We start from the raw sequence: 218,129 nt of genomic DNA, 5'->3' as shown, positions 1-218,129 counted from the left end.
CGGCTTGTAATTGGTCAGGTTGAGGATGCCGACGTCGACCGCGGCGATCACGATCTTGGCGTCCTCGCCTGGATTGAGCCCGTCGAGCTTGACCGGAATCTTCAACGTCGAATTCGGCCGGACCAGCGCCGGCGGCGACAGCTTCACCTGCAAGGTGCGGGCCTGCTTGTCGATGCCGAACCATTTCAGCCCGATCGCACGGCCCGGCATGCGCTGGGCGGCGGCATCGAGCGGACGGCGCAGCGTCGCCACCACATAGGCACCGGTGCCCCAGTCCTTGCCGACCGGGAGCTTCACCTGGGCGGTGCCTTCCTTGACGTCGATGGTCTGCGTCGTCAGCAGGCGGTCGCCGAGCACGTTGACGGTGAGCTTGCCGGCGCTGCGGACATTGACCGACACCGTCATGGTGTCGCCGGAGGAATATTGCGGCTTGTCGATCGAGGTCTCCAGGAGGTCCGGCGTGTCGGCGCTGCCGTCGGAATACCAGCCGACGTCGAACTGGACCGAGGTCACCGGGCCGTCAGCGTCGCTCGACTTGACGTCGAGCCGGTAGCGGCCGGTTTGGGGGCTGAGCGAAATCCGCGCCGGCTTGTCGGCCGCAACGGTCACGTCACCGTCGGCAACGCGCGAGGTCGACTTGACCGGCTCGTACTCCCAGTAATTGTTCTGGCGATACCATTGGTAGCGCGACTCTATCTTCAGCAGCTCGTAGCGCAGGCCGTCGCGGCGCAGCCTCTCACCCTCGGGCGAGACGAACACCACGTCGAACTCGGCCTTGTCGCCCTCGGCGACGTTCTTGTCGCCGAACAGCGGCTTGACGCCGATCTGCGCCGCGCCGGGCGCGACCGGCAGCACGATCTTGCGCTCGACGGCGCGGCCGCCGGTCTCGACCATGCGGACGAAGATCTGCGCCTCCTGCGGACGGGTCGAAGCCGGCTGCTTGTCCAGCGTCACCGGGAAGGTCGCAACGCCATTGGCGTCGGCCTCAGGCAGGTTCTCGAGCGGCGTGCGCTCGTTCGAATTGGTCTCCTCGTCGGCGACGCCGAACTGGTAGCCGGCAAAGCCCGGGCGCTCGGCCGCGGGCGCGACCAGCATGTCGCCTTCGAGTGCAAGCCCCGAGGCCGGCGCGCCATAGAGGAAATGGCCGTTCGCCTTAAGCTCCACTGGAGCGTTAGCCTTGATCAGCTTGTCCTTGGCGGACAAGTCGAATTCGATCCGGTCGGGGACGTAATCCTCGACCATGAAGGTGGTCTCGCCGACCGAGGAGCCCTTCGGGTCGGTGAAGGCGCGCACCCGCCAGGTCCCGGTCGGCACGGCCGAGTTGAGCGGCACGGCCAGCATCCGGCCGCCGGCGCCCTGGTCGGGCAGCACGGCGCGGCGGTATTCGACACCGTCGGGGCGTTCGATCACCAGCGTCATCGGCCCGCCGGTGACGGCATTGCCCTGCCCGTCGCGCAACAGCGCGGTGAGATAGACGGTCTCGGTGGAGCGGTAGACGCCGCGCTCGGCATAGACGAAGGCATCGGCGCCGGCGGGCGCCGCGCGGCCGGAGACGCCACGGTCGGACAGGTCGAAGGCCGACGACTTCAGGCTGAGGAAGGCATAATCGGCCTTCTCGCCGGTTACCGTCAGCATCGCCGGCGACAGGCCGCCCTCGCCGCGCGCAAGGCCGGCCTCGAACAGCACGTGGCCGCTGTCGTCGGTCTTGCGGGTGGCCAGGATCTCGTTGTTGCGGGCGACCAGCCGCACCTCGGCCTTGCCGACCGGATCGGTCGAGGCCAGCGAGTTGACGAAGACGTGGATGCCGTCGTTGCCGGAATAGGCCGACACGCCGAGATCGGAGACGATGAACCATTGCGTGGCGAGCTGATAATCGTCGTCCGGGCCCTTGGCCGCGGCCGTCATCACGTAGACGCCGGGCTGAAGCTCGCCGAGCGCCTGATCGACCGGGAATGCCGTGGTGACGTCCTGGTTCAGCGTCGTCGCGGTCGCGAGCTCGCCGGACCAGACCTTGACGCCGCGCTCGTCGCCGAGATCGGTGAGCTGATACCTGGACAGCGTCTTCTGAAAGTCGCTGTCGATCACCGTGTTGATCAGGTTGCGGTCGCCGATCCGGAACACGTTGATGTTGACCGCGGGCGTGTTGACGCTGACCACGGGAATGCCGCGCTGCCCGGTCCGGGGCAGCACATAGGCCCGGCTGGTGAAGCGCACGAACGGCTTGCGGTCGCGCACATAGATGTTGAACTCGGCCGATTTCGGCAGGCCTTCCTTCACCGTGGACGGCAGGCCGGCGCGCAAATTGATGTTGTAGCGCTCGCCGTGCTTCAGCCCGTCGACGCAGAGCTGCTTGCTCTCGGCTGACAGCGCCGGCTTGTCCTGCCCCGCCAGCGCCAGGAACGGCGCGAAATCGGTGCGTTTTGCCAGCTCCTCGGAGAACTGGAAGCAGGCGCGCGGGCTCGCCGAGTCCGAATCGACGGTATAGTCGAGCAGCCGGAAGCCGTGCTCGTCGCGCATCTTCTCATATTGGCCGCGGACATCGGCGACCTCGCGCATGTCGAGCGACAACCGCAGCGCGTCCAGCGCCGGCCGCCACAGCTTGCGTTCGGCCAGCGACTTGCCGAGCACGGCGAGCGCATCGGCCTCCTCGCCCGGATTGGCGGCCCGTTGGTAGGCGATGTAGGCCGCGGTCGAGGCGCGCTCCAGCAGGAAGGTCTGCTCGCTCGAGCTCTTCGGCGAGATCTGGAAGATGACCTTGGCGAGCCGCAGCCAGTTGCCGGTGTCTTCCGGCGTGATGGCCGCGATCTGGCCGAGCACCGACAGACCGGTGCGATAATCGTTGCGCCGGAAAGCGGCGTCGGCGTCCGTCTTCAGCGTCGCGCTGGTCTTGGCGACCGGCCCCGCCTCGCTCTTGATCTGGGCCTCCAGCTTGATCGCGGAATCGGCGAGCTCGTCGCGCTTGAACGCCTTGTCCGCGGCTTGCGCCGCGCAAAGGCCGAGCGCAAGCGCGGCGCAGAGTGTAACGGCGCGAACAAGACCGATCATGATGGACTCCCGGAAATCGCGGACAGCCGCCCGCAGGCAGCATGAGGTGCGCGGAAAGGTGACGGACTCAAGGCGATGGAACCAAAGGTGCAAATCGTCGCATTCGCCATAATTGGGCAAGCCCAGAGGGGACCGATCGAGATACCGCCGCGCACGCCGTCCTGTGGCGCAGCAATACCTGACCCGTCGTCCGGCGGCCACATCCCGGAAGCTCTTCAGCGCTCCCGGCGATGTGATCCATCGTCCGTTGCGCTGCCGCTCAACCCGGCACCCTGACATGCCACCGTCTCGCTTTGTCGCGGCAATGAGGAAAACGGTTCGGTTCAGGCTTGGCGAAAGACGATATTTTTCATATTGGCATGCTAGATGAACAGCCGGCCCCCAAACCGGGGCGGCTCCAGACGGTCCCGTAGCTCAACTGGATAGAGTAGCGGATTTCTACTCCGCGGGTTGCAGGTTCGAGTCCTGCCGGGATCGCCAGTCCACTGCCAAGTCAACCCGCTCTTCACGAACGCGTGGGTAACCATCCCCCGGGTCTTTGCACCGGGCCGATCACTCTTATCTATGCGCCGGGCGAGACGCCGCCCGACAGGTTTTCTTGATGCAGCAATCCGAATTGACGAGAATGGCGATCGCATCTGCGGTGGCGATTGTCGCGGTGTCGTACTTGGCCATCGACGCAGGCCTCGTGAACACCAATGTGGTGACAAAGCCCATCAAGGTGGCTCAGGCGTCTATCTTTGGCGCCGGGATGGGCCATCATCACCTGGCCTTCGCCGTTCAGGAGTGGTCGCGTCGCGGCCACGAGAAGCGGCAACTCGAGCATTGCCTGGCGATCGACTGATCGAGGCGCCCGCCTGGACTTGTCGGCCGAACATTCATCCTTCGCCGACGCCCGCCGGCTGATGGGCCCGCCACCACCGCGCGATGGCCACGGTGAGATCGCTCCACAACTCCGTCGGCAAGTCCGAGACTGCGACGCGAACGCTGTACCGGCCCGTGGTCGCGTCGTGAAACCACTCGGTCGCCGCGAAATCGAAACCGAAGCTGCCGGCATGGCGGATCGGGAAGCCTTCTGCGCGAAGGTCGTGGCTCATGTCCGCGGCGGCCTGCCGGGCGCTCGCCTCGTCGAGTGACCGCCTGCCCCGAAGGGTGACGTAGAGACCGTGGGCGAAATGAAGCTCGGCCGAGAGCTCCGGGAGCTTCGCAGCAAAATGGCGAGCCATGCTGCGGCCGTTGCGCAGGATCGCCGCGACCCGCCGCTGCGTGAGGTTGCAATAGGCCGCGCTGCCGACAAAGGGCGGGAAGTGCGCCGGCAACGCCGCGCCGCCGAGAAGTCGCACCGCGTTGCGCGTTTCGCACGCCAGACGCGTCCAGGGATGCTCCGTCCGTGGCTCGTGCTGATTGTCGTTCACGAAGACCGCCGAGCCGAGGCGGCCATATTCCGCCCCGAGCGAATCGAGTTTGTTGTGGCTGCGCACCAGCACCAGCGGAACTCGGTATCGCCGAGCCCACCTCCGGACGCGCCGGATACGGCCCGACCTGCCCGCAAAGCACGTCGTATCGCAGATCAGGAGATCGAGACCGGAGCCGTCACAGCGTAGCACCGCCTCGAACGCACCGGCGACGGAGCAGGAATCCAACAGAAGGATCCGCGGCGAATTCGCCCGAGCAAGCGCATTGCCCAGCGGCAAACTTAACGCCACGAGCCGCAAATGCGGGACGAAGCCCCGGATCAGCTCCAGCGTTTCGCCGTACGAGCCTGGAAGCACCAGGACATCAGCCTTCTCGACGATCTGCGCCGAGGCCAGCAGCACGGCGGAGATCGCGGCCATGCCGGACGCAGTGTAGATCGCCGTGCTCGCGCAGCCGCGGTCGAGCTCATAGAAGGAAGGACCGCGCACCGTCAGATCGGCCCGCTGGTAATCATAACTGAATTCGAAAGGCCCGCTGATGGGATCGGCCGTATGCGACCAGGCCGTCTCCGTCGCGTTCCACTCGTGCAGCTCGTGCTCCGCCCTCAGCGCCGCCGTGAGCTGGAATTTGGACCTGATGACCTCGTCGATCGATCGCGGACGGGCCAAATCGAGCCGATGTCTCAGGCAGTCGTTCAAGAGCCCGAGTTCCTCGTGCTTGCGTTCCAGATAGGCCTGAATGGTCTCCATGCGCGTCTTGGCAAATCCGATCGGATTTCAACGTGCGGAAACCGCCTTGGGTCCAACGCGCGCCGTGCAACGAACGTCGATGTTCGCAGTTGAGACCTCAGCAAGGAGGACCACATGGCTGACATCAGAGAGCACATGAAGATCATCGGCAAGGACGGCGCACATGTCGGCACCGTCGACCGCGTCGAGGGCAACCGGATCAAGCTGACGCGAAAGGACAGCCCGGAAGGTCACAAGGACCATCACCACTACATCGACACGAAATATGTCGGTGCCGTCGAGGGCGATGTCGTCAAGCTTTCGGTGAATGCCGACGCAGTCCCGAAGACGGAAGCCGCCTGAAACTTAAAGCCCCTTCTGAAACTTAAAGCCCCTTCGGGGGCTTTTTGTTTGTTCACGATCCGACTCCGCTTCGTTCCCGAAGCACGAATCGTAACCGGAGAAACCAGCGCGGCGCATTTCTTAATGCCGCGTTTCACCCAACCAGCTTGTTCACGCATTCAGCGTCACCCGCACCCGGCCGCAAGCGGTACGCGTCGATCGCCGCATTCGACAGCAGCAATCTGCGTCGCTCTCCGCGCAGCATCATGCGATCTATTCTGTTCAGGATGAAGCGGGCTGACTCCCGGTGGTCACCTGTGAGCAGGCCGGATCGATCGAGATATTTCCAGGCGATCTCGAAAGACTGTGCACGTAACTCGGGGTCGGTCATAGCCAGCCAACGTCCGCAAGGAACGGATGTTCCTCCTTGAACGCGGGCACCGCACGCCTCCCCGCGCACGACCACGGTCCAATAAATCTGAAGGCCCCGCGGAACGAGATCGTGACCGGCGCGTTGACGCCATGAAATCAAGTGGTGCCGATCCGCCAGCCCCGATCGGCTTTGAAGGGCCCCGTGCTTGTCCCCCGAGCACGGGGCTTTCTCATGCAGATGGAGGACTGACCGACCTCGCCCTGCCCCACCAATTTCTCCGGAAATGTCTTCAGTCCGCCTGCTCGTCGCGGCGGTCGCGCGCAAGTTCGTGCCAGGCCAAAGCAAGCTGGATCAGGCGTTGCCGGTCGTCGCCTTCCGATGCCGCGGCCCGCTTCATCGCGGCCTCGGCCTCACGCTGTGGGTCGTACTTGGTACACATGCGGCCGACCCTAACTCGCCATCTGGACCAGCGCATGGCAATTTCGTCCGTATGATTGCGGGGTGACGCCGGTCCCCGCGGCCCCAGTGCATGCGCTGATTGCGAAGCCTCGAGGTCGGGATTCATTCAGACGATCTGTGAACGGCATCACAGTCCTGGTCCGGCAATCTCAGTTAAGAATGTCTCGACGCTTCAAGAAGCGTGAAGGCAGCGATGGTGTTTTCCGTCATGACACAAGACGCAGCGGCCTCAGCCAACGACCCGACGCGACGCAAAAGGGGCGACCTGATCGGCGTCGCCTATCTCGGGACCATCGGCATCGTGATGCTGGCCTGGATCGCCGGCCTGGTCTGGGGCGCGATGGCGTTCTTCAACTGGCTCGTGGCTTGATGCAAGGCGACCGGTCCCTTGCTAGAACAGGCAGTGCAGCACCTGCCCAAGCTTGATTCCGCCACAAACGATCATCGCCCAAAGCGCCAAGCTGATCTGGATTGCATCCAGCATGTCCCACATCCCCGCGAATCATCCCGAAAATTTTCTTTGAGATTTGCGTGAGGCGGCAACGAGCGCCAGCGCCAATTTGAAGTAATAGCCGGAGCGCACGAAAAAGGCGGGCCGGGCCCGTCTCCTCAAGCATGAACCGGAAAAGTGCGCAGCGGTTTTCCGAAAAGATCATGCTTAAACGACAACCTAAAAACGACAACCTAAAGCGCGATGACGATTCATCCTGATCGCATCGCGCTTTAGGCTTCAATCCGCTTTGGAGAACTCAATAGCAGGCACGGGGATCGGCCTGAACATATTGGCCGCTGGGATAACGGTAGTAGCAATTGCCCTGTGCCCAGTAATAGCCAGGTTGGGAAGCGGCGGCGGCGCCCGTAATGGCGCCGGTTGCGCCGCCGAGAACCGCGCCTGCAGCAGCCCCCGTTGCGTTGCCCGAGATCAGTCCGCCCAGCAAGCCGCCGACGATGGCGCCGCCAAGCGCGCTCGCGCCGGGATCAGCCGGTGGCGGAGGCGGCGGTGGCGGGGCGTAGGCGACCGGAGGCGGCGGCGGCGCATAGGCTACCGGCACGTCGTCGTAATATTCATCAGAGATGTAGGCAGGCGGGCCGGCCATTCGTTGCGGATAATAATACCAGACACCGCCAACGTCCCACCACCAGCCGGAGCGGCCATTGTGAACCTCATGGCGCCAGCGCCCGCCCTCCCAGGCGCGGTGGCCGCGATAAGCATGTCCGCCCCAGTCACGCGCCGGAGCCGGCCCGCGATCGACATGGCGTCCCGGCGGCGGGCCGCCGGCCGCGCGCGGTCCGGGATTCGCATGGGGCTGACCACCGGGCCGCGGTGCCGGCCGTGCCGCCTGCTGCGGCGGCGGGCTCCTGTGCATGTCAGAATTGCTCGGAGCCGGCGCCGCGGCGGCGGGGCGGGCCGGAGGCTGGCCGACGTCCCTCGATGGCCTGGCGTCCTGGGCCTGCGCCGGCAGCGCGAGCAACGACATGGCCGAAACCAAGGGAAAGATGATCTTCATGCGGCTGGACGCACTCATGCGTGCTTGACCCCTGCTCTCTCGATTGCTCTCGCAATTGCCGTGGTGCCTGGCGCGATAGATGATTCGGACCGCGCCGGGCTTGATGCCGGCTGGCATAGCTGACCTGCTTTGATCGGCGAAGTCCCGTTACAAATCATTAAGATGACGGCAATTTTTCGGCCCCAGCGAGCTGCGAAGAGCCACGCTGGAGGCTTCTAGCGGGCCGGCTCGATCACGTTGCAATTGCTTCGCCCGGACATCAGGCAGTCCTGCATCTTGCTGGCCGCAGTGAGGTCCCGGGCGAGCCACCAGCCGATAGCGAGGATCGCGATCGCAATGATCAAACCGGCGATCGCGCCGCGGCGGTTGTCGCCGGATGGAGGCTTCGGTCTGGATTTCGGCTTCTCGCCCGGTTCGGGCTTGGAGGTGGACATGGCTACCTGGTCGCGTGGGCAGGCCGGCTTATCACCTCTGCGACGTCCCGTCACATCCTCTGCTGGGCCGCTCGCTCCAGCATCAGAGGCTCAGCCTCGGGTCGCGCTGGCCGCCTCCTTGCGCAAGGTTTCGACCGCCGGGATCGCCCGCGGTGCGCAAGTCGTGAGCACGAGCGCGGTCCGAGTGCACTCCCAGTCGGTACCCAGAACGGCACTCTCGATGGGCTGCGGACGCGCGAGCAGCAGCACGGCACCGGCCACGGCTGCCACCGCGAACGCAATTGAGAGCGTCTTCAGGGTTAATCTCAAGATCGGCATGCCCGTGCTCCGTATCGCGGCGGACGCTAGGCGTCGCCCTCGTGATCCCATATGAGGGACATCACAATTCGGCAGCTTTTTCGGGCTACGAGAGATCGTCGGGGGGTGGCGATTTTCGTTGTCCTGACCGGCTGCGATTATGGGTGGCTTCGCGACGCGCAGCGATGTACACGCTACTGTGTCGCGCGGCGCCCGCTATGCCCAGCCGACGTACCAACAGGCAGTGATGTAGGATCGAAAGCGAGGAAGACAAGGCTCGTCGATGAGTGGATTCAGGGAACCCGGCTTCACAGACCGGCAAAAGGCGGCGCAGGAAGCCCGCAAAAACCTTTTGAACAAATTCAAATCCCAACCCGGGCCTGATGATCCCGCGGTGGCGGCGAAGCGTGCCGAGCGTGAAGCACTCGCGGCCAAGCGCGCCGAGGCGAAGGCTGCGCGCGAGGCCGAAAAGGCCGAGAAGAAGCGTCTGGAGGAAGAGGCCAAGGCCGCCGAAGCTGCGCGGATCGCGCGCGAGGCCCAGGAAGCTGCCGAAAGGGCCGCGGCCCTGGAAGCCGAGCAGAAGGCCAAGCGCGACGCGCGTTACGCAGCCCGCAAGGCCAAGCGCAAGTAACCAAGCGCAAGTAATCTGACGCGTGACCTTCGCAGGTCAAGTTCAATTCAAATTGAAGCAAGACATGATTTGGGGCGGTCCAGCTGACCGCCCCAAACGTTCGAGCGCGCGTTTGCTTGTGCCAAACGCCTCGATCGCGAACGGGCGACGATCAGTTCTTCTTCATCATCCCGTCGTCTTTCTTCATGCCGTCCTTCGACATGTGATCCTTCTTCATGCCGTCGTCCTTGGACATGGTGTCCTTCTTCATCATGCCGTCCTTGGACATCGTGTCCTTCTTCATCATGCCGTCATCCTTGCCCATCTTGTCCTGGGCAAAAGCGGCCGGCGACAGCGCAAGGCCGAGCGAGAGAGCGGCAGCCGAGACGCCGAGCGCGATGCGGGTGCGAATGGTCATGGATCATCTTCCCTTCGAGGTGGTGTTTGTCAGCGACATGCGCCGCTATTCAATCTCGACGGATGGACAGTCGGCCTTGTTACGCCGCCGCCGATAAATTTCAGCGAGCCCGCCTGCGATCCAGGGAGTCCGAGCCTGCCGCAGCGATCGGATGTGTGCAGCGCAGCACAGGCGGCACTTGCCGCGGCATTCCATCTCGAACTATCAGATGAGAGAATATCGGGTGAAAGACCGGCTAGGATGGGCCTACGCCCCGGTCACACACGACCCGCCCAATCACGCCAGCCAAGAATCATTCAAAGAAACGTTCAAGGGGATCACACCATGCTCACGCGCCGCCATCTGATTGCGACCGCCGTCGCCGCTCCCGCCATCCTCCGTTTCGGCACCGGCACCGCGCAGGCCGCGACCACGCTGAAGATCTCGCACCAGTTCCCGGGCGGCACCATCGACAAGGGCGATTTCCGCGACCGGCTCTGCCGCATGTTCGCCGCTGAAGTGGCCAAGCGCAGCAATGGCGACATCGCTGCGGAGATCTACCCGAATTCCTCGCTGATCAAGACCAACGCGCAGTTCTCGGCGATGCGCAAGGGCGCGCTCGATATCAGCCTCTATCCGATGCCCTACGCCGGAGGCGAGGTGCCGGAGACCAATATCGGCCTGATGCCGGGCCTCGTGACTACCTACGACCAGGGCCTGCGCTGGAAGAAGGAGCCGGTCGGCAAGGCGCTGACCGACTTCCTCGCCGACAAGGGCATCATCCTGCTCACCTGGGTGTGGCAGGCCGGCGGCGTCGCCAGCCGCTCCAAGCCGATCGTCGCGCCGGAAGACGCCAAGGGCCTGAAGGTGCGCGGCGGCTCTCGCGAAATGGACATGGTGCTCCAGACCGCTGGCGCCTCGGTGCTGTCGGTGCCTTCGAACGAAATCTACGCGGCGATGCAGACCGGCGCCTGCGACGCCGGCATCACCTCCTCGACCAGCCTGATCTCGTTCCGTCTGGAAGAGGTCGCCAAGTCCCTGACCTCGGGTGCTGGCACCTCCTACTGGTTCATGCTCGAGCCGCTGATGATGTCGAAGGCCATCTTCGACAAGCTGCCGAAGAACCACCAGGACATCCTGCTCACTGTCGGCACCGAGCTCGAAGCCTTCGGCCGCAAGGGCGCGCAGGACGACGACATCGAAGTCGCCAAGGTCTACGAGAAGGCGGGCGCCAAGGTCTCGGCGCTCGATGCCGCGACCGTCGGCAAGTGGCGCGACATCGCCCGCGACACCGCCTGGAAGGACTACAGCGCCAAGACGGCGACCGCGGCCAACCTGCTCAAGCTCGCCACCGACGTCGCGGCATGAGTCACGGTCCGCTTCCGGATCGCGACGACAAGACGATCGCTGCCGCAGGGACCGGCCTTGCGCCAGCGATCGATCGCGGTCTCGCCGTCCTCAACAGCATCATCGTGGTGTTCGCGTCGATCGCGCTGGTCGCGGCCTGCACCATCCTGAGCTACAGCGTGCTCAGCCGCGCTCTGTTCAAGGCCGCCAATTACTGGCAGGACGAGGCCGCCGTGTTCCTGCTGGTCGGCGCGACCTTCATGACGGCGGCCTACGTGCAGCAGAACCGCGGCCATATCGGCATCGAGGCCTTCGTCGGGCTGCTCTCGCCGCTGGCGAACCGGATCCGGCTCTGGCTGGTCGACGCCGCCACGTTCCTGTTCTGCGCCTTCTTCACCTGGAAATCCTGGACACTCGCCCATGAGGCCTATGTCGACGGCCAGGTCTCGAACTCGATGTGGTCGCCGCCGCTCGCCATTCCCTATTCGCTGATGGCGCTCGGGATGAGCCTGCTCTGCATCCAGATCCTCGTGCAGCTTGCGCTGCCATTCGTCGGAGCCAGGCGGCCATGAGCGTTTTCGGTATCGGCGTCGCTTACGGCATTGTGACGCTGCTGGTGATGTTCTCGGGGATGCCGATCGCGTTCGCGCTCGGCGCGGTCGCCGTCGTGTTCATGGGCATCTACATGCCCTCGGCCTCGCTCGATACGGTGACGCAGAACGTTTACGAGGAAATGGCCTCGATCACGCTGCTGTCGATCCCGCTCTTCATCCTGAAGGGCGCGGCGATCGGAAAATCGCGCGCCGGCCAGGACCTCTATTCGGCGCTGCACGCCTGGCTGCACCGGGTCCCCGGCGGCCTTGGCGTCGCCAACGTGTTCGCCTGCGCGCTGTTCGCGGCGATGGCGGGCTCGAGCCCAGCGACCTGCTCGGCGATCGGCTCGGCCGGCATCCCCGAGATGCGCAAGCGCGGCTATTCCGGCGGCTTTGCCGCAGGGATCATCGCCGCCGGCGGCACGCTCGGCATCCTGTTGCCGCCCTCGATCACCATGATCCTGTTCGCGGTCGCGGCCGAGAAGTCGCTGGGGCGGCTGTTCCTGGCCGGCATCGGGCCTGGCCTCCTGCTGGTCACGCTGTTCGGCGCCTACGCCGTGATCCGCTTCCGCCAGGAATATGCCGCGGCCGAAGCAGCCTACAAGAACGGCGGACCAGAGGCTCCGATCCTGCAGCGTGACGAGTACACGCTCGCCGAGCGCTTCAGCGTGCTGCCGCGCGTGATCCCCTTCGTGCTGCTGCTCACCGGCGTCATGATCGCGCTCTATGGCGGCTACGCCACGCCGTCGGAAACCGCGGGGCTCGGCGGCCTGCTGGCACTGGCGCTGATCGCGGCGATCTACAGCGTGTGGCGGCCGAGCGATCTCGCACCGATCATGAAATCGACGATCCGGGAATCGACAATGCTGATGATGATCATCGGCATGTCGCTGCTCTATTCCTACGTGATGAGCTATCTGCACATCTCGCAATCGGTCGCCGAATCCATCGTCGCGATGCACCTGCCGCGCTGGGAGCTGCTGTTCGCGATCCTCGTCATGGTGGTCGTGCTCGGCTTCTTCCTGCCGCCGGTCTCGATCATCCTGATGACCGCGCCGATCATCCTGCCGCCGCTCCGCGCCGCCAACTTCGACATCATCTGGTTCGGCGTGGTCATGACCATCGTGATGGAGATGGGGCTGATCCATCCGCCGGTCGGCCTCAACATCTTCGTCATCCGCAACGTCGCGCCGGACATCCCGCTCCGCGAGGTGATCTGGGGCACCCTGCCCTTCGTGCTCTTGATGATGCTCGCAGTGCTGCTGCTGTGCCTCGTGCCGGGGATCTCGACCTGGCTGCCGGACCTCGTGATGGGACCGGACGGGAGCAGGTAGGCAAGCTATCGTAGGGTGGGCAAAGCGAAGCGTGCCCACCATCTGTCGCAGACGTTCACCGTTTGGTGGGCACGGCGCAAATGCGCCTTTGCCCACCCTACGATTTCTCCTTCCGTCGCGACTTCGGCGCGTTCGCCACCACCTGCAACAGATCCTTGCGCACGGCCTCGATGTGCCGCTCCAGGAAGTGGCAGGCCTCCTCCACCTTCTGCGCGCGGCAGAGCGCGATCAGATGGGCGTGCTCCTTTTCCGCTGTCCCCATCGCCTTGGTGTTGGAGAGCTGGAGGCGAGTATAGCGGTCGCTGGTCTGGAGCAGTGACAGCACGATCGCGCGCGTGCGGGGCTGCGGCGCGTGCACGTAGAGCGCCATGTGGAAGTCGGCGTTGAGCTGGCCCCATTCGCTGACATTCTTCGCCTTGATCGCCTTCTCGAAGCTCTTGTGGATGTCGTCGAGCCCCTCGAAATCCTGCGCGCTGAAGCGCGGCGCCGACTGCGCCAGCAATCGCGGCTCCAGGATGCGGCGCAGGTCGAAGACGTCGTTGATCTCGTCCAGCGACAGCTCGGAGACGATGGCGCCCTTCTGCGGCACGATCCGCACCAGGCCTTCCGCCTCGAGCTGGAACAGTGCCTCACGCACCGGAATGCGGCTGACGCCGTAAGCATCCCCGAGCGCATCCTGGCGCAGTTGCGATCCGGCCGGATAGGTGCCGTCGAGGATCGCCTGCCGGAGCTGATCGACGATCGCGGCCGACAGGGTGCGATGCTTCAGAGGCTGTTTCATCTGACCTTCTGTTGTCCCTTTTTCGACTCGTTCGGCCGCCGCGGTCCCTGTCTTGCATGTCGGGGGGCCCGGCAAAAGCCAGGCGCTCCACAAAGGAGGTGCCCAGCAAAAGCGCGCCCTGCCGCAGAAATGACCGCAAACTTCGTTTGACTCCCAAAATGTATAAATTATACATTTGGCAATCGCACGACAATTCTTCGGGATTTGGGGCCTCTTTCATGATCGAGCAGACCGTGCCGGCCACGCGCGCGCTCAGCCTCCGGCGTACGATCGTCCGGCTGTCGGGCGGCCTGCTCGCGGTCGAGCGCCTCGCGCTGATGGGCCTGATGTACCTGCTCACCGGACTGATCCTGGTGAACGTGGTCACCCGTTACTCGCATTTCCCGATCTACTGGATCGATGAATCTGCGGTCTATTGCGTGGTCTGGCTGACCTTCATCGGGGCGTCCGCGATGACGCGGCTGCGGCTCGACTTCGCGGTCGCGATGCTGACGGAGCGTCTGTCACCGCGGCACCAGAAGATCGCCAAGGTGATCTCGACCGGCCTCGTGGTCGTGTTCGGTGTCGCCCTGATCGTCACCTGCGTGCTCTGGATGGACCCGGTCGGCCTTGCCCGCGCCGGCTTCGACGGGCGCAAGCTCGCCGCCGAGACCTTCAACTTCCTCTACACCGAGCGCACCCAGACGCTGAACTGGCCAACCTGGGTGCTCTATCTGACGCTGCCGATCTTCGCGGTGTCGATGACCATTCACGGTCTCGCCAATTTATTGGAAGACCTCGAGCTGGTCCCGCGCACGCCGCTGACGGGCTTCCAGCTCTCCGAGCTGGACGGGGTCAACTGATGATCACGTCAGCGGCCTTCATGGCGTTCATGCTGGTTGGCGTCCCGATCGGCCTGTGCCTGTGCCTTGCCGGCCTCGTTTACATCGCGGCATCCGGCAATCCCGTGCTGTTCCAATCCTATCCGCTGCAGCTGTTCGGCGGCGTCGACAGCTACGGCCTGATCGCCATCCCGCTCTTCATTTTGATCGGCGAGATCATGAACGGCGGCGGCATCACGCGGCGCATCGTCGACATGGCGATGGCCTTCGTCGGCTCGCTCAAGGGTGGGCTCGCCTACGTCAACATCCTCGCCAACATGTTCATCTCCTCCATCCTGGGTTCCGCCACCGCGCAGGTGGCGATCATGGCCCAGATCATGGTCCCCGAGATGGAGAAGAAGGGCTACGACAAGACCTTCGCAGCGGGGCTGACCGCCTATGGCGGCATGCTCGGCCCGATCATCCCGCCGTCGGTGATGTTCGTGGTCTACAGCGTGCTCGCGCAGGTCTCGGTCAGCGACATGCTGATCGCCGGCATCGTGCCGGGCGTCATTCTCACCGTGATGTTCTGCCTCGTCATCGCGCTGATGGGGTACGTCTACAACTATCCCCGCGCGGACTACCAGACGCCGCGCCAGCGCGTCATGACGATCCTGCGGACCTCGCCGACGCTGCTGATCCCGATCGTCATCGTCGGCACCATTCTCGGCGGCCTCGCCAACGCGACAGAATCCGCGGCCGTCGGCGCGGTTGCCGCGGCACTGGTTGGAAAGTTCTGGACCAGGGAGTTCCAGTTCTCCCAGCTGCCGCAGATGATGCTGCGCAGCGCCATCTATTCGGCGATCGTGCTGTTCCTGGTGGCGGCCGCCGCCGTGTTCTCCTGGGTCCTGATCTTCGGCAAGGTGCCGCAGGAGACCGCCGCCTGGATCCAGACTGTGGCCAAAGACCCGGTCAGCTTCATGCTGATCTGCAACGTGATCCTGCTGGTGATCGGCACGGTGATCGACGGCATTCCCGGCCTGATCATGACCGTGCCGATCCTGCTGCCCGTGGCAACCGAAATCTATCACATCGACCCCCGGCAGTTCGGCGTCGTGGTGGTGATCAACCTGGTGCTCGGCCTGCTGTCGCCGCCGGTCGGGCTCTGCTTCTTCGTCGCGGCCGCCGTCACCGGCGCCAAGCCCGGCAAGATGTTCATGGTGACGCTGCCCTTCTTCGTCATCTCCTGCGTCCTCCTGGTGCTGCTCTCGCTCTATCCCTCGCTCTCGCTGATCCTCGTCAAATAGGCCATCCAATAGGAGCCCGACCATGTCGCTTTCACGCCGCCGCTTTCTCGCCGCCAGTGCCGCCGCCTCGGTGTTTGCCCCATCGCTGGCGCTCGCCCAGGCCAAGGAATTCCGCCTCGGCCTGATCACGCCCAACGGCCATTCCTGGAACAAGGCCGCGCTCAAATTCGGCGAGGATCTCAAGTCCGCGACCAACGGCCGCCTGACATTGACCGTGTTCCACTCCGGCCAGCTCGGCAACGAGACCGCGATGATGCAGCAATTGCAGTCCGGCGCGCTCGACATGGGGTTCATCCAGGCCGCCGAGCTCGGCTCGCGCGTGCCGCACATCGCCGCGATCAACGCGCCCTACATTGTTCGCTCGACGCCTTCGGTCGCAAAGTTCGTGCGGCATCCGGCGGCGGTGAAGCTGTTCGACGTGCTGCCGCAGGAAACAGGAACGATCGGGCTCGGCTGGGGCATCACCGGCATGCGTGCCGTGTTCTCGTCCAAGGACCTGCACGCGCTCGCCGACATCAAGGGCATGAAGCTGCGCATCAACCCGACGCCGGTCTATCGCGATTTCTATTCTTCGCTGGGCGCCGCCCCGACGCCGATCCCGACGCCGCAGGTGTTCGATGCCATGGCCAACGGCCAGGTCGACGGCCTCGAGGCCGATCTCGAATTCTCGTGGAATCAGCGCTTCGACAAGGTGTCCAAGGTCATCCTGCAGATGAACGCCGTCTTCATGCCGATGGCGGCGGTCGTCTCCGGGCGGGTCTGGCAGTCGCTTCCCGCGGCCGATCGCGAGCTGATCACCAAGACGATCAAGACGACGCTGGACGCGCAGATCGACGAGCTCGCCGGCAACGAGCCCGCGCTGATCCAGAACTTCAAGAACGCGCCGATCCCGATCCGCCAGGTCGACGCCAAGGACACCGAGGCCGTCATCGCCGAGTTCGACAAGATCTGGTTGCCGAAAGCCCCCGTCCTCGCCGAGCTGCGCAAGGTCGGCGCGACGCTCTGATCCCCACCCATCGTCCTCACGTTAATGCCCGGCGGATCGAACGATCCGCCGGCACAATTCCAATCGGAGCCAAGCAATGAGCCCACGCATCTCCTGGGAAGGCGTCTTCCCGGCCGTCACCACGCAGTTCAACGACGATCTCTCGCTCAATATCGACGCGACCGCCAAGGTCATGGACGGGCTGATCCGCGACGGCGTCTCCGGCCTGATCGTCTGCGGTTCGGTCGGCGAGAACACCTCGCTCGAGCGCAAGGAAAAGATCGCGATCATGGAAGCGGCGAAGTCGGTCGCGAATGGCCGGGTGCCGGTGCTGTGCGGCATCGCCGAATTCACCACGGCCTTTGCGGTCGAGACCGCGAAAGAAGCCGCACGCATCGGCATCGACGGCGTGATGGTGATGCCGGCGCTGGTCTATTCCTCCAAGCCGCATGAGACCGCCGCGCATTTCCGCGCCGTCGCCAGCGCCACCGACCTGCCGGTCATGCTCTACAACAATCCGCCGATCTACAAGAACGACGTCACCCCGGACATCCTGGCCTCGCTCGCCGATGTCGAGACCGTGGTCTGCTTCAAGGACTCCTCCGGCGACACGCGGCGCTTCATCGACACCCGCAATATGGTCGGTGACCGCTTCGTGCTGTTCGCGGGCCTCGACGACGTCATCGTCGAGAGCGTCGCCATGGGCGCCGTGGGCTGGGTCTCGGGCATGTCGAACGCCTTCCCGCGCGAAGGCGAGACGCTGTTCCGGCTCGCCAAGGCCGGCCGCTTCGCCGAGGCGATGCCGCTCTACGAATGGTTCATGCCGCTCTTGCATCTCGACGCCCGGCCGGACCTCGTCCAGTGCATCAAGTTGTGCGAGCACATCATGGGCCGCGGCACCGCGTTGACGCGCCCGCCGCGCCTCGCGCTGCTGCCGCATGAGAAGGCCGAGGTCGAGGCCATGATGGCCAAGGCGCTCAAGAACCGGCCGCGCCTGCCGGATGTCGGGCTCAAGGCGGCCTGAGCGCAGATCTCGTAGGGTGGGCAAAGCGAAAGCGTGCCCACCATCTGGCTCGATCATGGAGAGATGGTGGGCACGGCGCTACGCGCCTTTGCCCACCCTACAAGAGCGACGATAGCTCTCTCAGCCGTCATTGCGAGGAGCACTTGCGACGAAGCAATCCAGAGTATTTCCGCGGAGGGATCCTGGATTGCTTCGCTGCGCTCGCAATGACGGAGAACTACGAAGCTGCCCGCTTCCTCTTCGCGTTCAGCGCGGACGCTACGCGGCTCACGGGCGGCTTGTCCAGCACGCCGCTCATCGCGTTGGTGGCTGCGAGCAGCTTGTCCATATCGACGCCGGTCCTGATCCCCATGCCCTCGAGCATGTAGACGACGTCCTCGGTCGCGACGTTTCCGGTCGCGCCCGGCGCATAGGGGCAGCCGCCGAGACCGCCGGCGGCGGCGTCGATGACGTGCACGCCCTCCTCCAACCCGGCATAGAGATTGGCGAGCGCCTGGCCGTAGGTGTCGTGGAAATGCATCGCGAGCCTTGCAGCGGGAATATTGGCGGCCACCGCGCGTAGCATCTCCTTGGCCCGGGTTGGCGTGCCGACCCCGATGGTGTCGCCGAGCGAGATCTCGTAGCAGCCGAGCTCGAACAGCGTCCTGGCGAGATCGGCGACCGCCTTCGGCTTGATCTCGCCGTCGAAGGGGCAGCCGAGCACGCAGGAAATATAGCCGCGCACCTTCACGCCATCGGCCTTGGCGCGCGCCAGCACCGGCTTGAAGCGCTCGATGGACTCCGCGACCGTGCAATTGATGTTGGCGCGCGAAAAGCCCTCCGAGGCTGCCGCAAACACCGAGACGACCTTGGCGCCGGCGGCACGCGCGGCGTCATAGCCCTTCTCGTTCGGGACCAGCACGTGGAATTCAGCGCCGGTCAGGTGGGCAACGCCGCGCAGCACGGCGTCCGAGCTTGCCATCTGCGGGATCGCCTTGGGCGAGACGAAGGCGCCGACTTCGACCGTATCGAGGCCGGCCGCGACCAGCGCCTCGATGAAAGCAATGCGGGCCTCGACGCTGACGGGCGTCTTCTCGTTCTGGAGCCCGTCGCGCGGCCCCATTTCGATGATGCGGACGGGATCGCTCATGTCACTCTCCGGAAGGCTCGACCACGGCGAGCTCGACGCCCTCCTGGACGATGTCGCCGACCTTGCACCTGATCGCCTTCAGCACGCCGGCAAAGGGGGCGCGCAGCGTCTGCTCCATCTTCATGACCTCGAGGGTGAGGATCGGCGCGCCCTTCTCGAGCTTCGCCCCCTCCTCGGCGAGCACGGCGACGACCGTGCCCGGCAGCGGCGCCGCGATCTTGTCCTCGCCGGCCTGCTCCTCGCTCTCGCCGCCGAACGGATCGACCCAGTGGAGGTCGAACCGGCCGTTACGCGTGCGCAAGTAAAGCTCATGGCCGTCGATCACGGCCGCGACGGACGATTTGACGCCGTCGAGCGTCAAGTCGAAGCCGCCTTCCTTCGCCGTGGTCGTGAACGCCAGCTCGCACTCGCCGATCATGAGCGTCGAGGGGCCACTCCCGTAATTCAGCGTGATCCTCTGCTCCGGCCCGTGCCCGACACGGAAGGCAAAGCAGCGCTGGCGGCGGCCGACCGGCTGCCAGCCGAAGGTCTGCCAGGGCGAACTCGCCTGCGCACCTGCGGCCTGTCGCTCGTCATTGAGGATCGCAGCCACCGCGGCGCAAAGCTCGAGCTCGCCGGGTGCCGGCGCAGCCTGTGTCAGAACCGCCAGCTCGCGCTCGATGAAGCCGGTGTCGATCGCATTGGTCCGTACCTTCGGATGCGTCATCAGCGCCGACAGGAACGGGATGTTCGTCACGATGCCGCGGACGTCGGACTCTTCCAGTCCCCGATTGAGCCGCTCGACCGCGACATCCCGCGTCGGCGCCCATGCGATCATTTTGGCGAGCATGGCGTCGTAATACGGCGAGACCGCATCACCTTCGCGATAGCCGGCGTCGATTCGCAAGCCTCCGGCTTCCGCTGGCAACCGCCAGGTCGAGATCCTGCCGACCGACGGCATGAAATTCCTGGTTGGGTTCTCCGCATAGACGCGCGCCTCGACGGCGTGGCCGTTGAGCCTGATCTCGTCCTGCTTGAGCGGCAGCGCCTCGCCGAAGGCGACGCGGAGCTGCCACTCGACGAGATCGATCCCGGTGATCAGCTCGGTCACGGGATGCTCGACCTGCAGGCGCGTGTTCATCTCGATAAAGAACACGTCCTTGCCGTCGGACACGAATTCGATGGTGCCGGCGCCGACATAGTTCACCGCGCCGGCCGCTTTTCGCGCGGCGGCGCAGACGGTCTCGCGCTGGGCGGCATTGAGGGTCGGCGACGGCGCCTCCTCGATTACCTTCTGGTGCCGGCGCTGCAGCGTGCATTCGCGCTCGAACAACGACAACAGATTGCCGTGACTGTCGCCGATCACCTGCACTTCGATATGCCGGGGATTGTCGACATATTTTTCGATCAGCATGAGATCGTCACCGAACGCGGCCTTGGCCTCGCGCTTGGCGCTGACGATCGCAGGCGCAAGCTCGCCAGCCGAACGCACGATCCGCATGCCGCGGCCACCGCCGCCGGCGGACGCCTTCACCAGAATGGGGAAGCCGATCTTGTCCGCGGCCTTCGCAAGCGTCGCCTCGTCCTGGGCTTCGCCGTGATAGCCGGGCACCAGCGGCACGCCGGCCTTTTCCATCAGCGCTTTCGAGCCTGATTTCGAGCCCATCGCATTCATCATCTCGGCGGTCGGGCCGACGAAGACCAGCCCTGCGTCGAAGCAGGCCTGCGCGAACTCGGCATTCTCGGACAGGAAGCCGTAGCCGGGGTGCACGGCCTCGGCGCCGGTCTTGCGCGCGGCTTCGATCAGCCGCTCGACATTGAGATAGCTGTCGCGGGCGCGCGCGGGCCCGAGCAGCACGGCTTCATCCGCGAGCGCGACATGCATCGCCTCGCGGTCGGCCTCGGAATAGACCGCGACGGTGCGCAGGCCCATAGCACGTGCAGTGCGGATGACGCGGCAGGCGATCTCGCCGCGGTTCGCAATCAGGAGCGTGCGAAAACGCCGGTAGAGCTTTGAGCGGTCCATCGCATCACATCCTGAACAGGCCGAATTTCGTCGGCTCGATCGGCGCATTCGACGCCGCCGAGAGGCCGAGCCCGAGCACGAGGCGGGTGTCGGCCGGGTCGATCACGCCATCGTCCCACAGGCGCGCGGTCGCGTAATAGGGGTGCCCCTGGCTCTCATATTGCGCGCGGATGGGCTCGCGGAATTTGTCTTCTTCTTCCTTCGACCAGCTGTCGCCCTTGGCCTCGATGTTGTCGCGGCGGACCTGGCTCAGCACCATCGAGGCCTGCTCCCCGCCCATCACCGAGATGCGCGCGTTCGGCCACATCCAGAGGAAACGCGGCGAGTAGGCGCGGCCGCACATGCCGTAATTGCCGGCGCCGTACGAACCGCCGATCACCACGGTGAATTTCGGCACCGAGGCGGTCGCCACCGCCGTCACCAGCTTGGCGCCGTCGCGCGCGATGCCGCCGGCCTCGTATTTCTTGCCCACCATGAAGCCGGTGATGTTCTGCAAAAACACCAGCGGAATCCCGCGCTGGCAGCACAGCTCGATGAAATGCGCCCCCTTCAGCGAGCTCTCGCTGAAGAGAATCCCGTTGTTGGCGATGATGCCGACCGGATAGCCCCAGATATGGGCGAAGCCGCACACCAGCGTCGTGCCGTAGAGCTTCTTGAATTCGTCGAACTCGGAACCATCAACCACACGCGCGATGATGTCGCGCACGTCGAACGGCTTGCGGCCGTCGACGGGCACCACGCCGTAAATCTCCTCCGCGGGGAACAGCGGATCGCGCGGCTTGTGCATGTTGAGGTTCGGCCGCACCGGCGGTTTCAGCGTGCCGACGATGCGGCGCGCGATCCCGATCGCATGGGCATCGTTCTGAGCATAGTGGTCGGTGACGCCCGACTGGCGCGAATGCACGTCGGCGCCGCCGAGCTCCTCGGCGCTGACCACCTCGCCGGTCGCAGCCTTCACCAGCGGCGGGCCGCCGAGGAAGATGGTGCCTTGATTGCGCACGATGATGCTCTCGTCCGACATCGCTGGAACATAGGCGCCGCCGGCGGTGCAGGACCCCATCACGATCGCAATCTGCGGGATTCCCTGCGAGGACATTTGCGCCTGGTTGTAGAAGATGCGCCCGAAATGCCGCTCGTCCGGGAAGATCTCGTCCTGGAGCGGCAGGAACGCGCCGCCGGAATCGACCATGTAGACGCAGGGAAGATTGTTCTGCCGCGCGATGTCCTGCGCGCGCAGATGCTTCTTCACGGTCATCGGGTAATAGGTGCCGCCCTTGATGGTGGCATCGTTGGCGACGATCACGCATTCGCGGCCCGAGATGCGCCCCACCCCCGTGACGACGCTCGCCGAATGCACATCCCCGCCGTAGAGACCGTAGGCCGCGAGCGGCGACAGCTCCAGGAACGAGGTGCCGGGATCGACCAGCAGGTCGACGCGCTCGCGCGCCAGCATCTTGCCGCGCGCGGTGTGGCGGTTGCGCGAGACCTCGCCGCCGCCCCCGGCGACCTGGCTGAGCTTTTCACGCAAGTCGGCAACGAGGGCGCGCATGGACTCGGCATTGCGTGCAAAATCTGACGAAGACGGATCGATGCTGGAATGAAGCGGCATTTTGATTCCAATTGGGTGAAGGTTTTAGGCCGTCTCGGCCATCAGCTCGCGGCCGATCAGCATGCGGCGGACTTCGGACGTCCCCGCGCCGATCTCGTAGAGTTTCGCGTCACGCCAGAGACGCCCCACGGGGAACTCGCTGGTGTAGCCGACGCCGCCGAGCGCCTGGATCGCCTCGCCGGCCATCCACGTCGCTTTCTCCGCCGAATAGAGGATCGCGGCAGCCGCGTCCTTGCGCAAGCTGCGCGCGTGATCGCCTCGGTCGCAAGCGCGCCCCACGGCATAGACATAGGCGCGCGTGGCTTGCCAGGTCGCATACATGTCGGCGAGCTTGCCCTGCATCAGCTGGAAATCGCCGATCGGCTGACCGAACTGCTTGCGCTCGTGCATGTAGGGCACGACAGCGTCCATGCAGGCTGCCATGATGCCGAGCGGGCCGCCCGACAGCACCGCGCGCTCATAGTCGAGGCCGGACATCAGCACCTTGACGCCCTCGCCGACCTTGCCCATCACGTTCTCCTCCGGCACCTCGCATTCGTCGAAGAACAAGGGATAGGTGTTGGAGCCGCGCATGCCGAGCTTGTCGAGATGCTGGCCGTGGCTGAAGCCTTTGAAGCCCTTCTCGATCAGGAAAGCCGTCATGCCGCGCGGGCCGGCCTCGGGATCTGTCTTGGCGTAGACCACCAAAACGTCGGCATCACCACCATTGGTGATCCACATTTTCGAGCCGTTGAGCACGTAGCGGTCGCCGCGCTTGTCGGCGCGCAGCTTCATCGAGACCACGTCGGAGCCGGCGCCCGGCTCGGACATCGCGAGCGCGCCGACATATTCGCCGGAGATCAGCTTCGGCAGATAGCGCTGGCGCTGCGCGTCGTTGCCGTTGCGGCGGATCTGGTTGACGCAGAGGTTGGAATGGGCGCCATAGGACAGCCCGACGGCGGCCGAGCCGCGCGAAATCTCTTCCATCGCCACGATGTGGGCGAGATAGCCCATGTTGGAGCCGCCATATTGCTCCGGCGCGGTCATGCCGAGCAGGCCGAGGTCGCCGAGGCGCTTCCAGAGGTCCGCCGGAAACAGATTGGCCTTCTCGATCTCGGCGGCGCGGGGGGTGATCTCCGCCTCCACGAAGGCGCGCAGCGTGTCGCGCAGCAGGCTGATGTCTTCGCCCAGGTCGAAATCGATGCTCGGGATGTTCAAGGCGATTCCTCCGTGTTTTGGGCACCGAACCTAGCGGGGTCAGGGCCCTCTTGCGGTCGAAAAGGTTGCATTTTCCGCCAAACTTGGCGAGGATTTTCCTCATGCCCTTTCAAGCCGCAACTGCGGTTCCGCGCCGCGCCGTCACTCCGGCCGCCTTCGTCCGTGGCGTGGTTGCCGCTTATGCCAGATACGGCCGCGATCCGGCGGAGGCGCTAAGCCGGAGTCAGGTCGCGCCAGACCTTGTCAATTCTCCGGACGGGCGGATCACGGCCGCCCAGTTCGAGGCCCTGGCGGGCCATGCCATGCGCGAGCTCGACGACGAGGCGCTCGGCTGGTTCTCGCGGCGGCTGCCCTTCGGCACCTACGGCATGCTGTGCCGCGCCTCGATCACGGCGCCGACGCTGGAGGTCGCGCTCAAGCGCTGGTGCCGGCATCACCGCCTGCTCACCGAGGACGTGCTGCTCGATCTCGAGGTCGGCGAGGAGACCGCGGAGGTCTCGATCCGGGAGCTGCGCGATCTCGGCGCTTTGCGCGAATTCTGCCTGGTCACGCTGCTCCGCTACGTGCTCGGCTTCTCCTGCTGGGCCGTCGATTCCAGGATCGCGCTCCGCGCGGCCGAATTCCCGCACACCGAGCCCGGCCATGTCTCGGTCTATCCGACCATCTTTTGCCGGAACATCCGCTTCGATGCCGATCGCGCCCGCATCGTCTTCGACAAGCATTATCTCTCGCTGCCGCTCACGCGCAGCGCCGCCGATCTCGACAACATGCTCAAGGGCGCGCTCAGGCTGACCGTGCTCCCCTATCGGCGCGACCGGTTGTTGGTCGAGCGTGTCCGCCGCGTGCTGCGCAATGCGCGCGGACGCAGTCTCGGCGCCGAGGATGTCGCAAGCGAGCTTGCGCTGTCCACCCGCACCATGCATCGCCGCCTGCGCGAGGAGGCCACCTCCCTGCGCGACCTCAAGGAAGAGGCGAAATTCGAACTGGCAAAGCAGGAGCTGATGCGGGGCCGCACGCCGATCAAGCGGATCGCGGAGATCGCCGGCTTCCGCAACGAGAAGAGCTTTTCCCGCGCCTTCCGCACCTGGACCGGTGCGAGCCCCCGCGAGTTTCGAGGACGGTATCGCTAAGAGGACGCTGCCGCGACGTCCTGCAGCGGCAGCGGCACGTCCTTGGCAACACCCAGCACCGGGAAGCTGCGGACGTTCTTCACGTCGGGCATGGCCGCGAAATGCAGCAGCTGCTGGCGCATGCTCTCGACGCTCGGTGCCACGCATTTCAGGAGATAGTCGGTGTCGCCGGAAATCCGCCAGCACTGCTGGATGCGCGGGATCGCGGCGATAGAGCTCTCGAACGCCTCCAGCACCGGCTGCGCCTGGCTGCCGAGCTGGATCGAGACGAACGAGACCACCTCATAGCCGATCCGCCGCTCGTCGAGGACGGCCCGCACCGCCCTGATCACTCCGCGGCTGAACAGCGATTTCAACCGTCGCAGGCAGTTCGGCGCGGACACCCCGACGCGCAGCGCCAGCTCGTTGTTGCGAACCCGCCCGTCCTGTTGCAGCTCGGAGAGTATCCTCAGATCGACGCTGTCGAGCTGGTCACGCCCGGCCATACCCCACCTCGCACGCTCCCGTCATGCCGGCCAGCGAAGCACGCGGCGGAATCGATGCCAAGGGCCGGAAAAGGAATCCTGGCCAATTATGTTGCGCGGCCGATGTCACAGCTGAAACAGGACTGGGATTCAAGTTGGTCGAGCGCTCGGCCTGACTTGTGTCATGGCGACTCCGGAGATTGCGAGCAGTCCGCCGACGATCAACCTTGGGGTCATGCGGTCGCCAAGGAACAACACGCTCGAAATCAAGGCGAACACCGGAAGCAGCAGACCGAAGGGGGCGACACGGTTCATGGAGCAACGGGCGATCAGCCAGAACCAAAGGCCGAACCCGACAATTCCTCCGATGAAAATCGTGTAGGCGAGTGCCAGCCAACCGCGTCTATCCGCCGTGACAAGGCTTGCCATTTGACCATGTTCAATGAGCAGCGACATCAACATGACCTGCGGCACCGTGAGCAGTGACGACCACCCCATCAACATCAACGGATCAAAAGGGCCGTAGCGCTTCGTCAAGACGTTTGACACCGCGAATGCGAAGGCCGCCCCAATCACAAGCAGGAGCGGAAGGATGTTTGCCGATGGGCCGGGCTCCGCGGCCAACACGACCACGCCGAAACATGCAAGGACCACTCCGGCGGACGTGGTGACGGACGGCCTCTCCGCGAGCAGCGGCCAGGCCAGCAGGACCGTGAAGGGCGTGGCGAGTTGATATGCGACGGCCGACATGCTTCCCGAGCCGAGCCCAAGGCCAACATAGAACAGCCCGAAGTTCAGGCCGCCAAGGAAGATCGAAATGGCTGCGACCGGGACGACCTGCGCACGTGTGGGCCTCTTGACGAATGGGACAAGCAACAGCGCGATGGCCAGGAAGCGCAGTGCGAGGAAGAATAGCGGCGGAAACTCCGTGACGCCCGCCTTGATCGCCACGAACTGGTAACCCCAGAGCAAGGGAACGGCCACCGCGCAGATGATCTGGATGGCAGACATGGCACTTCTCCTTTAAAGACCGATCAGTCCAGATATTGGCATGCCAGTAACGGAGCCACGCCATGGATCATTCATTTGATGAAGCGATCGAGAAGAGCCTCGACGGTGGCTTGCGACGTGATCCGTGCCGGCGCCGTCTTGCCGACCACGCGCAGCCCCTCGACGAAACAGACGAGGATTCGGGCCGCACTTGAAGGCTCGACACCATCAGTCAACTTGCCCGCCGCCTTCGCACGGGAAAGTGCATCCGCCACCCTGGCCTCCATGGCTTTGAAAAAGCCCGCGACGCGACGACCAACTTCAGCATCCTGGCCGGCCAGTTCCATGGCCGTGGCCACGAGCAGGCATCCGCGCCGGCCATTGGCACCGCTCGTGCGGTCAACATAGCCGGCAAGGTAGGCCCGCAGGCCATCGACCGGCTCGTTGTGGGGATCGAACTCGATATCCATTCGTGTCAGGGCATCGGCGATGTAGCGATCAAGCGCACGCAGGAAGAGCGAGTGCTTGTCACCGAAAGCGGCGTAGAGGCTGCCACGCGACAGCTTCGTCGCACGAAGAAGATCCGGAAGCGCCGTCGCGTGATAGCCGCGCGACCAGAACACGCCCATCGCGCGTTCCACAGCGGCTTCCACGTCGAAACTTCGTGGCCGGCCACGGGGCAATTGCGCTGGGGTTCGGGACCTCATTGCTCATATATAGACCAATCGGTCTTTAAATCGCAAGAGATCCCTCGGGTCGGCACCAGGTATCGGCTGTCGGGGTGCTATTCTCTCGAGAATGAGACCGGCCGCATGCTCGGCCGTCAGCCCGCGACCAGGCTACTTACCGGAGCTGACGATCTCCCCGCGTCATCGCGAGCAGGGATTTCGGCCCTACGGGCCTTTCATGCGTCAGCGAGGGGCGCCTGCGCAGCCCCCTCAGTGCGTCCAGGGCTCGCCGCGGCGGAACGAGAAATTGTCGGCGTAGGCAACCGGGCGCCGTACCGATTCCTTCGGCTCGATGACCTGGTAGGCGATGCCCTTGCGCTCGCAATAGGCGATCGCCTCCTCCTTGCTGTGGAAGCGCAGCGTGATCTGCTGCTTCATGTCGCCCGACGAGGTCCAGCCCATCAGCGGCTCGACCGCGCGCGGCTGCTCCGGCTCGTAGTCGAGCTGCCATTCCTTGGTCTTGGACCGGCCGGATTGCATCGCGTTCTTGGCGGGCTTGAAAATGCGTGCGGTCATGGGTGGTCCGGCCTCGTTTCGTCTTTCGTTCGATTTCGATGCGTCAGGGTGGCAGTTGGTGCAAACCTCAGGGATAGTATAGAGACACCGGTTGGGAACTGCTTGCTGATTCCGGCCCCCGTGGCCTCTGCGACGGTATAGTCATTATGCTGCACCGTGACAATTGCGTACCCGCCTTCCGCGCCGGGATCCCGCCCGGCGGCAATATCTCCCCGCCCTCAGCCTGTCCGCCCCCTTCGAGAGCTCCCCTCGCATGGCCTTCCTGAACATCAACGCCACGCTCCCCGACAAGGGCCGTGACCTCCGGCTCGACCTGTTTCGCGGCGTCGCGAACTGGGCGATCTTCCTCGACCACATTCCCGACAACGTCGTGAACTGGATCACGACGCGTAATTACGGCTTTTCCGACGCCGCCGATTTGTTCGTCTTCATCTCCGGCTACACCGCCTCCTTCGTCTACGCGCGGATGATGCTGGACCGCGGCTTCATCGTCGGCGCCACGCGGCTGACCAAGCGGGTCTGGCAACTCTACGTCGCCCACATCATCCTGTTCGTGATCTATATCGCCTCGATCAGCTATCTGGCGCTGCGCTTTGGCGATTCCGAGATGATCAACGAGTTCAACGTCGCCGGTCTCGTCGACAACGCCACCGAGACCCTGCGCCAGGGCCTGTTCCTCCGCTTCAAGCCGCTCAATCTCGACGTGCTGCCGCTCTACATCGTGCTGATGGGCCTGTTTCCGCCGGTGCTGTGGTTCATGCTGCGCAAGCCCGATGTGACGATGGTGCTGTCGATCGTGCTGTGGCTGACGGCGCGCCACTTCGGCTGGAATCTGAACGCCTATCCGGCCGGCCAGTGGTACTTCAACCCGTATTGCTGGCAGGTGCTGTTCGTGTTCGGCGCCTGGTGTGCGATGGGCGGCGCGCGGCGCTCGATGACGCTGATCAACGCGCCGATCACGCTGTATCTCTGTCTCGGCTATCTCCTGTTCGCCCTGATCATGACCATGGCGGGCCGCTTCCCCGCATTCGGCGGCATGTTCCCGGAATGGCTGTTCTCGGCCTTCAACCCGAACGACAAGACCAACCTCGCGCCCTACCGCTTCATCCACTTCGTCGTGATCGTGATCCTGGTGATCCGCTTCGTGCCGAAGGAATGGCCGGGGCTCGAATGGAAGGTGTTCGATCCCCTGATCGTCTGCGGCCAGCAATCGCTGGCCGTGTTCTGCGTCGGCGTGTTCCTGTCCTTCGTCGGCCATTTCGAGCTGTCGATGAGCTCGGGCTCGCTGCTGGCGCAGATCTTCGTCAGCGTCGCCGGCATCGCGATCATGACGACGGTGGCCTATTACATCTCGTGGTCGAAGAAACAGGACAAGCCGCTGAAGCCGCCGCCGCCCAAGCCTGCGGCCAGCGCGGCGTAGGCGGCCTGAGCCAGGAACGCCTTGCCGTTCGGGGCGCGCCGTTTGCGGAGCGCGCGGTCGCCCTGGCGGCTTGGGCCGATCGATTGACCTGGGTCAACGGGGGGCTGCGCCGGCCGGCATAATGTCGTCACGACACGCGCCGCCGCTCCGATGTCGGCGGCCTCCCCTCGGACAAGGCCAAAAGCACATGCCCTCTCATTTTCACGCCGTGGTATGGATCGACCATTCGCAGGCCAGGATCTTCCACCTCGGCCTGAGCGGCTCCGACGAGATCACGCTGCATCCGCACCTGGCGACGCGTCAGCTTCATCACAAGGCCAACGCCGTCGGCAGCGGCCATGCCGCCCCTGACAAGGCGTTCTACACTGACGTGAGCAAAGCCCTCGCCGATGCCGGTGAGATCCTCATCATCGGTCCGGCCAGCGCGAAGACGGAGCTTGCAAGCTACATTCGCACCAACGCTCCCGATATCGCCAAGCGGATTGCCGCGGTGGAAGCGGCCGATCATCCCTCGGACGCCGAAATCATCGCCTATGCGAAACGTCACTTCAAACTGCCGCTGCCGCGCGTGCAGGCACGGGGATAGGCTGAGAGGCGAGCGGCAATCGGGCCGAACGGCCTCAGCACGAACCTTGGGCGGGATGACCGATCATTCCAGGCTCACCGCGCTTCAGGCCGCTTCCTCGCCGTCGAACTCGGTGAATTTCTTGTAGATCCAATCGCGGCCGTCATGGCGGCGCCAGACCTTGCCGTACACGAGCTGCCCATTGATCGAGCGGCGAGGCACGATCACGGTCCAGAGGTGCCAGATCTCGCTCCAGCTCGACTGCGGACCGGCGGTCTTGAGGTTGCGATCGAAGGACATAGGGCAGAACTCATTGGGGCAGAACTCGTTGGCGCAGAACTCACCTGATGCGCGCGCTGCGACGGGCCGTGATCTGCGTCGCACGGATGGAAGGCGCTCATCGCGAGCCGGGATCGATCTGATATCAGCCAGACGAACGGGCGCAACAACCGCTCGCCTTTAACCTCACCAATCAACCTTACTTCTTGGGATGAAGCTGCGCGATCGGTTGAATGCCGCAGCCGGCTCTTCTAGAATGCACGTGATTTGAGAGCGAGCGCGGGGCTTACGCGCAGGTGAATTTTTGAGCTGACGTCGAACTTTGAAACAGGTTGGACGTTTGAAGATCATTGACGGGCGGGGGCGACCACGATGAATTTGCAATATGCATGCTTGCGCGTCGTGCTGCGCTCGGCGCAGGCCGCGGAGATGCCTGCCCCGGAGCCGCCGAAAGCCGCCAACGACAACCAGATCATCTGGCCGTTCGTGCCGTTTCCCGCCGGCTGGTACGCCTCGGGCTGACCGGCCGGATCCGACAAGAATTCGGTCTGAAAAGCGCAACGCCGCGCAAGCGGAATATCATCGCTTGGCGGCGTCCGTTTAGACGTTGGGCGCTGAAATCCCCAACACGGATATGTCTATGGCGACGCCGGGAAGGTTCGATGCCGCTTTGGTCATTCCGACCGGCCTTCACTCAGCCGCCGGCGCCTGATGCCGCCTGGCCATTGGCTTGAAGCCCGCCTTGCGCGGTGTAGGTCTGTCCTGCTTGACCGCCCTGGCTGCCTTGTGCGCTCGCCGAGGTCTGCACCTCGGTGGTGCCGTCGGAATAGGTGATCGTCGTGGTCGTGAGGCCGTTGACGGTGATCGAGACCTCGCTGACGATGGTCTTGGCCGAGCCGCCGCCGCCCGATCCCGCGCTGCCGCCCGCTGATTGCGAGGACGACGATTCCGACGTCGCTGACGTCGAGGATGCCGCCGACGTCGGGGATGTCGTGGCAGCCTGCGTTGTGGCGGTCGATGGGGACGCCATCACCGCCGCACTGGCCGATGCAATCGCACTGATCGACATGAAGACCTCGCCTGAACGGAATATTGGGCGCCGCCGATTGCGCGCCCTCTCCTGCAACGCGGCGGGCGGGCAAAGCAGGCTCTGAATCTGCGCCCCCAGGGCAGGATCGCCCGAGCCGACAGAAAGAGCCGCACGGCCGGCACATGTTGCGCGGACGGATCCGGCGCCTGGAGCATGCTTGGTCGCAGCGGGACGCAGGCGGGGTCAAAATCGCGAGTAAAATGAAAGGGATTCAATCCCGGGACTGGTCGGGGCAGCTGGATTCGAACCAACGACCTGCAGTACCCAAAACTGCCGCGCTACCAGGCTGCGCTATACCCCGAATGTCCGGCGAGCCCGTCGATACACGCTTCCAAAGGCGCCAGCAAGCTCACAAACTGGTGCCAGCAAGGCTGCCAATGCCCCTCGCCTGCCTGCCCTATTTGCTGCCGAACAGCGGGTGACCGACGCGGTCGCCGACCCGGATGCCGTATTTCTGCACCGTTCCCGCCACCACCTCCAGCACGGCCCGGGCGGGCCCCTTCGAGGAAATGATCTTGGTCGACAGCGGCTCGGTATTCTCGGCGATGCGCAGGATGCGGCCGTCGGCGCGGATGAAGATCATGTCGAGCGAGACATAGGTGTTCTTCATCCACATCGAGATTTCCTGCTCGGGATTGAAGTCGAACAGCATGCCTTTGCCGTCTGCCAGCTCCTTGCGGTACATCAGGCCGGTCTCCTTCTCTTCCGCGGTCGTTGCCATTTCGACGGAGAACACCTGCACGCCGTTCCTGGTGACGATCTCGAGCGGCTGGAAGCTGGCGGCGCCGACGGGCGCGCTGGTGACAGCGCAGCCGGCGGCGACGAGGATGGCGGCAAGCCAGCCCTTCAGAGCGGACCAGACAGCCTTTCGATCAAAATTCATGGGAGACACTCAAGGCGTGGGACTAGAGCCAGTCCTTAAGCGGCGGTCGCCGGAAAAGCCAGAGGCGCGATGGCCTGCCATCGCACCGCTGCTCACGATTGCGGGACTTGGAAGCTCGAGTGCGAGCCTGATCGCTCTAGTGCGACTGCAATCCCGGCGATCCGGTCTCGGGATGGATCTCGGCCGCCATCATGCCCTTGGAGCCGGGCCCGAAGCGGACCAGGACATACTGGCCGGGCCTGAGCTCGGTCATGCCGAAGCGGCGCAGTGTCTCCATGTGGACGAAGATGTCGGGCGTGCCCTCGCCGCAGGTCAGGAAGCCGAAGCCGCGCAGCCGGTTGAACCATTTGACCTGTGCCCGTTCCAGCCCGCTGGTCGGGGTGACCGTGACATGCGTGCGCGGCGGCAGCATCTGCGCCGGATGGATCGCGGTCGACTCGTCCATCGAGACCACGCGGAACGCCTGGTAACCCTTGGCGCGCTGGATGCACTCGACGACGATGCGGGCGCCCTCATAGGCGGTCTGGAAGCCGTCGCGCCTCAGCACGGTGACGTGCAGGAGCACGTCAGGCCAGCCATTGTCGGGAACGATGAAGCCGTAGCCTTTGGAGGCGTCGAACCATTTGATGACGCCGTGGACTTCGACGAGGTTGGCGCTGGCCTCACCCAACCCGCTGAAGGGATTGAGCCCGCTGTCGCGGCCGGCACCGCCGTGTTCGCCCGGCGTGATCCTCGCGGACGATACTCCCTGCCCGGGAACCCCGAGCTTCTTGGACTCAAATCCGTCCGACGACCCCATAACCCCGGACCCCACACTGCCATTGCAACCCGCCACATTGGCGGCGCTCGAATCACGCGTCTTAAGAGAATGTTCTCAATTCGACGCGACGCGAATCTTTCGACTCAAAAGATAACACTCCCGGTTGCGAGGCATAGACAAAAAAGAGATTCGCCGGAACCTATGAACAGCTTGCACGGCCGCGAATCAAATTGATGCCTCAATTACCGACAAAGGGCCCGAGCGTTTCGCCGATGTCGTGACGGATGACGAGGTCGGCGATGTCGTCCTGCTCGGTCGGCTCGCGATTGATGATCACCAGACGAGCACCGGCGTTCTTCGCCATCATCGGAAAGCCCGCCGCCGGCCAGACCACGAGCGAGGAACCGATCGCGATGAAGAGGTCGCAGGCTTGCGACAGCGCGGTCGCGCGCTGCATTTCGTCGTCGGGCATCATCTGGCCAAAGGAGATTGTGGCGGTCTTCACCGGCTCATCGCAGCCGGTGCAGTTGGGTGCGGCGCCCGCCGCGTCGAAGCGACGCTTCACCCAGTCGAGCGGATAGGCCTGTCCGCATCCGATGCATCGCGCATAAGTTGTATTGCCGTGAAGTTCAATTACGTGCTCGCCGGCGAAGCCGGAGGCCTGGTGCAAATTGTCGATGTTCTGGGTGATGACGGCGGGAACCTTGCCGGCACGATAGAGCGAGGCCAGCGCGCGATGGCCACGGCCGGGCTTGGCCGCCGCAAACACCTCTTCCATCGCGAAACGGCGACGCCAGGATTCGTCCCGAGCAGACTGGCTTGCGACGAACTCGCCGAAGTCGATCGGACGATAGCGCGTCCAAATTCCGCCCGGCGAGCGGAAGTCGGGAATGCCGCATTCGGTCGAGATGCCGGCGCCGGTGAACGGCACGATCACCTTTGCCTCGGCGATCATGTCGCCAAGCCGTTCAACGCCGCTCCGAAGATCCGATGCAATCATTCGCGGCCTCCCGATTCGCTTTGCCCTGTCAGCTACATGCGTAAGCGGCAAGATTGTTGACGCTCTTATCAAGCGCCAACGCGATGCGCTCGGCAATTTCTTCCGACCTTCGCATATCACAATCCTGCAATGCCTCTTCCCCATTGACGCCCCATTCGGGAGCATCAATGGATGTGTGAATGCGACTCAAGATGATGCGGCGGCAGTGCTTGAGTTCAGTAAACCCGAGGGGATGGCCATGACCGAAGACGAAGAACGCAAAGCCCGTGAGCGCGACGAGATCGCCGCCCGTGTCGCCGCCTTCCGTGCCACGCAGGAAAAATTCAAGCGCGAGCGTGAGGAATATTTCGTGTCGACGCTGGAGAATGCCCGCAAGGTCGAACGGCCCTCGCTTTGGCCGTAACACGGCTCTAATCGATGCGCATGAAAAAAGCCCGGAGCATCGCTCCGGGCTTTTCGCTTGTCAGGGGTTACCCTTGTCAGCTGTTACCAATGGCGCCAGTGGTGATGGTGCCGGTAGTACGGTCCACCGCCATAATAGGCGTAGGGGCCAGGCCCGTAATAATAGGCGGGACCGTCATAATAGCCGTAGCGGGGGCCGTAATAGCCGTACGGGTGGGATGCTGCGACTGCGCCCGCGGTGATCGCGCCGGCGGCGAGGCCGAATGCGAGGCCCGGGCCGATGCCGCGCCCGCGTGCCTCGGCAGGCGCAGGGGCTGCAACCGCGGTCACGCCGACGGCTGCGACGGTGGCCAGAACTGCCAATGTCTTCTTCATGCTCTCCTCCTTCGCGGCTTGCCGGGACAACGACGGGCGCCTGCCATGGTTGCGCGCAGGTGCGGAACCGAGACTGCAAAAATGCCGATGGCGCTGGAACGAAATCGCCTGGCGCGCATTACCTCCTCAAGTGCGGGAGCCTCCGCCATCCGGGTTGAGGCAACAGCACGAAGACCCCGTCGGCGTCTCCGCGATGCCGGCGGGGTTTTTCAGTTTCACGGGAACAGATGGCAGCACACGCCAATGGCTGCCAGCGGGGCGGACGATCGAGGAGGAAGATTTGCCACTATCCGCTTTGCTGGCCCGTATCCGTAAATTGGTTCCCAGATCCGACGATCGGCATTACGACGAGATCGTGCGCAGCTTCGGTGTCGGCGCGCTGCACCCGCCGCCGACGCCGATGAGCGACCGCGAGCTGGCGCGGGCCATCGCCGAGTTCCTGAAAGAGCAGCCGTCGAGCGAAACCGTTGCGACCCTCGGCCGTCGCCTCGATCCTTCCTCTCCGGTCTGAGCTGCTTTTTCGGCGGGAGCAAGGAACCAGGATTACGCGCGGACGTTGTATCCTTCTTCACGCAGAGCGGAAGAGGCCGACATGCCCGCCTCGCTCGAAATCTTGCTCAATCTGTCCGGCTATGCCGGCTTCCTGGCGCTCGCCTCGCGCGGCACCGGATGTCCGCAAGCGCCGGCCGACAATCGCAGCGACGAGCGCTAATTGGGTACGCCACCCTTGATCTCGTGCGCCACTCTCATTGACGTGCGCCGCTTCAATTGGCATGCGCCGGCTGGCCCGCCGTGCGCACCAGCCGGTCGGCCTTGACCGCAACGCGCGTGTCCTCGACCTGCGGCCGCAGCGAAAAGCTAACGACCACGAATGCGAGACAGAACAGCATGCCGACGATGGCGACGCGCCGGTAGGTGTGGCGGTCGCCCTGGTAAAAGGAAGGCTGTGAAAAAGGTGTCATGACAAAATTGCTTCTTGGCAAAGTCGTTTCTTGCTTGTCCTTGCCAGACACCTACCCCAAGCGGCGACAAGCGCAACGCGATTGGGCTTTTAACCTAACCGAATAGGGTTATCGGCTTTCGCGCAATCGATCGTTAGGAATTTCGCGATCACGAGTTGCTTTCCAGAATGCGAAGCGGAGTTACGACAGCGCTGCGTTCCGGCCGGCTTTGTTCCAGCTTCGACTCCTTTTCGTTCTCAAGGAACGAATCGGAGTCGGAAAAATCAGTGCGAAGCGTTTCCTAACGATCGATGAAAGCGCGCGACGCAACGTCTTCCGCCGCGAGACTCGTCGGCACGATCTCCGGCGGCAAGAATTTCGAGACGACCGCAAACACGATGACAATCTCGCGGCATGGCTCACATCGAAAGCTGTTGGCGGAAATCGCCGTCATCGGCTGGGCGCATCGCGGGCATGTCATGCAGGCCGAACGCTGACGGCACAGGTTCGTTCCTGCGCCTTCGTGCTCCCTGCTCGTTCTGCCCGCTGGCGCGGATCAGGCCGCTCGCTTCGCTTTGCTCTTCTCCGAGAAGCTTTCCAGGATCTGAATGCGGAGCTCTTCTGCGGCCGGCCCCTCGAGCCTCCTGAGCTCGTTCCAGAGCCTGATCACTTCGCGCTGCTTTTCGACGGTCATGGGTCACCTCCTTGCGCTCGATCTAAGGGAGGCCATTAGAACAAAGAGGGAACAGAAAGTCCAGCGCGATTTCCCCTGCCATGTGGCTTTGAACCTTTTTGGCGCAGCGCGGACCCATGGGAGCTGGGGATTTCAGCGCCCAGTCATATGGCAGCGCCGCGGTGAACGAACATATTCCGTCACCGCGGCGCTGTTGCTTTTTGGATTTTCAACTTTAAGTTTGAGCTACGGCTGACGGCCAGGCGCTGAAATCCCAACGTCGTCAGCCGGAAGAGCCCCGTGCGAAAGCGCGGGGTTTTTCTTTTGTCGTCGCGCCCGGACGGGCCGACCTGCGCTCTCTGGCTTGTCCTGATCGTCGTGTGATGTTCGGCATTGCGGTCGCCGAGCACCACCTTTTCGTCAGCCCTTGATCTCTGCGTCGTGTTCGGAAAGAGCGCGCCGCAACGATGTCGCCTGCGCCTTAGACGGCGTCCTTGGCCACCTTCAGCGGCGAGGCCTTGACCGACTTGCTCGCGGGCTTGGCCGCAAACTGCATCGGCTCCTTGGTGAAGGGATTGACGCCCATGCGGGCTTCGGTCGCCGGCTTGTTGACGACCGACATCTTCACGAAGCCGGGAATGACGAACTCGCCGGACTCGTTGAGCTCCTTGTAGCCGACGGTGGCCATGTATTCGATCACAGACTTCACGTCGTTCTTCGAGAGCTGCGTGCCCTCGGCAATTGCATCAATCAATTGGGTCTTCGTCATCTTCGCCATGTCTGAATTCCTCTTGTGCGCGCGAGCAGCTTTTGCTGTGGACGCGGCCTGAAGCGCGGGGGGCGCGCTAGCTGATTTCATGCCTGAGGTCATGAAGTGACGGGGCTTAGACCCCATCGAGGCTGAAAACGCAAGCAGGGCTTCTGCGGGGTTCCCGACTTCCTGTGCAAGCTGCCGCAGAACCTGCCACTTTCCATTTGAACCATTTTGCCCCTGGCGCGTCTTATCATTGAAGTCCCTAAGCTTCACCCCACCAGAGAGCCCCGCTTTCCCCAGGCGGGGTTTTCGCTTTGCCTGCCTGGCAGAACGTCCCCGGCTGCTATAATGGCCTGAGAGTTTCTCGCGGGGTGCTCATGAAGATCGCTATCGTCATCGCAGGTTTGATCGTCGTTGCCGTCGCAGCCCTCGTCGCGATCCAGCCGAGCTTCCTGAAGCCTGCATCCCTCGCCGTCGTGAAGAAGTCCGACATCTTCGGCTTCTCGCCCGGGATGACATTCGAGGAGACCAGCAAGCTCGTCAGTCAACGCCATTATCTCTGCCGTCAGGGCCGCAACTCGTACACCCTCGAATGCGATATCAACGGCGCCAAGGTCACGGTTGACGGCGACGCGACCGACGCCAGGCATCCGATCTGGCGCGTCAATGCGACATTGAACAATCCGGGGCCTCAGGATGCTGCTGTCAAATCGATCTCCGACCAGTTCAACGCGCAGGCCATCAAGGACCGGCAGGGATGGACCTGGATCGTCGGCCGCGGGCTCAAGCTGAGCTATGACGGCCTCGCCTTGAACCTCGTGGACGAGGCCGCGGAGGCCCGGTTGCGCAAGGAGGAAGCAAAGCGCTGAAGCATGATCCGGAAAAGTGCGCGGGCGGTTTTCCCAAAAGATCATGCTTGAACGGCAACCTGAAGCGCGATGGCGATTCATCCTCGGCGCCGCGCGCCTTGGAGCCTGACGTCACCCCGTCGTGAAACTTGTGGCTCGGCTCGCATTGTTGACACTTCAGTAACCCAACGAGGCCAAGCTCCATTCAGTCTCGTTGCGTTGGAGTATCCCCACAGTGCTTGATTTTGACGAGCTGCGTGAACTCGCGGCCGATGTGCGTGTTTTTGTCGAGCTTGCCGAGGACAAGGCCGAAGCGCTCAAAGCCGTCATCGCGGCCTATGACGTAGTCCTGGCGATCTTCCCCGCCGACGAGGGCATGGGCCTCCATGTCATCAAGGGCAGCGAGATCCTGGACAGGATCGCAAGATCAGGGAGCCATGCGGTCTACAGCCACACGGCGGTCGCGGTCCCCGACCTGCAACATGCGCAAGCGCTCAAGCTGCTGACGGCCCCGGTCGAACAACGGATCGCGGCCTAAAGCATGATCCGGAAAAGTGCGCAGCGCTTTTCCGAAAAGATCATGCTTAAACAACAACCTAAAGCGATGACGATTCGTCCCAATCGCATCGCGCTTTAGTTGCAGGCGCCGAGAATGTCTGCCTCGGCTGTCGTCCCCTGGGCGCCGCCGAGGGTCCTATCAGCGGAGCCGGTTCAGGACCAGGAGCGGGATCCACGATCCCAGCACCATGAAGGTCGCCATCGCCGCGACCACGACGTACTTCAGGGGATGTTGCGACGAGGCGAACGAGCCTTCGAGGCGAAGGTAAGGGAGCACGGCCTCCATAGCCATTCCGATCAGGGCCACCGCCGTCAGGCCGCCCACGATCGATGCGAAGAGATTGACGATCCATCCCATCACGCCGCGCTTGTTCGATAACGCCTCGTAGATCGCGACCGCCAGCATCACGACGACAAAGACCAGCATGAAGCTCATCGAGCCGCCGACGCTCGACGTCGGGCCGAAGACCTCCAGCAGCAGCATGGCCGCCACCGCAAGCAGCGTGATCGTCTTCACGAAGCTCCCCTCATCCGTGCCCCAGCAGCAACACCGCAGAGCTGATCACGATACAACCGAGGCCGAAGACGGCCGTCGCGATCTCGACGACATTTTCCAGGCCGAAGAACCTGACGACGGCGCTCCATGCGGCGGACAGAAGAATCTCCACGATCGCGCTGAGCAGGGCTTGAAGCATAAGAATTGGTCGCGCCGGCGGAACTGGGGTTCGGCGACGGTGAGTTAAATTTAGCCGCTGTCACGCCCCTCACAATCTCCTCACCGAAGATCCCCGCCCTTCCGGCTGTCACCAATCGAGACCGGCTTGTTGAGGAAATACTCGCGGTTGCCGGTCGCGGCTTCCGCGTACTGGTCGATCGCCACGATGATGGCCTGGACGTGGGCATAGCACCACCCTTCCCGCGTCGCCCGTCGGCGAACGTCCTCGAGCGCGGTCAGGAATGGCGACAGCTCTCTCTCGTCGTCGAACCACCGCCTGCTCACCATGTCCTCCCGCCGAGCACCCTGCCCTTGGCCGCGCGCGGCTGCGCCGCCTTCAGCGCGTCGCGCTCCGTGCAAAGACTCTCCACCTTCGCTTCCATTCGCGACAGCAGCGCTTCGGCCGAGGCCGTGCCGACACCGGCCCGTTGCAGCTGGAGGATCTCCTTCCTCTGCCTGCCCATCTGGATGCGCATCCGTTCGATCTCCCGCCTGACATGGTCCAGGTCCGGCATTGTTCCGCCTCGCGAATTTTGGAGCTGGTTCATGAGAACAAAAACGGAACGAAGAGTCGAGTCCGACGTTGTACGGAGACGGAAAGGGAGATGTGCGATGGCCGACAACACCCGGAAGGATCCGAAGGACTGGGTTTCCGGAGACGACCCGATGACCGGAGCCCAGGAATCCTACCTCAAGACCCTCGCCGAGCAGGCGCACGAAAGTCCGCCCGAGCCGGAGCTGACCAAGGCTGAAGCCTCGGAGCTGATCGACAAGATGCGGCAAAAGGCCGGGCTGGACGAATAGGCCCCGGAATTGCGGGAACGCCGTGCCGTGTGTATGCAAACGAAATTGGGAATCGAAAATGCCTTATTTCGTTTGCGCCCGCGACGGAGCGGGCCAGATCATCTTGAAGCGGGACACCAGGGAAGCGGCCGAGAAGAAGGCCGCCGAGCTCCGCGACCTGGGCTATTTCGAAGTCGAGATCATTGCGAAGGGTGTCGAGAAGGCGGCGTGAGGGGCGGACGCGCTAGCAGGTCATGATGACCAAGGAAGCCATCGGCCCTTTTCTTCGTGAACGCATGGATGACTGTTCCGCTTAGGCGGGTGACGGTTCACAGAGAGAAACTACGAGATCGCGTAATACGGTGACAGCTCGTAGGATGGGTAGAGCGAAGCGAAACCCATCGATGGCCTGGTTGCGTGACGAAACATGATGAGTCTCGCAAGTGCTCTACTCATCCTGCGAGCTCATGCACGTTCTTCGGCGGCGACCCTCGGGCCTCACTCCCCCGACTTTCAATAAGCGATCAGGCAATCAACGCACAACGGTGTCTTGAATGAAAACCGCACTTGTCTTCGGCGCAACCGGCTTCATTGGCTCGCATTTGCTGCGCGACCTGTTGGACAGTCCCGACTATTCGCGGGTTGTCGCGGTGGCGCGCAAGCCGCTGGCCGTGAGCCATCCGAAGCTCACGGTGCTGATCGGCGATCTCGCTTCCCTGCCCGCACTCAAGCCGCAATTGGTTGCGGACGAGATCTTCATCGCGCTGGGGACGACACGAAAGCACACGCCTGACGAGGCCGAGTACTACAAGATCGATCATGACTATCCGGTGTTGGCGGCCGAGATCGCCAGGGCGAACGGCGCGCGGTCAGTGTTTCTGGTCACGGCCGTTGGCGCCAACGCCGGCTCCAGCGTGTTCTATCTCAGGACCAAGGGCGAGGTGGAGCGGGACATTCTCTCGCTCGATTTCGAGTACACGCACATTTTCCGTCCGTCGATGATCCTCGGCGAGCGCGATGAGGACCGCCCGCGTGAACGCCTCATCATCGCGATATGGGGGGCGCTCAATCCGCTACTCGTTGGCCCGGCCGACCGCTATCGCGGGCTCGCCGGGAACGACATCGCGCACGCCATCGCCAAAGCCGCGCGGCATCAAACGGAGAAGGTGCGAATCTATCATTGGAAAGAGATGGCGGCACTGCTTCGAACGTGATGCAGTCCGAGCCGAACCGGCGCCCTTCACGCACATTTGCCGCGGTCCCCTGCCCCTCTTGCCCGTTTCCTGCTATTTCCTACTCTCGTCGTCCCGACCCAAGACAAAACCCTCCATCCGTTCCAGGGAGCAACAACCATGCGATACCTCCACACCATGCTGCGCGTGCGCAATCTCGATGCCGCGCTGAAGTTTTACCAGGATGCGCTGGGCTTGAAGGAGGTGCGGCGGATCGAGAACGACAAGGGGCGGTTCACGCTCGTCTTCCTGTGCTCGGCGGACGATCTCGAGGCGCTGAAGAAGCAGCCGCCGACGCGCGGCGCGCCGCTGGTCGAGCTCACCTACAATTGGGACGAGGAGACCTATGGCGAAGATCGCTTCTTCGGCCATCTCGCCTATGAGGTCGACGACATCTACGCAACCTGCGAGAAGCTGCAGAAGGCCGGGGTCACCATCAACCGGCCGCCGCGCGACGGCAACATGGCCTTCGTCCGCTCGCCGGACCTGCACTCGATCGAGCTGTTGCAGAAGGGCGACCCGAAGCCGCCGCAGGAGCCGTGGGCGTCGATGCCCAACACCGGCCACTGGTAGGCTCGCGGGACAGGAACAAGCGCTTAGCCCCGGCGTTCACCCTCCAGTGATGCGATTGGAGGAGGATGCGATGGCGAGAGGGCTGTTGCTGTGGATGATCGGCGTGCCGATCCCGGTGATCATTTTGTTGTGGCTGTTCTTCGGCCGCTGAGGGACAGGCTCAATTTTTGCAATGAAAGCTCCGCCGCGTGCGGAGCTTTTTGCATGAGAGGCGCGCCGCAATCGCATCGCGCGCTTTGGGAAATTCGGCTATCACCCGCAACAAGCAAGGATGCCGTGGGAGAGGCCTGATGCCTGACAGCAAGCTGACGATCTGGGGCCGCGCCAATTCGGTCAACGTGCAGAAGGTGCTGTGGTGTCTGACCGAGCTCGATCTGCCCTATGAGCGCATCGATGCCGGCATGAGTCACGGCAGGACGCGCGAGGCCGAATATCTGGCGATGAATCCCAATGCGCGGATCCCGACGCTGGTCGAGGGCGACTTCGTGTTGTGGGAATCCAATTCGATCATGCGCTATCTCTGCCTCGCGCATGCACGCGGCACTCCGATCTATCCGGAGGCGCCGAAGCAGCGCGCCTCGGTCGACCGCTGGCTGGACTGGACGCTGTCGACGGTGCAGCCGGTCGACCGCCCGGTGTTCTGGGGCATCGTGCGCACGGCGCCCGCCGAGCGCGACATGATCCAGGTGCAGCGCGATGCCGACGCCGCCGCCGAGGTCTGGGCGATCGCCGACCGCCTGCTCTCCTCGCGCCGGTTCATGGAGGGCGAAGCATTCACGCTCGCCGACATCGCGCTCGGTTGTTATGCGCGGCGCTGGCTCGGCGTCGAGGGCATCAGCCGGCCGGCGCAGCCGCACCTGACGCGCTGGCTCGCCGAGCTCGGCAAGCGGCCCGGATTTGCACAACATGTCGCACCGCCGATGTCGTGAGCCGCTGGCGCGCCTAAGTTGCGGTGAGAGCGAGATGAATCCGCGTTTCGGCGCAAACCTTCGCCGTCACCTCGGCGCTTGACGGCTACTGTGCATGGGGTTGTTTTCGCGTTTTTGTCTTGGGCCTGGTTTGTCTGGGCCTAGCGCCAGCCGCGCTCGACCAGCAACACGCAGACGATCAGCACCAGGGTCACCGCCGCGGTCGCCAGCCGCGCCGTCCAGCTCATGCCGCGGCCGACCCACCACAGCAGCGCGCAGTACATCACGACGGGAACGATGAGGTCGAGGCGCAGCAGATCCGGTGACATCGATCGGCCTTTAGCGCCTGACGGTGGTGTCGACGCTGATCGCGCCATCGATCTTCACGCAGGTTCCGGTGCCTTCGACCATGACGAAGTGCGGGCCATAGGAGGCGCAGGAGCTTCCTCGGGCCTTGCCGGCCGCGCCCTTCAGCGGCGCGGCGGTCGCGCCTGCCTGCGGCCGCTCGGCAGGCGGCAGACGCAGGGCCTCCGCCGCCGCGGCGGACGTGACGATCAACGAGATCAGAACGAGGAGCTTCGTGCGCATGGCGGCGTTCTAGCCCGGACCGGCGCAGCATGCCATCGGGGCGGCCATATTCTGCGATCAGATGAACTTGATGCCGGCCGATTTGCCGCGGCGCCAGACCACCTGGCAGCTCCGCCCGGTGCGCGAATCGCGTGCGAAGGCGAGCCGGATCACGCCCGGGAGCTGGCTCGTGTCCTCGTCCAGCGTGATCTTGGCACCGGAATCCGAGATGTCCTGGACCAGGCAATGCCGCGCGGCGAAGCCGCCGTCGAGCGTGATCCAGGCGTGCTTCGACAGCAGCTTGCGGGCTGCTCGCTTTTTCGGCGGTGGCATTGGCGAGAGATCTCCCTCCCCAGCGCTACTCAGGGACCCCTAACAAACCGTTGCAATCGCCTCCTGTTCGTCCCCGGATCGGCGCTGTCCACCGGGGCCAAAAGACCGGCCCGACCGGCTTGCCCGGAGGCGGAAAGGCCACTATACGTTCGCCCGCTGCAAGCCGCCGGGCCCTGTTCGGCCGGCCAGCGGCCGTGCCGGGAACAACGGCAGGGCCCTGCGTTTGCTCCCTTCGTCTATCGGTTAGGACGCCACCCTTTCACGGTGGAGAGAGCGGTTCGATTCCGCTAGGGAGCGCCAACAAAATCAATCACTTAGCTCGCTCGCCCCTGTCCGTGTCCAACGTATGGACAATACACACCAAGGCACAGGCGGGCGAACATGACAGCTGTCGAAGTTGTTGGTTGGGCATTGTTCTTGGTCGTCCTGGGCGTAACGCTCAGCTTCGGAAGAGCCCCTCCCAGATAGACGCTTCTCCTCAGCACCATAGGCAGTAGTTCGCGCTCGTTCCGCACCACCAGGAATCGACAATTTGACTCTCGCGAGCGGCGCGTTTCGATGGCGGTATGCCTCGCCCGAAACGCCACACCCCTACGCACGCAGACGGTCGACCGCTCAAGATCACCTTCGGCCAAATGCGGAGCATGGGCGTTAGCGGCGTGCTGGTTTACTGCCACTGCGGTCGTCACATTGCTCTCGACGCCGATCGCTGGCCGGATGAGGTGCGGCTGTCTGATATCGAGCCGCAGTTCGTCTGTCAGGGGTGCGGCAGCCGCGGCGCTGACGTGCGGCCCAACTTCGAACGCGGCAATCCACGGGTTGCGATCATAGGTGTGAAAGAGGTCGGCAACTGAACCTGTCTCAAGCCCGCGACGGCTATCACCTTGCGCCGCAACTTGACTGCAAGCGAGCGAAACTTGTCAGCAACTAGTCGGTTGCGCGCTCGCGTGCCTGGATCTGACGCGAGCAGCAGTTCTGCGTCATTGCCTTGCTGTTCCAGCAGTTCAATTTGCTCTTGAAGGTTGGTCATAAGACTTTCCCCTGTTGATGGGGGAATAGTGTTCCACGCCCTACCGTGACGTGCTGATCAATACAGACCACATCTCGGAGGAAACTAACGGGCACGAGAACCGACCCACCGCCAAACGCGCGTTCGGACGATGGGCCGTCCCGGGTGGATGTCGCAACACCTGGAGTGTCGCGCCACAGACCGAAATCTCAATTCTCTCGGCTGGAGAGTCGTTCCTATCGCCACCGAGGCGGCCTTAGCTCAGGTGTTCCGCTTATAAATACACACAGAAAGAACAAAGAGGGTGCGCTATTTCACACTATCTGTTCTGGGTCGGAGAACTACGGGCTTCCTCTTGTCCGACAAAAGGCCCGCCAGCGTGAACCGGCGGGCCCAGGGAAGTCAGTGCCGCGGATAGGTTGGATCGAGCAGCCTAGCGGTGTCCCAAGTTGCCGAGACGGAGATTACCTGGCAGCCCTCCATCGCACGACGCAAGTAGTCCTGCTTGCCGTCTTCGTAGATTGCCGCAACGGCGCACTTCAGGACGAGCTCGCGCTGATCTCTTGCTTCTATGTTAGCGACCGCAATCCTCGCCAAATTGAAGGCTTCGCGCGCCGCATCGTATTCGCGATAACGTTCGTCAATTCCCAGCCTTTCGCAGACACGCTCCTCCCAGCGCTCCCACTTTCGATAGGCCCGGCCGGCCGGCGCTGGATGCTTTTTCATCCATTCCTTTCGGCGCGCGGCAACTGCATCAAGGGCCTCACTGGCTCGCTTCATTTCATCATGAGTATCGTAGAGGCGCAGGACGGCGGCGCGCAATTCTGGGCTCGAGTCCTCGGGGCCGATCGGGGCGGCTTTTGCTTCCATGGGGATTGCGCTAGACCCCGCAAGCGCTGCACTTCCGACAATCATATTCATAACTGACCTCCTGCTGATCTGCGCCCCGCCCGAGGGAATCCCTCCGGCCGGCGTTGGTTCGCACTCGTTTTTGACTCCCTGATCCGCGCCTGCGGAATTTGTCAGAATCAATGGAGGTGACGAGAATTGACCGGCGCCTGTGGCGCGGATGCGTAGGTTGGTCATGCGTTGGCTTCCTTCGGCTTATCAAGGCCGTCGCCGGTGACAGACCGGCAGCCGGGAGTTGATAACCTGCGAAGCGACAGGCGGCGGCGCTTTTAAGGGTTTCCCCTCTGGACATGGCGCGGCCCTCCCGGCCATAATGGCCAGGTTGGGGCGCACGCCAATGCGCCACCTAATTCAAACCGCCGCCCGACGCTGCCAGGCGTCAGGGCAATTCCTGCCAGGGAATGCGGTCTATAGCTTCGTCCGGGTTATCAAGCCCACCGGACAGCCTGCACCCGATTTGGTTAAAAATCCACCCCTTTCGGGGGCGCTTCGGCGCGTCCACAGGTTGCCGCACGGCTCGCACTCGCGAATCTCAGCGATTTACTCGTAAGATCGTGCGATGGACGCGCACGTTTATTTTGGTTTTGGTCTATCGATCACATCGTTCTTCGGCCGGTATGCCATGCCCGAAATCCAACGACCTATTGCCTGGTCGGGCGTCGCGGCCGGCATTTTTCTGATGACCGTCCCGCTTTGGGGAGCTGAAATGAAACCACCCGCATCTTCGTTGCTCTTTGCGGTTCTCGGCTTTGTATGCTTCGGAATTGCTGCTCATTTGTTTCTGAACCGGGCCAACACATCAGCAGAAATAATTCAGACCGCCACAGCGGTTTCGGCCGCACCCTCGGTCCCAGCAGCAACCCCGCCTCAGCCAACCCGATTGCAGTCCACTGAGGTTCGGCAGCTCTTAGATGGATTGGCCGAATGCAAGAAATTGCTCGACGAGATAATCGCACCCACTTTCTCTAGACTAGAAACGGACATTGCCAATGGGCAAGGCATGATCCCGAACGTTGGAATTGACGGATACGCACGAAGGCTGACCGACTCTCGCGAATCTATTCAGTCCAAGGTCTGGCCAGGCATCGATCAAATCCTTGCTTCTCACTCGAGCTACAGGCGCGAATTGAGCTTCGCTCTTGCGCTGGAGGAAGAAGGCGCAAGAGGCGAGGTGGTACGCGCGCTCGATGTAGCCATAGAAGCCGTCAAGCGTCTCTCCGATCCCTCAAAATTGGAAACGAACAAGCTCATAGAGCCCCAGCTCAGAGACGTGCGAAAGCAAATTGATCCATCCGTCTATCGTTGGATAAACGCCGCACGTGCCAGGATCGATCAAATGATGTTCAATTTGCGAACCAGCAGCGTCACCGGCTTTGAGAACGAGATTCTGAGCCGATGAGCAATCACTGCTTAAACCAGGGAGCTTTCCAAAATGGACTTTCAAAAAGAAATCCATTCGCTTTCGGCAGAAACTTTAGCGCTTAATATCGTATTAGTTCACGTCCTGCGTGAATTAGCCAAAGACCCAGCAATCAAGAGTGCGATTGCGAAAGCTTTTCGCAATTCCTCTGATGTCGCCGAGCACACGGCAATCACCATGGGGAAGAGCGCTTCCGCCGATCATACGGTGAAGGCTCTCCGCATCATCGAGGAGATGAGAACAACGGTCATCGGCGACGAGCGGCCGAGCCCGGGGGTCATCTAGCAGACTTGGCATCGGTATACCTCGCCGGCTTCGACCGGCCGCGGGAAACGTCGATCGACCGCCTGCCGAGGTCCGGCGTCATGCCGAACCGAAAAGTGACCGCGGGATCTGCCACCCCGTACAGATGATACATGTTGGCCTCGTCGACCTTGCGCGACTCCGCCGGGTAGAGCTCAAGGGCTTCGCACTCAGGGCCGAGCAGCTGATTTTTGATGTTTTGAAAGAGCCGCCATTCCCGACTGATCGGCTGGGCATCATGCCGCTCAATGCGGAGCTTGAACCAGCCATCACCGAGCCGGTACTTCAAGACCAAGAAGGTCGAATTTTTCCAGTGCTCCGCCGCACTCTCCACTGAGAGCAAATCAAGCGCGCCTTCACGGGAGCAACCATGCGCCTGCATTAAAAGCGCAATGTCGGCCTCAGAAGGAGGCGGCGACTCGATGCGCTCCAACGGCTCCCAGGCTGCTGTCATTATGCGCCCCTCAACACCCGGCTCAACTCCCTGATCCTCTCCACCCGCTGCTCCCGGCTCAGCGCCGGGCAGCCGTCCGGATTCCACAGATGCTCGAGCTGAAGCCGCGCCATGTGGTCATCCACGATGGTCTGGCCGCCGAGCCGGTAGTAACCCACGCCGGCAGCCCTCAAGTCCGCCAGCTCGCTCATGCCAGCTTCACGCCCCAGAGATTGCCGTACGCTTGCATCGCAGAGCCTGTGTTGGTGACGAGCCCGACCACGTACAACGTCGTTGTCGAGCCCAGGTCGTAGTACCGCAATCCGGTCGGACGGACCGAGAATTGCCCCGTTGCCCACGTCAGATGGTCCGCGAAGGCAGAGCCGCCAGCAGGCGAGCCCTCCAGCGTGTTATCAGTCTGACTGATGCACTGATGCAGCTCAGTGTAAGCCGTCGATCCCTGAGCAGCCCAGACGATGTTTCCCTGTACCAGCCACTTGCCGGCCGTGAACGAGCCGCTAACGACCGTCTTTGCCGCACCGCTTGTGAACGTCACAGCCGAGCCGGCGCCAAGCTGATATTCAACGTAAGAGGGCGATGAGCCAGGAGGCGTCGCCCAAGTCCCATCACCGCGCCAGAAGGTCGAGGAGGAAGCACTGGTGCCGCTATTGAGGTGAGATACACCAAGATCGCCGCTGACTTCACTGGCGAGATCAACAGCCGTTCCGGCCGACCATGTATCGACGCCAGTCCGGCGCACGATCCCAGTGCCGCTCAAGCCCTCGACCGCGGCCAGATCATTCGCAAGGGCGAAGGTTGGATCGTCGGCAGTCCCGGCAGGGTTCGAAATCGTCAGGCCAGCAGCAGGCGCCGCCAGACTGCGCTTGGTGAATGCATCCGCCCCGGTCTGCACCACGAGACCGGCCGACGAGCTCAAAGCGGCGAGCGCGGTCAGCGTGGCATCAAGCGGCTGGTCGGAAATTAGCGAAAACGCGATCGAGGATGTTCCAAACACGATCGGATCGGAGGAGCTGACCTGGTATTCCTTGCCGGCGCTCGCCGAGCCCTCATTGACATAGACCACGCAGCCGCGGACCACATCGTTTGCGCCGTCAGAGTCGACTGCACGCGTCCAGTTGCCCGATGATGCGTTGTAGATGCCGTTCGTCGTCGCGTCGCCCTGGTCCTTCACCAGCACTCGATCGCCGGCCGCAAGGCTCACGCCGTCGATCGTTTGCAGCCCCGAGAGCGCGATATCGGCCGTCGTGGCAGCTCGACAGGGCGCCTTGATGGCGAGGCCGGCATGCGGCGTACTCGACGCTGCCGATGCCGGTCCTTCGCCCACCGTCAGCCCACGGCGGTCAATGATAGCCATCAGGAAGCCACCCGCTTCAGACCACGCAAGCGCTCTCGGTTCTCCTCCGGCGACAGCAGCTTCGCAGCCAGTTGGTCACGCTCAGCCTGCAAGCGGTACGCCTCAGCCCGCAAGCGGTCGCGTTCTGCCCTCAGGTGGTCCGCCGCAGCGGTCATTCGCTCGAGCTCAGTCATCAGGCACGCCTCGGATACAGCGCGGCCAGCTCGCGCTCCGCCAACTGAGCGTTCACGAGGGTAGAAGTCATGCGATGACCGTCACGCAGCCGCACGACGTGGTAGCCGGTGCCGTTCCATTCGACAGCGTAGTTGTCATCCCGGAAGAGCGGTTTTTCGCGTTGCGGTGTCTGGAAGATCCTCACGCCAGCCAGGACGATCGCCGCCTCCGTCGCCTGGGAGACCAGCGCGTCAGCCGCCCAGCTCTGATCCCATGCGACAAGGAACAGCGAGTCCCATTGCGTCAGCGCCTTGGTGCCGGATTTCTGGACCTTTCTCCACGGTGCGGTTTCCTTCAGGTCGTCGGCTTTGAAGTCCTTCGGCAAGCGCACCGTGACCGACTTGCGTGCGAAGCCCCTGTTGTCAATCGTAACGTTCGCGGGGTCGATCTCGGGACACAGGTGACGTGCCTGAGCGGGTTTTTCGGCAGCGGCTAATGCGTTCATGCAACTTCCTTTTGATCATCGAGTTTGTCGAGCAGCGTTGCAAGCATGCGCTCGCTCAGCCGCGTTTCCAGGTCATGGGGCGACTGCTTCGCAGTAACTGCGAATGCTATGTCACCGGGTTTGCCCCAGGAGATTTGTCCAAAACGAGATGTGTTATCGATCTGGGCGAGAGCGAAACCCAGCCAGCCGGACATGCGCCGGATCAATTCCGGAGCGACAAGAGGCGCTGGAAGATTGACGCCCAATTCGGCATAGAGAGAGCAAGTTTTCTTGCCGTGCTTCAGAACGTCCTTGATTGCAGCAACAAGCGCATCCTGCGCCTCTTGCGCCTTCTTGGTCGCGTCCAGCCTTGCGGCTTCGGAAGCCTTCAGCGCCTCAACGAGCTGTCGCGCCTCCGCTGTAGCAGCCTCATGGGCCATCTGCCGATCGCGTCGCGCTTGCTCACCAATCGCCTCGTCAAGAACGACGATATCGACCTCGGCTTGCCGGATATCGTCTTCAAGCTTCGCCGAGACCTTGCCCTGGTCGAGCATCGCTGCACCTCGCTGACGGCGCATGCCATCGAGCTGGCGCAGCTTCTGCGTCTTCTGATCTTCCAGATGCATCACTTGCCCCGGTCGATCGCTTCCAGACGCTGCTTCAGACTCTTCACGGCACGCAGTGCCGAGGCGATGCGTTCGTGGCCGGTCGCCGGGACCGCGGGGTTTCCGTAAAACGCCTTGGGATCGGCCGCAGCCTCTGCTTCCAGGCCGGCGACGTAGTCGTTGGCCGCACTAAACGCTTCCATTGGTTTCTCCTGTGTCGCCAGAGACCGCTGGCGCGGGTGGGATGGTGGTCTGTTCTGCCGGCCGGCTCGCGAGCTGCGCTTGGATCAACGCCATCTGCTCGCGCTCGAGAGCCGGGTTACGGGTGAGCGCATCCGGATCGTCGCGGACCATCTGCCGGATTTCCTTCAGCCGCAGGTCAGTGTTTTGCGTCGGCGAGGCCTGCACAGCCCCCGCTGGCTTGCCGCTCAGCTTGGCTTCGAGCAATGCGAGCTCGATGCGCTGCATTTCATGGTCTGCGGAGTAGTCGTCCGGCCACTGCCGGCGATAGTTGCGGATATCCTCCAGCAAACCATCGCGGGAGTCCAGCTGCTGAGGCTCAGGCTGCCACTTGCCGGAGTTGATCAACTCCCGCTCCTGCAGGCCCATATCCGCAGCGAGGCCAGCAACGTGGCTTTCCAGGCCCAGGCGCGAGGCTTGCTGCTGGAACGCACCCAGCAACTCGCTCTCGTCACCTGAGCCCTGGTAGGCCACACCCCATTGCACGAGCGCGTCTATCTTGTCCGCAGGCACGCCGGCACGGTCAAACACCTTGACGTAGTGCGCAGCCACCGAGTGCCATTCCTTCGGAACGGTCTTGAGGATCTGATGTAGGTTCATTTCTGCGGCTCCGGCTTGGGTTGGTGCAGTGGGCCGCCGGGCTGCTGCTTCAGCTTCTCGTGGTCGACGTTGGCTTGCTGCTGCGAGAGCGTGTAGGCGAGGCTGTAGGTTGCATCGTCGACGGCGGCGGGGTTCTCCATGGCGCCTTGCAGGATGGCCTCGAGCTGGCCGTGTAGCGGCAGCCGAGCAGTGTTCGGACCACCGATGCCCAACGCATGCTCCGCCTTGCCGATCATGAACGCCATCTTGCGTGCGATCTCGAAGTCGCTAAGCTCAGGCATCGGCTGCCTCCGGCTTCACTCCCGCGCGCCACAGCTTGTAGGCCTCAGGCGTCACGATAGGACGCTCAGCAAGCGCCCCGACGATCTGGGCGGGCGTTGCTGCCCGCGGGAGGCCAACGCTCTCAGCGGCGTCTCCCAGGAGGCTTGCAGCGGTCTTCAGCTCGGTCTTCTGGGCCTCTGCGATCAGCTTGTCGCGGGCTGCCAGGTCTTCGGTCTTGTCGACCCAAAGGCCAGCGAGCTTGGCTATCGCCGTCACTGCTGCGACCATGCCCGTTGCCGACTCCTTGCGGCGCGCTAGCTGGCACGCTTCGTTGAGCAGGCCGTACAGGCGATCGAGCGTGATGTTGCGAGCCTCGGCCGCCTCAGCCGAGAGGCGGGCAATTTCTTCCTTCACGCAAGGCATGGCGAGCAGCTGCGCTGCCTGTGACTTGGCCGAGCGCTCGCTGTAGCCCGCGCGGACGGCTGCCGCCGTGCCGTTCTGATCAAGGACGTACTCGCGGGCGAACGCCCGGCGCTTTGGGCTGAGGCCGATGCTGTCGCTCACTGGGCGGCCATCTCCGCTTGCACAGCGCGCCAGATGGCGCGCCGGCAGTAGGAGCTCGTGCTAAGCAGCTCTTTGCCAGCGCAGCGCTCGATGGCTTCCGCGAGGGCGGGAGGCGCCCGGAAGCTGATGGGCTTGCCGAGTTGGTCCGAGCGCTCGTTGTCGTCTTCAAATGTCATCGCATCGCACCAGTTGTATGCGTTATGGTTCGTTTGTTGGACATTGTAGACGGGACGACGCTCAATGCACTGTTTTTATTTGTCTTTCTACGTGTTTATCTGTTCACTTTCCACCTTGTGCGGGTGGATGACGAGGAAGAAGCGCCGACCGACCCAGGCTGCGCACCATGTCCATCGGACGATCGGTTGAGCCAGCAGGCGCTTCAGCTCGCGAGGCGCGGTCGGGCAGAAAATGCGGGTTCTCCCGGCCGTGGCGTTTGTGGACTTCTCAGGCGCTGTTTTCGGCACATCAGCGCTCGACGTTTAGCTTTGTGCAGAGGCTTTCGCTGTGACACCCGTGACGTGACGTGACATCTTGTGACTTTGTCCCGCGTGACATTGTGACGTGACGGGACACACCTCTTTAGAGGTGTCCCGCATGTCACACGCCTGATGAGAGCTAAGCAGCAATCCAAACGACCTCTTCGCCGTTGTGAAGCTCGCCGCTGATCAGATCTTCTGATCGCGCCTTCTCGAGATTGCGCCTCCATGCCTGCCGCTCCGCGGCTTCTCGATCGCCCTCCCCAGTGCTGACATAGCGCTTACGGTGGACATCGCGGGCTGCCTGGACGGTCGTTGCACGCACCGGCGGTCCATCGCCGCCAATTCGGTGCTCGCGGCCGGCGTCAACCATGGCCTCGGTGATTGAGTCTCGCACCAGACGCAGTCCCTTCGGCCACTTCTCTTTGGGCCGCTCCAGCGCCTCCCGCTGCCCGTCTATCGAGGCACAAGGGGTGATCGAACCGACAACGGGAGCCTTTACCGGCTTGTCACTGGAGGTGCGATCAACCTCGACGAAGCTGAGCGTATAATCAAAAATCGGACGCTGGCAGGCGCCCCCCTTATCCTTCTCCTTGATCAGTCTGTAGCCCGACTTCGTTTGGACCGTCCGGAGGATGAAATCCGAGTTGCCGCGCCAGCGGTAACTCCCGGAAATGCCCTTCGTCTCGTCCTTGCCGGGGTGGGCAACGAAGATGACCGAGCAGCCGAACTCATCGTTGAGAGCGCGGCCCAGGCCGAAGCAGTGCCCGGCCACATCGTCGTCATTTAGGCTTTTGCCACCCACTGCGGCCGGCAGTGTATCGATGGTGATCAGCAGGGGCGGCTTGCCATCGTTGCGAACCGTGTCCCTTCGGACTCGAGCGACAAACAGCTGGCGATCCCGCTCCGACGTAATATCTAGATCGGCTTTGATAATGCCCCAGTCCAGATGGGAGAGCTCGACTTGGCCCTCCTTCGCAATCGCACGCATGCGCCTTCGATAGTCGGCTTGCGACTCGTAGACTGCGACCAACACGCGTCCCGCTTTGGCTGGATAAATCGGCCCATCTACCAGGTGCGCGCGGCCGAGGCCCGTCCCGCTGGAAATCGCGAGATTCAGCGCATTGGCGATTGCCGTCTTGCCGGTGCCGGTTGGCCCGTACAAGAATCCTATCTCGCCGCAGCCTATAATCGAACCGCTCTCAAGGTCTTCAATGAGAGGGTTTACATCGTCATCGCTGAACTCCACCCAAGTAGCGACGTCTTCGATACCCGCTGCGTCAGTCTCCCCAGCGCCTTCTTGGGCGTCGTTTAGCCCCTCTTTGATCATCTCATCGACCTCGGCCGGTCCAAAGTGATCGATCAGACCGAGATTATAGGCGTGGGCAAACAGAGCATCCTGAATGTCGAGATCTGCCGACAACAAGCCGCGGCGCTGCATTTCAATGAAGCGCCCCGCCCACAGTTGCAGGATCTTGATGGTGGTGTCGGGATCGTGCCCCTTGAGGTTGCGATACAAAAAACTGAATTCGAAGCGCGCCTCCGCCGGGGTGAGTTCGGCAACGCTTTTCTCATGTTTGACTTTCAGCTTCATCGCTCACCTCCGTAAACGAACGGGGCAAGCGCCTCGGCCATATCAGGCGCGAGCGCGAAGCGCTGAGAGAGATGGTTCGCTTGAACGAAGCGCAGACGTTTGCTATTTTCCGGAGTGATCGAACCGTCGAGCAGATCAGTTGCCGGAACGCCCCGTGCCGCCAGCGCGGGGCTTTCCTTTTGGAGCTGCATCAGGCGGCGACCTCCGCCAGGGTATCGGCTTCACGTGCCTTCACCCACTCGCGTTCGGCCTCTTCGCTAATCCGCACGGCGCCAAGCAGCTGCATCTTGCGCGGCCCCTTCCCGGCCCGCTCAAGCTTGTAATAGAGACTGCGGGAGAACCGCTGCCGCTGACAGAACTCTTCGATTGTATAGGACAACATAGACACACCCTTGTGTTGTTATGGGTGTGCAGAGATTTGAGTGATTTCCGCGCGCCAGGCACGCGAGGATCAGTGATAAAAAATGGCCGCCTATTTCCGCACTAACCGCGGTTTCTTCGCATCGTAGTACCGGCGGCGAAGGGTCTCGAAAGTGACAGACCTATATCGGGCGGTCTTTTGGATCTTTTCAATAGCCCGATCAGTCGCCCGGGTCGGGCCCGCCGCAATCTCCTGATCGACGGCGTTCACGAAGTCTCTCAAAGCAGCGGTAGTCCATTTGGCCGGCCGTCCGCTGTCCGCGAACAGCGCCTCTGCCATGTATTGCGCCAAAAGCTTCCAGTGATGAGGATTGGCTGGATCGAGCCCAAACTCCTGAAAAGCTCGTATCAGCATCTTGTCATTGCGGTAGAGCGTCAGGGCAGCATCGGCCTCCTCTCCTCGACGGGCGGGATCGTAAGGAAGCAGAGCGGCGCCACCCAGGATAGTCTGGCCGGCGGGGCTAGAAGCCAAAACTGCGGCATCCGCGGCACGCTTAGCCTCTCGCCCCTTGGCGTCGGCAAGCCGCTTCCCGCGGTCTTTACGGGGCACCTTCATCCGGTGATGCTCGCAACGTTGCCGGGCTCAATGGCACCAAACCGCGGGGCACCTGCCCTGATGGCGTCTGCAACGTAAGACGGAGCCAGATGGCCATAGTGCTTCTCGACCATGCGGGTGTCGGAGTGGCCGAGGTTCTTGGCAACAACCAACATAGGCACGCCGTTCATGACGGCATGGCTCGCCCAGGTGTGGCGCAACCCGTGGAAATTAATCGGCGGGTCGATCTTGGCGCGTTCGTTGGCCTCATCCATCGGGTCGGCTTGGTGAGAGCGCAACCATTCGCCGCCGCCATCCTTCGCGAACATGGGCTCACTGCCCCGCCGGCCGAGCGTGATCGACTTAAAGAACGCTACCCCGTCCTCGCTCAGAATGATGTGCCGGCCCTTGTTGGACTTCGAGCGCTGGATCTGCACTGTCCCGCTATCCTTATTGAAGTCCGCGACCGTCAGCGCGCAGAGCTCGCCATAGCGAGCGCCGGTCTCAAGAGCGCCGCGGACCAGACGGCGGAAGTCGGGCTCACAGGCGTTCAGGAGCCGTTTGGCTTCGTCGACGGAGAGATAGCGCACCCTCGCCGCTTCGACGCCCTCGAACGGCTCCACGCGGCGCCAGGCGCTGTCCGACGCGACCTTGCCATCGCGCCACATCCGGTTGAGTGAGGCCTTGAGCACGGTCAGAACGCGGTTGGCCGTCGACTTGCGCCGCCGAACCTGCTCCGGGTCGGTGACGTCGATTTCGCGATATTGCTGCTCTTTGCCTGGCTTGGTCCGGATACGCGGTTGAGCCTTCACAAGGCCAGCATGCCACTTCCGGATTTGATCGGTCGTCAGAGCCTCGATCTCGACTGCGCCCAAGGTCGGCAGGATAAGCGCGTCGGCGGCATACTGCGCTTCGCGGCCGGACTTTCGGTTGTTTTCCAAAAATTCGACATAGGACTTGATGGCGTCGGCGACGGTAAGCGGGCCTGTCTTGCCGGCCGCCGTGTGCGCCCGCTTGACCATCCTCGATCGCGCTAACGCCTGCGCCTGCGGAAAGCTCAGGATCTCCACGCCGTCAGCGTCCGAGAAGTCATCCGCGGAGGCCAGCGTTTCCACCTCGTATTTCTGTTCGCCGACGTAGTGACGGGCCACCCACTTGCCGGTACCGCTCAGCGGCTTGCGATACCCGAGATGCAAGCCGGGCTCGAGCACCCGGTAGTAGGGTTTACCCCTGGCCTTCAGGCGGCTCCGCGCGGTGCGGGTCTCGAGGCTGGCGTCGCGGACTGTTCTGGCCATGGGCAAATCCTCCGTGTCCAATCAATGTCCAATAAACGGAGGAAAACGTCAATAGACAAATACGCACTAATGCGCGTATTATCCTAGAAATATGGGGTATTTTGGAAACACGCGGGGGCCTAGAAACACATGCTTAAGACCCTTTCACGGTGGAGAGAGCGGTTCGATTCCGCTAGGGAGCGCCAGTGCGCAGGCGATGAACGCGCCGCATCGGCTGCCACGGCGACCGAACGGCAATTTCCGCTGCTTCCGCATGAACCTCCGCACCGCTCGCCACCGACCAATGTCGGTTGGAACCGGTCCTGGCCCATGGCGCAGCGCTACCCCGAGATTGAAGGTTTGCCCGGCGCGTCCGCACTGACGCCGGACCTTCCGCCATGGCTGGGCCATCCCCGCCCGCATCCGTCGGACCTGCGTGCCAAGATGCTGGAGCACATGGCCCGCGCCGGATCGCGTCCGAAGGCCGATCTCGCGCCGGCCGCGCCGGTGCCGTCAGGCCGGATCGCCCTGGATCTCCTCGGCGATGTCGTCGGCCACGTCATCCTGTTCGGTGTCGTCGCCCTGCTCTTCCAGTCGCGCGTTCCTCTCTATTTGGGGGCGTTCATCCTCCTGACCGACGGCGGTCGCATCGAAAGCGCGCTGGCAGGGATCGGCATCCGCCTCGAGCCCGAAACGATCGGCGCAGACATCGTCAAGCGCTCCGCATTCTGGTTCGGATGGTTCGCGTTGCTGGCCGCCTTGAAAGGCTCCGTCCCCGCCTGGTTCGCGCCGTGGCTGCCGCCGGCGGACTCCTCGTCTTTCCTCGCCGGCATCGCCCTCTTGCTCGCCGTCGTCGAAGCATTCACGGCGCTCACATTGCGGCGCGCGTTGTCGCAACTGGGATTGGAGATCAGCCCGAACGGCCTGACATGGACGACGATCCAGTTCGCCGTGGCCGTCGGCGCATTGGCCTTGCTGGTGCTGTTCGGATCTTCCTAGGCAGCGCGGTTGCTCCACCGCGCCCTCAATGACGAGGTTGTGAGAAAGCCTGCAGCAAAGCGGGTCCTTATGCCGCGCTTTTTTCCTGCGCCGTCGAGGCGCGCATTTACCGGAAATTTACCCCCGCTTTTGAGCGCAGGTATCATTTACTTAGAATCTGAGCGCTACCGTGGAATTACGGGAACGATCCCAAACACGATTGGCGCGCATGTCCGTCACAGAGTTCCTCAGGCAACGAGCAGTGGACGTCGCCGTGAACGGCAGCTACTCGCTGCCGCGCTGGTACGATTGCGAGGGCAAGCTGCGCACCTTCGCTTGCCGCACCAAGCGCGTCTCGCCCTTCCGCATGATCGTGGACGTGCCTGTCGTCGGCAAGGTCGGCGAGCGCCTCACGTCGTACTTCCAGGATTTCGGCGAATTCCAGTGCACCATCAGCGCGACGCTGAAGGCCGGCTTCCTGATGGAGCTGGACATGACGCGGGCACGGCGCGCCTGGATGTCGGAAAAGCTGACCTGGCTGGAGAAAAAGCAAAAGGACGACAGCATCCAGGAGCTGCGGCGTGATGCGCGCTTCGTTCCCCAGGTCTCGCACACCTTCCTGACGCTCGCCGACGGCAGCGCCCACCCCTGCTTCATCATCGACGTCTCCACGGCCGGCGTCGCCATATCCTGCGAGTACGACCCGCCGGTGGGAACCGCGTTGGCCGTCGGCGCCTGCGTCGGGCGGGTCATCCGCAAGTTCGACAACGGCTTCGCGGTCAAATTCGCCGAGAAGCAGGCGCGAGACGACGTGGTCCGCCTCGTTGCGCGCTCGCCGCTGCAGCAATCGGCTTGAGCCGTCCAGCCCCCGCATCGCCGCCCTATCGTCGCCCCATTGCGGGATCAGCTTTTGACGGTCCGTGCCTCACGCCGGACGTCATTTGCGGACTCGCGATCGGGGGACCGGATGGCAGTCAACAACATCACAGTTGAGAAGATTACCTGGGACAGGGTCGGCCGGGTCACCGCGCCCGGACGCTACATGTACACGTTCGGCTGGCTGACCATCACGGCCGGCGATCTGGAGATCTGGAAGCACTACCCACAAGCCGCGTTCACGCTGCTGGCGCAGCCGGGTGATCCGGACACATCCCCGGGCGGCGAGTTCCATCTCGGCGCTTTCGACGTCGCCCCCGAAGCGCCGCCGCCGTTCACCACCCACTGACGGCGGCAAGCGCCGGCCGAGAGCTCGAACAGGGGCGGACGCGCCGGATCGCTTTCGCCGCCCTGCAGGAACTCAAACCGCAATTAGCGGGCCTGCCGGCTGTCCACCTCCGACCTTGCCTTCGGCGCTCCACCGCGACAGATGGAGCAAGCTGGCCAGCGACTCAAAGAAACCTGCGCATATTATTGATCTGGCTTACTAACGTGCTCCGGTCTCGGAATACGCGGCCGTTGCCATGGCTGACGAACTGGTACTGTGATCCAATTGATTACGCTTGTATTCTCCAGCCGGCAGGCGACCGCAGATGAACGGGAGCTGTCGCGCGCGTTAAGTGAGCCGACAGCGAGCGCATGACACATGGTCGCATCGCTGAATGTAGATTAGCGGACCAAGGGAACCTATTTTCGGCGCCGATGTACCTGATCGAAGCGTTGCCCACCGTCATCGGAACTGCTGCCATCGCCCCGGCGCTGCTGATGCTGTGGCTCGTCATCGCCGCCGAAGAGCGACCCGGCCCGCCCGCTCAGGTCTGGACCGCGTTCCTGTTAGGTGCGGCCAGCATCTCGTTGCTGGGCCTCGCCCGAGCCCCCTTCGCCAAGATGGTCGCAGCGCCCGACGACCCCTGGGCGGCGCTGGCCATGCATTCGATCTTCGGCGTCGCGCTGCCCGAGGAGGCGGTCAAGGTGATCGCCATCGTTCTGATCTCCTCGACCAAGCGGCGGACCTTTGCCAATCCGATGGACACCGTGGTCTATGGCGCCGCGGTCGGCCTCGGCTTCGCTGCTTACGAGAACCTGGCTTATCTGGTTCAGCACGCCGAGATGTGGCGCTCGCTGGCCGCCTTGCGCAGCGTGCTGACCGTGCCGTTCCACGGCGCGCTCGGCATCATCGCGGGCGCCTACCTGACGATCGCGCGCGCCGGCACGGCGCTGGGCGCGAACCGCCACCATCGCGACTGGGCGCGCCTCTCCAGCCGCCTCCTGATGCTCGCCGGCCCGCTCGCGCTGCATTCGGCATTCGACTTTCCGCTGCTGACCTTGCAACGGATGCCCGATCTCGATCCGACGCTGCGGATGTGGCTGGGCGCGGCCAGCCTGCTGGTCGGCTTCGGCTCGATCGCCTTCGCGATCCGCCTGGTCCGGCGCGTCGCCCGCCACCACGCCCCCCGGACCGATGTCGCGCGGGAGCGGCTCAGCCAACTCCGCCGGATGTGGGCGCTGTTGCTCGCCGGCGGCGGCGTCGGCTTTCTCGGCCTCGCCTTCGTGCTGACCTCGATCCATCACTGGCTGATCAATCCCGAGCGCAACCTGACGCTGGCCCTGATCCCGATCGGCTTCGTCTCGATCCTGCTCGGCCTCGCGCTTCTGATTGTCACAACCGCGATCTACATTCTCGGCCGCAACCGCATCCGTACCAGCGCGGAAGGTTTTTCCTCGGCGCCCGGCGGCGGTTGATCCACCGCATGGCGAGCGGGCCGCGCGCATACTAGATTGAATACTGACCTTTCGATCTGGAGCCTGCCGATGACATCGCCCGAGGAATTTTCGCGGCTGCAATCCGCCATGAACCAGACGGTCAAGGCGCATTGGAAGGCCTTCCTGTTCGAAGGCATCCTGCTCGCCATTCTCGGCGTCGCCGCGCTGATCCTGCCGCCGCTCGCGAGCCTTGCGATCGCGATCTTCCTCGGCTGGATGTTCCTGATCAGCGGCATCGGCGGGCTGATCGTGACCTATTGGGCGCGCAACACGCCCGGCTTCTGGTGGTCGCTGATCTCGGCTGCGCTCGCCGTGCTCACCGGCATCCTGCTGCTGGCCCGGCCGATCCAGGCCGTGCTGACGTTGACCATCGTGCTGGGCGCCTACTTCCTTGCCGAAGGCGTTGCCACCATCATGTACGCGCTGGAGCACCGCCGCGAGTTGAGCAGCCGCTGGTCGTGGCTGCTGATCTCGGGCCTCGTCGACATCGCGATCTCGTTCATGGTGATCACGGGGCTGCCGAGCTCTGCGGAATGGGCCATCGGCATCCTCGTCGGTATCAACCTGCTGTTCGGCGGCGCCAGCCTGATCGGCATGGCGCTGGCGACGCGCAACAGCAACACCTGACGCGCCCCGTCGCCTGCTGCGCCGATTGGGGGGTGACAACCCTCGAACGGCGCGCTATATGGCCTGCCATGATCACCGTCGCCACCAGCTATTTTTGGTATTTTAGCTACGACAGCTCGCTGGCGGCAGGAGGATCGCGCTCAATCTGAAATATTGCAGCAAACGTCCGAACAAGCCGCCAGACCTGGCGGCTTTTTTATTGGCCGGCAGGTTCGAAACAAACAGGAGCCCGCCGTGCTGAGCACGACCGACGATCTTCGCATCCGCGAACTGAAAGAACTGAGCACCCCGGACGAGGTGATGCGGGAGGTCCCGCGCACGCTCACCGCTACCCGTGTGGTCATGGCCGCGCGCAATGCGATCCATGCCATCCTGAGCAGCCAGGACGACCGTCTTCTGGTCGTCGTCGGCCCCTGCTCGGTGCATGATCCCAGGGCCGCGCTCGATTACGCCGAGCGCCTCGCCAAGATGCGCGAAGACCTCGCCGATCAGCTCGAGATCGTGATGCGGGTCTATTTCGAGAAGCCGCGCACCACGGTCGGCTGGAAGGGCCTGATCAACGATCCCGACCTCGACGGCAGCTTCGACATCAACAAGGGCCTGCGGCTGGCTCGCAACGTGCTGTCGGCGGTGAACAATCTCGGCCTGCCCGCCGGCACAGAGTTTTTGGACATGACGACGCCGCAATACATCGCCGACCTCGTGTCATGGGCCGCGATCGGCGCGCGCACGACCGAGAGCCAGATCCATCGCGAGCTGGCGTCCGGGCTGTCGTGCCCGGTCGGCTTCAAGAACGGCACCGACGGCAATGTGCGGATCGCGGCAGATGCGGTGAAATCAGCATCGCATCCGCATCATTTCATGGCCGTCACCAAACTCGGCCGCTCGGCGATCGCCTCGACTGCCGGCAACGAGGATTGCCACATCATCCTGCGCGGCGGCAGCAATCCGAACTACGATGCGACAAGCGTTGCGGCGGCCTGCAACGAGCTGACCAAATCCGGCGTCGCGCCGCTGGTGATGGTCGATGCAAGCCACGCCAATTCGAGCAAGAAGCCGGAGAACCAGCCGCAGGTCGCGGCGGACATCGCCGGTCAGATCGCCGGCGGCGAGAACCGCATCATGGGCGTCATGATCGAGAGCAATCTCGTCGCCGGCCGCCAGGACGTGGTGCCGGGCAAGCCGCTCGTCTACGGCCAGAGCATCACCGACGGTTGCATCGACTGGCCGACCACAGCCACCGTGCTCGAGCAGCTCGCCGACGCGGTCGAGGTCCGCCGCAACAGCCGTCGCGCCGGTTTGCACGAGCGGTCGGCATAGCCCGTCACAAAATCGCGGTCGCTCTCCTCACTTCTCCCCGACGGGGAGAGGTGAGCCCCTCAGCAGCCGCGGCAGATGCTCTTGATCTTCTTGTCGAGTGCCTGGTTTTCCTTGCTGAGCGGATCGTTCGGATCGCTCACAGTCTTCTCGTTCGGCACGTCCGAGAGGCGCGGCTGGCGATGGCCCACGGGAGCCTGTGGCACAGATCCCGAGCTGGCGCCACCCGACGTCGATCCCTTGGGGCCGGTCTGCGCAATCGCCGCGCCGCCGAGCAAGGCCACAAGCGATGCTGCGAGCATGATCTTCTTCATATCCGATCCTCCATTCAAGCCGCCGCTTCCCACCGCTCAGGTCTCAGGCGGATAGAGATGAACGTCGCCGCAATAGTCGACGATACGATAGCTCTTTTTCGATTCCGCTTCACGTGCATCGGCTGCGGTATTTTGCTCCGCCAAGACATAATTAGGCCCCACGGGCGATTTGCCGGCGCCGCCGGGAATGTCGATGACATAGTCCGGCTGACACAGCCCTGACACCCGTCCGCGCAATTGCCGCATCAAGTCCTGCCCCTCGGCCAGCGTCGTGCGCAGATGCGCCGTGCCCGGCGCGAGATCGCCGTGATGCAGATAATAGGGCTTGATCCTGCATTCGACGAAAGCTCGCATCAAATCCGATAGAGCGGCGATGTTGTCATTGACCCCGCGCAAAAGCACGGACTGGCTCACCAGCGGAATGCCGGCCTCGACGAGCCGCGCGCAGGCGGCGCGCGCCGGCCCCGTCAATTCGCGCGCATGGTTGGCATGCACGGCCACCCAGGTGGTCGCGCCCTCGACCTTGAGCGCCGCAACCAACTCGTCGCTGATGCGGGCGGGCTCGGCCACGGGCACGCGGGTGTGAAGGCGGACGATCTTGACGTGATCGATGGCGGCGAGGTCGGCCATGACCTCTCCCATCCGCCGCGGCGACAGCATCAGGGGATCGCCGCCGGTCAGGATCACCTCCCAGATCTCGTGATGCGATCGGATGTAATCGATCGCCGCGCGGTAGGCACTGTCCGACAGCGCGCTCTCCTTGCCGGGCCCCACCATCTCGCGGCGGAAGCAGAAGCGGCAATAGACCGCGCAGACGTGAACGAGCTTGAACAAGACGCGATCGGGATAGCGATGCACGATGCCTGATACTGGCGAGTGCGGATGATCGCCGATCGGATCGGCGTTCTCGCCCGCCTGCATCTCCAGCTCCGCGGCGGTCGGAACGAACTGACGGGCGATGGGATCGTCGGGATCGGACGTGTCGATCAGTTCGACCAGCGCCGGCGTGATCGCGACCGCATAGCGCGCAGCCACGCGCTCGAGCGCGGGCAGCGCTGCGGCCGGAGCAAGATGCTCGGCCACAAGTTCCGCCGGCTCACGCAAGGTACGGGCAAGATTGGTCTTCGTCATGTCTCACTAGACGTTTCATTTGCTGGCGGTGTCCACACCACCTGGTCAATTCGCGATGCGCCGCTCGCCAGCATCACCAGCCGGTCGAAGCCGAGCGCGACGCCGCTCGCCTCCGGCATTGCGGCAACTGCGGCCAGAAAGTCCTCATCCAGCGGATAGGCTTCGCCGTAGCGGCGCTGCTTCTCCGTCATCGATTCCGTGAAGCGTTTGCGCTGCTCCTCGGCGTCGGTCAGTTCCCCAAATCCGTTGGCTAGCTCGACGCCGCACGCATAGACTTCAAAGCGCTCGGCCACCCTGGGATCGTCCGCCTTGACGCGCGCCAGCGCCGCCTCTGGAGATGGGTATTCGAACAAGATGGTCAAACGCCCCTGCCCCAGATGCGGCTCGACATGCTCGACCAGGACCTTGCTGAAGATGTCGGACCAGGTGTCGTCGTCGGCTATCCGAACCCTTCCGTCGGCCGCCGCCGCGAGCGCGGCACGGTTACCCTCGCCGCCCGAGATTGTCGACAGCAGGTCGATGCCAGCGAACCGCTCGAAGGCGCCCGCGACCGTCACAAGCTCCGGCTCGGCAAAGGGATCGGCGGTCCGGCCGCGGAAGCAGAAGGTCCTGATCCCGGTCGCCTGTGCGGCCCGGGCGATGACCACCACGGTGTCGGCCATGATGGCGTCATAGGAGGCGCCTGCCCGATACCATTCCAGCATGGTGAATTCAGGCAGATGCAGGTCGCCGCGCTCGCGGTCACGGAACACCCGGGCGAGCTCGAAGATTTGCGTCTCGCCCGCCGCCAGCAGCTTCTTGCAGGCGAATTCGGGCGACGTCCGCAAGTAACGGCTGGCGCGGCTGCCGTCCGGCCGCATCAGCTCGGTCCGGGGGGCGTGCAGATGGGTCTCATTGCCCGGGGAGACCTGGAGAATGGAGGTTTCGACCTCGACAAAGCCCTGCTCGGCGAAAAAGCCCCGTATTGCTCCGGTAATGGCCTCCCTTGCCCTGAGGAAGGGCCGCCGGTCGAGGTGGCGGTCGGGCGACCAGAACGGTGAGATCGGCTTGTCCCCAGCCATTAACCGACCGCCCCTGGCGTGAGCAAAACGCTGGCTTCTAACGGCAAAATCAGTATGTTGCGGCCCGAAACGGGCGCCGAGGTCCGATTTGAGGCCCCAAGTCCCCCATCGATTTGACCACGTCCTGGCCGGTGCCGGGCCAAGCAAGCAGGAAATATCACTTTGAGAGTCATCGCCAGTTCTATTCGCAAGGGCAACGTGATCGAGCAAGACGGCAAGCTTTATGTCGTCGTCAGCGCCGAGAACATCCATCCCGGCAAGGGCACCCCGGTCAGCCAGATCGAAATGCGCCGAATCTCGGACGGGGTAAAGATCTCCGAGCGCTACAAGACCACCGACCAGGTCGAAAAGGCCACCATCGAAGAGCGCAACTACACCTACCTGTATGAAGACGGCGACGGTTTCCACTTCATGAACCCGGAGACCTACGATCAGGTCCAGGTTCCCAAGGACGTCGTCGGCGATGCCGCCGCTTATCTCCAGGAGAGCATGACGGTCAAGCTGTCCATGCACGACACCAACCCGGTCTCGATCGCGCTGCCGCAGCGCGTCACGCTGGAAGTGGTCGAGACCGAGCCGGTGACCAAGGGCCAGACCGCATCGTCGTCCTACAAGCCCGCGGTGCTCTCCAATGGCGTGCGCACCACCGTGCCGCCGCACATCTCGGTCGGCACCCGCATCGTGGTGATGACCGAAGACGGCTCCTATTCCGAGCGCGCCAAGGACTGACGGGAACCAGAGCGGTCGCAACAGGTGGCGCCGGGGGGCGAGACAGTGGTTGGGAAGGGTTTCCGCTTCGTCTCGCAACTTCTGGCGTCGCTTTCGCTCTTCACGGCCTCTGCTCTCGCTGCGGATGAATTCCGCAGCCCCTCGCTCACGGCTCTGCGCGTCGACTGGCGCGCAGCGCTCGACCAGTTCCGCACCGAAATCAATAGCCGCCCACGCGTCGCGGAGGATTTCGCCTTCGCGCCTCGCCGCTCCGTGCCGCGCTACGATCCGCGCGCGACGCCCGCACTGGTGCAGCTCAACGCGGTCTCCTCGCGCTTCTTCACCGGCATCACCCGCAGCCCGGTGCCCGTGCTGCTGCCGTTCGACGCCGCCGCTTACCTCGATGGGCAACGCAGCGGCGCGCCGGCGACGCTCGCACTTTCACGCTACCAGGCGGACTTCAATCCCGTCGACATGTTCGATGCCGGCCCCGCCGGCTACAGCGCGACCTTCTCGCTGGAGCCCGGCGCCGGCGACGGCATGCCGGCCCGCGTGTTCGCACGGCCGGTCGAAGTGCAGATCACGGGCTCGGCGCTCGTCTACGACATCGCCGATCCCGCGGGGGGCAAGGGCGAGCCGGTCAAGCCGCTCGCGACGCTCTATCCGGACCTGCGACGATTCATCCGCGAAGGCTATATCCGCTACGCCTTCACCCGCTTCGGCGTCGCCTATGTGGTCTCGATCCAGTGCCTCGACAGCGTCGCCAAGCCGAGGCGGCTCGCCTGCAAGGAAGCCTATCCGGTCGCTGAGCGCTTCCTGAAGGCTCTGCGTGTCGCCGGCGGCCAACGCACGCGGCCATTGACGGACATTGCCTCGAACGTGCTCGATCGTCCGGCGCAGCGTTCGCCGGACTTCACCTACCGGCCAAGCGGCGACATCATCCCGAACACCGGTTACCGCAAGCAGGGCGGCCATCCCGACGTGATGGTCTATGCCCAGATCCGCTTTCCTCTCGAAAAGGCACCCGCCTTCGTGCGCTCGCAATCCTACGGCAAGCGCGACAGGAGCGATGGTCCGACCGCCTATCCCTGGCGCGACAATTTCTGCGAGTCCCGCAGTTTCGAGGTGTGGCAATGTGCCGGCGGCTACGGCCACCAGGGCGAGGACATCCGGGCCGCGGACTGCCCGCCGCCCGGTGAAGGCCGCGAGCCCTGCGATCCCAAGCGGCGCGCCGTCGTCGCCGTGCGCGACGCGATCGTGATCCGCGGAGCCAAGGACCAGGCCGCGACGCTTCAGGTCAACAGCCGCACCGAGCACATCCGTTTCCGCTACATGCACATGAACCCGCATGCGATGAACGCCGACGGCGTGCTCAGCGGCCGCATCGTTACCGAAGGCGAGAAGATCGGTGTGATCTCGAACTATCTCGACCATCCCGCGGGAACGTCGCTGCACCTGCATTTCGACGCGCAGGTGTTCACACGGGACGGCTGGATCTGGGTCAGCCCCTACGTCACCTTGGTCTCCGCCTATGAACGCCTGATCCGCGCCCGCGGCCGCGAGATCGGCCCGGAGATTGCGGTCACGGCGCAGCCGGTCGCACACGCTTTGCCGGACGACGTGCTCAAGCCGGATCTGCGCGAAGGATCGAGCGGCGAGGACAACTGACGGCTTGCCCGCTCCGTGGCCGGGCAGTGCAGGAGCTGTTGTCGCGCACACCGCCGGCTCCAACGAACAAAGGACAGGGTTGATGAGTGTCGGACTGATCGGTCTTCTCGATGACATCGCAGCGATCGCGAAGGTGGCGGCGGCCTCGCTCGACGATATCGCGGGCCAGGCGGCCAAAGCGGGCGCGAAGGCCGCCGGCGTGGTCATCGACGACGCCGCCGTCACGCCGAATTACGTCATCGGTTTCGCCTCGAAACGCGAACTGCCGATCGTCGGCAAGATCGCGGTCGGATCGCTGCGCAACAAACTGCTGATCCTGCTGCCGGTAGCTCTGCTGCTTGGCTATTTCCTTCCTGCCGCCGTCACGCCGCTGCTCATGCTGGGCGGCGTCTTTCTCTGCTACGAGGGTGCCGAGAAGGTGCTCGAAGCCGTGATGCCGCATCACGCGCACCATCACGAAGCCCAGCTCGAGCCGATCGCGCCGGATGCAAGCTCGGTCGAGGACGAGAAGGTCGCGAGCGCCATCAAGACGGATTTCATCCTGTCGGCGGAGATCATGGCGATCACGCTGGCGGCGCTCCCCGTGGGCAGCATCTGGACACAGGCGCTGGTGCTGGCGCTGGTCGGTTTCGCCATCACGGTCGGGGTCTACGGCGTGGTCGCCCTGATCGTGAAGGCGGACGATGCCGGCCTGGCCCTTGCGCGTTACGACAGCGCCTCCTTCATTGGTGGCGCGATCCGCTTGCTCGGGCGCGCGCTCGTCCGCGGCATGCCCGCCTTCCTGGCGGTGCTGAGCACCATCGGCACCGCCGCCATGATCTGGGTCGGCGGCGGCATCATCCTGCACGGCATCGAAAAATACGGCCCGCCCGCGGTCGGCCAAACGGTCCATGCCGCGACCGAGGCTGCCGCGCATCTCCTCCCATCAGTTGCCGGTATCGTCGAATGGTCGGTCGAAGCCGCCATCTCGGGCGTGCTTGGGCTGATCATCGGTGCACTTGCGATTCCGGCCGTCGAATACGGACTCGCACCGGTCTGGAAACGGTTGAGGCGATCGCGGGATCGAGCCTCTTAGCCGCATCCGGACGATGCGCGCGAGCTAATCCAGGAATGTCGTGAGCTGCGCGCCCTCATCCGCCACGAACACCGCGATCAACTCCGCCGGCTCGGTCATGCTGGCATTGGCGGAGACCAGGTGCGTCGAGCCCGGCGGCTCGAAGAACGACTGGCCGACGCCGAACGTCTCGACCGGGCCGCCGCCGAGCTGGGAGCGGATCTCGCCCTTGGTGACGGTGGCCGTCACCGAGCCTGCGTGACGATGTGGCCGCGAAAATCCGCCGGGACCGTAGGAGACGCGCACGATGGTGACGCGCTTGCCCGGGACGTTGGGCAGCGCGTAGGAGCCGATCGGCTCGACCTTGTCGAGCGACGAGCCATCCGCAGCACTGGCGCAGAGCGGGGCCAGTGCGCCGGACACAGTGTCCATCGTCACAGGAAGCGCTTTGCCGATCGCCAGCGCGCAGGCGAGCCCCGCGACGACGGCGAACACCGTCGAACCTGACGGCGCCGGGCGTTGCGCGACGGAAAAGTTCATTGCTGTCATCGTGACCTCCCCGCGCGCCGATCAGGATGCCGCAACATTCGCGGCCGCCGGCCGCGACGCCGGCGTCCAACGAAATGCGGCACCAAAACGGTTCCAGACGTTGATCGAGGCGACGGCCGAAGTCAGGTACATCAGCTCGCTCTCGGAGAATTCCCGGGCGGCTTCGGCGTAGACTTCCTCGCTGACGCCGTCCGGCAGCAAGGTCAACGCCTCGGCCCAGGCGAGCGCGGCACGCTCGCGCGGCGAGAAGATCGGCGCCTCGCGCCAGACCGCGACCAGATGAAGCTTGTCGACGGGAACGCCGATCCGCTCCGACAGCAGGACGTGGTGCTGTACGCAGAAGGCGCAGCCGTTGATCTGCGAGGCGCGCAGCTTGACGAGCTCGATCAGCTGCTTGTCCAGGCCGGCCTTGCCCGCGAGCTGCCCCAGCGCCAACACCGCATCAAAGACGTCGGGCGCGATCGTCTTGAAATCCTCGTATTCGCTGCGGGCATGGGACATTGCGGCTCACCTCGTCTTATTGTAAGTGTCCTTATATCTTATAAGAGCTCTGATATGTCGCGCAAGACGGCTGTCGCCGCAAGATCGAAAACTGCCCGCAAGGAACCTGCCGACGACGGCACGGTGCGCGTCCCCGCTCCCGGCGAAGGCAAGCGCGGCGAGCAAGGCTATCTCGGCTATCTGCTGCGCCAGGCTCATGCCGCGGTCCGGCTGACGATGGAGCGGGCCCTCGCCGATCTCGGCGTTACCTCGCCGCAATTCGCCGTGCTGACGATGCTGAAGGCCTATCCGGGTCTGTCAGGCGCCGACGTTGCCCGCCTCACCTTCCTAACGCCTCAGACCGTCGGGGTCATCATCCGCAATCTCGAACGTGACGGCGCGATCGCGATGACGCCCCATCCCGTTCACGGCCGCATCCAGCAATGGACGCTGACGCCGCGCGGCGCCACGCTTCTGAGAGCCTGCCGGGAGCGCGTGATCGAATTGGAGAAGCGCCTTGCTCGCGGCCTGGATATGAAGACGGAGACTGCAATCCGGCGCTGGCTCACCGGCATCGCGACCGAGCTACAAGAGGATTAGTCTGGACGGCTCCGTCCCGCCTTCTGCGACCCGCAGGACCCTACCCGCCCTTCAGCGCATCCTTGACCTCGCCGTCGGGCCAGGCCTCGCCTGCGGCGATCACCCGCACGCGGGTTCTATCGGCAGCATTGACCAACACATGCGAACTCACCTGGTCGCGGCTCGGCTCCAGGTGCAGCTCGGTTTCGGGCTTCCAGCTCAGCGTGGTCGCGAGATCGCCGGGAAAGATCTGCCATTGCGATCCGTCATCGAGTTCGACGACATGGCTCTCCGCATGCGTGCGTATCTTCATTCGAGCCCGACTTCCTGATGAACGGAAGTGGCCCCGGCACTCAGGCCGGGGCCTATTCCGTCAGTTGTTGTCGTGATGAATCACGGTCTTTTCGCGATTGCCGAATTCATCTTCCTTCTTGATCACCGTGGTGCGATCAGAGGGCTCGCGCTCCCTGATCACGGTGGTGCGGTCGCGATCGCGCTCCCGCTCGCGATATTCATGGGATTGACCGACCGTCACGCCGGCGCCGACCGGACCGACGTGAACGCCGACTTCGTCAGCGCACACGGGAGTCGCGATGGCGGTAATCATTGCGGCGGCAAACAGATATGTCCTCATATTCTTCTCCTCATATCGTGCGGAGGGAATGCGGGACTGCGACAGTTTGTTCCGGCGGAACAGGACCATGGGGCGACACCAAATCATGCAACGGCTGTTCCAGGAACCGACTCACACGGGCCATGTTTCCGGCTAGAATGTGCAGATGAAACACGCTGATTCCTCGCCCCATCAAACCCGCCGCGCACTTCTGAAATCCACGCTGGGCGCGGCCGCCGTGCTCGCGTTACCCGCGAGCGTTCACGCCGCGCCTCCGGGCTTCGAGGAATGGCGCGAGAGCTTTCGTGCACGTGCGCTGGCGAAGGGCATTTCCGCCGCGACCTGGCAACGCGTAATGGGACGGGTCGAACCCGACATGAGCGTGTTCAAGCAGATGCGCAGCCAGCCTGAATTCCACGAACAGATCTGGCAATACATCAATCGCCGCGTCTCCGACTGGCGCATCATCAACGGCAAGATCGCGCTGAAGAACAATGAGGCGCTGCTTGGGCGCATCGAGCGCGATTTCGGAGTCGAGCGCGGCACGCTGCTGGCGCTGTGGGGCGTCGAGTCCGCCTATGGCGATCCTCTGGTGCAGCAGAACCACATGACGCCGGTATTTCCCTCGCTCGCCGCGCTTGCCTGGAACGAGCCGCGCCGCAAGGCCTATTGGGAGACCGAGCTGATCAACGCGCTGCGCATCGTCGATAAGGGCTGGAGTACGCCCGAGGAGATGAAGGGCTCCTGGGCCGGCGCGATGGGGCATTCGCAATGGATGCCGGAAGTCTGGCTCAATGTCGGCATCGACTATGATCGCGACGGCAAGGTGTCGCCGTTCGGCAAGCCCGATGACGCGCTGGGATCGACCGCAAAATATCTCGTCAATCGCGGCAAATGGCATCGCGGCGAGCATTGGGGCTACGAGGTGCGTGCGGCCGGCAATATGAGCGGCAGCCGCAGCTACGCGGCCTGGCAGGCGGCCGGCGTCACCCGCGCCGACGGTGCGCCCTTCCCGCAGCCGAACGCATCCGCGCAGATGTGGACGCCGGTCGCGGGCGGGCCGACGTTCCTGCTGGGACCGAATTTCTACGCGGTGAAGAGCTACAACCCTTCGATGAACTATGCGCTGGCGATCTGCCATCTCGGCGACCGCTGCCTCGGCGCGCCGCCGTTCATTCAACCCTTCCCCGGCTCCGAGCGCGCCCTGACGCTCGCCGAAGTGCAGGAGATGCAGACGCGCCTGACCAAAGCCGGCTTCGACACCGGCGGCACCGACGGCCGCGTCGGCAACGACACCATGAAGGCGGTCAAGGACTTTCAGCAGCGCGCAGGCATCACGCCGGCCGACGGCTATGGCGGGCTGAAGGTGCTGGCGAAGCTGCGGCAGGGGTCGTAGGCCAAGACCCTCTCCTGCCGTCATTCCGGGGCGCGCCACTTGGCGCGAGCCCGGAATCCATTTCACTACGTTGTTTGCTGCACGATGGATTCCGGGCTCGCGCTTCGCGCGCCCCGGAATGACACAAGTGGTCAGTGCCGGTACTGCGGCTCCTCCGCATCCAGCTGACGCCGGATCGCGGCGAGATGCAGCCGTGCGGATTCGCTATCGCCCTCGCGCATCTGCCGGTAGGTCTCGGCCGCAACCGCGGGATCGACCGGCAGCACCTTGCGTCCCGTCGACATCGCAAGCACCTGCACCTCGGCAGCGCGTTCGAGGTAATAGAGGTCGTCCCAGGCCTCCGCGATGGTCGGGGCCAGCACCATCACGCCATGATGCTTCATGAAGACGATATCGGCATCGCCCACTGCCGAGGCGATCCGCGCGCCTTCGCGGTTGTCGAGCGCGAGGCCGTTATAGTCGCGGTCCACGGCCGTCCGGCCATAGAATTTCAGCGCGGTCTGGCCGGCCCAGATCAGGGGCTCGCCCTCGGTCATCGAAAGCGCCGTGGCGTAGGGCATGTGGGTATGGAACGCGACCTTGGCGCGCGGCAGCAGCCTGTGCATCTCGGCGTGGATGTAGAACGCGGTCGCCTCGGGCACGCCCTCGCCGTCAAGCACGTTGCCGTGGAAATCGCAGATCAGGAGCTTGGACGCGGTCAATTCCCGAAAGGCGTAGCCATAGGCATTGACGAGGAACAGATCGTCGTGACCAGGCACGACGGCCGAGAAATGATTGCAGATGCCTTCCTCAAAACCGTTGCGCGCCGCCATGCGGAAGCAGGCGGCCAGATCCTCGCGCGCGGTGCGGATCGCATCGGTCGCAAGGTCCGGCCGGTTCGAGCGGAATGGCGCGGGCGCGGGTGAGGAAGCATGAAGGCTGTGCGCCATGGCGAAGGGCACCTCTGTCGGTCGGGAGCTATTCGTGTTGTACAGCGGCCGCGCCTGCGCGTCAGCCCCTGCGCATGCCACCCTGCCCTGCGCGGCTCAGGCCCGCCGCGGCACGCCCCCGGCGTTCATGCCGCCGTCGATCGCGAGCTCGCTGCCGGTGACGTAACGCGAGGCATCGGAGGCCAGATACAGCACGCCGGAGGCGATCTCCGCGGCATGGCCGGCGCGGCCGAGCGGGGTTGCGACCTTGGCCCGTTCCTCCGGATCGATCGGCGCGTTCTGGCCGGCGCCGGTCGCCCCGGTCGGGATCTTGCCCCAGATCGGCGTATCGATGATGCCGGGATGAACCGAGTTGACGCGGATGCCGTCGCCGGCCGCCGCGCATTCCATGGCGATCGACTTGGCGAACAGCCGCACGCCCCCCTTGGTCGCTGAATAGGCAGACAGACCGGGCGCGCCGCGCAGGCCCGCCAGTGAAGACATCATGACGATCGAGCCGCCGCCATGCTTGCGCATCAGGGGAAGGCAATGCTTGACCGAGAGAAAGACGCCGTCGAGATTGATCGCGATCTGCTTGCGCCAGTCGGCGAGCGTCATGTCGACGATCGAGGGCACGGCAATGCCGATGCCGGCATTGGAGACCATGATATCGAGCCGGCCGTAGCGCTTGGCGATCTCAGCGACGACCTCGATCCAGCGCTCCTCGCTGGTGACGTCCTGCGCCAGGAAGATCGCCTTGCCGTCAGCCTTTGTCACGCGCTTGGCGAGCTCGGGCCCGCGCAACTCATCGATGTCCGTGATGACGACGGTGGCGCCCTCGCGCGCGAACAGCTCGACGATGGCCTCACCGATACCGGAGGCCCCGCCTGTCACCAGCGCGACCTTGCCCTCAACCTGCCCTGCCATGTTCACTCCCTTTTCTTGTTGTTTGAGACGTTATCTTTCACGCATGATCTTTTCGGAAAACCGCTTCACACTTTTCCGGATCATGCGTCATCTAATCACGGACGGCCCCTGGTCCGGTAGCGCGACGTCGACGACGCGGAATTGCACCCGCTCGGCGCCCTGATAGCGGTCGACCGAGAGCGAGCCGGCGACATGCAATTGCTGGCCGCGATTGGCGAGCAGCGCGTTGCCGAGCTTCTGGCCGACCGAGCGGAATGCGATGCCGTTGACGATGGCGCCGTCGCCCGACTTGAGGCGCAGCCTCAGGTGAGCTTGGCCGACCTCGTCGGCAAAGATGAGCTGGTGCGCCGGCAGCGCCAGCACGGGCTCCGGATTGCCGCTGCCGAAAGGCCCGGCGCGGTTGAGCGTCGCCGCGAGCTCCGTCGTCACCGCGCGCGCGGAGACCGCGCCGTCGATATAGAGCTCGTTGACGTGGCGGGCCTCGGCGACATCCTGCGCCAATGCGTTCTCGAGATAGGCGCGGAATTCGGCGAGCTTCTCTTTCCGCAGCGTCACGCCCGCGGCCATCGCGTGCCCGCCGCCCTTGAGCAGAATGCCGTCGGCCACCGCCTGCCGCACCGCCTTGCCGAGATCGACGCCGGCGATCGAGCGGCCCGAGCCGGTACCGATGCCGCCGGGCTCCAGGGCGATGGCGAAGGCGGGCCGCGAGAACTTCTCCTTGAGGCGGGAGGCGACGAGGCCGACGACGCCGGGATGCCAGCCTTCGGAGGCCGTGATGATGACGCCGAGCTTGTCCTCCAGCCCGATCGAGGCCAGCGCCTCGGCCTCGGCCTGCGCCTCCGCGGCCTGCTCGATGACGCGGCGCTCGCTGTTGAGGCGGTCGAGCTCGGCCGCGATCCGCGCCGCCTCGACGCTGTCGCCCTCCAGCAGCAGCCGCACGCCGAGATCGGCGCGGCCGATGCGGCCCCCGGCATTGATGCGCGGGCCCAGCATGAAGCCGAGATGCCAGGCCTCCGGCGGCCCGTTGAGCCGCGCCACGTCCATCAGCGCGGTATGGCCGACATGATCGCGCCGGCGCATCGCGATCAGGCCCTTGGCGACGAAGGCGCGGTTGAGGCCGATCAGCGGCGCCACGTCCGCAACCGTGCCGAGCGCGACGTGATGCAGCATGCCGAGCAGATCCGGCTCGGGCATCTCCGCGCTCCAGAAGCCACGCTGGCGCAGCTCGCGATTGACCGCCACCAGCGTCACCAGCACGAGGCCGACGGCGGCGAGATGGCCAAGGCCCGAGAGATCGTCGAGCCGGTTCGGATTGACCAGCGCGTCAACCTCCGGCAGCTCCGTGCCGGCCTGGTGATGGTCGATCACAACCACGGACAAGCCGAGGCGCTTGGCTTCGGCGAGCGGCTCGATGCTGGTGGTGCCGCAATCGACGGTGACGAGCAGCGTGGCGCCCTTCGCGGCGAGCGCACGCACCGCTTCGGTATTAGGGCCGTAGCCCTCGAAAATGCGGTCGGGAATGTGGATCAGCGGATCGAGCCCGCAATGGCGCAGGTGCCAGGTGAGCAGCGCCGCCGAGGTCGCGCCGTCGACGTCGTAGTCGCCGAAGATCGCGACCTTCTCGCCTTTCGCTGCGGCATCCGCGATCCGCTTGGCGGCGGCCTCCATCTCCGTCACCGTGAACGGGTCCGGCAAGAGCTTGCGGATGGTCGGATCGAGGAAGTCCTGGACTGCATCGATATCGACCCCGCGGCCGGCCAGCACCCGGGCCAGCAGCTCCGGGAGCTGGTGCTGCTGCACGATCGCAAGCGCCTTGGCCGCGCCGCGGGCATCCAGCCGGTCGCGCCAGAGCTTGTCGGTCAGCGAGCGCGCGACGCCGAGGAACGCCTGGGGCGCTTCGACAGGCAAGGCGGTGGCAGGCGGCGTCATGTATCGCAGTTGGTTTGAGGAAGCCGCAGCCGACGAGGTCGCGCCGGTCCGGCTTGCGGAACGATTGACCCGGAATCTCCGGGCATTTGCAATCTCCGCGGCGCACAAAGCGGTGGATTGCCGATTTGCTGCGCCGAGTGACTATCATTTGGGCAATCCGCCGAACAGCAAATTAAGCAGGCGTTAGGCGGAATCTTCGAAAAAGAATCGTATTCGATCTGTAATTTGTAGTTCCGGGTTCGTTGCAGATCAGACCTCATTGCCAAGGGATGCCCCCGATGTCTGCTGCGCTGGGTCTGAAGGCCAAGCCGATCGCCACCGAACCCGCTGAGGACGATTCCGATATTTCCGCGCTGATCAACCGCCTCACCGCGGAGGTTAACCAGATCGCGGTCGACAAGACCAAGTCGATCCAGCAGATCACAAACCAGATGAAGATGCTGGCGCTGAACGCGCTGATCGAGAGCTCGCGCGCCGGCGCGCAAGGCGCGGGCTTTGCCGTGGTGGCGCAGGAGGTGCGCGGCGTCGGCCAGCAGGTCGAGACCATCGCACGCGAGCTCGAGACACAGCTGACGAAGCGCACCGGCGACCTCGTCTCCTCGATCGAGCGGATGAGCCAGCGATCGCGCGGCGAGCGCATGATGGACCTGTCGCTGAACGCCATCGAGCTGATCGACCGCAATCTCTACGAACGCACCTGCGACGTGCGCTGGTGGGCGACCGATTCCGCCGTGGTCGATTGCGCGGCCTCCCCGAGCGCCGCGGCCGTCTCGCATGCCTCGCAGCGCCTGGGCGTGATCCTCGGGGCCTACACCGTCTATCTCGACCTGTGGCTCTGCGACCTCGACGGCAACGTCATCGCCAATGGCCGGGCCGACCGCTTCCGCGTCGTCGGCCAGAACGTCGCCCACACCAAATGGTTTCGCGAGGCGCACAGCTTGCGCTCCGGTGACGATTACGTCGCCGGCGACGTCGAGAACCAGCCGCTGCTCGGCAACGCGCAGGTGGCGACCTATTGCGCCAGTGTCCGCGCCGGCGGTCAGGCGAACGGCGCCCCGATCGGCGTGCTCGCCATCCATTTCGACTGGGAGCCGCAGGCTCGTGCCATCGTCCAGGGCGTGCGCGTCGGCGACAGCGACAAGGCGCGCGTGCTGCTGGTCGATTCGAATATGCGCGTGATCGCGGCGTCCGACGGCCAGGGCATCCTCAGCGAGCGCATCTCGATCTCGCTGAACGGCCAGCGCTCCGGCTTCTATCACGACCGCAACGGTTCGCTGATCGCCTTCCATGCGACGCCGGGCTACGAGACCTATCGCGGGCTCGGCTGGTACGGCGTGATCGTCTGCGGGGCCTGAGCTCGCAGGCCGATTCAAAAACGCGAAAACAACCCCATGCACAGTAGCCTGGGGGTTGTTTTCATTACTGTTTTGCCATCGCCATACGACCTCACCAAAGCGCGTTGACACGTCGGGCAAAACAGTCGCGGCGATGTCCAACATTCCCCGGCAGGCGCATGATCGGCGGGCTCGTCGTTCATCCAGGACGCTTGCCGGCCGCTGCCATCTCCGCCGCGAGCAGCACCGCGGCGCGGCTGGCGCCGATGGAAGCAATGCCCTGCCCTGCGATGTCGTAGGCGGTCCCGTGCGCGGGCGTGCAGATCGGGAATGGAAAGCCGCCGAGCAAGGTCACGCCGCGATCGAAGCCCATCAGCTTCATCGCGATCTGGCCCTGGTCGTGATACATCGTCAGCACCGCATCGAAGGCGCCGGCCTTGGCGCGCAGAAACACCGTATCGGCCGGGAACGGTCCCTCCGCGGCAATGCCCTCGCGCCGGCCGGCCGCGACCACGGGCGCGATCACGTCGATCTCCTCACGGCCGAAATTGCCGCCGTCGCCGGCATGCGGATTGAGACCGGCGACCGCAATGCGCGGCCGCGCGAAGCCAGCCTTGCGCATGCAGGCATCGGTCAGCTCGAGCGCGCGATGGATGCGCTCGCTGGTCAGCTTTGCGGCCACGTCCTTCAGCGGAATGTGTGAGGTCACCCGCGCGTTCCAGAGCTGATCAAGCACGTTGAATTCGCTGGCAGGCGTCTTGAGGCCGACCACCTCGGCGGAGAACGCGATTTCGTCGTCGTACTCGGCGCGCGCAAGCCGCATTGCCTGCTTGTTGAACGGCGTGAAGCAGACCGCATCGACGCGGCCATCGCGGCCAAGCTCGAGCGCGTGCCTGTAATTGGTCAGCGCGAATTTTCCGCCGACAAGGGTCGCGGTCTTCGGCTCGACCTCCCTGGGATCGAGATGGCCGAGGTCGACGAACAGCGCCTCGCCCGCTGCCGCGCGAAGGTCGGCGCCCTGCTTCACCGTCGTCAGCGCCGGCTTGACGCCGGCAACGCGCGCGCCCTCGTCGAAGATGCGGCGGTCACCGATCACGACGAGCCGGCTTCGGGCGCGGATGTCATCGTGCCCCACCAGCTTGGCCGTCAGCTCGGGGCTGATGCCGGCGGGATCTCCCATGGCCAGCGCAATCAGCGGCTTTGCGGTCATATGATCACCTTCTCCTGGCTTGTCGCATCGGCCGTGGGGGATGAGGGTTTGCGCCAAAGGCGCGCGAGCTGCAGCACGAGCGGCAGCAGCAGGAGCGCGATGCCGGCCACGATCAGGCATGTCACCAGCTTGTTGGCAAAGAAGATGCCGAGGGATCCCTTGGACATCAGCATTGACTGCCGGAACGCGTCCTCGGCCTTGTCGCCGATGACGATGGCGAGCACGAGGGGCGCCAGCGGATAGAACAATTTCTTGAAGAGATAGCCGACGACGCCGAAGCCGAGCATCATGACCACGTCGAGATAGGAGTTCGAGACGGAATAGGCGCCGACGACGCAGATGATCACGATCAGCGGCGCGATCACCGCGAAGGGAATCCGCATCAAGGCGGCGAATACCGGAACCGTAAGCAGCACCAGCACGACCGCGACGATGTTGCCGACATACATCGAGGCGATCAGGCCCCAGACAAAGTCCTTCTGATCGACGAACAGCATCGGCCCGGGATTGAGGCCCCAGATCATCAGCCCGCCCATCATGACCGCCGCGGTCGCCGAGCCTGGGATGCCGAGCGAGAGCATCGGCAGCAGCGCGCTGGTGCCGGCGGCATGATCGGCGGTCTCCGGCGAGATGATGCCTTCGACCTCGCCCGTGCCGAAATATCGGCCGCGGCGCGAGAACCGGCGTGCGATGCCATAGCTCATGAACGAGGCCGCGGTCGGGCCGCCCGGAGTAATTCCCATCCAGCAGCCGATCGCAGCGCTGCGCAGCAGCGCCACGCCATGCCGCGGCAGACGGCCGACCGCACGAAACACCTCGCGCCAGTCGATCTTCGAGGACACCGCGCGGGCATGAAACTCCTCCTCGACCGCGACCAGCAGCTCGCCGATGCCGAACAGGCCCATCACCGCGACGACGAAGCTGACGCCCTTGACGAGCTCGTCGATGCCCATGTTGAGGCGCACGCTGCCGGAGACGGTGTCGATGCCGATCGCGGCGATGGCAAAGCCGATCGCGAGCGCCACGACCGTCTTGATCGGCGCTGCGCCGCCCATGCCGACGAAGCTGGCAAAGGCCAGGAAATAGACCGCAAAATATTCCGCCGGGCCGAAGGCGAGCGCGACCTGCGCCACCCAGGACGCCAGGAACGTGATCAGGACGACACCGATCAGGGCGCCGAACGCCGCCGAGCCGAAGGCGGTCGCGAGCGCCGTGGTCGGCCGGCCGTCCCGCGCCATGGGATAGCCGTCGAAGGTGGTCGCGACCGACGACGGCTCGCCCGGAATATTGAACAGGATCGAGGTCACGGAGCCGCCGAACAGCGCGCCCCAATACATGCTGGAGAGCAGGATGATCGCCGACACCGGCTGCATGCCGAAGGTCAGCGGCAACAGCAGCGACACGCCATTCGGCGCGCCGAGCCCTGGCAACACGCCGACCAGAATGCCGAGCAACACGCCGACGACCATCAGGGCCAGATGCGGCACGGTGATCGCGATGGTGAAGCCGTGCAGGAGCTCTGCGAGATTGTCCATCGGCTTCTCCGTCAGAACCCGAGTGCGGCGGCGAGCGCACCGTGCGGCAGGCTGACCTGGAACATGCGCTCGAACACGACATAGAGCGCCAGCGAGGTTGCCCCCGCCATGGCGAGCGCACGGGGCACGGATTGGTGCCGCGGGATTGCCAGCACCGCGAAGACATAGAGCGCCGAGGCGACGTACATCCCAGCCAGCGGAATCGCGCCAACGAAGATCGCGGCCGGCACGAACAGGCCGGCAAGCCGGCGCAACTCGAGCTGTGTGATCGCGACCGGGACATTGGCCAGGGACGCTACCGGCAGCACGCCCCGCACCAGATTGTAGAGGCTCCCGAGCACGATGATGATGCCGGTCAGGAACGGAAACGTGCCGGCCTCGACGCCCGCGCTCGACCAGCCGATGCCGTTGTCGAGGCTGGAGATGACGACGGTAACGCCGAAACCTCCGGTGAGGACGGCAGTGGCGAGTTCAAGCGCGCGACGTGAGATCATGACGTAGAACCTTCGAAGGCCAAACGGTCCCATGTGACAGCGGGAAGCCTGCCGAACGATCACGGCCTGCATGGTTCGAGACGCCCGCGTTGGCGGGCTCCTCACCATGAGGGTCAGACATTGCGCCGCAAAGCCCGACCTCATCCTGAGGGCCCGCCGCAGGCGGGCGTCTCGAAGGATGGCCGCAGGCGACCTGCCCGCCCCGCCTCACTTGACGAGCCAGCCCTGCTCGCCGGCGACCTGCTTGACGTGCTCGAGGTCCACCTTGATGAACTTGTCGAACTCGGCGCCGGTCAGGAAAGTGTCGACCTGGGACGTCTTCTCGATGTAGTCCTTCCACTCGGGCGTTGCCTGCACCTTCTTCATGAGGTCGACATAGAACGCGGCCTGCTCCGGCGTGACCTTGCCGGGCAGCCACACCGTGCGCGGCTGCTCATATTGCTTGATGTCGAGGCCCTGCTCGACGCAGGTCGGAACGTCGCTCCAGCCTTCGGTCGCGGTGACCTTCGGCCCCTGCGGCAACCGCTTCGGGCTGAACACGCAAAGCGGACGCTGCGTGCCGCCGCGCCATTGCCCGAGGCTCTCGCTGGGATTGTTGACGTGGGAGTCGAGATGTCCGCCGGCAAGCTGCACGGCGGTCTCGGCGCCGCTCTTGAAGGGGATGTAGGTCAGCTTGACCTTGCCAACCTTCTCGATCATGCGCGTCAAGACTTCGTCGGTGTCCTTGGACTGCGCGCCGCCCATTTTGAACTCGCCCGATGCCGCCGCCTTCAGATAATCGCCCGCATTCTTGTAGGGCGAATCCTGCTTGACCCAGAGCAGGAACTCGTCCTGCGCCATCGCCGCGATCGGGGTGAGATCGGTGTAGTTGAAGGCGACCTTGGAGACGAGCGGCTGCTGCCAGGCGTTCGAGGTGCCGAAGATCACCTTGTAGGGATCGCCGGCCGACGCCTTGCCGTAGACGTAGCCTTCGGCGCCGCTGCCGCCGCCCTTGTTGACGACGACGATCGGCTGCTCCGTCAACTTGTGCTTGGTGATGATGTTCTGCACCGCGCGGGCGAGATTGTCGGTGCCGCCGCCCGGCCCGGCAGTCGCCACGAACTCGATCGGCTTTTGCGGTTGCCAGGCACTGAGCGCCGGCATCGTGCCGGCGAGCACGGTCGCGGCCGCGGAGAGCAGAAATGTTGACGTCCGACCCATGATTTCCTCCAGCTGATTTTTGTCTTCGTATTCTTATCTTTGGTCTTGTCGTATCGACGTCCGGTCAGGCGACGCGCTCCTCGCGTCTTGCCGAGCCCAGGACGATTGCGCCTTCCTTTGCGAGCGCTTCGATCTGCATCTGGTCGAACCCGTGCTCGGCCAGCACCTCGCGCGTATGCTCGCCATAGACGGGAGCCCCCGATCGCACCTTGCCCGGGGTCTCCGAGAACTTGACCGGAAGCCCGATCGTCTTCACAGGTCCGAGCGTGGAATGCTCGACCTCGACGACCATTTCGCGCGCCAGAGTCTGGGGATCGCTGAGCGCCTCGAGCATGTCGTGCACGGGTCCGCACGGCACGCCCTTCTCGTCCAGCGCCGCGAGCCAGTGCGCCCGCGATTGGGTGCGGAAGCGCTCGCTCAAGACCGCTTCCAGTTCTCTGAGATTCGCCATGCGGTCGGCGCCGTTGACGAAGCGGGGGTCGGCGGCCAGCTCGCTCGCGCCGAGCGCTTCCAACATCAACAGCCAGTGCTTCTTGTTGGCACCGCCGACCACGAGCCAGCCATCCGAGGCTTCGAACGCCTGATACGGCGCGTTGAGCGGATGGGCCGAGCCCATCGCGCGCGGCGCGGTGCCTGCGGCGAGCGCGATGGTCGACTGCCAATAGGTCTGCACCAGCGCGGCCTCGTAGAGCGAGGTCTCGACCCACTGCCCCTCGCCGGTCTTGAGACGGTGCGCGTAGGCCGCGAGGATGCCCATGCTCGCGAGCAGGCCGGCGGTGATGTCGGACAATGGCGGGCCGCATTTCACCGGCGGACCGTCGGGTCGTTCGCCGGTAAAGCTCATGATGCCGCTCATGGCCTGCGCGACGAGATCGAAACCGCGGCGATGCTTGTAGGGACCGGTGCGGCCAAAGCCCGACAGCGAGCAATAGATCAGCGAGGGATAGTGCTTGTGCAGCTCCTCGTAACCGAAGCCGAGGCGCTCCATCGCGCCGGGCGCAAAGTTCTCCACCAGCACGTCGGCGTCCGCGATCAGCCGCCGCAGCACCTGCTTGCCGCCCTCGGTCTTGAGGTCCAGCACGATGCCGCGCTTGTTGCGGTTCATCATCAGGAAGGAGGCCGCCTCATCGCCGATCTTCGGCGGCACCGAATGACGGGTGTCGTCGCCGTTCGGCGATTTTTCGATCTTGATGACGTCGGCGCCCATGTCGGCGAGCATCAGCGTGCAGGTCGGCCCGGCCATGACATGGGTGAGATCGACGACCTTGAGGCCGGCGAGCGGTCCCGAACGGCGCGAGGTGGATTGCGAGCTTTGCATCGGGGCGTCCTATTGGCCACGCCATTGCGGCGCGCGCTTGTTGAGGAAAGCATCGAGCCCTTCGCGAAAATCCTGGCTCGTGTAGCACATCAGGATGAGGTCCTCGCCTTCGTCACGCGTCAGCCGCCGCTGCAGGCGCGCGACCGCCTGCTTGGTCGCATTCAGCGTCAGCGGCGCGTGGCCGGCGACGAGCCGGGCGACCTCGCCGGCGCGGCGGTCGAGAGTTGGGAGATCCTCGACGATTTCGCCGAGCAATCCGACACTCGCGGCCTCCGTGGCGTCGACGAGACGCGCGGTGAAGATGATGTCCTTGACGCGCGCAGCGCCGATGAGCGCCGTGAGACGGCTGACATTGGACATCGACAGGCAATTGCCGAGCGTGCGGGCGATCGGAAATCCGATCTTGGTGCTCTTCGTGCCGATGCGCAGGTCGCAGGCTGCGGCAATGCCGGCCCCGCCGCCCGTGCAGAACCCGTTGATCGCGGCGATGGTCGGCACGCGGCACTGCTCCAGCGTGGTCAGCACGCGATCGATCCGGTTCTCGTAGTCGATCGCGTCCTGCGGTGTCCTGAATTCGCGGAACTGGTTGATGTCGGTACCCGAGGCGAAGGCCTTGTCGCCGGCTCCGCGCAGCACCAGCACCTTGATGGTCTGGTCGCGGTTGGCCTGCTCGCAGATCGCGGCGAGCCGTTCGTACATCGCGAAGGTGAAGGCGTTGCGAGCCTGCGGGCGGTTGAAGGTGATCCGCCCGATGCCGTCGTTGCATTCAAAAACGAGGTCGTCCGTCGCCGCCGCCAAGTCCATTTCCTCATGTCCTCTTGTTTTTTGCATTTTTGAATGCAAAATTCGCGATTAGCAAGCTGGAACTGCGATTTTTCGACCAAACACTCCGGTTTTGCATTCAAATTGGAGCGCCGATCCCATGCTTCACGAGGATGTCGTCAGCCGTATCCGCGCGATCCTGCTCGACGGCGAAATTCCGCCGGGCGCCCGGATTCCCGAGCGCGAGCTGTGCGAGCGGCTCGGGATCTCGCGCACACCGCTGCGCGAGGCGCTCAAGGTGCTCGCCGCCGAGGGACTCGTGCAGCTCTTGCCGCATCGCGGCTCGCGCTCAGCAAAACTGACCGACAAGGACATGCGCGACCTGTTCGAGGTCTGCCAGGGCCTGGAGGCCCTCGCCGGCGAACTCGCCTGCGAGCGCATCACGGACGCCGAGATTGACGCGATCGCCGCCGCGCATGCAGCCATGGTGGAGCATTATCGCGACGGCGACCTGATCCAGTACTACCGCGGCAACCGCGCCATTCACGAAGCCATCGTCACCGCAGCCGGAAACCCCGTGCTCGCGGGGCTCTACACATCGGTGACAGCACGCATCCGCCGCGCGCGTTACGTCACGCCGATGACGCCGCAGCGCTGGGCCCTCGCGGTGAAGGAGCACGAGGCGATCCTGAACGCGCTGCAGAGGCGCGACGGGGCCGGCCTCTCGCATATTCTGCGCGCGCACTTGCGCCACAAGCGCGAAGAGGTGCTGCAGGCGGGCTTTGCCGAGACGGAAGGCAACGATCTCACGCTGAAAATTGCGTGACGTGCAATTCCGCGGACGGACGCATCCGCGAACCAATTCTACTTGCTAGCTTGTCGTAAGCGGCGCAGCATGGCTTCTGCCGACCTCCGGCCGCGTGGCCGCTGAGGTCGGTCGCAACGCGCGAACAATCGCGCAAAGCGAGAGACAAAAGCGGAGGAAACGCATGACAATCGATGTCTCACGTCGATCCCTACTCGCACTTGGAGCCAGCCTTGGAGCCGGCCTTGGAGCCGGCCTCGGTGCCAGCGCGATGCTCGGCAGCAGCGCGTTGGCGCGAGCTCCCAAGCTCGGCACCCAGACGCCGTACTGGCACCGCTTCGTTCTCGGCGATGCCGAGGTGACCGTCGTGTCCGACGGACCGCTGCCGCTCGGCGATCCTTCCGGGACCTTCACCGGCGTTCCCAAGGAAGAGGTCAAGAAGATGCTGGCGGACAATTTCCTGTCGCCGGACAATGTCGTGCTCGAACAGAACTCGCCGATCGTGAACACCGGCGACAAGCTCATCCTGTTCGACACCGGCATGGGTTCATCGAAAATGTTCGGCGCCAGCACGGGCCGGCAGCAGAAGAGCATGATGGAAGCCGGCATCAAGCCGGAGGACATCGATGCGGTGGTCTGCTCGCATGCCCATATCGATCACATCGGCGGCATCGTGGATGCCAACGACAAGCCGCTGTTCCCGAACGCGCAGATCTATATCTCCCAGAGCGATTTCGACTTCTGGACCGACGAAGGCAAGCTCGGCAGTCCGGCCAAGGACTTCGTCGTTCACGCCCGCAAGAACCTGCTGCCGGTTCGCGAGCGGATCAAGTTCTTCAAGGACGGCGAGGAATTCCTGCCCGGCGTGCAGGCGATCGCGGCGCCCGGCCACACCGTCGGCCACACCATCTTCATGGTCAGCTCGGCCGGCAAATCCTTTGCCTTCCTCGGCGACCTCTCGCACCATTCCGTGCTGCTGCTGGAACGGCCGCGCATGGAGTTCTCCTACGACACCGACCCCAAGCAGGCCGCGGAATCGCGGGTGAAGTTGCTCACGATGCTCGCGGCGAACAAGACGCCGGTGATGTCCTATCACTTCGCCTGGCCGGGCTACGGTCATGTCGCCAAGGCCGGCGAGGGATTCCACTATTATCCCGAACCGATGAAGATGACGCTGTAAGCCGGCAAAATCACATCCGGGCGGCGCGAGCCGCCCGCATGATGGGCCGCCCGCGCATATTCATCCGAGGACGCCGGCTAACACCCCAGCCTGTCGGCGATTCCGCCAAAGTCCCTGGCGACGATGTCCCAATCGCCGGTCGCCTCGAAATCGACCTTCTGCAACGGACCGTATTCCGTCGGCCGTGCCACGAACGCGGTCTTCAATCCGTTCTTCTGCGCGGCCGCGAGATCGCCGTTGTGGGCGGCGACCATCATGACCTCGTCCGGCCTGAGGCAAAGCAACTTTGCTGCGCCGAGATAGGCCTCGGGGTCGGGCTTGTAATGCTCGAACAGCTCGGCCGACATGATGAGGTCCCACGGCAGGCCGGCGAACTTCGCCATGTTGGTGAGCAGCGCGACGTTACCGTTGGAGAGCGGCGCGATCACGAATTTTGATTTCAGCCGCGTCAGGCCGGCGACGCTGTCCGGCCAGGGATGGAGGCGGTGCCAGCCCCTAGTGAGGTAGTCGAGATCGGCCTCGGTGAGGCCCTTGATCGCGAACTGCGCGACCAGCTTCTCCAGCGAGCGGCGGTGCAGATCATCGAGCATGACGTAGCCGCGCTCGGGATGCTGGCGCACGTCGTCCATCGAGGCCATGTACATGCCGCGCCAGCCGTCGACCAAGGCAGTCCAGTCGGCGCTGATGCCGCGCTGCTTGCTCCACCACATAAAGTCGGTGATCAGGCTGGTGCGCCAGTCCACAACCGTGCCGAACACGTCGAACACGAGGGCTCTGACGGCGGAGAGATCGGACATGGGCGCTTCCCCTGTTGTTCTTGTTGTCATTCCGGGGCGATGCGCAGCATCGAGCCCGGAATCCATTTCGCGTCGGAGTCTGCCGCCCGATGGATTCCGGGCTCTCGCTTCGCGAGCCCCGGAATGACGGCAGTTGGCGTGCCTGGCTCAGTCCAAATGGAACTTGGCCAGCTCGCGATGCTCGGCCTTGATGTAGCGCACGGTGCCGGTGACGGAGCGCATCACCACCGTCTCGGTCTCGATCACGCCGTCCTTGCGGAACTTGACGCCCGAGAGCAGCGAGCCCGTGGTGACGCCGGTGGCGGCGAACAGGCAGTCGCCGCGCGCCATGTCCTCGATGCCGTAGATCATCTTGGGATCGTTGACGCCCATCTTGGCGGCACGCTCGCGCTTCTCGTCGGAATCGAGGATCAGGCGGCACTGCATCTGGCCGCCGATGCAACGCAGCGCCACGGCGGCGAGCACGCCTTCCGGCGCGCCGCCCGTGCCGAGATACATGTCGACGCCGGTATTGTCAGGATCGGCGCAGTGGATCACGCCGGCGACGTCGCCGTCGGTAATCAGACGCACGGCGGCGCCGGTGGAGCGCACGCTCTCGATGATGCTGGCGTGGCGCGGACGGTCGAGCACGAGAACGGTAATCCCCTCCGGCTTGACGCCCTTGGCCTTGGCGAGGCGGCGGACGTTGTCGGCCGGGCTCGCATCGAGCTCGACGACGCCCTTGTCGTAGCCGGGACCGATCGCGAGCTTCTGCATGTAGACGTCGGGAGCGTGCAGCAGCGTACCGCCGTCGGCCATCGCCATGGTGGCGATCGAGCCCGGCATGTTCTTGGCGCACAGCGTGGTGCCCTCGAGCGGATCGACCGCGATGTCGACCTCGGGACCGGCCTTGAGGCCGACCTGCTCCCCGATATAGAGCATCGGCGCCTCGTCGCGCTCGCCCTCGCCGATCACGACGGTGCCCTGGATCGGCAGCTTGTTGAGCTCGCGCCGCATGGCGTCGACCGCGGCCTGGTCGGCCGCCTTCTCGTTGCCGTGGCCGCGCAGGCGCGCCGACGACACTGCCGCCCGCTCCGTCACCCGCACGATCTCCAGCGTCAGGATGCGCTCGAGCAAGGCTTGCGGCGGGACTGAAATATGGGTCGACATCGGCTAACTCCTTCAAACCGGTTCTGGACAGAAGTTCTCTGCCCACATCAATTCGCAACGCCCACGATTCGTTCGAACGAACCGCCTCAGTTCTTCTCGATCCGGATCACCTGCGGCCGTCCGCTGATCACCTTGTCCTTCTGCACGGCAGCGAGGGCGCGGCGCACGGCATCCTCGTGCGTCGCATAGGTGATCAGGATGACGGGCACGGGGACCGCCTTGCCGTCCGCCGGCGCAGCGCCGCCATTGGGATGTCGCTGCACGATCGACTCGATCGAAATCTTCTGCTCGGCAAGCCGCGTCGCGATCGCAGCCGCGGTGCCGGGGAAATCGCGCGCCAGAAGACGAATGTAATAGCCGCCCTCGTGGCGCTCCATCGGCGCCTTCTTGGTGTCGCGCAATTGCGCAATGGGCCGGCCGAACGGATTGGCGCGGATCCCGCGCGCGACGTCGGCGATGTCGGCGACCACTGCGGATGCCGTCGCGGCGCCGCCGGCGCCCGGGCCGACCAGCGTGATCGGCGGAATGCCCTCGCCGTCGATCGTGACCGCATTGGTGACACCCATCACCTGCGCGATCGAGGAGGATTTCGGCACCATGGTCGGATGCACGCGCTGCTCGATGCCCTTGGCGGTGCGCACCGCAACGCCGAGCAGCTTGACGCGGTAGCCGAGATCGGACGCCGCGCGCAGATCTTCCGGCGCGATGGATGAGATGCCTTCGACATACACCGCGCTTTGAGCAACTTTCGTGCCGAAAGCGAGGCTGGCGAGAATCGCGAGTTTTTGCGCGGTATCGTGACCATCCACGTCGAATGACGGGTTGGCCTCGGCATAACCGAGCCGCTGCGCGTCCTTGAGGCATTCGGCGAAGGACAGCCCCTCCTGCTCCATCCGGGTCAGGATGTAATTGCAGGTGCCGTTGAGGATGCCGTAGACGCGGTTGATGCCGGTTCCGGAAAGCCCCTCGCGCAACGTCTTGATGACGGGGATCGCGGCGCCGACGGCTGCCTCGAAATTCAGCGCACCGCCGTGCTTTTCGGCTGATTTGGCCAGTTTGAGGCCGTGCTTGGCCAGCAGCGCCTTGTTGGCGGTGACGACCGACTTGCCGGCGTTGAGTGCGGCCTCCACCGCCGACAGCGCGGGATCGCCGGCGCCGCCCATCAGCTCGACGAAGCAATCGATGCCGGGATGGGTGGCCAGCGCCATCGGATCCCTGGCCCATTCGACGCCACGCAGATCGACGCCGCGCTTCTTCGCCTTCGAGCGCGCGGTGACGGCGACGACGCGGATGCCGCGGCCGCTGCGGCCCGCGAGCACGCGCGCCTGCGTTTCGATCAAACGGACCACTTCGGCGCCCACGGTGCCGAGCCCCGCTATGCCCACTTTCAGGGGTGCAACCATGATGTCTTAGAAAACCTGCCGAAGAGAACTCAACGCCGATTGGCGAGCGGAACGACGTTGTGCAACGTTTCGATGCCGCTTTCAAGGAAGCGTCGCACGCCGCGCGCGGCCTGCCTGATCCGTTGCTCGTTTTCCACCATGGCGATGCGGACATATCCTTCACCATGCTCGCCGAAGCCGACGCCGGGCGAGACAGCGACGCCGGATTTCTCCACCATCAGGGTAGCGAACTGCATGCTGCCGACGCTGCGGAAAGCCTCCGGCAGCGGCACCCAGGCGAACATCGAGGCCTCCGGCGGCGGGATCTCCCAGCCGGCACGGCCGAACGATTCCACCAGCGCATCGCGGCGCTTGCGATAGGTGTCGCGCATCTCCTTGATGCAATCATCCGGGCCGTTCAGCGCCGCGGTCGCCGCGACCTGGACCGGTGTGAACGCACCGTAATCGAGATAGGATTTGACGCGGGCGAGCGCGGCGATCACGCGCTCATTGCCGACCGCAAAGCCCATGCGCCAGCCGGCCATCGAATAGGTCTTCGACATCGAGGTGAACTCGACGGCGACGTCCATCGCGCCCGGCACCTGGAGCACCGAGGGCGGCGGGTTGCTCTCGTCGAAGTAGACCTCGGCATAGGCGAGATCGGACAGGATCAGGATCTCGTGCTTCTTCGCGAATGCGACGAGGTCCTTGTAGAAATCGAGGCTCGCGACATAGGCGGTCGGGTTCGACGGATAGCAGACCACGAGCGCGAGCGGCTTCGGGATCGAATGGACGATCGCCCGTTCGGCCGCCTCGAAGAATTGCGGCGTCGGCTCGGAGGGCACCGAGCGGATCACGCCGCCCGCCATCAAGAAGCCGAAGGCGTGAATCGGATAGCTCGGGTTCGGACAGAGGATGACGTCACCGGGCGCGGTGATCGCCTGCGCCACGTTGGCAAAGCCCTCCTTCGAGCCGAGCGTCGCCACGATCTGGGTGTCAGGGTTGAGCTTCACGCCGAAGCGGCGGGCGTAGTAGCCGGCCTGGGCGCGGCGCAGTCCGGGGATGCCGCGGGAGGCCGAGTAGCGGTCGGTGCGCGGCTTGCCCAGCGTCTCCTTCAGCTTCTCCAGCACATGCGCCGGGGCCGGCAGATCCGGGTTGCCCATGCCGAGGTCGATGATGTCGGCGCCGGCATTCCGCGCGGCAGCCTTGGCCCGGTTGACCTGCTCGAACACGTAAGGCGGAAGGCGGCGGATGCGGTAAAATTCTTCCATGGCTCTCTGGGCTCCGGGCAACCGGTCAGGACAGAATCGACAGGACAGGACGGCGATCGGAAAGGGGTTCGGCCTCGTCGCGAAAATTACTCAAAATCAAATACTTAGAGCAATCATCGACGACGAGGACTGAAGTCCTTCGTCCTGACCGTCGGCTGAACCGGGGTCTTTTAGCACGGCAAGGCGGTGGCGCCACCGATTCCCTTGCAGCGCCTCACTTCGCATCCTTGCCGGCAACGGCCTGGCGATCGCGCGCGGCGGCGAGCTCGGCCTCGATCTTGGCGCGCTGTTCCGGCGGGATGATTGCTTGATCGCGATCGGGAGGCAGGTCGTGCACCGGCAGATAGCTCCCGGGCTCCCTCGGATGCGCCTGCGCGTCCGTCGGCGCCATATCCGCGAACTGACTCGAACAGCCGCCCAGCGCAAATGCCACGCTCAGCAGCGCGCCACCGATCAGCAGCGACCTCTGTAGGACCCTCAACGCCAACACTTGGGAAATCCCCTACTCGTCCCAATGCAAGCTGCCGCACACTAACCCGACAACCTGCCCAAGCTCAAACCATTGCTGCCCACAAATGGAACGAGCGAGAAAACATCAAAGGCCCACGACCGGAGGGTTGCACCGCGATTGTGACAAAACCAAGAAACTTTGTCGCAGTGCAGCACATCTTGGAGCGTGTTTAACGTCAAACATGCGAGCTTCGCGGTGACGAATACGGAATGACCCGTTACTGTTCTGCCCATGAGTATGGCCACCACCGATACGCCCAAACCCGAGACCAAGTTCGATCCGGAAGCCTTCGCGATGAATGTCGCGCGGGCGATGGAGAGCGGCGGCAAGGCGCTTGCGGCCTACCTCAAGCCGCGCGAGAGCGGCGAGGTGCAGGATCGCCCGCCGGCCGAGCTGGCCGAGGTCGTCAAGACCTTCACCTCGGTTGCGGAATATTGGTTGTCGGATTCGTCCCGCTCGTCCGATCTGCAGACCAAGCTCGCCAAGGATTATCTCGACCTCTGGGGCTCGGCGGTGCGCCGCATGGCCGGCCAGGACGCTCCCCCGGCAATCGCGCCCTCGCCGCGCGACAAGCGCTTTGCCGATCCGGAATGGAAATCGAACCAGTTCTTCGATTTCGTCATGCAGCTCTATCTGCTCACGACCAAATGGGCACAAGAGCTGGTGCGCGATGCCGAAGGGCTCGATCCGCCGACCCGCCGCAAGGCGGAGTTCTACGTCCAGCAGGTCATCAACGCATTGTCGCCGTCCAACTTCGTGCTGACCAATCCGGAGGTGCTGCGCGAGACGGTGGCGAGCAGCGGCGAGAACCTCGCGCGCGGCTTGAAGATGCTGGCCGAGGATATCGCGGCCGGCAAGGGCATGCTGAAGATCCGCCAGTCCGATCCGGACAACCTCGTCGTCGGCGTCAACATGGCAACGACGCCGGGCAAGGTGATCTATCAGAATGAGATGATGCAGCTGATCCAATATTCGCCGACCACGGAGACGGTGCTGCGCACCCCGCTCCTGATCGTGCCGCCATGGATCAACAAGTTCTACATCCTCGATCTCAAGCCGGACAAATCCTACATCAAGTGGTGCGTCGACCAGGGCATCACCGTGTTCGTGATCTCATGGGTCAATCCCGACAAGCGGCTCGGCAACAAGAGCTGGGAAGACTACATGAAGGAAGGCCCGCTCCGGGCGATGGACGTGATCGAGAAGGTCACCGGCGAGATGAAGGTGCACACCGCCGGCTATTGCGTCGGCGGCACCATGCTCGCGACCACGCTGGCCTGGCTCGCCGAGAAGCGCCGCCAGCGCGTCTCGTCGGCGACGTTCTTCGCGGCGCAGGTCGACTTCACCCATGCCGGCGACCTCCTGGTGTTCGTCGACGAGGACCAGATCGCCTCGCTCGAGCAGGACATGAAGGCGGCCGGCGTGCTCGAAGGCTCGAAGATGGCGATGGCCTTCAACATGCTGCGCTCCAACGACCTGATCTGGTCCTATGTCGTCAGCAACTATCTGAAAGGCCAGCAGCCCAGCGCGTTCGACCTGTTGCACTGGAATTCCGACGCGACCCGCATGACCGCGTCGAACCATTCCTACTATCTGCGCAATTGTTATCTGGAGAACCGGCTCTCCACCGGCACGATGGTGCTCGACAACACGCTGCTCGATCTCTCCAAGGTCAAGGTGCCCGTCTACAATCTCGCCACCCGCGAGGATCATATCGCGCCGGCGGAATCGGTGCTGTACGGCTCGCAATTCTTCGGCGGTCCGGTGAAATATGTGCTGTCGGGCTCCGGCCATATCGCAGGCGTGGTCAACCCGCCGGCCTCGAACAAGTATCAGTACTGGACCAACGACAACATCAAGGACGTCAACGTCGCCGAGTGGATGAAGGGCGCCGTCGAGCACAAGGGCTCGTGGTGGCCCGACTGGCGGCAATGGCTGGGCGAGCTCGATCCCGAGCAGGTTCCCGCGCGCATACCGGGGAGCGAAGCATTCCCGCCGATCGAGGACGCGCCCGGCAGCTATGTCAGGGTGCGCGCATAGCGGAATCGCCTGCGCTTTCGTATAGACTGGCGCTCACCATAGCGACGACAGAGGGACCGGACCATGACGCGCGAATTGTTCTGGCTGACACTGACGGTGATTCTGACCGGGATCCTCTGGATTCCCTACATAGTCAATCGGTGTCAGGTCCGCGGCCTCAGCGGTGCGATGGCCAACCCGTCGCGCAACGACAAGCCGCAGGCGGACTGGGCGAACCGGCTGATGTTCGCGCATGACAACGCGGTCGAGAACCTCGTGATCTTCGCGCCGCTGGTGCTGATCCTGAACGCGATCGACTATTCCACGAAATGGACCGTGCTCGCCTGCGCCGTCTATTTCTGGTCGCGCGTCGCACATCTGATCGTCTATGCGATCGGCATCCCGGTGTTCCGCACGCTCGCCTTCACCGTCGGCTTCCTCGCCCAGGCCGTGCTGGCGCTGGCGATCTTCAGGGTGTTTTGATGTCGTGTCCCGGACGCGCGAAGCGCGAGCCGGGACCTAGATGGCTGCAATCAAGACAGCAACAATGGGCCCCGGCTCTGCAGCGCATCACTGAAGAAGTGCTGCGCTGCGTCCGGGGCACGAGACAGCCTTACTCCTCCGGCAGGCCCAGCATCAGCCGCATGTTCTGCACGGCTGCACCGGATGCGCCCTTGCCGAGATTGTCGAGCCGGGCGACCAAGACCGCCTGATGATATTTGTCGCTGGCGAAGACATAGAGTTCGAGCATGTTGGTCTCGTTGAGCGCCTCCGGCTCGAGCCGGCCGCCCTTGCTCGCCTCGTTCTGCAGCGGCATCACCTTGACGTATTTCGAGCCGGCGTAACGCTTGGTGAGCGCGGCTTGCAGGTCAGCTCCGCCAGGCTTGCCGGGCAGCGTGTCGAGCTGGAGCGGCACCGAGACCAGCATCCCCTGGCGGTAGTTGCCGACCGAGGGAATGAAGATCGGCCGCCGCGTCAGGTTGGAATAGAGCTGCATCTCGGGCAGATGCTTGTGCTCGAAGCCGAGGCCGTAGAGCTCGAAGGCCGGCGCGCTGCCGTCCTCGAAGCTTGCGATCATCGACTTGCCGCCGCCTGAATAGCCGCTCACCGCGTTGACGGTGACCGGATAATCCTGCGGCAGCAGACCGGCATCGACGATCGGCCGCAGCAGCGCGATCGCGCCGGTCGGATAGCAGCCGGGATTGGAGACCTTCCTGGCGGCCTTGATCTTGCCGGCCTGGTCCGGCGCCAGTTCCGGAAAGCCGTAGGCCCAGTCGGGCGCGACCCGGTAGGCGGTGGAGGCGTCCAGCACCTTCGGCGCATGAGCTCCCATGCTGTCGACGAGAGCAACGGTCTCCTTGGCGGCATCATCAGGCAGGCAGAGGATGACGAGGTCCACCTCCTCCATCAGCGCCTTCTTGGCCGCAGGATCCTTGCGCTTGTCGTCGGGAAGCGCCTTCACCACGACGTCGTTCTGAAGCTTCAGCCGCTCGTTGATGCCGAGGCCGGTCGTGCCGGAGCCGCCGTCGACGAAGACGGTGACGGGCTTGTTGGCCGCACTGGCGGTCGGAGCTTTGGTAGTGTCAGCGAGACTCATGGCGCGCTCCCTTCGAGCATGTTCGTGTCGTCTGCAAAAACCTGCGGCCTTGCCTGCCGCATCAAATCCGAGATCTGCCTGGCGTCGGCATCGCCGGCACTGAGCGCATTGGCGATCGCCGCATAATCGGCGTCCGATTTGTGCTGGTTGAGCTTGAAGCTGCCTTCGACCTCTTCAACATTCATCACCAGACCCACGATCGCCTTCTTCATCGTCTCCAGGCGGCCCGCCGTCATCTTGCCCGACGTCCACGGCTTCTTCGGCAGCAGCCAGCTCTCGAACTTGTCGCTGAGCGTGTCGATCTGCACCGACAATTCGTCATCCGTCAGGAGGCGCACCGGCCCGCTCAGATGCACCGACTGGTAGAGCCAGGTCGGCACCTGATCCGGCGAGACGTACCAATCCGGCGATACATAGGCATCGGGGCCGTTGACCGCGAGCAGCCAGGACGCATCACTGCCCGCCAGCTTTAGCAGCGGATTGTGACGAGCGACATGAAAGGCGGCCTGCGGCGTGCCGTCGGCGGCGTAAGTCAGATAGAAGGGCAACGGTGAGGCGATCGGCTTGCTGCCGTCGAAGGCACACATGGTGCCGAAGCCGCGCGCTTCGGCGAATTTCAGGCTTGCGGCGCGGTCCTGCTTGAAAAAGGGTGGCGTGTACATCGTGGTCTCCTGCTGGGCCTCCTCGAGGGAGCCGCCGGATCAGATCGCGCTGACAGGAGAGAGAATGCCGCGGATCGGATCCAGCGGCAAAGACGATGATCTCAAACGCGATCGACCGCCCAAACCGCTAAAGAGCGGCGGCGGCGACGGGCGAACAGGATGGTCGCGGCGTTGATCATGGCGCGCGGCTATAAGGCCAGATCGGGTTCCGGTCAAGGTGCCGGCGTCAGATGACGCGCCAGATCCATTCCATGAGCTTGGCGAGCACGTCGCCGAACAGCAGGAGCACGGCGGACCAGATCAGGGCCGAGACGAAATTGGCGGCCTGGAAGCTCCAATAGGGCATCTCGAAGATGCCGGCGGCGAGCGGCACGGAGGCGCGCAAGGGGCCGAAGAAGCGGCCGATGAAGATGCTGGGGATGCCCCAGCTGCGCACGAAGGCCTCGCCTCTGGGCAGAAGGCCCGGATAGCGCGAGAGCGGCCACATCTCGGCGACCTTTTCCTTGTAGCGATAGCCGAACCAGTAAGAGACCCAATCGCCCAGCGCCGCGCCGAGGCCGCCGGCGATCCAGACCGGGTAGAAGCTGATGCCGCTCGCCCCGATCAGCGCACCGATCGCGACCAGCGCGCCCCAGGCCGGGACCACCAGCGAGATGAAGGCAAGCGATTCCCCGAAGGCGAGCAGAAACACGATCGGTGCCGCCCAGGCCTGGTGAACGCGCACGAAATCGGCCAGGGCGTGCGCAAATTGCTCCATCAAAAATAGCCTTCCCGCCCCGTCTCAAGGTGCTGCTCGATGAAAAGGACTGGTAAGCCAAGGACTTGTGTGACATCAAGTCACAAAACCCGACATGACGCTTGGCGAACCGTCAAATTGCCGGGAACTTGTGGGCCCTGCGGCGTAAAATCGCCGGGATTGGCTCCCAACCCACACCGCCAACCCCGTCGCGGTAACCTTTCCAAGGCAGAAGTGGCATAGTCGGCCCAACCGATTCGCCGCCCATGCGGCCCCTCAAAACGCATCAAGATATATGTCCAAGCAGTTGAAGCCTAAAGCAAAAGACGACTTTTTCGGCGGCGACGAGCCGAAACCTCGTGCCGCCAAGGCGGCGCCGCGCGGAAGCGGCGGGGAAGCCGATTACACGGCAGCCGACATCGAGGTGCTCGAAGGGCTGGAACCAGTGCGTCGCCGGCCTGGCATGTATATCGGCGGCACCGATGAGAAGGCGTTGCATCATCTGTTCGCCGAGGTCATCGACAATTCGATGGACGAGGCGCTGGCGGGGCATGCGACCTTCATCGGAGTCGAGCTGAGTGCGGATGGGTTCCTGACCGTCACCGACAATGGCCGCGGCATCCCGATCGATCCGCATCCGAAGTTCCCGAAGAAGTCGGCGCTCGAAGTGATCATGTGCACGCTGCATTCGGGCGGCAAGTTCGACAGCAAGGTCTACGAGACCTCCGGCGGTCTGCACGGCGTCGGCATCTCCGTGGTGAACGCCCTCTCCTCGCGGCTCGAGGTCGAGGTCGCGCGCGGCCAGAAGCTGCACCGCATGATTTTCGAACGCGGTCACCCAAAGGGCAAGCTCGAGGATCTCGGGAAGGTCAACAACCGCCGCGGCACGCGCGTGCGCTTCAAGCCCGACACCGACATCTTCGGGCCTAAGGCGGCCTTCAAGCCGCAGCGCCTGTTCAAGATGACGCGTTCGAAGGCCTATCTGTTCGGCGGCGTCGAGATCCGCTGGAACTGCGCACCCGAGCTCCTCAAGGGCGTCGAGGACGTGCCGGCGGAAGCCACGTTCCACTTCCCCGGCGGCCTCAAGGACTATCTCGCGGCGGCGATCCACGCCGACACGCTGGTGCATCCCGACATCTTCTCCGGCAAGTCGGGCCGCAACGGCGCGCATGGCGCCTGCGAATGGGCGGTGGCCTGGACCGCGGATGCGGACGGCTTCCTCTCCTCGTACACCAACACCGTCCCCACGCCCGACGGCGGCACGCACGAATCCGGCCTGCGCAGCGCGCTGCTCCGAGGCCTGAAGGATCACGCCGAGCGCGTCGGCCAGGGCAAGCGCGCTTCGTCCATCACCTCGGAAGACGTCATGGTGGGCGCGGCCGTGATGCTGTCCGTGTTTGTGCGCGAGCCCGAATTCCAGGGCCAGACCAAGGACCGTCTCGCCACCGCCGAAGCACAGCGCATCGTCGAACAGGCCATGAAGGATCCGTTCGACCATTGGCTGTCGGGCAATCCGAACATGGCCAACCGGCTGCTCGACTTCGTGATCGACCGCGCCGAGGAGCGGCTGCGCCGCCGGCAGGAGAAGGAAACGGCGCGCAAGACCGCCGGCAAGAAGCTGCGCCTGCCCGGCAAGCTCGCCGACTGCACCGACGCCGGCACCGATGGCTCCGAGCTCTTCATCGTCGAAGGCGACTCGGCAGGCGGCAGCGCCAAGCAGGCGCGCGACCGCAAGACGCAGGCCGTGCTGCCGCTGCGCGGCAAGATCCTCAACGTCGCTTCCGCCGGCAAGGACAAGCTGACGGCGAACGCACAGCTCTCCGATCTCGTGCAGGCGATCGGCTGCGGCCAGCTCCTGCAATATCGCGAAGAGGATCTGCGCTACCAGCGCATCATCATCATGACCGACGCCGACGTCGACGGCGCGCACATCGCGTCGCTTTTGATCACCTTCTTCTACCGGCAGATGCCGAAGCTGATCGACGAAGGACATCTCTTCCTCGCGGTGCCGCCGCTTTACAAGCTGACCCACGGCACGAAGTCGGTCTACGCACGCGACGACAAGCACAAGGACGAGCTGATCAAGACCGCGTTCAACGCCAACGCCAAGGTCGAGGTGAACCGCTTCAAAGGCCTCGGCGAAATGATGCCGGCCCAGCTCAAGGAGACCACCATGGATCCGGCCAAGCGGACCCTGCTCAAGGTGGTCCTGCTGCCAGACGACCGCGACACCACCGCAGATTCGGTGGAGCGCCTGATGGGCACCAAGGCCGAGGCGCGCTTCGCCTTCATCTCGGACAAGGCTGAGTTTGCCAGCGAAGAGCTGCTGGACGTCTGAGCGCCAGCACCGTCGCACGCCGCTCAAGAGCCCCGGCCAGAAGCCGGGGCTCTCTTGTTCTGGGGGCCATTCCTTGCCGGATATACCTGCCTACCGTCCGCCTCGCATCCGGCGATTCCCGGCACCGCCGCGGCGATTCGGCCACCGACTCGCGGTGCTCGGGCCGTGGCAGGACGGCCACGATTTCGGAGAAGGCCGAATTTCCTAACGAAACCCTACCCGAATTGGCGACGTGAAAATCTGAACAAGTCTTTGAATTTACGTAATTATTTCTGATATAGGCATTCAGGCCGCAAATGCGCGCTTCCCGGCGTTTTCCGGCGACTGTGCCTGCCCGGCAACAGCATTTCGGGAGGAAACGTCTATAGTTCAGGTCATCAGATGACACGAACTTCAGTGCGCTCGCGCCTGCTACGACAGACCAAGGTTGGGGATTTTGACATGAAGAAGATTTTGCTCGCTCTGACCGCGGTTGCCGCAATGACCGGTTCGGCCTCGGCCGCCGACCTGGGTGCCCGTCCCTACGTGAAGGCCCCGATGCCGGCGCCCGTCGCCAACTGGACCGGCTTCTACGTGTTCGGCGGCGGCGGCGGTGGGCTCTCCAATGCCGACCAGCAGATTGTCGACACCGTCTCGGGTACCCCGCTGACGATCACTCAGCGTCAAGGTGGCTCAGGTTGGTTTGGTACGGTCGGCGCTGGTTACGATTGGCAGTTCAGCGGCACCTGGGTTGCCGGCGTGTTTGGCGACGCTCAGTTCGGCAGCATCCGCTCCACCATCCAGGATCCGATCTTCGACATCACTGGTAACCAGAAGCTGGAAACCTCTTGGGCCGCGGGCGTGCGCCTCGGCTGGCTGGTCGCTCCGAACGTTCTCTCCTACGTCAACGGCGGTTACTCCGGCGCCCACTTCGGCCGCACCAACTTCACGACGCTGGGCGGTACTCCGGTCGGTGTTCACCTCAATAGCTATGATCGCCATGGGTGGTTCATCGGCGGCGGCGTCGAGAACAGCCTGAACATCTTCGGCATCACCTCGCCCGGCTGGTTCATGAAGACCGAATACCGTTCGGCCTTCTACAACGCCAAGACCCAAACCGAGCTCCTCGATGCCGGTAACGTGCCGCTCGTCAACAGCGTCCGCGCCAACCATTGGAACCAGACGATCTCGACCTCGCTGGTCTACCGCTTCAACTGGACCGGTCCGGTCGTCGCGAAGTACTGATCTGATCTCACGATCAAACGTCAAAGCCCCGGCATCGCCGGGGCTTTTTCGTTTCGGGAATACGCTTCGTCCCTCCTGCGCCGGTGCCGGCATTGTATCCACACCGAACCTACGGTTACTGTGCGCCCAAGCTTTCGGCGCCGGGGATCCTTCATCGTCGCGCGCGACAGAAGCGGACCGATGGGAGGAATGCATGCGCAGATTTCTGCTCGTCGCAGGCCTGTTTGCAACTGCCCTCGGCCTGCTCTGGATCGGACAGGGCACGGGCACCGTTCCGTGGCCGCGGTCGAGCTTCATGGTCAACCAGCTGCAATGGGCCGGCTATGGCGCCGCCATGGCCGGCTTCGGGCTGGTGCTGATCTGGCAGAGCAACCGATAGAAGAAACCAGGGAATAAGAGCATGACATCCAGCCGGTTCGATCTCCGCGGCAAGGTCGCGATCGTCACGGGAGGCAATGGCGGCATCGGGCTCGGCATGGCGCGCGGCCTTGCAGATGCCGGCGCCGACATCGCCGTCGTTGGGCGCAACGAGACCAAGTCCGCCGCCGCGGTGGCCGATCTCAGGCAGCGCGGCGTGAAGGCGATCGCCGTGACCACTGACGTGACCGACAAGGCGGCCGTCGCGGCCATGATCGACCGCGTCACCAAGGAGCTCGGCCGCATCGACGTTCTCATCAACAATGCGGGCATCAGCATCCGCAAGCCGCCGCACGAGCTCGAGCTCGACGAGTGGAACAAGGTGATCGACACCAACCTCACCAGCGCCTTCCTGTGCTCGAAGCTCGCCTATCCGGCCTTGAAGGCGTCCGGCAACGGCAAGGTGATCAACATCGGCTCGATGATGTCGATCTTCGGTGCGAGCTTCGCCGCCGCCTATGCGGCGAGCAAGGGCGGCATCGTGCAGTACACGCGCGCCTGCGCCAATGCCTGGGCGCCCGACAACATCCAGGTCAATGCAATCCTGCCGGGCTGGATCGATACCGACCTCACCCGCGGCGCGCGGCAGCAGGTGTCGGGATTGCACGAGCGGGTGCTGGCGCGCACGCCTGCGGGACGCTGGGGCGACATCGACGACTTTGCCGGCATCGCCGTGTTCCTGGCATCGCCCGCGTCGAACTTCGTCACGGGCACCGCGATCCCCGTCGATGGCGGCTTCTCAGTGATGGCCTGAGGCGCAGGCGACGCGACGCATGAAAAAAGCCCCGGCATCCCTGCCGGGGCTTTTGCGTCCAAAGCCTGGCGCGATCAGTACTTCGCCATCACGGGTCCGCCGAACTTGTAACTGACGCCGAGCGTGACGGTATGGTACTGGCTGGCGACGCTGTAGGGAACATTGCCGTTGGGCGTGACCAGCGGCGCGCCGCCGCGGTGATAGCGCTCGAAATCGTAATAGCGATATTCGACCTTGCCGAGCCAGTTCGGCGCGAATGCGTATTCCACGCCCGCACCCGCCGTCCAGCCGTTGGTGTTCGATGAGAAGGCATCAACTCCAACGCCAAGATTCGTGTTCACGTGGCGCTGCTCGCCATAGGCCCAGCCGCCCGTTGCGAAGAGCAGCCATTTGTCGAACGCGATGCCCGCCCGGCCGCGAATGGTGCCGACCCAGCGCAGCGTGGTCTCGTCCCTGGTTCCGCCGACGAAATTGTCGTCGCCCTTAATGTCGGCCCAGGCGAGATCGCCTTCGACGCCGAGCACGAAATTCCTGATCTGCCAGTTGTAGCCGGCGAGGCCGCCGGCGATGGCGCCGCTCGAGCTGTAGCTGTTCGCAAAACCGATGTCGTTGATGCGATCGTGGTCGCCCCAGCCATATCCGCCGAACCCGCCGATGTAGAAGCCGGTCCAGTTGTACAGGGCCACCGGCGGCGCGATCGGCGCGGCCTTGACTGCCATGTCGGCTGCCGTCGCGACGCCGGGCGCGCCGACCAAAAGAGACATCATTCCTGCGAAAGCCAAAGCCCTTTTCATCGATATTGCTCCAGAAAAAGTTGCAACGAAGCGAAATGGTCTATTAGCGAAGTTATACGTCGCGCCGGTTGCGCCGCGAGGCGAATTCGCCCTGCGCTCCGGTCCCCGTGCGCTATTTAGGAGAAAGTGGCATTCGGATCACGCAAGGGTCTGTGATATTGACGTTTCTCATGCGCAAAAAAGAAGCCCCGGACCAAGCCGGGGCTTTTTGAATTTTGCGGTGCTTTTTTTGATCGTTGGTCGCGTTGCGTCGACGTGCTCAGTAACGGGCGATAGTCGGGGCGTCGAACTTGTAGCTCGCGCGCACGACGGCCCATTGGATATCGCGCGGTTTGGCGTCGAAGGTGTAGTTCCCCGCCGTGCCGCCGAGCTGATAGGTCTGGCTGCCGAAGGCAGCGTAATTGTATTCGAGGCCGACGATCCAGTTGCGGGTGACGCCGTATTCCCAGCCGGCGCCGACCGTCCAGCCGTTGGCCCAGTGGGTCTGTCCGCCCGAGCCCGTCGCCACACCCGCGGTATCGGTAACCGAGAGACGGTTGTTCACGCCGGCATAGCCGCCCTTGATATAGAAGAGGTTGTTCTGCACCGCGAAGCCGGCGCGGCCGACGACGGTCGCGAGCACGTTGGCGCGCCAGGAGAACACGTCGTCCCCGGCCCCGAACACGGTGTTCGTGATCGTGCCCTTGTTGTCGAGCCCGGAGATCGTGCCTTCCATGCCGAACACGTAGTTGTTGGCCTGCCAGTTGTAGCCGATCTGGGCGCCGCCCATGATGCCCGATTTGCGCTGACGGAAGCCCTCGCCGGGGACAAGATCGCCGAACGGCGCGCCGGTGCCGTTGTTGATGAACTGCTCATTGGTCCATGCGCCGCCGATGTGGCCGCCGACATAGAAGCCGGTCCAGGTGAACAGCGGCTCGACATAGGCGGGCGCCTTCGTGTAGCGCGCACCGAGATCGGCGGCGGAGGCAGCGCCGGTCGAAACCAGAGCGGTCGTGCAGGCGAAGGCGGCAATCAATTTATTACGCATGGTACACCCCGTGTCCTTTGATGGGCGCACGGTCACAGACGGGTGTTACTAAAATTCGAATCAACACAGTTAACGCGGCGCGCCGGCCGCTCAGGTCCGCAAATCCGCCCGCGCTGTTGCAGACCCGCAACGCCCGCCGTGCGATTTAACGCGATGTTATCCCTACCGAAGTGCTGCGCTACGGCGCCGGCGCGGCCTTCGAACGCACGTGCTCAGGCCGCACGCCGAGCGCCAGCAGGCGCGCCGGAATGCCCTGGAGCCATGGCAGCGCGGTGATGAGGCGCACGATCAGCGGCACCTTCAGCGGCCGGTCGCCGCTCCTCAGGGCGCCGCTGATGATGTTGTTCTGCACGAGCACCTGCATGCGCTGCGTCATCTTCACCGGGAACTCGCGGCGACGCCTGACGGCATCGAGCTCGTTCTCGGAGGGGCAGCCGCGCTGCAGCTTGTCCGCCAGCAGATTGGCGGTCGCGACCGCATCCTGCACGGCGAGATTGACGCCGACGCCGCCGACCGGCGACATCGCATGCGCGGCATCGCCGATGCAAAGCAGGCCCGGCCGCGTCCAGCGCGGCAAGCGGTTGATCGCGACGGTCAGCAGCTTGACGTCGTCAAAGCTCTTCACGTCGGCAATCCCGGATCTGAGGACCGGGGCCATCCGCACGACGTCGTCCAGCAGCGCTTGCAGCCCCCTCGCCTTCACCGCCTGATGCTGTCCCTTGGCGATGACATAGGCGCATTGCCAATAATCGCCGCGATCGAAGGTGATCATCATCTTGCCGGGCTCGACGCGCGCGAACACGTTTTCGGTCTCCTCGGCGTTGCGACCGGCGCGGAACCACAGCACGTCCATCGGCGCGCCGATCTCCTCGACCGCGAGCCCCGAGCGCTCGCGCACCGTCGAATGCCTGCCGTCGCATGCGACGGTGAGATCGGCTTCGATGTCGATGGGGCCATCAGGCGTCTGCGCGCGCACGCCGGCGATGGTCTCGCCGCGGCGGATCAGATCGACCGCCTCGGTGCTCATCATCACCTCGAGCGAGGCAAAGCGCCGGCCGGCCTCGCGCAGGAAGTTCAGGAAGTCCCATTGCGGCATGAAGGCGATGAAGGGGTATTTGGTGCGGAGTCGCGAAAGATCGGCGATGCGCACCGGCGTGCCGCCGAACAGGCCGTCCATCTTCTGCAGGCGCTGATGCGGCAGCTTCAGGAAGCCCTCGATCAGGCCGAGTTCGTCCATCACCTGAAGCGTCGAGGGATGCACGGTGTCGCCGCGAAAATCGCGGAAGAAATCCGCGTGCTTCTCCAGCACCACGACCTCGATGCCGGCCCGCCCCAGGAGATAGCCGAGCATCATGCCGGCAGGTCCGCCGCCGACGACGCAGCAGCGGACCTTTTTCGTCCGGCTTGATGGTTGTTCGGATGTCATTGCAGCCACGATCCGCGATGCGAGTACGATCGAGATATGGCGGATAATGTAGCGCCGATTCCCGGCGAACCGCGCCTGAATTTGGAGCCGGGTTGTCGAACGCCGGCCCACAGCTTGGATCGCGCCGGCCCCTCCGACCCCCGGGAATAAGCCGCTCACCCAGTTGTTAAAACGGGGATATACGCCCCAAAAGGGTACCAGAGGGAACGTTCAACGTGGCATGGTTGCTTGCAGGCGTGGCAGCCTGGCTCGCCATCAACATCGCGCTGGTCTATCTGCGCACGCGCCGAAGCCGCGATGCGGAAGAGAGCGAGCCGCGGGTCTAGCTTTGCCGGCGCGGCCGTTCGCGTCAGCGCCGCCGGTCGCCGCTTGCGAGGCAACATAGGCCCGTACCACGCGGGCCTATCTGCACAGCACCTGCCTATTTCTGATCTTCATTGCTGGTGCCGGTGCCCGGACTGCCGATCGGCAAGCCGTTCGGCGCATGACCGACACCTGCGTTCCGTTCAGCTTGCGCGGCCGATGGCGAGGTGCCGTTCGCAGTCGGGGACCGAACGTTCGGATTGATCTGGCCGGTATTGGTGTTGACGTTGGCCCCGGTCGTGGTGCCGTGAATCCCCATCCCCGAAGGAGCCGACGGCCCCGAATTGGCGCTGCTGGAGGATGTGCCCATTCCGGCGCCCGAGCTGGCCGCCGATCCCGCGCCGCCGGTCCCCGTTCCGGCCGCAGCACCGGCACTGGCACCGCCACCCGCTCCACCGCCGCCGCCTGCTCCGCCACCGCCCTGAGCGAGTACGGTCGTCGAAAGCGCAGCGCATGCGAAGGCTACGAGGATGGACTTGCGGATCATGGATCATCTCCCTGGTTTGGGCAGACAATCCAGGACACCAGGAGTTGTTCCTCTTCCGATCCGTATCCGCCGACCATCGCCCTCAATTATTGCTGCGGTTCGCGCTGCGAAAGCTCTTGATCTCGGACACGCTGCCGTCGCGGTAGGTCAGCTCCACCGAGACGGACTGCGTGCTTGGCGCGAGCTTCATGTAGAGCGGCATGCCGGCGCTGATGGCGCTGGGATCGCGCATGTCGCAGGGCGGCATCTTCAGCACCTGGTTGGGCACGGCGGTGTCGATGCCGATGCGCACCTCGCGGATGGCGCAGCGGTAGGACACGAGGTGCGTGTAGTAGACCAGCAGCCCGTTGAACTCGCGGAACGACAGCCAGCTCGTCGAAGTCATGTCGAGGATCTTGCGCTGGTCGCGGATCAGCGCGGCCTCGGGATCGAACCGGATCGGGAACGGCCCCTGCATGTCGCCGGACTGGTCGACATAGCGGACCTCGATAGTGCCGGCCTGCGCGTCCGACGGCAATTCGATCGACGGGTTCGGCATCCGCTTGCGCGTGCGCGGATCGAGCGTGTCGATGAAGCCGGTCTCGCGGAAATCACCCTTGCCGGCGATGCGCCAGGAAATGCCGAGCGTCGGGTCGGCGAACGAGAACGTAACGCTCCAGCCGCCATTGTGCCGCGAGAAGCTCGCGATCGGCGCGTTGGTGGTCACCTCCTTCGGCAGCTGCGGCACCGACACCGGCGGCAGTGCGGCGAGCTTCTGCGGCGGCGGATCGGCCGGGCGCGCGGCGGCGTCCTTCGCCGTGCCGCTCAGGAAAACGTCGTCGACCATCTGATCGAAATAGACCGGCACCTGCCTGTGCTTGACGGTATCGGCCATCTCGCTGACGGCGCGGCGGGTGCGCTGCGCCACCTGCACGAGGTTCTCGCCGGGCTGGAGCAGCTCCCTGGCGAAGGTGCGCGTGAACACCGAATTGGGATTGGTGTCGTCATTGGACAGACGATCGAGCGCGGTCTGGCGGGGACCAGCCGAGAACACCGAGAACACGCCTTCGGGCAGTTGCATCATCGGCGCAAGCCCGCCGGCACCGGCAACCGCGCGGGTGCCCTTGCGCTCGAACGGGTTGTTGCGGCAGGCGTCGAACACCAGGATCGAGGTGCGCGCTTTCTTGTTCTGCAGTCGCTCGACGATGCGGTCGGCCAGGATCGAGGCGTCGCGCACCAGCTCTTCCTGCCCTTCCGTCGCCGCAGGCACGTCGGTCGGCAGTAGATAGTTCTGGCCGGCGATCTCGAAACCGTGGCCGGCGTAGAAGAAGAACGCGGTATCGCCGGGCTCGATCGCCTTGTCGAAGGCGAGCAGCGTCTCGGAGAATTGCTGCCGGCTCTGGTTCTCCGCGACCATCACCGAGAAGCCGAGCTGCTTCAGCGTGTCACCCATGGTCCGGGCGTCGTTGACCGCCTTGAGCAGCTTCGGGACGTTCCTGTAGTCGTTGTTGCCGACGACCAGCGCAACGCGCTTCTCGGCATAAGCGGGAAGCGCAAAGCCGCTCAGGCCCGCCGCAAGGCCAAGGGCCGCCAGAATTCTGAAAAGCCGACGCGTCATCGCAAATTTCCCGTTGCAGAACGGCGGAGAGGCCGCTTCCTTCGAACGGCGGTTCATTGGACCCCCCGCCCGCTGTGTGATAGTCGGCCCAGGCGTAACGACGGTTCAAGGGACCTGGGCTCCGAATCCATGATCCGGCTATGGCAGATTCCCGCGGAATCTGCTCATTCTGGCGCATTGCGCTACAAGCGGGGGTTGCCGTGTATTGGTGTACCGACGAGGTCGCGCCGAATGATCGCTTCGACTATTGGCGCGAGGTGCGTTCCAAGGGCTTGTTCGGCGTCACCGCCGAGCTCGCGCGCGAACGCCGCGCGGACTTCTTCGGCGAATTTTCGTTGCGCCAGCTGGGCGGCGCCGGCCTCGTCGAGCTCAAGGCCTCGCCCTACGCGGTCGAACGCAGCAGCTCCGACATCGCCGACGCGCCGGGTGACGCCATCTGCGTCTACCAGCAGCTCGGCAGCGGCGGCTGGTTCGGCGGGCTGCGCGGAAGCGACTTTGCAATTGCCAACGGCAGCTTCGCGACCAGCCATACCGACCTGCCCTACCGCACCGCGCCGCTGGGCGACGGGGGCTTCCACCTCCGGATCCTGAAGATCCCCGTGAGCATCATCCCGGGGCAGGACAAGCGCATGCGCGAGCTTGCGCCCCGCACGTTCGGCGATCCCACCCTGGCGCCCCTGCTCGAAGCCTGCTTTGCCGAACTCGGCGAAGCCTCCAGGGATCAAGGCGCCGACGATGCGACCTCCCTGGTCCAGGCTTTGGCCCATCTGGCGCTGATCGAGCGCGGCATCGTCAGGCCCGGCAGCCGGCGCGGACAGGCCGCGCTGCGGACCGCCCGCCTCGCCCAGGCTCGCCGCCTGATCGCGCGCCATCTGCAGAACCCGCATCTGGCGCCGACGGTGGTCGCCGACGAGCTCGGAATATCCGTGCGCCACCTGCACATGCTGTTCGAGACCGCGGAAAAGACCTTCTCGCAGACCGTGACGGATGAACGCCTGAAACAGAGCCGCCGCCTGATGCGCGAGGCGCCCGAGCGGCTGATCGCCGATATCGCGGCCTCCTGCGGCTTCGAGAGCCTGGCGACCTATTACCGGGTCTTCAACGCCGCCTATGGCATGGCCCCCGGCGACTTCCGGGCCCAGGGCTCGGATCGGCGTTAGCCGCCGAGCCTGGAACCTCGCTCGATTCATGCGCGGCCGGAAAACCCTAGGAGCGCCCGAGATTTGGGCAAAAACCTCAGGTTTTTTAGGATCTTCCCGCGCCTGCTCCATTGACTTTGGCCGATTCCCGCCTATGTTCCGGGGCGACGCGGCTCAGATCGAAGAGCGATTCCTGAGCCTTGCGCTTTGTTCGCGTGAGTCAGCACCCCCAGCTTCTTTGAGAGCGCGCCGTTTCGGGGTGGAACGCGACAGCCTTATTACCCTCGATTCCGAACGGCGGTTTCGACCAGAGGCTCAATGTCCTTCTCAAATCTCGGACTATCCGAAAAAGTCCTCGCCGCAGTGGCGGCCACCGGTTACACCACCCCGACCCCCATCCAGGAACAGGCGATCCCCCACGTCCTCGCACGCAAGGACGTGCTCGGCATCGCCCAGACCGGCACCGGCAAGACCGCGGCCTTCGTGCTGCCGATGCTCACCATCCTCGAAAAAGGGCGCGCCCGGGCACGTATGCCCCGCACACTGATCCTCGAGCCGACCCGCGAGCTCGCGGCCCAGGTCAAGGAGAACTTCGACCGCTACGGCGCCGGGCAGAAACTGAACGTCGCCCTGCTGATCGGCGGCGTCTCCTTCGGCGACCAGGATGCCAAGCTGACGCGCGGCGTCGACGTGCTGATCGCAACCCCCGGCCGCCTGCTCGACCACACCGAGCGCGGCGGCCTCCTGCTCACCGGCGTCGAGCTGCTCGTCATCGACGAAGCGGATCGCATGCTGGACATGGGGTTCATCCCGGACATCGAGCGCGTCTGCAAGCTCGTCCCGTTCACACGGCAGACTCTTTTCTTCACCGCGACCATGCCGCCGGAGATCCGGCGCATCACTGAAACCTTCCTGCACAATCCGCAGAAGGTCGAGGTCTCCAAGCCCGCCACCGCCGCCGTCACCGTCACGCAGGTCCAGGTGCCTGCCGGCCGCGAGGCGCACGAGAAGCGCGAGCTGCTGCGCCGCCTGCTGCGCGAGGCCAAGGATCTCAAGAACGCGATCATCTTCTGCAATCGCAAGCGCGAGGTCGCGGTCGTTCACAAATCGCTGCAGAAGCACGGCTTCAGCGTCGGCGCGTTGCACGGCGATATGGATCAGTCGGCCCGCACGGCCGCACTCGAGCAATTCCGCAAGGGCGAGCTGCCGCTGCTCGTCGCCTCCGACGTCGCGGCCCGCGGCCTCGACATTCCCGAGGTCAGCCACGTCTTCAATTTCGACGTCCCGCATCATGCCGACGATTACGTCCACCGCATCGGCCGCACCGGCCGTGCCGGCCGCACCGGCACCGCGATCTCGATCGTGACGCCGCTCGACCAGAAGTCGATGGTGGCCATCGAAAAGCTGATCGGCCAGAGCATTCCGCGCGCCGAAGGCGACTACGAAATCCAGGCTGAATCCTCCGACGGGACCGAGCGTCCGCGCGAGGCGCGTGGCCGCGAACGTTCCCGCGGCGGACGCGGCAAGCCGCAGCGCGGCCGCGACCGTGAGCGCAGCCACGAGCCGCGCGAGGCGCGTGGCGAGGCAAGGCACTCTTCGGAGACAAGGCACTCTTCAGAGGCCAGGCACGCTTCGGACGCAAGGCAGCCCTCTGAAGCGCGGCATCGGTCCGACGACAAGCGCAAGGCGGAGCCGCGCCACGACGCGCGCCAGCCCGTGCAGGCCAATAATTCGCATGTGCCGTCGATCGGCCGCCCCGAGCCGCGCCGCCATCGCGAGGCCGACGCCGAGCCGGGCGACCACTCACATCTTCCGGCATTCCTGCTGCGCCCGGTCCGCTCTCCCGCCGGCGCCTGAAGCGCGGGGCGCGCTCCAGATTTCGGTTGCTGAAACAGGAAACACACGTTTTTAGACGTTTCGTGAACGTATATTTACGGGGCGTTCACGATCGTCCGTTAGCCTACGAACATAATTTAAGCATTGCTGCGGTCGCCGGCGCTCCGACCGCTGTGGGGTATGTTCCGTGGTCAAGGTGCTCGACGAACACGAACGCACGATGGCGTTCGCCGAAGTGGCGCTCGGTCAGATCCGATCGCTTCGGCAGACGGCGATTCCCCGCAATTACGAGATCTGGTATGTCTACGCCACCGGCTACAACGCGCCGCTCAACAAGATCGTCAACGAAACGCTGGCGCGCAGCGGCAAGCTGACCGAGGCCGACCTCGAGCAGATCTACGAGACCTATCTCTCCCACATCAAGACCACCGACCGCATCGACAAGGTCGGCGCGCGCGTCATCGGCGAGATCGACGACGTGATGAGGGTCTTGAGCGACGCACTCGGCATGACCGGCTCCTACGATGCCACGCTGTCTGGCGCGGCCGCGAAGCTGTCGTCGGCCAAGAGCCGCGACCAGATCAAGACGATCGTCGAAACGCTGCTGCGCTCGACCAGCGAGATGCGCGAGACCAACAAGGCGCTGGAAGACCGCCTGACGCTGTCGAAGAACGAGATCAGCAATCTCCAGCAGAGCCTGGAGGCGATCCGCGCCGAGAGCCTGACCGATCCACTCACCGGCCTTGGAAACCGCAAGTATTTCGACCGCATGATCGACATGGCCGTGCAGAGCGCGCTCGCCTCGGGCGAGCCGCTGTCGCTGCTGCTGTTCGACATCGATCACTTCAAGTCGTTCAATGATTCCTACGGACATCTCACCGGCGACCAGGTGCTGCGGCTCGTCGGCCTGTCGCTGAAGCAGACCATCAAGGGCCAGGACATCACCGCGCGCTATGGCGGCGAGGAATTCGCGGTCGTGCTGCCCAACACGGCGCTGCGGCAAGCCCTCACGGTGGCCGACCACATCCGCCGCGCGGTGATGGCGAAGGAATTGAAGAAGAAGTCCACCGGCGAGATCCTCGGCCGCGTCACCATCTCCGTCGGAGTCTCCATGCTCAAGCCGGGCGACGACACCGACGCCCTGATCGAGCGCGCCGATGCCTGCCTCTACGCCGCCAAGCGCAACGGCCGCAACCGGGTGATCTGCGAAGCCGATCCGGAATACGCGGTCGAGTCGCACAGCCGCGTGGCGTAGGTTTCCATCAACTGCCGTAGGGTGGGCAAAGCGGAGCGTGCCCACGGACTTTCGGTGGGCACGGCGCTATGCGCCTTTGCCCACCCTACGGCACTGCCGCTTGACATTATTCCGCGGTGAACAACATCTGCCAATTGGCCGCCTGAGCCCGAGCCCGCAAAGGTTTTGTCGTCTTGCCCACCCCCCACGATTTCCATACACCGCAACCGTCCTACACCAGAGCCGAGCTGCTGAGATCGAGCGAAGGCGGCTATTTCGGCCCGGGCAACGCGCAATTGCCGGCACCGCCGATGCTGATGATGGATCGCATCACGGAAATCAGCCTGGACGGTGGCGCATTCGGCAAGGGCCATATCGTCGGCGAGCTGGACATCACACCAAGCCACTGGTTCTTCGATTGCCACTATCGCGGCGACGCGATGATGCCGCCGACGCTCGGCCTCGACGCCATGTGGCAGATGATCGGCTATTGGCTCGGCTGGTCGGGCTCACCGGGCAAAGGCCGCGCCATCGGCGTCGGCGAAGTGGAGTGCACCGGCACCGTCACGCCGGACACGAAGAGCGTTCGCTACGAGGTCGCGATGCGCATGGTCCGGCGCGGCAAGCTGGTGCTCGGAATCGCCGACGGGCGCGTCCTGGCCGACGGCGTAAGCGTGTTCACGGCAAAGGACATGCGGGTCGGCCTGACCAAGACCGCGGATTAGTTTCAGATCTCGTGGGGTGGGCAGGCGTAACGCGCCGTGCCCACCATCTCGTCGTGACTATTTCGAACGGTGGGCACGCTTCCGCCTTCGCTCTGCGAGAACCGGCGGACGAGGCGCTTTGCCCGCCCTACGCACCGTTGTCTTGGCTGGCGTCCTGGCCGTCTTCTTGGCCACCGACTTCTTCGGCGCGACCTTGCTCGCCGCTCTCTTCTTCGGCCGGGTCTTCACCTTGGCGCGCTGGGCGGCGGCGAGTGCCGCCCTCGCCCATTGCGCGAACTCCTCGGAATCGTCGAACAGACGTGCCGGCAGCTCCCAATAGGAGTTGACCACCACGGTCTTGACGCGGGTCGAGTACTGGAACGGTTTTGAGCCGTCGGCCTCGAAATCAGGAATGGTCGTCTCGTCGGCGCGGAAGAACAGGCCGGCGCGCAAGGACAGGGCGAAATTGACGCCGTCGGCGGAGATACCGTAGCCGGAGAACATCCTGCGGATGGTGACGGGGCCGAAATCGGCGAACAGGTCGATCAGGAATTCGCGGTCCATGCGCATGCTCCCTCGTGCCGCGGACGCAGCGCAGCGTCTAACGCTGCGCTGCTGAGCCGGGGCCCAGTCCTCGACGCCGGAAATATAGCGTGGGTCCCGGCTCTGCGCAGCAGCGCAGCGCGCTGCAGCGCGTCCGGGACACGAGAAAGGCGTGTGGGAGACGAAACTACCCGTCGATCTTGGCCGGCCGCAGCTCGACCGACTCGCCGCAGCCGCAGGCGGAGATCTGGTTGGGGTTGTTGAAGACGAACTGGGCCTGCATCTTGTCGGCCCTGTAGTCCATCTCGGTGCCGAGCAGGAACAGCACGGCCTTGGGATCGACCAGGATCTTGACGCCCTTGTCCTCGACGACCTCATCGGTCGGCCGGATCTCGTGGGCATATTCGACCGTGTAGGACTGGCCGGCGCAGCCGCCGTTCTTCACGCCGACGCGCAAGCCGACGATCTCGGAATCCGCACGCTGGGTCAGCTCGGTGATGCGCTGGGCGGCCGCATCCGTCAGCCGCATCACCTGCGGGCGCGGTCGCCGCGGCTTCGGAGTGGACACTGGGGTCACCTGGGTCATCTTGTTTATCTGGTCCGTTGCGGAACGAATTCAATGCCGGGGTTATGTCACCACATGTTGAGGACGAGGCGGGCCTCGTCGCTCATGCGCTCGGGCGACCACGGCGGCTCCCAAACGACCTTGACGTCGACCACGCCGACGCCGGGAACGCTGGCGACCGCGTTCTCGACCATGGTCGGCAACTCGCCGGCGGCCGGACAGTTCGGCGTCGTCAGCGTCATCTGCACGTCGACCGAGCGGTCGTCCTTGATCTCGACCTTGTAGATCAGGCCGAGCTCGTAGATGTCGGCGGGAATTTCCGGATCGAACACGGTCTTGAGCCCGGCGATGATCTCGCGGGTCAACCGCTCGGTCTCCTCCGGCGGCAGCGCCGAATGGGTCTCCATCGGATTGGCTTTGATTTCGGCCGTGTCACTCATGCGAACAAATCCCGCGCCTTCAACAGCGCCTGTGCCAGATGATCGACTTCTTCCCGCGTATTATACATGCCGAACGAGGCCCGGCAGGTGGCCGTCACGTTGAACCGCTCTAAAAGCGGCATCACGCAATGGGTGCCGGCGCGCACCGCGATGCCCTGGCGGTCGATCACGGTCGCGACATCGTGGGCGTGCGCGCCCTTGAGCTCGAAGGAGATCACCGGGCCCTTGCCTCGGGCCGTGCCGATCAGCCGCAGCGAGTTGATCTCGCGCAGGCGATCCTGGGCGTAGGTGGTGAGATCGGCCTCGTGCGCGGCGATGCGTTCCTTGCCGATCGAGTTGACGTAGTCGATGGCCGCGCCAAGGCCGACGGCCTCGACGATCGCCGGCGTGCCCGCCTCGAACTTGTGCGGGGGATCGCCATAGGTGACGACATCGCGCGAAACCTCACGGATCATCTCGCCGCCGCCGTTGAAGGGGCGCATCGCGACGAGGTGGTCATACTTGGCCCAGAGCACGCCGATGCCGGTCGGCCCGTACACCTTGTGGCCGGTGAAGACGTAGAAGTCGCAGCCGATGTCCTGGACGTCGACCGGCAGATGCACCGCGCCCTGGCTGCCGTCGACCAGCACGGGAATGCCGCGCGCGTGCGCGATTCTGACGACCTCCTTGACCGGCACGATGGTTCCGAGCGCGTTCGACATCTGGGTGATCGCGACCAGCTTGGTCTTCGGCGTCAGCAGCTTCTCGAACTCGTCGATGAGAAAATTGCCCTCGTCGTCGACCGGCGCCCATTTGATCACGGCACCCTGGCGCTCCCTGAGAAAATGCCAGGGCACGATGTTGGAATGGTGCTCCATGATCGAGATGACGATCTCATCGCCCTCTTTGACGTTCGGCCCGCCCCAGGACGACGCGACCAGGTTGATCGCCTCCGTCGCGTTGCGAGTGAAGATCACTTCTTCGGTGCGCGGCGCGTTGATGAACTGCGCGACCTTGGTACGGCCGCCCTCATAGGCTTCGGTCGCGGCATTGGCGAGGTAATGCAGGCCGCGATGCACGTTGGCGTATTCGCTCGTATAGGCCTGCGTCATGCGATCGAGCACCGACTGCGGCTTCTGCGCCGAGGCGGCATTGTCGAGATAGACCAGCTGCTTGCCGTAGACCTGCAAAGCGAGCGCCGGGAAATCCTGGCGCACGCGCGCGACGTCATAGGCGCCGTTCTTGACTGCCGGATGCGTGCTCATGACCGCCGCTCCAGCCAGCGCTCGGCCATGCCGATCACATGCTCGCGCAAACCATCGTCGGCGATCTGCTCGATCGCCTCGCCCACGAACGCCTGGATCAGCAGCGCCTGGGCCTGCTTCTCCGGCAGGCCGCGGGCCTTCAGATAGAACAGCAGGCTGTCGTCGAGCGCGCCGGCGGTGGCGCCATGGCCGCAGGAGACGTCGTCGGCAAAAATCTCAAGCTCGGGCTTGTTGTCCGCCTCGGCCTCGTCCGAGAGCAGCAGCGCACGGGTCATCATCTTGCCGTCGGTCTTCTGCGCGTCGGGACGGACGATGATGCGGCCCTGGAACACCGAGTGGCCGCGGTCGTCGACCACCGCGCGGAAGATCTCGCGGCTGACGCAGTTCGGCACGGCGTGGTCGACCACCAGCGTGGTGTCGCCATGTTCGGTCTTCTGCAACAGGTTGACGCCGTTGGCCGAGAGCTCGCTGCCCTCGCCCGCCAGTGTGATGAAGCCCTGCAGACGGCTCACCGCAGCGCCGGTGGTCATGTTGAAGAAATTGTACTTCACGTTGGCGCCGATAGTGACGAAATGCGAGGTGACGTTCACCGCGTCAGGCGCATCGTCCATCAGACGGATGTGGGCGACGTCGGCATCATCCCCGACCGAGACGAGGACGGCGTCGTTGACCTGGTAGGCCTTGGCGTCCGCCGCAACGAAAGTCTCGACGATGGTGGCGCGAGCGCCCTTCCCGACCGCGACCTGCGAACGGGTGAACGCCGACACTGACCCGGCGGTCGCGATGTGAATGATCTGGATCGGCGCGGACAGCTTGGCGCCATCGGCGATCGACAAGACGACACCGTCGGTCGCCATCGCCGCGTTGAGCGCAATCACGGCATCAAGGGACGCGGTTTGCAGCAGACCAGCGTCCTTGTCCAGCGCCTCACGCAGGGTCTTGAAGCCTGCCTCGGCGACAAGCGCCTTCACGTCGGACAGATCGGCCGCGAACACGCCATCGACCAGCACCAGCTTGCGGGCGCCATCGATCGCATGCACCTTCACCGCGTCCGCGGCGCGCTGCAACGCGGCCACATCGGGGCTGGCCGCAAGCGGCAGCACTTCGCCGACGAGCGCACGCAGGTCGGTGTACTTCCATTCCTCGATCCGGCGGTGCGGCAGGCCGAGACGCTCGTAAGTCTCGAACGCCTCGCGGCGCACGGCGGTGACCGCGGGCGAACCCGGCAGCCGGCCCTCGGCGCTGGTGAAGAGATCGCTCACCGCGCGGCCCTTTCCGGTCTTTGCCACAGCAACGTTCATTGCAAACAATCCTTACGCGGCGTCCTCGAACTGGGCGTAGCCGGACGCTTCCAGCTCCAGCGCCAGCTCCTTGCCGCCGCTCTTCACGACACGGCCCTTCGACATCACGTGCACGACATCAGGCACGATGTAGTTGAGCAGCCGCTGATAGTGGGTGATCACGACCATCGCGCGCTTCGGCGAGCGCAGCGCATTGACGCCGTCGGCCGCAATGCGCAGCGCGTCGATGTCGAGGCCCGAATCCATCTCGTCGAGAATGCACAGGCTCGGCTCGAACAGCGCCATCTGCAGCACCTCGTTGCGCTTCTTCTCGCCGCCGGAGAAGCCGACATTGACGCCGCGCTTGAGCATGTCCTGCGGGATGTTCAGCGACTTCGAGACCTCGCGGACCTTCTTGAGGAAGTCCGGCGTCGAGTACTCATCCTCGCCGCGCGCCTTGCGCTGGGCGTTCAGCGCCGTGCGCAGAAAGTTCATGGTGGCAACGCCGGGAATTTCGACCGGGTACTGGAACGCCAGGAACACGCCCTTGGCGGCGCGCTCGTTCGGCTCCATCTCCAGGAGGTCCTCGCCCCTAAACAGGATCTGGCCGTCGGTGACCTCGTAGCCGGGCTTGCCGGCGATGACGTGCGAGAGCGTCGACTTGCCGGAGCCGTTCGGCCCCATGATCGCATGCACCTCGCCTTCATTCACGGTCAGCGTCAGCCCGTGGAGGATCTCACGCTCCTCGACACGAACCTTGAGGTCTTTCACTTCAAGCAGAGCCATAATTTTATTTTCTTTCCATCTATCTCCTCATCCTGAGGAGCGCCGAAAGGCGCGTCTCGAAGGATTGAGGCCACCAATCTTTCCGGTATCCATCCTTCGAGACGGCCGCTTGCGCGGCCTCCTCAGGACGAGGTCCGAGCTAGCCGACCGACCCTTCAAGCGAGATCGAGATCAGCTTCTGGGCTTCCACCGCGAACTCCATCGGCAGCTGCTGCAGCACGTCCTTGACGAAGCCGTTGACGACGAGGCCGACCGCCTCTTCCTGGCTGAGCCCGCGCTGGACGCAGTAGAACAGCACGTCCTCGGAGATCTTCGAGGTCGTGGCCTCGTGCTCGAACGTCGCCGACGAGTTCTTGGCCTCGATGTACGGCACGGTGTGCGCGCCGCATTTGTCGCCGATCAAGAGCGAATCGCAGGCGGTGAAGTTGCGGGCACCGGTTGCTCTCCGATGCGCTGTGACGAGGCCGCGATAAGTGTTCTGCGACCTGCCGGCGGCGATGCCCTTGGAGATGATCCGGCTCGACGTGTTCTTGCCGAGGTGAATCATCTTGGTGCCGGAATCGACCTGCTGGAAGCCGTTCGAGATCGCGATCGAGTAGAACTCGCCGCGGGAATTGTCGCCGCGCAGGATGCAGCTCGGATATTTCCAGGTGATCGCCGAACCCGTCTCGACCTGGGTCCAGGAGATCTTGGAATTGTTGCCGCGGCAATCGCCACGCTTGGTGACGAAATTGTAGATGCCGCCCTTGCCTTCCGAGTTGCCGGGATACCAGTTCTGCACCGTCGAATATTTGATCTCGGCATCGTCATGCGCGACGAGCTCGACCACGGCGGCGTGCAGCTGGTTCTCGTCGCGCTGCGGCGCGGTGCAGCCCTCGAGGTAGGAGACGTAAGAGCCCTTGTCGGCGATGATCAGCGTGCGCTCGAACTGGCCGGTGTTGCGCTCGTTGATGCGGAAATAGGTCGACAGCTCCATCGGGCAGCGCACGCCTGGCGGCACGTAGACGAACGAGCCGTCGGAGAACACCGCCGAGTTCAGCGTCGCATAGAAATTATCCGAGGTCGGCACCACCGATCCCAGATATTTCTGCACCAGCTCGGGGTGCTCGCGGATCGCTTCCGAGATCGGCATGAAGATCACGCCGGCCTTCTTCAGCTCCGCCTTGAACGTGGTCGCCACCGAGACCGAATCGAACACTGCGTCGACCGCGATCTTGCGGCGGGCGGGATCTTCCTCGCCCACCTTCGGCTCGACGCCTTCGAGCATGGCGACTTCCCGCAAGGGGATGCCGAGCTTCTCGTAGGTCTTCAGGATCTCCGGATCGATCTCGTCGAGCGAGGTGACCGTCTTCTTCGGCTTCGGCGCCGAATAGTAATAGAGGTCCTGGAAGTCGATCTTGGGATAGTCGACGCGGGCCCAGGTCGGCTCCTGCATGGTCAGCCAGCGCCGATAGGCTTCGAGCCGCCACTGGAGCATCCAGGCGGGCTCGTTCTTCTTCTCGGAGATGAACTTGACGGTCTCTTCCGACAGCCCCTTGGGGGCCTTGTCGGACTCGATCAGGGTCTCAAACCCATAACGATACTGGTCGACGTCGATGCGCTTCACGCGCTCGACCGTCTCTTGTACGGCTGGCATTCCATCCTCCGCTCGCGGTTTCAAGGACCGCGGTGGATCAAACTCGGTCGAGTATTACGATATTTCTCTGCGGAAAGCACGGGCTTAGAACCGTTCAAGCCGTGTTTCATCGCTTAGCTCTTAAGTAGGGTATTACCGAGCTTTCGCCAAGCCTCCAACGCCCTGTTAATGTGATCTGGTTCCGTGGACCAGCCCAGACTGAGACGCACCGCTCCCTGCGCCACCGCGGGGTCGAAGCCCATGGCCGAAAGAACGTGGGACGGCTGGACCTTGCCCGAGGAGCAGGCCGAGCCGGAGGAGACGGCGATTCCTTCGAGGTCGAAGCCGATCACCGCGGTCTCGGCCTTGAGACCCGGTGCCGTGAACAGGACGGTATTTGGCAACCGCTCGACGCCATCTGAGAAGACGGTTGCGCCCGCGATCCCAAGGATGCCATTTTCCAAACGAATTCTAAGGGTTGTCATGCGCTCCGCATCCTCCGGCAGAGCCTGAAGCGCGACTTTCACCGCCGCGCCAAAGCCGGCGATGCCGGCGACATTCTCGGTTCCTGCGCGACGGTTGAGCTCCTGCCCGCCGCCCCGCAGCACCGGCTCCAGTCCGGCGATCCCCTCAGCCACGACCAGCGCGCCGACGCCCTTGGGGCCGCCGATCTTGTGCGCGGAAAATGTCGCAAGGTCGGCGCCTACTGTCTTGATGTCGAACGGGATCTTCCCTAGCGCCTGGATCGCATCGACGTGCAGGAGGCCACCGGCCTCGTGAACGATCCGTGCGGCCTCGGCGACCGGCTGGAGCGCGCCCGTCTCGTTGTTGGCGGCCATGATCGAGACCAGCGCCGGCGGCCCGTCCGCGAGCCGTGCCTTCAGGTGTTCGAGATCGACCACGCCGGACCGCGTGACGCGGATCAGACCGATCCTGTCAGCCGGGAACCGGCCTCCCGCCAGCACCGAGGCGTGCTCGACCGCCGAGACCAGCAGCCGCTCGACAGGTCCGCCGGACGGTCCCCGCAACCCCGGCGACAGGGCCAGCGCATTGGCCTCGGTTCCCGCCGAGGTGAAGACGACGTTCCGGGGCAAGGCGCCAACCGCCAAGGCAAGTTCGGCGCGGGCCTCCTCGACCAATCGCCGCGCCTCCCGCCCTTCGGCATGGACCGACGACGGGTTGCCGACCAGGTCAAAGGCCGCAACCATCGCGGCCCGGGCCTCGGGCCGCAGCGGCGTGGTCGCGTTCCAGTCGAGATAGACACGGGTCGGCATCTTGCCCTCTTAGCACCTTTTGCCATCCGTCCAATCGGAGGCCGCGTGCGTCAGGCCGGCTGGTGCTGCTCCGTCGCGGCAACCGTCCGCGACAGCGCCCGCAATCCGAACAGCGGCCGCAGCCAAGCGATGCGCCGGACCATTTCATAGGTCGCAGCGCATGTGAGTGCGGTCCCGATGACGACAATGGAGGCCTCGGCCCCAACCGGAAGGCCGCTGTCGCGCAATGCATGCGCGATCACGATGATCGCGGTCTGATGCACGATGTAGTACGGGAAGATCGCGTCGGTCAGATAGCGCCGCACGGGGCTGTCGGCGGTGAGGTGGTGTCGCGCAAAGCCCAGCACGGCGGCGATCGCGAGCCATTGGTAGCAACCATAGGCCGAGGCGGCGGCCCACTTCAGCGCGGGCGACGGCGCAAACAGTCCGGCGCGAACCAGGATGAAGGCCGAGAAGCAGGCCGCTGCAGCCGCCAGAGCCGCCCAGCGCCGCCGCTCGAGCTCGCGCCAGATCCCATCTTGCTTGGCGAGCAGGAAGCCGATCAGGAAGGCGGTGGCGTGGTCGGCGTGGTTGTACCAGTCGCCGAACAGCGCATGCGTCGACGGGAAGGCCGGGAACAGCACCAGGCGCCAGGCCACGTACAACACGCAAGGCGCAATCAGGAGCCATGGCCCGGCGAGCACGCCGGCCAGCTTGCGGCCAAGCCAGTCAGCGCCGGCCGGCCACAGCGCGAGCACGCCGATCAAGGCCAGCGTGTAGACCCACAGATAGACCACGAACCAGAGATGGTTCCAGGTCGGCAGCACGATGCAGGGGTTCGGACAGAACTGCGCGCCGAAGGCGAAGTAATGCCTGGTATAGAAATCGAGAAAGCCCGCGGGATAGCCGAGGCTCTCGACGATCTGGAGATAGGATTGCGGCGGCACGATCGCGAGCATGCCGAAGATGAGCGGGATCAAGAGCCGGGCCGACCGGGCACCGGCAAGCGAGGCCAAGGTCGATTTGTCGAGCATGAAGCGGGTGGCAACCCCGGACACCAGGAACAGCAGCGATAGCCGCCAGGGGTTGAGGAACAGCATCACCGGTTCCAGCCAGGTCAGCCGGTGCACGCTCTTGATGTGAAATCCCCAGGACACGTAGAGCATGCCGACGTGGTAGAAGATCAGCAGTCCGAACGCTAGAATCCGCACCCAGTCCAGATCGATGCGCCTGTCCGAGCTTTGGAATTGCTGTGGTGTTGTCATGGTTTTCTGCTCCTTGACGGGACGACGAACGCGGTTTGCGGGCCATGGCTGACACCGAAAATGCTCCGCCGACGCCGCGCGTCGAGCCGGTTTGGGATCAGAATCGGACGCGACGGGATGAGCCGCCGGCGGCTGGGACGAATAGCGGGCCTTTTGGGATCAGTGGGGCCGACCGGACGACGTTCGCTGCGATCGCGGCGGTCGCGCTCGCGATCGGAATCGTCAATGCATTCTCAGGCGCTCAGGACGCGGCCTGGCGCGGCGACAGCTACGACATCGGCCGGCGGCTGTTCTGGGAGATGTCGAGCATCTCCGTCATCCTGCTGCTGCTGCCAATCCTGGTGCTGGCGGTCCGCCGCATGCGCCGAACGCCCGGCCTCGCCGCCCGTGCAGCAATCGGGGCGATCACCCTGCTCGGCTTCTCGGCCCTCCACATCACCGGCATGGTCTGGGTGCGCAAGCTTGCGCTCTGGCTCGCCGGTGGCGCCTACGATTTCCGCTTTTCGCTCGCGACGGTCCTGTATGAATTCCGCAAGGACGCGGTGACCGTCGTCCTGATCGCCGGCACGATCTGGCTGCTCGAAAGCCGGCGCGAGCTGAAGACAGCCGCAGCCGTCGCGCCACCCGCCCCGCCACAGCCCTCCCCCGACGTGATCTGGTTGCGCGACGGGACCAGCCGCATTCGCGTGGTGCCGCGCGATATTCTCTGGGTCGCGTCGGCCGGCAACTACATCGAATACAGCCTCGCCGACGGCACCCAGCACCTGATCCGGGGCACGCTGGCAGCTGCGGAAAGCGAGCTGGCGCGCTTTTCCATCGTTCGCGTTCATCGGACCAAGCTTGCCAATCTCGACCGAGTGCGCGGCGTGGACCTCAAGGCGTCCGGGGATTTCGAGCTCGTCTTCGACAACGGCCAGACGCTCGGGGGCAGCCGGCGCTACCGGCCGGCGGTCGCCTCGCTCGGAAGCCGAACCGCCCCGGACGGAATCGCCCCCGCCGATCGACCAGCGATCCATAAACAGTCGTGATTCCAATTGGTTGAGCGCTGCCCTCCGGAGAAGCGGACGGCTCCTGACGTGGTCCGGTTGGTTTCAGGCTGATGCCAGTCATGACCGCAGGCCGGACATGACGCTGCCATGACCGGCTAAGCTCTTGAGCCCATTGAGAGATGTCGAAGAAGCTTGCTTTTTGACCCTTGCCTCGTGTTAGAAGCGCGCGTCAGTTCACCTGCGCGCCACTCGCGCATCATCCGAGGGCGCGCCTCTCCACCTTTCATCCGTGCTCTCGGCGGCGGCAACGCCGGGAGAGCCACAATCGGACGATTGCGCAGGGATCACCTCCAAGGGACTCAATCAGAGACATCCATGCCTGAAGTCATTTTCACCGGCCCTGCCGGCCGCCTCGAGGGTCGCTATCACCCGGCCAAGCAGAAGAACGCGCCGATCGCGATGATCCTGCATCCGCATCCGCAGTTTCACGGCACGATGAACCATCAGATCGTGTACCAGTGTTACTACGCCTTTGCGCATCGCGGCTTCTCGGTGCTGCGCTTCAACTTCCGTGGCGTCGGCCGCAGCCAGGGCTCGTTCGACCACGGCACCGGCGAGTTGTCGGATGCCGCCGCAGCGCTCGACTGGGCGCAGACCATTAATCCCGAAGCGCGCGCCTGCTGGGTCGCCGGCTTCTCCTTCGGCGCCTGGATCGGCATGCAGCTGTTGATGCGCCGCCCCGAGGTCGAGGGCTTCATCTCGATCGCGCCGCCGGCCAATCTCTACGACTTCTCGTTCCTCGCCCCCTGCCCGTCGTCGGGCCTGATCGTGCACGGCGAGAAGGACGCGGTGGTGCCGCCCAAGGACGTCAACACGCTGGTCGAGAAGCTGAAGACGCAGAAGGGCATCGTGATCGACCAGCAGATCATCCCCGGCGCCAACCACTTCTTCGACGCCAAGCTCGAGCCGCTGATGGAGACCATCACGGCCTATCTCGACATGCGTCTGGCCAACGTGCGCTGACGGGTGCAGCTCAAGCAAGCTTGAGCGCGGCGATCCCCATCAACACGAGCGCGATGCCCGCAAGCTTCATCGCGCTCAAGCTCTCGCCGAACAGTACGACGCCCATGATGAACGTGCCGGCAGCCCCGATGCCGGTCCACACCGAGTAGGCGACGCCGACCTCGAGCACTTTCAAGGCGCGCCCGAGCAGGAAGACGAACGCTGCGAGCAGCACAAGCGAAACGATGCTCCAGCCCACGCGCGTGTAGCCTTCTGCATACTTCATCGAGATCGCCCAGCCGACATCGAGCGCACCGGCGACCACCAGCATCAGCCATGCGACAGATGAGGACATTTGCGTTGCGCTCAGGCCGCGAGCTTGAGCAGATGCGCGTCGTGGCGAGCGAGGAAGGCGCGCAGCAATTGCGGATAGTCTTCACCAACAGCAGTGCGGACGCTCGGACGCTTCGCCAGTTCGGCGCGCCATGCCCGGACTTTCGGGACATCGCGGAAGATGCCGTGCTCGGTCAGTTCGTCGAACAGATCGAAATAGCGGAAGACCGGCGCGAACACGGCGTCGACAAGGCTGAATTGCTCGCCAGAGAAGAAGGGGCCTGCGCCAAGCGCGGCTTCGACACGCGCGAACTTCGACACCAGCGCCTGACGCTTGCTGTCGAAGGTCGCCGGATCGGTCGTCGTCTCCAGGCCCCAGAGATCGCCGAGGATCGCCGAACCGAATTCCATCCAGGCACGATGCTCGGCCCGCTTGAGAGCATCCGCCGGATGCAGCCGCGCACCGCCTTGCGTCTCCTCGATGTACTCGCAGATCACGTTGCTCTCGAACAGCGCGACCTCGCCCTGCTCCGTCGTCACCACCAGCACCGGCACCTTGCCGAGCGGCGAGAGTTTTAGAAACCAGTCCGGCTTGTTGGCGAGATCGATGTCGATCCGTTCGAACGGCACGCCCTTCTCCTTCAGCGCGATCACGGCGCGCTGCACGTAGGGGCAAAGCTTGTGGCTGATGAGTTTGAGGGAAGCGGTCATGGCAATGGTCCCGGCGGTTAGATGCAACTGCATCGATATAGATGCATTTGCATTTAACCGTCAAGGTCAGTGCATCTGCATCAACCGCTCGTGATTGGGGCCACCTCAAGGTCTTGCGATCACCCCGCCGGTCATCGGCATCGGCACGCCCGTGGTGGCCGGATACGACAGCGGCAGGCCCTTCAGGCCGCGGGCGGCGAGGAAGCCGAAGGCCTGGGCCTCGATGGCGTCGGACGCCCAGCCGAGTGTCTCGGCGGCCTCGACCGTGGCTGACCCCACCCGCTCCCGCAGCATCCGCAGCATGGTGAGATTGCGGGCACCACCGCCGCAGACGATCCAGCTCCGTGGCCGCCGTGGCAACAACGGGATGACGCGGGCGATCGCCGCCGCGGTGAAGGCGGTCAGGGTCGCGGCGCCGTCGGCCGGCGCGACGTCGCCGAGCTTGAGCGAAGCAAAGTCGTTGCGGTCGAGCGATTTCGGTGGAGGCAACGCGAAGAACGGGAGCTCCAGCGCCCGCGCGATCCAGGGCTCGTCGACCTTGCCGAGAGCTGCGAATTTTCCTTCCGCGTCGAACGCCTGATTCATGGTGCGGTACATGAAATCGTCCAGGAGCGCATTGCCGGGGCCGGTATCGCAGGCGATCAGTGTGTCGCCGTCGATATAGGTGATGTTGGAGACGCCGCCGATATTGACCACGACGATCGGTCCCTCGCGGTCCAGCGAGTTGGCGAGCGCGCGGTGGTAGACCGGTACGAAGGGCGCGCCCTGCCCGCCGGCCTCGACATCGGCGGCACGGAAATCATACATCACGGGAATATGGATCGCTCTTGCCAATGCAGGGCCATCACCGATCTGCACGGTCAGCCGCTTTTCAGGCCGGTGCAGCACGGTCTGGCCGTGAAAGCCGACGATGTCGATGTCCTCCGGCCTCATACGGTTCTGCGTCAGGAAGCTGGCCACCGCCTCGGCATGGGCCTGCGTCACCGCCCGCTCGGCCTCGGCCAGAATGCCTGGGCGCGCATCGCGCTGGGTCAAATGCACGGCTTCGCCCAGGGCCTGACGCAGCAGATTGCGCTCCGCAGGATGATAGGCCCGGTAGCCGGACGGCCCGAACGCCTTGACCTGTTTTCCATCGGTTTCGATCAGCGCGACATCCACCCCGTCCAGCGAGGTGCCGCTCATCAGACCGAGTGCCGTCAACATCATGGATCAGCGTCCTCAAGACCCGTTCCGGCATGCCGATCTTGTGCCAGAGGGACACATCTTATAATGCCACAGCGCCAAGTGGCGGGCGGCCATCGGGTTCCAACGCAAGACCCTTAAATTGCCCCCAAAACAGTAAACCAAGAATTGTTGGGCATGCCGACAGATGACTGTATTTAAATCGGATTTCCTCAATATCCTGCAGGAACGTGGGTTCATCCACCAGTGCTCCGATTTCGAGGGGCTGGACGCGCTCGCCGCCAAGGGCGAAGCGACCGCCTATGTCGGCTACGATTGCACCGCCCGCTCGCTGCACATCGGCAATTATCTGACCATGATGATGCTGCACTGGCTGCAGCAGTCCGGCAACAAGCCGATCACGCTGATGGGCGGCGGCACCACCATGGTCGGCGATCCCTCGGGCAAGGACGAGACGCGCGCGATGCGTACCGTCGCCGAGATCGAGGACAACAAGGCCTCGATCCGCGGCGTGTTCGCCAAGGTGCTCAACTATGGCGAGGGCAAGAGCGACGCCATCATGCTCGACAATGCGGAGTGGCTGACCAAGCTGAACTGGATCGAGATGCTGCGCGACGTCGGCCGGCACTTCTCGGTCAACCGCATGCTCACCATGGACTCCGTGCGGCTGCGCCTCGAGCGCGAGCAGGAGATGAGCTTCATCGAGTTCAACTACATGGTCTGCCAGGCCTACGACTTCGTCGAGCTCGCCAAGCGTACCGGCTGCAAATTGCAGATGGGCGGCTCGGACCAGTGGGGCAACATCATCATGGGCGTCGATCTCGGCCGCCGCATGGGCACGCACCAGCTGTTCGCGCTGACGACGCCGCTGCTGACCACCGCGTCGGGCGCCAAGATGGGCAAGACCGCGCAAGGCGCGGTGTGGCTCAACGCCGACCAGTTCAGCCCTTACGATTTCTGGCAGTACTGGCGCAACACCGAGGATGCCGACGTCGGCAAATTCCTGAAGCTGTTCACGACGCTGCCGATCGCCGAGATCAAGAAGCTCGAAGCGCTCGGCGGCTCGGAGATCAACGAGGCCAAGAAGGTGCTCGCCACCGAAGCGACCGCGCTGCTGCACGGCCGCGACGCGGCAAACGAAGCTGCCGAAACCGCGCGACGCACCTTCGAGGAAGGCGCGCTCGCCGAGAGCCTGCCGACCGTGGAAATTCCGCGCGGCGAACTCGACGCCGGCCTCGGCGTGCTCGCCGCCTTCGTCAAGGCGGGCCTCGTTGCCTCCAATGGCGAGGCGCGGCGGCAGATCAAAGGCGGCGGCCTGCGTGTGAACGACGCGCCCGTCACTGACGAGAAGATGGCGCTCTCTGCGGCCAATCTGACGCCGGAAGGCGTGATCAAGCTGTCCTTCGGCAAGAAGAAGCACATCCTGATCAAGCCTGCATAGGCGTATGAGCTTTTCGCTGCTTGTCAGGGTGCGCGGATGCGCGCTCCCTGACGGCAATGGACCAGAACACGCCCAGGGAAACGCGCAAGGAACAAGCCGGAAGCGCCAAGCGCGAGGCGGTGCGCACCGCCCTCGTGGTGCTCTGCCTTTGTTTTACGCTGGCGGTTCTGGGCCGCGGGCTCAGCGAGAGCTTCACCGTTTTCTTGAAGCCGATCTCCGAGAACTTCGGCTGGGACCGCGCGCAGGCCGTCTCGATCTATTCCCTGACCTGGCTGATCAGCGGACTGACCGCACCGCTGGTCGGGCGCCTGTTCGATCATACTGGCCCGCGCATGGTCTATGCGCTCGGGCTGTTCCTGCTCGGCTCAGCCTTCCTGATCGCAAGCCGGGCCCAGGCGCTGTGGCAGTTCCAGCTCTCGATCGGCCTCTGTGTCGGCATCGGCGTTGCCTTCATCGGCAACGTGCCGAACTCGATCCTGCTCGGCCGCTGGTTCGGACCACGGCTGCCGACCGCCATGGCGGTGGTCTATTCGGCGATGGGCGGCGGCGTGCTGGCGCTGCTGCCGGCCTCGCAGCTTCTGATCGATCATCTCGGCTGGCGCGAGACCTACCAGGTCTATGGCCTTGCCGCGCTCGCGCTGCTGGTGCCGCTGCTGCTCCTGCCCTGGCGGATGTTTGCGGCCGGCTCGCCGCATGTCGCCAAGAGAAGCGATCCTGACTTCATCGACAACGGCTGGACGCTGGCGAGCGCGATGCGCCACCATGCCTTCTGGGCGCTGTTCTCGACCTTCTTCTTCACCGCGGTCGGCATGTATGCGATCGCCGCGCAGATCGTCGCTTATCTGATCGACGCCGGCTTCCCGCCGCTCCAGGCGGCGACCGCCTGGGGGTTTTCGGGAGTCGCGCTGGTGTTCGGCATGCTCGGCGTGTCCGCACTTGACGGGCTGATCGGGCGGCGGCCGTCGGTGCTGATCAGCTACGCCATCTCGATCCTCGGCATCGTGCTGCTCTGGCTGCTTCAGTATTATCCTGATGTCATCCTGCTCACGGGCTTCGTGGTCTGCTTCGGCAGCATGATGGGCTCGCGCGGGCCGCTGATCACGGCGACCGCGATGAAGATCTTCCGCGGCAAGCGGGTCGGCACGATCTTTGGCACCATCTCGATCGGCAGCGGCCTCGGCTCCGCCTTCGGCTCATGGAGCGGCGGCCTCATCCACGATGTCACGCACGGCTACAATCTGCTGCTCGTTTTCGCACTTGCGAGCGTGATTCTCGGAATGATTCCATTCCTGATCGTTCCCGCCTTGCGGGAGTAAGTCTCCCCGACGTAACTTGCATCCCTCGATGTCACCGGGGAATTACGCATGACATGCGGGCACCATCCGCAAGAGCTCGGGCACGAACGGACGAACTGCGGTGTCTTGTCCGACATGACGAAAATGTCAGCGCGAAATTGCTCTGGGGTGACTTGCGAGGCGGCGCTGAATACGATCCTAGTCGCGCATTGGATGGAGGGCACAAACCAATGGACTTTCCCTATCTCACTCGCTTTCAACCGGTTCTCCTGAGCCTGTTTCGCTTCATGACCGGCCTGTTGCTGTTTCAGTACGGCGTCGCCAAGATCTTCAAGTTTCCGGTGCTTCCCTACTTCGCCAACATCCCGCCGCTGATCTGGACGGCTGGCGCGCTCGAACTCGTGCTTGGCGCGCTCCTGATGATCGGCCTGTTCACCCGTCTTTCCGCTTTCATCCTCTCGGGCGAGATGGCCTTTGCCTACTTCATGGGCCACATGTTCAAGGGTGAGACGCCGGTGTTCCTGCCGCTGCTCAATGGCGGCACCGCGGCGATCCTGTTCTGCTTCGCCTGCCTCTATCTGTCGGCAGCCGGCGGCGGCTCGGTCAGCGCCGACGCGGCGATGGGCAAGAAATAGCACAAACTTCGTGCGGCGCTGACGCGCCCCGATTTGACAACAAACAGGACGGCACCGGCAACCGACGGTGCCGTCTCAGCGCGCCCCCAGCACGTTCCAGATCAGAACGAGGGCCGCGACGAGCAGCACAGACATGATGATGCGATGAACGAATCGAGTCATTGCAGGTCCAGTCAGGCTCTTTAGCTCCCAAAGTCCAAGATCGATTCTTTCCCCCAGACGGGCTTGAGCCCGTCGGCAAGGCGATTTGCCTGCACGATTGCGCATGAGGCTGCGGACGCCGCGCGCGGCAGGCCGCCGCATGCTACGTTCATGATTGGTAAGAACTTCATGCTACCCAGGCGAGCAATAACCATTCCGTAGGGGCTGTCATGAAGCTGCTGAGCCATCTGAAGATCCGCACCAAGCTTGCCAGCATGGTCTGCCTTGCAGCCCTCACAGTCACGGCCATCATCGGCGTATCCTCCGTGCTCAGCAAGAGCCGCATGATGGAAGACCGCGTCCAGCAGATGCGGACCGCTGTCGAGTTGCTCTACAATTACGCACAATCGCTTCAGGACGAGGTTGCCGCCGGCAAGCTGACATTGGCCGATGCCAAAGCCCACTTCCACCAGCGCGGACGCCGCATGAACTTCAACGGCAACCAGGGCTACCCCGTCGTCTACAATTCCGACACGTCGCTTCTGTTGAACGGCGCCAACCAGCAGCTCGAGGGTAAGATCACCGGGGCCAAGGATTCCAACGGCGTCCTGATCGCCGACGCCATTGTCAAGGCGGGTGAGCAGACCGCGCAGGGTGGGGTCACCTCTTATCTCTACCCCCGTCCCGGCCAGACCGAGCCGGTCCGCAAGACCGTGTACGCGCGCAAATTCGCGCCCTGGAACGCGACCATCAGCTACGGCCTCTATGTCGACGACATCGACGCCGACGTGCGCGCGCTGACGCTCGAGCTTGCCGCGATCGGCACCGGCCTGATGCTGCTGATGGCGGCACTGTCCTGGCTGATCGCCCGCGACGTGCTCGGCGCGCTGGAGCGCCAGAAGAACCGCATGCAGGAGATTTCCGAAGGCGCCATCGACAAGCCGGTCGAGGAAACCGACCGCGGCGACGAGATCGGCCGCATGGCCGAGACCCTCGAGGTGCTCAGGCAGACAGCTTTGACGGCCCGCGCGCTGGAGGCCGAACAGGCCGCCACCAAGACGCGCACCGAGCAGGAGAAGCGCGAGGCCCTGATCGCGCTTGCCGACCGCTTCGATGCCTCCGTCGGCCAGCTCGTCGGCCTGATGGCTTCCGGCTCCGGCGAGCTCGAGCATACCGCCAAGTCGATGTCCTCGACCGCCGAAGGCACCAACCGCCGCGCCGCGTTGGTCGGCACGGCCGCCACCGAAGCCAGTCAGCGTGTCCAGACCGTCGCGGCCACCGCCGAGGAGCTCTCCTCCTCCATCACCGAGATCAGCCGCCAGGTCACCCAATCCGCAGAGGTCACCGGACGCGCGGTCGACAGCGCCCGCCGCACCGACACGATCGTGCGTGCCCTTTCGGACGGCGCCCAGCAGATCGAGCACGTCGCCGAGCTGATTTCCAACATCGCCGCCCAGACCAATCTGCTCGCGCTCAACGCCACCATCGAGGCGGCGCGCGCTGGCGAAGCCGGCCGCGGCTTTGCCGTCGTCGCCTCCGAGGTGAAGTCGCTGGCGAGCCAGACCGCCGAAGCCACCCGCGAGATCGGCGACAAGATCGCCCAGATCCAGGGCGCGACCAAGGAGGCCGTGGACGCCATCGGCGGCATCACCGCCACCATCGAGGAGGTCAGCCGCATCGCCACCTCGATCGGGGCCGCGATCGAGGAGCAAGGCGCCGCCACCGCCGAGATCGCCCGCAGCGTCTCGCAGACCGCGGAGGCGACCAAGGAGGTCACCACCAATATCGGCGGCGTCTCCACCGCCGCGAACGAGACCGGCAATGCCGCCGGCATGGTGCTCGCCGCGGCCAGCAACCTCTCCAAGCAGGCCGAACAGCTCTCCGGCGAAGTCGGGACGTTCCTGGCAGGCGTGCGCGCGGCGTGAGCCGCGCGACATCCGTGGTCCAAACACGACGATGCATCGACGAATCGATGCATCGATTGAGCCGACGCTCGACCACATAAACACGACCACGATCCATATTTTTCCGGACACGTCGCCGCAGTCGTCGACCTCACATCTGCATATGCGTGTCCACGGCTGCGCCGATTGCGGAGCGCCTGAACGCGACGTCTCCTGCGTTCAGGAATGGTAAGAACTTCCTGATACGACTGCGCGAGAACAAGCATTCTACAACCGTTCCCGAGGCCGTCATGTCGCTGCTCAGTCACCTGAAGATCCGCACCAAGCTCGCCAGCATGGTCTGTCTCGCGGCGCTGACCGTCACCGCTCTCATCGTCGGGTCGAGCTATCTCAGCAAGACCCGCATGCTCGAAGATCGCGCACGCCAGATGCAGACGGCGGTCGATCTGCTGCACGGATTCGCGCAATCGCTTCAGGACGAGGTGACCGCCGGCAAGATGACGCTCGCCGATGCGCAAACCCAATTCAAGCTGCGCGGCCGGCAGATGAAGTTCAACGGTGGCCAGGGCTATCCCGTCGTCTACACCGCCGATTCAACCGTTATGATGAACGGCGGCGCGCCTCAGCTCGAGGGCAAGAATAACGGGATCAAGGATGCCAATGGCATCGTGATCGGCGATGCCACGGTCAGCACGGCCAAGCAGGCGCCTGAAGGCGCGATCCTGTCCTATCTCTTCCCGCGTCCGGGCGAGACCGTTCCGGTTCGCAAACTGGTGTTCGCGCGCCACTTTGCACCATGGAACGTCGCGATTGCCTACGGCCTCTATGTCGACGACATCGACGCCGACGTGCGCGCGCTGACGCTCGAGCTTGCCGCGATCGGCACCGGCCTGATGCTGCTGATGGCGGCACTGTCCTGGCTGATCGCCCGCGACGTGCTCGGCGCGCTGGAGCGCCAGAAGAACCGCATGCAGGAGATCTCCGAAGGAGCCATCGACAAGCCGGTCGAGGAGACCGATCGCGGCGACGAGATCGGCCGCATGGCCGAGACCCTCGAAATCCTGCGCCAGACAGCTTTGACCGCCCGCGCGCTGGAGGCCGAACAGGCCGCCACCAAGACGCGCACCGAGCAGGAGAAGCGCGAGGCCCTGATCGCGCTTGCCGACCGCTTCGATGCCTCCGTCGGCCAGCTGGTCGGCCTGATGGCCTCCGGCTCCGGCGAGCTCGAGCATACCGCCAAGTCGATGTCCTCGACCGCCGAAGGCACCAACCGCCGCGCCGCGTTGGTCGGCACGGCCGCCACCGAAGCCAGTCAGCGTGTCCAGACCGTCGCGGCCGCCGCCGAGGAGCTCTCCTCCTCCATCACCGAGATCAGCCGCCAGGTCACCCAGTCCGCAGAGGTCACCGGACGCGCGGTCGACAGCGCCCGCCGCACCGACACGATCGTGCGTGCCCTTTCGGACGGCGCCCAGCAGATCGAGCACGTCGCCGAGCTGATTTCCAACATCGCCGCCCAGACCAATCTGCTCGCGCTCAACGCCACCATCGAGGCCGCGCGCGCCGGCGAAGCCGGCCGCGGCTTTGCCGTCGTCGCCTCCGAGGTGAAGTCGCTCGCGAGCCAGACCGCGGAAGCCACCCGCGAGATCGGCGACAAGATCGCCCAGATCCAGGGCGCGACCAAGGAGGCCGTGGACGCCATCGGCGGCATCACCGCCACCATCGAGGAGGTCAGCCGCATCGCCACCTCGATCGGGGCCGCGATCGAGGAGCAAGGCGCCGCCACCGCCGAGATCGCCCGCAGCGTCTCGCAGACCGCGGAGGCGACCAAGGAGGTCACCACCAATATCGGCGGCGTCTCCACCGCCGCGAACGAGACCGGCAATGCCGCCGGCATGGTGCTCGCCGCGGCCAGCAACCTCTCCAAGCAGGCCGAGCAGCTCTCCGGCGAAGTCGGGACGTTCCTGGCAGGCGTGCGCGCGGCGTAGGCCGTGCAGAGATTCAATGCGATCGTCGTCATGCCCGGGCATGACGACGGAAACGATCGCGCCCGCTCCTACCGCCGCGCGAGGCTGCAACCGCTCGAGAGCTGACGTGTCGAGCCGCCCGAACCGTCGTTCGACTGCGAGGGGAATTCCTCGAACGGCGTGTTCTGCTTACCGGTGTTGAACTCGAAGATCTTGCGGAACACACCCGGCACCATGGCCGAGACCGGATTGACGCGCATCACGGGCGCGGCCGGCGTGCCGATGACCTCGTAGGTCACGCCGATCAGTCCTTCCTTATCGCCACCGCCCAGGAACAGCCCGAGGACCGGGATCTGTCCGAACATGTTGTTCAACCCGTACATCGGCACGAAGGTGCCGCTCATGCAGACCTGGTTGCCGGGATAGTCGATCGAGCCTTCGATGGTGGCGCCGATCATCGGGCCCTTGACGACGCCGTCGCGGATCGTCAGCGCGCCGTTCTGCCGGGTGAACTCGGCGCGAAGCGCACTGAAGGAGACGCCGTTGCCGGTGCCGTTGGGCGCGCCGGCGGCCACGCGTTCGAGCTGCGCCTCGCCCTTCACCGTGAAGTCACGGACGTTGATGAGGCCCTCGCGCGAGGTGTTCGGCTCGGATGTCGGCGGCTCCATCGCCACCACCATCTGGCCGCCGACCGCCTTGGTGTAGGTGTCGGTGAAGCGCAGCAGCGCGCCGGCATCGTTGGTCTGGAGATAGATCACCTCGCGGCTGCCCTGCGCCCGCCCACCGCGCAGATCGGCCGCCACCGGCGTATCGCGGCCGATCTTGCCGCTCAGGCTGAAGGCCTTCATGGCGCCGTTGCGCTTCGACATCTTGGCATCGACGCTGCGCATCGCCTCGCCGTTGAAACCCGCGACGGCACCGAGCTTCACGTCGATGTCGAAATCGACGTTCTTCATCTTGTTGTTCTTGTCGTCCTTGGAATTGCCCGAAATCGCCGATTTCAGGAAGCCGCGGCCATCGAACACGTCGCCGCGTATCGTGCCCCTGATGACGCCGTCCTGACCACGCTCAGCCTTCAATGCGGTCTTGTCGCCGTCGGACGGTGAATAGATCGGGAAGTTCGCGTTCACGAGGTCGCCGTTCGCGTCGACCTCGAGCGAACCCTTGATCGAGGCGCCGCCGCCTTCGATGACGATGTCCTCGAGACGCGTCGATTGCGCGGTCGGCACGACCTTGAAGCTGGCCTTGCCCGACTTGCCCGGCAACTTGACCCAGCCCGGCAGGATGTTGTCGAGCTTGACCGACGTCAGGTCGGCCTCGACGCCGAGCTTCGTGGTCTGGTCGGGACCGCCGGCGATCTTGCCCGACAGCTTGATCGGCAACGATCCGCTGACGGCGGGGCTGAGATCAAATCCGAGGCGCGCGCGGCTCGCATCGTCCAGCGTCGCCTGCAGCCTGACGTCCGCATCGCCTTCGGTCGGCTTGCGATAGTCGAGCGAGGCCGCCTGCCCGTTGATCTTGACGTCGCCCTTGACCTGATAGCCCTGGTTGTTGGCGACGATCTTGAGGCTGTTGGCCTCCAGCTTCTGGTTCATCACCAGCTTGTCGGCGGCAAAGCCGTTGAGGTCGGCGGTGACGGCATAGATGGTGTCAGCCTTGGTCAATTCGCCCTTGACCGGCAGGCCGAGCTGGATGTTCGCCGTGAATGTCCCCTTGCTGGTGTTGGGATCGACCATTGTCGACGAAAGATCGCTGAGGCGGTCATTGGCCAGCATTTCAGCCGCCGCGGGCACCGGACCATCGACGCGGAATCTGGTCCGCGACGGCGACGGCTTCGGCGCCATGTCGGGCACCTCGAAGACGAAATCGGAGATCGTGATCTTGCGGCCCGCAGGCGTATCGGCAATGCCCTGGCCGATCGTCACGGTCGCGGTGCGGCCGGTCACGCGCGCCTTCAGATCGGCATCGTGCACGACCGGCATGCCGTCCACGGGGCGGACCGCGACGCCGCTCGCCACGATGTTGACCGACAGCCCGCCGTCGGGGATGGGCGGGCCCTTGCGCGGAAGATTCTTCGTCGGCGAATTGATGCCGATCTCGATGCGCTGGAGCGTACCGCGCTCGATCCGGTCGATCACCCATTCGCGCAACTCGGGAACGACCAGCGTCGGCCACATCCGCTTCAGCGCGGAAGCCGACATCGGCGTTCCCGCAAAGCCCAGCGTCAGGCGCGGCTCGCCCGAATAGTCGATCGCACCGGTGCCGGCGACGCCGATCTCGCCGTTGCTGATGTCGGCCTGCGTCAGCAGGAAGCGCTTGTGGTCGGTATCGAACCGGAATCCGATCGCGATGCGGTTGAAGACGAGCGGCGGCTCGTTGTCGATGCCGCCGAGCAGGATCGACCCGCCGCTGAAGCCGAGCTGCCAGTCGTTGACCGTGCCGTTGGGCGGCTCGAGATGGGCCAGAAGCGTCAGCCGGTTCGCGCCCGACAGGACCTTGAACGGCGCGACCAGCACCCGCCGGTTGGCATCCCACTCGACATTGATCTCGGCCTGGTCGATCGCCATCGGATAGTCGGGCGTGTCGGTATCGATGATATTGCCCGCGCCGACCGCGATCTTGCCGCGGAAGAAGGTCGGCACGCCGTCGCGGCCGAGCTCGCCCTTGAGCTCGCCGGTCAGCGGCAAATCGGCGGTATAGGTGAGATCCTTGACCCGCAGCGCCAAGAGGATGTTGGAGGTCGAGACCTTGTCGGCCTTGATGTCGACCGAGCGCACACCATTCTCGGCCGGACCGATCGTGGCCCGCAGCATCCAGGGCCGCGCGCCCTCCTCGCCGAGGCTGAGCGTGACGCCGCCGCGGCTCGGCCGGCGCAGGCTGAGCGTGATGTTCTCAAACGACCATTTGCTGCCGCGCTGCTGATCGTCGACGATCAGATTGCCGTTCTTCAGGCCGATCTCGTTGAGGTTCTGGCCGTCCAGACCGGTCATGCTGAGGCTGTCGAGCCAGTCGAGGCCCTGAAGAATGCCGCTCTGCGCGGTCGCCTGGGGCGCGGCCTGGGAAGCGGCTTGAGACGGATCCTGGCCCGCGGGCGCCGTGGCGAAAGGCGGCGGTGGGACGCTGTTGCGCGGGAATGTCGGCGGCAGGCCGGCATCCTTCTTCGAGGCCACGCCGGTGGCCAGCGGCTTTGCGGTGTCGCCGGCCGACACCGTGACAGTGCCGTCGGGCGCGATCCGGATCGCGAGCTCGGCATCGACGAGATTGAGGCTCTCGGCGCGCAGGTGCCCCATCAAGAGGCCCGCCCCCGACAGCTTCACCTCGGCCTTCGGCGCGCTGGCGACGATGGCGTGATCGCGGTCGCGGACGATGATGTCACGGATACGGACGGCGATGCGGACCCGCCCGGCCCGCTCGATCTGGGTGCCCCCGATCTCAACCGTGTTGCCGTGACCGATATTGTCCTCGATCGCGGCGGCCAGCCACGGCGTTGCGATGTCGAGATTGATGGGACCGGCGCCGAGCCGCCACCACAGCGCAGCGAAGCAGCCGACGAAGATGACGGCGAGAGTCCCGACGACAAGGACGAGTCGCTTCAGCCAGCGATCGGCGGCCAGCCAGCGGCGCAGCGCGCCAAACCCGTCGCCGAAGCGATGAAAGCCCGAGTTGGAACGCGCCAACAGCCGGCGCGCGCGATGGCCCGCGGCCGCCTCCTGATCCGGATCCCAATCGGCGTCGTCCCATTCCTGCGGCTGTTGATCGCCGCGCCGATCGAAGTCCCGATTGTAATCCTGGGGCGACTTATCCCTTGCCATTGCCTCTCGATACAGGCGCCCGTCGTGAGATTGAGCACCGCCGGGACCGCAGCCGCCCCCGGGAAGCAAAGCTCCCCGCGCCGGCACTGCAGCCATACTTCGAATATTCCTGCTGTTCGTCATTTCGCCCCGGGAGCGCGTTCAACGAGCAGTGGGGTGGTGCGTGGAATTCCTTGTAACCATACTCCGGCGTCGTCAGACTTGCCCAGCCAAGGGCGCCAGTCCGGCATACCGGACGAGAGCTGCAATACCGCTTCGGTTGACCCGCCGAAAGCGTCGAAAGGAAGGCGTATGTCCAAGAAATCCCAAAAGAAATCGTCCAAGGCGCCCTCCGGCGGTCCGACGGCTAAAAAGAAGACCCTGAAAGCGCGGGCATCGACTCAAGCAAAGTCCGCAACGATGCAGCGGACACCGGCGAGCAAATCAACCGGGACTTTAGCAAAAGCAGGATCACATAAGGCCGCATCGAAACAGTTAAATTCCTCCAAATCGGCATCCGCGCCCACGACGGCGGCGAAGGCCGGCCTGGCCGAGGGCCAGAAGGCCCCCGCCTTCCGCCTGCCCCGCGACGGCGGCGACGTCGTCACACTGGCGGACTATGCCGGCCAAAAGCTGGTCCTGTTCTTCTACCCCCGCGCCGACACGCCCGGCTGCACCCGGGAGGCGATCGACTTCACCCGCCTCGCCGGCGCTTTCGCGGCCGCCGGCACCGCCGTGCTCGGGATCTCCGCCGATCCGTTAAAGGCCCAGGAGAAGTTCCGCGACAAGCACTCTCTCGGTGTCCCCCTCATCTCGGACGAGCAGCACGAGATGCTGGAAGCCTATGGCGCCTGGGGCGAAAAGTCCATGTACGGCAAGAGCTTCCTCGGAATTCTTCGCACCACGATCCTGGTCGGAGCCGACGGCAAGGTGGCCAGGATCTGGCGCAATGTCCGGGTCGACGGGCATGCCGACGCGGTGCTGGAAGCGGCAAGAAGCCTTTAACCAGTCCTTTGAATTCGCCTGTTCCCGTTTCCGGAAAATTAACCATGACCGGCCCAGATTGCTGCGACAATTAGGGCCGTACGGACTCATCCGACCGGCGCGGGAGTGCCGATGTCGAAAAGTTCTGCCCAATATTCGCAGTACCCCCAACATCATCCGCACGACCATGGCCGGGGCTTCCAACGCCGTCCCGCCGTCGCGGCCGCCGCAGCGATCCCCCTTCCCGCGACCGACGATGCCTACACCATCGTCCATGCCGGCAAGCAGGTCCGCTTCGGGCCCGTGGTGTTCTGGATCGTGGTTGGAACGGTGGTGCTGCTCGGTCTCTGGTCGGCGGCGACCGCCACCTATTTTGCCTTCCGAGACGACGTCCTGACCCGGCTGATCGCCCGCCAGGCCGAGATGCAATACGCCTATGAGGACCGCATCGCCGAGCTGCGCGCCAAGGTCGATCGCACCACCAGCCGGCAGCTGCTCGACCAGGAACAGTTCGACCAGAAGCTCGACCAGATCATGAAGCGCCAGACGGCGCTGGAGTCCCGGGCCACGGCGCTCGGCGCCATGCCCGACGTGACCGGCTCGATTCCCCGTGCGACCCCACAGCGCGGTGATTCAAGCCAGAGCACGCCAAAGCCCTCGCCGATCAGCGACACCGTGATCTTCGTGGCGCCGCCGGATCGTGAGGCGCGGCTCGAATCGCGCGCCCCGGCCGTCGTGGCTCCCCAGGCCAATCAATTTGCGAAGAACCACGGCTTCGACAACGTCCTGGTCCGGCTCACCACCTCGCTCGATCAGGTCGAACGTCGCCAGATGGCGGCGCTCAGCGCCGTCGAGGAAAGCATGGATTCACGCATGCGCCGGATGCGCGGCGTGGTCAGCGATCTCGGTCTCAATCTCGCCAGTCTCGAAGCCGCCGTGCCGCGCAGCGCAATGGGCGGACCCTTCGTTCCCATCAAACTGACCGCCAACGCCGGGCCGTTCGAGAAGCAGCTCAATCGCATCAACATCACCCGCGCCGAGATGGATCGCCTCAACCGCACGCTGGCGCTGGTGCCCTACCGCAAGCCCGTCGTCGGCGAGGTCGAGTTCACCTCCGGCTTCGGCGTCCGCAGCGATCCCTTCCTCGGCCGGCCTGCGATGCATACCGGCCTCGACTTCCGCGCCGCCAGCGGCGATCCGGTTCGCGTCACCGCCAACGGCAAGGTCGTTTCCGCCGGCTGGTCCGGCGGTTACGGCCGCATGGTGGAGGTCGATCACGGCAACGGGCTTTCGACCCGCTACGGCCACCTCTCCGAGATCAACGTCAAGGTCGGCGAGATCGTGAAGATCGGCCAGGTCGTGGGTCTGGTCGGCTCGACCGGTCGCTCCACCGGTCCGCATCTGCATTACGAAACCCGGATCGAGGGCGAAGCGGTCGACCCGCAGAAGTTCTTGCGCGCCGGCGTCCGCCTCAGCGCGGGCTAGGGCCGACGCCCGCTGACTATTGGCTGCGCGCGTGGGGCCGACTTCCCCGGCGATGACATCACTGAACCGCTCCCACGCCTGCCCGTTGAACCGCATCAGCTGCATCTGCTCGATCGGGAAATGGGAAAAAATCGTTCGGTTGAGGCGTTGACCATGATGCCCGGCAGCATCAGGTCGCCCCGGCGAGCTTGAGCACCGACGCGACCGAGGTCGCGGTGCTCGCTGGGGGCGCCTTGAAACCGCAGTGAAAATCTCCTACTCGTTCCCTGTGCTGCACGACCTACCTCAACGCCTTCGCCAGATCGCCAGAACGACCATGTTCCTGGCGATATCGGCCTTTGTGCTTCAAGGCGCCCTCATTTCGGTGTCTCAGGCGGAAGCTGCCTTGGGTGCCATGCCGGAACCGGCGGTCGCCTTGAGCGGTTCCGTGCATTTTCACGATCAACTCGCGGGTCACGTTCACTCGCACGACGGCGACAATGCAGAAGGCCATGTTCACGACGGACCGGACCACGATGATGATGGTGGTCCAAAGTTGACTTGGAGCATATTTGGCAGCTCCATCGCGTCGCCCGGATTGGCCGTTCTGGCAACCCCGTTCGCCTTGCTTGGTGGTGTCGAACTGCCGGCCGTGCGGGTCATCGATGGCGTCAGGCCCGAAGGTCTCATCCGACCACCAAGTACCCTCAGCATCGCGTAATTCGGGCGGCCTTTCGGCCGCCGTTTCGCATGCCTGAAGGGATTTTCCATGTTGACGACACAGTCCTGCCCGAAAGGGCAGCTCGCGCGGCTTGGGCTGGCGGTCCTTGCTTGCTTGGCGAGCTTGATCTTTGACTGCGCCGGCTCCTGCGCACATGAGGGCCACGATCACGGAGAGACCAACAACGCGGTCTCATCTGCATATCCGAGAGTCGCTGCGCGATCCGAGCTTTACGAGATCGTCGGGATTCTCAGGGACAACCAGCTTTCGATCTACCTAGACGATGCCGTAACCAACGAGCCTGTCGCGGATGCGACCTTGCAGGTGACGGTCGGCGATTCCACCGCCGTCGAGGCCTCGAAGGCAGGAAGCGGTCTCTACACACTCGCCTTGCCTGTTCAGCCGGCCCAATCCGTGGAAGTCATCTTCTCAGTGTCCGCTCAAAAGGGCGACGATCTCCTGGTTGATTCATTGGCTGCGCCGCAGCCGGCCAGCCCGCCTCAAGCGCACGAGCATGGCTGGCTTTCCTCCAGTCGTCTCGTGCCAGCGCTTGCCGTTGGGGCTGCCGGCCTCGCTCTGCTTCTTGGCTATTCAATACGGTCGGGCAGCAGACTTGCGGCGACAGTCTCGACAGTGGCGTCGACCATAATCGTTGTTCTCGCCGCGAAGTCGTTCGGCGAAAGCCAGACCGGTGCGAACTACCCTCGTCCAGCCGAACCACCGGCGCTGAGCGATGCGCCGAGGCGCCTGCAGGACGGCTTCGCCTTTGCCGCCAAACCGACCCAGCGCTTGCTTGATGTACGCACCGCGGTGGCCGAACCGCAGACGATCCGCCCCGCCGTCAACCTGATCGGCCGCGTCATTGCCGATCCGAACCGCAGCAGCATCGTGCAAAGCATCTACGGCGGCCGCGTCATTCCCAATGCTGGCGCGATAGCGCGCATCGGGCAAACGGTCGCGAAAGGCGACGTTCTCATCCAGATCGAGCCCCATTTGCCGATTGCCGACCGCACGACGATTCTCGAAAAGGTCGGCGAGATCGAACAGTTGATGGCGGTCACGGAGAACAAGCTCCGCCGCCTGCGGCCGTTGGCAGAGCGAGGCGCCGTCCCGCAGGGGCAGGTCAACGACCTCGAAAGCGAACTGGAGGGGCTGCAGGCGCGCCGCGAAACCGTTCGCAATTCCCGCACCGGCTTTGAGGAGCTGCGCGCATCCACCGACGGCATCATCACCGCGGCCAAGGTCGTGCCAGGGCAGGTGATTCAGCCGCAAGACGTTCTCTTCCAGATCGCCGACCCCAAGAGCCTGTGGGTTGAAGCGCTGGCCTATGAAGACATCGGGCTGAAGGTTCCTGAAGCGGCGACGGCGATCGCGCCGAACGGACAGACGATTGCGCTGTCTCATGTCGGAACGAGCCGCGCATTGCGGCAGCATGCGTCCGTCGTTCAGTTCGCCATCCAGGAGCCGCCGGCAGGCCTCAACATCGGCCAGCCCCTGAACGTGATGCTTCAGAGCGGCGCGCCCGTTTCCGGCCTGATCTTTCCACGCGACACTGTCGCGCGAAGCAGCAACGGGGAGAACATTGTCTGGCTGCACACGGCCGCCGAGCGTTTCGAGCCACGCCCGGTACGGGTTCTTCCGGTGGACGCAGCACGCGTGCTGATTGCATCGGGCCTCAGCGGAGGTGAGCGGGTTGTCGTCCGCGGCACCGACCTCATCAACCAGATCCGGTAGGAGCCGCGCATGTTCAAGCTCATCGTCACGGCGAGCCTGCGAAATCGCCTGTTCGTACTGACGACTGCTGCCGTGCTTGTTGGTTACGGCCTGTTTGTCCTACCTGGTATTGCTGTTGACGTTTTGCCCGATATCAACCGTCCGACCGTCAACATCCTGACCGAGGCCGAAGGACTGGCCCCACAGGAGGTGGAACAGCTCGTGACGTTCCCGATCGAAATGTCAATGAACGGCATGCCCGGGGTCATCCGGGTCCGCTCGGTCTCTGGCGCGGGACTCTCAATCGTCTATGTCGAGTTCGATTGGGGTGCGGACGTCTACCGGGCCCGACAGTTCGTTTCAGAACGGCTGGCGCTGATCCGCGAGCAGCTACCCTCCGCTGTCAATCCGCAGATGGGGCCGGTGACGTCCATCATGGGTGAAATCATGCTGATCGCTCTGACCAGCGATGGCAGAGCCTCCGCCATGGACGTTCGCGAGATCGCGGACTTCGTCGTCCGCCCGCAATTGATTGCCATTCCGGGAGTGGCCCAGGTCATTCCGATAGGCGGCGAAGTCCGGCAATACCGGGTAACGCCGAACATCGCGACTATGCAGTCCCTTAGCGTCACCCACGACCAGGTCGAGCAGGCCGTGGCTAGATTCGGCACCAACAGCGGTGGCGGGTTCGTGGACCAGCATGGCCGCGAATATCTCATCCGCAACGTCGGCTTCACTAAGCAAATCGAGGACCTGGGCAACACCGTCGTTGCGACACAGGACAAGCATCCAATCCTGTTGAAGCAGGTCGCAAAGGTGGATTTCGCCCCGCGCACCAAGCGCGGTGACGCCGGCTACAACGGGAAACCGGCGGTGATTGTCAGCGTGATGAAGCAGCCGGCAGCCGACACGGTCGCTTTGACCCGGAATATCGAGACGACGCTCGCGGACTTGCAACGTACCATGCGGTCAGGGATCAGCGTCACCAACGTTCAATTTCGTCAAGCTACATTCATCGAGACGTCGATCCACAACGTACAGCGGGTCTTGGTCGAGGCGGCGATCGTTGTCGCGGTGGTTCTCTTCATTTTCCTGATGAATGGACGGGCGGCGTTCATTTCGCTCACCGCCATTCCACTGTCCATCCTCGTTACCGCCCTGGTGTTCCGCGCCTTCGGTCTCACGATCAACACGATGACGCTCGGTGGGCTTGCCATCGCCATCGGCGAGCTGGTCGACGATGCAGTGGTGGATGTCGAGAACATCCTGCGGCGCCTGCGGGAGAATGCCGCCTCCACCGCGCCGCGGCCTGTTCTCGAAGTGATCGCTGAAGCGAGCCAGGAAGTCCGCTCCGGCATCGTCTATGCGACCATGATCATCGTCCTCGTGTTCGTGCCGCTTTTTGCGCTTCCAGGTATCGAAGGCCGGTTGTTCACGCCACTCGGCATTGCCTATGTGGTGTCGATACTCGCTTCGCTGCTGACCTCGGTGACGGTAACGCCCGTCTTGTCCTACTATCTGCTTTCCGGGCGAACTCATTCAGGCGAGAGCGAAAGTGCTGTCGTGCGAGGGTTGAAGCAGGCGTACCAACGTCTGCTTGGCTGGGCATTCGAGCGGCGCCGACTTGTGCTCGGCTGGGTCGCGGCAGCGGTCGTGATTGCCTTCTACACAGCGAGCCTCATGCCACGCAGTTTTCTACCGCCCTTCAATGAAGGCACGCTTGTTCTGTCGCTGCAGTACAATCCCGGTATCTCACTCGCTGAATCGCACCGGCTCGGATTGCTGGCCGAGCAATTGATTGCAAAGGTGCCGGAAGTCAAATCCGTCGGCCGCCGCACCGGTCGCGCGGAACTCGACGAGCACGCCGAGGGCGTCCATTACAGCGAGGTCGATGTCGATGTCGTTCGGTCGAAACGCGACAAGGTAGACGTCTACGCGGACATCCGCGAAGCGCTTTCCGGACTGCCGGCTTCGGTTGCCATCGGGCAGCCCATCAGTCACCGGCTCGATCATCTGCAGTCGGGGATTCGCGCCCAAATCGTGCTCAAGATCTACGGTCAGGACATCGAGACGCTGCGCCGCCTGGCCGAAACCTCGCGCCAGCGCCTTTCGACAATTCCGGGGCTGGTCGATCTCCAGGTCGAGAAGCAGGTTCTCATTCCGCAGGTGCGGGTTCAGGTCGATCATGCCCGCGCCGCCCTTCACGGTTTGACTCCGGCAGCGATCACGCAGGCGCTCGATACGCTGTCAAACGGCCGAAAGGTCTCCCAGATCGTTGACGGCAATCGTCGCTTCGACGTCGTGATGCGCCTTTCAGAGCAGGATCGTTCGACGACGGGATTGCAGAACCTACTCATACCAGCCGGAATTGAATTCGTCCCGCTGAGCGCGCTGGCTGAGGTTGTCGAGACGGATGGTCCAAATCAGATTCAGCGCGAGGGAACCCAGCGCCGGATCGTCGTTTACGGTAACGGCGACGGCCGCCGCGACATTGCCGACATCGCCGCCGACATCCAAAGAGCTGTTTCGCAGCTGGATTTCCCGCAAGGCTACACCACCAAGCTCGAGGGCGCATTCCAGGCGCAACAAGAGGCCACCTGGCGCATCGGCATCTTGTCGCTTGCATCTCTAACGATGATCTTCATCGTGCTCTACAGCCGGTATCGATCGGTTGTCCTGGCGCTCATCATCATGGGCGGCATTCCGCTGGCCCTGATCGGCAGCGTGGCTGGTCTTAAGATCGCCGGTCAGCCGCTGTCGGTGGCTTCGATGATCGGGTTCATCACGCTGGCAGGCATCTCTGCGCGTAACGGCATCCTCAAGATTTCCCACTACATCAATCTAGCCGTCCACGAAGGGGAGCGTTTCGGGACTGGCCTGATCCTTCGAGGCAGCATGGAACGCCTCAGCCCCGTCTTGATGACGGCACTTTGTGCCGGACTTGCTCTGACCCCGCTCCTGATCGGCGCGGACGAACCGGGCCGCGAGATCCTGCATCCGGTCGCCGTCACCATTTTCGGTGGTCTGCTGAGCACCACGACGCTCGATGCCCTCGTGACCCCCATCTTGTTTCTGATGCTCGGCAAGAAACCGCTGGACCGCCTGCTGGCCGAACGCGCTGCAACGCTCACCCCTGCGGAAGCCTACTGATCCCGCGCCAACCAAAGGAGACCGACAATGCGAAAGTACATCTTCCCGGCCATTTTCACCGCGATCGCGGCCATGACCCAACTTGCTGCGGCACAGACAAAGGGCAGCAACGGCGGTCCGGTCGTCAAGTCGCAAGGGCACCCGATCGAGTTTGTGCGGAAGGGTTTGGATATCCTTTTCTATGTGGGAGACGACGACGGCTCGCCGCTTTCGACAAAGGACATGCGCGGACGCGCGACAATTCAAGAAGGTGGCAAGACGGTGACAGTTCCACTTGCCCCCGCCAGCCCGAACATGATGACCGGAAAGCTTCTAGCAGAACCTTCGCCAAAGGCGATCGTCGTCTTTTCGGGAAGTCTGCACGGGCACTCACTGACTGCGAGGTATGCAGGCGAATAGCGGGTGCCCACGGTCAAACTTCGTAAGGTCTGTTTTCTGGCGCAGCGGACTTGGCGTTGAGTGCGCAAACGCGCCGCTATCCGGGCAGAGCGGACCTAACGTGATATGCAGCGCGGGTTTTGTGAGTACACGCGCTAGGTTCCTAGGGTGCCCTCTTCGGCCGCGACACCAGCTCGATCATCCTGCCTTCGTCGTCATCAGGCATCGCCGCCTTGGCCTGCGCGTAGGCCTCAACCGCGGCGCGCGCGACCAGCGGCTTGCCGGCGAGCAGGCTCTCGGCGAGCTTAACCGCATAGGCGGCATCCTTGTGCCGCAGCGCCGCGGTGAAGGTCGCGCCGGAGAAATCGCGGGCGATCATGCGCTTGGAATGACGCGTGACCTGCGGGCTTGCAGCGACGCCCGCCTGGATCGACTCCAGCACCAGGTTCATGTCGAGCCCGGCCTGCTCGGCGATGGCAAGGCCCTCGGCGAGGCCGGCAATCTGGATCGCGCCCATGAGATTGTTGATGAGCTTGTAGACGGTGCCGGAGCCGACCGCGCCGAAATGGCGAATGGTCGAGCCGATCGGTTCGAGATAGGGCCGCGCGCGTTCGAGATCGGCGGCGTCGGCGCCGACCAGCAGCGTCAGTTTCCCGGCGGCCGCTGCGTCCGGCAATCCCGTCACGGGGCAGTCGATGTAGATCAGCCCGCGCGCATTCAGTTCGCGGCCCATCTCGCGGGCATGGTCATAGGAGACCGTCGAGCATTCGATCGCGATGGTGCCGGACTTGGCGGTCTTGGCCGCGCCCTTCGGCCCAAGCCAGACCGCGCGCGAGGCCTCGTCGTCGGCGACCATGGTCACGACGGCGTCGGCATCGATCGCGGCATCCTCCGGCGAGGTCGCCCAATGCGCGCCGCGCGCGATCAGGTCTTCCGCTTTTGCCCTGCTGCGATTCCACAGCATCACCGTGAAGCCGGCATCGAGATAGCGGCCAGCCATGCCGTGCCCCATCCGCCCCAATCCGATGAAGGCGACGCGGGGCATGGCTAGTCCACGTCCTCGATCTCGCCGGTCGTGGTGCCGAACGCGCGCTGTGCCAGCGTCGCGGCCATGAACTCGTCGAGCTCGCCGTTGAGCACGCCGGATGTGTCGGAAGTCTGCACGCCGGTGCGCAGATCTTTCACCATCTGGTAGGGCTGCAGCACATAGGAGCGGATCTGGTGGCCCCAGCCGATATCGGTCTTGGCGGCCTGGTCGGCGGCGGCCTTCTCCTCGCGCTTCTTCAGCTCGATCTCGTAGAGGCGCGCGCGCAGCATGTCCCAGGCCTGTGCCCGGTTCTTGTGCTGGGAGCGGCCGGCCTGGCAGACCACGGCAACGCCGGTCGGAATATGCGTCAGGCGCACCGCGGATTCGGTCTTGTTGACGTGCTGACCGCCGGCGCCGCCCGACCGCATCGTATCGACGCGAACGTCGGATTCCTTGATGTCGATCTTGATGCTGTCGTCGATGACGGGAAACACCTGCACGCTGGAGAACGAGGTGTGCCGCCGCGCATTGGAATCGAACGGCGAGATGCGGACGAGGCGGTGCACGCCGGCTTCCGTCTTCAGCCAGCCATAGGCGTTGTGGCCGGAGACCTGGATGGTCGCCGACTTGATACCGGCCTCTTCGCCCTCGGACTCTTCGAGATATTCGACCTTGAAGCCGTGCGTTTCGGCCCAGCGCGTGTACATGCGCAGCAGCATCTGCGCCCAGTCCTGGCTCTCGGTGCCGCCTGCGCCGGCGTGGACTTCGAGATAGGAATCGAAGCGGTCGGCTTCGCCCGACAGCAGCGCCTCGAGCTCGCGCCGCGCCACTTCCTTCTTGAGGTTCTTCAGCGCAGCTTCAGCCTCGGCGACGACGCCGTCATCGCCCTCGGCCTCGCCGAGCTCGATCATGCCGATATCGTCTTCGAGCTCCTGCTCGACCTTGCCGATGCCGGAGAGCGAATCCTCAAGCGAGGTCCGCTCCTGCATCAGCTTCTGGGCCTTCTGGGGATCGTTCCAGAGGTTGGGATCTTCTGCGAGCTTGTTCAGCTCAGCGAGGCGGGCCGTCGATTTCTCGACGTCAAAGATGCCTCCTCAGCAGCCCGACCGACTGCTTGATCTCTTCTACCAACCGTTCGATTTCGGCGCGCATGTGGGTCTCTGGTCTCGCGGAATTGGTCCCGCGTGCAATTGAGATCGGGATGTAGCGGCGGCGGCTGCAAAGCGCAACCGCCGGAACCGCGATCGTGTGTGTTATCCGGCCTTAGTAAAGCCCGCCGGTGCCGGGCCGCATGAAGAAGCCGGAATCGGGCTGCTGCTGCTGCGAGGCCGGCATGCGCCCGTCGGCGTCGGCCACGCCGATGACCGAATAATTGTCCGGCGGCGCCGTGCCCGGCTTGAAGGCTTCGAGGATGGTGCCGCCGGTCTCGCCGGGACCGGCGCGCATGCCGGTCTTGGAGGCGACGCGGACGAGCTTGATGCCGGCCGGCACCTTGAACGGAACCGCAGGCTTGTCGGCGAGCGCGAGCTTGAGGAAATCGCGCGCGATGGGAGCCGCCAGATGGCCGCCGGTTGCGGCATTGCCTTTGCCGAGCGGGCGCGGCTTGTCGTAGCCCATATAGATGGCGACGGCGATGTCGGGCGAGAAGCCGACGAACCAGGCATCCTTGGCCTCGTTGGTGGTGCCGGTCTTGCCGGCGACCGGCTTGCCGACGTCCTTGACCACGGTCGCGGTTCCGGCCTGGACCACGCCCTCCATCAGTTCGGTGATCTGGTAGGCGGTCATGGAATCCAGCACCTGCTCGCGGCGGTCGATCAGCTGCGGCTCGGCCTGGTTCTTCCAGCCGCCCGGCGCGTCGCAGCCGCGGCATTCGCGCTGGTCGTGCTTGAAGATGGTGCGGCCGTAACGGTCCTGGATACGGTCGATCAGCGTCGGCTTCACGCGGCGGCCGCCATTGGCGAGCATCGAGTACGCCGTGACCATGCGCATCGCCGTCGTTTCGCCGGCGCCGAGCGCATAGGAGAGATAGTTCGGCAGTTCGTCATAGACTCCGAAGCGGCGGGCATATTCGCCGATCAGCGGCATGCCGATGTCCTGCGCAAGGCGCACCGTCACCGTGTTGAGGGATTGCCGCAGCGCGTTGCGCAGCGTCACCGGTCCCTGGAATTTGCCCGAGGAGAAGTTTTCCGGCCGCCATACGCCGGCGCCCTGCCCCTGATCGATTTCGATCGGAGCATCGAGCACGACGGTCGAGGGCGTATAGCCGTTGTCGAGCGCGGCCGAATACACGATCGGCTTGAACGACGAACCCGGCTGCCGATAAGCCTGCGTGGCGCGGTTGAACTGGCTCTGATCGAACGAGAAGCCGCCGACCATTGCGAGCACGCGGCCGGTCCAGGGATCCATCGCCACCATCGCGCCGGACACTTCGGGGATCTGGCGCAGGCGGTACTGGCCCTCGACCGGCTGGCCGTCCTTGTAGAGCGGATCGGCATAGATCACGTCGCCCGGCTGCAGCACCTGCGACACTGCCGTCGGCGTCTTGCCCTTGGTTCCGCCTTGCGCGGCTCGCGCCCATTTGACGCCGTCGACCGTGATGATGCCGGTCTCGCGCTGCTTGCTGACGGCGCCGCCAAGCTCGCGGCTCGGCTGGAAGCCGATGCGCGCCGACTGGTCGCTGGTTTCCAGCACGACCGCCATGCGCCAAGGCGAGATGTCGGAGAGCGACTTGATCTCGGCGAGCTTGACGCCCCAGTCACCCGAGACGTCGAGCTTGCTCATGGCACCGCGATAGCCCTGCTGCTCGTCATAGTTCACGAGGCCGGTGACCATCGCCTTGCGGGCCATGACCTGGATCTTCGGATTCAGCGTGGTGCGGACCGACAGGCCGCCTTCATACAGCTTCTTTTCGCCGTAGCGCTCGAAGATGTCGCGGCGAACTTCCTCGGCGAAATATTCGCCGGCGAAAGTGTGAGCGCCGTTGGAACGGCTGGTGACGGCGAGCGGCTCCTTGCGCGCCTTGTCGGCATCGGCCTGCTTGATCCAGCCGTTCTCGAGCAGACGGTCGACGACATAGTTGCGGCGCTCGATCGCGCGGTCACGGTTGCGGACCGGATGTAGGGTCGCCGGCATCTTCGGCAGCGCCGCCAGATAGGACGCTTCCGCCACGGTCAGCTCGTTCACCGACTTGTCGAAATAGACCAGCGACGCGGCCGCGATGCCGTAGGCACCGAGACCGAGATAGATCTCGTTCAGATACAGCTCGAGGATCTTGTCCTTCGAATAGGTCTTCTCGATGCGCATCGCCAGCAAGGCTTCCTTGATCTTGCGGGCGAACGAGACCTCGTTGGTCAGAAGGAAGTTCTTGGCGACCTGCTGGGTGATGGTGGAGGCGCCCTGCGGACGGCGGTTCGAGCCGTAGTTCTGGATGTAGACCAGACCCGCGCGCGCCATGCCGGTGTAGTCGATGCCGCCATGTTCGTAGAAATTCTTGTCCTCGGCCGCGAGGAACGCGTTGATCACGAGCTTGGGTACCGCCTGGATCGGCAGATAGAGGCGCCGCTCCTTGGCGTATTCGCCGACCAGCGAGCCGTCGACCGCGTGCACGCGGGTCATCACCGGCGGCTCGTAATCCTGAAGCTGAGAGTAGTCAGGCAAGTCCTTGGAGAAATGCCAGATCAAGCCTGCCACGGCCCCGACACCGACAAGGAACACCACTGTTCCCGCGGCGAACAGGAAGCCCATGAACCGCACCAGCAAGCGCATTATCTGTTTATCCGTTCAAAGTCTGGATCAGCCCAGTATCGACCCCTTGGCACCCCAAACTGGCACCAACCTCACGTCGCGAATTCGCCGGCTACACAATACCATCAAGTGCCGGACTTAAGACGCTTGCCGAACAGGATTCTCGCCGATTCCGGAACCCCCTGCGGCGTTTTTTATAAAGCGCCCGCTGTGGCCAAACTAGGGCCTTTGCGAGGGGGCGGAAAACCCCTTTCAGTTCGAAAATCCCCGGGGTCGTCAATTTGACGATCCCAGGGTCGTCAGTTTGACGATCCCGCCGTGGCCATCCGTTTGGTCAAAAACCCATCGATTGCCTGCGCCATCGAGCCCACGGCACGGGACCGCCAGCCCTCGGAGACCAGATGCTCGAGGTCGCCCTTGTTGGAGACGTACCCGATCTCGACCAGCACCGACGGCACGTCGGGCGCCTTCAGGACCCGGAAGCCGGCCGACTTCAGGGGATGCTTGTGCATCCGCACCGTTGACTTCATTTCACCCATCAAGAGGCGGGCGAAACGGTTTGAAAAAGTGCGGGTTTCCCTCTGCGTGAGGTCGATCAGGATGTCGGCGACGTCGGTCGGCTCCTCGGCGAGGTTGAAGCCGGCGATCGCATCGGCCCGGTTTTCCGCATCCGCCAGCCGCTGGGCTTCGGCGTCGGACGCCTTGTCGGACAGCGTATAGATGGTCGCGCCCTGCGCATCGCCCTCGGCCCGCGGCAGCGCATCGGCATGGATCGAGACGAACAGCGCCGCCTTGTGATTGCGGGCGATCTTGGTCCGGTCATTGAGGGGAATGAAGGTGTCGTCGTCCCGCGTCATGACCACACGGTACTTGCCGGCCTTCTCCAGTTTGTCGCGGAGCGCCAACCCGAAAGCCAGCACCAGGTTTTTCTCGCTCTCGCCGCTCGACTGCGTGCCATTGTCGATGCCGCCATGGCCGGGATCGATCACGACCACGGGGCGGCCGTCGGCCTTCTGCTGCGCCGTTTCCGGGCCTGTGGTCGCGGGACCCGTTGCAGGCTGCGCCTCGGCGATCGTGGGCCGCAGCTCGGGGCGGTTTTCGGGCGCCAGCGCCTGAACGAAGGCGGCCCGGTCGGCCTCCTCGAGCTCCAGCACGAGCCGGGCCGGCTGGCCGTTGGCCGCCTCGACCACGTAGGACTTGGCGATCTTGGCCGGTCCCGTCAGGTCGAACACGATTCGCGAGCCGCCGGGCATGACGAGCCCATAGCGGAAGGCCTTGACCAGTCCGCGCCCCGCGGCCCCCGTGCCGGCGGGCAGCTGAAAATTGACCTGGGGCACGTCGACGACGACCCGGTAGGGGTCAGCCAGCGTGACGGCGCGGAAGGTAACGGCCTGGTTGATGTCGAGAATGAAGCGGGTCTGCTTGCCGTCACCGGCCAGCCGCGCGGCCGAGGCGATTGGAAAATTCGCCGCTGCAACAGCGGGTTGTGGCTGGCTTTCCGCGGCCCGCAGGCGCGAGGAATCAGCCCATGGCAACGCTGCAGCGCACAACAGCGCGCATCCCAGCAAAACCCGTTGATTTGTGCGGCTCGCCACCGATTCCGTGCCTCCGAGCAGCCCCTTTTAACGCAATAGAACCACAGGGTTAATCGATCCCTAATGACGGAAGTGCGAAACTCTCTGACTGTGACCGCCGTGCGACGCTCCCTTGCACGGATGGCTCATTCCTCGTATGTACGGAATGCTGACGGCCGATATTTTCGGTTGTGTCGCATTCAGCCTCCCGGTGCAGCGCCGGAACTCTCAAGGTTTGGGAATTCCAGCGTTTTCCGTTTCCCTCTAAGGCCAGCGCGGTGCGCGGCAGCGGGTGGAACGGGTCAAGCGTCGGCGGCGGAACGGTCCCGGATTACCACTCACGTTGCCGGGACGGTTCTGACAGCGACGTAACCCATTACCCGGTCCCTTGATCCCAAGGGAGCGGTTCGTGATCCCCAAGGTGAGCGCGCTCGCGCCATGCCTGGCCAGCAGCAACTGATTGAAGGGCGGCCTCGCCGCCCAATGTTTCATACGGGCCGACGCTTGATGCGCCAGACTGTGCCGACGAATTCTGAAGGACCATTCGCGACGCTGCGGAGTGAAAATCCCGCGCGCCGCAATGGTCCTGAAGCTTCCGGTCCGGCAAGGCACGAGAGACGGCGTTTCGGCCTTCCCCTCACCCCCGAATCAGGTGGACCGTCGCGTCACCCGGCGGCGCGATACGCGCCCACGGTGAATCGCGCCCGCCGCCGCCAAGAGTTAAGACATGCCCAACAAGATGTTGATCGACGCCACCCACCCGGAAGAGACCCGGGTCGTCGTGGTCCGCGGCAATCGCGTCGAAGAGTTTGATTTCGAGACCGCGCAACGCAAGCAACTGCGCGGGAATATCTACCTCGCCAAGGTCACAAGGGTCGAACCCTCGCTCCAGGCCGCCTTCGTCGAATATGGCGGCAACCGCCACGGCTTCCTCGCCTTCAGCGAAATCCATCCCGACTATTACCAAATCCCGGTCGCCGACCGGCAGGCGCTGATCGAGGCCGAGGAACAGGCCCATCGCGAGGCCGAAGAGGAGAGCGAGAACCGCTCCCACGGGCGCCGCCGTTCGCGCCACCGCAATGCCCGCCGCCGCGGTCACGGCGAGCGCGTGCGCAGCGACATCGTCGAGGGCCTCGACGCCGGTGCCGATCCCGCCGCCCAGCCGATCGAGGGCGCGGCGCAGGTGGAGCATGGCGAGGGTGCCTTGCACGAAGGCGAGCATCTGCATGCCGATGCCGAGCATCACGGCGAGCACGAAAGCCACGACCACGACCATAACGGACACGATCATGGCGAGCATGATCACGACGATCGTCATGCCCATCATGACGAGCACGCCCACGATCACGACCATGGTCACGATCATCGCGATCATGATCATCAGCACGATCATCACGACCACGATCATGCCGACGAGACGCCCGCGCCTGTCGCGGCCATCGGCGCCGAGCCCGTGGTCGCGACCGGGACTGTTGCCGAGCCGCAGGAGGCCGCCCTTTCCGAAGCGCATGCCGAGGCCCTCGCCGAAGCCGTGACCGCTGCCGCTGAGCCGGCCGACGCCGTGTACGGCGAGAGCACCGAGGCGCCACATGCCGAAGCCGGGGACGCAGCCGGCGAAGACGACGAAGACGAGGATGAGGACGAGGACGGCGAGGAAGCCGAAGAGGAAGTCGTCGAATCCGTCGGCGGCGACGACGTGCTGGAGGAAGTGCCGGAGCGCACGTTCCGCCCGCGCCGCCAGTACAAGATCCAGGAAGTCATCAAGCGTCGCCAGGTGATGCTGGTGCAGGTCGTCAAGGAAGAGCGTGGCAACAAGGGCGCTGCGCTGACGACCTATCTGTCGCTCGCCGGCCGCTATGCCGTGTTGATGCCGAACACCGCGCGGGGCGGCGGCATCAGCCGCAAGATCACCAGCGCCCAGGACCGTTCCCGCCTGAAGGAAGTGGTGCAGGATCTCGACGTGCCCGAGGGCATGGGCATCATCCTGCGCACGGCCGGCGCCGCCCGGACCAAGCCCGAGATCAAGCGCGACTTCGAATATCTGATCCGGATGTGGGAGACGGTGCGCGACCTCACGCTGAAGTCGCAGGCCCCGACCCTCGTCTACGAGGAAGGCTCGCTGATCAAGCGCTCGCTGCGCGACCTCTACAACAAGGAGATCGACGAGATTCAGGTGGCCGGCGAGTCCGGCTACCGTGAAGCGCGCGACTTCATGAAGATGCTGATGCCCGCCAATGTCAGCGCGGTGAAGCAATATCGCGACGGCCAGCCGTTGTTCTCGCGCATGGGCGTCGAGAGCCAGCTCGACGCGATGTTCTCGCCGACCGTGCAGCTGCGCTCCGGCGGCTACATCGTGATCAACCAGACCGAGGCGCTGGTCTCGATCGACGTCAACTCCGGCCGATCGACGCGCGAGCACCATATCGAGGACACCGCGCTGAAGACCAACCTGGAGGCGGCCGAAGAGGTCGCCCGCCAGCTTCGCCTGCGCGACCTCGCCGGCCTGATCGTCATCGACTTCATCGACATGGACGAGAAGCGCAACAACCGTGCGGTCGAGCGCAAGCTGTCCGACTGCCTCAGGCAGGATCGCGCGCGCATCCAGGTCGGACGCATCTCGCATTTCGGCCTGCTCGAAATGTCGCGCCAGCGCATCCGCGCCAGCGTGCTCGAGAGCTCGACCGATCCGTGCCCGCATTGTGGCGGCACCGGCCATGTCCGCTCGGTGTCCTCGGTGGCGCTCCAGCTGCTGCGCGGCCTCGAAGAAATCCTGATGAAGGGCGCGACCCACAATCTCGTGGTCCGCACCCGCACCGACGTCGCGCTCTATGTGCTGAACCACAAGCGCGGTCACCTGCGCGACCTCGAGAACGGCTTCAAGGTGACGCTGTCGGTGATTGCCGATCAGTCCGTCAGCGGACCTCAGGCTTACGTGATCGACCGCGGCGAGCAGGTGCATACGCTGGAAGCCGCCAAGGCGCTGCTTGCGGCGCAGGCGGCTGCGAGCCCGCCGCCGCTGCCCGAAGAGCCTTACGACGATGAGGACGTCTTCGACATCGAGACCGAATCCGAGATCGAAACCGAGGAGACCGAAGGTCTCGCCGAGGAGCAGGCGTCCGGCGAAGCCGCGTCCGACCAGGACGGCCAGCGCCGCAAGCGCCGCCGTCGCCGCCGCGGTCGCGGTGGCCCGCGCGACGGCGAGTTGCGCGAGGATAGCCCCCCCACTCTTCCCGAGGCGGCCGTCGCGGCCGGCGAAGTCGAGGACGATGCCGAGTCCGAGCAGGACGGCGAGGAAGGCGAGGAACAAGCGGCCCGTGGTGAGCAGCAGGGCAGCGGCGAACGCCGGCGCCGGCGCGGTCGCCGCGGCGGGCGCCGCCGTCGCGGTGGCGGCGAGGAAGGTCTCGCCGGCTCGATCAGCGACGAACTCGGCACCAATCAGCCGTCGGAAGCTGCCGACGCGGTCGCCGATTTCGACGGCTTCGGCAATGAGGCTGCGCCCTCGATCGCGCAAGCCGAGCACAGCACTGAACCGCAAGCCTCGCAGCCGGAACCGCGCGCCGAGGTGCAGACCGAGGTGCCCGCCCAGCCCGAGCCCGTTGCCGCGGTTGCCGCGGAGGAAGAGCCCGTCGACGACAAGGCCGCACGGCGCCGCTCCACGGTGCGCGAAAAGGTGAGCTTCCTGTCGAGCAGCCCGAGCGAGCCGGCAACGCCGGTCGTGCAGGCGGCCGCGCCGGTCACGCCGCCCGCCCCGGCAGCCGAACCCGCGCCGCAACCGGCAAGCGAAACGCCCGCCGCGCCGCGCCGCGCCGGCTGGTGGTCCCGCCGTTTCGGCGGCGGCGAATAAGACCGAACATCCAAATGCAAAACGCCCGGCACCGGCCGGGCGTTTTTATTTCGCCGTTGTGCCGATGTGCTAAGCCGTTGTCGCAATCTGAAAGGGGACCGGCATTGTCAGAGCTTTGCGATTCCAGCGCCGTCGAACTGCGCCGCCTGTTGGCCGCCCGGGCGATCTCGCCCGTCGAGTTGCTCGACGCCTGTCTGTCCCGCATCGCCGCGATCAACCCCGCAGTCAACGCCGTCGTGACGCTGGACGAGCCGGGCGCACGCGCCGCCGCCAAGGCGGCCGAAGCCGCCATTCTGCGCGGCGAGGATCGCGGTGCTCTGCACGGGCTTCCCGTTCTCATCAAGGACACCCAGGACACCGCCGGGATGCGCTCCACCTATGGCAGCCCGCTGCTGAAGGATAACGTCCCGGCTGCCGACCAGGGCTCGGTCGCGCGCCTGCGCGCCGCGGGCGCCATCATCTTCGGCAAGACCAACACGCCGGAATGGGCGGCAGGCGGTAACACCCGCAATCCCGTATTCGGCGCGACCGGCAATCCCTTCGATCCCCTGCGCTCGGCGGCGGGCTCCTCCGGCGGCTCGGCGGTGGCGCTCGCCTGCGGCATGGCTCCGCTCGCCTCGGGCTCGGACACCGGCGGCTCCCTGCGCAATCCGGCAGGCTTCGCCGGCATCGTCGGCATGCGTCCGTCCTACGGCCTCGTGGCCAGCGAGAAGCGTGCGTTCGGCTGGTCCAATCTGTCGACCGACGGGCCGATGGCGCGCAACGTCGCCGACACTGCGCTGATGCTGTCGGTGATGGCGAGCGATGACGCCCGCGATCCGCTCGCCTATACGCTGCCCGGCGAGCCCGTGCGCGCTCGCGCCGAGCGCTGGGCCGCTCCGCACCCCGCAGAGCTCGGCAAGCTGCGCCTCGCCTTCACCGAGGATTTTGGCTTCGCCCCGACCGAAAAGGCGATCCGGCGCGTGTTCCGCGCGCGGGTGAAGAAGCTGGCGCCGCTGTTCGCGGAATCCCGCGAGGCGACGCCGGATTGCTCCGGCGCGGACGACGCCTTCGCCGTGTTGCGCGCCGGCCTGTTCCTGGCCATGCACGGCAAGAACTACAGAGAACGTCGCGAGATGCTCGGCCCCAATGTCCGCGCCAATGTCGAGGAAGGGCTCGGCTACACGCTCGAGGACCATGCGCGGGCCACGGCGACGCAGACGCGGATCTATCGCGCCTATCAGAGCTTCTTCGAAACCTGTGACGTGCTGATCAGTCCGACCATTACGCTGAGCCCGCGGCCGTGGTCGGAGCCTCATCCCGCTGAGATCGACGGCGTGCCGACCCGGTCCTACTTCCACTGGCTCGCGCTGGCCTACGCCGTCACGCTCCCTGGTCATCCCGCGATCAGCATTCCGCTCGGCCTCGATGAAGCCGGACTGCCGTTCGGCCTCCAGATCATCGGTCCACGCGGCGGCGACGCCATCGTGCTCTCGGTCGCCGCGGGCATCGAGGCCGCGTTCGCAGGCGATGCGCAATTGTGCCGGCCCGTCCCGGATCTGGCGCGGCTTGCCGCGGCGCCGCCGCTGTCCGCTGCCCCCGGCTTCCTCACTTGGGAATAACTTGGGAACGCCCCGGTCCGACAGGAGAAGTCTTCCGATGCAAAGCGCAATGGTTCTCGGCGGCGGCATGATCGGTGTCAGCGCCGCGCTGCACCTGCGGCAGCGCGGCTGGGCCGTCACGCTCGTCGACCGCAGGGAGCCGGGTCGCGAGACCAGCTACGGCAATGCCGGCATGATCCAGGCCGAAGCGGTCCGCCCCTATCCGATGCCGCGCGACCTTGCGACGCTCCTGAAGATCGCGACAGGCCGCACCAACGACGTGCGCTACAGCCTGTCGTCGCTTCACCGCCATATCGAGCCCCTGCTCCGCTATTGGTGGCATTCGGCGCCGAAACGGCATCGCGAGGCGATCGAGGCGTGGGCGCGACTGATCGCCTACGCGACTTCGGAACACGACATCCTCGTTCGCGAAGCTCATGCCGACAATCTGATCCGCCGCGCCGGCTATCGGGCGCTGTACCGCAACGCCGCCGACCTGGATCTCTCGATCAAGGCCGCGGAGGAAGACCAGCGCGACTTCGGCGTGAATTTTCGCGTGCTCTCCGGCAGCGAGCTCGCCAAAGCCGAGCCGATCCTGCGCGACGATCTTCCCGGCGCGATCCATTGGCTCGACACCTGGACCGTCTCCGATCCCGGCGCGCTGGTCACGTCCTACGCCCAGCTGTTCGAGCGCCTCGGCGGCACCATCGTGCTCGGCGATGCGCAGTCGCTGCGGCAGACCGCGAGCGGCTGGTCGGTCGTGACGGACCAGGGGCGCCTCGACGCCGCCCACGCCGTCGTGACGCTCGGGCCGTGGTCACCCGATCTCCTCACCAAATTCGGCTATCGCATTCCGTTGGTGCGCAAGCGCGGCTACCACATGCATTACAGCGGCGGTGCCTCGCTCGACCTGCCGCTCGTCGACAAGGGCGGCGGCTACGCCATGGGCCCGATGGCGAAGGGAATCCGCATCACCACCGGCGCGGAATTGACCGGCATGGACGCGCTCGCCACGCCCGTGCAGCTCGCCAGTGCGGAAAGCTCCGCACGCGAGCTGATCGACCTCGGCAAGCGCGTCGAGCCGGATCCGTGGTTCGGCACCCGCCCCTGCACGCCCGATATGCTGCCGGTGCTCGGCCAAGCTCCTCGTCATCCCGGCCTGTGGATGAATTTCGGCCACGGCCACCAGGGTTTCACCCTGGGACCTGCGACCGGACGCCTGCTCGCCGAGATCATGAGCGGCGAGACGCCGGCGATCGATCCGCTGCCCTATCGGCCGGAGCGATTCTAGACTCAAAGAAAAGGGCTGATCGAGGATATCGACCAGCCCTATTACTTCGAGCGCTACCAGCGCTGCAGTGCCGGCTCAGTCCGTCGTGATCGCCGTCTCCATGTCGGTCGGATCGATCTGCTTGGCGAGGTTGGCGTTGAGCTTGTCGCGGTCGAGCTCACCCTCCCACCAGGCGACGATCACGCAGGCGACGCCGTTGCCGCACAGATTGGTCAGCGCGCGGCACTCGCTCATGAACTTGTCGATGCCGAGCACGATCGCCATGCCCGGCACGAGGCGCGGGTCGACCACGGCGAGCGTCGCCGCCAGCGTGATGAAGCCCGCGCCGGTGATGCCGGAGGCGCCCTTCGAGGTCAGCATCGCCACCACCAGGATCGTAAGCTGCTGGCTGAAGCTGAGATCGACGCCGAGCGCCTGTGCGATGAACAGCGTCGCCAGCGTCATGTAGATGTTGGTGCCGTCGAGGTTGAACGAGTACCCCGTGGGTACCACGAGGCCGACCACCGACTTGGAGCAGCCGAGCCGCTCCAGCTTCTCCATCATGGACGGCAACGCGCTCTCCGAGGAGGACGTGCCGAGCACGATCAGCAGTTCGTCCTTGATGTAGGCCAGGAACTTGAAGATCGAGAAGCCGGCCAGGCGCGCGATGATGCCGAGCACGACGAACACGAACAAGGCCGCGGTGACGTAGAAGGTCGCGATCAGCCCGATCAGGTTGAGGATCGCCCCGGTGCCGAACTTGCCGATGGTGTAGGCCATCGCACCGAACGCGCCGATCGGCGCCGCGCGCATCACGATGGAGATGACGCCGAACACGGCATGGGCGGCGTCGTCGATAAAGCTGCGGATGGTGTGGCCGCGTTCGCGAGACTCATGAGCGCGAATCCGAACAGCACCGCGAACAGCAGCACCTGCAGGATCTCGCCTTGCGCGAAGGCACCGACCACGGTGTCCGGAATGATGTGCAGCACGAAATCGACTGACTTCTGCGCCTTGGCCTGGTCCGCAAACTTGGAAACCGCCTCCGCACTTGCCGCAGCATTGCCGAAGCCTGCGCCCGGCTTGACGAGATTGCCGACGACGAGGCCGAGCACCAGGGCGAAGGTCGAGACGACCTCGAAATAGACCAGCGCCTTGACGCCGATGCGGCCGACCTTCTTGGCATCCTGGATGTGGGCGATGCCGGAGACGACGGTGCAGAAGATGATCGGCGCGATCACCATCTTGATCAGCTTGATGAAGCCGTCGCCGAGCGCCTTGATCCATTCATTCGTAGCGACTGTAGGCCAGAGCCAGCCGACCAGGGCGCCGAGCACGATGGCGATCAGCACCTGGACGTACAGAACCTTGTACCACGGCTTTGCTGCCGGCGGCGCGATCGGCGCCCCCACCATCGTTGTGGTCGTCATCGCTTCACTCCCCTTCAAACGCAGAGGGCCAGCCAGGATCAACTTGGCCGGCCCGATCAATTAGAACCGCGAACTTTGGCGCTTTATCGCCGGCGCTCGATCAGCCTGCGCGCCGCCGGCATCAACGTCGCGCCAAGCGCGTTCTTGACCAGCGAAGCCGCAACGAACGGCACGATGCCGACCTGCCAGGCCTTCGCAACGCCGAGCCCGAGACCGAACGCCAGCCAGCCGAAGCCGGCGGCCAGAATGACGACATGGCCAACCGCCATGGCTGCAAATAGCAGCGCCACGCTGCGATCCCAGCCGCGCTCGGCGAGCCAGCCAGTCACGAAAGCGGCCGCAATGAATCCGAACAGGTAGCCCGCGGTCGGGCCAACGAGCGGTGCAATTCCACCCACCGGTCCGGCAAAGACCGGCGCGCCAAGCGCGCCCTCGGCGAGGTAGGCGATCATGGTTACGCTGCCAAGACGCCAGCCATAGGCCGCGCCGATCATCAGCACCACCAACGTCTGCAACGTCATGGGCACATAGGGCAGCGGCAGGCTGACCTTGGCCGATAGCGCCATCAATGCGGTGCCGAGCCCAACCAGCACGACGGCACGCACTGCGCCGACGGTTTCGCCCGGCCGGGTTGGCCACATCAAAGCGGCGAGAGAAAAATGTGGCGCAGCAGCAGTCGGGACGGATCGGTGGTCAGGCAAGTTGAACTCCGGAGCTGGTCGAAAACTGGCGGCTATTTAAGCCAGTGAGCGATCCGGTCAACTGCCTCGCGCATCTCCCCCGGCGAGCGTGCATAGGAAAAGCGAATGAACGATCGGCCGTGGACGGGATCGAAATCGAGGCCGGGCGTCGCCGCAACGCGTGCCTGCTCCAGCATCTGTTTGGCAAACTCGAAACTGTCGGAGGTGAAGTCGGAGACGTCGGCATAGAGATAAAATGCACCATCGGCCGGCAGGAATTTGCTGAGGCCCGCCTTCGGCAATCCCTCGATCAAAATCTGCCGGTTTTCCTGATAGCCGTGCTTGATCGCCTCCATCTCGGCCGCACCGTCGAAGGCGGCCTCCGCCGCGATCTGCGATAGTGCCGGCACCGAGATCGACAGGTTCTGCTGCAGCCGCTCGATCGGCCGCACCAGGATTGCGGGTACGACCATCCAGCCGACGCGCCAACCCGTCATGCAAAAATACTTCGAGAACGAGTTGATCACGAGTGCGTGCTCGGACAGCGCGGCGGCGGTGACGGCCGGAAACGCATAATCGAGCCCATGATAGATCTCGTCCGAGATGAAGCGGATGCCCGCGTCTTCGGCGGCCACGATCAGCCCGGCGAGCGCTTCGCGGGACATCATCGTCCCCGTCGGATTGGCGGGGCTGCCGACCAGCACCCCCTTCAGCGGCGCCTTGCGATGGGCGGCGAGCAATGCCTCGCCGGTGAGTGCGTGGCGCGTCTCGTTCGTGGTCTCGATCAGCACCGGCTCGCAACCGAGCGCGGTCAGGATATGCCGGTAGGGCGGATAACCCGGCACCGTCACGGCGACGCGGTCGCCCGGCTCGAACATCGACAGGAACGCCAGGATGAACCCGCCGGAGGAGCCCGTGGTCACCACGATCCGCTCGGGGCTGACGTCGCAGCCATAGGCGTCGCGATAATGGCGTGCGATGCGCTCGCGCAAGGAGGGGATGCCGAGCGCGGAGGTATAGTCGATCCGCCCGGCCTCGAGCGCCGTATGGGCGGCGGCAATCGCCGTCCTGGGCGCGCCGGCCGCGGGCTGGCCGACCTCCATATGGATAACGTGGCCGCCGGCGGCCTCGATTCGGGCCGCCGCGGCCATGACGTCCATCACCATGAACGGGGGAACATCGCTGCGGCGGGAGGGCTCGAGCCACTGCCCCAACCGGTTCCTTAAAGTCGCATCGTGCATCGATTTCTGCTATTTCGCTGGCGGGCCGGTGCGTCCGGTCCGGGAAACGGGGCGCTTGCGCCCCAGACTGGCCGCATTGTGCGGCTCATAAGGGGAACGGCTCACAAGGGCATATCGCGTATCCGGTCCGCCGCCAATCGCCAAAACCAATCACGAAACTGCTTTCCAGATCGTTTGATCAAGACCGTTTGATGTCGCTCCAGATCGCATTGCGCCAGAAGGCTTCCGCCCTCACCGCCCTCGTCACGGCCGCGGCGATCGCGCTGACGCCGTTCTCCGCCGCGCACGCGCAAGCCAAAGGACCGCCGGTCCTGCGCGACACCGAGACCGAGCAGCTGCTGCGCGAATATACGCGCCCGATCCTGCGCGCCGCGGGTCTGGAGAAGCAGAACATCCAGATGGTGATCCTCAACGACAGCTCGTTCAACGCGTTCGTCGCCGATGGCCGCCGCATCTTCGTCAATTACGGCGCGATCCTTCAATCGGAGACGCCGAACCAGATCATCGGCGTGCTCGCGCACGAGACCGGGCATCTGGCCGGCGGCCATCTGTCCAAGCTGCGCGAGCAACTCGCCGCCGCCCAGACCCAGATGATCATCGCGATGCTGCTCGGTGCCGGCGCGATCGCCGCGGGCAGCACCCAGCGCGGCAGCGCAGGCAATAACGGGCTCGCCAATGCCGGCGCCGCCGCGATCGCCGCTCCCCAGGAGGTGATCCGCCGGTCGCTGCTGTCCTATCAGCGCCAGCAGGAGGAGAACGCCGACCGCGCCGGCGTGCGATTCCTGACCGCGACCCAGCAATCGCCGAAGGGCATGTACGAGACCTTCAAGCGCTTCACCAGCGAGAGCCTGTTCGCCGCGCGAGGCGCCGACCCCTATCTCCAGTCGCATCCGATGCCGGCCGAGCGCGTTGCCGCGCTGCAGGAGTTCGCAAGCTCCAGCCCCTACTGGACCAAGAAGGACGATCCCGCGCTTCAGCTTCGCCACGACATGGTTCGCGCCAAGATATCCGCCTTCATGGAGCGGCCGGAGACGGTGTACCGCCGCTATCCGCTGTCGAACGACAGCATGCCGGCGCGCTATGCCCGCGCCATCAGCACCTATCTGCACGGCGATCTGCGCAACGCGCTCACCCAGATCGACGCGCTGATCCAGGTTCAGCCGAACAACCCGTATTTCTACGAGGTGCGCGGCCAGGCCCTGCTGGAAAGCGGCAAGCCGGCCGAGGCGATCCCGGCCCTGCGCAAGGCCGTCGCACTCTCGAACAATTCACCCCTCATCGAGATGTTACTTGGGCAGGCTCTGGTTGGAACCGATAATAAGGCCTACACCGACGACGCCGTTCGGATTCTCCGCGCCGCGGTGGCGCGGGAGCCCGAGGCCATCCTCGGTTACAGCCAGCTCGCGATGGCCTATGGCCGGAAGGGAGATTATGCCGAGGCGGATCTCGCATCGGCACAGGCCGCTTACTTGCGCGGCGACAACAAGACCGCCCGCGAGCTCGCCACGCGCGCGAAAACCCGCTTTGCCGTCGGCACGCCTGGATGGGTCAAGGCCGACGATATCGTGGCGGCGAAACCGCCGCGCAACTGACGAGAACGACGCCTGACACCACGACGTCACGACACCGAGCTTTGACACCCCCGGGACGTTTCCCGAAACCTGCTTTGGATAAGAGGATTTGCCTATGCCTTCGCTGCGCCTGCTTGCTCCTGCGTTGTTTGCGCTCGCCATGCTCGGCGCTGCCGCACCCGCCTCGGCCGACAGCTTCTCCGATACGCAGCGCACCGAGATCGAGAAGATCATCAAGAACTATCTCGTCAGCCATCCCGAAGTGCTCGAAGAGGCCATGGCCGAACTCAGCAAGCGCCAGGCCGCGGCTGAAACGCAGAAGCACGAGGCCAGCATCGCGCAGAATGCCGATGCGATCTTCAACTCGCCGCGACAGGTCGTACTCGGCAACAAGGACGGCGACGTCACCTTCGTCGAGTTCTTCGACTACAATTGCGGCTACTGCAAGCGCGCGATGGACGACATGCTGACCATCATGAAGAGCGATCCGAAGCTGAAGGTCGTGCTGAAGGAGTTTCCGGTGCTGAGCCAGGGCTCGGTCGAAGCGGCGCAGGTCGCGGTCGCCGTGCGCATGCAGGATCCCACCGGCAAGAAATATCTCGACTTCCACCAGAAGCTGCTCACTGGTCGCGGCGCCGCCGACAAGGCACGCGCGCTTCAAGCGGCCAAGGAAGCCGGCCTCGACACCGCGAGGATCGAAAAAGACATCGGCAGCGCCGAGGTGCGCGCCACCATCGAGGAGAACTTCAAGCTCGCCGAAGCGATGGGCATGAACGGCACGCCGAGCTACGTCATCGGCAAGCAGATCGTGATCGGCGCCGTCGGCGTCGAAAGCCTCAGGGAAAAGATCGGCATCGCCCGCTGCGGCAAGGCAACCTGCTGATCACACGTTTTGCGATACGAGGAAAACGCGACAAGGCCGGCTGATTAGCCGGCCTTTCTTCTTGCGCCGGACGTTGGCGTCTTCGTGCAAAGTCATTCATCTGGCGTTCAACAAACAAATGCCGCGGAACAGACGAAGTTCCGGAACAACTCAAATCTCCTTTCGTTGTCGGCGCGGGCAATGACGCAAAGAAACACGTGAGGAGAATTCGATGTTGAACCGCTTTATGATCTCAGTTGCCGCAGTCGCCCTCGTCGCGGGCGCCGGTCTGGCGAACGCACAAGACAAGGGCCGCGACAGCGGCGCTGGCTCGCAGCAGATGCAGCATTCGCAGCCGTCAGGCGGTGCCGCCGAGCGCGGCGGCTCGATGGGCCGCGACTCCATGAGCCATGACAAGGGTACCGTTGGCCAGGCCGGCGGCGCCACCAACATGAAGTCCGATCGGACCTCCGACGACAAGTCGGGCGCAATGAAGGACGAGCGGTCTTCTGGCGGTGCGATGAACAAGAACGCGGCAGAGGACAAGGCTGGCGCGACCAAGGGTCAGCGCACCGACGATCGCGCGCAGGGTCAGATGGACAAGTCCCAGCAGGACAAGTCCAAGAGCATGACCCAGGACACCAGCAAGGACACCAGCAAGTCCGCCAAGGACCAGAAGGACATGAAGGCTGAGGGCAGCAAGAGCGGCACCTCGACCAACAGCGCCGAGACCCAGAAGGGCACCGGCACGAGCACCAACCAGAACGCTCAGGGCCAGACCGGCACCAGCAGCACCCAGAACGCGCAGGGCGGCACCTCGTCCTCGACCACGGTCGGCCAGGCCGGCGCCGCTGCGAAGCTTTCGACCGAGCAGCGGACCCAGATCACCTCGGTGATCCGCGAGGAGCGCGTGGCCCCGGTGACCAACGTGAACTTCTCGATCTCGGTTGGCACCCGCGTGCCGCGTGAGGGCATTACCCTTCACGCCCTGCCGTCCCGGGTCGTGAGCATCTATCCGGAGTGGCGGAGCTACAGGTACATCCTGGTCAAGGAAGAGATCGTGATCATCAATCCGGACACCTACGAGATCGTGGCGGTCCTGAACGTCTAAGGCCGCGACACCGGCAAGCTCAGGGGGCGGGCAGCAATGCCCGCCCCTTTGCGGTTGCCGGCAGCCATGGTTCGGACTGGTTAACAAGCAATTTCCGTAGCTTCCGCACAGATTTTTGCAGCCAGGATGAGGTACTTGAGGGCCCTTCGGAGGTCCTTCAAGGCTTCCCCTGGGACGCTTTGTTACCTATAACCCCGCCACGCTGAAGCACCTCTTCCGGGATTGGAATGGCAGAACCCGCAACCGACACGATCCTCGTCCTGAACGGGCCGAACCTCAACATGTTGGGGACGCGCGAGCCGGAGAAGTATGGCCACGCGACGCTGGCCGACGTCGAGGCGCTGTGCCGGGAGACGGCGGCGACGTTCGGTCTCAAGGCCGATTGCCGGCAGTCCAACCGCGAGGGCGAGCTGATCGACTTCATCCACGAGGCGCATCGGCGCAAGATGAAGGGCATCATCGTCAATGCCGGCGGCTATTCCCACACGTCGATCGCGCTGCACGACGCGCTGCTCGCGGTTCAGATCCCGACGGTCGAGGTGCATGTGACCAACATCCACGCCCGCGAGAGCTTTCGTCACCACTCCTATACGGCACGCGCGGCCTTCGCCTCGCTCTGTGGTTTCGGCATCGAGGGCTACCGCCTCGCCATCCAGGGCCTTGCCGCCAAGCTTGCCATCAAGCCCAAAGCCTGAAGCTCCCTCATCAAAACAGAACATTCGGATCAAACAACATGGCGCGCCAGCCAGACGACAAAGCAGCCGCAAAGTTTTCCAGCGAGGATTCCGCGCTCGTCCGCGAGCTCGCGCTCCTGCTCGATGAGACCAGCCTCAGCGAGATCGAGATCGAACGTGCGGGCCTGCGCCTGCGCGTCGCCCGCAACATCAGCGTTGCTGCGACCATGCCCGTGCCGATGGCTGCGGCTCCCGCCGCCCTGCCGGGCGTCCCCGCCGCGACGGCCGCCGCCGGGCCCGACCTGTCGAAGCATCCAGGCGCGGTGAGCTCGCCGATGGTCGGCACCGCCTATTGGGCGCCCGAACCGGGCGCCAAGCCGTTCATCGAGGTCGGATCCAAGGTCTCGGTCGGACAGACGCTGCTGATCATCGAAGCCATGAAGACCATGAACCAGATCCCCTCGCCGCGCGCCGGCACGGTGACGCAGATCCTGGTCGAAGACGGCCAGCCGGTCGAGTACGGCGAGCCGCTCGTCATCATTGAGTGAGGGAGTGGCGAATAGCGAGTAGCGAAAAGCTGCTCCTCCTGCCTATTCGCCATTCGCTATTCCCCATTCGCCCCTGAGGCACCATGTTCGACAAGATCCTCATAGCCAATCGCGGCGAGATCGCCCTTCGCATCCTCAGAGCGTGCAAGGAGCTCGGGATCGCCACCGTCGCCGTGCACTCCACCGCCGACGCCGACGCCATGCATGTGCGCCTGTCGGACGAGAGCGTCTGCATCGGCCCGCCGGCGTCCAAGGACAGCTATCTCAACGTGCCCGCGCTGCTCGCGGCCTGTGAGATCACCGGCGCCGATGCCGTGCATCCCGGCTACGGCTTCCTGTCGGAGAATGCGCGCTTTGCGGAGATCCTCGCCGAGCACAATCTGCATTTCATCGGCCCCAAGGCCGAGCACATCCGCCTGATGGGCGACAAGATCGAGGCCAAGAAGACCGCCAAGAAGCTCGGCATTCCCGTGGTGCCCGGCTCCGACGGCGCGGTCGGCCCCGACGACGACGCCCTGGCCATCGCAAGGAAGATCGGTTTTCCCGTGCTGGTTAAGGCGGCGGCCGGCGGCGGCGGCCGCGGCATGAAGGTCGCCCACAGCGAGGCGGATCTCCAGGTGGCGCTGTCGACGGCGGCCAACGAGGCCAAATCCGCCTTTGGCGATGCCTCCGTCTACCTGGAAAAATACCTCCAGAAGCCGCGCCACATCGAGATCCAGATCCTCGGCGACGGCCGCGGCGGCGCGATCCATCTCGGCGAGCGCGACTGCTCGCTGCAACGCCGCCACCAGAAGGTCTGGGAGGAAGGCCCCTCGCCCGTGCTCGACGCGGCCGCGCGGGCCAAGATCGGCGAGACCTGCGCCAAGGCGATGCGCGAGATGAAATATCTCGGCGTCGGCACCATCGAATTCCTGTTCGAGGACGGCGAATTCTACTTCATCGAGATGAACACCCGCATCCAGGTCGAGCATCCCGTCACCGAGAGCATTACCGACATCGACCTCGTGCTGGAGCAGATCCGCATCGCGGCCGGCGGTGACCTGCCGGCCAAGCAGGAAGAGATCCAGGTCATCGGCCACGCGATCGAGTGCCGCATCAACGCCGAGAATCCCCAGACCTTCCGCCCCTCGCCCGGCCGCATCCTGCAATACCATCCGCCTGGGGGACTGGGGGTCCGCATCGATTCAGCCGTCTACCAGGGCTACACGATCCCGCCCTATTACGATTCCCTGGTCGGCAAGCTGATTGTGCACGGCAAGACCCGCGCCGAATGCCTGATGCGGCTCCGCCGGGCGCTGGACGAGATGGTGGTGGAAGGCATCGAGACCACGCTGCCGCTGTTCCGCGCCCTGGTGCGGGAAGACGATATCATCAACGGCGACTACCACATCCACTGGCTGGAACAGTATTTGGCCGGCAAGGCGGAACCAGCCCCGCGCTAATCCACGCTCGCCGTGGAACCCTTTGGCTCCGATCGCGTTCTGGTCGCGGGTCAGTTCCAAGGGGGCGTTTTGACTTCCGCGAGATGTGACAGAGCGAGGCCGTTGTGACGGCCGAGGCCCTACGACGGCGGGCATTTTGGCAGATCCTGCTGATCGCGGCGGGCCTTCTGGTGCTGACCGTGATCAGCGCCGGCTCGGTCTACCTCGTCAACAAGGCGCGGGAAGACAGCAAATGGGTGCTCCACACCATCGAGGCGGAGAGCCAGATCAACGCCCTGCTGCTTGAGATCCGCCGTGCCGAGAGCAGCGCCCGCGGCTTTCTCCTGACGCAAGGACCGGATTTCCAGTCGGATCACGAGAAGGCCGTCGCCGCGATCATTCCGGCGCTCGACAAGCTCACGCGCCAGATCGGCGACAATCCGGCGCAACGCGACAGCATCGAGAAGCTGAGCGCGGCGATCGAGACCAGGCTCGACCAGTTCTCGCGCGAGATGACCTTCGTCAAGCAGGGGCAGCTCGACCGGGCCATGGAGCTCGTCCGCGAGGCCGCCCGCGGCAACACCACGACCACGATCAACAACCAGGCCAACGCGATGATCCGCGAGGAGGAGCGGCTGTTTCGGCTGCGCACCGCCAACTCCGACCACAGCCAGACTCTCGCTGCGTCGATGACCGGCATCGGCTCCGGCCTCGTCGTGCTGCTGGCCATGATCTCGACCTGGCTGGTGCGGCGCTCCGCCCGCGCCCGTGACGAGGCCGAAGCGCGCCTGCGCGACGCCAATGTCAATCTGGAGTCCGTCGTCGACGAGCGCACGGCGGACCTGCGCGAGGCCAACGACGAGATCCAGCGCTTTGCCTATATCGTCAGCCACGATCTGCGCTCGCCGCTCGTCAACATCATGGGCTTCACCAGCGAGCTCGAAGAGCTCGGCGGCGACATCTTCCGCCGCATCGGCGGCCTCGCCCATGTCTCTGCGGACGGTGCACCGCTTGCCCCCGCAGGGCCCGGCGACATCGCGCTCGAAGGCCCGGACAAGCAGCTCCAGGAGGATTTCTCCGAAGCGCTCGGCTTCATCAAGACGTCGATCGCCAAGATGGATCGCCTGATCTCGGCGATCCTCAACCTCACCCGCGAGGGCCGGCGTGAATTCCAGCCCGCGAAGATCGACACGACCGAGCTGATCGAGGCCGTCGTGTCGACGCTGGCGCACCAGGCGGCCGAGGCGCAGGCCGAGATCCACCTCGAGCCGCTGCCGAATGTCGTGAGCGACCGGCTCGCGCTCGAGCAGATCTTCTCCAACCTGATCGACAATGCGATCAAATATCTGAAGCACGGCGTGCCCGGAGAGATCAGAATCCGCGGGCGGACCAAGCTCGGTTACGCCATCTTCGAGATCAGCGACAACGGCCGCGGCATCGATCCGAAGGATCACCATCGGATATTCGACCTGTTCCGCCGGGCGGGAACCCAGGACAAGCCCGGCCAGGGCATTGGTCTTGCGCATGTGCGTGCACTTGTGCGTCGCCTCGGCGGCACCATGTCGGTATCATCGGAACTGAACGCGGGCAGCACCTTCACTATCACGCTGCCGATCGCCTGGAACGCGAGCAACCGGAACAGAGATCGATGACCCAGCCTGTCACCATCATCATGATCGAGGACGACGAGGGCCACGCCCGCCTGATCGAGCGCAACATACGCCGCTCGGGAGTCAACAACGAGATCGTCTCGTTCGCCAACGGCACCGACGCGATGCAGCACCTGTTCGGCGCCGACCGCAGCGGCCTCGTGCAGAAGGGCAATGCGCTTCTGATCCTGCTCGACCTCAACCTGCCCGACATGACCGGGATCGACATTCTGAGGCAGATCAAGGAAAACAAATACCTGAAGGCTTCGCCCGTGGTGGTTCTGACCACCACCGACGATTCCCAGGAAATCAAGCGCTGCTACGAGCTCGGCTGCAACGTCTACATCACCAAGCCCGTCAATTACGAAAATTTCGCCAATGCCATCCGGCAGCTCGGCCTGTTCTTCTCGGTCATCCAGGTCCCGCCCGCCGCCCCATGAACCAGCGCACGCCAACCCTGCTCTACATCGACGACGACGGTGCGCTGGCGCGCCTGGTCGAACGCGGCCTGACGCGGCGCGGCTACAGGGTCGTCCATGCCGCGAGCGGCGAGGAAGGCCTCGAGCGCATCCGCCGCGCTCGTGCCGAGGGCGGTATCGACGTGGTCGCGCTCGACCAGTACATGCCGGGTCTCGACGGGCTGGAGACGCTCGAGCAGATCATGGCGATCCCGGACGCACCGCCCGTCGTGTTCGTCACGGCCTCGCAGGATTCCAATATCGCCGTCACCGCGCTGAAGGCGGGCGCGGCCGATTATCTCGTCAAGGACGTCACCGGCGATTTCATCCCCCTGCTCCACGTCGCGACCGAGGGCGCGCTGCGCCAGGCCGAATTGCAGAAAGCGCGCGAGGAAGCCGAAGCCGAGATCCACGCCTCGCGCGACCGCTACGCGGCTCTTGCCGCCGAACGCGAGCTGCTGCTGCGCGAGGTCAACCACCGCGTCGGCAACTCGCTCCAGATCATCGCCTCTCTGCTGCACCTTCAGGCCAGCTCGGCCGCGCAGGAAGAGGTCAAGGCGGCGCTGACCAATGCGATGGGCCGTGTCGCCGCGGTCGCGCAGGTGCACCGACGCCTCTACACCTCGCAGGACCTCAAGAGCGTGGTGCTGAACCAGTATCTGGATTCCCTGCTCGAGGATCTCCGCCGCTCGGCCGAAGGCAACCGGATGTCGCGCCTGACGCTGAAGGCCGAACCGATCGAGATCGATCCGGACCGGGCGGTCGCCGTCGGCATCATCGTCAACGAGCTGGTGATGAACGCCGTGAAATACGCCTATCCCGACGGCGCCGGCCCGATCCATGTCGAGCTGACCGCGACAGGCGACGATCTCCTGCTGACGATCACCGACAACGGCGTCGGCGACGCCGTCAAGGCCGATCCGCGCTCCACCGGCATGGGCCAGCGCATCGTCGCGGCCATGGCCGCCAAGCTCAACGCCTCGGTCGAGCGCGACCCCGCGCATTCCGGAACCCGGATCGTGCTGAAGTTCGCTCGCGTGCCCGCAAGTCCGGGCAAGACCGGCACCGCTGCCGTCGGCTGACCTCGCGCTGCGCCCCCCATCGCAACCGCATCGCGATCCTGCTATGATCGCGAACCATGACTTCTCGCGACTCCGCTCCGTCTGAAATCACCCCGGCCGTGCTGCTGCGCGCCTATGCCTGCGGCATCTTCCCGATGGCGGAAAGCGCCGACGATCCGACCCTGTTCTGGGTCGAGCCGGAATTTCGCGGCGTCATCCCCCTCGACGGATTTCGCGTCGCCTCGCGGCTTGCGCGCACGGTGCGCTCGGACGTGTTTCGCGTCACCGTCAACACCGCGTTCAAGGCGACGATCGCGGGCTGCGCCGCGCCGCAGATCGGGCGCGAGGACACCTGGATCAACAAGCGCATCCGCGACCTCTATGGCGGCCTGTATCAGCTCGGCCATTGCCACAGCGTCGAAGCCTGGCAGGGCGATGATCTCGTCGGCGGGCTGTACGGCGTCAGCTTGGGGCGGGCCTTCTTCGGCGAGAGCATGTTTCACACCGCGCGCGACGCCTCGAAGGTCGCGCTGGTGCATCTGGTCGCGCGGCTCATCCATGGTGGCTTCGAGCTGCTCGACACCCAATACGTCACCGAGCACCTGAAGAGTTTTGGCGCGGTCGAAATCTCGCGGCGGCGCTACACCGCGCTGCTCGACAAGGCGCTGGCCGGCGAGCCCGGCGATTTCCTCAGGCTCTCATCCGGTGAGGCGATCCCGGGCGCGCGCGCACTCGAGATCATCGCTTCAAAGCAATAATTGGCGACCTGGCCCCGGGGATTTGGCCTAACGGCCAAACCCGGGAATCCCGAACAGACCAGGCCGCTGCTCCGGCGGCGGGGGCGGCGGTGGTGCCGGTTGCTGCTGCTGGATTGGCGGCAGAGGTTGCGGCGGACGCTGCTGCACCTGCTTCGGCGCGGCCTTCTTCTGCGCCGGCGGCGGGGGCGGCGGCTTGGCCGCAGGATCCGGCGCCGCTGTCGCAACGGTCTGCTGCGGCTCTTTGCAGTCGGTGAGCCAGATGTCGTAGATCGGGTGCTCGACGCCGTGCAGGCCCGGGCTTGCCGCGTACATCCAGCCGGAGAAGATGCGCTTCACCTCGCCCTGCAAGGTGATTTCGTCGACCTCGACGAAGGCATCGGTGTTGGTGGCCTCCGTCGCCGGCCGCGTGTAGCAGGCGTCGGTCTTGACCCTGAGCGCGCCGAACTGAACGGTCTCGCCGATCTCCTCGTCGAAATTGATGATGCGGCCGGTGATCTTGTCGAGGCCGGAGAAAGTCGCCTTCTTGTTCACGATCTTCTGCGCCGGCGGCTCGGTGACGACCTCGTCGCCCGGCTGCAGACTTGCCGGGGCCTGCGGCACGGCGCCCGGAACGCCCTTCTGCTGCGGCTGACGCCCGGGCGCGCCCGGGGCGCCTTGCGGACCGGGCGGCGCGATCGCCGCGGAAGGCGGCTGGTTCGGCGGAGCGACGGTGGAGCCCGGCGGCGGCGCCAGCGGCTGGGTTTCGACCGGCCCCGGCATCACGTTGCCCTGCCGGCCCGGCGGCGGAAGCATCGGACGCGACGGCAGCACGCGGCCCTGCGGCGGCAGCTCCGGCACCTCTTCGTCGTCGTCGGGGATCGGCTGCGGCTGGCCGCGCGGAATATTGCCGGGCGGCCGCAGCGGCGGCGGATCGGAAAAGATCGTGCCGATCTGCGCCTGAGCCGGCGTCGCAATCGTCAGCGCGGTGGCGGCCAAAAGCGCCGCAAGACCTGTCAGGGTAATGGTTCGAAACATCTCGCGCGGCTTCAACAGCGAATCGGGCTTGTTCGACATTCTATAGGGGTTACCGCCGCTCGCAGGCCATCCGGTTAACACGGCGAATACGGCGGGGGAAGGGCGGCAACCCTGCCCTTCCCGGCCCCGTCTGGCCAGACCGGCTCCCCAATGGGATAGTCAAACAGCCCCTCCGAGGGGCCCGGGGCCCGGCATCGCCCCCCAAATAAGACGCCCAACCTGACTGGAAACCCCGAGGTCGCTCCTATCATGCCCGTTGTGCTCGATCCCGATGCCGCCGCCGTCTACAAGGCCGTCCAGGACGCCGGCCGCCCCGCCTGCGAGACCCTGACCGCGCCGGAGGCCCGCGCCTCTTACGCGCAGGCGCGCTTAGCCACCAACCCCGGGCCGCCCGAGCTTGCCTGCGGAGCTTCGCTCTCGATCCCGGCCCCGCACGGCGCGATTCCCGCCCGCTTCTATAGGCCCAGGGAGCCGCGGCGGCCCGGCGGCCTGTCGCCCGCGCCGGTGCTGTTCCACGGCGGCGGCCGGGTGACCGGCGCGTGGTTGAAGGGACTGGGCTGAAACGTCGTTCCGCATGGCTTCTCCGCTCCAAACCATCGCCGCCCTCCCGCTGCGCGTCCTGAGCTGGCTGGGCAGCCAGGGCACGCGCGGGGTCGCCGCCGTCGTGTTCATCGCCGCCGCGGTGCCGCCGCTCGGCGCGTTGCTCCGTCCCTATCTCACCGAAGCCATCCTTGGCCTGCTCTGCATCTCCTTCATGCGGGTCGATCTGGTTGCGCTCTACGGCCATTTGCGCCGGCCCGCCCTGGTTGCGACCGCCACGGCCTGGACCACGATCGGCGTGCCGCTGATCGTCGGGTTGATCGCGCACGCAACCGGCCTCACTGTCCGCGCGCCCGGGCTGTCGCTCGCACTGATGCTGCAGAGCATGGCCTCACCGATGATGGCCTCGCCGGCCCTCGCCGCGCTGATGGGGCTCGATGCCACCCTCGTGCTGATCACGCTGGTGACCTCGACCGCGCTGGTGCCCTTCACGGCCTCGATGTTCGCAGGCCTCTTCCTCGGCGACATGCTCAGCATCACGCCGCTGTCACTCGGCCTGAAACTGCTCGGCATCCTCGCCGCATCGCTGCTCGCCGCAACAGCCATCCGGTGGGTCTTCGGCGCGGAGGCGATCCAGCGTCACAAGACGCCGATCGACGGTCTCAACATCATCATCCTTTTCATCTTCGCGGCGGCGATCATGGGCGACGTCGCGAGCGACCTCCTCGCGCATCCGCTGTTCACCATCAGCCTCGCAGCTCTGTCCTTCGCGATCTACTTCACCCTGCTCGCCATCACCACGCTGCTATTCCGCCGCATCGGCACCGAGCGCGCGCTGGCGCTCGGGCTGATGGTGTCACAGCGCAATCTCGGCCTGATGCTGGCGGCAACGGCCGGCGCATTGCCGCCGACCACCTGGCTCTATTTCGCGATGACGCAGTTTCCGATTCATCTTGCGCCCTACATGCTGATGCCGATCGCGCGGCGGCTGACGGGGCGCGCGGATGCGTCGAAGGTTACAGCGGCAGACAACGTCGCTTAGTTTCCAGGGTTTGCATCGCACAGACGAAGTGAAGGAACATCAGTTCAGAGATCTCGTTGAAGCCGTTCATCGAATGGAGATTGGCGATGAGGTTTGTCGCAATTCTGGTTCTGGGTTCCGTTGCCATGGGCTCAGCAGCAAGAGCAGATCAACCCGGACCGGACTGGATGCCGATGGAGCAAGTGAAGGCCAAGGTCATGGAATCTGGCTATTCGCAGGTGACCAAGCTTGAAGCCGACGATGGCCAGTGGGAGGGCGAAGGCATCAAGAACGGACAGAAGATGGAATTCCATGCCGATCCCAAAACCGGCGCCATCGTGCGCGAAAAGCCGGACAAGTGACCATCGGCGGCGTCCAAATCTGAACAACGCAGACGTCGCCATTTCGCACGCGCCAGTTCAAGCGTACACGCCTATCCCGCCCTTGCCGCGCGCCGCAGTGCCTGTGGCGGCTGGCCGAAGGCGCGGATGAAGGCGCGGCGCATGCGCTCGGGATCGCGGAAGCCGGTTGCTTCCGCAACCAGCTCGATGCCCTCGCGCGAAGACTGCACGCGCTCGCGCGCGACTTCTAGCCTGAGCCGCTCGATCGCCTTCGAGGGCGTCGTGCCGGTCTCGGCGGCGAAGGCGCGGGCGAAATGCCGCGCGCTCATGCCGGCGCGATCGGCGAGATCCTCCACCGTCAGCGGCGCGTCGAGATTTTCACGCGCCCAGGACAACAGCGCGCCGAAGCGGCCGTTCGATCCTTTCAGCTCCAGCAGCGATGAGAACTGCGACTGGCCGCCGCTGCGGCGATGATAGAGCACGAGCTGGCGCGCGGCCGCTTGCGCGATCTCCTCGCCATGGTCCTCGGTCACCATCGCGAGCGCGAGATCGATGCCGGCGGAGATGCCCGCCGACGTCCAGACATTGCCGTCGCGGGTGAAGATCCGGTCCGGCTCGAACCTCACCTTCGGATAGCGCGTGACAAAGTCGCGCGTCCGCCCCCAGTGCGTGGTGGCGCGGCGTCCATCGAGCAGCCCCGCTTCAGCCAGCACGTAAGCGCCCGAGCAGACGCTGGCGATGCGCACGCCGCGCCGCGCCAGGCGCTGCACGAAAGCGCGTGTGACTTCGCAGCGCGCTGCGTCCGCAACGCCGACGCCGCCTGCGATCACCAGCGTCGTGATCGCATTCGCCGACTTGAAATCGCGCGCCATCATCTCGACGCCCGACGAGCTGAGCACCCGCCCCGCGTTCAGCGCGAGCACGCGGAGCGCCAGCGGCTTGTCGGCGCAGCGCGCCGCGACCTCGAACACCGAGATCGGGCCGGCTGCATCGAGCAATTGAAAGTTCGGGAAGATCAGGATGCCGATCATAGCCCATGTCCGAAATAGTGGGAATTATGCCATTCCGGACACAAAGGCAGCATGCCAATCTTCACCCGTCAAGCTCAAGTTTGGAGGATCCGCCATGTCGTCACCGCTCCAGATCGGTCTTCTGATATTTCCGCGCGTCACCCAGCTCGACTTCACCGGCCCCTTGCAGGTGTTCGCCATGGTGCCCGGCGCCAAGCTGCATTTGATCTGGAAGCGGATCGAGCCGGTGCCGAGCGATTCCGTGCTGACGCTGACGCCGACCACGACATTCGCCGACTGCCCGCAGCTCGACGTGATCTGCGTGCCCGGCGGCGCCGGCACCAACGACCTGCTGGGCGACGACGAGGTGCTCGACTTCCTGCGCAAGCAGGCCGCGGGCGCGAAATACGTCACCTCCGTCTGCACAGGATCGCTGGCGCTCGGCGCCGCGGGCCTGCTCAAGGGCTACCGCGCCGCGACCCATTGGAGCGCAATGGAGATGCTCGGCCAGTTCGGCGCGACGCCAACAAAGACGCGCGTCTGCATCGACCGCAATCGCATCACCGGCGGCGGCGTCACCGCCGGAATCGATTTCGCGCTGACGCTGGTGTCGATCCTGATCGATCGCACCACCGCGCAAGCGATCCAGCTCCAGATGGAGTACAACCCGGCACCGCCGTTCAATTCGGGATCGCCCGATACCGCGCCGGCCGAAGTGTTGACCCTGCTCCGGGAGCGCGGCGCGCAAAACCAGGCGCGGCGGCTTGAAGCCGTCAAGCTCGCAGCCGAGCGGCTGGCGTAGCGCGGGCCTCGCTCTCATGTCCCGGACGCGGCGCGGCACGCAGTGACGCTCCGCAGAGCCGGGACCCATATGTGGACGGCCCCCGTGGCACAAGAGCTTTGTGAGGTTTGATCGGATCGCTTGCATCCATATGTCCGGCCTGTTGATGCGGCGTGTTGAACCGCGGGCCAAGATGGTTTTCGCGACGCGAGTTCCAATCAGAAAGGCGACCTTGTTCGGTCACTGGGTCCCACGGATTTGCTCGCATCTCGGAACGATCGATCGCACCATCTCCTCTGCTCTTGCAGCTCCGGTTCGGCCGGTGGGCGAACCCGCCGGTCGGCCGAATCTCTCACCTACGCGGCGGCGGCCACTTCGGCCTCGCTTTTGGCATCGAACCGCGCGCTGTCATAATCCTCTCCCGTCGTCATCAGCTTCCAGGCGATGCGTGCAGTCTTGTTGGCCAGCGCCACGGCTGCCTGCTTCGGCGTTTTGCGCTGGAGCAGGTCGAGCAGCCAGCGCGATCCACGACGGTGCTTCCCCTCCATCCCAATGCGGATAATCTGGCTCACGGACGGCTCCTGTGAATGGGTGTGTGACAACCTCATTCTGGCACAACTGATGCCGTAGGGGGCCGTCCACCCCATCAGAACGCAACACGGCGCACCGCGAGATGGGCCCCGGCTCTGCAGCGCACTGCTGAACCGGACGATGCTGTGCATCGCCGGGGAAGCGCTGCGCTGCGTCCGGGGCACCCGCCAGGACGATAACAACAGAAGACGATAACGACAGAAAAAGGCCGCTCGGTTTCCCAAGCGGCCTTTCCTGTCTTACGGCGGCTGCACATTCACATCGAGCGATGTCGGAGCTTCCAGACCGGGGGCCTATCTCCCGATCGAGTCCATACTCGGCGGCCGCTGCATCTCGGGACAGTCGCGAACTGTTGCCCGAACCGAACGCGATGGTCTCCCATCTCCGTAAGATGGGATCATTGGACTGCATTGCTGGCTCGGCCGCAACGGCCGCGCAGGCGCCGTCCCCGCTGTTCCCGTTGTCCACAGCGGCGTGAGGCGGATGCGGCTGCATCCAGTTGAACGATAACGATGAAGATCGCGGGCCGAAAGACTAGCCAGGGGTCCAGGGCTGATAGTCGCCGGTCGCCTTCGGACGCTTGCCGCTGGCGAGGGTCGATCCCGAGGGACGATAGGCCTTCGCCGTGCCGGTGAGATTCGGCTGGTGCGGCTTCTCCCACTCGCGCGGCTGGTAATTGTCCTCGGTCGGCGGCACATCGACGGTGTGATGAATCCAGCCGTGCCATGACGGCGGGATCCGGCTCGCTTCGGCATAGCCGTTATAGACCACCCAGCGCCGCTCGAAGCCCAGGGTCGGATCGACCGCGCCGCCGCGGGTGCGATAGTAGAGATTGCCCTGCTCGTCCTGACCGACCAGCTCCCCGTACCGTTTGGTCCAGAGTTGGGTGCCAAAAGTCTGGCCATTCCACCAGGTGAAGAACTTGAGGAAGAATTGTTTCATGCGGCAAGGGCCCTGCTTCGTCGGGTCCTGATGCCATCCGGGCGGTGAAATGTCCAGTTCGCCAGGTGCTCCGGCGCCCCCGCAAATGCCGCACCCCCTGCCGCAAAGCGGACGCGATTCATTCAGGGCCGGTACAGCGGCCGGAGCGCAAGGCTTCATGCGCGCGCAAACCGGCGTGATCTCAGGAACCCCCGCGCTTTCGTAGGGTTTGCTTTCCGGGAAAGGAGTTTAACCCCATGAACAGTCTGAAATTGTTGAGTGCCGCCGCGACGGTGGCGTTGGTTCTTCCCTTGGCGAGCCCGAGCTTTGCGCAGCAGAGTCGTGCCGCCGCGGTCGGAGCGGGCGGTGGTGCCGCAATCGGTGGCGGAGGTGCCGCGGTCGGTGGCGGAGGCGGCGGCTTCGGTGGCGGCGCCCGCATGGGCGGCGGCGGCGCCGCATTCCACGGCGGTGGCGGTGGTTTCGGAGGCGGAGCCGCGATGCGCCCGGGCGGAGGCAATTTCGCAGCCGGTGGCGCGGTCCGTCCGGGTGGTGGCAGTTTCGTCGGGGGCGCGGCAGACCGTGCCGCTATCTCGCCGACCTTCAGCGGGACCCGCAGCGCTGCAACCGCGGGCAACTGGCAGGGCGGTAGCGGCAACTGGAGCGGTCGTCACTGGCACGGCGGCCACCACTGGCGCCATCGCCACGGCGGCTTCTGGCCGGGCTTCGCGGCTGGAGCCGCGATCGGCGGCCTCGGCTCCTACGCCTACTACGGCAGCGGCTACGGCTACGGCTATTACGATGATCCCTACTATTATGGCTACTATGACGAGCCGTCGGTTGCCGTGGTGCAGGATGGCGGCGGCGACCCCGCCTATTGCGCGCGGCGCTTCAAATCCTACGACCCGGCCTCGGGCACCTATCTCGGCTACGACGGCCGGCGGCATCCTTGCCCGTAAGCAGATCGCCGAGACGAGAAGCGAAAGGCGTCGCAGCGATGCGGCGCCTTTTGCGCGACTGGCGTCTTCCTCATCGCTCCGGCTCGATCACCTCGCGCGTGCACGGATAAATACAAATCGATGCAAATGGACCTTTATGCACCGAACCGTGCATATCCTGCGCGATCCAATCCCAAATTGACCCGACACACGATTCGCGGATATCACCAATCCCAGTGGGGACTTCGATCTACTGGGAAGTTTCATGCCGCGTGTTCTCGTGGTTGATGACGATCCGATGGTCGGCGCGACCATTGAGGTCCTCCTCCAGCGTCAGGGCTTCGATGTCACGCTGACCGACGGTGGTGAAAGTGGACTGGCTGCGCTGGAAACGCAGACCTTCGAGGTGATGCTGGTTGACATCTTCATGCCGCACATGCGCGGCTTCGAGTCCATCCGCATCTTTCACGAGCGCGCACCGGCTACTCCGCTGATCGCGATGTCCGGCTACGCCTTCGCGTCATCCGCCTCGCCCTCTCCCGATTTCCTCCGCATGGCGCTGGAGCTTGGCGCAACGCGCTGCCTGCGCAAACCGTTCACACCGGAAGCGTTGCTGACCGCGATCCGGGAATGCCTCGCAAGCGAGAGCGCGCAGCCGAAGGACCAGAAAGAATCCCCTTGATTCCAACGCAGCGCGTCATTCTGGGTACCGGACTTGCCATCCTCCTGATCATCACCGCGGCCTCTATCGCCCTCGACGTCAAATCGCGGTCCGAGGCGGCGTGGGTCAATCAGACGGTTCAGGTCCAGAAGAAGATCTCCGATCTGCGCGTGCTGCTGCGCCGGGCCGAGAGCGCCGCGCGCGGCTACGAGCTCTACCGCACCCCGGGCTTCAGCGCCGAGTTCCAGGCGGTGCAGGCCCAGATCGCGCCGGCGCTGGCCGACCTCAAGCGCGGCGTGCGCGACCATCCCGATCAGGTCGCGCTGCTGGAGGGCACCGAACCGCTGGCGCTGCGCCGGGTCGAGATCGCGGCCGAAGCGATGCGGCTGCGCGCGGCGAACGACCAGGCCGGCATTGCCGTGCTCAACAGCAGGGCCGAGGGTCGCGGCCTCATGGACACCGTGATGGGCAACCTCGACCGCCTGAGCGCGGAGGAGGAACGCCTGCTCGCCGCGCGCGCCCAGGATTCGCGCCGCACGGGCGTCGTGCTGCTCGGCATCGACGTCGCTGGCGCCGTACTGATCCTGCTGCTGGTCGCGCTGGTGATGCGCGAGAGCCGGCGCGCCACGGTGCAGCTCCAGAGCACGCTGAGCGAGACCACGGCCGCCAAGGACGCGCTAGCGGCGGCGGTGGCCGATCGCACGCAGCATCTGGTGACGGCGCATGACGAGCTGCGCCTGTCGGTCAACGTGCTGCAAAGCACGTTTCACAGCATGGCGGAGGCGGTGCTGGTGATCGACGCCGAGGGCACCGTGCTGCTGTCCAATCCGGCCGCGGAGCGCATGCTGCTGCATCACACCGGCATGAACCTGGGCAATCTGCGCGCGCTGTCGGACGTCCTCCACGGCGACGGCGTGACGCCGATGCAGGCCGACGAGCTGCCTTCGGTGCGCGTGCTGCGGGGTGAGAAGTTCGAAGATCTGGAGATGATCGTCCGCCCGCACAACGACATTCCTCCCCGCCATCTCATGGTCAGCGGCCGGCCGATGCTGGACGGGCAAGGCGAGATTTCCGGCGCGGTGCTGGTCTATCACGACGCCACCATGTCGCGCGAGACCGAGCGGCAGCTGTACCAGTCGCAGAAGCTGGACGCGATCGGCAAGCTGACCGGCGGCGTCGCGCACGACTTCAACAACATGCTGACCGTGATCTCCGGCAACACCGAGACGCTGGTGGAAGGCCTGAAGCAGCAGCCCGAGCTGCAGCGCGTGGCGCGGCTGATCGACGATGCCGCCGAGCGCTGCGCCGAGCTGATCCAGCACCTGCTCGCCTTTGCGCGCCGGCAGCCGCTGCAGCCGCGCAACGTCGAGATCAACGCCGCGATCGCGGACATCGCAAAGCTGCTGCGCCCCACCCTCGGCGAGCAGATCCAGATCGAGACCGTGCTGGAACAGGGGTCGATGACCGCGCATATCGATCCGTCACGGCTCACCAACGCCGTGCTCAACATGGCGATCAACGCGCGCGATGCCATGCCGAACGGCGGCAAGCTGCTGCTGGAGACCCACCGCGTCGTGCTGGACGAGGCCTATGCGCAGGCCCATGCGGACGTGACGGCCGGCCCCTACATCATGCTCGCGGTCAGCGACACCGGCACCGGCATGTCCCTGGAGACCCAGCACAAGGCGTTCGAGCCCTTCTTCACCACCAAGGAGGTCGGCAAGGGATCGGGCCTCGGCCTCTCCATGGTCTATGGCTTCGTCAAGCAGTCCGGCGGCCACATCAAGATCTACAGCGAGGAAGGCCACGGCACCACGATCAAGCTCTATCTGCCGCCGGGCGAAGGCACGGCGGAGGTCGCGGTCGCCGCCGCGCCCCCGGCCGAGGGCGGCGCCGAGACCATCTTCGTCGTCGAGGACGATCCGCTTGTGCGCAACTTCGTCACCACGCAGCTGCGGAGCCTCGGCTACAAGACCATCGCCGCGTTCGACGGCAAGACCGCACTGGACCTGATCACGGCCGGCCAGACGTTCGACCTGCTGTTCACCGACGTCGTCATCCCCGGCAGCATGAGCGGGCGAGACCTCGCCGACGAGGTGGCCAAGCTGCGGCCGGGTGTGAAGGTGCTCTACACCTCCGGCTACACCGACAACGCCATCGTCCATCACGGCAAGCTCGACGACGGCGTGATGCTGCTGACCAAGCCCTACCGGCGCAACCAGCTCGCGAAGATGATCCGGAAGGCGCTGGGGGCTACCGCGTCGCCAGCACCACCGCCGCCAGCGTGAAGATCAGCGCGGCGATCTGCCCTGCCCCGAGCGGCTCGCCGAGCGCAATTGCCGAAGCGACGACGCCGAGCACCGGCACCGCCATGGTGCCGATCGCGGCGACCGAGGCCGGCAGCCGCGCCAATGCGGCGAACCAGCTGACATAGGCGATGCAGAACTGCACCACGGTCGAGTAGATCAACAGCCACCAGCCGAGCGGCGTCACCTTGTCCAGATGCGTGGTCTCGACCAAAAGGCCGATGATCGAGATCGGCAGGCAGCCGATCCCGATCTGCCAGGCCGCGGCCGTGATCGGCGGCAGGCGGATCGGATACTTCTTGGAGAACACCGTGCCGACGGCGAAGCCGAACGCGCCGCCCAGCGCCATGATGATTCCAGGCAGCTTCTCGACGCTGGCGGCGATGCCGTTGCCGCCCATGATCGAGGCGAGCCCGACGAAGGCCAGCACCAGCCCCAGCGTGCGCAGCAGCGTCGGCCGCTCGCCCAGCACCGGCCAGGCGATGATCGAGGCCCAGACCGGCATCGTATAGGCGATCAGCGCCGCCTCGCTTGCGGGCAGCCACAGCAGCGCCAGACCCATCAATACCATCCAGCCGGTGACGTTGAGCACGGCGGCGGTGAGCAGGCGCGGCCACGTCGCCGCGTCCACCTGGAGGCTCTGCCGGCGCAGCACCGCCAGCGCCGCCAGCAGCACGGCGCCGAGCACGCCTGTCACCCCGCGCAAGGTCAGCGGCGGCAGCTCGGAGAGCAGGAATTTCGTCACCGGCCAATTGAAGCCCCAGCCGATCGAGGTGATGGCGAGAAACATCAGGCCGGCCGGGGCGATGCGCGGCCGCGCATCCCGGCGAGTCGAATCAAGCATGGGGGTATCCGGCAAAATCGAGCGTCAGCTTGGCGCGGATTCGCCGCCCAAACCACCACCTCGGGGGGCATGCCTGCCCTCACCTTCCGTAGGGCTACGTGAGTCCGGCTGACGCAATCCCTTCGCCTAAAAATATACCTGCCCTGTGAACAGCGGGATGAAGCCTGCGCAACCTCACCGGATGCAAATTTTTTCAGTTGGGAATCCCTGAGGACTCACTGATACTTGCCTCCACAACAGGCGCGGCGAAGCCCCCTGTTATCCCCCACAATCCACCATATTTAGTATTTGATTCAGGAACTCGCACTAGTTCTTGACGGGCGCAACGGAGAGTCCTAGCTTTCGGTCCGTTCGGCGCGAGTGAGTTTGCGTCCCGCCGGCACTCCCCCAAAGGGTCCCGCAAATCGGCACTCCGCCAAGCCAGCCAAAGGCAGCGGATGAGGGCTTGTCTGCCCGCTAAAGGCGGGACTCTTCGGGCGCCAGAACGGGCCGGCAACAGGCTCGGATGGCAAGGAAAGACGTTGTGACGGTGGGGCGTTGAACGCATGTCGGGCTCATCCCCTTGGGGGCGGATGCAGCAAGGCATGCCGGCGGATGATCGGTGCGCGCATCGAGCCATCGCGTCGGGAGAACAAGGGCCGGGTCCACCGGCTGAACTGCGGTGCTCCAAGGCCGAACGGCCGAGGGCGCCGCGAAACGAAATGTCGACCGGCATGCCTGAACGGAGGCGGGACCGGTCAAAACTTAAGGACGGGGCAAGACAATGCGGATTGAGCGGCGCCACACCACGGTAGGACAGTCACCTTACGCAGGGATCGATTTCCGGCTGACCACGTCGGAGATCAGAAATCCCGACGGCTCGGTCGTATTCAAGCTCGACAATGTCGAGGTGCCCACGGAATGGTCGCAGGTCGCCTCCGACGTGCTCGCCCAGAAATATTTCCGCAAAGCGGGCGTCGCCGCGCGCCTGAAGAAGGTCGAGGAGGAATCCGTCCCCTCCTTCCTGTGGCGCTCCGTGCCCGACACCGAGGCGCTCGCTGCTCTCCCTGAGAAAGAGCGCTATGTCAGCGAGCTCAGCGCAAAGCAGGTGTTCGACCGCCTCGCCGGCTGCTGGACCTATTGGGGCTGGAAGGGCAAGTATTTCTCGAGCGACGAGGACGCCCAGGCCTTCTACGACGAGCTCCGCTACATGCTCGCGATGCAGATGGTCGCGCCGAACTCGCCGCAATGGTTCAACACCGGCCTGCACTGGGCCTATGGCATCGACGGTCCCGGCCAGGGCCATTATTACGTCGACCCCTTCACCGGCAAGCTGACCAAGTCCAAGTCCGCCTACGAGCACCCGCAGCCGCACGCCTGCTTCATCCAGGGCGTCGGTGACGACCTCGTCAACGAAGGCGGCATCATGGACCTCTGGGTCCGCGAGGCCCGCCTGTTCAAGTACGGCTCCGGCACCGGCTCCAACTTCTCGCGCCTGCGCGGCGAAGGCGAAAAGCTGTCGGGCGGCGGCCGCTCCAGCGGCCTGATGAGCTTCCTCAAGATCGGCGACCGCGCCGCGGGCGCGATCAAGAGCGGCGGCACCACCCGCCGCGCCGCCAAGATGGTCGTGGTCGACGTCGATCACCCCGACATCGAGACCTATATCGATTGGAAGGTGAAGGAGGAGCAGAAGGTCGCCGCTCTCGTCACCGGATCCAAGATCAACCAGAAGCACCTCAAGGCGGTGCTGAAGGCCTGCGTCAATTGCGAAGGCTCGGGCGATGACTGCTTCGATCCCGAGAAGAACCCGGCGCTCCGCCGCGAGATCAAGCTCGCCCGCCGCAGCCTGGTGCCCGACAATTACATCAAGCGCGTCATCCAGTTCGCCAAGCAGGGCTACAAGGACATCCAGTTCGACACCTACGACACCGACTGGGACAGCGAAGCCTACCTCACGGTCTCAGGCCAGAACTCCAACAATTCGGTCTCGCTGCGGGACGACTTCCTGCGTGCGGTCGAGACCGACGGCGACTGGAATCTGACCGCCCGCACCTCCAGGAAGGTGACGAAGACGCTGAAGGCGCGCGACCTCTGGGAAAAGATCGGCTACGCCGCCTGGGCCTCGGCTGATCCGGGCCTGCACTTCAACACCACCATGAATGACTGGCACACCTGCAAGGCGTCCGGCGACATCCGCGCCTCCAATCCGTGCTCGGAATACATGTTCCTGGACGACACGGCGTGCAACCTCGCCTCCGCCAACCTGCTGACGTTCTACAACATCGAGACCAAGCGCTTCGACGTCGAGGGCTATGAGCATCTCTGCCGGCTCTGGACCATCGTGCTGGAAATCTCGGTGATGATGGCGCAATTCCCGTCGAAGGCGATCGCCGAGCTCTCCTACGAGTTCCGCACGCTCGGCCTCGGCTACGCCAATATCGGCGGCCTCCTGATGACCATGGGCCTGCCCTACGACAGCAAGGAAGGCCGCGCGCTCTGCGGCGCGCTGACCGCTGTGATGACCGGCATCACCTACAAGACCTCGGCGGAGATCGCCGCCGAGCTCGGCACCTTCCCCGGCTACAAGAAGAACGCCCAGCACATGCTGCGCGTGATCCGCAACCACCGCCGCGCCGCCCATGGCCAGTCCAACGGCTACGAGGCGCTCAGCGTCAACCCGGTGCCGCTCGACCTCGTCTCCTGCCCGCAGGCCGACCTCGTCAGCCACGCGCAGGCGGCCTGGGATGCGGCGCTCGAGCTCGGCGAGCAGCACGGCTATCGCAACGCCCAGACCACGGTGATCGCGCCGACCGGCACGATCGGCCTCGTGATGGATTGCGACACCACCGGCATCGAGCCCGACTTCGCGCTGGTGAAGTTCAAGAAGCTCGCCGGCGGCGGCTACTTCAAGATCATCAACCGCGCGGTCCCCGCAGCGCTGCGCGCGCTCGGCTATCGCGAGAGCGAGATCGCGGAGATCGAGGCCTACGCCGTCGGCCACGGCTCGCTCTCCAACGCGCCCGGCATCAACGCCTCGACCCTCAAGGCCAAGGGCTTCACCGACGAAGCCATCGCCAAGGTCGAGAAGGCGCTGCCGACCGCCTTCGACATCAAGTTCGCCTTCAACAAGTGGACCTTCGGCGAAGACTTCATCCGCGACCAGCTCGGCATCGGCGCTGAAGCCATTGCCGCGCCGGGCTTCGACCTGCTCCAGGCGGTCGGCTTCACCAAGCGCGAGATCGAGGCGGCCAACGTCCACATCTGCGGCGCCATGACAGTGGAAGGTGCCCCGCACCTCAAGGCCGAGCACTATCCGGTGTTCGACTGCGCCAATCCCTGCGGCAAGATCGGCAAGCGCTATCTGTCGGTCGAGAGCCACATCCGCATGATGGCGGCGGCCCAGCCCTTCATCTCGGGTGCGATCTCCAAGACCATCAACATGCCGAACGACGCCACGGTGGAGGACTGCAAGTCCGCCTACATGCTGTCGTGGAAGCTCGCTCTGAAGGCCAACGCGCTCTATCGCGACGGCTCGAAGCTCTCCCAGCCGCTCAACTCGCAGCTCATCAGCGACGATGAGGACGAGGACGATGCGGTGGAGACGCTCTACGAGAAGCCGATGGCGGCGCGCACCGCCCAGGTCTCGGAGAAGATCGTCGAGAAGCTGGTCGAGCGCATCATCGTGATGCGCGAGCGCGAGAAGATGCCGGACCGACGCAAGGGCTACACCCAGAAGGCAGTCGTCGGCGGCCACAAGGTGTACTTGCGCACCGGCGAGTATGACGACGGCCGTCTCGGCGAGATCTTCATCGACATGCACAAGGAAGGCGCCGCGCTCCGCTCCTTCATCAACAACTTCGCCATCGCGGTGTCGCTCGGCCTGCAATACGGCGTGCCGCTCGACGAATATGTCGACGCCTTCACCTTCACCCGCTTCGAGCCGGCGGGCCCCGTGCAGGGCAACGACAGCATCAAGTACGCGACCTCGATCCTCGACTACGTCTTCCGCGAGCTGGCGGTGAGCTACATGTCGCGCTTCGATCTCGCCCACGTCGATCCCAACGAGACCGGCTTCGACGCGCTCGGCAAGGGCGTCGAGGAAGGCAAGGAGCCGAACGAGGACGGCGGCCACCACGCCACCCGGCTGGTCTCGCGCGGCCTCACCCGCTCGCGGACCGACAACCTGGTCGTGATGCGCGGCGGCAGCGCCGCGGTCACGCAAGGAAACGACAGCGCGCCCTCCGGCGGCAGCAAGGTCACGGCGATGGCCTCGCACAGCGCAAGCGCCCGCGTCGGCGATGTCCTCGAAGGCGCCGTCGCCCTGAAGCAGGAAGTCCAGCACGACCTCTCGCCGACGGAGAAGCTGGAAGCGCTGCAATGGAGCAAGGCCGGCACCGCCGCAACCGCCGTCCCCTCCAAGGCCGAGCGTCGCGCCGAGGCGAAGGCCAAGGGCTATGAGGGCGAGATGTGCTCGGAGTGCGGCAACTTCACGCTGGTGCGGAATGGGACGTGCATGAAGTGCGATACGTGTGGCAGCACGACGGGGTGTTCGTGAGAAATAGCATAAGGTGCCCTCTACTTGCGTAGCGGACAGCGAACCCCGCCGGCGACGGCGGGGTTCTTACATTACTGAACTGCCTACTAAAGACTCGCGACGGCGTTGCACCCGGAAGTTGATTTGTATCGCACTTCACCCTATTGAAGAGCCTTGTCTACATAGGGAATCTTAAAATGGATGTCGCTATTGTATTCGATACGAAAGGGTCTGCAGTAGCAGGTATCGACAGAGCCGCTCTCATTTCCAACATCCAAGCAGAGGTTGACAAGTTTTCTGCCCAATTGGGTGCCAAAAGCGTCGAGGCTCGGCAGAAACCCGCGCCAGCCGGTGCTCAAGGGGACTCTTCCATCACTGAATGGATAATGAAGATCGCTGCGGATCCAGCGATGGTGAAGGCCTACGTTCAAGTCCTCGTATTTGCAATCAATGAATTAGTATCCGCAGCGAAGACGAAGGAAAAGGGCGCAGAGAAAAAGTCGTCGAGCAAGGCAGCCGATACAGACGAAAAGCCTGTTAAGATTAAAGTACTTGGCAAAGAAATCTTGTTGCCAGCAACGCAGGCCGCAATCAAAGCGGTCCTCGACACCATAGAGGATCAATAGTGGTCGATCGCCGCGCCCTCGTTTTCGGTAGCTGGCTGGCCAAGGGACGGGATAAGCCTTCCCGGCAAAGAGTGCTTTCCATTCTCCGCCGGTGGGAGAAACTATTCAAATCTACCGAGTACCGATTTCGGAGCCTGACCAATCCCAAAAAGAGGCCGACGGCGCTGAAAAATCCGACCAGGGCGGAACTGTTGCGGCATCTCGATGAGGATGCCCGGGGTATTACGTCTGAGACAGAAGTGCTTCTCTTTTTTCTGGGACACAGCGTTAGCGTAGGCGAAGCCGATGTTCGCCTGATTATAGGAATGGACGACACAGAAGAAGACCGATTGATATCGTTAAGCTGGCTCATAGACACGATCGAGCGCGAGACAAAAATCCGAAAACTTGTCGTTATCCTAGATACCTGTCACGCCGGCAGAGCCGTCGACGCATTCAGTGCAATGCGGGAGCGAACTTACGTCATGTTTGCTGCCGGAAGCGCATATGCCTTCGATGCCAACTTCTCGGACAACATTCTTCGAGCGCTTGAGCAGCCGGTCCAGAAGAATGACCAGCGCATCGACCGACAGAAAGGAGGAACGACTTGGCAGAAAATCTTCCAAGTCGCACGCGGTCGCACTTTGCCCTCAACAGGAGATGAGGCGATAACAGCGTCCTCCCCTATCAGTTTTGGAGACTATGTCGGCGAAGTCCTCTTGAAGGCTCCTGTCCGAGTGCCGCAAAGCTTCAACGAATTTGCTTCTCAAAGAAGTATTTATGGAAGGCTTTTTGCAATTCTGCACCTGATCAGAGAGCACAAGCCTACGTTTGCTGGGCTCAAATCTTTAATCAAGGACGGGAACATCTTTCTGCTCAGGCGGAACGACGATGGTAAGGACCGCTATATTTCGCCTGATCGACTGGCTGAATACGTAGAATTTCTTCTGAAGGCGAAATGGATCGTAAGACCCGACCAGAGGTTCGCTCTGACGACGGCCGGAGAATCCGCGTGCAGCCGGGAGGTCTTCAATCGCAACTTGCTACGCACCATCGAAACCGAGATCTTGGTGGATGGCGTCGATTTTGAGTTCTTGGAGACGCTGATTAAGGAACTCCTCGTCGACATGATTCCGCCAACTCCGATAAAGATCAAAGATCGCGCGGGCATGAAGGGAAAAGTGTTGAGATTGGATAGCGCAACGAGATTGGCGATTCAGCTACTACCGTCTACTGGGCAGTTTATGAAGGGTACGGCTGACACAATTTTTCCCTCTGAGATGGGAGGCTAGCCAACTCGCTTGGGCGGCCCCGACTGCTTAGGCGGGACGAAACCTCAGCAAGTCGGTTAGCGCGCGATCAATCATTTCTTTCGCACCAGATTATTGCGACATGCCTGTATCACGAAGTGAGACGCTGAGATCCGTTTGCACATTTTGACCTCAGCGCGGTAGGGCACTCCGGCCCAGCAAAGCCGAACGATGGACACTATGGCCAAGAAGTCTGAAAATAACTCAAAGCCGATAGAGAAAGGATTTGGCTCTGAGTTTGTCGCTTCGCTCATAAAGAGCTTGGCTACAACATTTGCAATTGGGCTCGCCGGGTTCGTCGTTCAGAATTTTTTCGTCCAACGCGCTCACGTCACTATCGCAGATCTCGGTTTTTCGGATAGCCGCTATTCAAGCTTATTGATTGTTGACAACTACTCATTCTCCTCACTTGAAAAAATTCAGATAGGATTTGAAGCATCAAACGTCGAATTCAGGTCTCAAAGCCAAACCACACAAATTAGCGTTGAAGAAGTCTCATCAACTGAACGATCGGTCACAATAGCAAAGGTACTTCCACTCAAGCGTTTCTCGGTCATCCTTATTACAAGAACGCCGCTAGATCAGAGCGGGATTCATAAAATTGACGGGCCTCTGGGTGTTACCTTCTCTCGCTCTGATCGGCTCGTTTCACCTATCTACTCAGAATTGCTCGCCTACATAACGTTTGTATACACCCCGATGGCAGCCATATTAGTCTTCTTCATGCTGCGTTTGAGACGGACCTACGCTCGACTTAGCGAGGAAAGCAAACGTTTCGCTGACGACACATTGGAGCAACTTGAAGAAATTAAGAACTCGACGAGCGCACAGATTGCAGCGATCCGAAAAGTATACGTGTTAAGATTGAACAGGCTGGCGAAAGAGAACGATTTTTGGCGCAGCTTCTTAACTATAGTGATGAATCAAACGCTCCATCAAAGCGTCAACGCCAAAAAGATTCTGAGGCTGTTTTTCGGCGGCAATGGACTTCACACAGAGACCGAACTGCAGGAGTTAGATGAGGCTGAGCTGACTCGTCTTATCAAAAGCCGGGAGATCGCCCGGCCGAAGTGATAGGCAGGACGGGTCAATGCAAACAGAAATACAGTAACGCTATCGCTGGATCAGCTATTCGGCCGGTCACCGAAATCGCAGATGGGTCCCGGCCTCGATGCTCATCAATACCGCGCGCCGAAATTGCCTTTGCAGTCGAGCCCATCCCTCCTAAACTCCCAACACCACCGGCTTGAGTTCCGACGGGCGCGGTAGAAGCGGAGTCAAGGTATGCCCAAACCGGAAAGCTTCCCGATCGAGAAGATCTTCGTTCCCACGAAGCAGAAGAAAGCTATCAAGCCCGAGATCGTCGGGGAGATCGCGGAAAGTATTCTGGACATCGGACAGCAGACCCCCATTTCCGTTCGGCGCGACGGAGACCGCCTCGTTCTGGTCGAAGGACTGCATCGGCTCGAAGCCTGCAAGGCGCTCGGCGAGACGACCATTCTCGGCGTCCTGGTCCCGGCGGAGCTTGCTCAACCCAAGCCGCTGTTGTCCGAACGACCCGAAGTCGAGGCAGAGCGCATCAAGATGGCCCGATTGAAGCAGTTGCGCCTCGAGAAGGAAGCCGCCGAGGCATCGACCGCTGCCTTGAGCGTCAGCGCAACGCAAGCGCCGCGCGCCCGTGCGACGAAAGGCCTCCGCGACAATCCGAAGGCATCACCGGGCCGGATTGCGAAATCGAAACCGAAATCGTTGTCGGACTGGATCACGCAGCAAAAGGGCAGCGGCGGCCGCTATTGATTGTCGGCGCCAGAATTTCGATGCCGGTGCGCCACGGCAATCCCGCAACGATCAGGATCGGCTACTTCTTGCCGGATGCATCAAACATGCAGCGGCAAAATCTCACCACATGGCCGCCACGCAAGCGACAGCCCACAATCGCGATTTCAGCGCAAACGCGACGGAGGCTCGCGGCTTCATCGATATTCGGGAGCCATTTGCAATGTTGAGTGCGGTGGACAACAAGCCGACGGGAAAATCCGGCCGGCGCGGCGGTAAGAAGAAGTCGGGACAACGGACCGGGGCCGGCGAGCAACGCGCAAGTGCAGCGCATCTATTGCCGGATGCCTCGGCGGAGAACAGGCAAGATTCCGAGCAAGAGCCGGGCCGAGAGATCAGTGCGGAGATACCTTCGGCTGCAGCCTTGCCGGACGAGTCGCCCGGGATGGAGATCGCTGCAAGCCCGCCCGTCGCGCCGGTCGAACCCTTCCAGGCCAGCACGCAGGCGATTGCCGACGCCTATAGCGACTACATCAGGACGTCGCTCGAGCAAGCCTGGAGCTTTCTGGGAAAGCTCGCGGCGGCGCGTTCACCCATCGACGCGTTTGAGCTTCAGATGGCGTACGCGAAGCAGGCGTGCGATTCGTTTGTCGCCGAATCCCAGAAGATCACCGAGTTGCATGAACAATTGACCAGACAAAGGGTCATGCATTTTGAGGGGTTCGTGGCCAGGATCACCCAGACGACGCTCGAAATCCGCGGGATACGTCACTAACGGCAGCTGCCTATCGCGGGGCCGGAAGCCCGTGGGATGGGCAATATCCTTGCGAAACCCATCATTCGTTGATGGTCCGCGCGCCGAGATGAAGGAGGTGGGTTACGCCACGCGAACTGCGCTTTGCGCCGTCGCGGAGCTAACCCACCTTACGCGCTTGAGGACCGCCTGGAGTTCAGTACCCTGACTTCGAGCCGGTGGTCGGCCTCGTGCTCGCGCCGGTGGTTTGTCCTGTGGTTTGTCCTGGAGCGTAGCTCGAGGCACCGGGGCCGGTGCTCTTCGAGGACTTGGCGTGCTTCTTCTTATGTCCAGGAGCATAGCTGGAAGCGCCCGGCTCGCCCTTCTTGGAACCCATTTGCTGCATCTCATGACCCGGCGTCTTGCTCGATACACCCTGAGCAAACACGGCTGGGGCTGTAGCCATGACAACGGCAGCCGAAAGCGCAATGATCATTGCTTTCATGACGTCCTCCTCACAAAAGCCCCCGCAATGCAATGAATGGACCCAACGCCCCGTTCCTCTGAACGAATTTTTCATGAGTGTGGGATCTCCCACCAGCGAGAGCCGGCAGGAATGAGCCAACGGTCGGCCCCCAGGATGTGAGGCATAGAGCGGCTTATCCACCGTAGCTCGGCGAGCGAACGCGGAAGTGATACCCATCGACTGCTGCGCCGAAAGTGAAGGGTCTTGCAAGGCCCCAACCCATCCCGCGGCGCTTGAGTAGCGGAACTTATTCGTCCGCTGTTGCTTTGAAATGTACTGCCTCGGTTACGGATGGGCAGTGACAAGTTGAGAGGCGAAAATGTTCCTGACGGGACTTGGCGCGCTGCTCATCTTTGGCGGACTCCTGTACATGCTGCGCACCACGATTTGGCGGGGGCCCCTTAGCGGTCGGGATTCCGCTCGACCGGTTCGCGGCACGCTGGAGCCGCCTCGCCGCGGCCTGGGATTTCTTGGGATCGCATCGAACTGGCCGGGAATCGTTCTGATGGCCGCCGGTGCCGTGCTGATGGCGTCGGGCGCGAGCTTTTAGCCGTAGGAACAGGGTGGGCTACGCTGCGCGAGTCGCCGCAACGCCATGAGCGGGCGTTTCGCAACAGATCATGCCGCAAGGCAACAGTGATCACGACTGTTCGATCAGGATCGGTGAACCGATGATTGCGGTAACAGTTCGTAGGATGGGCAGAGCCCGTTCGAAACCCATCATTCCGCGACGGCTATTGATGGGTTTCGCTTCGCTCTACCCATCCTACGCGCTAGCCGAGCGACCCGAAGTCGAGGCGGAGCGCATCAAGATGGCGCGATTGAAGCAGTTGCGCCTCGAGAAGGAAGCCGCAGAGGCATCGACGGCTGCATTAAAGGGCGCTGGCGCAACGGAAGCGCTGCGCACCCGTGCGACGAAAGGCGTCCGCGACAATCCGAAGGCATCGCCCGGCCGGTCTGCGAAATCGCCACCGAAAACATTGTCGGACTGGATCACGCAGCAAAAGGGCAGCGGCGGCCGCTATTGATTGCCAGCTCGTTGCCGAAGAAGCAGTTCGTAGGATGGGTAGAGCCTTTGCGAAACCCATCATTCCCCGACGGCTATCGATGGGTTTCGCTTCGCTCTACCCATCCTACGAGGGTGAGACGTTCAGTGTTGCTCTACCAGGCCAGCTGAACGTGGTAGCACGATGCTCCTGTCCAGATGCGAGGCCCCATGTTGAACTTCCAGCTGCCATGGCACGAGATCTTTGCTCCGACGCATTCGCTCATGGAAATGCTGGTGCGGGGCACCATCATGTATTTCGGCATCTTCATCTTGATGCGCCTCATCCTGAAGCGACAGACCGGCGGAATCAGCATCCCGGACGTGCTGCTCGTCGTGCTTCTGGCCGACGCCGCACAAAACGGCATGGCAGGTGAATACCGATCGATCACCGAAGGTCTGGTGCTCGTTGCCACCATTGTCTTCTGGAACCTTGCCATCGATTGGCTCGGTTATCGCGTGCCCTTCGTGGAGCGGCTTGTTCGGCCCCCGCCGCTGCTTCTGATCAAGAACGGCCAGGTCCTTCGCCGCCACCTACGAGAGGAGCTGGTTACGATGGACGAGTTGCTGAGCAAGCTCCGGGAAGAAGGCGTCGAGAGCCCTGCGGACGTGATCGAGGCCTATATCGAAGGCGACGGCAACATCAGCGTGAAAAAGAAGGAAAAGTGACACGCGATGTCGCAGCGGCCGAGAGGAAAGCCGTTCAGGAGATTCGAGCGCCTTGGCCGAGACCGGCCATCTCTCGCTCAAGAATGAATCCTGGACTTTACCTCTCCTCGCCGACCAACCCGATCGTCTCACGCCGCCCTCACCTGCTCCGGCGAGGCCGTCTCCATCCCATCGCGCGCATGTAGAGATCGAGCAGGCTTTCGCGCGCGTTCTTGTCTTCCTTGCGCAGCTTGATGAACTCGTTGAGGATCCTGACGTCAAAACCCCTCGCGCTTGGCGCGCCAGCACTCAAGTTCGCCGATCGGCATCACAACGCGTCGAGATCTGAAGCTCCATCAACGCCATGCGCTGCAGGACAACGGGGTCTCGTTCGCCCTCCTTCGCGGTGCGGAGGATCGATTCCGCGATCGCCTGAACATGCGCGGAGCCGACCGGCGCAGGCAGCGACGCAACCGCCCTATCCAGCGCAGCTTTCATGACCTCGATCGTTTCAGGCGAAAACGATGCATTCGAAAAGTCTAGCATGGCGGCACCAATCCGGAGGTCACCGCGCGCCCGCGTCTGCCGGCGCGCGATGTCGCTTATTCAGCATGGGTCACCAGCGCCGCCCCCAGCTCCCGCGCCAGCTGCTTCCCCAGCCACCGCCACCGCGGACCAGGCGGACGACCAGGAGCAGCAGCACCGCGCCGATGGTGGCGTTGACGATCGCGCTGATCATGCCGCTGCCCAGATGCACGCCGAGCTGAGGCAACAACCAGCTGCCGACAAACGCGCCGAGGATTCCGACGATGATATCGCCGACGATCCCAAAGCCGGTGCCGCGGACGATCTGGCCCGCCAGCCAGCCGGCGATGAGACCTACAAACAGGATGACCAAGAGACTTTCGCTCGACATATGCATTTTGCTACCTCAATCGTTAGGTCTGAATGACGGTGGGTCTGTGCAAGCCGGTCTGCGGCCGATCTGAATCGCATTGCCGCATCGCGCCGTCCGGACAGTTTCCGGTTGGTACGCACGGAGGATAAAGGCGTTGTGCCCGAGCCGCTCCAGCAAGGCGAATGCGGTCTTCTTGTCGCTGCAGGGATTCAGGATCGGAAGTTCGATCTCGCTGCGCGCCGGATCATCGGCTCAACAGGTGCAAGAGCCAACGGTTCCTCCGCACACAACTTATATTTGAATATGTCGATTCTTTTCAGGCCCGCACCGGAAATGAGACCGCAAACGTCACTCTTTTTCCGGTTTTTGCCTGCGTTTCGATAACGATGCATCGATCGTCATTAAACCATAAATAGAAACGGAACTTCGTACGGTCGGGGCCGTTTGCTCTCCATGGCTGACCCTCGTCGGCATCAATATTCACATTGAATTGGAAAAAATCAGATGAGACATACTTTGATGGCTTCAGTCGCCGTTGCGGCCCTGTTTGCAGCGACCGGTCTTGCGATGGCTCAAGGCGGAGCAAAGGGTGCGGAGTCCCCCGCTGCCGTTTCGCCGAAAGCTGACAGCGCGGCACCGATGAATGCGCCCGCAGCAAAGGGCGCGCCCGATGCAAAGCACCTCGGTGACGCAAAGGTCGACGGCAAGCCGAAGGCCGCTGAAGCAATGGCCCCGCCGACCACGAAGGACGTGAAGAATTCGCCTTCCGAAACCAAGTCGACCGCCGACAGCAAGACGACCGGCGAGATGAAGGCCGATGGGAAGACAAAGGCGACCGATTCCGCCACCACATCGAAGGACGTGAAGACGCCGACCGCCGAGAGCAAGCCTGCCGCGCCGGAAGGCAAGACCACCGGCAATGCCGCGACCACGGCAGTCGCCGCGCCTCCGGCCGAAAAGCGAACCCAGATCACTTCGGCCATCAAGCAGGTGAAGGTCGAGGAAGTCACCAACGTGAACTTCAACGTATCGATCGGCACCGTCGTCCCGACAAGCGTCCGTTATCATGCGTTGCCGAGCCGTATCGTCGAAATCTATCCGGAGTGGCGCGGATACGAGTTCATCCTGGTCAACGGCAGGTACGTCATCCTTCGTCCGCACACCCACGAGATCGTCTATATCATCGAGGGCTAAGCACAAACCGACGGCTCACGCACAAACAGAAAGGGCGGCCCATGGCCGCCCTTTCATCGTTCCGCCCCAGGCGATCCACCAGGCCGCTCTCGCCTGGCCGCGCCGAAACGATAGTCGCAATCCGCAGATCGCGGCTACCTCTCCTCACCGATCAACCCGATCGTCTCACGCCGCCTTCGCTTGCTCCGGCGAGGCCGTTTCCATCGCGCGCATGTAGAGATCGAGCAGGCTTTCGCGCTCGTCGCGCTCGTTCTTGTCTTCCTTGCGCAGCTTGATGATCTCCTTGAGGATCTTGACGTCGAAACCCTCGCCCTTGGCTTCCGCGAAGACTTCCTTCTTCTGTTCGCTCAACTCCTGCATTTCGCTGTCGAGGTTCTCGATCCGCTCGACGAAGGAACGGATCTTGCCGCCGGGAATGGTGATGTCGGACATGGTGCCTCCTCGCTGACTGAGGTCGCGAAAATGACCGCAAAGAAATAACCAATGTGTTAACCTCGCCGCCCCCGCATTGCCTTGTGGAAAACGCCGAGGGAGCCGTTCCATGCCCGAGCTTCGCTTCGATGACGGTGCCGCCTATGAGCAGGTGATGGGCGTCTGGAGCCGTGCGGTCGGCGAGGTCTTTCTCGATTGGCTCAAGCCCGAACAAGGGCTGCGCTGGATCGATGTCGGCTGCGGCAGCGGCGCCTTCACCGAGCTCATTGTCGCGCGCTGCGCCCCCAGTGACGTGCAGGGCATCGATCCCTCGGAGGGACAGCTCGCCTTTGCCCGCGCCCGTCCCGGTGCGCACGGCGCCGTGTTTCAAACCGGCGATGCCATGGCACTGCCCTTTCCAGCCGCAAGCTTCGATGTCGCGGTGATGGCATTGGTCCTCGTGTTCGTGCCGGACCCGTCGAAAGGCGTCGCGGAATTGGCGCGGGTCGTTCGTCCCGGCGGCCTCGTTGCGACCTACATGTGGGACATGCTGGGCGGCGGATTTCCGCTCGATCCGATCCTCGACGAGATGCGCGCGATGGGGCTGGCGCCGACCCGTCCGGCGCATATGGAGGTGTCCACTCTCACGGCGCTTCAGGGCCTCTGGAGCGCGGCGGGCCTGCGGCAGATCGAGACCCGCGAGATCATTGTGCAGCGGACGTTTGCCGATTTCGACGCGTTCTGGACCGTGGAGACGAAAGCCCCCTCTATCGCACCTGTTATCGCGGCCATGCCGCCAGCCGATGTCACCGCGCTCATGCAGCGTGTGACGGCGCGACTGCCCACTGATGCCGACGGAAGCATCACCTACAGCGCCCGCGCGCACGCCATCAGTGGACGCAAGCCGGACTGAAGATGTAGAGCGTTAGCTGCGCTTGCGCGGTGCCGTAGGGTGGGCAAAGCGACTTGCCGCCGTAGCTCGAAGAGCGAAGGCGGAAGCGTGCCCACGACCTTGATCATGTCGGAGACAATTCGTGGGCACGGCGCAAGCGCGCCTTTGCCCACCCTACGAATTGTCGTGACCTACCACCAATACGGCCAGCGCCATCCCTCGTAGCGCACATACGACGGCACCAGCGGCGGGCCGTAGGGATCGACCTTGTCGTCCTCGGGGCGATAGCGATAGCGCGGAACGATGTTGTAATCCCACGGCGTCGGCCTCAGCACGGGCGCCGTGACGATAATCCGCTCTTGCGGTGCGCGGACGACGACGGCCTTGCGCGTCTTTGCCTCGGCGCCGGAGGTTGCAAGGCTGCACAGCACCAGGGCGGTTCCGAGCGCGCAGGCGGCGGTCATTTTGGTCATGCGTGGGTCTCCTTCGCAGCGAAGAGTGCAAAAGGATGTTCGGCAAGGCAAGCAAATTTCGCGCGAGCTCTTTTGTGCGGCCATCCTTCGAGACGCCCGCTTTGGGCGGGCTGCTCAGGATGAGGGAGGGGTAGCGCGGCAGCAAGCTTCAGCAGGCGCGATTGTTGGTCAGCCTCACTCACGCGCGCGGCGGAGGGCTTGCTCCAGCGTTTTCCGCTGCTTGTCCCAGCGGGTCTCTTCGGCCTCGGCGCGCTCCTCGAGCGCGGCCCGCGCGGCTTCGATCTCCTCCGCCTTCGCCTCGTGCTCCCGCCTCGCTTTGTCCAGCGCCGCTTCCGCTGCAGCGACTGCCTTGTCGCGGCGCGCGCGCTCTTTGGCGCGGGCGGCCTCCTCCTTGCGGCGCGCGGCCTCGCTCCGCCGCTCCTCCTTCTCGAACGCCGCGGCGGCCTTGCGGGCCGCCTGCTCGTCGAGCTTGCGCGACGGCTCCTTGGCGGTCCTGTTTGCTGTCTTGTTTGCTGTCTTGGCCGGACGCTTGCCGGGTTTGCGCTTGGGCCCGGAATCGTCCTCGGCAAGATCGGTGGGCAGCTCGGCACTCTCGGTGAACGGCCCGTCGGATCCGACCGGGCGCCTCAGCACGATCCCCGGCTTCGCCAGCGTCGCCGCGACGATGTCGGGGTCGTCAGTCTCCTTCGCGGCGCCCTGATGGAACAGATTGGAGCTGGCGCCCCAGGCCTCAAGCGCCGCCTTCATCGAGGGCGCGGCGATGGCCTGGTCGTAGAAGCCGAGCGAGGTCTGGTAGGTCTTCAGCTTCCGTGTCGGTTTGCTTTTCGCTCGCTTTGGCATGTCGCCCCGATTGTCGCCCCGTAGCCCGGATGAGCGAAGCGATATCCGGGACTCATCCCGCCGAAGGCAATTCCCGGATGTCGCTTCGCTCATCCGGGCTACGAACTACGAACTCTCCAGCAACGCATCGTATCCCTTCTCGCTGAACGCCAGCAGACAGAAGCCGTGCCCGAACGGATCGGCCAGCATCGCGATCCGGCCATAGGGTGCATCGCGCGCCGGCACCTCCAGGATCGCGCCGGCGCGCAGCGCCCGTTCGACGGCCGCATCGACGTTCTCGACCACGACGTCGACATGCACCGGAGTCCAGTGCCGTTCGTAGCGGCGGCGGTCGCCGCCGGCGCCCACCGTGCCGGCCTGCTTGGTCAGGAGATAGACCGGCGCCGGCCAGCCGAGCAGCTCGACGAAGCCGGCGCCGAAGCGGCGGCCGACCGAGAGGCCAAAGGCCTCGGTGTAGAAACTGGTGGCTTGTTCGATATCGGGGACGTCAATGTTGAGGAGGAAGCTCATGTCGGACTCGCTGCGCATTTGCGCCGCGAGCCTAGCTGGACGGCGCGTCAGCGTCATCCGGGATGATGCCTCATGTTCGCGCTGCAGCGTCTGCCGGCGCGCGCGCCCCGTCCTTCGAGACGGCGCTTACGCGCCTCCTCAGGACGAGGCTAAGCGGCATGGCATCCGTTGCGACTGCCGCCACGCCTTCCGTCCTCATCCTGAGGAGCCCGCATCAAGCGGGCGTCTCGAAGGAGGGCCACACACGTCGCGTTCAGATGCGATCGCCTCGTCACCGGATGGCGGCACCATTGCATGATGCGCCTGCTTTGCCCGACGCCTCAAAAGAATTTCGGCGCAACTGAAAAATCGAGCCTTATCAAGGCCCCCTCTACTGTGCATGGGGTTGTTTTCGCGAAATCGTGCTGGCGAGGTGCTCACCTGCCCCTGAGGCTGAGGATATAGGCCGACAGCACATCCGCCTGCTCCGGCGAGATCACGAGGTTCGGCATGTTCTGGTGGCTGGTCCGCCAGAACACCTTGAGCGACAGCGCGGTGGTGCCGCTGCGGTCGGCGATGGCCTGGAAGCTCGGGGCTCCGTCGAACCATCCGGCCATGCCCGGCTCGACCGCGTGGCAGGTCTGGCACCATGCCTGCGCCAGGCGATGCCCGTCGGCGACCGCACGGGGGCCGGACCGCGGGGCGCCCGCGGCGGTGTGGACCATGCTGAACAGGAACAGCACCGACAACGCGATCAGGAGAGCGAGGCCGAGATGGATTCGAGCACTATGCGACATCGCCCAACCTCACCGTGATTGAATCATCGGAGCAGCCTAGGTTTGCACGGCAGGGCCAAGTTGATCTGCGTCAAGGACGGAGCGGATCAGGGCTGTCGATTCGCCCCTTGCTCGCGATGCCGTTGACGCCGCTCAACCCGCGCGCGCAAGTATGCCTCATCGATCATGCCGCTCGCCAGGATCAAGGCGAATGCATAAGCTCGCGCTCAGTCGACGTCAGGAGGCATCACCATGAACGGCAACCGCTATTACGGCGTTCGCGTCGAGGGCGCGAAATACGGCGTCGGCTTCGGCTCGGCGCTTGCCATCGCGATCTCCTACGCCGACAACCATTCGATCCTGTGGGCGATCATCCACGGCATCCTGGGCTGGCTCTACGTGATTTTCGTCGCGCTGTTTCGGTGACATCGCACCGGCAGGCGAAGCCCTGCCCGCGCGGCTTGCAGCTTTTCCTTGCTTTCCCGGTTCCCGCCTCTACGGTCGCGCCGCGAACGAACCGTTGAGACGAGACTTGCCATGACCGACACGATGAAATGCCCCGCCTGCAGCTCCGAGCACGCCTATCAGGACCGCGATCTCTGGGTCTGTCCGGAATGCGGCCATGAATGGAGCGGGGCGGCGGAGGCGGCCGCGGAGACCGCGCAGGATGCCGGCGTGCGCGATGCCAACGGCAATGCGCTCGCTGACGGCGACAGCGTCATCGTGATCAAGGATCTGAAGATCAAGGGCTCATCCTCGGTGGTCAAGGGCGGCACCAAGGTGCGCAACATCCGCCTCCAGGATGCCAGCGATGGTCACAACATCGCCTGCAAGATCGACGGCATCGGCGCGATGAACCTGAAATCGGAGTTCGTGCGGAAGGCGTGAGTCCAGCTAGCTCTGCCGCTGCGCCAGATAGAACCCGCACAGCACCGTCACGAGGCCTGCCGTCTGCAGCATCGTCGGTGGCTCGCCGAGCAGCAGCCAGCCGGTGAGCAGCGTCAGCGCCGGCACGCAGGCCGGAAACACCGCGGCGCGGGCAACGCCGAGACGCTGGACGGAGACGGCGTAGAGATAGAGCGCCGCGGGGCCGGCAAGCACGCCCTGCGCCAGCGCCTGGATGGCATTCTCGGTCACGCCGATCGCCGCAATGTGGGCAAGGCCGACGGTTGCAACGTAGACCGGCACCAGCAGCAGCGACAGCACGTTGATCACCAGCGCAGCCGGCACGGCCGAGACGCGCCAGCGGCGCAGCATCGCGCCGAAGCCGGCGAACATGAAACCGGCAAGCACAAAGATCAGGTCGCCCTGAATGCCGTCGGCGCCGATATGGCCGATCGATTCCGCGCCGATCACGCCGAGGCCTCCGACGATGACGAGCGCGCCGGCAAGCCGCGAGGCGGAGATCCGCTCCTTCAGCACGACCGCCGCGAGCAGCAGGCCGCCCAGCGTCGCACAAGAGGGCTGGATCACGCTGCCATGGCCGAGCGGGACGAACAGGAAGCCGCTGTAGGAGATCAGCGACATCACGGGACCGCCGAGCACCATGAGCACGAGCCCCCTGCCCCAGCCGATGCCGCAGAGATCGGAGATCCCCGCGCGCCATACCAGGGGCAGGAACGCGATCCCCGACCAGACATAGCGATGTACCAGGAGATCGACCGGCGTGAAGCCGGCCTTGAGGCCGTGCCGCGTGGCGGCAAAGCCGAGCGCCCAGAACAGCGCCGCGGCAAGCCCGCAGACCACGCCGAGCAATGCCGGCGTGGCATCCTTCCTCTGAGCGTCGGCGCCGCTCGTCCGCTGATCCATGGATCACTCGATAGGTCGGCGCGCTGAGCCGCTCAACCCACGCCGCTGCAGGGCTGTCACGCGAGGGCGATGACGGCTCCGCGTCTCACGCGCCCTCATCGAAGACCATGCGCCATCCCTTGCGCGTATCCATGTATTCCCGCACCTGCCTGATCCGGTCGCCCACCACCGTGAACACGAAGCAATAATCGTTCTCGTACGGTTTGCCGCCGGGCAGCGTGGCGCGCATCCGCTCCTCCACGATCACGACATCTCCGGAGGCATGCACGCCGCGAAACGCGATATCGATGTCCGAGAACAATCTGTGCATCTCCTGCGCGATGAAGCGCGCGATCTGGTGCGGTCCCTTCATGTGATCGGTGTGGTCGAGCGCGATGGCGGTGGCATTGCCCTTCGGGGCGATCCATTCGGCGTCGTCGGTGAACAGTGCCGCGATGCGCTCGGGATCGCGTGACGAAAAGGTCTTCCAGGCGTTCAGGACGACGTCTCTCGGGCTGGTCACGATGGGCTCTCCGGCTGTGTTGCGACGAGAACCGCCTTCTAGGCCGCGACCTGCGCCGCGGCTCGCCACAATAGGACTCGGTCATCCCGCAGCCCTTCCGCCACTGTCGTCGTGCGCTACTATACGGCCATGCTGAGCTTCGATGTCTGCAACGCCGCGCGACTGCGCCGCGATCCCCGCTATGACGGCCGCTTCTTCACGGCGGTGAAGACCACAGCCATCTATTGCCGCCTGGTTTGTCCGGCCAAGCAGCCGCTGACGCGCAACGTGGTCCATTATCCGACGGCGGCGGCAGCCGAGGCCGCCGGCTTCCGGCCGTGCCTGCGCTGCCGACCCGAGACTGCGCCCTTCTGCCCGGCCTGGAACGGCACGCGCTCGACTGTGGCGCGGGCCGTCAGGCTGATCAATGACGGCGCGCTGGACGAAGGCTCGGTGGTTGATCTCGCGATGCGGCTCGGCATCTCGTCACGTCACCTGGCGCGTCTGTTCGAGCGCCACGTCGGCGCCACACCGCAGCAGCTTGTCAAGACGCTACGCGTCCAGCGCGCCAAGCGCCTGCTCGATGCGGGCGACGGCAGCATGACCGCGATCGCGTACCAGGCCGGGTTCGGCAGCCTGCGCAGGTTCAACGCCGCCTTCGCCGAGCTCTACGGCCGCTCGCCGTCGAGCCTGCGCGCCGCGCGCGCGCGCAAGGCTTAGATGCCGTGGATCCCGCGCTTCCGCGGGATCCACCTGCCTTCACGCGTGTCAGCTCAGCGGGCCGGGCTCGTGGTGACGTCCGCGGTCTTCACATGGCGGGGGCTCAGCACCTTCGTCTGGTGCACCGAGGCGACCGTGGTCGGCGCTGCAGCCTGCTGCTCGACATGGGCCGCGCCGAGGACGCGGACCTGCAGCGGCGAGACCGGAAATCCGTTGGCCTGGTAAGTCGGCAGCTCGGCGGCGAAAGCCGCGGTGCTGCCCCTGATCGCCAAAATGGCGGCGGCGATCGACAAAGTCTTCTTGTTCATTAGTGATACTCCGGAAGGGGAAGGTCGGAGCATATTTAGGCCGGCTTTGCTGCATTGCGACATGCTCTGCTGCATTGCAACATCGCGTGCGGCGCATGGCAATATGTTTAATGTGTCCAACGCGTTGGCCGAATCACGCCGGCCGCGACAACCGCATTTGCGGACAGTGCTCAGCCACCGAGCACGTTGCCCCAGCCATCAAACAGATAGCTCTTCCAGGCCACGGTTCCATCGGCGCCAGGTCGGCTGGCCCGCTTGTAGTCGTCGACTTGGTCAGCAGTCCAGGTGACGATCGTGTCGGTGAGGCGGTCGTGCAGGATGGCGGGTTCGGTGGGATCGAAGGCGTCCATGGGACGAAGCGAGGCATGCGTCATGAGCGACCAAACGTGCGAGCAGCAACAAAGTTGCCGCGACGCGGCGATCAAGCTGCTTTGTGGAACCCGCGTTGCCCCCCAGCAACAGTCCTGCGAAAAGCCGATTTTCGCCGATCTGCGCCATTGCGCTGCCACACGGTCCCCCGAACAATCGACGTGCTGCGTGCCTTACCGTGCAAGACTGTTTGCGTCAGACTGTTTGCATCATGACTGTCCGAATGAGACGGGTTCGGGCAGAACCGTTTGGAGGCAGGGATCATGAACGATCGGCGGTCTCTTCTGGTGGCGGTCACATGCCCCGCGGCCGTGCTCGCCGGCTGGCTGGCGCTCTCCTTCGCCGCCTATGCCCCTGCCCTCATCGAGAACAGCAGTGCCAATGCGGCTGCCGTCTCGCGCGCCAAGGATCTCGGCCGGCTCGACCTCGCCGACGTGCCGCGCGCTGCGACGATCGAGGACGGCATCGCCTTGACCGCCGACGTCGCGGCTGCCGTGACCGCGGCACCGGCCCCCGCGAGCGCTGAAGCGGCGCCCGAGACGCCCGCTCCCGCAATCAAGCTCGCCTCGGCCGATCCGGCAGTGATCCTGCCGGTGGAGGCGCCGCCTGCGTTGCAGATTTTGCCCGAACCGGAGCCCGTCGTCGGCGAGACTGCCCCGGTCGCGGCGCCGGAGCCCGTCAAGCTCGCCTCAGCCGATCCCACCGAGATCGTGGCGACGGACGCGTTGTCCCCCGCGGCGATCGCCAGCGGCCCGGTCACGCCCGTGAGCAAGGTCTCGCCGCCGGCCGACACCGTCGCTGTGCTCGACGAATGCTTCGTCATGGATGCGTGTATCGACCGCTATCTCTGGGCGCTCTATCAGCGCACCGCCAAGGAAGACACGATCAAGGTTCAGGAGCAGCGCGCGGTTACGATCAAGCGCAAGGGCAAGACGGTCACGGTGATGCGCAGCTTCACGAAGTTGGTCGATCAGGACTTCACCTGGAAGGATCCGAAGGCCGCCGAGCGCGCCGGCATGTCGATGATGGATTACGTCATCGGCGGCATGGACAAGAGCTTCAAGCGGAAGCTGTTCCGCACGCTTCTCGCCGCTGAGGCCGCCGGCCTCTCGCCCGGCATCACCAGCGCGTTCCGCGACGATTATCGCCAGTCGATCGCGAGCGGCCTGAAGGCGGCCTCCAACCGGTCCTATCACGGCGGCAGCTCGCGCGGCGGCTACGGCCACGGCATGGCGGCCGACATCGTCAGCACGCAAGGCAATAACCGCGCACAGCGTTGGGTCTCGACCGAAATCCTGTGGAAGTGGGTCGATGCCAACGGCAAGGCGTATGGCATCGGCCGGCCCTATCTCGGCCGCGATCCGCCGCATGTCGGCCCCATCGATGGCCATGAGTACATCTCGCGCCGCGGCACCGGCGACGGCAAGCAAGTCGCCAGCGTGAAATCCAAGGCGACCGTGCGGGCAGCATCCCAGGCCAAGCCGCCAAAGGCCCAGGCCGCACGCGAGCAGAAGAGCCCGGCCAAGCCGCAGAAATCGGCGCAATCGGCCGGCAAGCCCGCGACCTGAAGCCTTACGGCGCGCGTCCCGACGTCGGCAGCGGCACCAGCCGCATCTCGGCCGTGCCGGCGTCCTGTGTGCGCACCAGCACCGCAAAGACGGTCTCGACCGCAAGCCGCACCGCGGCCTCCGTCGCCTGGCCCTTGGCCAGATGTGCTGCGATCAGGCCGGTGAGGAGATCGCCAGTGCCGTAAGGGCGGATCGGCAGGCGCGGCGTTGCAAAGCGCGACAATTGCCCGCCGGCGCACAGGATCGTCTCCACCTGCCCTGCCGCCGTGTCGGCGAGCGCGCAGCCGGTCGCGACGACGTCGATGCGGCCGGTCCCCGCCAGCGCCGCACACGCCGCGCGCAGGCCCTGCGCATCCGCGATCGTGAGACCTGAGAGCAGCTCGAGCTCGAACTGGTTCGGCGTCGTCAGGTTCGCCGCCGGCAGCAGCCGGTGCCGAACCACGTCCAAAATGCCGTCGGCGACATAGACGCGGCCGTCATCGCCGATCACGGGATCGCAGAGATAGACAAGCTTCGTATTCAGCGTCAGCGCCCGCTCGACGAAATCGGCAATCACGGCGGCATTGCGCGGCGAGCCGAGATAGCCGGTCACGAGCACGGCCGCCTCGTCGACCAGCCCGCGCTCCTCGACACCCTTCAGGAGATCGGCGACGAGCTCGGTCTCAAGCACCCGGCCGCGCAGGCTCGGATAGCGCGGATGGTTGGACAGCAGCGTCGTCGGCACCGCCGCAACGTTCACGCCCTCCGCCTGCATGGCGTAGGCGGCCGCGCTGTTGCCGACATGGCCGTGGACAACCTGGCTTTGAATTGAGATGACGAGCATGAAAAGGTCCGTACGGACAAACGTCAGGCGATGCAACAGGAGCCCGGATCTCAAGCTTCAGCGCCGTGTCAATTCCCCGAGATAAGCACAGAACATGTCAGCCAGCCCGTCGGCATAACGCGCGATCTCGGCCGCGCTGCGCGGCGTCTCCGAAAACCGCTTGCCGACCTCACTCAGCGTCGTCTTGATCAGCTCGCCAGCAAGCTCGCGTGTGGCAGCGGTGGCTTTCGGCAGCGCTTCCCGCATGAACGCCGCGATGATCCCCTCCCCCGCGGCCCGCGCGTCGTGCGCCTCCGGCGCGTCGCGATAGAGCGGCGCGGCATCGTTGAGCGCGATGCGGATTGCGGCCTCCTCGCACTCGGAGCGGATGAAGGCATGGACCAGCGCGCGTAGCCGCGCCGGCGGCGGCTTCGTCCGGTCCGCAAGGATGCCGCGCAGCAGCTCGCTGGTGCGCCGCCATTCGTCGCTCTGGAGACGGAACAGGATCGCGGCCTTGTTGGGAAAATATTGATAGAGCGAGCCGACGCTCACCCCGGCCCGCTCCGCCACCCGCGCCGTGGTGAAGCGCTGCGCGCCCTCCCTGGCCAGGACCTGAACAGCGGCATCGAGAATGGCCGTGACCAAGCCGGTCGAGCGGGCCTGTTGCGGCTGTTTTCGTGAGGAAACTGAACGGCTTCGACGATCGACCATGGTGTGCCCGGTGAATGCGAATAGGAAATGCGACGAATTAGTCGTATTTCACCCGGCGCGCAAGCACGCGCTCTTTCTCACCCCTGGAGACCCCGAATGACCACCCCAACCATCACATCGCTTGCGCCGCTGCTGGATCGCCTGTTCGACGAGGCCGAGGCAGCAAGCGGCGCAACGCGAGCCGCCGTCGCCGATTTGTCCGAGGCAGACCGGGCGCGGATGATGCGGAGCAAGACCGATTACCGCGCCCTCTACGGACGCCTGAAAGACGTCCCGCTCGCGGTCTCGCGCGAGACCGGAACATTGCTCTACATGCTGACGCGCAGCTCCGGCGCGCGGACGATCGTCGAGTTCGGCACGTCGTTCGGCATCTCGACGCTGCACCTTGCCGCAGGCTTGCGCGACAATGGTGGCGGCCGCCTCATCACCAGCGAGTTCGAGCCGTCCAAAGCGGCGCGGGCGCGAGAAAACCTCTCGGCCGGCGGCTTGATCGATCTCGTCGAAATCCGTGAAGGCGACGCGCTGAAGACGCTTCAAGCCGATCTGCCCGATACAATCGATCTCGTGCTGCTCGATGGCGCCAAGGCGCTCTACCCGGATATCCTCGATCTGCTGGAAAACCGCCTCGGACCGGGTGCGATCATCGTCGCCGACAATGCCGACGACAGCCCGGACTATCTGGCGCGCGTACGCAGGCCCGGAAGCGGCTATATGTCGACGCCCTTCGCCGAAGACGTCGAACTCTCCGTGCGGATCAGCTAGCGCTGGATCGACGCACCGCAGGATCCGAGCCGCCGCACCATGATCGCGCGCGGCGGCATCGTATGGCCTCAGCACAGGTCCTCGCGGCCCGTTTGCTCCAATCGGTGTCGCAGGTTCGTCACTCACACATGATATCTGCTCGCGGCAAAAAGCCGTCCATGGGGTTGGCTTGGCAGCCCTACGGTATCTCTCTCACGCCGAGAGGCTCATGACCTCCGCTCTCAATGCTTACGCGGCTCTCGCCCTCGCCATCGTGTTCGAGGTCACCGCATCGGCGCTCCTGCAGCAGTCCGCGCAGTTCACCCGTCCCTGGCCGACGCTGGCGATGGTGATGTTCTACGTCGCCTCGTTCTATGCGTTGTCGGTCGCGATCCGGGTCATTCCGTTGAGCATCGCCTACGCGATCTGGGGCGGCGTCGGCATCATCCTGACCGCCACCGTCTCCTTCGTGCTGTTCCGTCAGATACTGGACTCCGCAGCCTTCGTCGGCATCGCCCTGATCGTATCAGGGGTGGTGGTCATCAACCTGTTCTCGGAGAGTGCGGTGCGTTGATCCCGGGAAGCTGCGGCGCGCAGAGCTACTGGCTCTGCACCGGCTTGGGTTGATGCGGGGTGGATCGCGCCGGCTTCTTCGCGGGCTTGGCCGCAGCGCGCGGCGGCGGCTCGTCGACCGATACCAGATAGGCGGCGAGCATCTTGGCCGAATCCGAGCTGGTCGCGTAATGGTCCTTCAGGAACCAGGACAGCGTCAGGGTGAAGCGACCCTTGGCAAGGCCGCGCGGACTGCGATGGCAGGTTGTACAGCTGTCAGCGAAGAGCTTGGCGGGCGACTTGCCGGCGTCGAGGTTTTGCGCGGCTGCGACCGTCGCCGTCAAAACGGCCACGACTGCAAGACTCATCAGGGGCACGATCCGCGTGCGCCCCGGTCCAAACAGCGATGTCAAATGACGTTCCCTCGCCGCCTGTCGGTTACGCCGCCGACAGCTGATCGAATTCGGGCGGCGCGTAGGCCTTGCCGTCCTGGTCGGTGATCACGACCCGCCACCCTTCGCTCGCCCACACCCTTGCCTTCGCTACGATGAGCAACCGGCTCTCGCGGGCGAAACTGTACTTTTCGTTGTCGCGTTCTGCGACCATCTTGTAGGCCAATTCGCGTCCCCTTGCTCGCCCTGCACCCGTCCTCCTCGTGGCAGCGGGCTTTGGCGGCAATTCGCCGGGAGCGTGGCAATTTGGTGCCATCTGCAGGCACGGCGCCGGCGGCGCGATTGCCTGCTGCAACACGATGTCAGGCGTCGCAGGCTTCCCCGCCTGCGACGGCACCGGCGCCACCTTCATGTCGTGCTGAATCGGCCGCCGCGAGCCGGTCCGTCACATCAGCTGCAACGGAACCGAGCGTCCCAACTTCGAGCTCCGCTAAAGCATGATCCGGAAAAGTGCGCAGCGGTTTTCCGAAAAGATCATGCTTAAACAACAACCTAAAGCGCGATGACGATTCATTTCTAATCGCATCGCGCTTTAGTGCACGCGGATGATATGGGGACGGCCGAGATCAATCAGTCCCTGCACCGCCGAGAGGCGGTCGTCGAGGGCTGCGATGGTGAGCAGCAGATTGTTACGGCGCTCGTCGAGCATTCCCATCTCGGCGCCGGTGAGCTTCGCGCTCATCCGCTCCTTGTGAATCCCTTCGAGGGATTCGCGCAGTCCGGCAATCAGACCGGCCAGCTGCTTGGCCTCTTTGGTCATCGACCGCTTCGCGACATTGTGGCGGCGCGTCTCCGCCTGGCTCTGTCTCATCGTCATCCTCCCGTGCCCCGCTGCCCCGAGTGGATGCTTGCATCTTTGGGTACACATCTTACGATCGATGAAATCTGCCCGCGAAGAACTTTCTTAAATTGTACGCGCAGGGAACCCGGATGACTCCAGCAGAAAGCCCGGCGCGAGCGCCGGGCTTTCCTTAGGGCTTCCTAGTGCTTCTGGTGGCCGCCACCGGGGCCGCCGGCCGGGGCACCGCCGCCGCGAGGCGCGGCACTGACGTGCGGAGCGCCGCCACCGCCGTGCGACGTTGCAGGCGCAGCGGCACGGGGCGCCGGCATCTGCGCCCGGGCATTCATTGGCGCGCCGTGGCTCACATTCGGCCGCGCCACATGCGGCGTCGCGGATCGCGCAGCAGGTGCGGCCGAGACACGCGGCGCTTCATGCGCGCGGGCCATCGGCTGGGCCCGCACCGCAGCGGGGCTTGCGGCCCGTTCGTGCATCATGCGGGCCTGGCCATCGCGCGGATTGCGAGTCTGCACATTGGTCCGCTCATGCGCGATGCGCTCGCTCCGTCCGGCACGCGTCCGGTCGGCGGCAGCAGCCGCGTCGCGCTTCGTGATCGCAGCGTCACGTTTCGTGGTCGCGGCGTCGCGCGTGGCGATCGCGGCGTCGGGACGCGCGTTCGCGGCGTTCCGTCCGGAGATCGTGGCGCCCTTGCCCCGCACGCCTTCCCGTTCCAGAGCAACCGCCGCATCGCGCGTCGCCGCGCGACCGATGCGAGCCGCGCGCGGATCAAGCGTCATCCGGGTCGCGATGCTCCGGTGCGAGCTCCAGTAGCTGTTCCAATAGGCGTGGCGACGATACCAGGGACGTCCCGAATAATAGCTCGACCAGTACGAGGTCAGCACGAACGGGACGACGGGCACGTCGATCACATCGGCGTAGTCGGGCAGGTAGACGTAGTGGTTGCGATAGAGATATTCGAGATATTGCGACGACACCCAGCCGCGATCGTCGGAGAAGCTGACGTCGCACCAGGCATTGCCGCGCAGGCAGCCATGGATGTTGACGCGGGCGCCGCCGGGGATGCGATCGACCAGTGGAAAGCCAGCGCCCGGCCCGGCGCGCAGGCCGGTCGAGACGGTGACGATGCCCGGCGCGGCCAGTGCGGCCGTTGGCGCGAGCAGCAATGCGGCAATCAAAACGCTCTTGAATTTCATGGCGTGTTCCTCCTCGTTCGAGTCGGAACGCGCCGGCGGAACGGGCGTTCCGTGCGCGAGGGACGCATCCGTCAAAAGATTGAAACGCAGACGGCGCGCGGTTCAATATTCATTCGCCGTTCATCGGCGCAAAGCGCAAGCGGCCTGCCGGACCGTCAGTTGACCTGCAGCATGAAGGCGTCGAAGTACGATGCAAGCCCGGCAAAGTCGTCGAGCGGCAGCACGTTCGCGACATATTGGTCCGGCCTCACCACGACCATGCAACCGGCCCTCCGATCGATGCCACGCATGGCGAAAACGTCGTGGCCGCTCTTGAGGTCCGGGCAGAACATCTTCTCGTAGTCGAGCAAGCCGTAACGGCCTTTGCGCGGAAGCAGCAGCGGCGGCATTGCCTCGACGGCGAGCTCACGATGGTTCTGCTGGAACACCGCGCGCAGATCGATCACGCTGTCGACGTCTGCGTCGCTCCGCGTATAGCGCCTGATCGGCGACTCCCTGGCCTCGGTCAGGAAATTGCAGAGCGCGCGAATGGCCGAGCCTGCGGCGGCAGGATCTTCTGCGGGAGAAAACGCATAGATGCGGAAACGGCCGTCGGCCTGCCCGGCATGACCGAGATGGACCGGCTTTGCATCAGCCAGCCGGATCACCGGGGCCGAATGGAAGCGCTTGCCGATGACGAGGCCTTGCGCGAGGTGCTGATGCGACGCCGCGCCGGTGAGGAGTGACGGCCTGTAATGCGTCGCCGTGCCCGCGGTGTAGCGGCCGTGCCGGACGAAATAGTCCTGGGTCCTGGCTGCATCGGCGCCGCCGGCCTTGGCGGAGGCAAGAATGCCCGCCCATTCGCGGTCGAAATCGATCAGCTCCTTGGCGACGGCCTGGCGCTCGGCCGAATAGGAATGCAGCAGCTCTGGGGCGCACTGCTTCCGCATGACGGCCGCGAGCTTCCAACCAAGATTGAAGGCGTCCTGCATCGAGACGTTCATGCCCTGCCCCGCCTTCGGGCTGTGGGTGTGGCATGCATCGCCGGCGATGAAGATGCGCGGCAGGCGCGTTGCGATCTCCGCGTCCGGCACGTCGTCGAACTTGTCGGTGAGGCGCTGACCGATCTCGTAGACCGACCACCAGGCGATCTCCTTCACTTCCAGCGTATGCGGCTTCAGGATCCGCTGCGCCTTGGCGATCACGTCGGCGGCGGTGATGTTGCGGCTCGCGACGCGCTCGCCGACCTCGAGCTTGGCGAGCTCGACATAGATGCGGACCATGTAGCCGCCTTCGCGCGGAATGATCAGCAGGCTGCCGTCCTTCGCCGACTGGATCAGCGACTTGAAGCGGATGTCCGGAAAATCCGTCACCGCCAGCACGTCCATCACGCCCCAGGCGTGGTTGGCGGAATCGCCGTGCAGCTCGCGCCCGATCGACTTGCGCACCGTGCTGCGCGCGCCGTCGCAGCCGACGACGTAGCGCGCCTTGATCGTCTCGACCTTGCCCTCGTTCGCGGCATCGACGCGTTCGAGGCGCACGGTCACGGCATGATCGCCGGGACGCGCAGCCGGATCGACCTGGAGGTCGAGAAGACGGCGGCTGTAATAGGGTTCGAGCTTGGCCGGCGATTTGCGCATGATGTCGAGAAAGCCGTCATGGATGCGCGCCTGGTTGAGGATGACGTGCGGGAATTCGGACAGCCCGTCCTCGACGTCCTGCACCCGGCCGCTGCGGACGATGGTGTCGGGCCGCCGTTCGTCCGGCTTCCAGAACGTCGTCTCGTTGACCCAATAGGCTTCCTTCAGCACGCGCTCGCTGAAGCCGTAGGCATGAAACATCTCCATGGTGCGGCAGGCGATGCCGTCGGCCTGCCCGACCAGCAGGCGGTCGGGCTTCTGCTCGACGATGCAGGTCTTGATATCGGGGAATTGCGCGAGCTGCGCTGCGAGCGTGAGGCCGGCCGGCCCGCAGCCGACGATGAGGACATCGACCTCATCAGGCACCGCGCCCGCTGCGCCGGAAGCCTGAACGCGGTCGGCGGGATCGGCAATCTCGGGATCGCCCGGCTGAAATCCATTGAGATGGAATTGCATGAGCACCTCTCCCGGCAACGTTCTGTTTGGATATTGCTCAGTATGCTGACTATCAGTATGCTTGTCAACGAGCCGCACCGCCCCTGTCCCAGGAGAAGAATTTCGGTGAAAGACAACAACGACATGCCCGGGCATCTGGCGCGCCGGTTCCAGCAGATCGCGGTCGCGGTGTTCCTGGCCGAGGTCGAGGATGCCGGCTTCGACCTGACGCCGGTGCAATACGCCGCGCTCGCGACCATCAAGGCCAATCCCGGGCTCGACCAGGTGACGCTCGCGGGACTGATCGCCTATGACCGCACCACCATCACCGGCGTGATCGACCGCCTCGTGCAGAAGGGCCTTGCCGAGCGCCGCGCCTCCAGCCGCGACCGCCGGGCCCGCGAGCTCGTGATCACCGACGAGGGCCGGCGCACGCTGCGCAAGATCACACCGGCGGTGGAATCGGCCCAGCGCATCATGCTGCGCGGACTCAGCGCGAAAGAGAGCGAGGAACTGATGCGGCTGCTGCGCAAGGCGATTGCCGCCGGCAACGATCTGAGCCGCGCGCCGCTGCGCGAGGCGCAGGTCTGATACCGCACGTGCCGCAATTATCGCGGCGCCCGAAACCAGGAACTAACTTTCGGCTGCTAACGTCGGCCGCATTGGGCGCTTAACGCGCGATTAACTTTGCGGGACGGAGTTCGGAATGTTCAGGTTCCTCGTTGTGGCCGCAGCCATGACGCTCACGGCCAGTCATGCGGTGGCGGGCGGCCATGGCGGCGGTGACCCTCCTCCGCCGAAGGTCGAGGCGCCGGTGGCTCCGGCCAAGGTCATCCTGACCAAACAGGGTCCCAAGCTCGTCGATCTCAATGGCATGACGCTCTATACCTACGAGCGCGACACCACCGGAAAGACATCGAACTGCAACGGCAAGTGCACCGAGAGCTGGGTGCCGCTGCCGGCAACGGCCGACGCCAAGGCGGTCGGCGACTTCACCGTGATCAGCCGCAACGACGGCAGCAGGATGTGGGCGTACCGCTATCGTCCGCTCTACACCTCGCCCGCCGACAAGGCGCCCGGCGACGCCAACGGCAACGCCACGACACTGCAATGGCGGATAGCGCGGCCTGAAAACTAAAGCGCGATGCGATCAGCCCAGGCATGTGAAGGTCAGAGCGCGTAAGCTCTGTTAGCCCCGCCAACCGCCGCCCGTCTCGGCCCGCGCGCTCTGTCCGGGCGGCAGCACCACGACCATCGAATTGAGCTTCACCCGGTCGTACAGGTCGATCACGTCCTCATTGCGCATCCGGATGCAGCCGGACGAGATCGCCTGCCCGATATATTCGGGCTGGTTGGTGCCGTGGATGCGATAGAGCGTGTCCTTGTTGCCGACATAGAGATAGATGCCGCGCGCGCCCAGCGGATTGGCGGGGCCACCGGGAACCCGCGCCGGATACGGTCCGAGCCGCGCCTGGATATCTGCCGTCGGAACCCAGTCCGGCCATTCCGCCAGGCGGCCGACCCGCGCGACGCCGGAGAAAGCCATGGCTTCCTCGCCGACCGCAACGCCGTAACGGATCGCCTTGCCGTCGGGCAGCACGTAATAGAGATAGCGCGCGTCGGTATCGACAAGGATGGTGCCGGGCTGCTCCTTGCGGTGATAGTCGACGATGTGACGGAGATATTGCTCGGGCACATTCGCCTTCGCATAAGGCGTATGCGCGAGCAGCTGCCGATCGCGCGGCGTCATGCTCGCATCGGTCGACGGTGACAACGTCGTCTGCATGCAGCCGCCCAGCGGCAGCAAGGCGATAGCGAATAAAGCGATTAAAGATCTTGGCACCGCCGGCCCCTGTAGCGGATAGCAGCACCCCCAGCACCTCCAGATGTTGCCAAAATCGTGCTCAAAAAAAGGCAGCGGGGAACACGTGCACGTGTTCGGCAAATTGGGTTCCATGACCACAACCGGCGGGAGACGTCGCATCATCTCCATCCCCTCGCCTTGCTTTGGTCAAACCCGGCTGGACTCGTGCGTCATCGGCCGGGTTCATCGGATTTGGATGGGCTCCCCTCAACAGATCGGCTCGCGCCAATGCGAGCGACCACGACTTAACACCCGGGCTTCAACGTCTGGGCTTCAAAGGAGCTGCAATGCTCGCGATTCTGAACCCCAAGCAAATCGTCGATGAGATCGTGAAGGACACGGTCAAGGACAACGATCCGCACGACGCGATTCAGATTGCGCCCGACATCGTGCTGGCCTCGCGCCCCGCCGGCGTTGCACCCGCGTTGGCGCCTGACATCACGACCCGTCCGGAGCCGAAATTCGCCCTGCCGCCCAAGATCTCCCTGGAGCCCAAACGCTCTCTGGAGCCGAGATTCGCTCCTGTCTCGGAGCCGCCGGCGGCGCCGCCGCCCGCGATCGACACGGCCGTACGCGTCGCGGCGAGTGACGATCATGTCCGGCCGAAGCGATCTGCAGTGCGCAAGTGGCTGCGTGGTGCGTTCGTCACGTTTCTGTTTGCGGGAGGAAGCGCGGCTGCCACCATCGCCTGGCAGCAGCACGGCGATACAGCCAAACAGAAGCTCGCGGAATGGACGCCCGCTTTAACGTCGCTGACGTCGCTGCTGCCCTCGACATCGCCGACCGCGCCGGTCGCCCCCGCGCAGGCCGCGGCGCCTGCAGAGCAAGCCGCCCCGCCCGCAGCGCAAATGGCAACCGATCGAGCCACAGATCAATCGGCCACGCCGCCTGTGGCGCAGGTTGCAGCGGCCGCGCCTGCGGCAACAGCTTCCGATGCAGCGCAGTCGGTGCAATCGATGACGCGCGACCTCGCTGCGATGGCGCAGCAGATCGAGCAGCTCAAGGCCAACATCGCTGAACTGAAGGCCGGACAGGAGCAGATGGCGCGCGAGATGGCGAAGCCGCCCGCGCCGAAACCGGTGGCCAACGCCAAGCCGGTCGATCCGCGCACACGCGCAGCCGCGCTGCCGCCGAAACCTCCGGCGCCGCCCACGGTTCGCAGGCCGCAGCCGGTGTCGCAAACCTACATGCCGGCTTATTCGCCCCCGCCGCTCGCGCCTGCTCAGCCGCCATCGCAGGCCTCAGCCGTCCCGCCGCCGGCCGCCACGACCCAGGCGGTTGCCGATGACGACGGACCCGTCGTGCGTCCGCCGATGCCGTTGCGATAGATGCGCGCACTCCACGTGGCGACCACGCGCACGCTGTCCGAGTCGATATGATGCGTTGAGTCCGGGCAATTACGGGAAAGCGACGTTTCCGCTCAAGAGAGAAAAGGCCGTCGGGATCTATGCCGGCGGCCTTCTCTTGCAGCTGCCGGTTCCCGGAGCCCGGTTCTGCTGCAATTCCATGCCTTATGATTGCGCCGCGTATTTAATAAATTCTTAATGGCCCCGCGGGCTGCACATCATTTCTGCGCCATAAGCACAGAGATTGCGCGACCTTCTCATTCGATAGATATCGACTCAGTGGTACCATCCGGGACGTGTCGAGACTTCCATTGAAGACTTGTTTTCAAAGTTCGGGTCGTCACATCGGGGAATTCGGATGCCTTACTACTCCTTCGATCTTGTGGTTGGTGAAGAGTTCAGGAACCAGGGCGGAATCATTCTCGAGGACATCGAGGTCGCCTCCGATCGCGCCGATCAACTCGCATGCGAGCTGTCGCAGGTGAAGCCGGAGCTGCAGCAGAAGGGTTGCGCGGTGCGCGTCACCGATCGCGATCACAACGAGCTCTATCGCACGCCGCTCGATCCGGTGCCGGCCTGGCGCCGCTGATCATTCGTCGAGCGCCGGCGGCTCGAACCAGTTCGTCAGCGCCAAGCCGCCGTCGACGACAAAGGCCGCGCCGGTGACGTAACCGGACAGCTTGTTCGACAGCACCGTGAGCGCCATCGGTGCGAGGTCGTTGGCCTCGCCGAGACGCCCGAGCGGAATGTGCCGCGCCAGCGCGGGATCCGCAACGAACCCGCCGGCCGCGATCGCACCAGGCACCAGCGCATTGACGCGGATGCCGTAGTGGCCGAACGTCCTGGCCAATTCCTTCACCAGCATCGCCATCCCTGCCTTCGCCGTGGAATAATGCGGCAGGTTGCGCGGCGTGCCCGCATGCAGCGAGGTGAGAAACAGGAACGAGCCCGGCCGCTGCGCCGCAATCAGGCGCTTGGCGAGTTCGCGCGCCAGATGAAAGCCGGCATCGAGATTGACGGCGTGCATCTGCTGCCAGGTCCTGCGATCGACCGCCAGCGCATGATCGGCCTCGCGCCGCGGCGGCGATGCGCTGTGGACGAAATGCGTGATCTCGCCCAATGCCGCCTTCGCCGCTTCGAGCAGCGCCTCGCATGCGTCCAGCTCGGCGAGATCGCCGACCCAGGGCACGGCGAGTTCGGGCCGCGGGCTGGCGCCGATCGCAGCACTCACCCGCTCGGCATCGACGTCGGCGAACACGGTCCGGACGCCCTCGCCGACCAGAGCCTGCGCGATGGCGCGGCCGATGCCGTTGCCGGCGCCAGTCACGAGCGCCGCGTCACGGGTGGGATCGAACGGCGTGCTGAACAGGCTCATGTCGCTCTCCGAGGTCGGGTGCGGGCCACGATAGCGCACCGCAGGGCAAAGCGACAAATTCGCAGCGCCACCATTGCCGAGCAGCCCGCCGGACGCTAGCCTCTCCAAAAAATCGGAGGAGATACCAAGGATGCGCTACGGTTTCGTGATGGCTGGCCTGTTGTTGATCGCCGCTCCGGCCCAAGCCGAGGACCACCCGCGCTCGACCTATGTGACGATGGTCCTGCAGGCCTTCGCCGCCAAGGTCGAATGCCCGGGCACCGACGTCGTCTACCAGGACCTCGTCCAGAAGGCACAGCAAATGCACCTGCCCGAGGGCACCACCGAGAAGGTGCGCAAGGCGATCGCCTGGATGCACACCGGCGGCAAGATGGGCGAGAAGCAGGATGACGATTTGATGGCTGAGGTCGCGGTGGCGACCCAGGCGACCGATCTCAACCAGCGCCGCCTCGGCATGCCCAATTGGTGCGAGGTCCAGAAGACCGACCTCGCCGGCCTGATCCGCGCCAAGGGTGGTTAGCAAGGGCGGCTAGCAGGCCGGTTTTCGCGGCGTTAAGCACGCGGCCGCGAGATTTTCCGTCGGCCAACAATTGTCACAATTCTGGAAAGCATGCGGGGCCTCCTCGAATTCGAACAGGAACCTCTCCGGATGATCCATTTCGTTTTCGCCGGCATGCTTGCGGCCGCCACGGTGCTGACCGGCCCTGTGCTGGCGAAGAATTCAAACAGCCAGAAAGCCGAGGGCAATTCGCCCTCTTCCAGTTGCAGCGCGTATCAGCAGGCGCCTGATGGGACCTGGGAGCCGCTCCCTTGTAAGGAAGCAGGGGACCGCAGCCAGTCGCAAACCCGCCGATCCCAATCGCAGGGAACCGAACGCGACGGCCGTTGACGCGGTGTGCTGCTGCGGCGGTCAGCTCTGGTGAGGCCCGCGCATGATCTTCATGGCGTCGGCGATGTGACGCCACTCCCTGGCCTCATCGCCCTCGCCGCGGCTCTCGCAGGCCTGGGCCTGCTCGGCGGCCTTCGCGATCGCAGCAAAACCGTGCTGTTCGAGCATCTGCCGCGCAACGGTATGGACCTGGACCTCGGACATCATGGGCGCTCTCCGTCTGACGAAACCGCGGGGGCCTGGCTCGGCTCTCCGCGGTTTTCGGTAACGATTTGGCCGCAAGCCCCGTTCCGCCCGCCGCCGATCACATCGGCAGGCTGGGGCGCCTGAGTGACGCGAACGACAAAGGCGGCCCGCTATGCCCAGCGGACCGCCTTCTCACCCACCCCAAATGGCTCGTCGGCCGCGATCCCTACGCGACCGCCGCTTTCTTGCGCTCGAAATCGTTGGGCACCTCGATATCGACCTCCAGGGTCGACACCTCGTCGCCGCGTTCGAGCCGGACGATGACCTTGGTCGGATCCAGCGTGACGTGCCTGGAGACGACGGCAAGGATTTCCTCACGCAGCACGCCGAGCAGATCGGGCTGGCCACGCATTCCGCGCTCATGGGCAAGCAGGATCTGCAGCCGTTCGCGCGCGACCGGTGCAGAGGCCTTGTTGCCGCGGAGAAGCCGAAGCAGTCCCATGCTCATGCCGCCCTCCGTCGCAGCAGGCGATCCATGAAGCCCTTGCGCTCGGTCGGCACCTGCATCGGCACGGTGTCGCCGCATAGCCGGCGTGCCGCGTCGATATAGGCCCGCGCGGGTGCGCCGTCGGCATTCGACAGCGTCACCGGCGTGCCGACGTTGGAGGCACGCAGCACGTCCTGGCTCTCGGGGATGATGCCGAGCAAGGGTGTTGCGAGGATCTCGAGGATGTCGTCGATCGTCAGCATCTCGCCGCGCGCGGCGCGGGAGGGATCGTAGCGGGTGATGAGAATGTGTTTCTCGACCCGCTCGCCCTTCTCGGCCCGCACGGTCTTGGAATCGAGCATGCCGATGATGCGGTCGGAATCGCGCACCGAGGACACTTCGGGGTTGGTGACGATCACGGCCTCGTCGGCAAAGCGCATTGCCATGGAGGCGCCGCGCTCGATGCCGGCCGGGCTGTCGCAGATCACCCAGTCGAAACGGCTGCGCAGGTCTGCGATGACCTTGCCGACGCCCTCTTCCGTGAGTGCGTCCTTGTCGCGGGTCTGCGAGGCCGGCAGCAGCCAGAGGTTCTCCAGCCGCTTGTCGCGGATCAGAGCCTGCGGCAGCTTGGCCACGCCCTGGACCACATTGATGAGGTCGAACACGACGCGGCGCTCGGCGCCCATCACGAGGTCGAGGTTGCGCAGACCGACGTCGAAGTCGACGACGACGACCTTGTCGCCGCGCTGCGCCAGCGCGGCCCCCAGCGCGGCGGTGGTCGTGGTCTTGCCGACCCCGCCCTTGCCTGATGTCACGACCAGTACCTTGGCCATTTCTGAAATCTCCTTCTGGTCAGTTCAGCGCGGTAATTCGCATGGTGTTGCCCTGCAGGAAGGCCTGGGCTGGCCGACCGCGAAGCGCGGCGTCGATATCGTCGGCGGTCTGATAAAACCCATCGATCGCAAGCAGTTCGGCTTCGATCTTCTGGCAATAGATGCGCGCGCTCGTGTGACCGTTGACGCCCGCCATGGCGCGGCCGCGCAGGGCGCCATAGACGTGGATCGAACCGCCGGCGACGACCTCCGCGCCCGATCCGACCGAACCCAGGATGGTGACGTCGCCGTCCGGGAAGATCACGGTCTGGCCTGAGCGCACCGGGTTTTCGAGCAGCAGCGAGGTTGGCTTGGTCTCGGACTTCGTCTCGGGCTTCTTCGGCGCGGTCGGCTCGACCACGCAGCTGCGCCCGCCCGACAGCAGCGGCGGCATCATCGGCGTGAGCTTCGCCTCCTCCACGCCCTCGATGCCGAGCACGCGGATGTTGCGGTCCTGCAGGCTGGTCAGCAGATGACCGATGCCGGACTGGCTGAGATCGACCGAGGACAAATCGATCACCACGGGCCGGCCGGCAAAGAAGCCCGGCGAGCGCGCAATGGTGGCGTCGATCTCGTGCAGCCAGTCCTGGACCGGAACCGTCGGCGTAAACACGAAGGCCACATAGGAGCGCCCGCGCAGGCGCACCATTTGGCGTTGAGGTTTGACTGCAGCCTCCATGGCGGCCGACTCGTTCCCTGTTATTGAATGGTTAACGATGCCGCGGATATGGTTAACGGCCGGTTAATTCTCCGTGGGATGGCCCGAACTGGGTGCACGGTGATGAGCCGGCGAGCGCTGGGCAAGCGTCAGGCAGACGCCCTCACCCAACAAAGCGGTCATCGCCCGCGCAGTGTTTAGCCCGGACAGATCACTGACGGGTGTTCGGAGACATAGCTGACACATCAAAATGGGCTGGATTGGTCGATTCGGGAGACCGTCCATGCCCTGGAACGAGGTGTCGGTGATGGATCAACGACGAGAGTTCGTGTGGCTTGCCATGCAGGAGGGAGCGAACCGGCGTGAGTTGTGCCGGCGGTTCGGCATCAGCCCAGATGTGGGCT

The 218,129-nt window shown here is 64.4% G+C and carries 236 protein-coding genes, 3 tRNA genes and 6 pseudogenes (1 of these 245 running past the window's edge); 110 read left to right on the top strand and 135 right to left on the bottom strand.

Annotated elements, in window-relative coordinates; translation table 11 throughout:
- Window positions 1-3,045, bottom strand: partial view of an alpha-2-macroglobulin family protein gene (locus AC066S_RS19590; RefSeq protein WP_478270375.1) — the 5' portion only. The gene continues 2,154 nt to the left of window position 1, outside the view; 3,045 of the gene's 5,199 nt are visible here — the first part of the coding sequence; the start codon lies at window positions 3,043-3,045; its stop codon lies off the left edge, out of view.
- A 403-nt stretch (window positions 3,046-3,448) separates the two neighbouring features.
- On the opposite strand from AC066S_RS19590, the gene AC066S_RS19585 reads away from it, so the two are divergent.
- A tRNA-Arg gene (locus AC066S_RS19585) sits at window positions 3,449-3,525 on the top strand.
- A 121-nt stretch (window positions 3,526-3,646) separates the two neighbouring features.
- The gene (locus AC066S_RS19580) at window positions 3,647-3,889 is read left to right on the top strand and encodes a hypothetical protein (RefSeq protein WP_478270374.1); all 243 of its coding nucleotides are present in this window, start codon (window positions 3,647-3,649) and stop codon (window positions 3,887-3,889) included.
- A gap of 34 nt (window positions 3,890-3,923) precedes the next feature.
- Here AC066S_RS19580 and AC066S_RS19575 read toward each other — a convergent pair whose 3' ends face one another.
- Window positions 3,924-5,210, bottom strand: coding sequence for a hypothetical protein (locus AC066S_RS19575; protein ID WP_478270373.1), 1,287 nt, complete (start codon window positions 5,208-5,210; stop codon window positions 3,924-3,926).
- A gap of 114 nt (window positions 5,211-5,324) precedes the next feature.
- Between AC066S_RS19575 and AC066S_RS19570 the strand changes: the two genes are divergently transcribed.
- Complete coding sequence (locus AC066S_RS19570) at window positions 5,325-5,552, top strand: DUF2171 domain-containing protein (RefSeq protein ID WP_027574503.1); 228 nt, start codon at window positions 5,325-5,327, stop codon at window positions 5,550-5,552.
- A 133-nt stretch (window positions 5,553-5,685) separates the two neighbouring features.
- Here the strand turns inward: AC066S_RS19570 and AC066S_RS19565 are convergent, their stop codons facing one another.
- Window positions 5,686-5,922 (bottom strand): hypothetical protein, encoded by a 237-nt coding sequence (locus AC066S_RS19565; RefSeq protein ID WP_126257741.1) that lies wholly within the window; start codon window positions 5,920-5,922, stop codon window positions 5,686-5,688.
- 271 nt (window positions 5,923-6,193) lie between these two features.
- Entirely contained in the window at window positions 6,194-6,343 is a 150-nt protein-coding gene (locus AC066S_RS19560; protein WP_164718612.1) for a hypothetical protein, read from the bottom strand.
- Between the two features lie 228 nt (window positions 6,344-6,571).
- Between AC066S_RS19560 and AC066S_RS19555 the strand changes: the two genes are divergently transcribed.
- Window positions 6,572-6,733, top strand: coding sequence for a hypothetical protein (locus tag AC066S_RS19555; protein WP_164718613.1), 162 nt, complete (start codon window positions 6,572-6,574; stop codon window positions 6,731-6,733).
- 379 nt (window positions 6,734-7,112) lie between these two features.
- Here the strand turns inward: AC066S_RS19555 and AC066S_RS19550 are convergent, their stop codons facing one another.
- From AC066S_RS19550 to AC066S_RS19540, 3 genes are all read right to left on the bottom strand, one after another.
- Window positions 7,113-7,889, bottom strand: coding sequence for a hypothetical protein (locus tag AC066S_RS19550; RefSeq protein ID WP_478270372.1), 777 nt, complete (start codon window positions 7,887-7,889; stop codon window positions 7,113-7,115).
- 197 nt (window positions 7,890-8,086) lie between these two features.
- Window positions 8,087-8,305, bottom strand: coding sequence for a hypothetical protein (locus AC066S_RS19545; RefSeq protein WP_126257743.1), 219 nt, complete (start codon window positions 8,303-8,305; stop codon window positions 8,087-8,089).
- 90 nt (window positions 8,306-8,395) lie between these two features.
- Entirely contained in the window at window positions 8,396-8,623 is a 228-nt protein-coding gene (locus AC066S_RS19540; protein ID WP_126257744.1) for a hypothetical protein, read from the bottom strand.
- 262 nt (window positions 8,624-8,885) lie between these two features.
- Between AC066S_RS19540 and AC066S_RS19535 the strand changes: the two genes are divergently transcribed.
- Complete coding sequence (locus AC066S_RS19535; protein WP_126257745.1) at window positions 8,886-9,233, top strand: DUF6481 family protein; 348 nt, start codon at window positions 8,886-8,888, stop codon at window positions 9,231-9,233.
- Window positions 9,234-9,384: 151 nt separating this feature from the next.
- Here AC066S_RS19535 and AC066S_RS19530 read toward each other — a convergent pair whose 3' ends face one another.
- On the bottom strand, window positions 9,385-9,630 hold the full coding sequence (locus tag AC066S_RS19530) for a pentapeptide MXKDX repeat protein (RefSeq protein WP_028136553.1): 246 nt from the start codon (window positions 9,628-9,630) through the stop codon (window positions 9,385-9,387).
- A 324-nt stretch (window positions 9,631-9,954) separates the two neighbouring features.
- Between AC066S_RS19530 and AC066S_RS19525 the strand changes: the two genes are divergently transcribed.
- From AC066S_RS19525 to AC066S_RS19515, 3 genes are read left to right on the top strand one after another with little or no spacing between them, the layout of a single operon-like run.
- Window positions 9,955-10,977, top strand: a complete 1,023-nt coding sequence (locus AC066S_RS19525; protein WP_126257746.1) for a TRAP transporter substrate-binding protein — start codon at window positions 9,955-9,957, stop codon at window positions 10,975-10,977.
- A complete protein-coding gene (locus AC066S_RS19520) occupies window positions 10,974-11,528 on the top strand; it encodes a TRAP transporter small permease (protein ID WP_126257747.1) in 555 nt (184 codons plus the stop codon). Before AC066S_RS19525 ends, AC066S_RS19520 begins: the two co-directional genes overlap by 4 nt.
- Window positions 11,525-12,883 carry a TRAP transporter large permease gene (locus AC066S_RS19515; protein WP_126257748.1) on the top strand — a complete coding sequence of 453 codons (1,359 nt, stop codon included), beginning with the start codon at window positions 11,525-11,527 and terminating at the stop codon, window positions 12,881-12,883. The genes AC066S_RS19520 and AC066S_RS19515 overlap by 4 nt, the downstream gene beginning before the upstream one ends.
- A 97-nt stretch (window positions 12,884-12,980) precedes the next feature.
- On the opposite strand, the gene AC066S_RS19510 is transcribed toward AC066S_RS19515, so the two are convergent.
- Window positions 12,981-13,664, bottom strand: coding sequence for a GntR family transcriptional regulator (locus AC066S_RS19510; RefSeq protein ID WP_126257749.1), 684 nt, complete (start codon window positions 13,662-13,664; stop codon window positions 12,981-12,983).
- 218 nt (window positions 13,665-13,882) lie between these two features.
- Here AC066S_RS19510 and AC066S_RS19505 point away from each other — a divergent pair, with 218 nt between their 5' ends.
- From AC066S_RS19505 to AC066S_RS19490, 4 genes are all read left to right on the top strand, one after another.
- A complete protein-coding gene (locus AC066S_RS19505; RefSeq protein ID WP_478270371.1) occupies window positions 13,883-14,506 on the top strand; it encodes a TRAP transporter small permease in 624 nt (207 codons plus the stop codon).
- The gene (locus AC066S_RS19500; RefSeq protein WP_126257751.1) at window positions 14,506-15,771 is read left to right on the top strand and encodes a TRAP transporter large permease; all 1,266 of its coding nucleotides are present in this window, start codon (window positions 14,506-14,508) and stop codon (window positions 15,769-15,771) included. Before AC066S_RS19505 ends, AC066S_RS19500 begins: the two co-directional genes overlap by 1 nt.
- A 22-nt stretch (window positions 15,772-15,793) precedes the next feature.
- Entirely contained in the window at window positions 15,794-16,777 is a 984-nt protein-coding gene (locus AC066S_RS19495) for a TRAP transporter substrate-binding protein (RefSeq protein ID WP_135170696.1), read from the top strand.
- Window positions 16,778-16,853: 76 nt separating this feature from the next.
- The gene (locus AC066S_RS19490) at window positions 16,854-17,780 is read left to right on the top strand and encodes a dihydrodipicolinate synthase family protein (RefSeq protein ID WP_135165903.1); all 927 of its coding nucleotides are present in this window, start codon (window positions 16,854-16,856) and stop codon (window positions 17,778-17,780) included.
- A 217-nt stretch (window positions 17,781-17,997) separates the two neighbouring features.
- On the opposite strand, the gene AC066S_RS19485 is transcribed toward AC066S_RS19490, so the two are convergent.
- The 4 genes from AC066S_RS19485 to AC066S_RS19470 are packed head-to-tail and all read right to left on the bottom strand — an operon-like array spanning window position 17,998 to window position 23,720.
- A complete protein-coding gene (locus tag AC066S_RS19485; protein ID WP_478270370.1) occupies window positions 17,998-18,909 on the bottom strand; it encodes a hydroxymethylglutaryl-CoA lyase in 912 nt (303 codons plus the stop codon).
- Between the two features lies 1 nt (window position 18,910).
- Window positions 18,911-20,914: an acetyl/propionyl/methylcrotonyl-CoA carboxylase subunit alpha gene (locus AC066S_RS19480; RefSeq protein ID WP_478270369.1), complete on the bottom strand. Its 2,004-nt coding sequence runs from the start codon at window positions 20,912-20,914 to the stop codon at window positions 18,911-18,913.
- 4 nt (window positions 20,915-20,918) lie between these two features.
- Window positions 20,919-22,523 (bottom strand): carboxyl transferase domain-containing protein, encoded by a 1,605-nt coding sequence (locus tag AC066S_RS19475; RefSeq protein ID WP_478270368.1) that lies wholly within the window; start codon window positions 22,521-22,523, stop codon window positions 20,919-20,921.
- A gap of 24 nt (window positions 22,524-22,547) precedes the next feature.
- Complete coding sequence (locus tag AC066S_RS19470; RefSeq protein ID WP_167772245.1) at window positions 22,548-23,720, bottom strand: isovaleryl-CoA dehydrogenase; 1,173 nt, start codon at window positions 23,718-23,720, stop codon at window positions 22,548-22,550.
- A 101-nt stretch (window positions 23,721-23,821) separates the two neighbouring features.
- Here AC066S_RS19470 and AC066S_RS19465 point away from each other — a divergent pair, with 101 nt between their 5' ends.
- Complete coding sequence (locus AC066S_RS19465) at window positions 23,822-24,850, top strand: AraC family transcriptional regulator (RefSeq protein ID WP_478270367.1); 1,029 nt, start codon at window positions 23,822-23,824, stop codon at window positions 24,848-24,850.
- Here the strand turns inward: AC066S_RS19465 and AC066S_RS19460 are convergent.
- The 4 genes from AC066S_RS19460 to AC066S_RS19445 all read right to left on the bottom strand — a co-directional run bounded on the left by AC066S_RS19460 (window position 24,847) and on the right by AC066S_RS19445 (window position 27,548).
- Complete coding sequence (locus AC066S_RS19460) at window positions 24,847-25,335, bottom strand: Lrp/AsnC family transcriptional regulator (RefSeq protein WP_126257758.1); 489 nt, start codon at window positions 25,333-25,335, stop codon at window positions 24,847-24,849. The genes AC066S_RS19465 and AC066S_RS19460 overlap by 4 nt on opposite strands.
- A 129-nt stretch (window positions 25,336-25,464) precedes the next feature.
- On the bottom strand, window positions 25,465-26,325 hold the full coding sequence (locus tag AC066S_RS19455) for a DMT family transporter (protein WP_478270366.1): 861 nt from the start codon (window positions 26,323-26,325) through the stop codon (window positions 25,465-25,467).
- Window positions 26,326-26,396: 71 nt separating this feature from the next.
- The gene (locus AC066S_RS19450; protein ID WP_478270435.1) at window positions 26,397-26,933 is read right to left on the bottom strand and encodes a TetR/AcrR family transcriptional regulator; all 537 of its coding nucleotides are present in this window, start codon (window positions 26,931-26,933) and stop codon (window positions 26,397-26,399) included.
- A 309-nt stretch (window positions 26,934-27,242) separates the two neighbouring features.
- The gene (locus AC066S_RS19445; RefSeq protein ID WP_126257761.1) at window positions 27,243-27,548 is read right to left on the bottom strand and encodes an ETC complex I subunit; all 306 of its coding nucleotides are present in this window, start codon (window positions 27,546-27,548) and stop codon (window positions 27,243-27,245) included.
- A gap of 253 nt (window positions 27,549-27,801) precedes the next feature.
- Between AC066S_RS19445 and AC066S_RS19440 the strand changes: the two genes are divergently transcribed.
- Complete coding sequence (locus tag AC066S_RS19440) at window positions 27,802-28,968, top strand: OpgC domain-containing protein (RefSeq protein ID WP_126257762.1); 1,167 nt, start codon at window positions 27,802-27,804, stop codon at window positions 28,966-28,968.
- Between the two features lie 187 nt (window positions 28,969-29,155).
- Complete coding sequence (locus AC066S_RS19435) at window positions 29,156-29,554, top strand: translational machinery protein (protein ID WP_126257825.1); 399 nt, start codon at window positions 29,156-29,158, stop codon at window positions 29,552-29,554.
- Between the two features lie 84 nt (window positions 29,555-29,638).
- Here AC066S_RS19435 and AC066S_RS19430 read toward each other — a convergent pair whose 3' ends face one another.
- Entirely contained in the window at window positions 29,639-29,833 is a 195-nt protein-coding gene (locus AC066S_RS19430) for a hypothetical protein (RefSeq protein WP_126257763.1), read from the bottom strand.
- Between the two features lie 351 nt (window positions 29,834-30,184).
- On the opposite strand from AC066S_RS19430, the gene AC066S_RS19425 reads away from it, so the two are divergent.
- The gene (locus AC066S_RS19425; protein WP_164718616.1) at window positions 30,185-30,334 is read left to right on the top strand and encodes a hypothetical protein; all 150 of its coding nucleotides are present in this window, start codon (window positions 30,185-30,187) and stop codon (window positions 30,332-30,334) included.
- A gap of 172 nt (window positions 30,335-30,506) precedes the next feature.
- On the opposite strand, the gene AC066S_RS19420 is transcribed toward AC066S_RS19425, so the two are convergent.
- The 5 genes from AC066S_RS19420 to AC066S_RS19400 form a co-directional block, all read right to left on the bottom strand.
- The gene (locus AC066S_RS19420) at window positions 30,507-30,881 is read right to left on the bottom strand and encodes a hypothetical protein (RefSeq protein ID WP_478270365.1); all 375 of its coding nucleotides are present in this window, start codon (window positions 30,879-30,881) and stop codon (window positions 30,507-30,509) included.
- A 245-nt stretch (window positions 30,882-31,126) separates the two neighbouring features.
- Window positions 31,127-31,203, bottom strand: a tRNA-Pro gene (locus AC066S_RS19415).
- Between the two features lie 96 nt (window positions 31,204-31,299).
- Window positions 31,300-31,785 (bottom strand): DUF192 domain-containing protein, encoded by a 486-nt coding sequence (locus AC066S_RS19410; protein WP_478270364.1) that lies wholly within the window; start codon window positions 31,783-31,785, stop codon window positions 31,300-31,302.
- Window positions 31,786-31,921: 136 nt separating this feature from the next.
- A complete protein-coding gene (locus tag AC066S_RS19405) occupies window positions 31,922-32,584 on the bottom strand; it encodes a cold-shock protein (RefSeq protein ID WP_164719057.1) in 663 nt (220 codons plus the stop codon).
- A 199-nt stretch (window positions 32,585-32,783) separates the two neighbouring features.
- Window positions 32,784-33,545, bottom strand: coding sequence for an SIR2 family NAD-dependent protein deacylase (locus AC066S_RS19400; protein ID WP_126261448.1), 762 nt, complete (start codon window positions 33,543-33,545; stop codon window positions 32,784-32,786).
- Here AC066S_RS19400 and AC066S_RS19395 point away from each other — a divergent pair.
- Window positions 33,466-33,948, top strand: a complete 483-nt coding sequence (locus tag AC066S_RS19395) for a hypothetical protein (protein WP_478270441.1) — start codon at window positions 33,466-33,468, stop codon at window positions 33,946-33,948. The two genes, AC066S_RS19400 and AC066S_RS19395, sit on opposite strands and share 80 nt — an antisense overlap.
- Window positions 33,949-34,031: 83 nt before the next feature.
- Here AC066S_RS19395 and AC066S_RS19390 read toward each other — a convergent pair whose 3' ends face one another.
- Complete coding sequence (locus AC066S_RS19390; RefSeq protein ID WP_126261449.1) at window positions 34,032-34,322, bottom strand: hypothetical protein; 291 nt, start codon at window positions 34,320-34,322, stop codon at window positions 34,032-34,034.
- On the opposite strand from AC066S_RS19390, the gene AC066S_RS19385 reads away from it, so the two are divergent.
- Window positions 34,321-34,833, top strand: a complete 513-nt coding sequence (locus tag AC066S_RS19385; protein WP_478270363.1) for a hypothetical protein — start codon at window positions 34,321-34,323, stop codon at window positions 34,831-34,833. The genes AC066S_RS19390 and AC066S_RS19385 overlap by 2 nt on opposite strands.
- Before the next feature lie 253 nt (window positions 34,834-35,086).
- Here AC066S_RS19385 and AC066S_RS19380 read toward each other — a convergent pair whose 3' ends face one another.
- Window positions 35,087-35,284 carry a hypothetical protein gene (locus AC066S_RS19380; protein WP_135170704.1) on the bottom strand — a complete coding sequence of 66 codons (198 nt, stop codon included), beginning with the start codon at window positions 35,282-35,284 and terminating at the stop codon, window positions 35,087-35,089.
- A 290-nt stretch (window positions 35,285-35,574) separates the two neighbouring features.
- Between AC066S_RS19380 and AC066S_RS19375 the strand changes: the two genes are divergently transcribed.
- The gene (locus AC066S_RS19375; protein WP_126261451.1) at window positions 35,575-35,760 is read left to right on the top strand and encodes a hypothetical protein; all 186 of its coding nucleotides are present in this window, start codon (window positions 35,575-35,577) and stop codon (window positions 35,758-35,760) included.
- A 59-nt stretch (window positions 35,761-35,819) separates the two neighbouring features.
- Here the strand turns inward: AC066S_RS19375 and AC066S_RS19370 are convergent, their stop codons facing one another.
- The 3 genes from AC066S_RS19370 to AC066S_RS19360 form a co-directional block, all read right to left on the bottom strand.
- On the bottom strand, window positions 35,820-35,957 hold the full coding sequence (locus tag AC066S_RS19370) for a hypothetical protein (protein ID WP_167767672.1): 138 nt from the start codon (window positions 35,955-35,957) through the stop codon (window positions 35,820-35,822).
- A gap of 179 nt (window positions 35,958-36,136) precedes the next feature.
- Entirely contained in the window at window positions 36,137-36,346 is a 210-nt protein-coding gene (locus AC066S_RS19365; RefSeq protein WP_478270362.1) for a hypothetical protein, read from the bottom strand.
- Between the two features lie 71 nt (window positions 36,347-36,417).
- Window positions 36,418-36,714 carry an HU family DNA-binding protein gene (locus AC066S_RS19360; RefSeq protein WP_018323108.1) on the bottom strand — a complete coding sequence of 99 codons (297 nt, stop codon included), beginning with the start codon at window positions 36,712-36,714 and terminating at the stop codon, window positions 36,418-36,420.
- Between the two features lie 353 nt (window positions 36,715-37,067).
- Here AC066S_RS19360 and AC066S_RS19355 point away from each other — a divergent pair, with 353 nt between their 5' ends.
- Window positions 37,068-37,559 (top strand): hypothetical protein, encoded by a 492-nt coding sequence (locus AC066S_RS19355; RefSeq protein ID WP_478270361.1) that lies wholly within the window; start codon window positions 37,068-37,070, stop codon window positions 37,557-37,559.
- Window positions 37,560-37,773: 214 nt separating this feature from the next.
- Window positions 37,774-38,076 (top strand): hypothetical protein, encoded by a 303-nt coding sequence (locus AC066S_RS19350; protein WP_135165919.1) that lies wholly within the window; start codon window positions 37,774-37,776, stop codon window positions 38,074-38,076.
- 159 nt (window positions 38,077-38,235) lie between these two features.
- Here the strand turns inward: AC066S_RS19350 and AC066S_RS19345 are convergent, their stop codons facing one another.
- The 4 genes from AC066S_RS19345 to AC066S_RS19330 form a co-directional block, all read right to left on the bottom strand.
- Window positions 38,236-38,613: a hypothetical protein gene (locus AC066S_RS19345; RefSeq protein ID WP_478270360.1), complete on the bottom strand. Its 378-nt coding sequence runs from the start codon at window positions 38,611-38,613 to the stop codon at window positions 38,236-38,238.
- Window positions 38,614-38,623: 10 nt separating this feature from the next.
- Complete coding sequence (locus tag AC066S_RS19340; RefSeq protein ID WP_157214193.1) at window positions 38,624-38,791, bottom strand: hypothetical protein; 168 nt, start codon at window positions 38,789-38,791, stop codon at window positions 38,624-38,626.
- Between the two features lie 80 nt (window positions 38,792-38,871).
- Window positions 38,872-39,099: a hypothetical protein gene (locus AC066S_RS19335; protein WP_478270359.1), complete on the bottom strand. Its 228-nt coding sequence runs from the start codon at window positions 39,097-39,099 to the stop codon at window positions 38,872-38,874.
- Complete coding sequence (locus tag AC066S_RS19330; RefSeq protein WP_478270358.1) at window positions 39,093-39,326, bottom strand: hypothetical protein; 234 nt, start codon at window positions 39,324-39,326, stop codon at window positions 39,093-39,095. The genes AC066S_RS19335 and AC066S_RS19330 overlap by 7 nt, the downstream gene beginning before the upstream one ends.
- A gap of 97 nt (window positions 39,327-39,423) precedes the next feature.
- Here AC066S_RS19330 and AC066S_RS19325 point away from each other — a divergent pair, with 97 nt between their 5' ends.
- The 5 genes from AC066S_RS19325 to AC066S_RS19305 all read left to right on the top strand — a co-directional run bounded on the left by AC066S_RS19325 (window position 39,424) and on the right by AC066S_RS19305 (window position 42,328).
- Window positions 39,424-39,615 carry a DUF3072 domain-containing protein gene (locus AC066S_RS19325; protein WP_135170708.1) on the top strand — a complete coding sequence of 64 codons (192 nt, stop codon included), beginning with the start codon at window positions 39,424-39,426 and terminating at the stop codon, window positions 39,613-39,615.
- 58 nt (window positions 39,616-39,673) lie between these two features.
- Window positions 39,674-39,826 (top strand): hypothetical protein, encoded by a 153-nt coding sequence (locus tag AC066S_RS19320; protein WP_164719060.1) that lies wholly within the window; start codon window positions 39,674-39,676, stop codon window positions 39,824-39,826.
- A 322-nt stretch (window positions 39,827-40,148) separates the two neighbouring features.
- Window positions 40,149-40,808 carry an oxidoreductase gene (locus AC066S_RS19315; protein ID WP_478270357.1) on the top strand — a complete coding sequence of 220 codons (660 nt, stop codon included), beginning with the start codon at window positions 40,149-40,151 and terminating at the stop codon, window positions 40,806-40,808.
- Window positions 40,809-40,946: 138 nt separating this feature from the next.
- Entirely contained in the window at window positions 40,947-41,399 is a 453-nt protein-coding gene (locus AC066S_RS19310; RefSeq protein ID WP_478270356.1) for a VOC family protein, read from the top strand.
- Between the two features lie 290 nt (window positions 41,400-41,689).
- Complete coding sequence (locus AC066S_RS19305) at window positions 41,690-42,328, top strand: glutathione S-transferase family protein (protein WP_478270355.1); 639 nt, start codon at window positions 41,690-41,692, stop codon at window positions 42,326-42,328.
- Window positions 42,329-42,468: 140 nt separating this feature from the next.
- Here the strand turns inward: AC066S_RS19305 and AC066S_RS19300 are convergent, their stop codons facing one another.
- From AC066S_RS19300 to AC066S_RS19290, 3 genes are read right to left on the bottom strand one after another with little or no spacing between them, the layout of a single operon-like run.
- Entirely contained in the window at window positions 42,469-42,636 is a 168-nt protein-coding gene (locus AC066S_RS19300) for a hypothetical protein (RefSeq protein ID WP_478270354.1), read from the bottom strand.
- Between the two features lie 10 nt (window positions 42,637-42,646).
- Window positions 42,647-42,895 (bottom strand): hypothetical protein, encoded by a 249-nt coding sequence (locus AC066S_RS19295; protein ID WP_126261462.1) that lies wholly within the window; start codon window positions 42,893-42,895, stop codon window positions 42,647-42,649.
- Between the two features lie 57 nt (window positions 42,896-42,952).
- On the bottom strand, window positions 42,953-43,207 hold the full coding sequence (locus AC066S_RS19290) for a PilZ domain-containing protein (RefSeq protein ID WP_126261463.1): 255 nt from the start codon (window positions 43,205-43,207) through the stop codon (window positions 42,953-42,955).
- Window positions 43,208-43,432: 225 nt separating this feature from the next.
- On the opposite strand from AC066S_RS19290, the gene AC066S_RS19285 reads away from it, so the two are divergent.
- Window positions 43,433-43,507, top strand: a tRNA-Glu gene (locus AC066S_RS19285).
- A 457-nt stretch (window positions 43,508-43,964) separates the two neighbouring features.
- Here the strand turns inward: AC066S_RS19285 and AC066S_RS19280 are convergent.
- Window positions 43,965-44,237, bottom strand: a complete 273-nt coding sequence (locus AC066S_RS19280; RefSeq protein WP_478270353.1) for a hypothetical protein — start codon at window positions 44,235-44,237, stop codon at window positions 43,965-43,967.
- A 381-nt stretch (window positions 44,238-44,618) separates the two neighbouring features.
- Window positions 44,619-45,302, bottom strand: coding sequence for a hypothetical protein (locus tag AC066S_RS19275; RefSeq protein ID WP_478270352.1), 684 nt, complete (start codon window positions 45,300-45,302; stop codon window positions 44,619-44,621).
- Window positions 45,303-45,684: 382 nt separating this feature from the next.
- Here AC066S_RS19275 and AC066S_RS19270 point away from each other — a divergent pair, with 382 nt between their 5' ends.
- Window positions 45,685-46,524 carry a hypothetical protein gene (locus tag AC066S_RS19270; protein ID WP_478270351.1) on the top strand — a complete coding sequence of 280 codons (840 nt, stop codon included), beginning with the start codon at window positions 45,685-45,687 and terminating at the stop codon, window positions 46,522-46,524.
- A 33-nt stretch (window positions 46,525-46,557) separates the two neighbouring features.
- A complete protein-coding gene (locus AC066S_RS19265; RefSeq protein WP_478270350.1) occupies window positions 46,558-46,830 on the top strand; it encodes a hypothetical protein in 273 nt (90 codons plus the stop codon).
- Here the strand turns inward: AC066S_RS19265 and AC066S_RS19260 are convergent.
- The 16 genes from AC066S_RS19260 to AC066S_RS19185 form a co-directional block, all read right to left on the bottom strand.
- Window positions 46,823-47,302, bottom strand: a complete 480-nt coding sequence (locus AC066S_RS19260) for a DUF7694 domain-containing protein (RefSeq protein ID WP_478270349.1) — start codon at window positions 47,300-47,302, stop codon at window positions 46,823-46,825. The genes AC066S_RS19265 and AC066S_RS19260 overlap by 8 nt on opposite strands.
- Entirely contained in the window at window positions 47,302-47,493 is a 192-nt protein-coding gene (locus AC066S_RS19255) for a hypothetical protein (protein WP_478270348.1), read from the bottom strand. The genes AC066S_RS19260 and AC066S_RS19255 overlap by 1 nt, the downstream gene beginning before the upstream one ends.
- The gene (locus tag AC066S_RS19250; RefSeq protein WP_478270347.1) at window positions 47,490-48,656 is read right to left on the bottom strand and encodes a hypothetical protein; all 1,167 of its coding nucleotides are present in this window, start codon (window positions 48,654-48,656) and stop codon (window positions 47,490-47,492) included. The genes AC066S_RS19255 and AC066S_RS19250 overlap by 4 nt, the downstream gene beginning before the upstream one ends.
- Window positions 48,656-48,829, bottom strand: coding sequence for a hypothetical protein (locus tag AC066S_RS19245; protein ID WP_478270346.1), 174 nt, complete (start codon window positions 48,827-48,829; stop codon window positions 48,656-48,658). Before AC066S_RS19245 ends, AC066S_RS19250 begins: the two co-directional genes overlap by 1 nt.
- Window positions 48,829-49,314 (bottom strand): hypothetical protein, encoded by a 486-nt coding sequence (locus AC066S_RS19240; RefSeq protein ID WP_478270345.1) that lies wholly within the window; start codon window positions 49,312-49,314, stop codon window positions 48,829-48,831. Before AC066S_RS19240 ends, AC066S_RS19245 begins: the two co-directional genes overlap by 1 nt.
- Entirely contained in the window at window positions 49,311-49,919 is a 609-nt protein-coding gene (locus tag AC066S_RS19235) for a hypothetical protein (RefSeq protein ID WP_478270344.1), read from the bottom strand. The genes AC066S_RS19240 and AC066S_RS19235 overlap by 4 nt, the downstream gene beginning before the upstream one ends.
- On the bottom strand, window positions 49,919-50,101 hold the full coding sequence (locus AC066S_RS19230) for a hypothetical protein (RefSeq protein ID WP_478270343.1): 183 nt from the start codon (window positions 50,099-50,101) through the stop codon (window positions 49,919-49,921). The genes AC066S_RS19235 and AC066S_RS19230 overlap by 1 nt, the downstream gene beginning before the upstream one ends.
- Complete coding sequence (locus tag AC066S_RS19225; RefSeq protein ID WP_478270342.1) at window positions 50,088-50,738, bottom strand: hypothetical protein; 651 nt, start codon at window positions 50,736-50,738, stop codon at window positions 50,088-50,090. Before AC066S_RS19225 ends, AC066S_RS19230 begins: the two co-directional genes overlap by 14 nt.
- Complete coding sequence (locus AC066S_RS19220) at window positions 50,735-51,019, bottom strand: hypothetical protein (RefSeq protein WP_478270341.1); 285 nt, start codon at window positions 51,017-51,019, stop codon at window positions 50,735-50,737. Before AC066S_RS19220 ends, AC066S_RS19225 begins: the two co-directional genes overlap by 4 nt.
- A complete protein-coding gene (locus AC066S_RS19215) occupies window positions 51,012-51,563 on the bottom strand; it encodes a terminase small subunit (RefSeq protein ID WP_478270340.1) in 552 nt (183 codons plus the stop codon). Before AC066S_RS19215 ends, AC066S_RS19220 begins: the two co-directional genes overlap by 8 nt.
- Entirely contained in the window at window positions 51,560-51,739 is a 180-nt protein-coding gene (locus tag AC066S_RS19210) for a hypothetical protein (RefSeq protein WP_478270339.1), read from the bottom strand. Before AC066S_RS19210 ends, AC066S_RS19215 begins: the two co-directional genes overlap by 4 nt.
- 439 nt (window positions 51,740-52,178) lie before the next feature.
- Window positions 52,179-53,633 carry an AAA family ATPase gene (locus AC066S_RS19205; protein WP_478270338.1) on the bottom strand — a complete coding sequence of 485 codons (1,455 nt, stop codon included), beginning with the start codon at window positions 53,631-53,633 and terminating at the stop codon, window positions 52,179-52,181.
- Window positions 53,630-53,824: a hypothetical protein gene (locus AC066S_RS19200; RefSeq protein ID WP_478270337.1), complete on the bottom strand. Its 195-nt coding sequence runs from the start codon at window positions 53,822-53,824 to the stop codon at window positions 53,630-53,632. Before AC066S_RS19200 ends, AC066S_RS19205 begins: the two co-directional genes overlap by 4 nt.
- Complete coding sequence (locus tag AC066S_RS19195) at window positions 53,824-54,015, bottom strand: transcriptional regulator (protein ID WP_478270336.1); 192 nt, start codon at window positions 54,013-54,015, stop codon at window positions 53,824-53,826. Before AC066S_RS19195 ends, AC066S_RS19200 begins: the two co-directional genes overlap by 1 nt.
- A gap of 90 nt (window positions 54,016-54,105) precedes the next feature.
- A complete protein-coding gene (locus AC066S_RS19190; protein WP_478270335.1) occupies window positions 54,106-54,609 on the bottom strand; it encodes a hypothetical protein in 504 nt (167 codons plus the stop codon).
- Window positions 54,606-55,883, bottom strand: coding sequence for a tyrosine-type recombinase/integrase (locus tag AC066S_RS19185; RefSeq protein WP_478270334.1), 1,278 nt, complete (start codon window positions 55,881-55,883; stop codon window positions 54,606-54,608). The genes AC066S_RS19190 and AC066S_RS19185 overlap by 4 nt, the downstream gene beginning before the upstream one ends.
- A 309-nt stretch (window positions 55,884-56,192) precedes the next feature.
- Between AC066S_RS19185 and AC066S_RS19180 the strand changes: the two genes are divergently transcribed.
- From AC066S_RS19180 to AC066S_RS19155, 6 genes are all read left to right on the top strand, one after another.
- Entirely contained in the window at window positions 56,193-56,861 is a 669-nt protein-coding gene (locus tag AC066S_RS19180) for a hypothetical protein (RefSeq protein ID WP_478270333.1), read from the top strand.
- Between the two features lie 208 nt (window positions 56,862-57,069).
- Window positions 57,070-57,696 carry a PilZ domain-containing protein gene (locus AC066S_RS19175; protein WP_478270332.1) on the top strand — a complete coding sequence of 209 codons (627 nt, stop codon included), beginning with the start codon at window positions 57,070-57,072 and terminating at the stop codon, window positions 57,694-57,696.
- A gap of 111 nt (window positions 57,697-57,807) precedes the next feature.
- Window positions 57,808-58,065 carry a hypothetical protein gene (locus AC066S_RS19170; RefSeq protein ID WP_478270331.1) on the top strand — a complete coding sequence of 86 codons (258 nt, stop codon included), beginning with the start codon at window positions 57,808-57,810 and terminating at the stop codon, window positions 58,063-58,065.
- A gap of 413 nt (window positions 58,066-58,478) precedes the next feature.
- The gene (locus AC066S_RS19165) at window positions 58,479-59,519 is read left to right on the top strand and encodes a PrsW family glutamic-type intramembrane protease (protein WP_126261521.1); all 1,041 of its coding nucleotides are present in this window, start codon (window positions 58,479-58,481) and stop codon (window positions 59,517-59,519) included.
- A gap of 69 nt (window positions 59,520-59,588) precedes the next feature.
- Window positions 59,589-60,167 (top strand): HdeD family acid-resistance protein, encoded by a 579-nt coding sequence (locus tag AC066S_RS19160; protein WP_126261522.1) that lies wholly within the window; start codon window positions 59,589-59,591, stop codon window positions 60,165-60,167.
- A 234-nt stretch (window positions 60,168-60,401) separates the two neighbouring features.
- Complete coding sequence (locus AC066S_RS19155; protein ID WP_126261466.1) at window positions 60,402-61,487, top strand: 3-deoxy-7-phosphoheptulonate synthase; 1,086 nt, start codon at window positions 60,402-60,404, stop codon at window positions 61,485-61,487.
- A gap of 59 nt (window positions 61,488-61,546) precedes the next feature.
- On the opposite strand, the gene AC066S_RS19150 is transcribed toward AC066S_RS19155, so the two are convergent.
- Genes AC066S_RS19150 through epmA form a run of 3 tightly spaced genes read right to left on the bottom strand, consistent with a single transcriptional unit; the run spans window position 61,547 to window position 63,990 of the window.
- Window positions 61,547-61,798, bottom strand: a complete 252-nt coding sequence (locus tag AC066S_RS19150; protein WP_126261467.1) for a hypothetical protein — start codon at window positions 61,796-61,798, stop codon at window positions 61,547-61,549.
- Between the two features lie 36 nt (window positions 61,799-61,834).
- Window positions 61,835-62,929, bottom strand: coding sequence for a lysine-2,3-aminomutase-like protein (locus AC066S_RS19145; protein WP_478270330.1), 1,095 nt, complete (start codon window positions 62,927-62,929; stop codon window positions 61,835-61,837).
- Window positions 62,926-63,990 carry an EF-P lysine aminoacylase EpmA gene (epmA, locus tag AC066S_RS19140; protein WP_478270434.1) on the bottom strand — a complete coding sequence of 355 codons (1,065 nt, stop codon included), beginning with the start codon at window positions 63,988-63,990 and terminating at the stop codon, window positions 62,926-62,928. The genes AC066S_RS19145 and epmA overlap by 4 nt, the downstream gene beginning before the upstream one ends.
- 162 nt (window positions 63,991-64,152) lie before the next feature.
- Between epmA and efp the strand changes: the two genes are divergently transcribed.
- The 3 genes from efp (at window position 64,153) to AC066S_RS19125 (ending at window position 67,441) form a co-directional block, all read left to right on the top strand.
- Window positions 64,153-64,719: an elongation factor P gene (efp, locus tag AC066S_RS19135; RefSeq protein WP_126261469.1), complete on the top strand. Its 567-nt coding sequence runs from the start codon at window positions 64,153-64,155 to the stop codon at window positions 64,717-64,719.
- Between the two features lie 24 nt (window positions 64,720-64,743).
- Window positions 64,744-66,366, top strand: a complete 1,623-nt coding sequence (locus AC066S_RS19130) for a M23 family peptidase (RefSeq protein ID WP_478270329.1) — start codon at window positions 64,744-64,746, stop codon at window positions 66,364-66,366.
- A gap of 82 nt (window positions 66,367-66,448) precedes the next feature.
- The gene (locus AC066S_RS19125) at window positions 66,449-67,441 is read left to right on the top strand and encodes a DUF808 domain-containing protein (protein WP_126261471.1); all 993 of its coding nucleotides are present in this window, start codon (window positions 66,449-66,451) and stop codon (window positions 67,439-67,441) included.
- A 24-nt stretch (window positions 67,442-67,465) separates the two neighbouring features.
- Here AC066S_RS19125 and AC066S_RS19120 read toward each other — a convergent pair whose 3' ends face one another.
- Together AC066S_RS19120 and AC066S_RS19115 are read right to left on the bottom strand one after the other, a co-directional pair.
- Window positions 67,466-67,969, bottom strand: a complete 504-nt coding sequence (locus AC066S_RS19120; RefSeq protein WP_126261472.1) for a cupin domain-containing protein — start codon at window positions 67,967-67,969, stop codon at window positions 67,466-67,468.
- A 21-nt stretch (window positions 67,970-67,990) separates the two neighbouring features.
- Window positions 67,991-68,470 (bottom strand): carboxymuconolactone decarboxylase family protein, encoded by a 480-nt coding sequence (locus tag AC066S_RS19115; RefSeq protein WP_478270328.1) that lies wholly within the window; start codon window positions 68,468-68,470, stop codon window positions 67,991-67,993.
- Between the two features lie 54 nt (window positions 68,471-68,524).
- On the opposite strand from AC066S_RS19115, the gene AC066S_RS19110 reads away from it, so the two are divergent.
- Window positions 68,525-69,049, top strand: coding sequence for a MarR family winged helix-turn-helix transcriptional regulator (locus tag AC066S_RS19110; protein ID WP_126261474.1), 525 nt, complete (start codon window positions 68,525-68,527; stop codon window positions 69,047-69,049).
- Between the two features lie 40 nt (window positions 69,050-69,089).
- Here the strand turns inward: AC066S_RS19110 and AC066S_RS19105 are convergent, their stop codons facing one another.
- On the bottom strand, window positions 69,090-69,341 hold the full coding sequence (locus tag AC066S_RS19105; RefSeq protein ID WP_126261475.1) for a hypothetical protein: 252 nt from the start codon (window positions 69,339-69,341) through the stop codon (window positions 69,090-69,092).
- A gap of 60 nt (window positions 69,342-69,401) precedes the next feature.
- Window positions 69,402-69,662, bottom strand: coding sequence for a hypothetical protein (locus AC066S_RS19100; RefSeq protein WP_126261524.1), 261 nt, complete (start codon window positions 69,660-69,662; stop codon window positions 69,402-69,404).
- A 145-nt stretch (window positions 69,663-69,807) separates the two neighbouring features.
- Here AC066S_RS19100 and AC066S_RS19095 point away from each other — a divergent pair, with 145 nt between their 5' ends.
- A complete protein-coding gene (locus tag AC066S_RS19095; protein WP_478270327.1) occupies window positions 69,808-71,037 on the top strand; it encodes a lytic murein transglycosylase in 1,230 nt (409 codons plus the stop codon).
- A gap of 131 nt (window positions 71,038-71,168) precedes the next feature.
- Here the strand turns inward: AC066S_RS19095 and AC066S_RS19090 are convergent, their stop codons facing one another.
- From AC066S_RS19090 to recJ, 3 genes are all read right to left on the bottom strand, one after another.
- A complete protein-coding gene (locus AC066S_RS19090) occupies window positions 71,169-71,966 on the bottom strand; it encodes an aldolase (RefSeq protein ID WP_478270326.1) in 798 nt (265 codons plus the stop codon).
- A 96-nt stretch (window positions 71,967-72,062) separates the two neighbouring features.
- Window positions 72,063-72,872, bottom strand: a complete 810-nt coding sequence (locus AC066S_RS19085) for an SDR family NAD(P)-dependent oxidoreductase (protein ID WP_478270325.1) — start codon at window positions 72,870-72,872, stop codon at window positions 72,063-72,065.
- An 87-nt stretch (window positions 72,873-72,959) separates the two neighbouring features.
- A complete protein-coding gene (recJ, locus tag AC066S_RS19080) occupies window positions 72,960-74,801 on the bottom strand; it encodes a single-stranded-DNA-specific exonuclease RecJ (RefSeq protein WP_478270324.1) in 1,842 nt (613 codons plus the stop codon).
- Between the two features lie 278 nt (window positions 74,802-75,079).
- Here recJ and AC066S_RS19075 point away from each other — a divergent pair, with 278 nt between their 5' ends.
- Window positions 75,080-76,156, top strand: coding sequence for a methyl-accepting chemotaxis protein (locus tag AC066S_RS19075; protein WP_126261480.1), 1,077 nt, complete (start codon window positions 75,080-75,082; stop codon window positions 76,154-76,156).
- 178 nt (window positions 76,157-76,334) lie between these two features.
- On the opposite strand, the gene AC066S_RS19070 is transcribed toward AC066S_RS19075, so the two are convergent.
- The 6 genes from AC066S_RS19070 to AC066S_RS19045 all read right to left on the bottom strand — a co-directional run bounded on the left by AC066S_RS19070 (window position 76,335) and on the right by AC066S_RS19045 (window position 82,696).
- Window positions 76,335-77,345, bottom strand: a complete 1,011-nt coding sequence (locus AC066S_RS19070; RefSeq protein WP_478270323.1) for a 4-hydroxythreonine-4-phosphate dehydrogenase PdxA — start codon at window positions 77,343-77,345, stop codon at window positions 76,335-76,337.
- Entirely contained in the window at window positions 77,342-78,880 is a 1,539-nt protein-coding gene (locus tag AC066S_RS19065; RefSeq protein ID WP_478270322.1) for a tripartite tricarboxylate transporter permease, read from the bottom strand. Before AC066S_RS19065 ends, AC066S_RS19070 begins: the two co-directional genes overlap by 4 nt.
- Window positions 78,881-78,891: 11 nt before the next feature.
- Window positions 78,892-79,374 carry a tripartite tricarboxylate transporter TctB family protein gene (locus AC066S_RS19060; protein WP_478270321.1) on the bottom strand — a complete coding sequence of 161 codons (483 nt, stop codon included), beginning with the start codon at window positions 79,372-79,374 and terminating at the stop codon, window positions 78,892-78,894.
- Window positions 79,375-79,581: 207 nt separating this feature from the next.
- Window positions 79,582-80,574 carry a Bug family tripartite tricarboxylate transporter substrate binding protein gene (locus tag AC066S_RS19055; protein ID WP_126261485.1) on the bottom strand — a complete coding sequence of 331 codons (993 nt, stop codon included), beginning with the start codon at window positions 80,572-80,574 and terminating at the stop codon, window positions 79,582-79,584.
- Between the two features lie 64 nt (window positions 80,575-80,638).
- A complete protein-coding gene (locus AC066S_RS19050) occupies window positions 80,639-81,892 on the bottom strand; it encodes a CaiB/BaiF CoA transferase family protein (protein ID WP_126261486.1) in 1,254 nt (417 codons plus the stop codon).
- Between the two features lie 9 nt (window positions 81,893-81,901).
- Window positions 81,902-82,696, bottom strand: a complete 795-nt coding sequence (locus AC066S_RS19045) for an enoyl-CoA hydratase/isomerase family protein (RefSeq protein ID WP_478270320.1) — start codon at window positions 82,694-82,696, stop codon at window positions 81,902-81,904.
- A gap of 118 nt (window positions 82,697-82,814) precedes the next feature.
- Between AC066S_RS19045 and AC066S_RS19040 the strand changes: the two genes are divergently transcribed.
- Window positions 82,815-83,480, top strand: a complete 666-nt coding sequence (locus AC066S_RS19040; RefSeq protein ID WP_478270319.1) for a GntR family transcriptional regulator — start codon at window positions 82,815-82,817, stop codon at window positions 83,478-83,480.
- Window positions 83,481-83,643: 163 nt separating this feature from the next.
- Window positions 83,644-84,639, top strand: coding sequence for an MBL fold metallo-hydrolase (locus AC066S_RS19035; protein ID WP_478270318.1), 996 nt, complete (start codon window positions 83,644-83,646; stop codon window positions 84,637-84,639).
- 77 nt (window positions 84,640-84,716) lie between these two features.
- Here the strand turns inward: AC066S_RS19035 and AC066S_RS19030 are convergent, their stop codons facing one another.
- From AC066S_RS19030 to AC066S_RS19010, 5 genes are all read right to left on the bottom strand, one after another.
- Window positions 84,717-85,436, bottom strand: coding sequence for a haloacid dehalogenase type II (locus AC066S_RS19030; protein WP_135171286.1), 720 nt, complete (start codon window positions 85,434-85,436; stop codon window positions 84,717-84,719).
- Between the two features lie 147 nt (window positions 85,437-85,583).
- Entirely contained in the window at window positions 85,584-86,585 is a 1,002-nt protein-coding gene (gene glpX / locus AC066S_RS19025) for a class II fructose-bisphosphatase (RefSeq protein WP_126261491.1), read from the bottom strand.
- A gap of 86 nt (window positions 86,586-86,671) precedes the next feature.
- Complete coding sequence (locus AC066S_RS19020; RefSeq protein ID WP_126261492.1) at window positions 86,672-87,988, bottom strand: homoserine dehydrogenase; 1,317 nt, start codon at window positions 87,986-87,988, stop codon at window positions 86,672-86,674.
- A 29-nt stretch (window positions 87,989-88,017) separates the two neighbouring features.
- Window positions 88,018-89,238, bottom strand: coding sequence for an LL-diaminopimelate aminotransferase (locus tag AC066S_RS19015; RefSeq protein ID WP_126261493.1), 1,221 nt, complete (start codon window positions 89,236-89,238; stop codon window positions 88,018-88,020).
- Window positions 89,239-89,452: 214 nt separating this feature from the next.
- Window positions 89,453-89,728, bottom strand: a complete 276-nt coding sequence (locus AC066S_RS19010; RefSeq protein ID WP_126261494.1) for a hypothetical protein — start codon at window positions 89,726-89,728, stop codon at window positions 89,453-89,455.
- Window positions 89,729-89,980: 252 nt separating this feature from the next.
- Between AC066S_RS19010 and AC066S_RS19005 the strand changes: the two genes are divergently transcribed.
- A complete protein-coding gene (locus tag AC066S_RS19005; protein ID WP_478270317.1) occupies window positions 89,981-91,789 on the top strand; it encodes a PHA/PHB synthase family protein in 1,809 nt (602 codons plus the stop codon).
- Window positions 91,790-91,852: 63 nt separating this feature from the next.
- Window positions 91,853-92,251, top strand: coding sequence for an MAPEG family protein (locus AC066S_RS19000; protein WP_126261495.1), 399 nt, complete (start codon window positions 91,853-91,855; stop codon window positions 92,249-92,251).
- Between the two features lie 130 nt (window positions 92,252-92,381).
- Here the strand turns inward: AC066S_RS19000 and argC are convergent, their stop codons facing one another.
- From argC to AC066S_RS18985, 3 genes are all read right to left on the bottom strand, one after another.
- Window positions 92,382-93,365 (bottom strand): N-acetyl-gamma-glutamyl-phosphate reductase, encoded by a 984-nt coding sequence (argC, locus tag AC066S_RS18995; protein WP_135171287.1) that lies wholly within the window; start codon window positions 93,363-93,365, stop codon window positions 92,382-92,384.
- Window positions 93,362-94,027 (bottom strand): FMN-binding negative transcriptional regulator, encoded by a 666-nt coding sequence (locus tag AC066S_RS18990; protein WP_135167234.1) that lies wholly within the window; start codon window positions 94,025-94,027, stop codon window positions 93,362-93,364. The genes argC and AC066S_RS18990 overlap by 4 nt, the downstream gene beginning before the upstream one ends.
- A 226-nt stretch (window positions 94,028-94,253) precedes the next feature.
- On the bottom strand, window positions 94,254-94,784 hold the full coding sequence (locus AC066S_RS18985; protein WP_126261498.1) for a DedA family protein: 531 nt from the start codon (window positions 94,782-94,784) through the stop codon (window positions 94,254-94,256).
- Between the two features lie 274 nt (window positions 94,785-95,058).
- On the opposite strand from AC066S_RS18985, the gene parE reads away from it, so the two are divergent.
- The 4 genes from parE to AC066S_RS18965 all read left to right on the top strand — a co-directional run bounded on the left by parE (window position 95,059) and on the right by AC066S_RS18965 (window position 99,496).
- Entirely contained in the window at window positions 95,059-97,101 is a 2,043-nt protein-coding gene (gene parE, locus AC066S_RS18980; RefSeq protein ID WP_126261499.1) for a DNA topoisomerase IV subunit B, read from the top strand.
- Between the two features lie 441 nt (window positions 97,102-97,542).
- On the top strand, window positions 97,543-98,325 hold the full coding sequence (locus AC066S_RS18975) for an outer membrane protein (RefSeq protein WP_164719065.1): 783 nt from the start codon (window positions 97,543-97,545) through the stop codon (window positions 98,323-98,325).
- A 193-nt stretch (window positions 98,326-98,518) separates the two neighbouring features.
- Window positions 98,519-98,704 (top strand): hypothetical protein, encoded by a 186-nt coding sequence (locus AC066S_RS18970; RefSeq protein ID WP_126261501.1) that lies wholly within the window; start codon window positions 98,519-98,521, stop codon window positions 98,702-98,704.
- A gap of 21 nt (window positions 98,705-98,725) precedes the next feature.
- On the top strand, window positions 98,726-99,496 hold the full coding sequence (locus AC066S_RS18965; protein WP_135171288.1) for an SDR family NAD(P)-dependent oxidoreductase: 771 nt from the start codon (window positions 98,726-98,728) through the stop codon (window positions 99,494-99,496).
- Window positions 99,497-99,570: 74 nt separating this feature from the next.
- On the opposite strand, the gene AC066S_RS18960 is transcribed toward AC066S_RS18965, so the two are convergent.
- The 5 genes from AC066S_RS18960 to AC066S_RS18940 all read right to left on the bottom strand — a co-directional run bounded on the left by AC066S_RS18960 (window position 99,571) and on the right by AC066S_RS18940 (window position 105,190).
- Entirely contained in the window at window positions 99,571-100,263 is a 693-nt protein-coding gene (locus AC066S_RS18960; RefSeq protein ID WP_167767760.1) for an outer membrane protein, read from the bottom strand.
- Between the two features lie 286 nt (window positions 100,264-100,549).
- The gene (locus tag AC066S_RS18955) at window positions 100,550-101,317 is read right to left on the bottom strand and encodes an outer membrane protein (RefSeq protein WP_135171290.1); all 768 of its coding nucleotides are present in this window, start codon (window positions 101,315-101,317) and stop codon (window positions 100,550-100,552) included.
- Window positions 101,318-101,495: 178 nt separating this feature from the next.
- Complete coding sequence (locus tag AC066S_RS18950) at window positions 101,496-102,743, bottom strand: FAD-dependent oxidoreductase (RefSeq protein ID WP_135171291.1); 1,248 nt, start codon at window positions 102,741-102,743, stop codon at window positions 101,496-101,498.
- A 421-nt stretch (window positions 102,744-103,164) separates the two neighbouring features.
- Complete coding sequence (locus AC066S_RS18945; RefSeq protein ID WP_135167241.1) at window positions 103,165-103,593, bottom strand: hypothetical protein; 429 nt, start codon at window positions 103,591-103,593, stop codon at window positions 103,165-103,167.
- 82 nt (window positions 103,594-103,675) lie between these two features.
- Window positions 103,676-105,190 (bottom strand): caspase family protein, encoded by a 1,515-nt coding sequence (locus tag AC066S_RS18940; protein WP_478270316.1) that lies wholly within the window; start codon window positions 105,188-105,190, stop codon window positions 103,676-103,678.
- Window positions 105,191-105,390: 200 nt separating this feature from the next.
- On the opposite strand from AC066S_RS18940, the gene AC066S_RS18935 reads away from it, so the two are divergent.
- The 4 genes from AC066S_RS18935 to fabA all read left to right on the top strand — a co-directional run bounded on the left by AC066S_RS18935 (window position 105,391) and on the right by fabA (window position 110,124).
- Window positions 105,391-106,350 carry a helix-turn-helix domain-containing protein gene (locus AC066S_RS18935; RefSeq protein WP_478270315.1) on the top strand — a complete coding sequence of 320 codons (960 nt, stop codon included), beginning with the start codon at window positions 105,391-105,393 and terminating at the stop codon, window positions 106,348-106,350.
- Between the two features lie 297 nt (window positions 106,351-106,647).
- Window positions 106,648-108,186: a DEAD/DEAH box helicase gene (locus AC066S_RS18930; RefSeq protein ID WP_478270314.1), complete on the top strand. Its 1,539-nt coding sequence runs from the start codon at window positions 106,648-106,650 to the stop codon at window positions 108,184-108,186.
- Between the two features lie 166 nt (window positions 108,187-108,352).
- A complete protein-coding gene (locus tag AC066S_RS18925; RefSeq protein ID WP_478270313.1) occupies window positions 108,353-109,420 on the top strand; it encodes a GGDEF domain-containing protein in 1,068 nt (355 codons plus the stop codon).
- 173 nt (window positions 109,421-109,593) lie between these two features.
- Complete coding sequence (gene fabA / locus AC066S_RS18920) at window positions 109,594-110,124, top strand: bifunctional 3-hydroxydecanoyl-ACP dehydratase/trans-2-decenoyl-ACP isomerase (RefSeq protein WP_478270312.1); 531 nt, start codon at window positions 109,594-109,596, stop codon at window positions 110,122-110,124.
- 57 nt (window positions 110,125-110,181) lie between these two features.
- On the opposite strand, the gene AC066S_RS18915 is transcribed toward fabA, so the two are convergent.
- The 9 genes from AC066S_RS18915 to AC066S_RS18875 form a co-directional block, all read right to left on the bottom strand.
- Window positions 110,182-110,667, bottom strand: coding sequence for a TfoX/Sxy family protein (locus AC066S_RS18915; RefSeq protein ID WP_478270311.1), 486 nt, complete (start codon window positions 110,665-110,667; stop codon window positions 110,182-110,184).
- Window positions 110,668-110,833: 166 nt separating this feature from the next.
- Window positions 110,834-111,232 carry a HesB/IscA family protein gene (locus tag AC066S_RS18910; RefSeq protein WP_126261513.1) on the bottom strand — a complete coding sequence of 133 codons (399 nt, stop codon included), beginning with the start codon at window positions 111,230-111,232 and terminating at the stop codon, window positions 110,834-110,836.
- Window positions 111,233-111,279: 47 nt separating this feature from the next.
- Window positions 111,280-111,651, bottom strand: coding sequence for an SUF system Fe-S cluster assembly protein (locus tag AC066S_RS18905; protein WP_018641712.1), 372 nt, complete (start codon window positions 111,649-111,651; stop codon window positions 111,280-111,282).
- Complete coding sequence (locus tag AC066S_RS18900; RefSeq protein ID WP_135171296.1) at window positions 111,648-112,895, bottom strand: cysteine desulfurase; 1,248 nt, start codon at window positions 112,893-112,895, stop codon at window positions 111,648-111,650. The genes AC066S_RS18905 and AC066S_RS18900 overlap by 4 nt, the downstream gene beginning before the upstream one ends.
- Complete coding sequence (sufD, locus tag AC066S_RS18895; protein ID WP_478270310.1) at window positions 112,892-114,196, bottom strand: Fe-S cluster assembly protein SufD; 1,305 nt, start codon at window positions 114,194-114,196, stop codon at window positions 112,892-112,894. Before sufD ends, AC066S_RS18900 begins: the two co-directional genes overlap by 4 nt.
- A gap of 12 nt (window positions 114,197-114,208) precedes the next feature.
- Window positions 114,209-114,961 (bottom strand): Fe-S cluster assembly ATPase SufC, encoded by a 753-nt coding sequence (gene sufC / locus AC066S_RS18890; protein ID WP_126261516.1) that lies wholly within the window; start codon window positions 114,959-114,961, stop codon window positions 114,209-114,211.
- Window positions 114,962-115,100: 139 nt separating this feature from the next.
- Window positions 115,101-116,597, bottom strand: a complete 1,497-nt coding sequence (gene sufB, locus AC066S_RS18885) for a Fe-S cluster assembly protein SufB (RefSeq protein WP_478270309.1) — start codon at window positions 116,595-116,597, stop codon at window positions 115,101-115,103.
- A gap of 113 nt (window positions 116,598-116,710) precedes the next feature.
- Entirely contained in the window at window positions 116,711-117,850 is a 1,140-nt protein-coding gene (locus tag AC066S_RS18880; RefSeq protein WP_478270308.1) for a cysteine desulfurase family protein, read from the bottom strand.
- Between the two features lie 50 nt (window positions 117,851-117,900).
- Window positions 117,901-119,094 carry an acyltransferase family protein gene (locus AC066S_RS18875; RefSeq protein WP_478270307.1) on the bottom strand — a complete coding sequence of 398 codons (1,194 nt, stop codon included), beginning with the start codon at window positions 119,092-119,094 and terminating at the stop codon, window positions 117,901-117,903.
- 299 nt (window positions 119,095-119,393) lie between these two features.
- Between AC066S_RS18875 and AC066S_RS18870 the strand changes: the two genes are divergently transcribed.
- Complete coding sequence (locus AC066S_RS18870) at window positions 119,394-120,122, top strand: LytTR family DNA-binding domain-containing protein (RefSeq protein ID WP_478270306.1); 729 nt, start codon at window positions 119,394-119,396, stop codon at window positions 120,120-120,122.
- Window positions 120,123-120,458: 336 nt separating this feature from the next.
- On the top strand, window positions 120,459-121,106 hold the full coding sequence (locus tag AC066S_RS18865; protein WP_024337874.1) for an alpha/beta hydrolase: 648 nt from the start codon (window positions 120,459-120,461) through the stop codon (window positions 121,104-121,106).
- A gap of 10 nt (window positions 121,107-121,116) precedes the next feature.
- On the opposite strand, the gene AC066S_RS18860 is transcribed toward AC066S_RS18865, so the two are convergent.
- From AC066S_RS18860 to AC066S_RS18850, 3 genes are all read right to left on the bottom strand, one after another.
- The gene (locus AC066S_RS18860; RefSeq protein ID WP_135167566.1) at window positions 121,117-121,440 is read right to left on the bottom strand and encodes a DMT family transporter; all 324 of its coding nucleotides are present in this window, start codon (window positions 121,438-121,440) and stop codon (window positions 121,117-121,119) included.
- 11 nt (window positions 121,441-121,451) lie between these two features.
- Window positions 121,452-122,129, bottom strand: coding sequence for a glutathione S-transferase family protein (locus AC066S_RS18855; protein WP_126261635.1), 678 nt, complete (start codon window positions 122,127-122,129; stop codon window positions 121,452-121,454).
- Between the two features lie 105 nt (window positions 122,130-122,234).
- Window positions 122,235-123,335, bottom strand: coding sequence for an anhydro-N-acetylmuramic acid kinase (locus AC066S_RS18850; protein WP_478270305.1), 1,101 nt, complete (start codon window positions 123,333-123,335; stop codon window positions 122,235-122,237).
- A gap of 163 nt (window positions 123,336-123,498) precedes the next feature.
- On the opposite strand from AC066S_RS18850, the gene tyrS reads away from it, so the two are divergent.
- From tyrS to AC066S_RS18825, 5 genes are all read left to right on the top strand, one after another.
- Window positions 123,499-124,752, top strand: coding sequence for a tyrosine--tRNA ligase (tyrS, locus tag AC066S_RS18845; RefSeq protein WP_478270304.1), 1,254 nt, complete (start codon window positions 123,499-123,501; stop codon window positions 124,750-124,752).
- Window positions 124,753-124,808: 56 nt separating this feature from the next.
- Window positions 124,809-126,068, top strand: coding sequence for an MFS transporter (locus AC066S_RS18840; RefSeq protein ID WP_478270303.1), 1,260 nt, complete (start codon window positions 124,809-124,811; stop codon window positions 126,066-126,068).
- Window positions 126,069-126,277: 209 nt separating this feature from the next.
- A complete protein-coding gene (locus tag AC066S_RS18835; RefSeq protein WP_126261631.1) occupies window positions 126,278-126,682 on the top strand; it encodes a DoxX family protein in 405 nt (134 codons plus the stop codon).
- 371 nt (window positions 126,683-127,053) lie between these two features.
- On the top strand, window positions 127,054-128,748 hold the full coding sequence (locus tag AC066S_RS18830; protein ID WP_478270302.1) for a methyl-accepting chemotaxis protein: 1,695 nt from the start codon (window positions 127,054-127,056) through the stop codon (window positions 128,746-128,748).
- Between the two features lie 269 nt (window positions 128,749-129,017).
- Window positions 129,018-130,712, top strand: a complete 1,695-nt coding sequence (locus AC066S_RS18825; RefSeq protein ID WP_478270301.1) for a methyl-accepting chemotaxis protein — start codon at window positions 129,018-129,020, stop codon at window positions 130,710-130,712.
- Window positions 130,713-130,780: 68 nt separating this feature from the next.
- On the opposite strand, the gene AC066S_RS18820 is transcribed toward AC066S_RS18825, so the two are convergent.
- Window positions 130,781-134,599 (bottom strand): YhdP family protein, encoded by a 3,819-nt coding sequence (locus AC066S_RS18820; protein ID WP_478270300.1) that lies wholly within the window; start codon window positions 134,597-134,599, stop codon window positions 130,781-130,783.
- 195 nt (window positions 134,600-134,794) lie between these two features.
- On the opposite strand from AC066S_RS18820, the gene AC066S_RS18815 reads away from it, so the two are divergent.
- Both AC066S_RS18815 and AC066S_RS18810 read left to right on the top strand, forming a co-directional pair.
- Window positions 134,795-135,487 (top strand): peroxiredoxin, encoded by a 693-nt coding sequence (locus tag AC066S_RS18815; protein WP_135169605.1) that lies wholly within the window; start codon window positions 134,795-134,797, stop codon window positions 135,485-135,487.
- A 111-nt stretch (window positions 135,488-135,598) separates the two neighbouring features.
- The gene (locus tag AC066S_RS18810; protein ID WP_205680550.1) at window positions 135,599-136,951 is read left to right on the top strand and encodes a M23 family metallopeptidase; all 1,353 of its coding nucleotides are present in this window, start codon (window positions 135,599-135,601) and stop codon (window positions 136,949-136,951) included.
- Between the two features lie 27 nt (window positions 136,952-136,978).
- Here AC066S_RS18810 and AC066S_RS18805 read toward each other — a convergent pair.
- Window positions 136,979-137,127, bottom strand: a pseudogene (locus tag AC066S_RS18805) (ABC transporter substrate-binding protein); the annotation flags it as partial.
- Window positions 137,128-137,195: 68 nt separating this feature from the next.
- On the opposite strand from AC066S_RS18805, the gene AC066S_RS18800 reads away from it, so the two are divergent.
- Genes AC066S_RS18800 through AC066S_RS18785 form a run of 4 tightly spaced genes read left to right on the top strand, consistent with a single transcriptional unit; the run spans window position 137,196 to window position 142,913 of the window.
- Complete coding sequence (locus AC066S_RS18800) at window positions 137,196-137,651, top strand: hypothetical protein (protein ID WP_478270299.1); 456 nt, start codon at window positions 137,196-137,198, stop codon at window positions 137,649-137,651.
- A 48-nt stretch (window positions 137,652-137,699) separates the two neighbouring features.
- Window positions 137,700-139,385, top strand: coding sequence for an efflux RND transporter periplasmic adaptor subunit (locus AC066S_RS18795; RefSeq protein WP_478270298.1), 1,686 nt, complete (start codon window positions 137,700-137,702; stop codon window positions 139,383-139,385).
- A gap of 9 nt (window positions 139,386-139,394) precedes the next feature.
- Window positions 139,395-142,514 (top strand): efflux RND transporter permease subunit, encoded by a 3,120-nt coding sequence (locus AC066S_RS18790; protein ID WP_478270297.1) that lies wholly within the window; start codon window positions 139,395-139,397, stop codon window positions 142,512-142,514.
- A 27-nt stretch (window positions 142,515-142,541) separates the two neighbouring features.
- On the top strand, window positions 142,542-142,913 hold the full coding sequence (locus AC066S_RS18785) for a hypothetical protein (protein ID WP_235885092.1): 372 nt from the start codon (window positions 142,542-142,544) through the stop codon (window positions 142,911-142,913).
- A 142-nt stretch (window positions 142,914-143,055) separates the two neighbouring features.
- Here the strand turns inward: AC066S_RS18785 and AC066S_RS18780 are convergent, their stop codons facing one another.
- The 5 genes from AC066S_RS18780 to AC066S_RS18760 form a co-directional block, all read right to left on the bottom strand.
- The gene (locus tag AC066S_RS18780; protein ID WP_478270433.1) at window positions 143,056-144,039 is read right to left on the bottom strand and encodes an NAD(P)-dependent oxidoreductase; all 984 of its coding nucleotides are present in this window, start codon (window positions 144,037-144,039) and stop codon (window positions 143,056-143,058) included.
- A protein-coding gene (prfB, locus tag AC066S_RS18775) for a peptide chain release factor 2 (protein WP_126261623.1) occupies window positions 143,940-145,071 on the bottom strand; the annotation gives its coding sequence in 2 pieces (ribosomal slippage) (window positions 143,940-145,001 and window positions 145,003-145,071; 1,131 coding nt in all). The genes AC066S_RS18780 and prfB overlap by 100 nt, the downstream gene beginning before the upstream one ends.
- Window positions 145,072-145,182: 111 nt before the next feature.
- A complete protein-coding gene (locus tag AC066S_RS18770) occupies window positions 145,183-147,684 on the bottom strand; it encodes a penicillin-binding protein 1A (protein ID WP_126261622.1) in 2,502 nt (833 codons plus the stop codon).
- A 278-nt stretch (window positions 147,685-147,962) separates the two neighbouring features.
- Window positions 147,963-149,258, bottom strand: coding sequence for an N-acetylmuramoyl-L-alanine amidase (locus AC066S_RS18765; protein ID WP_478270296.1), 1,296 nt, complete (start codon window positions 149,256-149,258; stop codon window positions 147,963-147,965).
- Window positions 149,259-149,874: 616 nt separating this feature from the next.
- The gene (locus tag AC066S_RS18760; protein ID WP_478270295.1) at window positions 149,875-150,747 is read right to left on the bottom strand and encodes a hypothetical protein; all 873 of its coding nucleotides are present in this window, start codon (window positions 150,745-150,747) and stop codon (window positions 149,875-149,877) included.
- Between AC066S_RS18760 and AC066S_RS18755 the strand changes: the two genes are divergently transcribed.
- The 3 genes from AC066S_RS18755 (at window position 150,691) to AC066S_RS18745 (ending at window position 155,952) form a co-directional block, all read left to right on the top strand.
- On the top strand, window positions 150,691-153,081 hold the full coding sequence (locus AC066S_RS18755) for an Rne/Rng family ribonuclease (protein ID WP_478270294.1): 2,391 nt from the start codon (window positions 150,691-150,693) through the stop codon (window positions 153,079-153,081). The genes AC066S_RS18760 and AC066S_RS18755 overlap by 57 nt on opposite strands.
- A gap of 104 nt (window positions 153,082-153,185) precedes the next feature.
- On the top strand, window positions 153,186-154,682 hold the full coding sequence (locus AC066S_RS18750; protein WP_478270293.1) for an amidase: 1,497 nt from the start codon (window positions 153,186-153,188) through the stop codon (window positions 154,680-154,682).
- Between the two features lie 37 nt (window positions 154,683-154,719).
- A complete protein-coding gene (locus AC066S_RS18745) occupies window positions 154,720-155,952 on the top strand; it encodes an NAD(P)/FAD-dependent oxidoreductase (protein ID WP_126261618.1) in 1,233 nt (410 codons plus the stop codon).
- Between the two features lie 75 nt (window positions 155,953-156,027).
- On the opposite strand, the pseudogene AC066S_RS18740 reads toward AC066S_RS18745, so the two are convergent.
- The 3 genes and pseudogenes from AC066S_RS18740 to AC066S_RS18730 all read right to left on the bottom strand — a co-directional run bounded on the left by AC066S_RS18740 (window position 156,028) and on the right by AC066S_RS18730 (window position 159,282).
- A pseudogene (locus tag AC066S_RS18740) lies at window positions 156,028-157,361 on the bottom strand (dicarboxylate/amino acid:cation symporter).
- Window positions 157,362-157,444: 83 nt separating this feature from the next.
- Window positions 157,445-158,002, bottom strand: coding sequence for a biotin transporter BioY (locus tag AC066S_RS18735; protein ID WP_478270292.1), 558 nt, complete (start codon window positions 158,000-158,002; stop codon window positions 157,445-157,447).
- A gap of 92 nt (window positions 158,003-158,094) precedes the next feature.
- On the bottom strand, window positions 158,095-159,282 hold the full coding sequence (locus AC066S_RS18730; protein ID WP_478270291.1) for a pyridoxal phosphate-dependent aminotransferase: 1,188 nt from the start codon (window positions 159,280-159,282) through the stop codon (window positions 158,095-158,097).
- A 191-nt stretch (window positions 159,283-159,473) separates the two neighbouring features.
- Between AC066S_RS18730 and AC066S_RS18725 the strand changes: the two genes are divergently transcribed.
- The 10 genes from AC066S_RS18725 to aat all read left to right on the top strand — a co-directional run bounded on the left by AC066S_RS18725 (window position 159,474) and on the right by aat (window position 169,395).
- Window positions 159,474-160,874, top strand: a complete 1,401-nt coding sequence (locus AC066S_RS18725; RefSeq protein ID WP_135169571.1) for a M48 family metalloprotease — start codon at window positions 159,474-159,476, stop codon at window positions 160,872-160,874.
- Window positions 160,875-160,968: 94 nt separating this feature from the next.
- A complete protein-coding gene (locus AC066S_RS18720) occupies window positions 160,969-161,736 on the top strand; it encodes a DsbA family protein (RefSeq protein WP_126261614.1) in 768 nt (255 codons plus the stop codon).
- A gap of 211 nt (window positions 161,737-161,947) precedes the next feature.
- Window positions 161,948-162,826: a DUF1236 domain-containing protein gene (locus AC066S_RS18715; RefSeq protein WP_126261613.1), complete on the top strand. Its 879-nt coding sequence runs from the start codon at window positions 161,948-161,950 to the stop codon at window positions 162,824-162,826.
- Window positions 162,827-163,053: 227 nt separating this feature from the next.
- Window positions 163,054-163,521, top strand: coding sequence for a type II 3-dehydroquinate dehydratase (aroQ, locus tag AC066S_RS18710; protein ID WP_028136675.1), 468 nt, complete (start codon window positions 163,054-163,056; stop codon window positions 163,519-163,521).
- A 38-nt stretch (window positions 163,522-163,559) separates the two neighbouring features.
- Entirely contained in the window at window positions 163,560-164,048 is a 489-nt protein-coding gene (accB, locus tag AC066S_RS18705; RefSeq protein ID WP_028136676.1) for an acetyl-CoA carboxylase biotin carboxyl carrier protein, read from the top strand.
- An 83-nt stretch (window positions 164,049-164,131) separates the two neighbouring features.
- The gene (gene accC / locus AC066S_RS18700; protein ID WP_126261611.1) at window positions 164,132-165,490 is read left to right on the top strand and encodes an acetyl-CoA carboxylase biotin carboxylase subunit; all 1,359 of its coding nucleotides are present in this window, start codon (window positions 164,132-164,134) and stop codon (window positions 165,488-165,490) included.
- Between the two features lie 104 nt (window positions 165,491-165,594).
- Window positions 165,595-167,121: a sensor histidine kinase gene (locus tag AC066S_RS18695; RefSeq protein WP_126261610.1), complete on the top strand. Its 1,527-nt coding sequence runs from the start codon at window positions 165,595-165,597 to the stop codon at window positions 167,119-167,121.
- Window positions 167,118-167,558 carry a response regulator gene (locus AC066S_RS18690; RefSeq protein ID WP_126261609.1) on the top strand — a complete coding sequence of 147 codons (441 nt, stop codon included), beginning with the start codon at window positions 167,118-167,120 and terminating at the stop codon, window positions 167,556-167,558. The genes AC066S_RS18695 and AC066S_RS18690 overlap by 4 nt, the downstream gene beginning before the upstream one ends.
- Window positions 167,555-168,658 carry a sensor histidine kinase gene (locus AC066S_RS18685; protein ID WP_478270290.1) on the top strand — a complete coding sequence of 368 codons (1,104 nt, stop codon included), beginning with the start codon at window positions 167,555-167,557 and terminating at the stop codon, window positions 168,656-168,658. Before AC066S_RS18690 ends, AC066S_RS18685 begins: the two co-directional genes overlap by 4 nt.
- Window positions 168,659-168,714: 56 nt before the next feature.
- Window positions 168,715-169,395, top strand: a complete 681-nt coding sequence (gene aat / locus AC066S_RS18680; RefSeq protein ID WP_478270289.1) for a leucyl/phenylalanyl-tRNA--protein transferase — start codon at window positions 168,715-168,717, stop codon at window positions 169,393-169,395.
- Between the two features lie 27 nt (window positions 169,396-169,422).
- On the opposite strand, the gene AC066S_RS18675 is transcribed toward aat, so the two are convergent.
- On the bottom strand, window positions 169,423-170,448 hold the full coding sequence (locus tag AC066S_RS18675; RefSeq protein WP_126261606.1) for a DUF2155 domain-containing protein: 1,026 nt from the start codon (window positions 170,446-170,448) through the stop codon (window positions 169,423-169,425).
- A 210-nt stretch (window positions 170,449-170,658) separates the two neighbouring features.
- On the opposite strand from AC066S_RS18675, the pseudogene AC066S_RS18670 reads away from it, so the two are divergent.
- The 3 genes and pseudogenes from AC066S_RS18670 to AC066S_RS18660 all read left to right on the top strand — a co-directional run.
- Window positions 170,659-170,946 (top strand): annotated as a pseudogene (locus AC066S_RS18670) (alpha/beta hydrolase); the annotation flags it as partial.
- A 37-nt stretch (window positions 170,947-170,983) separates the two neighbouring features.
- Entirely contained in the window at window positions 170,984-171,991 is a 1,008-nt protein-coding gene (locus tag AC066S_RS18665) for a Na+-dependent transporter (RefSeq protein ID WP_126261605.1), read from the top strand.
- 86 nt (window positions 171,992-172,077) lie between these two features.
- Window positions 172,078-172,332 (top strand): PepSY domain-containing protein, encoded by a 255-nt coding sequence (locus tag AC066S_RS18660; RefSeq protein ID WP_478270432.1) that lies wholly within the window; start codon window positions 172,078-172,080, stop codon window positions 172,330-172,332.
- Window positions 172,333-172,403: 71 nt separating this feature from the next.
- On the opposite strand, the gene AC066S_RS18655 is transcribed toward AC066S_RS18660, so the two are convergent.
- Window positions 172,404-173,342 carry a GlxA family transcriptional regulator gene (locus AC066S_RS18655; protein ID WP_478270288.1) on the bottom strand — a complete coding sequence of 313 codons (939 nt, stop codon included), beginning with the start codon at window positions 173,340-173,342 and terminating at the stop codon, window positions 172,404-172,406.
- Window positions 173,343-173,436: 94 nt separating this feature from the next.
- On the opposite strand from AC066S_RS18655, the gene AC066S_RS18650 reads away from it, so the two are divergent.
- Window positions 173,437-174,123, top strand: a complete 687-nt coding sequence (locus AC066S_RS18650; protein ID WP_126261603.1) for a DJ-1/PfpI family protein — start codon at window positions 173,437-173,439, stop codon at window positions 174,121-174,123.
- 335 nt (window positions 174,124-174,458) lie between these two features.
- Here the strand turns inward: AC066S_RS18650 and AC066S_RS18645 are convergent.
- A pseudogene (locus AC066S_RS18645) lies at window positions 174,459-174,635 on the bottom strand (IS110 family transposase); the annotation flags it as partial.
- A gap of 592 nt (window positions 174,636-175,227) precedes the next feature.
- Window positions 175,228-175,635: an NADH:ubiquinone oxidoreductase subunit NDUFA12 gene (locus AC066S_RS18640; RefSeq protein ID WP_126261602.1), complete on the bottom strand. Its 408-nt coding sequence runs from the start codon at window positions 175,633-175,635 to the stop codon at window positions 175,228-175,230.
- 236 nt (window positions 175,636-175,871) lie between these two features.
- Between AC066S_RS18640 and AC066S_RS18635 the strand changes: the two genes are divergently transcribed.
- The 3 genes from AC066S_RS18635 to AC066S_RS18625 all read left to right on the top strand — a co-directional run bounded on the left by AC066S_RS18635 (window position 175,872) and on the right by AC066S_RS18625 (window position 179,498).
- Window positions 175,872-176,570: a BA14K family protein gene (locus AC066S_RS18635; RefSeq protein ID WP_126261601.1), complete on the top strand. Its 699-nt coding sequence runs from the start codon at window positions 175,872-175,874 to the stop codon at window positions 176,568-176,570.
- A gap of 244 nt (window positions 176,571-176,814) precedes the next feature.
- Window positions 176,815-177,231, top strand: coding sequence for a response regulator (locus tag AC066S_RS18630; RefSeq protein WP_478270287.1), 417 nt, complete (start codon window positions 176,815-176,817; stop codon window positions 177,229-177,231).
- A complete protein-coding gene (locus AC066S_RS18625) occupies window positions 177,228-179,498 on the top strand; it encodes a CHASE3 domain-containing protein (protein ID WP_478270286.1) in 2,271 nt (756 codons plus the stop codon). Before AC066S_RS18630 ends, AC066S_RS18625 begins: the two co-directional genes overlap by 4 nt.
- Here the strand turns inward: AC066S_RS18625 and AC066S_RS18620 are convergent.
- Window positions 179,464-180,360: a DMT family transporter gene (locus tag AC066S_RS18620; RefSeq protein ID WP_478270285.1), complete on the bottom strand. Its 897-nt coding sequence runs from the start codon at window positions 180,358-180,360 to the stop codon at window positions 179,464-179,466. The genes AC066S_RS18625 and AC066S_RS18620 overlap by 35 nt on opposite strands.
- A 763-nt stretch (window positions 180,361-181,123) precedes the next feature.
- On the opposite strand from AC066S_RS18620, the gene AC066S_RS18615 reads away from it, so the two are divergent.
- The 6 genes from AC066S_RS18615 (at window position 181,124) to AC066S_RS18590 (ending at window position 189,339) form a co-directional block, all read left to right on the top strand.
- On the top strand, window positions 181,124-184,894 hold the full coding sequence (locus AC066S_RS18615; protein WP_478270284.1) for a vitamin B12-dependent ribonucleotide reductase: 3,771 nt from the start codon (window positions 181,124-181,126) through the stop codon (window positions 184,892-184,894).
- A gap of 176 nt (window positions 184,895-185,070) precedes the next feature.
- A complete protein-coding gene (locus tag AC066S_RS18610) occupies window positions 185,071-185,499 on the top strand; it encodes a hypothetical protein (protein ID WP_478270283.1) in 429 nt (142 codons plus the stop codon).
- Window positions 185,499-186,770 carry a hypothetical protein gene (locus tag AC066S_RS18605; protein ID WP_478270282.1) on the top strand — a complete coding sequence of 424 codons (1,272 nt, stop codon included), beginning with the start codon at window positions 185,499-185,501 and terminating at the stop codon, window positions 186,768-186,770. Before AC066S_RS18610 ends, AC066S_RS18605 begins: the two co-directional genes overlap by 1 nt.
- A 198-nt stretch (window positions 186,771-186,968) precedes the next feature.
- Window positions 186,969-187,862 (top strand): hypothetical protein, encoded by an 894-nt coding sequence (locus AC066S_RS18600; RefSeq protein WP_478270281.1) that lies wholly within the window; start codon window positions 186,969-186,971, stop codon window positions 187,860-187,862.
- Window positions 187,863-188,072: 210 nt separating this feature from the next.
- Entirely contained in the window at window positions 188,073-188,585 is a 513-nt protein-coding gene (locus AC066S_RS18595; protein WP_478270280.1) for a ParB N-terminal domain-containing protein, read from the top strand.
- A 109-nt stretch (window positions 188,586-188,694) separates the two neighbouring features.
- A complete protein-coding gene (locus AC066S_RS18590) occupies window positions 188,695-189,339 on the top strand; it encodes a phasin family protein (protein ID WP_478270279.1) in 645 nt (214 codons plus the stop codon).
- Window positions 189,340-189,514: 175 nt separating this feature from the next.
- Here the strand turns inward: AC066S_RS18590 and AC066S_RS18585 are convergent, their stop codons facing one another.
- Window positions 189,515-189,802, bottom strand: a complete 288-nt coding sequence (locus AC066S_RS18585) for a hypothetical protein (protein WP_478270278.1) — start codon at window positions 189,800-189,802, stop codon at window positions 189,515-189,517.
- Between the two features lie 340 nt (window positions 189,803-190,142).
- On the opposite strand from AC066S_RS18585, the gene AC066S_RS18580 reads away from it, so the two are divergent.
- The 3 genes from AC066S_RS18580 to AC066S_RS18570 all read left to right on the top strand — a co-directional run bounded on the left by AC066S_RS18580 (window position 190,143) and on the right by AC066S_RS18570 (window position 191,537).
- Window positions 190,143-190,373, top strand: coding sequence for a hypothetical protein (locus tag AC066S_RS18580; protein ID WP_126258321.1), 231 nt, complete (start codon window positions 190,143-190,145; stop codon window positions 190,371-190,373).
- A gap of 70 nt (window positions 190,374-190,443) precedes the next feature.
- Window positions 190,444-190,851: a hypothetical protein gene (locus AC066S_RS18575; protein WP_478270277.1), complete on the top strand. Its 408-nt coding sequence runs from the start codon at window positions 190,444-190,446 to the stop codon at window positions 190,849-190,851.
- A 188-nt stretch (window positions 190,852-191,039) separates the two neighbouring features.
- A complete protein-coding gene (locus AC066S_RS18570; protein ID WP_478270276.1) occupies window positions 191,040-191,537 on the top strand; it encodes a DUF421 domain-containing protein in 498 nt (165 codons plus the stop codon).
- Window positions 191,538-191,676: 139 nt separating this feature from the next.
- Here AC066S_RS18570 and AC066S_RS18565 read toward each other — a convergent pair.
- From AC066S_RS18565 to AC066S_RS18555, 3 genes and pseudogenes are all read right to left on the bottom strand, one after another.
- Window positions 191,677-191,802, bottom strand: a pseudogene (locus AC066S_RS18565) (GapR family DNA-binding domain-containing protein); the annotation flags it as partial.
- A gap of 23 nt (window positions 191,803-191,825) precedes the next feature.
- Window positions 191,826-192,062, bottom strand: coding sequence for a hypothetical protein (locus AC066S_RS18560; RefSeq protein WP_478270275.1), 237 nt, complete (start codon window positions 192,060-192,062; stop codon window positions 191,826-191,828).
- Window positions 192,063-192,132: 70 nt separating this feature from the next.
- Entirely contained in the window at window positions 192,133-192,438 is a 306-nt protein-coding gene (locus tag AC066S_RS18555; protein ID WP_126258326.1) for a GlsB/YeaQ/YmgE family stress response membrane protein, read from the bottom strand.
- A 480-nt stretch (window positions 192,439-192,918) separates the two neighbouring features.
- Between AC066S_RS18555 and AC066S_RS18550 the strand changes: the two genes are divergently transcribed.
- Window positions 192,919-193,608, top strand: a complete 690-nt coding sequence (locus AC066S_RS18550; RefSeq protein ID WP_478270274.1) for a DUF1236 domain-containing protein — start codon at window positions 192,919-192,921, stop codon at window positions 193,606-193,608.
- A gap of 165 nt (window positions 193,609-193,773) precedes the next feature.
- Here AC066S_RS18550 and AC066S_RS18545 read toward each other — a convergent pair whose 3' ends face one another.
- Window positions 193,774-194,040, bottom strand: a complete 267-nt coding sequence (locus AC066S_RS18545; protein WP_025575662.1) for a DUF2312 domain-containing protein — start codon at window positions 194,038-194,040, stop codon at window positions 193,774-193,776.
- A gap of 109 nt (window positions 194,041-194,149) precedes the next feature.
- On the opposite strand from AC066S_RS18545, the gene AC066S_RS18540 reads away from it, so the two are divergent.
- Window positions 194,150-194,932: a class I SAM-dependent methyltransferase gene (locus AC066S_RS18540; protein WP_478270273.1), complete on the top strand. Its 783-nt coding sequence runs from the start codon at window positions 194,150-194,152 to the stop codon at window positions 194,930-194,932.
- 170 nt (window positions 194,933-195,102) lie between these two features.
- Here the strand turns inward: AC066S_RS18540 and AC066S_RS18535 are convergent, their stop codons facing one another.
- The 4 genes from AC066S_RS18535 to AC066S_RS18520 form a co-directional block, all read right to left on the bottom strand.
- On the bottom strand, window positions 195,103-195,384 hold the full coding sequence (locus tag AC066S_RS18535) for a hypothetical protein (protein ID WP_478270272.1): 282 nt from the start codon (window positions 195,382-195,384) through the stop codon (window positions 195,103-195,105).
- 174 nt (window positions 195,385-195,558) lie between these two features.
- Window positions 195,559-196,224 carry a cell envelope biogenesis protein TolA gene (locus tag AC066S_RS18530; RefSeq protein ID WP_478270271.1) on the bottom strand — a complete coding sequence of 222 codons (666 nt, stop codon included), beginning with the start codon at window positions 196,222-196,224 and terminating at the stop codon, window positions 195,559-195,561.
- A gap of 105 nt (window positions 196,225-196,329) precedes the next feature.
- Entirely contained in the window at window positions 196,330-196,734 is a 405-nt protein-coding gene (locus tag AC066S_RS18525) for a VOC family protein (RefSeq protein WP_478270270.1), read from the bottom strand.
- Between the two features lie 416 nt (window positions 196,735-197,150).
- A complete protein-coding gene (locus tag AC066S_RS18520) occupies window positions 197,151-197,510 on the bottom strand; it encodes a c-type cytochrome (RefSeq protein WP_478270269.1) in 360 nt (119 codons plus the stop codon).
- A gap of 231 nt (window positions 197,511-197,741) precedes the next feature.
- Between AC066S_RS18520 and AC066S_RS18515 the strand changes: the two genes are divergently transcribed.
- Window positions 197,742-197,915: a hypothetical protein gene (locus AC066S_RS18515; RefSeq protein ID WP_164718698.1), complete on the top strand. Its 174-nt coding sequence runs from the start codon at window positions 197,742-197,744 to the stop codon at window positions 197,913-197,915.
- A gap of 111 nt (window positions 197,916-198,026) precedes the next feature.
- Window positions 198,027-198,377 carry a zinc ribbon domain-containing protein YjdM gene (locus AC066S_RS18510; RefSeq protein WP_478270268.1) on the top strand — a complete coding sequence of 117 codons (351 nt, stop codon included), beginning with the start codon at window positions 198,027-198,029 and terminating at the stop codon, window positions 198,375-198,377.
- A gap of 6 nt (window positions 198,378-198,383) precedes the next feature.
- Here the strand turns inward: AC066S_RS18510 and AC066S_RS18505 are convergent, their stop codons facing one another.
- Together AC066S_RS18505 and AC066S_RS18500 are read right to left on the bottom strand one after the other, a co-directional pair.
- A complete protein-coding gene (locus AC066S_RS18505; protein WP_478270267.1) occupies window positions 198,384-199,298 on the bottom strand; it encodes a DMT family transporter in 915 nt (304 codons plus the stop codon).
- Between the two features lie 85 nt (window positions 199,299-199,383).
- Window positions 199,384-199,800 carry a nuclear transport factor 2 family protein gene (locus AC066S_RS18500; RefSeq protein ID WP_478270266.1) on the bottom strand — a complete coding sequence of 139 codons (417 nt, stop codon included), beginning with the start codon at window positions 199,798-199,800 and terminating at the stop codon, window positions 199,384-199,386.
- A 129-nt stretch (window positions 199,801-199,929) separates the two neighbouring features.
- On the opposite strand from AC066S_RS18500, the gene AC066S_RS18495 reads away from it, so the two are divergent.
- Entirely contained in the window at window positions 199,930-200,499 is a 570-nt protein-coding gene (locus tag AC066S_RS18495) for a bifunctional transcriptional activator/DNA repair enzyme AdaA (RefSeq protein WP_478270431.1), read from the top strand.
- A gap of 53 nt (window positions 200,500-200,552) precedes the next feature.
- Here the strand turns inward: AC066S_RS18495 and AC066S_RS18490 are convergent, their stop codons facing one another.
- Together AC066S_RS18490 and AC066S_RS18485 are read right to left on the bottom strand one after the other, a co-directional pair.
- Window positions 200,553-200,807 (bottom strand): hypothetical protein, encoded by a 255-nt coding sequence (locus AC066S_RS18490; protein ID WP_478270265.1) that lies wholly within the window; start codon window positions 200,805-200,807, stop codon window positions 200,553-200,555.
- Between the two features lie 170 nt (window positions 200,808-200,977).
- Window positions 200,978-201,157 (bottom strand): hypothetical protein, encoded by a 180-nt coding sequence (locus AC066S_RS18485; protein WP_478270264.1) that lies wholly within the window; start codon window positions 201,155-201,157, stop codon window positions 200,978-200,980.
- Window positions 201,158-201,439: 282 nt separating this feature from the next.
- On the opposite strand from AC066S_RS18485, the gene AC066S_RS18480 reads away from it, so the two are divergent.
- Window positions 201,440-202,744, top strand: coding sequence for a hypothetical protein (locus AC066S_RS18480; RefSeq protein ID WP_126258337.1), 1,305 nt, complete (start codon window positions 201,440-201,442; stop codon window positions 202,742-202,744).
- A 4-nt stretch (window positions 202,745-202,748) separates the two neighbouring features.
- Here the strand turns inward: AC066S_RS18480 and pdxY are convergent, their stop codons facing one another.
- On the bottom strand, window positions 202,749-203,567 hold the full coding sequence (pdxY, locus tag AC066S_RS18475) for a pyridoxal kinase (protein WP_126258338.1): 819 nt from the start codon (window positions 203,565-203,567) through the stop codon (window positions 202,749-202,751).
- 57 nt (window positions 203,568-203,624) lie between these two features.
- Window positions 203,625-204,257, bottom strand: a complete 633-nt coding sequence (locus tag AC066S_RS18470; RefSeq protein WP_126258339.1) for a TetR/AcrR family transcriptional regulator — start codon at window positions 204,255-204,257, stop codon at window positions 203,625-203,627.
- A gap of 96 nt (window positions 204,258-204,353) precedes the next feature.
- Here AC066S_RS18470 and AC066S_RS18465 point away from each other — a divergent pair, with 96 nt between their 5' ends.
- Complete coding sequence (locus AC066S_RS18465) at window positions 204,354-205,019, top strand: O-methyltransferase (protein WP_126258340.1); 666 nt, start codon at window positions 204,354-204,356, stop codon at window positions 205,017-205,019.
- A 208-nt stretch (window positions 205,020-205,227) separates the two neighbouring features.
- A complete protein-coding gene (locus AC066S_RS18460; RefSeq protein WP_126258341.1) occupies window positions 205,228-205,572 on the top strand; it encodes a DMT family transporter in 345 nt (114 codons plus the stop codon).
- A gap of 25 nt (window positions 205,573-205,597) precedes the next feature.
- Here the strand turns inward: AC066S_RS18460 and AC066S_RS18455 are convergent, their stop codons facing one another.
- From AC066S_RS18455 to AC066S_RS18435, 5 genes are all read right to left on the bottom strand, one after another.
- Window positions 205,598-205,918: a hypothetical protein gene (locus AC066S_RS18455; RefSeq protein WP_126258342.1), complete on the bottom strand. Its 321-nt coding sequence runs from the start codon at window positions 205,916-205,918 to the stop codon at window positions 205,598-205,600.
- 70 nt (window positions 205,919-205,988) lie between these two features.
- Window positions 205,989-206,168: a hypothetical protein gene (locus AC066S_RS18450; RefSeq protein WP_135165282.1), complete on the bottom strand. Its 180-nt coding sequence runs from the start codon at window positions 206,166-206,168 to the stop codon at window positions 205,989-205,991.
- Between the two features lie 366 nt (window positions 206,169-206,534).
- A complete protein-coding gene (locus AC066S_RS18445; protein ID WP_164718699.1) occupies window positions 206,535-206,813 on the bottom strand; it encodes a hypothetical protein in 279 nt (92 codons plus the stop codon).
- A 170-nt stretch (window positions 206,814-206,983) separates the two neighbouring features.
- Entirely contained in the window at window positions 206,984-207,994 is a 1,011-nt protein-coding gene (locus AC066S_RS18440) for an SH3 domain-containing protein (RefSeq protein WP_478270263.1), read from the bottom strand.
- Window positions 207,995-208,149: 155 nt separating this feature from the next.
- Complete coding sequence (locus AC066S_RS18435; RefSeq protein WP_478270262.1) at window positions 208,150-210,069, bottom strand: FAD-binding monooxygenase; 1,920 nt, start codon at window positions 210,067-210,069, stop codon at window positions 208,150-208,152.
- 105 nt (window positions 210,070-210,174) lie between these two features.
- Between AC066S_RS18435 and AC066S_RS18430 the strand changes: the two genes are divergently transcribed.
- Both AC066S_RS18430 and AC066S_RS18425 read left to right on the top strand, forming a co-directional pair.
- Window positions 210,175-210,639 carry a MarR family winged helix-turn-helix transcriptional regulator gene (locus AC066S_RS18430; protein WP_126258346.1) on the top strand — a complete coding sequence of 155 codons (465 nt, stop codon included), beginning with the start codon at window positions 210,175-210,177 and terminating at the stop codon, window positions 210,637-210,639.
- A gap of 115 nt (window positions 210,640-210,754) precedes the next feature.
- Window positions 210,755-211,186, top strand: coding sequence for a COG4315 family predicted lipoprotein (locus AC066S_RS18425; RefSeq protein WP_126258347.1), 432 nt, complete (start codon window positions 210,755-210,757; stop codon window positions 211,184-211,186).
- A gap of 51 nt (window positions 211,187-211,237) precedes the next feature.
- On the opposite strand, the gene AC066S_RS18420 is transcribed toward AC066S_RS18425, so the two are convergent.
- On the bottom strand, window positions 211,238-211,834 hold the full coding sequence (locus tag AC066S_RS18420) for a L,D-transpeptidase (RefSeq protein WP_164718701.1): 597 nt from the start codon (window positions 211,832-211,834) through the stop codon (window positions 211,238-211,240).
- Between the two features lie 365 nt (window positions 211,835-212,199).
- Here AC066S_RS18420 and AC066S_RS18415 point away from each other — a divergent pair, with 365 nt between their 5' ends.
- Together AC066S_RS18415 and AC066S_RS18410 are read left to right on the top strand one after the other, a co-directional pair.
- The gene (locus AC066S_RS18415) at window positions 212,200-213,240 is read left to right on the top strand and encodes a hypothetical protein (RefSeq protein WP_478270261.1); all 1,041 of its coding nucleotides are present in this window, start codon (window positions 212,200-212,202) and stop codon (window positions 213,238-213,240) included.
- 376 nt (window positions 213,241-213,616) lie between these two features.
- Complete coding sequence (locus AC066S_RS18410; protein WP_028136727.1) at window positions 213,617-213,847, top strand: DUF6894 family protein; 231 nt, start codon at window positions 213,617-213,619, stop codon at window positions 213,845-213,847.
- Here the strand turns inward: AC066S_RS18410 and AC066S_RS18405 are convergent, their stop codons facing one another.
- A complete protein-coding gene (locus AC066S_RS18405; RefSeq protein ID WP_478270260.1) occupies window positions 213,848-214,633 on the bottom strand; it encodes an SDR family NAD(P)-dependent oxidoreductase in 786 nt (261 codons plus the stop codon).
- A gap of 130 nt (window positions 214,634-214,763) precedes the next feature.
- On the opposite strand from AC066S_RS18405, the gene AC066S_RS18400 reads away from it, so the two are divergent.
- Together AC066S_RS18400 and AC066S_RS18395 are read left to right on the top strand one after the other, a co-directional pair.
- On the top strand, window positions 214,764-215,153 hold the full coding sequence (locus AC066S_RS18400; protein WP_126258351.1) for a hypothetical protein: 390 nt from the start codon (window positions 214,764-214,766) through the stop codon (window positions 215,151-215,153).
- A gap of 129 nt (window positions 215,154-215,282) precedes the next feature.
- On the top strand, window positions 215,283-215,522 hold the full coding sequence (locus tag AC066S_RS18395) for a hypothetical protein (RefSeq protein WP_478270259.1): 240 nt from the start codon (window positions 215,283-215,285) through the stop codon (window positions 215,520-215,522).
- A 21-nt stretch (window positions 215,523-215,543) separates the two neighbouring features.
- Here AC066S_RS18395 and AC066S_RS18390 read toward each other — a convergent pair whose 3' ends face one another.
- From AC066S_RS18390 to minC, 4 genes are all read right to left on the bottom strand, one after another.
- A complete protein-coding gene (locus tag AC066S_RS18390) occupies window positions 215,544-215,729 on the bottom strand; it encodes a hypothetical protein (RefSeq protein WP_126258353.1) in 186 nt (61 codons plus the stop codon).
- Window positions 215,730-215,934: 205 nt separating this feature from the next.
- A complete protein-coding gene (gene minE / locus AC066S_RS18385) occupies window positions 215,935-216,216 on the bottom strand; it encodes a cell division topological specificity factor MinE (RefSeq protein ID WP_008144923.1) in 282 nt (93 codons plus the stop codon).
- Window positions 216,213-217,028: a septum site-determining protein MinD gene (minD, locus tag AC066S_RS18380; RefSeq protein WP_126258354.1), complete on the bottom strand. Its 816-nt coding sequence runs from the start codon at window positions 217,026-217,028 to the stop codon at window positions 216,213-216,215. Before minD ends, minE begins: the two co-directional genes overlap by 4 nt.
- A 19-nt stretch (window positions 217,029-217,047) precedes the next feature.
- Window positions 217,048-217,746 (bottom strand): septum site-determining protein MinC, encoded by a 699-nt coding sequence (gene minC / locus AC066S_RS18375; protein WP_135165294.1) that lies wholly within the window; start codon window positions 217,744-217,746, stop codon window positions 217,048-217,050.
- Between the two features lie 262 nt (window positions 217,747-218,008).
- Here minC and AC066S_RS18370 point away from each other — a divergent pair.
- Window positions 218,009-218,129, top strand: a pseudogene (locus AC066S_RS18370) (IS481 family transposase); the annotation flags it as partial.

The sequence above is a fragment of the Bradyrhizobium sp. CFUWI genome (genome assembly GCF_056429085.1).
This window is presented reverse-complemented; position numbering and strand designations above follow the sequence as displayed.

Excerpts from the sequence above, each read along its gene's own strand:
- AC066S_RS19580 (WP_478270374.1), top strand. The coding sequence starts at position 3,647 with ATGCAGCAATCCGAATTGACGAGAATGGCGATCGCATCTGCGGTGGCG.
- AC066S_RS19575 (WP_478270373.1), bottom strand. The coding sequence starts at position 5,210 with ATGGAGACCATTCAGGCCTATCTGGAACGCAAGCACGAGGAACTCGGG.
- AC066S_RS19570 (WP_027574503.1), top strand. The coding sequence starts at position 5,325 with ATGGCTGACATCAGAGAGCACATGAAGATCATCGGCAAGGACGGCGCA.
- AC066S_RS19565 (WP_126257741.1), bottom strand. The coding sequence starts at position 5,922 with ATGACCGACCCCGAGTTACGTGCACAGTCTTTCGAGATCGCCTGGAAA.
- AC066S_RS19560 (WP_164718612.1), bottom strand. The coding sequence starts at position 6,343 with ATGTGTACCAAGTACGACCCACAGCGTGAGGCCGAGGCCGCGATGAAG.
- AC066S_RS19555 (WP_164718613.1), top strand. The coding sequence starts at position 6,572 with ATGACACAAGACGCAGCGGCCTCAGCCAACGACCCGACGCGACGCAAA.
- AC066S_RS19550 (WP_478270372.1), bottom strand. The coding sequence starts at position 7,889 with ATGAGTGCGTCCAGCCGCATGAAGATCATCTTTCCCTTGGTTTCGGCC.
- AC066S_RS19545 (WP_126257743.1), bottom strand. The coding sequence starts at position 8,305 with ATGTCCACCTCCAAGCCCGAACCGGGCGAGAAGCCGAAATCCAGACCG.
- AC066S_RS19540 (WP_126257744.1), bottom strand. The coding sequence starts at position 8,623 with ATGCCGATCTTGAGATTAACCCTGAAGACGCTCTCAATTGCGTTCGCG.
- AC066S_RS19535 (WP_126257745.1), top strand. The coding sequence starts at position 8,886 with ATGAGTGGATTCAGGGAACCCGGCTTCACAGACCGGCAAAAGGCGGCG.
- AC066S_RS19530 (WP_028136553.1), bottom strand. The coding sequence starts at position 9,630 with ATGACCATTCGCACCCGCATCGCGCTCGGCGTCTCGGCTGCCGCTCTC.
- AC066S_RS19525 (WP_126257746.1), top strand. The coding sequence starts at position 9,955 with ATGCTCACGCGCCGCCATCTGATTGCGACCGCCGTCGCCGCTCCCGCC.
- AC066S_RS19520 (WP_126257747.1), top strand. The coding sequence starts at position 10,974 with ATGAGTCACGGTCCGCTTCCGGATCGCGACGACAAGACGATCGCTGCC.
- AC066S_RS19515 (WP_126257748.1), top strand. The coding sequence starts at position 11,525 with ATGAGCGTTTTCGGTATCGGCGTCGCTTACGGCATTGTGACGCTGCTG.
- AC066S_RS19510 (WP_126257749.1), bottom strand. The coding sequence starts at position 13,664 with ATGAAACAGCCTCTGAAGCATCGCACCCTGTCGGCCGCGATCGTCGAT.
- AC066S_RS19505 (WP_478270371.1), top strand. The coding sequence starts at position 13,883 with ATGATCGAGCAGACCGTGCCGGCCACGCGCGCGCTCAGCCTCCGGCGT.
- AC066S_RS19500 (WP_126257751.1), top strand. The coding sequence starts at position 14,506 with ATGATCACGTCAGCGGCCTTCATGGCGTTCATGCTGGTTGGCGTCCCG.
- AC066S_RS19495 (WP_135170696.1), top strand. The coding sequence starts at position 15,794 with ATGTCGCTTTCACGCCGCCGCTTTCTCGCCGCCAGTGCCGCCGCCTCG.
- AC066S_RS19490 (WP_135165903.1), top strand. The coding sequence starts at position 16,854 with ATGAGCCCACGCATCTCCTGGGAAGGCGTCTTCCCGGCCGTCACCACG.
- AC066S_RS19485 (WP_478270370.1), bottom strand. The coding sequence starts at position 18,909 with ATGAGCGATCCCGTCCGCATCATCGAAATGGGGCCGCGCGACGGGCTC.
- AC066S_RS19480 (WP_478270369.1), bottom strand. The coding sequence starts at position 20,914 with ATGGACCGCTCAAAGCTCTACCGGCGTTTTCGCACGCTCCTGATTGCG.
- AC066S_RS19475 (WP_478270368.1), bottom strand. The coding sequence starts at position 22,523 with ATGCCGCTTCATTCCAGCATCGATCCGTCTTCGTCAGATTTTGCACGC.
- AC066S_RS19465 (WP_478270367.1), top strand. The coding sequence starts at position 23,822 with ATGCCCTTTCAAGCCGCAACTGCGGTTCCGCGCCGCGCCGTCACTCCG.
- AC066S_RS19460 (WP_126257758.1), bottom strand. The coding sequence starts at position 25,335 with ATGGCCGGGCGTGACCAGCTCGACAGCGTCGATCTGAGGATACTCTCC.
- AC066S_RS19455 (WP_478270366.1), bottom strand. The coding sequence starts at position 26,325 with ATGTCTGCCATCCAGATCATCTGCGCGGTGGCCGTTCCCTTGCTCTGG.
- AC066S_RS19450 (WP_478270435.1), bottom strand. The coding sequence starts at position 26,933 with ATGGGCGTGTTCTGGTCGCGCGGCTATCACGCGACGGCGCTTCCGGAT.
- AC066S_RS19445 (WP_126257761.1), bottom strand. The coding sequence starts at position 27,548 with ATGACCGCACGCATTTTCAAGCCCGCCAAGAACGCGATGCAATCCGGC.
- AC066S_RS19440 (WP_126257762.1), top strand. The coding sequence starts at position 27,802 with ATGGCCTTCCTGAACATCAACGCCACGCTCCCCGACAAGGGCCGTGAC.
- AC066S_RS19435 (WP_126257825.1), top strand. The coding sequence starts at position 29,156 with ATGCCCTCTCATTTTCACGCCGTGGTATGGATCGACCATTCGCAGGCC.
- AC066S_RS19430 (WP_126257763.1), bottom strand. The coding sequence starts at position 29,833 with ATGTCCTTCGATCGCAACCTCAAGACCGCCGGTCCGCAGTCGAGCTGG.
- AC066S_RS19425 (WP_164718616.1), top strand. The coding sequence starts at position 30,185 with ATGAATTTGCAATATGCATGCTTGCGCGTCGTGCTGCGCTCGGCGCAG.
- AC066S_RS19420 (WP_478270365.1), bottom strand. The coding sequence starts at position 30,881 with ATGTCGATCAGTGCGATTGCATCGGCCAGTGCGGCGGTGATGGCGTCC.
- AC066S_RS19410 (WP_478270364.1), bottom strand. The coding sequence starts at position 31,785 with ATGAATTTTGATCGAAAGGCTGTCTGGTCCGCTCTGAAGGGCTGGCTT.
- AC066S_RS19405 (WP_164719057.1), bottom strand. The coding sequence starts at position 32,584 with ATGGGGTCGTCGGACGGATTTGAGTCCAAGAAGCTCGGGGTTCCCGGG.
- AC066S_RS19400 (WP_126261448.1), bottom strand. The coding sequence starts at position 33,545 with ATGATTGCATCGGATCTTCGGAGCGGCGTTGAACGGCTTGGCGACATG.
- AC066S_RS19385 (WP_478270363.1), top strand. The coding sequence starts at position 34,321 with ATGCTCTCCTCCTTCGCGGCTTGCCGGGACAACGACGGGCGCCTGCCA.
- AC066S_RS19390 (WP_126261449.1), bottom strand. The coding sequence starts at position 34,322 with ATGAAGAAGACATTGGCAGTTCTGGCCACCGTCGCAGCCGTCGGCGTG.
- AC066S_RS19380 (WP_135170704.1), bottom strand. The coding sequence starts at position 35,284 with ATGACACCTTTTTCACAGCCTTCCTTTTACCAGGGCGACCGCCACACC.
- AC066S_RS19375 (WP_126261451.1), top strand. The coding sequence starts at position 35,575 with ATGAAAGCGCGCGACGCAACGTCTTCCGCCGCGAGACTCGTCGGCACG.
- AC066S_RS19370 (WP_167767672.1), bottom strand. The coding sequence starts at position 35,957 with ATGACCGTCGAAAAGCAGCGCGAAGTGATCAGGCTCTGGAACGAGCTC.
- AC066S_RS19360 (WP_018323108.1), bottom strand. The coding sequence starts at position 36,714 with ATGGCGAAGATGACGAAGACCCAATTGATTGATGCAATTGCCGAGGGC.
- AC066S_RS19355 (WP_478270361.1), top strand. The coding sequence starts at position 37,068 with ATGAAGATCGCTATCGTCATCGCAGGTTTGATCGTCGTTGCCGTCGCA.
- AC066S_RS19340 (WP_157214193.1), bottom strand. The coding sequence starts at position 38,791 with ATGCTTCAAGCCCTGCTCAGCGCGATCGTGGAGATTCTTCTGTCCGCC.
- AC066S_RS19335 (WP_478270359.1), bottom strand. The coding sequence starts at position 39,099 with ATGGTGAGCAGGCGGTGGTTCGACGACGAGAGAGAGCTGTCGCCATTC.
- AC066S_RS19330 (WP_478270358.1), bottom strand. The coding sequence starts at position 39,326 with ATGCCGGACCTGGACCATGTCAGGCGGGAGATCGAACGGATGCGCATC.
- AC066S_RS19325 (WP_135170708.1), top strand. The coding sequence starts at position 39,424 with ATGGCCGACAACACCCGGAAGGATCCGAAGGACTGGGTTTCCGGAGAC.
- AC066S_RS19320 (WP_164719060.1), top strand. The coding sequence starts at position 39,674 with ATGCCTTATTTCGTTTGCGCCCGCGACGGAGCGGGCCAGATCATCTTG.
- AC066S_RS19315 (WP_478270357.1), top strand. The coding sequence starts at position 40,149 with ATGAAAACCGCACTTGTCTTCGGCGCAACCGGCTTCATTGGCTCGCAT.
- AC066S_RS19310 (WP_478270356.1), top strand. The coding sequence starts at position 40,947 with ATGCGATACCTCCACACCATGCTGCGCGTGCGCAATCTCGATGCCGCG.
- AC066S_RS19305 (WP_478270355.1), top strand. The coding sequence starts at position 41,690 with ATGCCTGACAGCAAGCTGACGATCTGGGGCCGCGCCAATTCGGTCAAC.
- AC066S_RS19300 (WP_478270354.1), bottom strand. The coding sequence starts at position 42,636 with ATGTCACCGGATCTGCTGCGCCTCGACCTCATCGTTCCCGTCGTGATG.
- AC066S_RS19295 (WP_126261462.1), bottom strand. The coding sequence starts at position 42,895 with ATGCGCACGAAGCTCCTCGTTCTGATCTCGTTGATCGTCACGTCCGCC.
- AC066S_RS19290 (WP_126261463.1), bottom strand. The coding sequence starts at position 43,207 with ATGCCACCGCCGAAAAAGCGAGCAGCCCGCAAGCTGCTGTCGAAGCAC.
- AC066S_RS19280 (WP_478270353.1), bottom strand. The coding sequence starts at position 44,237 with ATGACCAACCTTCAAGAGCAAATTGAACTGCTGGAACAGCAAGGCAAT.
- AC066S_RS19275 (WP_478270352.1), bottom strand. The coding sequence starts at position 45,302 with ATGACCAACCTACGCATCCGCGCCACAGGCGCCGGTCAATTCTCGTCA.
- AC066S_RS19270 (WP_478270351.1), top strand. The coding sequence starts at position 45,685 with ATGGACGCGCACGTTTATTTTGGTTTTGGTCTATCGATCACATCGTTC.
- AC066S_RS19265 (WP_478270350.1), top strand. The coding sequence starts at position 46,558 with ATGGACTTTCAAAAAGAAATCCATTCGCTTTCGGCAGAAACTTTAGCG.
- AC066S_RS19260 (WP_478270349.1), bottom strand. The coding sequence starts at position 47,302 with ATGACAGCAGCCTGGGAGCCGTTGGAGCGCATCGAGTCGCCGCCTCCT.
- AC066S_RS19255 (WP_478270348.1), bottom strand. The coding sequence starts at position 47,493 with ATGAGCGAGCTGGCGGACTTGAGGGCTGCCGGCGTGGGTTACTACCGG.
- AC066S_RS19250 (WP_478270347.1), bottom strand. The coding sequence starts at position 48,656 with ATGGCTATCATTGACCGCCGTGGGCTGACGGTGGGCGAAGGACCGGCA.
- AC066S_RS19245 (WP_478270346.1), bottom strand. The coding sequence starts at position 48,829 with ATGACTGAGCTCGAGCGAATGACCGCTGCGGCGGACCACCTGAGGGCA.
- AC066S_RS19240 (WP_478270345.1), bottom strand. The coding sequence starts at position 49,314 with ATGAACGCATTAGCCGCTGCCGAAAAACCCGCTCAGGCACGTCACCTG.
- AC066S_RS19235 (WP_478270344.1), bottom strand. The coding sequence starts at position 49,919 with ATGCATCTGGAAGATCAGAAGACGCAGAAGCTGCGCCAGCTCGATGGC.
- AC066S_RS19230 (WP_478270343.1), bottom strand. The coding sequence starts at position 50,101 with ATGGAAGCGTTTAGTGCGGCCAACGACTACGTCGCCGGCCTGGAAGCA.
- AC066S_RS19225 (WP_478270342.1), bottom strand. The coding sequence starts at position 50,738 with ATGAACCTACATCAGATCCTCAAGACCGTTCCGAAGGAATGGCACTCG.
- AC066S_RS19220 (WP_478270341.1), bottom strand. The coding sequence starts at position 51,019 with ATGCCTGAGCTTAGCGACTTCGAGATCGCACGCAAGATGGCGTTCATG.
- AC066S_RS19210 (WP_478270339.1), bottom strand. The coding sequence starts at position 51,739 with ATGACATTTGAAGACGACAACGAGCGCTCGGACCAACTCGGCAAGCCC.
- AC066S_RS19205 (WP_478270338.1), bottom strand. The coding sequence starts at position 53,633 with ATGAAGCTGAAAGTCAAACATGAGAAAAGCGTTGCCGAACTCACCCCG.
- AC066S_RS19200 (WP_478270337.1), bottom strand. The coding sequence starts at position 53,824 with ATGCAGCTCCAAAAGGAAAGCCCCGCGCTGGCGGCACGGGGCGTTCCG.
- AC066S_RS19195 (WP_478270336.1), bottom strand. The coding sequence starts at position 54,015 with ATGTTGTCCTATACAATCGAAGAGTTCTGTCAGCGGCAGCGGTTCTCC.
- AC066S_RS19190 (WP_478270335.1), bottom strand. The coding sequence starts at position 54,609 with ATGAAGGTGCCCCGTAAAGACCGCGGGAAGCGGCTTGCCGACGCCAAG.
- AC066S_RS19185 (WP_478270334.1), bottom strand. The coding sequence starts at position 55,883 with ATGGCCAGAACAGTCCGCGACGCCAGCCTCGAGACCCGCACCGCGCGG.
- AC066S_RS19180 (WP_478270333.1), top strand. The coding sequence starts at position 56,193 with ATGGCGCAGCGCTACCCCGAGATTGAAGGTTTGCCCGGCGCGTCCGCA.
- AC066S_RS19175 (WP_478270332.1), top strand. The coding sequence starts at position 57,070 with ATGTCCGTCACAGAGTTCCTCAGGCAACGAGCAGTGGACGTCGCCGTG.
- AC066S_RS19170 (WP_478270331.1), top strand. The coding sequence starts at position 57,808 with ATGGCAGTCAACAACATCACAGTTGAGAAGATTACCTGGGACAGGGTC.
- AC066S_RS19165 (WP_126261521.1), top strand. The coding sequence starts at position 58,479 with ATGTACCTGATCGAAGCGTTGCCCACCGTCATCGGAACTGCTGCCATC.
- AC066S_RS19160 (WP_126261522.1), top strand. The coding sequence starts at position 59,589 with ATGACATCGCCCGAGGAATTTTCGCGGCTGCAATCCGCCATGAACCAG.
- AC066S_RS19150 (WP_126261467.1), bottom strand. The coding sequence starts at position 61,798 with ATGAAGAAGATCATGCTCGCAGCATCGCTTGTGGCCTTGCTCGGCGGC.
- AC066S_RS19145 (WP_478270330.1), bottom strand. The coding sequence starts at position 62,929 with ATGACGAAGACCAATCTTGCCCGTACCTTGCGTGAGCCGGCGGAACTT.
- epmA (WP_478270434.1), bottom strand. The coding sequence starts at position 63,990 with ATGGCTGGGGACAAGCCGATCTCACCGTTCTGGTCGCCCGACCGCCAC.
- AC066S_RS19125 (WP_126261471.1), top strand. The coding sequence starts at position 66,449 with ATGAGTGTCGGACTGATCGGTCTTCTCGATGACATCGCAGCGATCGCG.
- AC066S_RS19120 (WP_126261472.1), bottom strand. The coding sequence starts at position 67,969 with ATGACAGCAATGAACTTTTCCGTCGCGCAACGCCCGGCGCCGTCAGGT.
- AC066S_RS19115 (WP_478270328.1), bottom strand. The coding sequence starts at position 68,470 with ATGTCCCATGCCCGCAGCGAATACGAGGATTTCAAGACGATCGCGCCC.
- AC066S_RS19110 (WP_126261474.1), top strand. The coding sequence starts at position 68,525 with ATGTCGCGCAAGACGGCTGTCGCCGCAAGATCGAAAACTGCCCGCAAG.
- AC066S_RS19105 (WP_126261475.1), bottom strand. The coding sequence starts at position 69,341 with ATGAAGATACGCACGCATGCGGAGAGCCATGTCGTCGAACTCGATGAC.
- AC066S_RS19100 (WP_126261524.1), bottom strand. The coding sequence starts at position 69,662 with ATGAGGACATATCTGTTTGCCGCCGCAATGATTACCGCCATCGCGACT.
- AC066S_RS19095 (WP_478270327.1), top strand. The coding sequence starts at position 69,808 with ATGAAACACGCTGATTCCTCGCCCCATCAAACCCGCCGCGCACTTCTG.
- AC066S_RS19090 (WP_478270326.1), bottom strand. The coding sequence starts at position 71,966 with ATGGCGCACAGCCTTCATGCTTCCTCACCCGCGCCCGCGCCATTCCGC.
- AC066S_RS19085 (WP_478270325.1), bottom strand. The coding sequence starts at position 72,872 with ATGGCAGGGCAGGTTGAGGGCAAGGTCGCGCTGGTGACAGGCGGGGCC.
- recJ (WP_478270324.1), bottom strand. The coding sequence starts at position 74,801 with ATGACGCCGCCTGCCACCGCCTTGCCTGTCGAAGCGCCCCAGGCGTTC.
- AC066S_RS19075 (WP_126261480.1), top strand. The coding sequence starts at position 75,080 with ATGTCTGCTGCGCTGGGTCTGAAGGCCAAGCCGATCGCCACCGAACCC.
- AC066S_RS19070 (WP_478270323.1), bottom strand. The coding sequence starts at position 77,345 with ATGACCGCAAAGCCGCTGATTGCGCTGGCCATGGGAGATCCCGCCGGC.
- AC066S_RS19065 (WP_478270322.1), bottom strand. The coding sequence starts at position 78,880 with ATGGACAATCTCGCAGAGCTCCTGCACGGCTTCACCATCGCGATCACC.
- AC066S_RS19060 (WP_478270321.1), bottom strand. The coding sequence starts at position 79,374 with ATGATCTCACGTCGCGCGCTTGAACTCGCCACTGCCGTCCTCACCGGA.
- AC066S_RS19055 (WP_126261485.1), bottom strand. The coding sequence starts at position 80,574 with ATGGGTCGGACGTCAACATTTCTGCTCTCCGCGGCCGCGACCGTGCTC.
- AC066S_RS19050 (WP_126261486.1), bottom strand. The coding sequence starts at position 81,892 with ATGCAAAGCTCGCAATCCACCTCGCGCCGTTCGGGACCGCTCGCCGGC.
- AC066S_RS19045 (WP_478270320.1), bottom strand. The coding sequence starts at position 82,696 with ATGGACTTGGCGGCGGCGACGGACGACCTCGTTTTTGAATGCAACGAC.
- AC066S_RS19040 (WP_478270319.1), top strand. The coding sequence starts at position 82,815 with ATGCTTCACGAGGATGTCGTCAGCCGTATCCGCGCGATCCTGCTCGAC.
- AC066S_RS19035 (WP_478270318.1), top strand. The coding sequence starts at position 83,644 with ATGACAATCGATGTCTCACGTCGATCCCTACTCGCACTTGGAGCCAGC.
- AC066S_RS19030 (WP_135171286.1), bottom strand. The coding sequence starts at position 85,436 with ATGTCCGATCTCTCCGCCGTCAGAGCCCTCGTGTTCGACGTGTTCGGC.
- glpX (WP_126261491.1), bottom strand. The coding sequence starts at position 86,585 with ATGTCGACCCATATTTCAGTCCCGCCGCAAGCCTTGCTCGAGCGCATC.
- AC066S_RS19020 (WP_126261492.1), bottom strand. The coding sequence starts at position 87,988 with ATGGTTGCACCCCTGAAAGTGGGCATAGCGGGGCTCGGCACCGTGGGC.
- AC066S_RS19015 (WP_126261493.1), bottom strand. The coding sequence starts at position 89,238 with ATGGAAGAATTTTACCGCATCCGCCGCCTTCCGCCTTACGTGTTCGAG.
- AC066S_RS19005 (WP_478270317.1), top strand. The coding sequence starts at position 89,981 with ATGAGTATGGCCACCACCGATACGCCCAAACCCGAGACCAAGTTCGAT.
- AC066S_RS19000 (WP_126261495.1), top strand. The coding sequence starts at position 91,853 with ATGACGCGCGAATTGTTCTGGCTGACACTGACGGTGATTCTGACCGGG.
- argC (WP_135171287.1), bottom strand. The coding sequence starts at position 93,365 with ATGAGTCTCGCTGACACTACCAAAGCTCCGACCGCCAGTGCGGCCAAC.
- AC066S_RS18990 (WP_135167234.1), bottom strand. The coding sequence starts at position 94,027 with ATGTACACGCCACCCTTTTTCAAGCAGGACCGCGCCGCAAGCCTGAAA.
- AC066S_RS18985 (WP_126261498.1), bottom strand. The coding sequence starts at position 94,784 with ATGGAGCAATTTGCGCACGCCCTGGCCGATTTCGTGCGCGTTCACCAG.
- parE (WP_126261499.1), top strand. The coding sequence starts at position 95,059 with ATGTCCAAGCAGTTGAAGCCTAAAGCAAAAGACGACTTTTTCGGCGGC.
- AC066S_RS18975 (WP_164719065.1), top strand. The coding sequence starts at position 97,543 with ATGAAGAAGATTTTGCTCGCTCTGACCGCGGTTGCCGCAATGACCGGT.
- AC066S_RS18970 (WP_126261501.1), top strand. The coding sequence starts at position 98,519 with ATGCGCAGATTTCTGCTCGTCGCAGGCCTGTTTGCAACTGCCCTCGGC.
- AC066S_RS18965 (WP_135171288.1), top strand. The coding sequence starts at position 98,726 with ATGACATCCAGCCGGTTCGATCTCCGCGGCAAGGTCGCGATCGTCACG.
- AC066S_RS18960 (WP_167767760.1), bottom strand. The coding sequence starts at position 100,263 with ATGATGTCTCTTTTGGTCGGCGCGCCCGGCGTCGCGACGGCAGCCGAC.
- AC066S_RS18955 (WP_135171290.1), bottom strand. The coding sequence starts at position 101,317 with ATGCGTAATAAATTGATTGCCGCCTTCGCCTGCACGACCGCTCTGGTT.
- AC066S_RS18950 (WP_135171291.1), bottom strand. The coding sequence starts at position 102,743 with ATGACATCCGAACAACCATCAAGCCGGACGAAAAAGGTCCGCTGCTGC.
- AC066S_RS18945 (WP_135167241.1), bottom strand. The coding sequence starts at position 103,593 with ATGATCCGCAAGTCCATCCTCGTAGCCTTCGCATGCGCTGCGCTTTCG.
- AC066S_RS18940 (WP_478270316.1), bottom strand. The coding sequence starts at position 105,190 with ATGACGCGTCGGCTTTTCAGAATTCTGGCGGCCCTTGGCCTTGCGGCG.
- AC066S_RS18930 (WP_478270314.1), top strand. The coding sequence starts at position 106,648 with ATGTCCTTCTCAAATCTCGGACTATCCGAAAAAGTCCTCGCCGCAGTG.
- AC066S_RS18915 (WP_478270311.1), bottom strand. The coding sequence starts at position 110,667 with ATGGACCGCGAATTCCTGATCGACCTGTTCGCCGATTTCGGCCCCGTC.
- AC066S_RS18910 (WP_126261513.1), bottom strand. The coding sequence starts at position 111,232 with ATGACCCAGGTGACCCCAGTGTCCACTCCGAAGCCGCGGCGACCGCGC.
- AC066S_RS18905 (WP_018641712.1), bottom strand. The coding sequence starts at position 111,651 with ATGAGTGACACGGCCGAAATCAAAGCCAATCCGATGGAGACCCATTCG.
- AC066S_RS18900 (WP_135171296.1), bottom strand. The coding sequence starts at position 112,895 with ATGAGCACGCATCCGGCAGTCAAGAACGGCGCCTATGACGTCGCGCGC.
- sufD (WP_478270310.1), bottom strand. The coding sequence starts at position 114,196 with ATGAACGTTGCTGTGGCAAAGACCGGAAAGGGCCGCGCGGTGAGCGAT.
- sufC (WP_126261516.1), bottom strand. The coding sequence starts at position 114,961 with ATGGCTCTGCTTGAAGTGAAAGACCTCAAGGTTCGTGTCGAGGAGCGT.
- sufB (WP_478270309.1), bottom strand. The coding sequence starts at position 116,597 with ATGCCAGCCGTACAAGAGACGGTCGAGCGCGTGAAGCGCATCGACGTC.
- AC066S_RS18880 (WP_478270308.1), bottom strand. The coding sequence starts at position 117,850 with ATGCCGACCCGTGTCTATCTCGACTGGAACGCGACCACGCCGCTGCGG.
- AC066S_RS18875 (WP_478270307.1), bottom strand. The coding sequence starts at position 119,094 with ATGACAACACCACAGCAATTCCAAAGCTCGGACAGGCGCATCGATCTG.
- AC066S_RS18870 (WP_478270306.1), top strand. The coding sequence starts at position 119,394 with ATGTCGAGCATCTCCGTCATCCTGCTGCTGCTGCCAATCCTGGTGCTG.
- AC066S_RS18865 (WP_024337874.1), top strand. The coding sequence starts at position 120,459 with ATGCCTGAAGTCATTTTCACCGGCCCTGCCGGCCGCCTCGAGGGTCGC.
- AC066S_RS18860 (WP_135167566.1), bottom strand. The coding sequence starts at position 121,440 with ATGTCCTCATCTGTCGCATGGCTGATGCTGGTGGTCGCCGGTGCGCTC.
- AC066S_RS18855 (WP_126261635.1), bottom strand. The coding sequence starts at position 122,129 with ATGACCGCTTCCCTCAAACTCATCAGCCACAAGCTTTGCCCCTACGTG.
- AC066S_RS18850 (WP_478270305.1), bottom strand. The coding sequence starts at position 123,335 with ATGATGTTGACGGCACTCGGTCTGATGAGCGGCACCTCGCTGGACGGG.
- tyrS (WP_478270304.1), top strand. The coding sequence starts at position 123,499 with ATGACTGTATTTAAATCGGATTTCCTCAATATCCTGCAGGAACGTGGG.
- AC066S_RS18840 (WP_478270303.1), top strand. The coding sequence starts at position 124,809 with ATGGACCAGAACACGCCCAGGGAAACGCGCAAGGAACAAGCCGGAAGC.
- AC066S_RS18835 (WP_126261631.1), top strand. The coding sequence starts at position 126,278 with ATGGACTTTCCCTATCTCACTCGCTTTCAACCGGTTCTCCTGAGCCTG.
- AC066S_RS18830 (WP_478270302.1), top strand. The coding sequence starts at position 127,054 with ATGAAGCTGCTGAGCCATCTGAAGATCCGCACCAAGCTTGCCAGCATG.
- AC066S_RS18825 (WP_478270301.1), top strand. The coding sequence starts at position 129,018 with ATGTCGCTGCTCAGTCACCTGAAGATCCGCACCAAGCTCGCCAGCATG.
- AC066S_RS18820 (WP_478270300.1), bottom strand. The coding sequence starts at position 134,599 with ATGGCTGCAGTGCCGGCGCGGGGAGCTTTGCTTCCCGGGGGCGGCTGC.
- AC066S_RS18815 (WP_135169605.1), top strand. The coding sequence starts at position 134,795 with ATGTCCAAGAAATCCCAAAAGAAATCGTCCAAGGCGCCCTCCGGCGGT.
- AC066S_RS18810 (WP_205680550.1), top strand. The coding sequence starts at position 135,599 with ATGTCGAAAAGTTCTGCCCAATATTCGCAGTACCCCCAACATCATCCG.
- AC066S_RS18795 (WP_478270298.1), top strand. The coding sequence starts at position 137,700 with ATGTTGACGACACAGTCCTGCCCGAAAGGGCAGCTCGCGCGGCTTGGG.
- AC066S_RS18790 (WP_478270297.1), top strand. The coding sequence starts at position 139,395 with ATGTTCAAGCTCATCGTCACGGCGAGCCTGCGAAATCGCCTGTTCGTA.
- AC066S_RS18785 (WP_235885092.1), top strand. The coding sequence starts at position 142,542 with ATGCGAAAGTACATCTTCCCGGCCATTTTCACCGCGATCGCGGCCATG.
- AC066S_RS18770 (WP_126261622.1), bottom strand. The coding sequence starts at position 147,684 with ATGCGCTTGCTGGTGCGGTTCATGGGCTTCCTGTTCGCCGCGGGAACA.
- AC066S_RS18760 (WP_478270295.1), bottom strand. The coding sequence starts at position 150,747 with ATGCGCTTCGGAAAGGGCGGCCTCCTGCGGCTCGGCAACAGTCCCGGT.
- AC066S_RS18745 (WP_126261618.1), top strand. The coding sequence starts at position 154,720 with ATGCAAAGCGCAATGGTTCTCGGCGGCGGCATGATCGGTGTCAGCGCC.
- AC066S_RS18735 (WP_478270292.1), bottom strand. The coding sequence starts at position 158,002 with ATGTGGCCAACCCGGCCGGGCGAAACCGTCGGCGCAGTGCGTGCCGTC.
- AC066S_RS18730 (WP_478270291.1), bottom strand. The coding sequence starts at position 159,282 with ATGCACGATGCGACTTTAAGGAACCGGTTGGGGCAGTGGCTCGAGCCC.
- AC066S_RS18725 (WP_135169571.1), top strand. The coding sequence starts at position 159,474 with ATGTCGCTCCAGATCGCATTGCGCCAGAAGGCTTCCGCCCTCACCGCC.
- AC066S_RS18720 (WP_126261614.1), top strand. The coding sequence starts at position 160,969 with ATGCCTTCGCTGCGCCTGCTTGCTCCTGCGTTGTTTGCGCTCGCCATG.
- AC066S_RS18715 (WP_126261613.1), top strand. The coding sequence starts at position 161,948 with ATGTTGAACCGCTTTATGATCTCAGTTGCCGCAGTCGCCCTCGTCGCG.
- aroQ (WP_028136675.1), top strand. The coding sequence starts at position 163,054 with ATGGCAGAACCCGCAACCGACACGATCCTCGTCCTGAACGGGCCGAAC.
- accB (WP_028136676.1), top strand. The coding sequence starts at position 163,560 with ATGGCGCGCCAGCCAGACGACAAAGCAGCCGCAAAGTTTTCCAGCGAG.
- accC (WP_126261611.1), top strand. The coding sequence starts at position 164,132 with ATGTTCGACAAGATCCTCATAGCCAATCGCGGCGAGATCGCCCTTCGC.
- AC066S_RS18690 (WP_126261609.1), top strand. The coding sequence starts at position 167,118 with ATGACCCAGCCTGTCACCATCATCATGATCGAGGACGACGAGGGCCAC.
- AC066S_RS18685 (WP_478270290.1), top strand. The coding sequence starts at position 167,555 with ATGAACCAGCGCACGCCAACCCTGCTCTACATCGACGACGACGGTGCG.
- aat (WP_478270289.1), top strand. The coding sequence starts at position 168,715 with ATGACTTCTCGCGACTCCGCTCCGTCTGAAATCACCCCGGCCGTGCTG.
- AC066S_RS18675 (WP_126261606.1), bottom strand. The coding sequence starts at position 170,448 with ATGTCGAACAAGCCCGATTCGCTGTTGAAGCCGCGCGAGATGTTTCGA.
- AC066S_RS18665 (WP_126261605.1), top strand. The coding sequence starts at position 170,984 with ATGGCTTCTCCGCTCCAAACCATCGCCGCCCTCCCGCTGCGCGTCCTG.
- AC066S_RS18660 (WP_478270432.1), top strand. The coding sequence starts at position 172,078 with ATGAGGTTTGTCGCAATTCTGGTTCTGGGTTCCGTTGCCATGGGCTCA.
- AC066S_RS18655 (WP_478270288.1), bottom strand. The coding sequence starts at position 173,342 with ATGATCGGCATCCTGATCTTCCCGAACTTTCAATTGCTCGATGCAGCC.
- AC066S_RS18650 (WP_126261603.1), top strand. The coding sequence starts at position 173,437 with ATGTCGTCACCGCTCCAGATCGGTCTTCTGATATTTCCGCGCGTCACC.
- AC066S_RS18640 (WP_126261602.1), bottom strand. The coding sequence starts at position 175,635 with ATGAAACAATTCTTCCTCAAGTTCTTCACCTGGTGGAATGGCCAGACT.
- AC066S_RS18635 (WP_126261601.1), top strand. The coding sequence starts at position 175,872 with ATGAACAGTCTGAAATTGTTGAGTGCCGCCGCGACGGTGGCGTTGGTT.
- AC066S_RS18630 (WP_478270287.1), top strand. The coding sequence starts at position 176,815 with ATGCCGCGTGTTCTCGTGGTTGATGACGATCCGATGGTCGGCGCGACC.
- AC066S_RS18620 (WP_478270285.1), bottom strand. The coding sequence starts at position 180,360 with ATGCTTGATTCGACTCGCCGGGATGCGCGGCCGCGCATCGCCCCGGCC.
- AC066S_RS18615 (WP_478270284.1), top strand. The coding sequence starts at position 181,124 with ATGCGGATTGAGCGGCGCCACACCACGGTAGGACAGTCACCTTACGCA.
- AC066S_RS18610 (WP_478270283.1), top strand. The coding sequence starts at position 185,071 with ATGGATGTCGCTATTGTATTCGATACGAAAGGGTCTGCAGTAGCAGGT.
- AC066S_RS18600 (WP_478270281.1), top strand. The coding sequence starts at position 186,969 with ATGGCCAAGAAGTCTGAAAATAACTCAAAGCCGATAGAGAAAGGATTT.
- AC066S_RS18595 (WP_478270280.1), top strand. The coding sequence starts at position 188,073 with ATGCCCAAACCGGAAAGCTTCCCGATCGAGAAGATCTTCGTTCCCACG.
- AC066S_RS18590 (WP_478270279.1), top strand. The coding sequence starts at position 188,695 with ATGGCCGCCACGCAAGCGACAGCCCACAATCGCGATTTCAGCGCAAAC.
- AC066S_RS18585 (WP_478270278.1), bottom strand. The coding sequence starts at position 189,802 with ATGAAAGCAATGATCATTGCGCTTTCGGCTGCCGTTGTCATGGCTACA.
- AC066S_RS18580 (WP_126258321.1), top strand. The coding sequence starts at position 190,143 with ATGTTCCTGACGGGACTTGGCGCGCTGCTCATCTTTGGCGGACTCCTG.
- AC066S_RS18575 (WP_478270277.1), top strand. The coding sequence starts at position 190,444 with ATGCCGCAAGGCAACAGTGATCACGACTGTTCGATCAGGATCGGTGAA.
- AC066S_RS18570 (WP_478270276.1), top strand. The coding sequence starts at position 191,040 with ATGTTGAACTTCCAGCTGCCATGGCACGAGATCTTTGCTCCGACGCAT.
- AC066S_RS18560 (WP_478270275.1), bottom strand. The coding sequence starts at position 192,062 with ATGCTAGACTTTTCGAATGCATCGTTTTCGCCTGAAACGATCGAGGTC.
- AC066S_RS18555 (WP_126258326.1), bottom strand. The coding sequence starts at position 192,438 with ATGCATATGTCGAGCGAAAGTCTCTTGGTCATCCTGTTTGTAGGTCTC.
- AC066S_RS18550 (WP_478270274.1), top strand. The coding sequence starts at position 192,919 with ATGAGACATACTTTGATGGCTTCAGTCGCCGTTGCGGCCCTGTTTGCA.
- AC066S_RS18545 (WP_025575662.1), bottom strand. The coding sequence starts at position 194,040 with ATGTCCGACATCACCATTCCCGGCGGCAAGATCCGTTCCTTCGTCGAG.
- AC066S_RS18540 (WP_478270273.1), top strand. The coding sequence starts at position 194,150 with ATGCCCGAGCTTCGCTTCGATGACGGTGCCGCCTATGAGCAGGTGATG.
- AC066S_RS18535 (WP_478270272.1), bottom strand. The coding sequence starts at position 195,384 with ATGACCAAAATGACCGCCGCCTGCGCGCTCGGAACCGCCCTGGTGCTG.
- AC066S_RS18530 (WP_478270271.1), bottom strand. The coding sequence starts at position 196,224 with ATGCCAAAGCGAGCGAAAAGCAAACCGACACGGAAGCTGAAGACCTAC.
- AC066S_RS18525 (WP_478270270.1), bottom strand. The coding sequence starts at position 196,734 with ATGAGCTTCCTCCTCAACATTGACGTCCCCGATATCGAACAAGCCACC.
- AC066S_RS18520 (WP_478270269.1), bottom strand. The coding sequence starts at position 197,510 with ATGTCGCATAGTGCTCGAATCCATCTCGGCCTCGCTCTCCTGATCGCG.
- AC066S_RS18515 (WP_164718698.1), top strand. The coding sequence starts at position 197,742 with ATGAACGGCAACCGCTATTACGGCGTTCGCGTCGAGGGCGCGAAATAC.
- AC066S_RS18510 (WP_478270268.1), top strand. The coding sequence starts at position 198,027 with ATGACCGACACGATGAAATGCCCCGCCTGCAGCTCCGAGCACGCCTAT.
- AC066S_RS18505 (WP_478270267.1), bottom strand. The coding sequence starts at position 199,298 with ATGGATCAGCGGACGAGCGGCGCCGACGCTCAGAGGAAGGATGCCACG.
- AC066S_RS18495 (WP_478270431.1), top strand. The coding sequence starts at position 199,930 with ATGCTGAGCTTCGATGTCTGCAACGCCGCGCGACTGCGCCGCGATCCC.
- AC066S_RS18490 (WP_478270265.1), bottom strand. The coding sequence starts at position 200,807 with ATGAACAAGAAGACTTTGTCGATCGCCGCCGCCATTTTGGCGATCAGG.
- AC066S_RS18485 (WP_478270264.1), bottom strand. The coding sequence starts at position 201,157 with ATGGACGCCTTCGATCCCACCGAACCCGCCATCCTGCACGACCGCCTC.
- AC066S_RS18480 (WP_126258337.1), top strand. The coding sequence starts at position 201,440 with ATGAACGATCGGCGGTCTCTTCTGGTGGCGGTCACATGCCCCGCGGCC.
- pdxY (WP_126258338.1), bottom strand. The coding sequence starts at position 203,567 with ATGCTCGTCATCTCAATTCAAAGCCAGGTTGTCCACGGCCATGTCGGC.
- AC066S_RS18470 (WP_126258339.1), bottom strand. The coding sequence starts at position 204,257 with ATGGTCGATCGTCGAAGCCGTTCAGTTTCCTCACGAAAACAGCCGCAA.
- AC066S_RS18465 (WP_126258340.1), top strand. The coding sequence starts at position 204,354 with ATGACCACCCCAACCATCACATCGCTTGCGCCGCTGCTGGATCGCCTG.
- AC066S_RS18460 (WP_126258341.1), top strand. The coding sequence starts at position 205,228 with ATGACCTCCGCTCTCAATGCTTACGCGGCTCTCGCCCTCGCCATCGTG.
- AC066S_RS18455 (WP_126258342.1), bottom strand. The coding sequence starts at position 205,918 with ATGAGTCTTGCAGTCGTGGCCGTTTTGACGGCGACGGTCGCAGCCGCG.
- AC066S_RS18445 (WP_164718699.1), bottom strand. The coding sequence starts at position 206,813 with ATGAGACAGAGCCAGGCGGAGACGCGCCGCCACAATGTCGCGAAGCGG.
- AC066S_RS18440 (WP_478270263.1), bottom strand. The coding sequence starts at position 207,994 with ATGAAATTCAAGAGCGTTTTGATTGCCGCATTGCTGCTCGCGCCAACG.
- AC066S_RS18435 (WP_478270262.1), bottom strand. The coding sequence starts at position 210,069 with ATGCAATTCCATCTCAATGGATTTCAGCCGGGCGATCCCGAGATTGCC.
- AC066S_RS18425 (WP_126258347.1), top strand. The coding sequence starts at position 210,755 with ATGTTCAGGTTCCTCGTTGTGGCCGCAGCCATGACGCTCACGGCCAGT.
- AC066S_RS18420 (WP_164718701.1), bottom strand. The coding sequence starts at position 211,834 with ATGCAGACGACGTTGTCACCGTCGACCGATGCGAGCATGACGCCGCGC.
- AC066S_RS18415 (WP_478270261.1), top strand. The coding sequence starts at position 212,200 with ATGCTCGCGATTCTGAACCCCAAGCAAATCGTCGATGAGATCGTGAAG.
- AC066S_RS18410 (WP_028136727.1), top strand. The coding sequence starts at position 213,617 with ATGCCTTACTACTCCTTCGATCTTGTGGTTGGTGAAGAGTTCAGGAAC.
- AC066S_RS18405 (WP_478270260.1), bottom strand. The coding sequence starts at position 214,633 with ATGAGCCTGTTCAGCACGCCGTTCGATCCCACCCGTGACGCGGCGCTC.
- AC066S_RS18400 (WP_126258351.1), top strand. The coding sequence starts at position 214,764 with ATGCGCTACGGTTTCGTGATGGCTGGCCTGTTGTTGATCGCCGCTCCG.
- AC066S_RS18395 (WP_478270259.1), top strand. The coding sequence starts at position 215,283 with ATGATCCATTTCGTTTTCGCCGGCATGCTTGCGGCCGCCACGGTGCTG.
- AC066S_RS18390 (WP_126258353.1), bottom strand. The coding sequence starts at position 215,729 with ATGATGTCCGAGGTCCAGGTCCATACCGTTGCGCGGCAGATGCTCGAA.
- minE (WP_008144923.1), bottom strand. The coding sequence starts at position 216,216 with ATGAGCATGGGACTGCTTCGGCTTCTCCGCGGCAACAAGGCCTCTGCA.
- minD (WP_126258354.1), bottom strand. The coding sequence starts at position 217,028 with ATGGCCAAGGTACTGGTCGTGACATCAGGCAAGGGCGGGGTCGGCAAG.
- minC (WP_135165294.1), bottom strand. The coding sequence starts at position 217,746 with ATGGAGGCTGCAGTCAAACCTCAACGCCAAATGGTGCGCCTGCGCGGG.